We start from the raw sequence: 220,826 nt of genomic DNA, 5'->3' as shown, positions 1-220,826 counted from the left end.
GAACAAGGAAACCGGCGACTACCTCTCGGTGACCCCGCGCTACACCCTCAACTCGATGCTCGACTGGCAGGCCACCCAGGACCTGTCGCTGCAGGCGACCGTGGCCTGGTACGGCCAGCAGACGCCGAAGAAGTACGACTATCACGGAGACCGCGTCACCGGCAGCGCCACCCAGCAACTGGCGCCGTACGCCATTGCCGGGGTCAGCGGCACCTACGCCCTGACCCGCAACCTGAGCCTGACCGCCGGGGTCGACAACCTGTTCGACAAACGCCTGTTCCGTGAAGGCAATGCCCAGGGCGTGAACAACATCGCCGGGGCCGGCGCCGCCACCTACAACGAACCCGGGCGCACCCTGTACACCAGCCTGACCGCTTCGTTCTGAGCCATTACCAAGAGCCATCACCAAGAGCCTGCCGAGAACGCCTGATGAGAACTTTTTTCCTGCCCCTGGCCCTGGCCTGGGGCCTTGCGGGAGCGGCCCTGGCCGCCCCCGCCCCGGACCAGCCCATGGACCGCAGCCTGCTGCAACGCCAGGACCTGCCCTACCGCTTCACTAGCCTGCAACTGGATTCCGCCGACGGCCAGCGGCACTACCAACTGTGGATCGGCAAACCGTTGCAGGCGCCGCCGCCACAGGGCTACCCGGTGCTGTGGATGCTCGATGGCAACGCCGCCATCGGCGCCCTCGACCCCGAGCAGCTCAAGCGCCTGGACCAGGGCCAGGCGCCGCTGCTGGTGGCAGTGGGTTACCAGACCCCGCTGCGTATCGAGCGCAACGCCCGCACCTATGACTACACCCCGCAGCAACCGGGCCAGGCGCAGCAGCAAGACCCGCTGACCGGGCAACCCAGCGGCGGCGCGCAAGCCTTCCTGCAACTGCTGCGCGAACGCATGCGCCCGGCCGTGACGGCCCAGGCACCGATAGATACCGCGCAACAGACCCTGTGGGGCCACTCCTACGGCGGCCTGCTGGTGCTGCAGGCGCTGTTCAGCCAGCCCCAGGCGTTTCGACACTACGCCGCCGCGAGCCCTTCGCTGTGGTGGGGCGACGGCCTGATCCTGCCCCAGGCCCAGGGCCTGGCCGAGCGCCTGCAGGGCCATCATGCGCAATTGCTGCTGATGCGTGGCGACGCCGAGCCGGGCAACCCGCGCCAGCCAGCAGGGCCCGAGGCCGACCAGCGCGCCCGCCAGTTGCAGGCGCAACTGGCCCAGGTGCCGGGGTTGGCCCTGGACTACCACAGTTTTGAAAAACTCAGCCATGGCCAAACCCTGGCAGCCTCGTTGCACTACGTGCTGGAGCGGCTCTACCTATCGGCGGCCAAGGACTGAAAACCCTGCGCCCGGGTGCAAGGCCCGGGCCGCGAGTTCCAGCGCAAGAGACAGGGTGCAAGCCTTGGGGCGGCGGGCTAATCTGCCGCTCGCCCCGCCACTTGTTCCGGATCACCAATGCCCACCTGCCCTGCCACTCGTTTTCTTGCCGCACTGGATGCCGACTGGGCCGCGCTGATCGCCGCCGTCGGCCCCTGCCTGCACCAGCCCCGCCCGGAGCGCGAGCCTTATCAGGCGCTGGTGCGCGCGGTGGCCTACCAGCAACTGCATGCCCGCGCGGGCGACGCGATACTCGGCCGCCTGCGCGCTTTGTTTCCCGGGCAGGACTTCCCTACGCCCGGGCAACTGGCCGATGCCAGCCTGGAGAGCCTGCGCGGCTGCGGCTTTTCCGCACGCAAGGTAGCGACCCTGCAGGGCATCGCCCAGGCCACCCTGGACGGCCGCGTCCCCGATGCCGCCAGCGCCCGCGGCCTGGATGACGAACAGTTGATAGAGCGCCTGATCCAGCTGCCCGGCATTGGCCGCTGGACCGTGGAGATGCTGCTGATCTACAGCCTTGAGCGCGAGGACATACTGCCGGTGGACGACTTTGGCGTGCGCGAAGGTTATCGCCGCCTGAAAGACCTGGAGAAACAGCCCAGCCCCCGGCAGCTGCGCCAGATCGGCCAGGCCTGGAGCCCCTGGCGCACCACTGCTGCCTGGTACCTGTGGCGCGTGCCGACGGCCTGAACACCGCGCACTTGACCCGGTGCGGACTGGCCGCTGCGCGGTTCGCCGGCAAGCCGGCTCCTACGGGGATATGCCCGCCTGTAGGAGCTGGCTTGCCAGCGAAAGCGCCCGCAAGATCGCCCCATTCCCTCGCCATCAACCGCGCCCAATGGCCGCTGCGCGGTTCGCGGCAGGCCGGCTCCTACGGGGTTATGCGCGCCTGTAGGAGCTGGCTTGCCAGCGATGGGGGCGCTACATGCCCAGCCAGTTGGGCAAGGCCAGGGAGATCAGCGGCACGTAGGTCACCAGGATCAGGAACAGCAGCAGGATCATCAGCCACGGCATCGCCGCGCGGATGGTCTGGCCCAGGGTCAGGCCGGTCACCGCCGAGGTCACGAACAGGTTCAGGCCCACCGGCGGGTGCACCAGGCCGATCTCCATGTTGACCACCATGACGATGCCCAGGTGAATCGGGTCGATCCCCAGCTTCATGGCAATCGGGAAGAAGATCGGCGCCAGGATCAGCACGATCGCCGAGGGCTCCATGAAGCTGCCCGCCACCAGCAGCACCACGTTGACCATCAGCAGGAAACCGATCGGCGTCAGGCCTTCGGAAATCACCCAGGCGGTGATTTCCTGGGGGATCTGTTCGGTGGTCAGCACATGGGCGAAGAGCATGGCGTTGGCGATGATGAACATCAGCATGATCGACAGCCGGCCCGACTCCAGCAGCACCTTGGGGCAGTCCCGCAGCTTCATGTCGCGGTACACGAACAGGGCGACGAAGGCCGAGTACACTGCCGCCACCGCCGCCGCCTCAGTAGGCGTGAACATGCCGCTGTAGATGCCGCCAAGGATGATCACCAGCAACAACAGGCCCCAGAACGCCCGGCGCGCAGCACTCAGCCACTGGCCAAAGGTGGCCCGTGGCTGGGCCGGCAGCTTTTTCACCCGGGCCACGATGTAGATCGCCACCATCAGCAGCAGGCCCAGCAGCAACCCGGGCACCACGCCGGCCATGAACAGCTTGCCCACCGAAGTCTCGGTGGCCGCCGAGTACACCACCATGACGATCGACGGCGGAATCAGGATGCCCAGGGTCCCGGCGTTACAGATGATCCCGGCGCCGAACTCCTTGGGATAGCCGGAGCGCACCATGCCCGCCACGGCAATCGAGCCCACCGCCGCCACGGTGGCCGGCGAGGAACCGGACAGCGCGGCGAACAGCATGCAGGCCAGCACCGCGGCAATGGCCAGGCCGCCACGGATGTGGCCGACGCAGGCGTTGGCGAAGTCGATCAGGCGCTGGGCCACGCCGCCGGTGGTCATGAAGGCCCCGGACAAGAGGAAGAACGGAATCGCCAGGAAGGTATAGGCGTCGGAGGTCTCGAACAGCTTGATCGCCAGGGAGCTCAGGGAGTCCTGGCTGAACATCAGGATCGACACCGCCCCCGACAGGCCCAGGGCAATGGCGATGGGCACGCCGAGGAACATGAACACGAACAGCAGCAGAAACAGACAGAGCACGGCCATCAGTGACGCTCCTCATGGCTGCCCGCCAGCTTGCTGGCCTCGCCCGCCTCGTCGGCCAGGCCCAGGCCGAACTGCCGTCGGGTGAAGATGCGGTAGAAGATTTCCAGGTAGCGGATCAGCACCAGGGCGAAGCCGATGGGCACTATCACCACGATATGGCTGACCTGGATGCCGAAGCGGTCCAGGTCTTCGGCACCGATATGGGCGGCCATGATCGCGCTCAGCCACTTGAAGCTGGCGACCATGAACAGCCCGGCGTACACCAGGCAGCACAGGCAGGCGAGCAGCGCCAGGTAGCGCTGCACCGGGCGCGGGGTCAGGCGCACCAGGGCGTCCACCCCCAGGTGCCCGGCGGTGCGCACGCCATAGGAGATGCCGAAGAAGATCAGCCAGCCGAACATCGCCTTGGTCAGGGCCACGCTCCAGGTCATGTCCTGGGCCAGGCCCATGGTGGCGTCGCCCAGAGCGTTGAAGAAGGCGCTGCTGGCGGTCCATTTGTCGGCCAGGGCGAAGAACAGGGTGTAGATGTTGTTGAGCATCACGTAGACGAAGGTCACCAGGGTCATGGTCGCCAGCAGCAGGGCAATCAGGCCCTCCTCCAGGTGCTCCCAGATACGTCTCAGGGACTGCATAGAGATACCTCGCGAAACGGGCAGTGGCCGTCCGCCGCGGACGGCCGGGAGGGCGTATCAGTGGCGCTGGTTGGCGGCGTCGGCGGCCTTGATCAGGTCGGCGCCGATCTCGTCCTCGAACTTGCTCCACACCGGGCGCATGGTGTCGCGCCAGGCCTGGCGCTGCTCGGGGGTCAGTTCGATGATTTCGCTGGTCCTGGCCTCGACGATCTTCTGCCTGGCGCTCTGGTTCAGGGCCTCGGCCTGTTTGTTCACCTCCACCGAGACCTCGGCCATGATGGTTTCCAGCTCGCCGCGCACGTCCGCCGGCAGGCCGCTCCAGAAGCTCGCGTTGGTGATCACCATGTAGTCGATCAGGCCGTGGTTGGACTCGGTGAAGTACTTCTGCACCTCGTTGACCTTCTGGCTTTCATAGTTCGACCAGGTGTTCTCGGTGCCGTTGACGGTGCCGGTCTGCAGGCCCTGGTAGACCTCGGCGAAACTCATCTTGCGCGGGTTGGCGCGCATCGCCTTGAACTGCTCTTCGAGCACGCTGGAGGCCTGCACGCGGAACTTCAGGCCACGGGCGTCCTTGGGTTCGTGCAGGGGCTTGTTGGCCGACAACTGCTTCAGGCCGTTGTGCCAGTAGGCCAGGCCGAGAATGCCCTTGCCCTGCATCGAGGTCAGCAACTGCTTGCCCTCGGCGGCCTGGAAGCGGTCCACCGCCGCCAGGTCGTCGAACAGGAACGGCAGGTCGTAGATCTGGATCTTTTTCGTGTACTGCTCGAACTTGGCCAGGGACGGCGCCAGCATCTGCACATCCCCCAGCAGCAGCGCCTCCATTTCCTTGCCATCGCCGAACAGCGACGAGTTGGGGTAGACCTCGACCTTGACCCGCCCCGGCAGGCGCTCCTCGGCGAGCTTCTTGAACAGCAGCGCGCCCTGGCCCTTGGGGGTGTTCTCGGCCACCACATGGGCGAACTTGATGATGATCGGGTTGCCGGTGGATTCGGCGGCCTGGGCCACCCCGGCAGCAAGCAATGCGGCGGCACAGAACAGCGCTCTTGAGAGCTTGAACATGGACTTCACCTTTTTATTGTTGTGATTGAGGGAAGAGTGCCTAAGGCATGGCGTATAGAGAATTTCGAATTTTTGATACCCGCGTTCACCCCCGCCGAACGCTCCGCCCCATGTAGGAACCGGCTTGCCGGCGAAAGGGCTCCCGAGCCCTGCGCCGCCCCCGCCAGCGCCTGCAAGGGGCAATTGAACCGCGGGCGCGTAACCCCTAAAGTCACGCCTCCCGATATCACTCTGAGATCGTCGATGACCGCCCTTCGCTTGACCACCCTGCATACCACCCAAGCGGTGCTGGACGCCTTCCGTGACAGCGACGTACCCGCCCAGGTGCTGCTGGAGGGCAGCGGCATCCAGCTGGCGGACCTGGAGCTGCCCAACAGTCTGATCAATATCAGCCAGGAAATGCGCGTGTTCAGCAACGCCGTGCAGTTTCGCCAGGACCTGGGGCTGGTGCTGGGGCGCAACCTGCACATTTCCGCCTACGGCATGTTCGGCCTGACCCTGCTGACCAGCGCCACCCTGCGCGAAGGCTGGTCCCTGGCGCTGCGCTACCCCTTGCTGCTGGGCACCTTCTTCCGCCTCGACCTTGAGGTCCGCGACGGCCTGGCCTGGCTCACCGCCGACCAGTACAGCGAAAGCGAACTTGAGGTGTTCAACACCGATTTCTGCATGTCGTCCTACCGGGTCACCTGCCAGGACCTGCTGGGTTGCTCCCTGCCCCTGCGCCAGGTGCAACTGATGCATGGCCCCCAGCCCTATATGGACAGCTACGAGCAGGCCTTCAATTGCCCGGTGCAGTTCAATGCCGGGCGCAATGCCATCGGCTTCGACCTGGAGTGGCTGGACCGGCGCCTGCCCCTGGCGGACCTGGTGACCCAGAACGACATGCTGCAACGCTGCATCCGCCTCAACGAGGAGCTCAGCGCGCGGCCGACCTGGATCGACCAGGTGCGGCGCATCCTCAATGAACAGCTGCACGCGGTGCCGGATTTCGACAGCCTGGCGCGCCAGGTGCACTGCTCCCCCAGCACCCTGCGCCGGCGCCTGCGAGCCCAGGACACCAGCTATCAGCAGTTGCTGGACGAGTTGCGCTACGCCCGCGCCCAGCAGTTGCTGGGCCAGCACAGCCTGCCCATCTACCGCATCGCCGAAGCCCTGGGCTTCAAGGAAACCGCAAGTTTCCGCCACGCCTTCCAACGCTGGAGCGGCGTCGCTCCCGGGCGCTTCCGCCAGCTGGCCGGCCAGCTCGGGCCGCTCTCGGACTGCGCCGAAGATTGACGCTAAATATCCCCTATTGACCGTTGCAAGCATTCTCTCTGCGACCTATCCGACGAAAAATGTCCGCCACGGATGGTTCCGCTCATTTCGGACATGGAGTTGTCATATGAAATCGTTGCACACCGCCCTCTCCCGCCTCGCCACGGCCTGCACCCTCGGTGCCCTGGCCCTGGCCGCCTCTGTCACCGCCCAGGCCGCCCCCGAGCGCACGGTGAACATCTTCAACTGGTCGGAGTACATCGCTCCCAACACCATCAAGGATTTCCAGGCCCAGAGCGGGATCAAGGTCAAGTACGACATCTTCGAAAGCAACGAAGTGCTCGAAGCCAAGCTGCTGACCGGCAACAGCGGCTATGACGTGGTGGTGCCCTCCAGCGGTTTCGTCAGCAAGCAGATCAGCGCCGGCGCCTTCCAGCCCCTGGACCGCGGGCAGTTGCCGAACTGGAAGAACCTCGACCCGGCCGTGATGAAGCTGCTGGAGCAGAGCGACCCGGGCAACCGCTACGTGATTCCCTACATGTGGGGCACCAACCTGATCGGCTACAACCGCGACAAGGTCCAGGAGCTGCTGGGCAGCGACGCGCCGGTCAACAGCTGGGACCTGGTGTTCAAGGAAGAGAACCTGAAGAAGCTCAGCCAGTGCGGCGTGACCTTCCTCGACTCGCCCACCGAAATGCTGCCCCTGGCCCTGCACTACCTGGGCCTGGACCCCAACAGCCAGAACCCCGAGGACTACCGCAAGGCCGAGGCCATGCTGCTCAAGCTGCGTCCCTACGTGCGCTACTTCCATAGCGCCAAGTGGATGGGCGATATCGCCAACGGCAACATCTGTGTGGCCGTGGGCTACTCCGGCGGCTTCCTGCAGGCGGCCAACCGCGCCAACGAAGCCAAGAACGGCGTGCACATCGAAATGCGCATTCCCAAGGAAGGCACCCTGGTGTGGATCGACACCGTGGCCATCCCCGCCGGCGCCAAGCACGTGGACACCGCCCACGCCTTCCTCAATTACCTGATGGAACCCAAGGTCATTGCCTCCATCAGCAACTACGTCGGCTACCCCAACGGCGTGACCGATTCCAAGCCGTTCATCCAGCAGTCGCTGCTGGACAACCCGGACCTGTTCCCCAGCGCCGAGACCATGACCCGCCTCTACCCCCTGGCCCCGCTGCCGGCCAAGGCCGAGCGCACCCGGACCCGGACCTGGGTCAAGGTCACCAGTGGCCGCTGAGTCATTCACTGCGAAGGCCCGCCAGGACGCCGCCAACGGCGTCCATGCCGCCTTTCCACGCCGTGGCGCAGCCCGCGCCCGGCGTGCTTGAACAAAGAGCCGAATATGCCGTTGCCCACTTCCAGCCAAGCGGCCCTGCCGCACCTGTCGATCGAGGCGCTGCTGCAGGGTTTCGCCACCTTGCAGTTCACCCCGGTGGACGTGCTGCAGGCCGTGCTGGCGCAGATCGAGCGCCACGAGCCACAGCTCAACGCCCTCTGCGAACGCCAGGACCCGGCCTCGCTGCGCGCTGCCCAGGCGTCCACCGCGCGCTGGGCCGCCGGGCAACCCATGGGCCGGCTGGATGGCATTCCGATCCTGGTCAAGGACAACAACGACGTACAGGGCTGGCAGACCCGCAGTGGTTCCCGGGCCCTGGCCAACCGCCCGGCCATGACCCGGGACTCCAGCCTGGTGGCACGCCTGCGTGAAGCCGGGGCGATCTTCATCGCCAAGACCACCCTGCCGGAACTGGGCAGCACGCCCCTGACCGACAGCCCGTTGACCGGCATCACCCGCAACCCGTGGAACCTGGCCCTGCATGCCGGTGGCAGCAGTGGCGGCAGTACTGCGGGGGTCGCAGCCGGTTATGCCCCGGCCGCGACAGGCAACGATGCCGCCGGTTCGATCCGTACCCCGTCGAGCTTTTGCGGCGTGGTCGGGTTCAAGCCCAGCCATGGCCTGGTGTCCGCCTGCCCGAGCATCGACCCGGGCGGCATGGCCGCCGAAGGCCCGATTGCCCGCCACGTGCGCGACATTGCCCTGTTGATGGAGCTCATGGCCGTGCACGAGCCCGGCGAGCCCTTTGCCTGGCCCCATGGGCCCAGGGATTTCCTCAGTTCCATCGAGGACGGCGTCGCCGGCCTGCGCATCGCCTTCAGCGCCGACCTGGGCTACGCCGCCCATGTCGACCCGCAGATCGCCGCAGCCTGCCTGAACGCTGCCAGGCTGTTGCAGGAAGCCGGCGCCACCCTGGTCCTGGCCTCGCCGGACATCGGCAACCCGGCGCCGAACTACCTGCGGGCCTGGCCGGTGGAAGTGGCCTGCGCCGTGGCCCAGGAAATACCCGCCGAGGACCGCCATCTGGTGGGGGACTTTCTCCAGCAGGCCCAGGTCCGCGCGCGCCAGCTCAATGCCCTGGACTACGCCTGTGCGGTGCAAGAGCGCCATCAGGTGGCGCACAAGCTTCACGGTTTCCTGGGTGAGTACGACCTGCTGCTGACCCCTGCCGCGGTGGTCGAACCCTTCGCCGTGGAACGCCTGCTGCCGCCGGACTGGCCGGAACAGATCAGCGCCATGTGGCAGCCCACCACCTTCCCGTTCAATTTCAGCCGCCAGCCAGCGTTGAGCCTGCCTTGCGCCCTGAGCGAGGCGGGCCTGCCCATCGGCCTGCAGATCGTCGCCCGCTTCGGCCGCGACGCCCTGGTACTGAGGGCCGCACGGGCCCTGGAAAAACGGCTGCCCGAGGGGGTGTTCCGCCACCCCGCCGGGCTGCACGACGCCCCCCAGGCGTCACCCGCAAACCGCTAGACCCGCACAGAACACAATGCCGACGCCGGCCACGGCGAAGGCTCACGGACAAGGAGGTGGACCATGGATTCTTCAAGCAGTTGGTATCAAGACACCCAATTCGACCACGACATCTACGTGATGATCATTCGTGAACCGAGCTCTCCCAGCCTTGATCCCCATCAGTCCGGTTCCAGCTACAGCTACGTCGGCCGCCTCACCGGCCACGGCCAGCACCCGTGCTTTTCCGTGCACTTCGCCTGCCCGCCCTACGGCAATGACTACGCCAGCACTGAAGCCGCGCTGCAGGCCGGCCTGGCCCATGGCCGGGCGCTGATCGAGCACTGGCGCACCCGTGGGCGCAAGCCACCGGCACGCACCGCCGAAGTGGCGCTGTCCAGCTACAGCAACTGACGCACCAAGGCCCCTGGCTGGCAGGAGGGCAGCGGCTGTCGTAGGCTGCCCTGCCGCCCGTCCATGCGCCATCACCTGGAGTGTCGATCCATGCCCTATATCAACCTGCAGATCACCAAGGGCGCCACGCGCCAGCAGAAGGCCCAACTGGTCAAGGAATTCACCGAATCCCTGGTGCGGGTACTGGGCAAGAAGCCCGAGCATATCCACATCGTGATCCAGGAAATCGACGGCAGCGATTGGGGGTTTGCCGGCGAGCTCAGCGACGACGACCAGGCCTGAGCCGCTGCTGGGCGCGGGTATCACGAGCTCAGTCGCGCGCCAGTGAGTTCAGGTAGTCCGTGGCCTGGCGGTACTTCTTCAGGCGCCGCAGGTCTTCGGCACCCGGTTCGGGGATGCGCGACAGGTCGCTGTTTTCCGCCAGATCCGCCAGCTTCACTTGCCGCGCCAGGGGGTTCGCGCCTGCGCGGCGAATGAACGCCGGGTAGTCCTCGCCTGCAACCTTGGTCAGCGCCAGCAGCGCCGCCAGCACCTCTTCGCTGAAGCCCTCGCCCCGCAACTGCTCCGGGGTGATGGGGCAGTCTTCCAGGACATCGTGCAGCACCGCGACAATCCGCGCCTCGGGGTGTGTCAGGCGCAGCATCACGCGCAAGGGATGCAGGATGTAGGGCGCACCGCCCTTGTCGACTTGCCCGGCATGGGCCTGGGCGGCCAGCGCGATGGCCCGCTCCAGGCTGCTCATCGGACGCTACCGCAGGTGTATGGGGCTGAGCCGTGCATGGTGCCACCTCGATAAAAAGACCGCGCCATTCTACCTGCGCCGCGGCCCGGGCGCAGGGTCAGGCCATCGCCAGCAAGCGCTGGGCCCGCAGCAGCACCGGGGCATCGACCATCTGCCCATCCACCTGGTAGGCCCCGGCACCCTCGCGCCCGCCTTCCACCACCCGTTGGGCCCAGGCCAACTCCTCGGCGCTGGGCGCCAGGGCCTGGTGGATCACCGGCACCTGGGCCGGGTGGATGCACAGCGCACCGGCAAAGCCCATGGCGTAGGCGTGGCGGACCGAGGCGACCAGGCCCTGGCTGTCGGCGATGCCGGGAAACACCCCGTCCAGCGGCGCCTGCAGCCCCGCCGCCCGGGAGTGCAGGATCAGCGCCAGCCGCGCCTGGTCCAGGGCGAACTGGGCCGCCGCCGAGCCGCTGCTGAGGTTGAGGTCCAGGGCCAGGTCCAGGCCGCCGAACGACAGGCGCTGGACCCCGGGGGCGCTGGCGATCTCGCCCAGGGCCAGCAAGCCCCGGGCACTTTCGATGATCGGCCAGACCAGGCGGCCGCTGGCGGCCACCTGCGCCACTTGGGCTGCGCTCTCGACTTTCGGCAGGAGAATGCCCACCACACCGGCATGGGCCTGGCAGAACGCCAGGTCGGCCAGGTGCTGGGGGTGCTCGGGTGCGTTGATTCGTACCCAGGCCCGCACCTGGGGCTGCGCCAGCAGGAAGCGCCCCAGGTGCTCTCGCGCCTGCACCTTGAGGGGTTCCTCGACGGCGTCCTCGAAATCGACGATCACCGCATCGGCGCCACAGGCCAGGGCCTTGGCGAAACGCTCGGGGCGGCTGCCGGGGACGAACAGCGCGGAGCGGACAATGGGGTTGGACATGTTCGGATCCTTGTTATTGGAAGACCAATGGCGGCCAGGCTTGCTGCCCGGCCCCTACGGCAAGAGCCTGGTGTCGCCCTGCCCTCCGTAGGAGCCGGCTTGCCGGCGAAGGCGATCTCGCGGCCCCTTCGCTGGCAAGCCAGCTCCTACGATAAGAGCCTGGTGTGTCCTGCCCTCTGCAGGAGCCGGCTTGCCGGCGAAGGCGATCTCAGGGGCCCCTTCGCTGGCAAGCCAGCTCCTACGATAAGAGCCTGGTGTGTCCTGCCCTCCGTAGGAGCCGGCTTGCCGGCGAAGGCGATCTCGCGGCCTCTTCGCTGGCAAGCCGGCTCCTACGGGGAGGTTGGGGTTCAGATGACACCGCGGGCCTGCAGTTGCTCGATGCCTTGCGGGCTCAGGCCCAGCTCGGCGAGTATCGCTGCGCTGTGCTGGCCCAGCGCCGGGACTGCGTCCATGCGCGGCGCATAGGCGCTGTTGCGCGCCGGTGGCAACAGCGCCGGCAGGCGGCCCGCCGGGCTGTCCACCTGGCGCCAGGCGTCCCGGGCCGCCAATTGCGGGTGCTGCCACACGCCCTGCATGTCGTTGACCCGGGCGTTGGCGATCTGCGCCTGCTCCAGCCGTTCGATCACCTGGGCGACGCTGAGCCGGGCAAAGCGCTCGACGATGATCTGGCGCAGCGCCTCGCGGTTGGCCGAACGCTTGAAGTTGGCGCCAAAGCGCTCGTCCGTGGCCAGTTCGGGCAGCTCCAGCACCTTGTCGCAGAAGGCCGCCCATTCCCGTTCGTTCTGCAGGCCGAGCATCACCGTGCCGCCGTCACCCGCGGGAAACGGCCCGTAGGGGTAGATGGTGGAATGGGCCGCACCGGCCCGGGGTGGCGGTTCGGCGCCTTCGAAGGCGTAGTACAGGGGGTAGCCCATCCACTCCACCAGGCTTTCCAGCATGCTGATGTCGATGCGGCTGCCCAGGCCGGTGCGCCCACGCAGCAGCAAGGCCGAAAGAATGCCGCTGTAGGCGTACATGCCGGCGGCAATGTCGGCGATCGAGCAACCGGCCTTGGCCATCTGCTCCGGTTCGGGGCCGCCGGTCACCGATACAAAGCCGCCTTCGCTCTGGATCAGCAGGTCGTAGGCCTTTTTCCGCTCATAGGGGCCGCCTTCGCCGTAGCCGGAAATATCGCAGACGATCAGCCGTGGAAAGCGCTCATGCAGCGCCTCGAACGACAGCCCCATGCGCGCCGCCGCCCCCGGTGCCAGGTTCTGCACCAGCACGTCGGCCCCGGCCAGCAGGCTGTCCAGCAGGCCCTCGGCTTCGGGCTGCTTGAGGTCCAGGCTCAGGCTTTCCTTGGAGCGGTTGGTCCACACGAAGTGCGAGGCCAGGCCCTTGACCCGCTGGTCGTAGCCCCGGGCGAAATCGCCGCTGCCGGGGCGCTCGACCTTGATCACCCGGGCGCCCAGGTCCGCCAGCTGGCGGGTGCAGAACGGCGCGGCAATGGCGTGTTCCAGGCTGACCACGGTGATGCCGTCCAGGGGCCGTGGCTGTGCTGTGTTGTCAGTCATGTTCGGTCCTCGCCCTGTTCGATGTCGGGCATTCAGAGCAGTGAGTTGAGGTCGGCAGCGTCCCGCAGGGCCCAGACCCGGCGGATCAAGGCATTGCCCTGCTCCGGGGTGCGGGCACCGGAGAACTGCAGCAGGCGCTGGAACTTGTCTTCCAGCTCGGCCCGGGACAGGCCATTGCCCGGGTCACCCTTGGGCTCATCGATGGCGCCGTGCAGGGTGCGGCCGTCCACGCACTGCACCTCGACCCGGCCCAGCCAGCGCGCTGGATAGGCCGCATCGACTTCAGGGTCCAGCTGCATGCCGACCTTGTCGCGAAACGCCGCGACCCGGGGGTCGTTCAGCCCATGGCGCTGGAACTCCGGCAACCCGGCCTTGCCGTGCACGGCGATCAGGCCGAGCACGGTGCCCATGGAGAACTTGGCCTGGTGCACGGTCTGCGGCACCTGGACCCGGCCCAGCACATCGATGGCGCCCTGGTGCACCCGGGTCAGCACCCGGGCAATCTGCCCGTGTTCCAGGCCTTCGCGCTGCATCACCTCAAGCAAGGCATCGGCGGCGGGATGGGTGTGGCGGCACGAGGCGTGGAACTTGAACGAGGTTTCCAGCAGCGCCCAGCGGCTGCCCAGGCGGGCACTGAGCAGTGCCGGTTCGGCATCCCGGGACATGCCGGCCGCCATGCCCTGCTCGCCCTCGAGGATATTGCGCGCGCCGCTCAGGCCGTCCCGGGTCAGGTAGGCGGCCAGCAGGCCATCGGCGGCGGCCTTGGCGGTGTGCAATTGCTTGGAGTCGGCGGCGTCGCGCAGAAACTCCCAGAGCCCGGCGGCCTGGGTCCCGGCGCTGCCCAGCAGGTTGATGAACTGCTCGCTGTCGAATTCCATCAGCTTGCCCACCGCCACCGCAGCGGCCAGGGTGCCGACGGTGGCCGTGGTGTGGAAGATCCGGTAGTGGGAACGGCCCATGAATTCGCCGATGCGGATCCCTGCCTCATAACCGGCCACCGCCGCCAGCAGCAGCTCGCGGCCGGACTTGCCCAGGTCCTGGGCCGCCGCCAGCGCCGCCGGGAACACCACGGTGGCCGGGTGCAGCACGGAGCTGTTGTGCAGGTCGTCCTGCTCCACCAGGTGCGAGGAGGCGGCGTTGACCAGGGCGGCGAAATACGCCGAGCTGCCGGCCCCATTGACCAGGATGCGCGCCGGGCCACTGGCCGGGCCCATGTGCCGGGCATAGGCCTCGAACAAGGGGATCGGGTGCGCGCCCTGGGCCGCCAGGGCCGAGCCCAGCCAGTCGAGGAACAGCTCTTGGGTGCGCAGCAGGACGCTTTCCGGCAGGTCGGCGTAGCGCAGGCCGGCGAGGAACCCGGCCAGATCGTGGGTATGGCTCATGGGGGCTCCTTAGAAGCTGCGGGGCAGCTCCAGCAAATGCTCGGCGACGTAGGACAGGATCAGGTTGGTGGAGATCGGCGCCACCTGGTACAGCCGGGTCTCGCGGAATTTGCGCTCGACGTCGTACTCGCAGGCAAAGCCGAAGCCGCCGTGGGTCTGCAGGCAGGCGTTGGCCGCTTCCCAGGAAGCCTTGGCCGCCAGGTACTTGGCCATGTTGGCGCTGGCCCCGGCGTTGCCCCCGCTGTCGTATTCCTCGCAGGCGCGCCAGCGCATCAGGTCGGCGGCCTCGATCTCGATATGGGCCTCGGCAATCGGGAACTGCACGCCCTGGTTCTGGCCGATGGGCCGGCCGAACACCACCCGGTCGCGGGCATAGGCGCTGGCCTTGTCGATGAACCAGCGGCCATCGCCGATGCATTCGGCGGCGATCAGCGTGCGCTCGGCGTTGAGGCCGTCGAGGATGTACTTGAAGCCCTTGCCCTCCTCGCCGATCAGGCTGTCGGCGGGCAGCTCCAGGTTGTCGAAGAACAGCTCGTTGGTCTCGTGGTTGACCATGTTGGCAATGGGCTGCACGGTCAGGCCGTTGCCGATGGCCTGGCGCAGGTCCACCAGGAAGATCGACATGCCTTCGGACTTCTTGCGCACCTCGGCCAGCGGCGTGGTGCGGGCCAGCAGGATCATCAGGTCGGAATGCTGAATGCGCGAGATCCACACCTTCTGCCCGTTGATCACGTACTTGTCGCCGCGGCGGATGGCAGTGGTCTTGATCTTGGTGGTGTCGGTGCCGGTGGTGGGCTCGGTGACGCCCATCGATTGCAGGCGCAGTTCGCCGCTGGCGAGCTTGGGCAGGTAGTAGTGCTTCTGCGCCTGGCTGCCGTGGCGCAGCAGGGTGAACATGTTGTACATCTGCCCGTGCACGGTGCCGGAGTTGCCGCCGCAGCGGTTCACCTCTTCGAGGATCACCGAGGCTTCGGCCAGCCCCAGGCCGGAGCCGCCGTACTCGGCAGGGATCATCGCCGCCAGCCAGCCGGCCTCGGTCAGGGCCTTGACGAAGGCTTCCGGGAAGCCCTTGCGCTCATCGATGCCGCGCCAGTAGGCGGCGTCGAATTCGGCGCACAGGGCACGCACGCCTTCACGGATGGCATTGAGTTCTTCAGTGTCATGGGGGGTCATCAATCGGCACTCCGCCTTTGCTTATTGTTGGAATTCAGTCGAACTGCACTTCGCCGCGCTGGGCCAGCCCGGAGCCGTCGCCGGCCCACAGTTCGGCGTGGCCAGGGGCGCTGATGCGCCCGCCGACCTCGAAAGGCTGCGGGGCAATCAAGGGCCGCAGGCCGCGGTAGGCGAAATGGCGCAGGCGCGCCTCGGGGTGGGCCCGGCAGAAGGCCCCCAGGCTCAGGGTGGCGATCAGCGGGCCGTGCACCACCAGCCCCGGGTAGCCCTCGGTGGCGGTGACGTAGGGATAGTCGTAGTGGATGCGATGGCCGTTGAAGGTCACCGCGCTGTAGCGAAACAGCAGGGTCGGCGTGGGCTCCACCGGCTCGCGCCAGTCGCCTTCGGGCAGCAGCTCGCCACTGCTCATTTTCGGCGGGGACGCTTCGCGGTAGACGATGTCCTGTTCTTCGCGCAGCGCCAGTTGGCCGTCCTGAAAATATTCGTGGCACAGGGTGACGAACAGCAGCTTGCCGGTGCGCCCGGCCTTTTCCTCGACCTGGAGGATGGTACTGGTGCAACTGGCCTCTGCGCCGGCCCGCAGCGGCCGGTGAAACGCCAGGCGGCCACCGGCCCACATGCGGTTGCGGTTGGCCGCCGGCGGCAGGAAACCGCCCCGCGCCGGGTGCCCGTCGCCGCCCAGGGCCGAGGCCGGCTGTGGCTGCTGGAAGAAACACCAGTGCCACAACGGCGGCAGGGCCTCGCCCGGGGCCGGGGCGGGCTGGCCGAACGTGGCGGCGATGCGGGCCAGCAGGTTATGGCTGAGGTGGTCGTCGATCCGCTGGCTGCGGCCGATCCAGGCGCTGGGGTCGGTGGCACTCATGGTGGCAGGGTCCTGTGGCACGAAGGTGATGGCGGCCATCATGCAAGGGGCTGGCGCGTATGGAGAATTTGCATTTCTATAAACCGGCGTTCGTTTATGCTGAACGCCATTCGCCCCTACCCCTGCCTTCAGGAGCCCGGACATGCATTTCGATCTGGCGGACCTGCGCCTGTTTATCCATATTGCCGAATCCCCCAGCCTGACCCAGGGCGCGCGCCGCGCCTTCCTCTCGCCAGCGGCCGCCAGCGCGCGGATCAAGGCCCTGGAAAGCCAGCTCGAAACCCGCCTGCTGTACCGCGACAGCCGCGGCGTGGAAGTCACCCCCGCCGGCGAGCGGCTGCTGCAGCACGCGCGGCTGATCATGCGCCAGGTGGATTACCTGAAAAGCGAATTCACCCAGTACGGCGGTGATTCCTCCGGGCACATCCGCATCTTCGCCAACACCACGGCGGTCACCGAATTCTTGCCGGAAGTGCTGGCGAAATTTCTCTCGGTACGCCCGGGAGTCACGGTGGACCTGCAGGAGCGCCTGTCCCGGGACATCGTTCGCGGTGTGCTGGACGGCACCAGCGACATGGGCATCATCGCCGGCCCGGTGGAAGCCAGCGGCCTGCAGGTGCTGCACTTCAGCACCGACCACCTGGTGCTGATGGTGCCCGTGGGCCACCCGCTGTCGGGGCAGGCGTCGGTGACCCTGGAACAGACCCTGGCCTACCAGCACATCGGCCTGCATGAAGGCAGCACCCTCTTGACCTTCCTGCGCGAGCATGTGGAGCGCCTGGGCAAGCAACTCTCGCTGCGCATCCAGGTGTCGAGCTTCGAAGCGATCTGCCGCATGGTGGAAGCCGGGGTCGGCATCGGCATCATTCCCGAGTCCGCGGCCTTGCGGCACAGCCGCACCATGCAGCTGGTGACGGTGATGCTGGATGAAAGCTGGGCCGTGCGCGAACGCAGCATCATCGTCCGCGAACTGGAGGCCCTGCCCGGCAGCGTGCGGGCGCTGATCGCGACGCTGATGCCGGCCAGCCAGGAACCTTCTATTGCGGGCAACCCTGGCTGATCCAGGCACTCAGTTCGTCGATCTGGGCCTGAGGCAGAAAGGGGCCGCCGGGGGGCATCTGGCCAAAATCCCCATCCGGCCCCCAGGGGGTGCCCGGGGTACCGCTCAGGGCATAAATCAGGTTGGAATGCGCGCCATCGCCTTTGACCAGGATAGGTACCGCCTGCCCTGTTTCCGGGTTTTGGATACCCGGCACATTACCGGTCACGAACGACTGGTAGGAGGTCTGCCAGAAGGCCCCGTGAGGCGCTCCGGAGATCGGCAGGTTGTTCTGCGCAACGAAGGCATCGAGCAGGTTCTGTACATCCTTGAAGGTGTTGAGTGCCATGACTATTTCCCTGTGCTAGATGGGGTGAACAATTGCAGATAACGCTGGCTGGCCGCTGCCGCCGACTCAGCCCCTGCCGTCTCGGGAGCCCGAACGTTGCCGCCTTTGAGGATGAAACTGAAATCGAAGCCGGCCACCTGGGCATTGCCATGGCAACCCATGCAGCCTCCCATGTTCACCCCATGCACAGCGGCGGAACCGGCGGATTGGGCGAACACGTTCGGAGGGGGTGGCGCACCTGCGGCCTGGAAGGAAGTCGGAGCACCGTTAGCAGCAATCCGGCCCCTGAATTGCTGCAGGGTATAGTCCGTTTCAACCATGATATTGGCCTGGTAGTACACCGCGGCAGAGTGGCTGGGATCGGTTTTCGATAGCTGCGTGGTGTCGAACGGCTGGGCCTGGACCGAGACCAGCTTGTAGTACTGCCAGGGCGAATTCTTGACATTCTTGGCCTGGCTATAGCTCTGGATAGCCTGATGCGCCGCCTGATTGACCTGAATCACGTCAGCCGCAATCGGCTCATAGCGCTGGTTGATGCAGATCGGGCCGCCCGCCGGAGTACCGCCTTTGGCAATCTCGCGCAGATACAGTTGCTTGCCGGGCTTGCAGAAGGCCCCCTGGGCCTTGACTTGAGGGTTGTTGGGGTCGTCCTGGTAACTCAGGCCGGGATTGGTGGGCATAGGGCCCGGCGCTGGATTGATGATGCGGCCGTTCTCATCCTCAAGCGGCTTGCCACTGGGCAGCAGGATGTTGTCGGCCTGTTCGAAGGTCGCGTAGATAAAACTCGGGGCCGTGGGGGTCTTCTGGATGATGTGCAACGCCACCATCGCCCATTGCGCCTCGAAATAGCAGGTGCCCTTGCCCGGTGGTTGCTCATAGAAGCGCACCGTCTGCCTGTGGAATCGCGAGGGGTCCTCGCCGGGGCCCAGCTGGCGCCAGGCGGACTTGACCTCAATGGTGCCGTTGGGAAAGTTGACCCGCGGCGCGCTGGGGAAAGTCGGAGGTGTCTGCTTGACCGCGTTGAAGAAGTTCCGCGCGGCTTGTGCCAGCGCGGGGTTGGCGTACCAGAACTGGTTGGCGGCGACGTAGGTGTATTGCACCTGATTGGCCTTGGCCAGGAAGCGCACCAGCTGGGGGTTGGAATTGCCTCCGGTGGGAGTCGCCGGAACAACACCGGCATACATCTGGTCGAGGCCGATCTGGGTGCTTTCGTCGAGGTTGATCCAGGCCGGCAGTTTGGGTGCGATCTGGCCAGAGCAGGCAGGCACGGTAAAACTGTAGTCATAGGTTGGCGCAGTGCCATAACCATAACTGGGAGCGCCATCAGGCTTGTAGCCCGGGGGGCCGACGTTGGCACTGCCCTTGCCCGGAAAGATCTCAACCTTGCTTCGGTACGTATGCCACACCAGAGGCACGCCCTGGCTGCCGAAAGGCTGGCGGATATCGGGCACATCGCGCTGCCCGCCCAGGGCCGGCCAGTTGAGAGCGATGAACTCCTGCCAGGCGAAGGCCGCAGCCTGTGCCAACGTTGCCTGGGATGCCCCCCCGGGTATATCGGCGGGTACCTCGGGCGATACGGTTATCGACACCGGGGCGGCGTTCGAAACGCCGCCCAGAAGCGCCAGACCAACACTGATAGCAATGTAGGAAACCTGCCGCTGCAAACGATTCTTATCTTGTTGATGCTCCATATCCTGACTCCTCCCTTGGCTGTTCGAGAGCGTAGATCAGCGCTCTCACGGCAACGCGCCAGGAAAAAGAACATTAGGCGCTAGCATCAATAGCCAAATGCCTGTACGCCACCAGCGGTGGCGGCTTGAACGGGCCGTGACCGGTGATCGCCCTGGCCGGCAGCGCAAGCAAAGACATTGATGCCGATCAAGTGCCCGCCTCACCAGCGGAGTAAACCTGAAGCCAATCAGGGCTGTGTGTGCAGCCCGCCCTTTGGCTCCGCGGAGACTTGACCATGCCCAGCACCGCTCTCGATACCCTCGCCCACCCGCCGTTCCCGGCGCAGCAAGGCCAATACTGGATCGACGCCCTGAACGATGGCAGCCATGTGCTGATCCGCCCGCTGCGGCCCCAGGACCGGGAGCGGGAAAAGGCCTTTATCGAAAACCTCTCCCCGGCCACCCGGCACCAGCGCTTTCTCGGTGAGATCAAGGAAGTGGGCGAGCAACTGCTCAATCAACTGATGGATGTCGGCACGCCGCAGCGGGTGGCTTATGTGGCCCTGGTCCACGACAACGGCGAACTGCGGGAAGTGGGTATCAGCCGCTACGCCCAGGTCGACGAGCAGCCCTTGCATTGCGAGTTCGCCGTGACCATCGCCGATGAGTGGCAAGGCAAGGGCCTCGGCGCGCTATTGATGCAGCACCTGATCGACGAAGCCCGCAACAACGGTTTCCAGCAGATGTACTCGGTGGATTCCGCCGCCAACTACAGCATGCGCCGCCTGGCAAAACAGCTGGGCATGCGCAGCGCCATCGACCCCGATGACGCCACCCAGGTGATCCACAGCCTGGCGCTGTAACGCCAGAGCGCTCCGCGCCTCGGCCCGAGGCGCGGCCGCATTGCCCGCAGATCCGGGCCCCGCCGCCGATACTGAAGTCAAGCCACAGCCGACAGGTGCTCGTAGAGAATTCCCGAGCCGACGATGATCAGCACCACCCCGCCCAGCACTTCGGCGCGCTGGCCCATCACCGTGCCAATGGCGCGGCCCAGCATCACTCCCAGGGTGACCATGGTCATGGTGGCCAGGCCGATGGCGCTGGCCGCGACCCAGATGTTGACGTTGACGAACGCCAGCCCCACCCCCACCGCCAGGGCATCGATGCTGGTGGCCAGGCCGGTCACCGCCAGCAGCCAGAAGCCGTGCTGGCGCGGTTTTTCTTCCTCGGCCTCAGCCTGCTGGCGGGTGCCGTTGTAGATCATGTGCAGGCCCAGCAACAGCAGCAGGCTGAAGGCGATCCAGTGGTCCCAGTTGGCCACCCATTGAGTCGCGGCCTGGCCGATGAACCAGCCCACCACCGGGGTGATGGCTTCAATGACGCCGAAGATCAGGCCGATGCGCAAAGCTTCCAGCAGGCGCGGCTTGAGCATGGCCGAACCCTTGCCCACCGCGGCGGCGAAGGCATCGGTGGACATGGCGAAGGCGAGAAAGATGATCGAGGCTGGGTTCACGTTGAGTCTTCCGGTCGGGCTTGAGTCCACGACATGCCCACGCGCCCGACTTCAGCGCAGGTATGTCGATGGTCTCACCAACCGAAACGGTGCCCGTACCACGGCAGGTTGCCGAGAATGTTGATACGGGCGCCACCGCAGGGCGCGGTGGCAGGTTACTCCCCAAAGAGGCGCGCAGCTTAGCCGGCCACATGTGAAAATTTCATCAGCACCGCGTCACGACAGCTGCTCGCACAGCGGCTAGCCTGTGCAATCCACCCGTTGATTCGTGGAGGTACCCCATGCAACTCCAGGGCTCCTGCCATTGCGGCGCCGTGCACTTCAGCCTGTCCAGCCGCCATCCCTATCCCTACCAGCGCTGCTACTGCTCGATCTGCCGCAAGACCCAGGGCGGTGGCGGCTACGCCATCAACCTGGGGGGCGATGCGGCCAGCCTCAAGGTACGCGGGCGCAAGCACATCGTCATCTACCATGCCCGGCTCAAGCCCGCCGGTGCCGCCCGGGCCCACAGCAGCAGCGCCGAACGGCACTTCTGCGGGCGCTGCGGCTCCGGGCTGTGGCTGTTCAGCCCGCAATGGCCGGAGCTGATCCATCCTTTTGCCTCGGCCATCGACACCCCGTTGCCGGTGCCGCCGCAGCACACCCACCTGATGCTCGACTCCAGGGCGCCCTGGGTCGAGGTCGATGCTGGGGCGCACGACCTGCAGTTCGCCGAATACCCCGAGGAATCGATTGCCCAGTGGCACCAGCGCCTGGGGCTGGAGGCCTGAGCGCAACCGGGGCTTAACAGTCTTTGACAGTTTCCCGACAAAGCTGTCAAAGACTGCCACGCCCCCCTTCCCTAGCATCCGCTGATCCAATTGGCCCTCGGGTGCTGCATGTCCCGCAAACTTCTCGGCCTGCCGCTGGTGGGCCTGCTCTTGAGCAACCTCGGCTGCAACGGCCAGCCTCCGGCGCCGCCGCCCATCGCGCCCGGCGATTACGCCAGCATCATCGGCTACCTGAAGCAGTACATCCCGCAACAGATGGCCGAACATCAGGTGCCCGGGCTGTCCATCGCCCTGGTGGACGGCCAGCAACTGATCTGGGCCCGGGGCTTTGGCTTCGCCGACCAGGCCCGGGGCCTGCAAGTGACCGAAAACACCGCGTTTCGCGCCGGAGCCCTGTCGCAATTGCTGACTGCCACGGCGGTGATGCAACTGGTGGAACAAGGGCGCCTGCAACTGGATGCGCCGCTGCAGGACACCCTCAGGGAGTTCTACGTCCGCTCGCGCTTCCACGAGGACCAGAACGCCGCCGACCGGGCCGTGACTCTGCGCCGCCTGCTCAGCCACCAGGGCGGCATTCCCAGCGAATACCTGCGCGACGCACGCACCCCCAACGCCCTCGACGAACTGCCGGGAAAGCTCAGCGGGCTGTGGCTGAGCAACGCTCCGGGAACCCAGACCGCCTACTCCAACCTCGGTTATGCCCTGCTCGGGGCAGCGGTGGAGCGCAGCAGCGGCGTGGATTTCGAACAGCAGTTGCAGAAGAGCCTGCTGCGCCCACTGGGCATGAGCCAGTCGAGCTTTGTCGGGGACAGCCGCGCCCAGCCCTACCGGGCAAGAGGCTATGAAGACGGTGTCAGCAGCGATGCGCTGGTCCGCGACCTTTCCGCCCAGGGCCTGTGGAGCAGCCCGCGGGACCTGAGCCGCTACGTGCGCATGCTGTTCGCCCAGGGCCGGTACCAGGACCGCCAACTGCTCTCGGCGGCATCCATCGACGAAATGGTGCGCACGCAGAACGCCGGCAACCCGCTGGATTTCGACTGCCAGGTAGGCCTTGGCTGGTTCCTGTCGCCCTGCGGTGAGGAATGGGTCCGGCCAGATATGCGCACCTGGCAGCAAAGCGGTTTCGGCGAGGGCTTTCATGCCCGGATCAGCGTGCTGGCCGAGCAGCAGCTGGCGGTGATCGTGATGAGCAATTCCGACAGCGGCGAGGCCCTGGCCCAGCCCCTGGTGCCCCAGGTGCTGCGCATGCTGCTGCAGGCCCACGGCGCCCCGCCACCGCCACCGGCCACGGCCCCCCAGGCTCAGCAACGTCGGGTTCCGCAAGCGGCGGATCGCCGGCACCTGGCGGGCTTCTATGCCACCCGCTGGGGTGTGCTGCGGATCCGCGACCAGCACCAGCGCCTGTACGCCGAGCTGGCCGGCGAGCGCTACGAACTGCTGCGGGACGAACAGGGCTGGCTGCGGGTGCGCAAGAAGCGCCTCGGGCTCTGGCCCCAGGACCTGGGCCCGCTGGGGCAACTGCAACTGGACGTGATGCAGGTCCAGGGCCATCGGGTGTTCACCGCCAAGAGCCACGGCCAGTTACTGGCGGTGGGAGAACGGATCGAGCCGGTGCCCCTGACGGACAACTGGCTGGCCACGGTCGGCACCTACCAGGCTCTGAGCGACGCTCCCGGCGAACCGCCCATCAACGGCATGGACATCGCCCTGGAGGACGGCTTCCTGATGATCCGCAGCCTGCAGCAAGGCCGTCCCCTCACCGACTACATCCTCGCCCCGGTGGACAACGCCCACGCGGTGATCGCCGGCAACGGCCCGGGCCTGGGCGACACCGTGCGCCGCCAGGTCAACGGCGTGAACGTCCTGGGCTACTCATTCAAACGCACCTATAACGCCAACCACCTGAGGTTCTGACCCTTCATGAAAACCCTGAAACACTCCACCACCGCCGCCTTGTGGGCCGGCACCCTGGGCCTGAGCTCGGTCTGCGGCACGCTGCACGCCGAGGACTGGAAGTACGGCGTGCACGCCGGGGTGGCCAGCGTGCCGCGCTACAGCGGCAGTGACGAACGCGCCCTGGCGCCGATTCTCGGCGGTGAGATCATCAGCCCCTGGGGCGTGTTCCTCAATACCGACCAGGGCCTGGGCTGGGGCAACGAATGGGGCGACCTGTCGTTCAGTACCTGGGTCGGCCCGAGCGAATCACGGCGCGACAAGAACCACCTGGGCCAGGGTTCCAAGCGCCTCAAGGGCATGGGCGAAATAAAGACCCGGGCACAGTTCGGCGCGCACCTGGGCTATGACCTGGGGCCGTTCGAACTGGGCGCCACCCTGACCCACGCGGTGAAGAAGAACGATAACCGCGACACCGGCTCGGCCTACAGCGCACTGGAACTGAGCATTGGCAGCAACCTCTACCAGGGCCGCTTCGGCAGCCTGGATGCCAGCCTCAACAGCCTGTTCGGCAACGCCGACTACATGCAGACCTGGTACGGGGTGAGCGACACCCAGGCGGCCCACAGCCGCTTCGGCGCCTACCGGGCCAAGGGTGGACGGGTCAGCAGCGGCGCCGACCTGGCCTGGACCCTGCCCCTCAATGAGCAGACCAAGGTCTCGACCCTGCTGTCGATGAAGTACCTGAGCAAGGAAGCCGGCGACAGCCCGATCGTCGACCGGCGCATGCAGACCAGCATCGCCACTCAACTTGAGTACAGTTTCTAAGAAAGGGAGCGCGCGGCCCGTGATCACGGGCCGCGTTGCTGCGCAGGTTCAGGGCTGCGCGCGAACCTCAGTCGAGGTGGGCCCAGGTCATGCGGAACGAGGCACCGCCCCACTCCGAATCCGCCACTTCGACCTTGCCGCCGTGCCATTGCGAGACCCGCCGCACCAGCGCCAGGCCCAGGCCGAAACCGCCGGTACGCCGGTCACGGCTGGCGTCGAGACGGGAAAACGGCTCGAAGATCTTCTCCCGGCCATCCACCGGCACCCCGGGACCATCATCGTTGACCCGCACTTCGTAGCCATGCTCCAGGCGCACCAGGGACACCTCGACCCGGCGGTCGGCGTAGCGGATGGCGTTGCGCAGCAGGTTGATCACTGCCCGGGCCATGAAGCGCGGTTCGATGCGCACGTACTCCACCTGGCAGGAACGGATCAGCAGTTGCACCCCGGCCGCCTCGGCCTCCAGGGCCACGCTGCCGACCACGCTGTCGAGCCAGCTCTGGGCCTGGATGTTTTCCCGGTTGATGGTGGCCGCGCCATGTTCCAGGCTGGCGTAGCTGAGGAGTTCGGAGACCATTTCCTCCAGCTCGCCGAGGTCGGCATACATGTCGGCGATCAACTCGCGGTTTTCATCCGGATCTGGCTGTTGCTGCAACTGGTCCAGCTCGAAGGACAGCCGGGCGATGGGCGTGCGCAGTTCGTGGGACACCGCGTTGGTCAACTCGCGCTGATTGGCGATCAGCCCCTCGATGCGCGCCGCCATGCGGTTGAAGTGCTGGGCCAGGTCGCGGATGTTGGAACGCCGCGACAGGTGCAGCCGGGTGCCCAGGTCGTTGTCGCCAAAACGTTCGGCGGCCAGGCGCAGGCGCTCCAGGTCGCGCCAGTGCGGGCGCACCCAGAAGTACAGGACGATGGCCAGCAGCGCGCCGAGCAAGGCATAGGCGGCGATGTTGTAGAGCAGGGTCAGGGGCGGGTCTTCCGGCAGCTTGATGCTCAACAGTTGCTTGCCGCCGTCGATGCTGCCGATGAATTCGGTGAACTCCTCGCGCACCACCAACTGGTTGGAATCCAGCAGGGCCTGTTCACGCACGCTCATGTCCAGGTCGTCGGCCTGCACCAGTTTGAGCAGCAGCCCGTAGTGCGGCTTGAGCTGCTCCAGCTGCTGTTGACGCCCGGCCTCGTCGAACGGCCGCAACTGTTCGCTCAGGCTGTAAGCCGGCCCGCGCACCGCATCGCGGTTGTAGGACTCGATCAGGTCGGCGGCCAGGTAGTTGATGAAGATGTGTTGCACCGCGGTCATGGCCCCGGCGAAGCCCAGGGCCAGGAACAGGTAGAGCCCCAGAAACAGACGCAGCATTCAAACCTCCCAGGCGAACGGATTGAACAGGTAGCCCTTGCCCCACACGGTCTTGATGCACACCGGCTCGCGCGGGTTGTCCTTGAGCTTGCCCCGCAGCTTGCTGATGTAGACGTCGACACTGCGGTTGAGGCCGTCGAACTCGATGCCGCGCATGCGGTTGAGGATGTCGTCCCGGGACAGGGTCTTGCCCGGCGCGCTGGCCAGCAGCCAGAGCAGCTCGAATTCCATGGTGGTCAGTTCCACCGGCTCGCCCGCCAGGCGCACCTCGCGGCTGTTGCGGTCGATGCTCAGCACGCCGAATGCCAGGGCCCCGCGCAGGGTGGTGGTTTCCGGCACCTGGCGCCGTTGCAGGGCCCGCAGGCGCGCCAGCAGCACCGCCGGTTTTATAGGCTTGATCACGTAGTCATCGGCGCCGGATTCCAGGCCGAGAATGTGGTCCAGGTCGTCTTCCTTGGCGGTGAGGATGACGATGGGGGTGTCCGCAACGGCGCGGATCTCCCGGCACACGTGCAGGCCGCTCTGGCCGGGCAGCATCAGGTCGAGCACCACCAGTTTCGGTTTGAATTCGAGAAATGCCGCCAGGGCGGTATCGCCGCGGTGGACCGTCAGCACTTCAAAGCCGTGCTGGGACAGAAAATGCGCGATCAGCCCGGCGAGCTTCTCGTCATCTTCCACCAGCAACACCTTGCCAAGACCCAGGTTTTCCATATTTGCCAATCTGTGAACGCACAATTTGTGCGCGCGCATTATAGGGGGCAAGAGGTTAAGGAAAGGATAACGCAAGCCACAAAACCCGGGACTTGCAGCGGTTTTGCGCGATATTTCATTCTTTTAAGAGTTTTTAACAATTTGCCCCTGCTTTTACACAAGGGCAGTCGTTCACCAGGCCGGCACGCCACTGTGAAAACGGAACTCCGGATCCGGCGACTCGATCAGTTCCTGCTCCGCCGCCCGCACCCGGTCGATGACCTGGGCGATGTCCTTGGCGTCGCCATACTGATAGGCCAGCTTCAGGTAGCCCTGGTAGTGCCGGGCCTCGCTTTTGAGCAGGCCGAAGTAGAACTTGCCCAGCTCCTCGTCCAGGTGCGGCACCAGGGCTTCGAAACGCTCGCAGCTGCGGGCTTCGATAAAGGCGCCCACCACCAGGGTGTCCACCAGCTTCACCGGCTCGTGGCTGCGCACTACCTTGCGCAGGCCCGAGGCATAGCGCCCGGCATGCAACTGGCGCAGCTCGACCTTGCGCTTCTTCATCAGGCGCAGGACCTGCTCATGGTGCACCAGCTCTTCCCGGGCCAGGCGCGACATCATGTTGATCAGGTCGACATGGGCGTGGTACTTGGCGATCAGGCTCAAGGCGGTGCTGGCGGCCTTGAACTCGCAGTTCTTGTGGTCGATCAGCAGGGTTTCCTGGTCGGCCAGGGCCGCCTGGACCCAGGCGTCGGGCGTGCGGCAGCCAAGAAAGTCGGGAATTTCAGGAAAGTTCATCGGCGCATTTCCGAACAATCAGCCACCACCGCAAAGCGGCAGGCAGCACTATCAGTGATCGTTAACATGAGGCTCACGGGACAAAAGGCTTCATAGCGAAAGGCCGGCGATTATACCGGCCGGGCCGCAGACCACCAGCGGCCGCGATTGATATGCATCAACATCCGGCCCGGGCGCCAGCAACTATAGTTGTGCACGCTAGGGTCTGTTCCCGTTTGGTGACGAGCCGCGTTGCGGGGCCAAACGGGAACAGACCCTAACCGTTCATCCCTTCCTGGAGATCCCGATCATGCAAAGCATCCGCAGTATCCTGGTGGTCATCGATCCCACGCCCGGCGAAAGCCTTGCCCTCAAGCGCGCCAAGCTGATTGCCGGGGTCACCCAGGCCCACCTGCACCTGCTGGTCTGCGACAGAAAGCACGAGCATTCGGCGCTGCTGAGCGTACTCAAGAGCAGCCTCACCGGCGAAGGCTACAGCGTCACCACCGAGCAGGCCTGGAACGAAAGCCTGCACGAAACCATCATCGATGTGCAGCAGGCCGAGGGCTGCGGCCTGGTGATCAAGCAGCACCTGCCGGACGCCCCGCTGAAGAAAGCCCTACTGACCCCGGCGGACTGGAAACTGCTGCGCTACTGCCCGACCCCGGTGCTGCTGGTCAAGACCGCCACGCCCTGGGTCGGCGGCGTGGTGATGGCCGCCATCGACGTCGGCAACATGGACGGCGAGCACCGGGCCTTGCACGCCAGTATCGTCGACCACGGCTTCGATATCGCCAGCCTGGCCAAGGCCCAGCTGCATGTGATCAGCGCTCACCCGTCGCCGATGCTGTCGGCCGCCGACCCGGTGTTCCAGCTCAAGGAAACCATCGAGGCGCGCTATCGCGAGCAGTGCAAGGCGTTCCAGGCCGAGTTCGACATCGACGACGCCCACCTGCATATCGAGGAAGGCCCGGCCGATGTGCTGATTCCCCACCTGGCCCACAAGCTTGGCGCCGTGCTGACCATCATCGGCACCGTGGCCCGCACCGGGATTTCCGGGGCACTGATCGGCAACACCGCCGAAGTGGTGCTCGACTCCCTGGACAGCGACGTGCTGGTGCTCAAGCCGGCGGACATCATGGATCACCTGGAAGAGCTGGCAGCCAAGGCTTGAGCCCCCTCCCCGCAACGCCATCGCGTAATCTGCGCCGTCCATGACGGCGCTTTCGCTGGCAAGCCAGCTCCTACAGAGCCCGATCAACCTCACCCCGTAGGAGCCGGCTTGCCGGCGAAGAGGCCCGCAAGCCTTGCACCGCCCTGGCGGCCGTCTTCGCTGGCAAGCCAGCTCCTGCAGTGGCATTTGCGTGGGAGTTATTCGCGTAGCGAAGCACTCAGCCGAGGGCATCCTTGAGAAAGCCGGGGGCGATGTAGCGCTGGTAGTGGGCTTCGGACAGCAGGAAGAATTCCCGATCAATGGCGTCGCGCAACTCCGGCAAGGCCCAGTCGCGAAACTCTGGCAGCAGCACCATTCCATAGGCATCGAGCTGGTTGATCACTCGCGCGCCGCGGGCAATCAGCTGGTAGGCCCAGCAATACTCGGACTGATGGGGCACGAAGCGGATCTTGCGCTGCTCCAGCTGCTCGCGCAGGCGCACCGGGTCGAAGACTTCCAGCTTGGCCGCCATCACCTGCACCAGCAGGTGCTCAAGACGCAGCCAGACCGCGCGTTTTTCCTCCTCGTTGTAACCATTCCAGTTGATCACTTCATGGTGGAAACGCTTGCAGCCACGGCATACCAGATCGCCGTAAACCGTGGAACAGAGGCCGACGCAGGGGGTCTTGATGGTCTGATTGGGCATAGATAGACAACGCACGCAAAAGCAAAACAGTGGGCAATGTTAGCCCTTTGTCTAAGATTGATCACCCCTCAAACTTCAATACAGCAACTTACGTTGAGGCTTTTTTTACCGTAGAATCAGCCAGCCTTTTTAGGCGCCAATGTCCGTTTGAAGCTGTTTTCAAAGCGTCACGAGCACAGTCGTTCCTTCAGAGCGGTGTTGGCGAGGGGTTTTTCCAGCGGGGAAAAACCCAACGCCAACCCTCATCAGCTCCCCGTTCTGCAGGCGTAAAACTTTGAAAGCAGCTTCTGTAAGGAATTGTCGGTAATTCTGGCTAAGTGGCCCACAACGCCACGCAGCGCATGAGTACGGCAATTTCGGGATGAGCGTCCCGGACACCCATTTGGGACCACTGATGAGGGTAATAACTGTGCTTGAAGCCTACCGCAAACATATCGAAGAGCGTGCAGCACTGGGTATCGTTCCCCAGCCGCTTAACGCCGAACAAACTGCAGGCCTGGTCGAGCTGCTGAAGAATCCCCCGGCTGGCGAAGAAGCTTTCCTCGTTGACCTGATCACCAATCGCGTTCCACCAGGAGTCGACGAAGCCGCCTACGTCAAGGCCGGTTTCCTCTCCGCGCTGGCCAAAGGCGAAGCCTCCTCCCCTCTGATCGACAAGAAGCGCGCCGTTGAACTGCTGGGCACTATGCAGGGCGGCTACAACATCGTGACCCTGGTGAACCTGCTGGACGACGCCGAGCTGGCGCCAGTGGCCGCCGCTCAACTCAAGCACACCCTGTTGATGTTCGACGCCTTCCACGACGTCGCGGAAAAAGCCAAGAACGGCAACGTTCACGCCCAAGGCGTACTGCAATCCTGGGCCGACGGCGAGTGGTTCAAGAACCGCCCGGTACTGGCCGACAAGATCAGCCTGCGGGTGTTCAAGGTCACCGGCGAAACCAACACCGACGACCTCTCCCCTGCTCCTGATGCCTGGTCCCGCCCGGACATCCCGCTGCACGCCCTGGCCATGCTGAAAATGGCCCGTGACGGCATCGTTCCGGACGAACAAGGCAAGACCGGCCCGATGAAGCAGATCGAAGAAATGCGCGGTCAAGGCTTCCCGATCGCCTACGTCGGTGACGTGGTCGGTACCGGTTCCTCGCGTAAATCGGCCACCAACTCGGTGCTGTGGTTCTTCGGCGACGACGTGCCTTATGTTCCGAACAAGCGTGCCGGCGGCTTCTGCTTCGGCAGCAAGATCGCCCCGATCTTCTACAACACCATGGAAGACGCCGGCGCCCTGCCGATCGAATTCGACGTGTCGAAGATGAACATGGGCGACGTGATCGACCTGTACCCGCACGCAGGCAAAGTCTGCAAGCACGGTACCGACGAAGTCCTGGCCACCTTCGAAATGAAGACCCCGGTCCTGCTCGACGAAGTCCGTGCCGGCGGCCGTATCCCGCTGATCATCGGCCGTGGCCTGACCGAGAAGGCTCGCGCCGAACTGGGCCTGCCTGCGTTCGACCTGTTCAAGAAGCCCGAAGCCCCTGTTGAAAGCACCAAGGGCTTCACCCTGGCGCAGAAGATGGTCGGCAAGGCCTGCGGCCTGGCAGAAGGCAAAGGCGTTCGTCCTGGCACCTACTGCGAACCGAAGATGACCACCGTGGGCTCCCAGGACACCACCGGTCCAATGACCCGTGACGAACTGAAAGACCTGGCGTGCCTGGGCTTCTCCGCTGACCTGGTGATGCAGTCCTTCTGCCACACCGCGGCGTATCCGAAGCCGATCGACGTGACCACCCACCACACCCTGCCTGACTTCATCATGACCCGCGGCGGCGTTTCCCTGCGTCCGGGCGACGGCATCATCCACTCCTGGCTGAACCGCATGCTGCTGCCGGACACCGTCGGTACCGGTGGTGACTCCCACACCCGTTTCCCGATGGGCATCTCGTTCCCGGCCGGCTCCGGCCTGGTGGCGTTCGCCGCTGCCACCGGCGTCATGCCGCTGGACATGCCGGAATCGATCCTGGTGCGCTTCAAGGGCAAAATGAAACCTGGCATCACCCTGCGTGACCTGGTCCATGCCATTCCTTACTTCGCCATCCAGAACGGCCTGCTGACCGTCGAGAAGAAAGGCAAGAAAAACGCCTTCTCCGGCCGCATCCTGGAAATCGAAGGCCTGGAAGGCCTGACCCTGGAGCAGGCGTTCGAACTGTCCGACGCCTCGGCCGAACGTTCGGCTGCCGGTTGCACCATCAAGCTGTCGAAAGAGTCGATCACCGAGTACCTGCAGTCCAACATCACCCTGCTGCGCTGGATGATCGGCGAAGGCTACGGTGACGCACGTACCCTGGAACGTCGCGCTCAAGCGATGGAAGCCTGGATCGCCAACCCTGAGTTGATGGAAGCCGACGCCGACGCCGAATACGCCGAAATCATCGAAATCGACCTGGCCGACATCAGCGAGCCGGTACTGTGCGCGCCGAACGACCCGGACGACGCCCGTCTGCTGTCCAGCGTTGCTGGCGAGAAGATCGACGAAGTGTTCATCGGTTCGTGCATGACCAACATCGGTCACTTCCGCGCTGCCGGTAAACTGCTGGATCAGGTCAAGGGCCAGCTGCCAACCCGTCTGTGGCTGTCGCCACCGACCAAGATGGACGCTCACCAACTGACCGAAGAAGGCTACTACGGCATCTACGGCAAGGCCGGCGCACGCATGGAAATGCCGGGCTGCTCGCTGTGCATGGGTAACCAGGCACGCGTCGAGCCGAACAGCACCGTGGTGTCGACCTCGACCCGTAACTTCCCGAACCGTCTGGGCGATGGCGCCAACGTCTACCTGGCTTCGGCCGAACTGGCGTCGGTGGCTTCGATCCTGGGTCGCCTGCCGACCGTCGAGGAGTACATGGAATACGCTGGCAAGATCGACAGCATGGCGGCCGATATCTACCGCTACCTGTCCTTCGACCAGATCGCCGAGTTCCGTGAAGCGGCTGCCAACGCCAACATCCCGGTGGTGCAAGCCTAAGGCTGTAGCGTTGTAAGAAGGAACGCCGCGTACTCCACGATACGCGGCGTTTTTTTATGCCTGGACACCTAAACTTTGACAGCATCTACCGGGGCTGCTGACACGCTAGACAAGGAAGCAGTGACGAGTCAGGGGAGTACTTCAAGTCCGACTCTATGCAGTGAGCACCACGGCACACTGATCAACAGGAATTTTCGACAACTCATATTTTGTCGAGTCGAGGTTATAGGCCGTTTCAGCTTCATCTTGAATGGCCAATAACGTGGCTTTGTCTATTTCTATGCCTGCATTCACACTGAACCCTTTTGAATACTCTCCCCCTCTTAGTAATCGATTCATATAACGCAGAGCAAAAATCGGTGACCACATGAAGTGCTTCAGGCCGATATGCACATAAATATTGGACCACCCGTATATTCGCTCAATGTGTTGAAGCGGTACAGCTAACTTGAATTTATGCTGATGCTTATCAATTGCTTTAAAAACAGTGCTCAAGTTCAGAGGCAAAACCGATTGAGTCGAGAGTTCGACAACGCCCAGCAACTCGAAACCAAAACGCATTCGTGTTTCGAGGGCGATTCGAAGCAAGGCGATGCCCGAGTCGGTAGAATTATCAGTGAAAGCAAAAAAAGGTGAGCCAGAAAATATCAACTGATCAGTAGCAAGAGCAATTTGCGATGCACTATGCCACGCATTTTTCCCTATGCCATACATTGCAGGTACGTCTTGGGTCAGATGTGCCCAGTCATCTAGAAGCACCATGGCATCCAACACCAGATAGTGGAGTAAGTCGAAGTGACGTGAAGAAAAAACTTCTGCACGAGGGTCCGAACTGGCGTTAACCACAGTGGATGCGATCCACGAACATGTCTGCACGAAAATTTGAGCATTTGACACATAGAAGGTTTGTTGCAGTTGCTTCTTATCTATTTCGTTCAAACCTTTCGGATACGCCTGCTCGATAAGCTTCTCATCCGGGAGGCTTGGAATTGGACGATTGGTCTCCTGCTGGAAGGCCTCCTTGAACAATGGAATCCCCCGTTCCTCGAGCCAACTGGCGAAGTTTGATACCTGCTTGGCATCAGGATTGTTCAAGGAGGAGTATTGCTGAAACTCTTTTCGAAACACGTCAATTTTGTGCAATGCCTTTTCTCCTTAAAATGGCCAACGGCGATCACTTCACATAAAACAAGCAAAATCAAAATGACCTCTGCTCCTGACTATTGGTCCATTACGCTCGTCCAAGACTTGGCTTTCAGAATGACTTGCTCGTTGCCCTCGGCGAGAAACCGCTGCCGATGCACATAAGGCTGCCCATTGTCGCGCCGGACAGCCAACGAGCTGATGACATACCCATCATCACCCTCCTGTATAAGCGAACAGAACCCGTCACTGGCAACCACATCGATAGCTGTCATCCCATCATCCGCAACTACAACAACCAGTTCACGGTGTTCACTACGAATCCCTTCCAACTTGGAGATGAACAACTCGCGCTTTGCCAATGGCATGGCTGACTTTCCGGACTCCCATATCTCCCAGGTCCGACGTGTGACATGTACAAGCTGAGCGGCCTCGGTGGTAGTCATTTGCAGAGCCTGACGGGCTCTATAAGGCAAGGTTTCGCTACTCATCATGAAAATCCTCAGTAAATAGGCACGAACAAATAATCACCCACGCGAATAATTTTCGCAATAGCGAATTTTATTCGCAAAACCCCAGAATACAGTCAAGACTCAAGCGCATCCTTAACCTTCCAGCCCCGCAGGCTCTCCTGCAGCGTGTCGTCGACGCTGGTGCCGCTGAGCAGCACCTGGTACTCGCGGCTCGACGGCAGCAGTGCCAGGGCGTCCTTGGCCTCGTGCTTGAGCCGCGCCAGGGCCAGGTGCTTGTGCTCCAGGCTGACCTGGCGGAAGAACTCGTCCAGGGCCTCGATGCTGGTGCCGTCCAGGTCCGGGGACTCCTCCAGGCTGAGGATGATGCTGTGGATCGGCGCCTGCACATGGCGGATCAGGCGCAGGGCGCCGCCGAGGATGCGTTCGGCGTTGGCGAAGAACAGAGCCTCCCCCGGCCGCAGGATCAGCACGCCGGGCACCTGTCGGGCCTGAGGATGACGGCTGAGATCGACAAAGTCGTGGCCGCTGCCCAGTTGCCCGAGGATCTGGATATCCGCCGCCGACATCTGCCGCAGCAGCAACAGGATGCTGATACCCACTGACAGCAGCAACCCGTCCAGCACCCCCAGCACCAGCACCGCGCTGACCGCGCAGATCACCAGCACCCGGTCACGCCGCCAGATGAAGTAGCGCCCCAGGGGTTGCAGGCTCAGGCCATGACCCAGGGCGTACATGACAATCGCCGCCAGCACCGGCTCCGGGGTCAGGGCGATATAGGGCAGCACGGTCAGCACGATGAGCAGCATCACCGCCGCCGCGGTCAGCCCTGCCAGGCGCGAGCGCGCCCCGGCCGCTTCATTGGCGGAGGTGGCCGAGTAGCCGGCCCCGGCGGGCATGCCATGGAACAGCCCCGAGAGCAGATTGGAAGCGCCCAGGGCCAGCAGGTCGCGGTTGGAGGAAACCCGGTCGCCATGCTTCAGGGCAAAGGAGCTGATGGAACCATAGGATTCGGCATACAGGATCATCACCAGGGCGAACGCCAGTTCCCCCAGGCGCAGCCAGTCGGCAAAAGGCAGTTGCGGCAGGCTCGGCACCTCCAGCTTGAGTTCGATGACCCCGATCAGGTCGACGCCATGGGCCGGCAGGTTGAACCACTGGCCGGCGCCAATGCCGATCACCACCGCCACCAGCCCGCCGGGCACATAGGGAATTCGCGAGCAGATCCCCAGCACCAGCAGCGCCACCGCCGCCACCGCGGCGCCGGCCCAGTTCCATTGCGGCCACTGCTCCAGCAACTGCGGCAGGAAGCGCACCAGGTTACCGGTGCTCAGGTGCACCCCGACCACGGTGGCGAACTGCTTGAGGACAATGGTCAACGCCAGGCCGAAGGCAAAGCCGCGCAGCACCGGCTTGGCAATGAAGGCGGTCACGCCGCCCAGGCGGAACAGCCCGGCCAGGAGGAAGAACACCCCAGTGAGCAGCACCAGGGCAAAGGCCAGGCTCAGGCGCAGCTGGGCGTCGCCACCGGCCAGGGACAGGGTGGCCGCCGCCAGCACTGCGGCCGACGATGAAGTGGCAGAAACAATGGCAAAGCGGCTGGTGCCCAACAGGCCGTAGCACAGCAACCCGGCAAACAGGGCAATGACCCCGGCCTGGGGCGGCAAGGCGGCGATGCTGGAATAGGCTACGGCTTCCGGCAACAACAGGCCGGCAATGGACAGGCCGGCCAGCAGGTCGCGGGTGCGCTTGGGTGCAGCGGTTGGGTGGGTCAGGGGTTCAGTGGCCAATCGGGTTCATCCGTGACAACGCAAAATCCAGATTCAGGGGGTGTCGCCCAACCGCATCAACGTGTTTGGGCAGGCTTGCAGCCAGAGGGGCGGGAATGGCCATGGGCGGGTTCCTGGCAGCAATAAGAGCACCAGCTTAGCCCTTTATTCAAGGCAGCAAACAATCCTGATCAATGCCTTGAACGACAACGCCGCCGGTACAGTGAAGTACCGACGGCGTTGTGTGCAGCAGCGGGTTCGCCAGGGAGGCGTCCGCGCGCCTTGCAGTTGGCTTGCGGGCCTCTTCGCCGGCAAGCCGGCTCCTACCGGAAGGCTGTCAGGACGCCAGGGAGTACACCAGGGCAGTAATGGCCACCAGGCCCACCAGGGTCACGAAGACGTTGGAAGCCTGGCCGCGGTAGCGGGCCATGGCCGGCACCTTGCGGATGGCGTACATCGGCATCAGGAACAGGATCGCCGCGATCACCGGGCCGCCCATGGTCTCGATCATCGTCAGGATGCTCGGGTTGAGGGTGGCCACGGCCCAGCAGATCACCAGCATGAAGGCGGCGGTGACGCGGTCCAGGGTTTTCGTGCCCGGGCGCCGGCCGCTCTTGCCGATCAGGCCCTTGAGGCCTTCGCTGGCACCGATGTAGTGGCCCAGGAAGGACTTGGCGATGGCCACGAAGGCAATCAACGGCGCGGCGAAGGCGATGGTCGGATTCTGGAAATGGTTGGCCAGGTAGGACAGGATCGACAGGTTCTGCGCCTTGGCTTCGGCCAGCTGCGCCGGGTTCAGGGTCAGTACGCAGCTGAAGACGAAGAACAGCACCATGCCCACCATCAGCAGGTGGGCACGCGAGAGTATCTGCGAACTGCGCTCTTCGGCGTGCACGCCATAGCGGCGCTTCTGGTCCACGGCAAAGGCCGAGATGATCGGCGAATGGTTGAACGAGAAGACCATCACCGGAATCGCCAGCCACAGGGTATGCAGGAAGGCCGAAGGCGCCGGGACATCGCTGACGGTGGCGAGGATGCCGCCATTCCAGTGCGGGATCAGGAACACCGCGAGGAACAGCAGGGCCACGATGAACGGGTAGACCATCAGGCTCATGGCCTTGACGATCACCTGCTCGCCGCAACGCACCACCACCAGCAGGCCGAAGATCAGCACCAGGGCCAGGATCGCCCGCGGTGGCGGCGCGATGTGCAGTTGGTTGGTCATGAAGCTGTCGACGGTGTTGGTCAGGGCCACGCTGTAGATCAGCAGGATCGGGAAGATCGCCAAAAAGTACAGCAAGGTGATCAGGGCACCGGCGGTGAGCCCGAAGTGCTCTTCCACCACGTCAGTGATGTCCGCACCGTCACGCCCGGAAAGCACGAAGCGGGTCAGGCCGCGGTGTGCATAGAAGGTCATGGGGAAGGCCAGCAGCGCCAGGATCAACAGCGGCCAGAAACCGCCGATGCCGGCATTGATGGGCAGAAACAGGGTACCGGCACCGATGGCCGTGCCAAACAGGCCGAGCATCCAGGTGGTGTCTTGGCGGTTCCAGCGGGTCAGGGTCGCTGGGGCCGCGGTTTCAAAGCGTTGATCAACGCTGTTGGCCTGATCATTCATCCGGTGGGATCTCCACATTCCGGTCGTTTGCCATTCACCCGGGCGTATCGGAGTACCCGACAGGCAGTGCCCGAGCGAAAAGAGGGGGCGCGATTGTCCGGGATTCCAAGGGCGCTGCATAGACTCAGCTGAGGAACGGTTTATGCGCTGCAGGTATTTTTTCGTTTGATGGGAAAGCGTCTGGCCCGGCGCTCTCCCGCTCAATCCGGGTTCCGCAGGAGCTGGCTTGCCAGCGAAGTTGCCCGCCTGAAGACGCCATTCGCCGGCAAGCCGGCCCCTAGCGGGCCGCGTTGACAAGCCTCACGGGCAGGCGGCATGATCGGACCCCATGAATATCTACGCGCTGAACCCTACCTCCACCACCACGACTGCCTCCGGCGGGTCGTGTGGTGGCTGTGCGGGATGACACAAGCACAGTAGAACCAAGGCCCCGCCAGCAATGGACGGGGCCTTTTGTTTCTCCGTCCAGCTGGCACTACAAGGAGAGACAAGATGCCTTTATCCAACGCCAAGCGTGCCCTGCTGGTGATCGATATGCAGGTCGGGTTGTTCAATGGACCGGACAAGCCCTACAAGCGCGAGCAGGTCCTGGAAAACATCAACCAACTGATCCGCCGCGCCCGCCAGGCCGGGGCGCCGATCTTCGCCGTGCGCCATACCGGCCCCGCCGAATCCCCGATTGCCGCTGGCAGTGCATTCTGGCAACTGCTGCCGACCCTGGAAGTGGATGAAGAGCAGGACTGCGTACTGGACAAGACCCGCCCCAGTTGCTTTATCGGCACCGGGCTGGCCGAGCACCTGCAGGAGGCCCAGGTCAATGAACTGGTGATCGTCGGCATGAAGACCCAGTACTGCGTCGATACCACCTGCCGCGCCGCCGGCGACCTGGGCTTTGCCGCCGTGCTGGTGGAGGACGCCCATACCTGCATGGACACGCCGCTGATCGGGGCAAGAACCATCATCGCCCACCATAACGCCACCCTGAACGGCCCCTTCGTGCGCCTGGCCACAACCGCCGACGTAACCTTCTGACCCCATCGTTCCCACACCGCCCCGGGCACGCCGATCATGGCGTGATGCCCCCGGGAACGGTGCCGGCGAGCATTGCCAAAATCCCTCGCAACCCGCACCCTTGAGCCTTCGCCCCTGCCCGTATGGAACCCTCCATGAGCGCCACGACGATCGCCGGCTGCCTCCTCTACAGCCTTGATCCACCTTCCCTCGCCCGCTTCTATGCCGAACTGCTGGGCTGGCCCATCACCGAACAGCAAGCCGACTACCAGCAACTGGCCCACCAGGGCTTCGAGCTGACCCTGGTCCAGGTGCCGCCAGCGATTGCTGCGCGCATCGTCGTGCAGGAACCGCCGCTGCCCCGCAGCGATTGCGCCTGCAAGCCGCTGTTCCAGGTAGACGACCTGGCCCGGGCCCGGCAGCGCGCTGCCAAGGCCGGTGGCCGGGTGTACGAGGCCGAGCGCGAATGGCAATTCAAGGACGCCCGGGCCTGCGACGGCATCGACCCGGAAGGCAACATCTTTCAATTGCGCCAACCCCTGCCCCGCTAACCCACGAGGAGTCCGCCATGCGCGCCACCGTTCTGGTCCTGGTTGAAAACGTCAACGCCTACCTGCCGCACCTCGAAGACCTGGGTTTCAGGCTGATCCTGGCACCCACTCCACAGACCCGGGCCCAGGCGATCCGGGACCACGCCGGGCAGATCGATGCGGTGCTGACCCGTGGCCCCCTGGGGCTGAGCGCGGCGGAAATCGCCGCCCTGCCCCGATTGCAGATCATCTGCGTGATCGGCGCCGGCTATGAGCAAGTGGACCTGCAAGCGGCGAGCAATCGCGGGATCGCGGTAACCAATGGTGCCGGGGTCAACGCCTCGTCCGTGGCCGATCATGCCCTGGCCCTGCTGCTGGCCCTGGTGCGCGGCATTCCCCAGTCCGACGCCGCGGTACGCCAGGGGGACTGGCCGAAGGTGCTGCGCCCGTCCCTGGCCGGCATGCGCCTGGGGGTGCTCGGCCTCGGCGCCGTGGGCCAGGCCATCGCCCGGCGCTGCGCCCTGGGCTTCGACATGCCGGTGAGCTACCACAGCCGCCAGCCACGCCCCGACCAGCCCTACCGCTTCTGCCCGACCCTGGTGGAACTGGCCCGGGACTCGGACGTCCTGGTAATCGCCACCCCGGGCGGCGCCGACACCCGGCACCTGGTGGACCAGCCGGTGCTGGAAGCCCTTGGCCCCGAAGGTTTCCTGGTGAACATCGCCCGGGCCAGCGTGGTGGACACCAACGCCCTGCTGCAGGCCCTGCAGCAGCGGCGGATTGCCGGCGCGGCCCTGGATGTGTTCGATGACGAACCCCAAGTCCCGGACGCCCTCAAGGTGCTCGACAACGTGGTGCTCACGCCCCACGTCGCCGGCCTTTCGCCCCAGGCCAGCCGCGATACCGTGGCGATGGTCGGCCAGAACCTGCTGGCCCACTTCGAAGGCCGGCCACTGCTGACCCCGCTGGCCCTGCCGGCACCGAACTGACCCAGCCCCGAGTCAACGCCTATGCTCGTGGGGCGGACAACCTCTGTGCCTGCATGGTTCCTGCGGGGGCTTGGTCTCATCGGGTCGTAGACACACGGGGCTAAATTCAAACGCTTGTATCAAAAGCAATGATTGTCCGGCAACACGCGCACCTATAAAGGCCCGCCGCGATTGTGAGGGGCCGGTAGGCGCATTAGATTAGCCAATAATCTCTGGCCTCCAGAATAAGCAGAAGGGATAAGCATGGCGCTTACAGACCAGTCCACCCGCACTCGCTCAGGCGAGGAACTCGATGCCAACCTGATCGACCCGTACCTCAAGGCGCACATTCCCGGCCTGAGCTGTACGCCGCAGATCAGCCAGTTCCCGGGCGGTGCCTCGAACCTCACCTACCTGCTGGAATACCCCGGGCAGGAGTTTGTCCTGCGTCGCCCGCCCTTCGGCCACAAGGCCAAGTCGGCCCACGACATGGGCCGCGAGTTCCGCATTCTCAACCAGCTCAAGGACGGTTTCCCCTACTGCCCCAAAGCCTACGTGCACTGCACCGACGAGTCGGTGATCGGCGCCGAGTTCTATGTCATGGAACGGGTCAAGGGCATCATCCTGCGCTCCGACCTGCCGCCGGAGCTGGGCCTGGATGCCGGCCAGACCGAGGCCCTGTGCAAGAGCTTCATCGATCGTTTCGTCGAGCTGCACCGGGTCGACTACAGCGCCTGCGGCCTGGGTGACCTGGGCAAGCCCGAAGGCTATGTGCAGCGCCAGATCAAGGGCTGGAGCGACCGCTACGAGAAGGCCCTGACCCCGGACGCGCCGCACTGGGAAAAGGTCAAGGCCTGGCTCAACGAGAAGATGCCCGCCGACCACCCGACCTCGAGCATCGTGCACAACGACTACCGCTTCGACAACGTGATCCTCGACCCACAGAACCCGATGCAGATCATCGGCGTGCTGGACTGGGAACTGACCACCCTGGGCGACCCGCTGATGGACCTGGGCAACACCCTGGCCTACTGGATCGAGGCCGGCGACCCGGCGCCGGTGCAACTGATGCGCCGCCAGCCGAGCAACGCCCCGGGCATGCTCACCCGCCAGCAGTTCGTCGACTACTACGCCGAGCGCGCGGGAATCGAAATCGGCAACTTCGACTTCTACTACACCTACGGCCTGTTCCGCCTGGCCGGCATCGTGCAGCAGATCTACTACCGCTTCTACCATGGCCAGACCCAGGACAAACGCTTCGCGCAGTTCATTCACATGAACAAACTGCTGGAGCAGATGAGCCTGCAGGTCATTCACAAATCCAGCCTCTGACCGCGCCCCGGCGCTCGACAGCCAAAACAAGGAAAAACCATGTCCAAGACTCAGTTGTTCGACCTCGACGGCAAGATCGCATTCGTCTCCGGCGCCAGCCGCGGCATCGGTGAGGCCATTGCCAAGTTGCTGGCCCAGCAAGGCGCCCATGTCATCGTGTCGAGCCGCAAGCTCGAAGGTTGCCAGCACGTGGCCGACGCGATCATCGCCGCCGGCGGCAAGGCCACCGCCATTGCCTGCCACATCGGTGAAATGGAGCAGATCAGCCAAGTCTTCGCCGGCATCCGCGAACAGTTCGGGCGCCTGGACATCCTGGTCAACAACGCCGCGACCAACCCGCAATTCTGCAACGTCCTGGACACTGACCTGGGGGCCTTCCAGAAGACCGTCGACGTCAACATCCGCGGCTACTTCTTCATGTCGGTGGAAGCCGGCAAGCTGATGCGCGAAAACGGCGGCGGCAGCATCATCAACGTGGCCTCGATCAACGGCATCTCGCCGGGGATCTTCCAGGGCATCTACTCGGTGACCAAGGCCGCGGTGATCAACATGACCAAGGTCTTCGCCAAGGAATGCGCGCAGTTCGGCATCCGCTGCAACGCCCTGCTGCCGGGCCTGACCGACACCAAGTTCGCCTCGGCCCTGGTCAAGAACGACGCCATCCTCAAGACCGCCCTGGCGCAGATCCCCCTCAAGCGCGTAGCCGACCCCAGCGAAATGGCCGGCGCGGTGCTCTACCTGGCCAGCGACGCCTCCAGCTACACCACGGGTGTCTCGCTCAATGTGGACGGCGGCTTCCTCTCCTGAGGCCCGCTTGCACCACAAAAAAGGCAGCCCGGAGGCTGCCTTTTTCATTTCCCGCAGGAGCTGGCTTGCCAGCGAAGAGGGCCTTGAGCCCAGCGCAACCCAAGCGGCCCCTTTCGCCGGCAAGCCGGCTCATGCAAGCGCCTTTCAAAATTTTAATTCCACCAATTGCAATTAAAGAATATTTATTCCATAACTAGCCCTCCCTAGAACAATAATTCTGCAGGTGCGGTTATGGACGAGCTCGGCATTGGTTTGATCGGCACCGGTTTCATGGGGCGTGCCCACGCCCTGGCGTTTCGCAGTGCCGGCGCGGTCTTCGAATTGCCGGTGCGCCTGCACCTGGCGGCCCTGGCCGACGCCGACGCCCAGCGCGGCGAACACTGCGCCGGCGCCTGGGGCTTTGCCCAGGCCCACCGCGACTGGCAAGACCTGATCGCCGATCCCCGGGTCAATCTGGTGGCCATCACCACCCCCAACCATCTGCACTTCCCCATGGCCATGGCGGCGCTGGCCGCAGGCAAGGCGGTGTACTGCGAAAAGCCCCTGGCGGTCAGCGTCGAACAGGCCCGGCAGATGCACCACGCGGCCCAGGCCGCCGGGGTGGTGACCCGGGTGGGCTACAACTACCAGCACAACCCGGTGATCGCCCAGGCCAGGGACATGATCGGCAACGGCGAACTGGGGCAACTGGTGAGTTTCCAGGGCGAGTTCAGCGAAGACTTCATGGCCGACCCGGATGCCCCCTGGTCCTGGCGTTGCGAGCCGCAGCACGCCGGCGGCGCCCTGGCGGACCTGGGCAGCCACCTGCTGGCCATGGCACGCTTTCTCATGGGGCCGGTGCAGGCGGTGTGCGCCGATACCCAGACCGTGCACCTGCAACGCCCCACCGAAGCCGGCAGCCAGGAACGCCGCGCCATCGCCGTGGATGACCAGGCCCATGCCCTGCTGCGCTTTGCCAATGGCGCGCGGGGCACGCTGAGCAGCAGCTGGATCAAGCATGGTTACAAGAACCACCTGAGCTTCGAGATCAGCGGCACCCTTGGCACCCTGGCGTACGACCAGGAACGCCTCAACGAACTGCGCCTGTACCGGGTCGGCCAGAAGGGTTTCCAGCGCCTGCTGGCCGGGCCCGCCCTGCCCGGCTACGCGGCCTTCAGCCCGGCCCCGGGGCACCAGCTGGGCTACAACGAACTCAAGACCCTGGAAGTTCACGAATTGATCATGGCCCTGTGCGGCCAGGGCCGGGACGGCACGGATTTCGCTGAAGCCTGGGAAGTGGAGCGCCTGGCCGCGGCGATCCGCACTGCCGCCGCCGAACAGCGCTGGGTGGCACTGTAGGAAGCGGCTTGCCGGCGAAGGCGATCTTGCGGGCGCCTTCGCTGGCAAGCCAGCGCCTACGGTTGGTGGTTGGCCAGGCGCGCGGCCAGGGCCTTGGCCTGCAGGGCGACGTCGGTGACGGCGGTGCTTTCCCACCACAGGCCGCGCAGGGGCGGCCCCATGGCGAACAGGCGCTCGCAGGCCTGGCCCTGGGCGTTGTGCACGGCACCATCGGGTGCGGCGCTGATGCCCAGGGCCAAAGGCCCGGGTGTCACCAGGCCGCGGGCCAGCAGCTGGCGCGGCAAAGGCCGCGCCACCCGGCGCCAGTCGTATTCGATGCCACTGGAGTTGATCAGGGCATCGCCCGCCATGCGCACGCTGTCCTGGCTGCCGCGGTAGCGCAGGCGGATCGCCAGCCGGCCTTCGTCGCCCGGCTCCAGGCCCTGGTAGCAAGCGGCATGAATCCGCAACCGCCCTTCTTCATGCAGGCGCGCCACCAGCTCGGCGCTCAGGGGCGGCGAGCGATGGTGATGGCTTTCCCACCAGGGCCGTACATGGCGCACGAACTGGCGTTTGTGCACCTCGCTGGCCTGGCTCCACAGGCGCCCTATATGCACCCGCACCGTGTCCAGCGGGGCCTGCCAGTCGATGCCCTGGGCCTCGGCCACGCGGCATTGCTGGCGCAGCGCCCGCAGCAGTTGCCGAGGGCTGCGGATGCTCGGGTCGGCGCCGAGAAAGTCTTCCCAGGCCGGGGGCTGGCGGCGCACGTGTGGCAGCAGCCCATGCCGGGAAAACACCTCGATCGGCCCACGATGCCCGGCCTGCTCCAGGGACACCACGGCGTCCACCATGGTCAGCCCGGAACCGATGATCAGCACCGTCGCCCGGGGATCGAGGCGGGCCATGGCCGCCACATCCCAGGGGTCCAGCGCCGCGGCATTCAGGCCGCTGGAGCGGGTCTGCGGGGTACGCGCCGCCGGGAACATGCCGGTGGCCAGCACCGCCACCGCGCCGGGCAGTTGCCGGCCATCGGCCAGGGTCAGTAGCACGCCGTCAGGGCCGGTTTCCAGGTCCACCGCCTCGCCCTGCACATGGCTCAACGAGGAGCCCTGCGCCCGGCCCTGCACCTGGGCCTCGGCCAGGCGCTGCTGGACGTAGACACCAAACAGCCCGCGAGGTGGAAACAGTTCGCTGACCGGCACATGCTGGCGGTCCGACTCGGACCAGCCGCCCTCGGCGATGTGCCGGGCCAGCCATTGGGTCAGGTCGTCGGCGTTGTCCGGGTCGACGCTCATGCGCGCGGCGTTGCCATTGAGGGTGTGCCCCAGCTCCACGGCGCTGTAGGCCTCGCCGCGCCCCAGCTCGCTGCGCGGTTCTATGACCAGGATCCGTCGCTGGCCCGGCAGGCGCAGCAACTGGGCGGCCAGCAAGGCGCCGCTGAGGCCGCCGCCGACAATCAGGATTGGCGCATCACGGGTGGCAGGGGTTGCCTGTCCGGTGTGGGTTTGGCTCATGGAATGCTCACGGTCAGTGTTTGCCCAGGTAGAAATCCTGCAGGTCGCCCCGGGCCAGCAGTTGCTCGGCGCTGCCGGACAAGGCCACGCGGCCGGTGTCCAGCAGGTAGGCATGGGAAGCGTACTTGAGCGCCAGATTAATGCTTTGCTCGGCGATCAGAAAGCTCACCCCCGCCTCGCGATTGAGCTGGGCGACGATCTGGAAAATCTCCTGGACGATAATAGGCGCAAGGCCCATGGACGGTTCATCCAGCAGTACCAAAGTAGGACGAGTCATCAACGCCCGGCCGATGGCCAGCATCTGCTGCTCGCCACCGGAGGTCAGCCCGGCGCGCACCCGGCGCTTGGTCAGCAGCCGCGGAAACCAGCTGTAGATACGCTCCAGGTCCTGTTCCAGCTGGCGCCGGCCCAGGCCACGGACAAAGCCGCCGGCGCGCAGGTTGTCTTCCACCGTCAACTGGGGGAAGACGTGGCGCCCTTCCAGCACATGCACCATGCCCTGGCGCACCCGCTGGCTGGGGTCGACCCCGGCCAGGTCCTGCCCGGCAAAGGCGATGGCGCCGCGGCTGAGCTCGGCACGCTCGGCCCGCACCAGCCCGGAAATGGCCTTGAGGGTGGTGCTCTTGCCGGCGCCGTTGGCCCCCAGCAAGGCGACGATGGCCCCCCGGGGCACGCTCAAAGATACCCCGGCCAGCGCCAGGATCACGCCGTCGTAGATCACCTCGATGTCCTGTACCTGCAGCAAGGTCTCGGCCGTCGCGGCCGTGGCGCTGTGGCTCATGGTTCAGTCACCCTCGTTGCATGTACGGGGCACCAGGCGCTTCTCCTTGGCAAAGGCCGCGGCCTTTTCGTCGATCAGCGGCCGTAGCAGCGCACGGTCGGCGGCAATCCACTCGCTGATCAGGGTCCAGTTGGCGCCGTCCCATTGCTGCACCCGGGCCGCGCCGCCGCCTTCGTGATCGCGGCAGGACAGCTTGAGGTTCTGCATCAGCCCCAGGTAGCCCATGTCCTTGAGCCGGGCGTCGTCGATGTTCAGGTGTTCCAGGCCCCAGCGCCCTTCCTCGCCATTGAGCGGGCGCTTGCCGAACTTGCCCTGGGCGGTCCGGATCGCCTCCACCGCCACCGCCGCGTTCACCAGGCCGGAGTTGTAGTACACGCTGCCGAAATTCTTCAGGTCCTTGAGGTCGCTCTTGCCGGTATCGAGGATGTACTGCTTGAGGCGCTTGTGGATCTCGAAGTCACTGCCCGCCGGGTAGGGCGTCAGCGCCAGGTAGCCCTTGGCCGCGGCGCCGGCCGGCAGCACGTCTTCGCTGGAGCTGGCCCAGATATCGCCGATGATGTGGTCCACCGGGAAGCCGAAGCGCGCGGCGGTCTTCACCGCCACCGGGGTGGACACGCCCCAGGTGCGCAGGAACACCCAGTCCGGATTCTGCTGGCGGATCTGCCGCCATTGCGCCGACTGCTCGTTGCCCGGGTCGGCCACCGGAATCTGGATGTTCTCGAAACCGTACTTCTCGGCCAGCAGCTTGAGCGGCCCGAGGGTTTCCCGGCCATAGGCGGAGTCGTGATAAAGCGTGGCGATCTTCTTGCCCTTGAGCCGGTCGAACCCGCCCTCGCGCTGGGCGATGTAGTTCACCAGGGTCGAGGCCTCGCTGTAGAAGGTCAGCATCACCGGGAAGTTGTAGGGGAACACCGTGCCGTCGGTGGCTTCGGTGCGGCCGTAGCCCAGGGTGATCAGCGGGATTTTGTCCACCTCGGCACGCTCACTCAGGGCATAGGCCGCCGGTGCGCCGTTGGGCTGGTAGACCGCCACCGGTGCGCCATCCAGGCCGTTCTTGAAGCGCTCGTAGCACTCGATGCCCTTCTCGGCGGTCCACTCGGTCTCGCACTCCTGCCACACCAGCTTGACCCCGTTGATGCCGCCCTCCACCTGGTTGATGTAGTTCAGGTAGTCGATCATCCCGGCCCACACCTGCACCCCGCTGGAGGCATAGGCGCCGACGCGGTAGGTGGCCAGGGGGAAGAACTGCTGGTCCGGCCCGGCCTGGGCTGCCGGGGCAACGGCCGCCGCCAGCAGCAACGCCGCGCCGGCCAGGGAAGCTTTCAAGGATGCACGCATGTTGTCTCTCTGTTCTGGGAGGAGGAATTCAGAAGCGCAGCGGCCAGTGCCGCAGGCGCTCGCGCAAGTTGCCCAGCAAGCGGATCAGGCCCTCGGGTTCCTTGATCAGGAACAGGATGATCAGCACGCCGAAAATGATTTTCTGCAGGTTCTGCAACTGCCCGGCGTCCACCGCCCCGCCCAGCAGCGCCTGCCCGGCATGGCTGAGGAGAATCGGCAACAGACTGATGAAGGCCGCGCCGACGAAGTTGCCGGCCACGCTGCCCATGCCGCCGATAATGATGATGAAGAGGATCTGGAACGAACGATTGATATCGAAGCTGCTGGCGCTGGCGGTGCCCAGGTAGGCGAAGGCCCACAGCGCACCGGCGATGCCCAGGTAGAACGAGCTGACGGCAAACGCCTGGCGTTTGTAGCGGGCCACCGGGATGCCAATCACTGCGGCGGCGGTGTCCATGTCGCGGATCGCCATCCAGTTGCGCCCGACCTGGCTGCGCACCAGGTTCTGCGCGACCCAGGTCAACAGCAGCACCGTCACCAGGGTCAGCAGGTAGCGCCCCTGGGGGTGGTTCAGGTCATGGCCCAGCAGGCTCAACTGCGGCGCCGAAATGGTGCCCGAGGAACCGTAGTTGTAGAACCAGGGAAACTTGACGAACAGCCACTCCAGGAAGAACTGCGCCGCCAGGGTGCTGACCATCAGGTAGAAACCCTTGATCCGCGAACTGGGCAGGCCGAACAGCCAGCCCACCAGGGCGCTGATCAGGCCGCCGCCGAGCAGGGCCAGGGGCAGCCCCAGCTGCGGCAGGCGCAGCAGAATACCGTAGGTGGCAAAGGCCCCCACGGCCATGAAGCCGGCGGCGCCCACCGAGGTCTGGCCGGTGTAGCCGGTCAGCAGGTTGAGCCCGAGCCCGGCCAGGGACAGCACCAGGAACGGAATCAGGATCGCGTTGAGCCAATAGTCGTTGCCCAGCACCGGCACCACGCCGAAGGCCAGCAGCAACAGGCCGGCCAGGCCCCAGGGCAGGCGGCGCTGGACCAGCAGCAAGGGGGCGGTTTGCCGCGTCAGAAGAAGGGACATCAATTCACACTCGCTCGATGGCCCGCTCGCCGAACAGGCCGGCGGGGCGGATGTAGAGGAAGGCCAGGGCCAGGACATAGGCGAACCAGGGGCTGATGCCGCCGCCAATCAGCGGGCCGATATAGACCTCCGCCAGGTTTTCGGCGGCGCCGACGATCAGGCCGCCGGCAATCGCCCCGCCGATCGAGGTGAAGCCGCCGATGATCAGCACCGGCAGCGCCTTGAGCACCACCAGCGATAGAGAGAACTGCACCCCCTGGCGTGCCCCCCAGAGCAGCCCGGCCACCAGCCCCACCACCCCGGCCACCGCCCAGACGATCTGCCAGATGCGGTTGAGGTTGATGCCGATGGACAGCGCCGCCGTGGTGTCGTCGGCTACCGCACGCAGCGAGATGCCGATGCGGGTCTTGTTGAACAGCAGCGCCAGCACCGTCACCAGCACCAGGGCGGTGGCCGCGGCAATCAGGTCGAACTGGCTGACCATCAGCGGCCCGAGGAACAGCGGCACATCGTCGATGCCCAGGTCCAGGGCCCGCACCTGGGAGCCCATCAGGCCCTGGGCCAGGCCCTCGATGATGAACGACAGGCCCAGGGTGGCCATGAACAGGGTGATCGGCGAGCGGTTGACCAAGGGTCGCAGCACCAGGCGTTCGATCAGCCAGGCGCCGAGGATCATCACCAGCACCGTCAGCAACAGTGCCAGGGCGAAAGGCACGCCCTGCTCGTGCAGGCTGACGAAGGTCAGCGCGGCGAACAGCAGCATCGAGCCCTGGGCGAAATTGAACACGCCACTGGCCTTGTAGATCAGCACGAAGCCGATGGCCACCAGTGAATACAGGGTGCCGGCCAGCAGACCGCCGAGCAGGGTTTCGAAGAAGAATGCCATCAGTGCACGGCCCCCAGGTAAGCGGCGATCACCTCGGGGTTGGCCTGAACCTCGGCCGGTGTGCCATCGCCCACCTTGCGTCCGTAGTCGAGCACCACCACGTGGTCGCACAGGTCCATGACCACCGCCATGTCGTGCTCGATCAGCACCACGGTGGTGCCCAAGTCACGGTTGATGTCGGCGATGAAGCGGGCCATTTCCTGCTTCTCCTCGGCATTCATTCCGGCCAGGGGTTCGTCCAGCAGCAACAGGCTGGGCCCGGCGATCAGCGCCCTGCCCAACTCGACGCGCTTTTGCAGGCCATAGGCCAGGTTGCCCACCGGCACATCGCGCAATGCCTGCAATTCCAGAAACTGCAGGATGCCCTCGGCCAGCTGGCGGAATGCCCGGGCTTCACGGCGGGCCCGGGGCAAGCCCAGGGCCTGTTCGATGAAGCGCGCGCGGGAGTGGCGCGAAAGGCCGGTGAGCAGGTTGTCCAGCACGCTCATCTTCTTGAACAGCGCGTTGTTCTGGAACGTCCGGCCGATGCCCCGGCGCGCGGCGTCCAGCGGGTCGATGCGCTGCAATGGCTGGCGCTCGAACACGATGGTCCCGGCGTCAAAGCGATAGACCCCGTTGAGCACGTTGAGCAGCGAACTCTTGCCCGCGCCATTGGGGCCGATCAGGGCACAGATCTCGCCCCGGCGCACCTCGAACGACAGTTGATTGATGGCCTTGACCCCCTTGAACGACAGGGAGATGTCACTGACTTGCAAAATGGATTCGGCGTGGCTCATGCAATGTTCCGTGTGAATTCGACGATCCAGGCCGGGGTGGCCGGTGGCGTCGTGGCCTGGGGGGCCTGCCAGATGAATTGCAGGCGAGCAAAGCCCAGCAGGCGGCGCACCCGATGCTTGAGCAGGCGCGCCAACAGGCCCTGGGGATGGGCCAAGGCCCACTCGCACAGGCGTCGGCGCCAGCTGTCGGGGGGCGCCAGGCGGCTCTCGACCTCGTCCGCCAGGCGTTGCAGGCGCTGGGGCGACAGCAGCAGGCCGCTGGGGGCTACCTCCCGCCGGTCGCGGCTGGTCGAGCCGCGGCTTTCGGCGAAGGCCAGGCACTGGCCACTGCCCAGCCATTGCTCCAGCAGCACCGTCAGGCCCTCCTGCCATTGCGTGCCCTCCTCGCTCCACAATTGGCCGCTGCCGACCGGGGCGCGCCAATTGGCCTGGCGCCGGGGTGGCTCGCCCCGGCCCAGCAGCTCGCGCAATTCCAGCAGGGGCAGATGCGCGCCTTCCGGCAGGCGCGGCAAGGCTTGCCCGGCAATCAGCAACTGCGGGGCCAGAGCGTTTTCACTGGCGGCGACCCAATCCAGCACCTGCTGGCGCGAATGCACGAAGGCGTGGCTCGGTTGCAGGCGCCACAGGGTCTGGCGCAGGGCTTGGGGCGGCAGCTCGTCGTCCAGGCTCAGCACCTCGGCGCCAAGGCTGTGGGCCGCCAGGGCCAGCAGGAGCAGGTCCGGTTCGAAGCGGGCACTGACTGCCAACCGCGAATCCGGGGTCAGGCCCTGCTGGCGCAGGCCGTCGGCCAGGCGCTCGACGTCCCGCAGGGCGTCGATCCAGCGCCAGGCGTACCAGTGGCCGTGGCGCTTGTGGCGCAAGGCGTTGTGCAACGGGCTGACCTGGGCCCAGTGGCGCAACCGCTCCAGGGCCCCGCTCAACTGCAGCCGGGCCTGGGGCGCTGGCGAATCCGCGCTCGGCGCACGCTTGAGTTCATGCACGCTCATGAGTTGACCTCGACATCTTGGCAATCGCGTGCGGTGGTCCGCTGGCTGGAAATGAACGGGGGGCCTTGTGGGCCTTTTCGCTTGTAGGAGCCGGCTTGCCGGCGAAGGCGTGGGCCCCTTCGCTGGCGAGCCAGCTCCTACAGGACGCGGGGTTCAGGCGCTGGCACGTTGCGCGGCTGTTTGGCGTTGCCCGCCCAGGTTGCGCCAGGCGCTGCCCGGGTGGCTTTCGGGCAGGCGCGGGCCGGCGCCGAAGAGTTTTTCCCGCAGGGTACCCGGGGCGTATTCGGTCTTGTAGACGCCACGTTTCTGCAACTCCGGCACCAGCAGTTCCACGGCGTCGATAAAGCTTTCGTGGGTCAGCGCATAGGCCAGGTTGAAGCCGTCGACGTCGGTTTCTTCCACCCATTCCTGAAGCAGGTCGGCGACGGTTTCCGGGCTACCGACGAACAACGGGCCAAAGCCGCCGATGCCCACCCAGTCCGCCAGTTCATGGGGTGTCCAGACCTTGTTCGGGTCTGCCGTGGAGAAGGCTTCCACCGCCGACTGGATGGCGTTGGTGTGCACGTGCTTGAGGGGCTCGTCGGGCTTGAAGCGGCTGAAGTCGATGCCGGTCCAGCCGGAAATCAGCGCCATGGCGCCCTCGTAGCTGACCCAGGATTTGTATTCCTCGAACTTGGCCTTGGCCTTGGCGTCGGTCTCGCCCAGGATCACCGTCTGCAGGTTGAAGATCAGGATCTTCGACGGATCGCGCCCGGCCTCGGCGGCCCGGCGGCGGATGTCGGCCACGGTCTTTTTCAGCAGCACCTTGGACGGCGCGGCGACGAACACGCATTCGGCCTGCTCGGCGGCGAACTGCTTGCCCCGGCTGGACGCCCCGGCCTGGTAGAGCACCGGGGTACGTTGCGGCGACGGCTCGCAGAGGTGGATGCCCGGCACCTGGAAATGTTTGCCGACATGGCGGATCTCGTGGATCTTGCTCGGGTCGCTGAAGATCCGTCGCTCGCGGTCGCGCAGGATCGCGCCGTCTTCCCAACTGCCTTCCCAGAGCTTGTAGCAGACCTCCAGATACTCCTCGGCGTAGTCGTAGCGAGCGTCGTGTTCGGTCTGGGCCTGCTGCCCGATGTTCTTGGCCCCGCTCTCCAGATAGGAGGTGACGATGTTCCAGCCGGCGCGGCCCTTCGTCAGGTGATCGAGGGTGGAAAGGCGCCGGGCGAAGGGGTACGGGTGCTCGAAGGACAGCGACGCGGTGAGGCCGAAGCCCAGGTGCTCGGTGACCAGGGCCATGGGCGGGATCAGCTGCAGCGGATCGTTCACCGGGACCTGGGCGGCCTGGCGGATCGCTGCCTCGCCGTTGCCGTTGTAGACGTCGTAGATGCCCAGCACATCGGCGATGAACAACCCGTCGAACTTGCCCTTTTCAAGAATTTTCGCCAGGTCGGTCCAGTACTCCAGGTCCTTGTACTGCCAGGAGCGGTCCCGGGGGTGGGCCCAGAGGCCCGGCGACTGGTGACCGACACAGTTCATGTCGAAGGCATTGAGGCGGATTTCACGGGACATCACACAAAACTCCTGAAACCTTGGGGTGGCACGCCATTGAGGCGGTAGTTGCCGATCAGTTGGTATTTCCAGCGCAGCGGGTCATCCAGGGTCTGGGGCTGCGGGCTGCGCTGACCGGTGAGTTCGAACTCGGCGTCGCTGGCCGCCAGCAGCGCCTGGCCCGCGGCAATTGCCGCCTCGGCCAGGGCCACCGCAACTTCCGCCGGGTCCGGCTCTTGTTCTATCTGGCGCAGGGCCCGCTCCTGCAGGGCCGCGGCCAGGTCGATGCGGATGTTCAGGTCGCCAAAGCGGCTGATCACATAGGGGTCGTCGCTGGCCCTGGCCAGGCCGCTGCCGCTCCAGGGCCGGGCCTGCTCGCGGATGAAATCCAGGGTTTGCTGCAGCAGGACGCGGGCCCGCTGCAGGACCTGGGCGTTGTGTTCCAGGGCCGCTTGGGGGGTGTCGGGGCGGGTCAGTGCATTCATGGCGCAGTCCTTCAGTTCCAGGCGTGGCGGGCCGGCTTGATGCCGTTGAGCAGGTAGTTGCCGATCAGGTGATATTTCCAGCGCGCCGGATCGTGCAGGGTGTGGGTGCGGGCGTTGCGCCAGTGGCGGTCGAGGTTGTACTTGCCCGACACCGAACGGGTGCCGGCCAGTTCGAAGAGTTTGCTGGCGGCGAGCAAGGCACTCTCCGCCGACAGCACCTTGGCCTGGGCCACCACCAGGGAGGCCTGGGCGACGCTGTCTTCACCGGGCTGGGCCAGGGCCTGATCGACCGCCTCGGCGGCCTTGGCGAGGATCGCCTCGGTGCCGTGCACCCGCCATTCCAGGTCGCCGATGGCGGCGATGGTGAACGGGTCCTGCCAGCCATGGTCCAGGCCGCTGTCGATCCACGGCCGGGATTGCCGGGCATGATGCTTGGCGTCTTCCAGGGCGGCGACGGCGATGCCGGTGTCCACCGCGGCCTGGATGATTTGCGAGATCGGGCCATCGGCGGTGGGCTGGTCGAAGGCCCGATGGGCCGGGATCACCGCGCTGCGCGGCACCCGCACCGCCTTGAGGCTGACCCCGCCGCTGGCGGTGGTGCGCTGGCCGAAGCCGTCCCAGCTGTCGACCACCGTGAGGCCAGGGTTGTCGCGCTCGATAAAGGCAATGTGCGCCTGGTTGTGTTCGTCCACCGCCACCGCCGGGACGATGTGGGCGAACAGCGCCCCGGTGCAGTAGAACTTCTCGCCGTCGATCTGCGCCTGTTCGCCGTCGAAACGGATCTGGGTTTCAAAGGCGCCGACGTGCTTGCTGCCGGCCTCGGAAAACGCATTGCCGAAGCGGTAGCCCTGCAACACCTTGGCGAAGTAATGGCGCTTCTGCTCTTCGCTGGCGGTCTGCAGCAGGATGTCCACCACCCCCAGGTGGTTCTGCGGCAACTGGCCGAGAGACGGGTCGGCGGCGGAAATGAGCTTGATGACTTCCACCAGGGTGGCGTAGGACACCCCGGCACCGCCGTACTCTTTGGGGATGGTGATGCCCCACAGGCCGCTGGCGGAAAATTCGTCGAGCTCAGCCCGGGGCAGGCGCCGCTCGCGATCACGCAGCGCCGCCTCCACGGCAAAGCGCTGGGCCAGGGCCCGGGCCACGCTGATGGCTTGCGCATCGTTCTGGATTAGATGGGCACTGCGAGAGGGTTGGGCTGGGGCTGTCATGGGCCGACTCCGCTTCCTGAACATCAAGCTGAACACCCGTCGCGGGGTTCTTTCCAGGACAATTGCAGGAGTCGTGCCTAAATATAAAAACCTTTAATATCAGTAAGTTGCTTGATAATTCAGCTAAAAGACATCAATTGAAAACAGGCAAAATGTCCAACTGCTGTTGCTGGGCAAACAGCGCTTGCCGGGCCACGGGGCGTCAGATCACCACATTGCGCACGAAGCGCGTGGCCCGGGTGCCGTCGTTGCGGTAGCCGTGGGGCACGTGGCTGGCGAACATGAAGAAGTCACCGCATTCCAGGCGCCGTTCAGTGTCGCCGAAGAACACCGTCAGGCAGCCTTCGAAGACGTAGATCTGCTCGCTCCAGCCCTCGGCGTCGCACTCCGAGTGATAGACCTCGCCAGGCTCCAGCTGCCATTCCCAAAGCTCCACTTCACGGGTGGCCTCGGCCTTGGCCAGGAGCAGCGCCTTGCTGCCGGGGATAGCACCGGCCCAGGCCAGCTCGTTGATGCGGCTCGAATCCCGGGATTCCGGGGCCTGGATCAGGTCGCTGAAGGCCACGTCCAGGGCTTCGGCCACCCGGTCCAGGGTGCCGAGGCTGACGTTCTTCTCCCCCGCCTCTATCGCCACCAGCATCCGCCGGCTGACATTGGATTTTTCCGCCAGGGCGCTCTGGCTCAAACCCGCGGCATTGCGCAGGCGGCGGACGTTGAGGCTGACATGTTGCAGGACCGAGGCCCGCTGGACGTTTTCTTTGTGCACTATATTGCTCACTCCCGGGGCCTGCGCAGTATACTGCCCAACTTCCGGCGCATTGTGCGTCCCCCTCAGGTAGCACGCAAGGCCATGACAGCAACGCCCTCCCGCGGATTCCAGTTCAAGTTGAGCAAGGCCGAAGCCGTGCTGGTGCTGATCACCATGATCTGGGGCGGCACCTTCCTGCTGGTGCAGAACGCCATGAGCGTCAGCGGGCCGATGTTCTTCGTCGGCCTGCGCTTTGCCGCAGCGGCCTGCATGGTCGGTGCATTCTCACTGCGCCACTTGCGCGGCCTGACCCTGTTCGAACTGCGCGCCGGGGCCTTTATCGGTACCGCGATCATGCTCGGCTACGGTTTGCAGACCGTGGGCCTGCAAAGCATTCCCAGCAGCCAGTCGGCGTTCATCACCGCCCTTTATGTGCCCTTCGTGCCGTTGCTGCAATGGCTGTTCATGGGCAAGCGCCCGGGGTTGCTGCCGAGTATCGGCATCATGCTGGCGTTCACCGGGCTGATGCTGCTGTCCGGGCCCAATGGCGCCTCCCTGGACTTCAGCCCCGGGGAGATCGCCACCCTGATCAGTACCGTGGCCATTGCCGCGGAGATCATCCTCATCAGCAGCTTCGGCGGGCGGGTGGATGTGCGCCGGGTCACCGTGGTGCAACTGGCGGTCACCTCGCTGCTGGCGTTCGCCATGGTGTGGCCGACCGGGGAAGCGCTGCCGGGGTTTTCCTGGCTGCTGCTGGCCAGCGCCCTGGGCCTGGGGGCTGCCAGCGCGGTGATCCAGCTGGCAATGAACTGGGCGCAGAAAAGCGTCTCGCCGACCCGCGCCACCCTGATCTATGCCGGCGAGCCGGTGTGGGCCGGGATTGTCGGGCGCATCGCCGGGGAGCGCCTGCCGGGGCTGGCGTTGCTGGGCGGCGCCTTGATCGTGCTGGCGGTGATCATCAGCGAATGGAAGCCCAAGGCAGAAGCCGGACAGCAGAGCGGCGAGGCGGTGGAGTCCTGAGCAACGGCCCGCTGCGGGGGGCGGCTTGCTGGTGAGGGGGCTCTTGAGGGCCCTTTCGCTGGCTGGGGTAGTGGTGGGGACTGTAGGAGCCGGCTTGCCGGCGAAGGTGCTCTTGCAGGCGCTCTCGCTGATAGGCCAGCGCCTACAGTGCGGGGTCCCCGGGGGCGTAGAGCCAGGTGGGGACGGTCAGGGAGCCCTTGTGCTTGGGCTCCAGCAGTACCCGGTCATTTTCAGGCTCGCCGTGATAGTAGAAGTAGGCGTGGTAGAGCGCATGCCCCTCGGCAAAGGCGCGGTCGAAATAGAGCACCGTGCCCGGCGGCAGCACATAGTTGCGCTCATCCCCCTGCGGGCCTTCGATGACCAGCGCCTGGCGGGTCTTGAGCATGTCGGGGCGATCCAGATAATGCTCCAGGCCAATGCCCGATGCCGCACCGAAGGCGGTGAACAGCACGGCGAACGCGCCCCGTCGAAACAGCCGGCCCAAGGCCGATCCTTTAATCATGTGCACCCTTGTCGATCCTTGTGGCGGCTTGAGCTGGGCAGGGCATTTGCCCCACAGCACCCGGTGAACGGGCGCATCAGGCATTTGTCTCCTACCTTTGAAAGCGTATGTAACATTTCTTAGGGGGCCCGGGCCGCGCATGGCGGTTGGTGATCCAGAGCCTGGCACGTATTATGCGTCATACTTTTCCGCAGATTAGAAGCCTATGTCCCTGATAGTTCTACTGCTTCTGCCATTCATCGGCAGCTGTCTGGCGGCCCTGTTGCCGCACAACGCACGTAACACCGAATCTCTGCTGGCCGGCCTGGTGGCACTCATTGGCACCATCCAGGTGGCTCTGCTGTACCCACAGATCGCCGATGGCGGGGTGATTCGCGAGGAGTATGCCTGGCTGCCGAGCCTGGGGCTGAACTTCGTGCTGCGCCTGGACGGCTTCGCCTGGCTGTTCTCGCTGCTGGTGCTGGGCATCGGCAGCCTGGTGGCGCTCTACGCGCGTTATTACATGTCGCCGCAAGATCCGGTGCCGCGTTTCTTCGCCTTCTTCCTGGCCTTCATGGGGGCCATGCTCGGCCTGGTGATTTCCGGCAACCTGATCCAGATCGTGTTCTTCTGGGAGCTCACCAGCCTCTTCTCCTTCCTGCTGATCGGCTACTGGCACCACCGCTCCGATGCCCGCCGCGGCGCCTACATGGCGTTGATGGTCACCGGTGCCGGGGGCTTGTGCCTGCTGGCCGGGGTCATGCTGCTCGGCCATGTGGTGGGCAGCTACGACCTGGACCAGGTACTGGCTGCCGGAGACAAGATACGCGCCCACGCGCTCTACCCGATCCTGTTGCCCTTGATCCTGCTGGGCGCCCTGAGCAAGAGCGCGCAGTTCCCCTTCCACTTCTGGCTACCCCACGCCATGGCCGCGCCGACCCCGGTCTCGGCGTACCTGCACTCGGCGACCATGGTCAAGGCCGGGGTGTTTCTCCTGGCCCGCCTGTGGCCGTCGTTGTCCGGCACTGAAGAATGGTTCTACATCGTCAGCGGCGCCGGGGCCTGCACCCTGGTGCTGGGCGCCTACTGCGCGATGTTCCAGAACGACCTCAAGGGCCTGCTGGCCTATTCCACCATCAGCCACCTGGGGCTGATCACCCTGCTGCTGGGCCTGAACAGCCCGCTGGCCGCGGTGGCGGCGGTGTTCCACATTCTCAACCACGCCACGTTCAAGGCGTCCTTGTTCATGGCGGCCGGGATCATCGACCACGAAAGCGGCAGCCGCGACATCCGCAAGCTCAACGGCCTGATCAAGCTGATGCCCTACACCGCGACCCTGGCCATGGTGGCCAGCGCCTCCATGGCCGGGGTGCCGCTGCTCAACGGCTTCCTGTCCAAGGAGATGTTCTTCGCCGAGACGGTGTTCATCAACTCCAGCGCCTGGGTGGAAATCGCCCTGCCGGTGATCGCTACCATCGCCGGGACCTTCAGCGTCGCCTACGCCCTGCGCTTCACGGTCGACGTGTTCTTCGGCGAACCGGCCACCGACCTGCCGCACACGCCCCACGAGCCGCCGCGCTGGATGCGTGCCCCGGTTGAACTGCTGGTGTTCACCTGCCTGCTGGTGGGGATCTTCCCGGCGCAGATCATCGGCCCGCTGCTGGCCGCCGCGGCGCTGCCGGTGGTGGGCGGAACCCTGCCCGAGTACAGCCTGGCCATCTGGCACGGCCTCAATGCCCCGATGATCATGAGCCTGATCGCCATGTCCTGCGGCATCGTCCTCTACCTGCTGCTGCACAAGCCGCTGGTGGCGGGCCGTTTCGCCTACCCGCCGGGCGTGGGCCGTCTCAACGGCAAGCTGTTGTTCGAGCGCAGCCTGGTGGGCATGACCCGCCTGGCCCGGCGCCTGGAACGCCGGTTGAGCACCAAGCGCCTGCAGACCCAGCTGTTCGTGCTGATCCTGGCGGCGGTGATCGCCGGGCTGATCCCCATGCTCTACAGCCAGCTGACCTGGGGCGACCGGCCGAAGATCCCCGGTTCCATCGTCTTCGTGACCTTCTGGCTGCTGGCCATCGCCTGCGCCCTGGGCGCCGCCTGGCAAGCCAAGTACCACCGTCTGGCCGCCCTGACCATGGTCAGCGTCTGCGGGCTGATGACCTGCGTGACCTTCGTCTGGTTCTCGGCGCCGGACCTGGCCCTGACCCAGCTGGTGGTGGAAGTGGTGACCACGGTGCTGATCCTCCTCGGCCTGCGCTGGCTGCCACGGCGGATCGAGGACGTCTCGCCCCTGCCCAGCAGCGTGCCCAAGGCGCGCATCCGCCGCCTGCGTGACCTGAGCCTGTCGGTGGCCGTGGGCCTGGGCATGGCAGTGCTGTCCTACGCCATGCTGACCCGCCCCACCCCCAACGACATTTCCTCGTTCTACCTCAGCCGCGCCCTGCCCGAAGGCGGCGGCACCAATGTGGTCAACGTGACCCTGGTGGACTTCCGCAGCTTCGACACCCTGGGTGAGATCACCGTGCTGGCGGCGGTGGCCCTGACCGTATTCGCCCTGCTGCGCCGCTTCCGCCCGCCCAAGGAAAGCATGCAGTTGCCGGCGCAGCAGCGCCTGCTGGCCCCGGACGTGGTCACCGACCTGGTCAACCCGCGCCAGGCCAGCGACACCGCCCTGGGCTTCATGATGGTGCCGGCGGTGCTGGTGCGCCTGCTGCTGCCGATTGCCCTGGTGGTGTCCTTCTACCTGTTCATGCGCGGGCACAACCTGCCGGGCGGCGGTTTCGTCGCCGGGCTGGTGATGTCGGTGGCCTTCATCCTCCAGTACATGGTGGCGGGCACCCAGTGGGTCGAGGCCCAGATGAGCCTGCGGCCGCTGCGCTGGATGGGCACCGGGCTGCTGGTTGCCCTGGCCACCGGCCTCGGCGCCCTGGCCTGGGGCTACCCGTTCCTGACCACCCACACGCTGCATGTGGACCTGCCGCTGTTCGGTGACATCCACATCGCCAGCGCGCTGTTCTTCGACATCGGCGTGTACGCCGTGGTGGTGGGCGCGACCCTGCTGATCCTCACGGCCCTGGCGCACCAGTCGGTGCGGGCCCACAAGCCGGCCAGCCAGGCCAAATCCCTGACTCAGAACGGAGCCGCCTGATGGAAGAAGTCATCGCAATCGCCATTGGGGTCCTCGCCGCTTCCGGAGTCTGGCTGGTGCTGCGCCCGCGGACCTTCCAGGTGGTGATGGGCCTGTGCCTGCTGTCCTACGCGGTCAACCTGTTCATCTTCAGCATGGGCAGCCTGTTCATCGGCAAGGAGCCGATCGTCAAGGAGGGCGTGCCCCAGGACCTGCTGCACTACACCGACCCGCTGCCCCAGGCGCTGGTGCTCACGGCCATCGTCATCAGCTTCGCCATGACCGCGCTGTTTCTGGTGGTGCTCCTGGCTTCCCGGGGCCTGACCGGCACCGACCACGTCGATGGCCGGGAGCCCAAGGAATGAATCCGTTGTCGCACCTGATCGTCGCCCCCATCCTCCTGCCGCTGCTGACCGCGGGCATCATGTTGCTGCTGGGGGAAAAGCATCGCCCGCTGAAAGCCCGGATCAACCTGCTCTCCACCCTGCTGGGCCTGTGCCTGGCGGGCTACCTGCTGTACTGGACCCAGGTCCAGGGCGCCACCGGCTCCTTCGGCGTGTACCTGCCCAGCAACTGGCAGGTGCCGTTCGGCATCGTGCTGGTGGTCGATCGCCTGTCGGCGCTGATGCTGGTGCTCACCGGTATCATCGGGGTCAGCGCGCTGCTGTTCGCCATGGCCCGCTGGGACGGCGCCGGGGCCAGTTTCCATGCCCTGTTCCAGATCCAGCTGATGGGCCTCTACGGGGCCTTCCTGACCGCCGACCTGTTCAACCTGTTCGTGTTCTTCGAGGTGCTGCTGGCGGCGTCCTACGGCCTGATGCTGCACGGCTCGGGGCGCGCGCGGGTGTCTTCGGGGCTGCACTACATCACCATCAACCTGCTGGCCTCGTCGCTGTTCCTGATCGGCACGGCGATGATCTACGGGGTCACCGGGACCCTGAACATGGCCGACCTGGCGATGAAGATCCCCCTGGTGCCGGAAGCCGACCGCGGCCTGCTGCACGCCGGTACGGCGATCCTGGCGATCGCCTTCCTGGCCAAGGCCGGGATGTGGCCACTGAACTTCTGGCTGGTGCCCGCCTACTCCTCGGCCAGCGCGCCGGTGGCGGCACTGTTCGCCATCATGACCAAAGTCGGTGTGTACACCGTACTGCGCCTGTGGACCCTGCTGTTCTCCGGGCAAGCCGGGGCCTCGGCCTATTTCGGCAGCCAGTGGCTGGTGTACGGCGGCATGGCGACGATCTTCTGCGCGGCCCTGGCGATTCTTCCGGCCCAGCGCCTGGAGCGCATGGCCAGCCTGAGCATCCTGGTGTCGGCCGGCATCCTGATCTCGGTGATCGGCTTCGCTCAGCCGGCCCTTACCGGCGCGGCGCTGTTCTACCTGTTCAGCTCGACCCTGGCGATGTGCGCGCTGTTTTTGCTGGCAGAACTGATCGAGCGTTCGCGCTCGGCCAATGAGATCCCCCTGGAGGATGAAGGCGAGATCCTGCCGCGGCCCATGGAGTCGCTGCACCCGCCACGGGGCAGCAACCTCGACGATGAACAGAAAGTGGTGGTCGGCCAGGTGATCCCCTGGACCATGGCCTTCCTCGGCCTGAGCTTCATCGCCTGCGCCTTGCTGATCATCGGCATGCCGCCGCTATCGGGCTTCATCGGCAAGCTCAACCTGATTGCCGCCCTGCTCAACCCCGAGGGCCTGGGGGCCAGCGAGGGCGCGCCGATCACCCCGGCGGCCTGGTGCTTCCTGGCGCTGTTGATCCTCTCGGGCCTGGCCTCGCTGATTGCCTTTGCCCGCCTGGGTGTGCAGCGCTTCTGGACCCCGGAGGAACGCCCTTCGCCGGTGCTGCGGCGCCTGGAGTGCCTGCCGATCGTGGCGCTGCTGGGGCTCTGCGTGCTGCTCAGCTTCAAGGCCGAGCCGTTGCTGCGCTTCACCCAGGCCACCGCCGACAGCCTCAACCACCCGGAGCATTACGTGATGGCGGTGCTGGGCACCCGCACCGTGCTCAGCCCTGAATCCAAGACCGCAGCGGCAGTGGAGGTGCACCCATGAAGCGCCTGTTCCCCGCGCCATTCCTGTCCCTGGCACTGTGGCTGCTCTGGCTGGTGCTGAACCTGTCCCTCAGCCCGGGCAACCTGCTGCTGGGCGCCCTGCTGGGCTTTCTCGCACCGCTGCTGATGCAGCCCCTGCGGCCCCTGCCGATCCGCATCCGCCGCCCGGGCACCATCCTGCGCCTGTTCCTGGTGGTGGGCCGCGACGTGCTGGTGTCCAACCTGCTGGTGGCCTGGGGCGTGCTCAACAACGGCCGGCGCCCGGTGCACTCGGCCTTCGTCAAGATCCCCCTGGACCTGCGGGACGCCAATGGCCTGGCGGCGCTGTCTACCATCACCACGGTGGTACCGGGCACGGTCTGGTCCGAGCTGTCCCTGGACCGCAGCCTGCTGTTGCTGCACGTCTTCGACCTGAAGGACGAGGCGCAATTCATCCAGCACTTCAAGGCCACGTACGAGCGCCCGCTGATGGAGATTTTCGAATGAGTGTCCTGCTGACCAACGCGATCTTGCTGAGTCTGTTCATTTTCTCCCTGGCCATGGTCCTGACCCTGGTGCGCCTGTTCAAGGGCCCCTCGGCCCAGGACCGGGTTCTGGCCCTGGACTACCTGTACATCCTGGCGATGCTGATGATGCTGGTGCTGGGCGTGCGCTACGCCAGTGACACCTACTTCGAGGCGGCGCTGCTGATCGCCCTGTTCGGCTTTGTCGGCTCCTTCGCCCTGGCCAAATTCCTTCTGCGTGGCGAGGTGATCGAATGAACAGCCTGGAACAATTGCCACTCTGGGTGGAAGTGCTGGTGGCCTTGTTGCTGGTGATCAGCAGTGTGTTTGCCCTGATCGGGGCCCTGGGCATCCTGCGCATGAAGAGCTACTTCCAGCGCATGCACCCGCCGGCCCTGGCCTCCACCATGGGCTCCTGGGCCGTGGCCCTGGCGTCGATCCTGTACTTTTCCGCGCTCAAGTCCGGGCCGGTGCTGCACGCCTGGCTGATCCCGGTGCTGATGTCCATCACCGTACCGGTGACCACCCTGCTGCTGGCGCGGGCCGCGCTGTTTCGCAAGCGCATGGCCGGCGACGATGTGCCGGCGGAAATCAGCAGCAAACGCAGCGAAACCGGCAACTGAGCACATCCGCTGCACCTAGGAGCCGGCTGCCGGCGACGAGGCCCGTGAGCCTTGCGGCGACTTCGAAAACGCCTTCGCTGGCAAGCCAGCTCCTGCACCAGCCAGTTCCTGCACTGGCCAGCGCCGGCTGACTGCCCTCAGGCCCAGGCCAGCACCAGCAACCCGGTCCCCAGCACCACGCACAGGGGGGAATAGAACAGGGTGTCGAGGCGGGCGAATTTCGAATCCCGGACTTCCTTGAAAAAACCCACCAGCTCGGAGTCGCCGATGGCCCGGGCGAACATCAGCAAGGCAATGGCGCTGATCACCCACTGCAGAGACGGGTGGGTCACCGTCGGCAGGTAGAGCCCGACCCTCAGGCACACCAGCATCGCCACCAGCAACAAAGCCACTGCCACCAGCATCGTGGCCAGGGCCGGCGGACGGAACGCCGGCTGGGTCATGCCGGGCCCCGGCCCCGGCACCTCGGGAATCACCGCATCACTGCCACGCTTGCCACCCGTAGCCCAGTACAGATGGATCAGACTGATCAACAGGAAGCTGCCAGCCACCCCCTGTGCGAGCAGAAGATTCATGTTCAGACGTCCGTGCAGAAAATGTCGCTGAAGAATGGACTCGATTGACCGTTTTTGTAAGTACGTTCGTCGCCTTCGATGATAAAGTGCCGCCCCATGAAATTTGCCCGTTCCGATCGCTCGCTCGTTGCCTGGATGCTCTATTGCTGCGTCCTGTTCAACGTGTTCGCCTGCAGCATCGGCCACGGGCAGATGCTCGGCATGCAGCTCAACGGCATCGGCGGGCAGTTCTGCAGCGTCGACCCTGCCACCCAGGCGCCGCTGCAGAAACCGGCCGACCAGGGCTCCCTGCCCACTCTATCCAAAGCCTTCGGTTGCCCGCTGTGCTCCACCGGCGGCATGGGCCCGGCCCTGAACTCCAGCCTGACCCTGGCCCTGCTGCCGCAGCCCCAGGCCCCGCTTGCGCGCACCCTGGCCAAGACCGACCTCCCCGCCCGCTCCACCTGGCCCGCGGCCCATCCCCGGGCACCGCCTCTCGCCTGATTCCTGCTCGTGCTCAACCTGCCCACTGCGCTGTCGCGCGGCGCGCGTTCGTGGGCCTTTTCCTAGCCAAGAATTCAGGATGCACCGATGAAACACCTTCCTTTGCTGGCGAGCCTGCTGGGCTGCCTGTCGATCAATGCCTGGGGACAGCCGAGCCTCGAACTGGCCCCCACCACCATCGGCGCCGATGAGGCCGATGCCGAGCCGGGCCTGAACCTGGACCAGTCCAGCGGCATGGCCTCGCGCCTGGGCCTGAGCCTGCGCGAAACCCCGGCCTCGGTGGCCGTGGCCAGCCGCCAGGACCTGGAGCGAAGCGGCGCCCGCACCTTCCAGGAAGCGGCCAACGCCCTGCCCGGGGTCAACGCCAGTGCGCCGCCGGGGTTCGGCGGCTTCGTCTCCTACCGTGGCTTCACCAGCAGCCAGATCACCCAGATGTTCAACGGCATCAACGTCGCCACCGGCCTGGCCCGGCCGGTGGACGCCTGGATCTACGACCGGGTGGAACTGGTGGGCGGCCCCTCGTCACTGATCAATGGCGCCGGCTCCGTGGGCGGTTCGCTGAACTACGTGACCAAACTCGCGGACCGCCGCGAACAGGCCGCCGAAGGCCTGCTCGGCTACGGCAGCTACGACACCACCCAGACCGCTTTCGGGGTCAACCACGCCCTCAGCCCGGCCGGCGCCGAGGTGCAGCACTACGCGCGCTTGGACGTCAGCCACAACACCAGCAACGGCTACATCGACCGCCAGGAAAGGGATGCCTGGAGCCTGGCCTTCTCCCTGCTCAGCGACCTGACCCCGGACCTGTCCCACACCCTGGCGGTGGAATACCAGGATGAACACGAGGACAGCCCCTACTGGGGCACCCCGGTGCTCAATCCCAAGGCCGGTGAGCTGAAGATCGACAAGCACAACCGCTTCAACAACTACAACGTCGCCGATGGCCTGTATGAGCAACGCACGGTGTGGCTGCGCTCGATCATCGACTACCGGATCAACCCCAGCACCAGCCTGCGCAACACCCTCTACCACCTGGACAGCCAGCGCGACTATCGCAACCTGGAGACCTACCAGTACAACGCCGACAACAGCCGGGTGAACCGCTCGACCGCCTACCTGGTACGGCACCAGGGCCAGCAGGACGGCAACCAGTTCGAACTGCGCCACGACGATCAGCTGTTCGGCCTCGACACCACCTGGTCCGGGGGTTTTGAGTACAAGGTCAACAGCACCACCAACTCGCCCTGGAACGTGCCGGCCAGCAACAGCGTCGATCCCGGCAACTTCCAGCCGGGGTACTTCTATGACCTGAAGGGCACCCGCCAGGGCTGGGCCAAGGACAAGACCAACCAGGTCACCACCCGCGCCCTGTTCGTCGAGAACCGCCTGGCCCTGAGCGACGAGCTGTCACTGCTCAGCGGCCTGCGCTACGACGCCATCGACCTGGACGTGACCAACCACCGGCTGATCACCGCCAGCAACCCGCGCCACCTCAAGCGCAGCTGGGAACCGGTCACCGGGCGCCTGGGCCTGACCTGGCAGTTCCTGCCCAGCGCCAATGTCTACGTGCAGTACAGCACCGCCGCCGAGCAGCCCAGTGGCACTCAGAACTTCGAGGTGTCCACGGGCAAGCAATGGGAAGTGGGCAGCAAGTTCGACTACCTGCAAGGACGGGGTTCGGCGACCGTTGCCGCCTATCGCATCGAGCGCAAGGACTTTGCCGTCACCGATCCCCTGGACCCGGCCAACAGCATCCCGGTGGGCCAGCAGACCTCCAGGGGCATCGAGCTGGCCAGTTCCCTGCACATCACCCCCAAGCTACTGGCGCAAGCCAACTTCGCCTGGGTGGATGCCGAGTACGGCGAGTTCAACGAGAAGATCGCCAGCGGCGCGGTGGTTTCACGCAAGGGCAACACGCCGACCAACGTACCGGACCGGCTGGCCAACCTGTGGCTGACCTATGACCTGTCGCCCAACTGGCAGACCGGGGTCGATGCGCGCTACGTGGCCTCGGTATACGCCGACAACGCCAACACCCTGCGGATGCCCGCCTACACCCTGTACGGCAGCTTCCTGCGCTACAAGGTCGACAGCCACACCACAGTGACCGGCCGGGTGCGCAACCTGACCAACGAGGTCTATGGCCAGTTCGCCCATGTGTCCCCGGCGTACTACCTGGGCCAGCCGCGAACCTTCGAGGTGGCGGTGCAGACCCGCTTCTGACCCCTGCCCTGCACCCGCCGGGCGCAAGGTTCAAGGGCCCATTCGCCGGCACGCCGGTGCCTACAAGGTGGCGGCGATCCTGTCCGCCACGTCCCGGGGCACCCAGGCGCGCCAGACGTCGGGGTGCTGCTTGAGGAAGGCCCGGGCCGCGTCCCGCGGGGCACTGTGGTTCTCGCTCATCTGCGCCAGGGCGCGGTTCAGGGGCTCGATGGGCAGGTCGACCTTGGCGAAGAACTGCGCCAGTTGCGGGTACTGCTTCTGGAATGGCGTGGACACCCCGATCGACAACCTGGAGGCCAGGGAACGGGTTGGCCGGGGGTTGGGGTTGGCGGCGTCGGTCAGGGTCTTCCAGGCTTCGGCGTCAAAGGGCGGTTCTTGCAGTTGCACCAGCTTGAAGCGCCCGAGCAGCGGCGTGGGCGACCAGTAGTAGAACAGGATTGGCTTGCCGCGACGGATCGCCGAGCTGATCTCCGCATCCAGGGCCGCTCCGGAACCGCTGCGAAAATTCACGTAGCTGTCCTGCAGGCCATAGGCCTTGAGCTTCTGCTGGTTGACGATCTCCGAGGTCCAGCCGATCGGGCTGTTGAGGAAACGCCCCTTGTCCGGGCTCTCCGGGTCCTTGAACACGTCCTTGTAGCGGGCCAGGTCGGTCACGCTGCGCAGCTCCGGCGCCAGGGGCTTTATACCCTTGGCCGGGTCGCCCTTGATCACGTATTCCGGCACCCACCAGCCTTCGGTGGCGCCCTTGACCGTATCCCCCAGGGCCTGCACCTTGCCTTCGGCCTCGGCCTTGACCCACACCGGGCTGCGCCCCGCCCACTCTTCGCCGATCACCTGGATGTCGTTGTTGGCCAGGGCCGTTTCCAGGGTGATGGTGGTGCCGGGCAAGGTGTCGGTGGGCAAGCCATAGCCCTGCTCCACCATGATCCGCAGGATCTCGGTGATCAGGCTGCCGCTTTCCCAGTTCAGGTCGGCGAAATGAATCGGTTGCGGCGCCGCCACAACCGGCTGCGCCGTACTCAGGGCGGCAAGGCTCAACAGGCTGCTGGCCAGCAGCGCGCGGATTCCTTTCATCGGGGTACACCTCTTGGGTCAGGACCTGGGCCACAGGGGCAGGCAGCGCCTAAGCGCACGGCCCCCAAAGCATTAAGTCAACTGACTGTAGTAGAGGTTCAGTAGTTTCAACCCCAGGCCATTCCCGGATGGCCGCTCAAGAGGCCGGAGGCTCCTGCAACCGCTGCAACTCGCGGCGCACCATGCTGGCGTAGGCCGCGGGGCGCAGGTTGTACAGCTGGGCGGCGACCCAGTTCAGCCAGGCGCCCTGGAGCACGGTCTTCTGCGCGAACAGGCGCTGGGCTTCAGCGCTCGCGGCCTGTTGATGCTCATGGTGAAACGCGGCGCGGCCCTGGCTCATCACTCGCTGGCCTTGAAGCTCACCAGTTCGCCCTTGCGCCATTTGGCGGCCTTGGCGGTCACCGCCTTGAGGGTCTTGGTCAGGCCTTCCTGCAACTGCTCGTTGGCGGCAAACACGGTCACCACCGAATGGCCTTCCTTGAACAGGATGCCCTGCCCCAGGGGGCTGCTGACAAAGGCGTAGTCGCCCAGGCCGTAGACCGTCAGCTTGATCTCGCGAAAGCGGATCTCCATCTTGCCGCCTTCACGGCTGGGCAGCACGGCGGCGCGAAAATGATCGCCGACCTTGAGTTCAAGGCGCGGCTTGTCGTCCACCACCAGGGCCGTCTCGGTGTCGATCTCGGCGACGTAGATGCCTTCGGCGGACTGTTCGGTGAGGTAGACAAAACGAGATTGGAACTGCTTGACCAGCTTTGCGCGCAAATCACCCAACACGAACAATGCATGCATTTCAAGATTACTTACTGCCAAGGAACACTCCCCGATACTCAAAATGATGTCGCCCGGAAAAAAACGGACGGCACGAAAAAACCGCCATGACGGCGTAGTCACCCCAATCGGTTACCCAATACACACAAGTGCAGCTGGCACTCCTGGCCACGACGCTGGCGGCGGCACTGAGCAAGGGGCATTTCGCCGATGCATCAGGCACATGTCGAAGGCGTGAGGAGTGAGCTCTGACCCGCAAAGCGTGGCGGCGCGTCGTCGGGGGTGGGTGCTGGAACAGGCCTGCTGGCCGGATGCACCCGGGTCACGATTCCCCCGGTCGGCAGCCACTTCGGGTTGCAGAGGCAATTCTAGAGCAACTTTGTGCATTTCGACTATTTAAAGCGCACACCGGCTTCGCGCGCCCCCACTTCAGCAAAAGCCGGAGTTGACGCGCAGCCGGTAATATTACCCAGCAACAGAAGCAGGAAGTTTCAGATTAGATCATCAGAATAATCGCCACCTAGAATCCAAATGATATAACTCAGCCCGCCATCACCCAACAACTGCCATACTCCGCCATTGATTGAATGCCCCCCTCTTGGGGGGCGTTCAAGCACTCACTCATCTCCAAGGGAAGGCTAGAAGTGACCGAACTAGATATTGGCGAGTTTTTCATTCGTGGCGAGTGCAGAGAAGTCGAAGGCGAGTTCCAGGCCGTGATTGCCATGCGCGCCAAACCCCCACTGACCCAGGTCACCTTCCACCAGGTGGAACGCGATCGCTGGTTCAAGACCTCGGAAGACGCTGCCGCGGCAGCCAGAGCGTCGGCCAAGGCCCTCAAGCAGGCCATCGACCAGGGCGCCCTGAACGCCTGACAGACAGCGCCAGTCAAGGATCCGACAGCGCGACCGATACAAAGGCGAGATCCGTTTAAGAGCATCATGATGATCGACTTGAAACCCCCATCTCGCCTGGCCGACTTCCTCAAGCCGGATCCAAGCACTGCGGTACTGGAAGCCTCGGACGACGGCGAGACCCTGGTCCTGAGCCGCTCCAGCGCGCAAACCCCGGAAGAGGCGCTGTTGCTGGCGAAGAAAAAACGCATCCGCCAACTGAAAAAGCAGATCGAGCTGCTGCAACAGAAACTGCAACGGGCCAAGGCCCGCCTGGCCACGGTCAAGGGCGCCAGTTCCGGCTCCGACACCGGCCGGGCCATGGCCCTGTCGTCCGCCCGGGCCCAGGTCATGGCCTACAGCACTGCCCTGTCCATGGCCCAGACGGCGTTGTTCCAGGCCGAGAGCGGCACCCTGGCCTGAACCCTTGGATCGAACTTGCGCGCCCGCCATGCCTCAGATGCACTGAGGCAGCGCCGGTGCTGCCCGTCACCCAAGGAGATCACCATGGAAGCGCCCACCCATAACCTCGAAGGGCTGTTCGACCAGTTGGGCCTGGATTCCAGCCCCGCCGCCATCGATGGTTTCATCGCCCGGCACTCGCCCCTGGACGAAGACCTGAAAATGATCGACGCCCCCTTCTGGACGCCCCAGCAAGCGGCCTTTCTCAAACAGCAACTGCGCGAAGACGCCGACTGGGCGCCCGTGGTGGACGAGCTCAACCTGCGCCTGCACCAGGCCGGTTAAGCCGAATGCCGCAGGTGCCGGCCGCCGGGCAGCAGCACCTGCAGCTGCTGCTGCCAGGCCAGCCGGCACTCCTCGGCCTCGGCGCGGCTGGCAAAGGCCGTGCCGCGCTGTTCGCCATTGACCAGAACCACCCAGCACGCACGACGGCCCTCGGCCCGCAGGCTGGCTGGCACGCCGCTGCCAATCATCACCGCTACATCGACTTTGCTGTGCATGGAGCTACCTCCAGAAAATTAGTTAGCTGCCTAACGATGTTGGCATACTAACTAACTTGCCGGCCCCTGGAACAGCCTGTTCCTGCATTGCAGCATTACCGATAGCGTAACAATGGAGGCCTCAGCCCTTGCCCGAGCCTGGCGCCTGCTCGGGTTTGTAACCCAGGCGCAGCCCGCCCCAGTGCCGGCCGCGGACCATGATCGGCACCGAAAGGTCATGCATCAGCTCGCCGGTATCCCGGGTATAGGTCTGCAGAAGCAGCGGTTGCTGGTGGCTGCCACAGCGGATCCCCGTGCGGTCGGCGAACTTGCGCTTGCTGCGGTTATGCAGGTTGTCCACCTCGGGATCGCCGGTCAGCGGCTGGGAAAAAACCTTGTTGTGGGTCGGCACGTAGCCTTCCTGGGTACAGGCGATGGCGAACACCAGGCCATCGTGGCGCGGCAGCAGGGATTCCTGGATCGGCGGCAGCACCTGATCGGTGTAGCGGTCGAAGCGGGTCTGGTATTTGGCCGGGTCGGTGTTGGCGATCAACTGGTAGTGACGATCGAACAGATCGTCGAGGCTGATGCGGTTCTGCTCCAGGTCGGCCTCGAACTGCTCGGCAATGCGCCGCGCGCCTTCGCGGGCCAGGTCGTAGATGCGCTGGTGATAGTCATCCAGGCCCACCGCCGCCAGGCGTTCGCTGATGGTTTCCGCCTGCCCTTCCATCTGCACCGCGGCCTGCGCCAGGCTGCGGGTCTGCTGGTCGCTGACCGCCAGGTCGCTGCGCATCTGCTCCACGGCATGAAACAGGCTGTCCAGTTGCTCGCGGTTGGTCTCGGCGCCCCGGGCGATCTCGCTGACCTGCCCTTCCACCCCGGCCGCCAGGCGCGCGATGTTGTCCAGGTGACGACCGGTGTGCTCCACCTGCTCGACCCCCAGGTTGAGGTCGTCGGCCAGCTGGCGGATCTGCTCCACCACGTCGCTGGTGCGCTGCTGGATATCTGCCACCATCACCCCGACCTCGTCGGTGGCCGCGGCGGTGCGCCCGGCCAGCCCGCGCACCTCATCGGCCACCACCGCGAAACCGCGCCCGTGTTCCCCGGCCCGGGCCGCCTCGATGGCCGCATTCAGCGCCAGCAGGTTGGTCTGGCTGGCGATGGACTGGATCACCAGGGTCACCCGCTGGATCTCCTCGCTGCGCTGGCTCAGGGCCTCGATCAGCTCACGGCTGCCATTGGCGCGCTGGCTGAGCAGGTGCATGCGGCTGATGGATTCCCCCAGCACCGTGCGCCCTTCGGCGCTGCTGGCGTGGGCCTCGCTGGCGGCGCCCAGGGCCTGCTGGCTGAGTTGGGAGGTGACCTGCTCGGTCTTGATCATCACTTCGGCGTTGCCGACGATGCGCGCGGCGGCGTCGAGCTGGGATTGCAGCTTGCCTGCCAGCTGGGTCACCGAGTAGGCCACGCCCGCCGCGGACAGTGCGTTATGGGTGGTGCCGTAGGACAGGTCGCGGGTCAGCGCCGACAACTGATCGTCAGCCGTCGCGTTCGCCACCAGGGGCCGCCCGCGCCCGCGCAACCGCGGCAGCCAGATCACCAGCACCGCCACGGGCAGGCACAGGTACAGCGACCAGCCGCCCAGGGCCTGGCCGGCGAACAGCGCCATCAGCGCCGCGCTCTGCAAGGACGGCGCCCACCAGCGGGCGGCGGTTTCGGGTGTTGCCAGCGGCTGTGCGACCGGCGCCGCTAGAGATCCATCTCTTGACATCTGTGTCACCCCACATCGTTCTAATTGTTTGCGGCATTAGACGCCACTAGAGGGCCATTATCCATGGTCCCTTAGTCGCGGGTTTGCAGCAGATCAAGAGAATGTGCGGGCGGGCACTGCCCGAAAAAACAGAGCCCCCGCTGTGGCGGGGGCTGGCGATCAGGCTTGACGCTGATGCTTGTCGATCTGCTCGTGGCGCTCTTGGGCCTCGATGCAGTACTTGGTGGTGGGGCTGATCAGCAGGCGCTTGAGGCCGATCGGCTCGCCGCTGTCGTCGCACCAGCCGAAGCTGTCGTCGCTGATCCGGCCCAGGGCCTGTTCCAGTTGCGGCAGCATGCGCTGGTCGCGATCAATGGCGTTGACCAACCAGGTGCGCTCTTCTTCGACGGAAGCGGCGTCGGCCGGGTCAGCCGGGGTGTCCAGGCTTTCAATGGCGATCCGGTTCTGTTCGATGCGCTCGTGGGTTTCCACCTTCATGGCTTGCAACAGGTCGCTGAAAAAAGCGTGCTGCTCGGCATTCATGTAGTCATCCGCCGGCATGGCCAGCAACTTTTCCTTGGTCATTGATTTCTCTATAAAAAATACGTGCATTAAGGCGAATTCAAACTGTTTCCGGTTGACCCGTCAGGTCATCAGAAAGGCGCCATACCTTCCAAGCGCCACCCGGCACTCAATTTACGAGGGGCGGCAGTCTAAGGCCGGTTTGAGGGCGCAGCAACTGAAATGACAGCGAATCTGTCCGACAAACCGCACAAAGCCCGCAAATGCGGGCTTTGGTGGCGTTTATTGGAGTGCGTTTATAACAAAAAATTCCATAGCCATGGGTCTGTTAGAAGACAAACGGCAGTGCCGGACGGCGGATTCTGGCCGTTTTCAACGATTTCCAGGGGCACCGGCCGGCCGGCGAAGAGGCCTTTGGAGCGGGCCAGGGCTCGGGAGCGTATTCGCTGGCACACCGGCTGCTGCACCAGCCGGCGCCTCTCCCCTGCTCAGCGCTTGAGCTTGCGCTTGTTGCGGTACTGGTCGATGACCACCGCCACCACGATGATCAGGCCCTTGATGATGTCCTGGATGTAGGCATCGACCCCGACAAAGGTGAAGCCACTGGCCATGACCCCGAGGATTAGCGCGCCGATCACGGTGCCGGTGATGCGCCCCACCCCGCCGGCCAGGCTGGTGCCGCCGATCACTGCCGCGGCAATCGCGTCCAGCTCGTAGGACATGCCCATCCCCGCCTGACCGGTGGCGGCCCGTGCCGAGGCCACCACCCCGGCCAGCCCCGCCAGCAGCCCGGCAATGCTGTAGACAATCACCAGGTGGCGCTTGACGTTGATCCCCGAAGTCCGCGCCGCCTGCATGTTGCCGCCGATGGCATAGGTGTACTTGCCGTACTTGGTGTAGCGCAGGGCGATATGAAAGATCAGCGCCACCACCAGGAAGATCACCACCGGCATCGCCCCGTGGCCGATGGCGGTGTAGGAATCGGAGAGCATGCTCACCGGCTGGCCCTGGGTGTAGTAACGCGCCAGCCCCCGGGCCGAGACCATCATCCCCAGGGTGGCAATAAAGGGAGGAATGCCGGTCAGGGCAATCACACTGCCGTTGATCGCCCCCGCCAGGAGGCCGACCCCGAGCCCGGCCAGCACCGGGATCCACACCGGCAGGTCGGTCAGCGAGGGAAACACCGCCCGGGTGAAGTCCGAGGTCTGGGCCAGGCTTGCGGCAATCATCGCCGACAGGGCCAGCACCGAACCGGAAGACAGGTCGATGCCGGTGGTGATGATCACCTGGGTCACGCCGATGGCCAGCAGGCCGATCACCGAGACCTGGAGAATCATCAGCACCAGGCGCTGGGAATTGAGCAGGAAACTCTGGTCGCGGACGATCCAGCCAAACAGCTCGAACACCAGGCCGATACCGATCAGCACCAGGAAGATGCTCAGCTCGGTGGGCAGTCGTCGCCGGGGCTTGACTGCCACCGCCGCGGGTTTGTTGTCGATTATCGCGTTCATTGCCAGCCACCACCCTTGGGTTGAATGTCGTCTAGTTCAGGCCCGAAGCCAGTTGCATGACCCGTTCCTGGGTCGCCTCGTTGCGGTCCAGGGTGCCCATCAGCTGCCCTTCGTGCATGACCATGACCCGGTCGCTCATGCCCAGCACCTCGGGCAGTTCCGAGGAAATCATGATCACCGCCATGCCCTCACCGGCCAGACTGGCGATCAGACGGTAGATCTCAGCCTTGGCCCCCACGTCAATGCCCCGGGTCGGCTCGTCGAGAATCAGGATCCGCGGCTGGGTCATCAGCCAGCGCGCCAGCAGGGCCTTCTGCTGATTGCCCCCGGACAGGGTGTCGATGCATTGCTCCAGGGACGGGGTCTTGACCCGCAGTTTCCTGCACATGTCCTCGCACAAGGCGCGCAAGGCCTTCTGCTGGACAAAACCGCCGCCGGCGTAGTGCGGCAGTACCGCCACTTCCATGTTTTCCAGGACCGACAGGCAGGGGAACAGGCCACTGAGCTTGCGATCCTCGGTCAGCAGGGCAAGGCCCTTCTCGATCGCCCGGTGCGGGTCGCCGATGCGCAGGGGCTGGCCGTCGAGGACAATCTCGCCGCCATCGCTTGGGGTGATGCCGAACAGGGTTTCGGCGACATTGGTCCGCCCCGAGCCCATCAGCCCGGCAATGCCGAGGATCTCCCCGGCATGCAGGTCGAACGACACCCCGGCGAACACCCCGTCCAGGCGCAGGTCGCGGACCTTGAGCAGCAGCTCGCCGATAGGCTTCTCGCGCTGGGGAAACAGCTGGCTCAGCTCGCGCCCCACCATCATCGAGATCAGGCTGTCACCGTCCAGGCTGTCGGCCCGTTGCAGGCCGATGTAGGCGCCATCGCGAAACACCGCCACTTCATCGGCAATGGCGAACACTTCGTTCATCTTGTGGGTGATATAGACGATGCCCTTACCCTGGGCCTTGAGGTCGGCAATGATCGAGAACAGGTGCGCCACCTCCTTGTCGGTGATGGCCGAGGTCGGCTCGTCCATGATCAGCACGTCGGAGTCATAGGACACCGCCTTGGCGATCTCCACCATCTGGCGCTCGGCGATGCTCAGGTTGCCCACCTGCTCCTCGGGGTCCAGTTCGATGCGCAGGCGCGCCAGCAAGGCGGCGGTGCAGCGGTGCATTTCCCGGTGGTCGATCAGGCCCAGGCGGTTCTGTTGCTCGCGGCCGATCCAGATGTTCTCGGCGATGCTCATGTGCGGCATCAGGTTGAGTTCCTGGTGGATCATGGCGATCCCCGCCTGCAGCGCCGCCAGCGGCGTGGCGAAGGTCACCGGCCGGCCCTTGAGGCGCAGTTCGCCGGAGTCGGGCTGATAGATGCCCGCGATGATCTTCATCAGGGTCGACTTACCGGCACCGTTCTCGCCCATCAGCGCCAGGACCGTGCCGGGGCGCACCCGCAGTTGCACGTTGGCCAGGGCCACCACCCCGGGAAAGCCCTTGCTGACATTCAGCACTTCCAGCAGGTAGGGCTCCTGGGGCGCCACGGCCGGGCTCAGGGAGTGCAGGCTCGAAGCAGTAGCACAAGCGTTCATGATCAGCTACTCCAGCGGCCGGGCAGCCAGCGCCGCCCGGCCCGCGTGTGATTGAAGGGCCGGCGCCTACTTGAACTGGGCGACCGTTTCCGGGGTGATCAGGCGGTAGGGAATCCACACCGCGGCGTCCACCGGCTGCTTGTTGGCCATCTTCACCGCGGTTTCCACCGAGCCGTCGGCCTGGCCCTTGGCGTCCTGGAACACCGACACCGCCAGCTCGCCGCGCTGCACCGCGCGCAGCCCGTCGGGGGTGCCGTCGACCCCGGCGATCAGCACGCTGCCCTTGGCCACCCCGGCCTGGTTCAGGGCCATGGCCGCACCGATGGCCATCTCGTCGTTGTTGGCCACCACCGCATTGAACTCGCGGCCCTGGGTCAGCCAGTCGTTGACCAGGGTCATGCCCTTGTCCCGCAGCCAGACGCCTGTCTGTTCCTGGTCGACCTTGATCCCGGGGTACCGGGCCAGCACCTCCTTGACCCCCTTGGTGCGATTGGTGGTGGAGTTGTTCGCCAGGTCGCCGAGAAGGATCACGATGCTGCCCTTGCCGCCCATTTTCTCGGCCAGGTACTGCATCTGCATCTTGCCTGCCTCCAGGTCGTCGGAGGCCACGGTGACCACGCCCTTGGGCAGGTTCAGGTCGTCCGGGCGACGGTTGACGTAGACCAGGGGAATCCCGGCCTTGACCGCCGCCTCGGTGATCTTGCGAGTGGCGGCGGTATCCACCGGGTTGACCACGATGGCGTCCACCTTCTGGCTGATGAAGCTTTCCACCTGGCTCAGTTGCTTGACCACGTCACTGCGGGCGTCCTCGAACTGCAACTGCACGCCTTCGGGCATGGACCTGGCCTTCTGGTCCATGGACTCGCGCAGGTAGGTCAGCCAGGTGTCGTCGAACTGCGACATGCTCACGCCGATGCGCACCTGGGCCAGCGCCGCGCCACTGAACAGCATCAGCGACAGGGCAAGACACGCCACTCGGTTCTGAATGTTCATTAAGAGTCGTTCTCCACATGCTTGTTGGTGGGTGGCCGTGCTCAGGCCGGCGAATACAGAACCGGGGCCCCGGGCATGCAGCCCAGCAGCGCGCCCTGGTGTTCGACACACAGGCCGCTGAGCAGGGTCAATAAACGAGAGGACCAGGGAGTGACGGGCAGATCGCGGGAGGCGGCGCCCCGGGTACGGGACAGCCATTGCAGAGCAGAGCGGAAGGTTTTCATCGACGGCACCTGTTTGTTCTTGTTGGTGGGTTCTCCAGGGCTCAAGCGGGGCTTGAAGGCCATGGGAACCTTGTAGGGTCGGCTACCTGGAAACGACTTTATTGGAAAATAATTTCTATATCAACTCATTTTAGAATTTTACTGCAATTGCATTTCCAGCAGCCCGATCCCTCGCTTCCCGCAGGAGACGGCTTGCCGGCGAAGGGGCCCGCACGCCTTGCAGCGCCCTGGAAAACACCTTCGCTGGCAAGCCGGCGCCTACAGAAATCCCGGGGTTCAGGCGTAGAGCGCCGGGCGCTGGGGCAGGCTGATGGGGACGATCGCCCCGCTCTGCTGGGCCTCGATGCAGGCGTCGGCCGCCACCGCCGCGGCCAGGCCGTCCCAGGCCGAGGGCCCACCCACCCGGCCAGCGCGCACGCCATCGACAAAGGCCTGCAGCTCGACGTCATAGGCGGCGATGAAGCGCTCCTTCCAGTCCATCAGGATCGCGCTGGACAGGCTGGCCGCGCTGCGCAGCTGGACCTGGGGCGGCTCCGGCAGGCGGGCGATGCCGCTCTCGCCCACCACTTCGCACTGGATGTCGTAGCCGTACTGGCAGTTGACGAAGATCTCCACGTCGATCCGCGTGCCCCGGGCGGTTTCCAGCAGCACGATCTGCGGGTCGCGCAGTTGGGAGTGGGCCTTGCCGGTCTTGCGCGGGAACAGCACCTGCACCGACACATAGTCGTCCGCCAGCAGCCAGCGCAGCACATCCAGCTCGTGGATCAGGGTGTCGGTGATGGCCATGTCGGTCTTGTAGTTCTCCCCCACCCGCGGGTTGCGGTGGGCGCAGTGCAGCATCAGCGGCTCACCGATGCGCCCACTGTCCAGCACCGCCTTGAGCGCCTGGTAGCCGGCGTCGTAGGGGCGCATGAACCCCACCTGCACCAGGCGCCGGCCGTGGGCAATCTCGGCCTCGACGATGCGCCGGCAGCCGGCGGCAGTCACCGCCAGGGGCTTTTCGCAGAACACCGGCTTGCCGGCGGCGATGGCCGCCAGCACGAACTCTTCGTGGCTCGGGCCCCAGGACGTCACCAGCAGCGCCTGGACCTCCGGCGCCTGGATCAGGGCATGGCCGTCGGGGTAGACCTCGGCCTCAAGCGTGAGCCCGGCCAGCACCCGGGCCGCCTGCTGCGGGTCGATGTCGGTCACCGCCACCACCCGGCAGCCCTGCAGGGTCTGGCTGCAACGCCGAATGTGATCCTGACCTATGGCACCAGTGCCGATAACGCCTAGCTGCAAAGACATGGGTGTACTCCTGTGGTTGTTCGGTTAGGGAGCTTCAGTACTGGCGCGCCTTGGCCAACTGCTGATCGATGGCGGCGGCCGCGGCGGCCACCCTCTCACTGCCGCTGACCTCGGCCACCGCCACATGCCACCAGGACAGGTAGCCGTGGAGCATGGTCTTGGGCAGCACCTTGATATCGATCAGGGTCGAGACCCGCTGCAGCCGGGCGTCCGCCAGGGCGGCGTGGAGCTGCTCCAGGTTCCTCACCTTGTAGGTCTTGCAGCCGTAGGCCGCGGCGCTCATGGCGTAGTCCACCGGGATCAGGCCGCCGTCGAGCTGGTCGCTGTCTGGGTTGCGGTAGCGGAACTCGGTGGCGAAGCTGTCCAGGCCCTGGCCCAGCTGCAGGTTGTTGATGCAGCCGAAGGCCATGTTGTCCAGCAGCACCACGTTGATCTTGCGTTGCTCCTGGATCGAGGTCAGCAGCTCCGAATGCAGCATCAGGTAGGAGCCGTCGCCCACCAGGGCATAGACCTCGCGCTCGGGGGCGGCGAGCTTGACCCCCAGGGCCGCGGCAATTTCATAACCCATGCACGAATAGCCATATTCCACGTGGTAGGTGTTGAGCCCCTTGCTGCGCCAGCTGCGTTGCAGGTCCCCGGGCAAACTGCCGGCAGCGGCGACAATCACCGCATCGTCGGCCAGGGTCTGGTTGAGCACCCCCAGCACCTGGCTCTGGGTCAGGCAGGAGCCGGTCAGCTCGATGAACTCGCGCAGCACCGCCGGGTCCAGCGCGTCGTTGACCTCCGGCACAAAATCCTCGCCCTGATAGTGCACGCCGTGGACCCGCTCCAGCTCGGCATCCAGCTGCGCCCTGGCCTCGGCCACCCGAGTGCCCCAGCCGGCGCGGTAGGCGCTGCCGGCCAGGGCCTCGCCCAGTGCCTGCAAGCCGGCCCGGGCATCGGCCAGCAGTTGCACGCCATCGAGCTTCACGGCATCGCCGGGGTTGATATTGAGGTTGAGAAACTGCACCTGGGGGTGCTGGAACAGCCACTTGGACGAGGTGGTGAAATCGCTGTAGCGGGTACCGACGCCAATGATCAGGTCGGCCTCCCGGGCCAGCAGGTTGGCCGCCAGGCAGCCGGTTTCACCGATGCCGCCCACGTTCAATGGATGGCTGGACAGCAGCGCGCTCTTGCCGGCCTGAGTCTCGGCCACCGGTATCGCGAAGCGCTCGGCAAAGGCCTGCAAGGCCTGGTTGGCCGCGGCGTACTTGACCCCGCCACCGCAGATCAGCAACGGCTTGCGCTTGCCCCGCAGCAGCGCCACGGCGTCCGCCAGCATCGCTTCGGTGGGTGGCCGCCGGTCGATGCGATGCACCCGTCGGGCGAAGAAGCTCAGCGGGTAATCGTAGGCCTCGGCCTGCACATCCTGGGGCAGCGCCAGGGTCACCGCGCCGGTTTGGGCCGGGTCGGCCAGCACTCGCATCGCCTGCAGCGCCGCGCTCATCAACTGCTCCGGGCGGTTGATCCGGTCCCAGTATTTGCTCACCGCCTTGAAGGCATCGTTGGTGCTGATGCCCAGGTCATGGAACTGCTCGATCTGTTGCAGCACCGGGTCCGGCTGGCGGCTGGCGAACACGTCACCGGGCAACAGCAGCAAGGGAATGCGGTTGGCCGTGGCGGTGGCCGCGGCGGTCAGCATATTGGCCGCGCCGGGGCCCACCGAAGCGGTGCAGGCATAGACCTTGCGCCGCAGGTGCTGCTTGGCAAACCCGATGGCGGCATGGGCCATGCCCTGCTCGTTGCGGCCCTGGTGCACCCGCAATTGGCCCGGGTCCTGCTGCAGCGCCTGGCCGATGCCCAGCACATTGCCGTGGCCGAAGATCGTAAAGACCCCGGCAACGAACCGGCTCTGCTGCCCGTCCACCTCGACGTACTGGTTATCGAGGAATTTCACCAGGGCCTGGGCCATGGTCAGTCGAATCGTGCTCATCTGTGTTCCTTCAATGGCCATACAGCACTCTCACTGTTCTTTGTGCAGAAGCCGGCTTGCCGGCGCCTACAAGGGGGGTCAGGCCAGGGCCTGGCGCAGGTGCTGGATACTGCGCTCCAGAGCCTGCTGCAGGTCCGGTCGCTCGTGAACGCTCGCGGCAAAGGGCTCGAAGGACAGGTAGCCGCGGTAACCGCCCGCCAGCAACGCGGCGATCTGCGTCGTGTTGCCCAGCCGGTCCGCCGCGCCCACCAGCACCCGATGACCGTCCCGCAGCGCTGCCAGAGGCAGTGGCGGCCCCTCGACACCGGAGAGATGCACCAGCCCGGTGAGCTCGGCGAACAGCTGGGGTTCGCCAGCCAGTGTGTGGTGGAAGGTGTCGTGCACCAGGCTCAGCACATCCAGCGCGCCCACGGCGCGGATCGCGTCCACGGCGCTGCGCTTGTCACGCAGGGCGCACTCGGCAAACCCCAGGGGTTCGACAAAACCGCGCAGGCCATGCTGGCGAAGAACCTCCGCGATCCGGGTCAGGGCGGCCGCCAGCCCCTGGGCCCGCTGGCCCGCGCTGCGCCGGTCGCCGGGGTCGTTCAGCGGGCACAACACCAGGCCCTCGGCACCGCAGGCGCGGGCATAACCGGCCAGGTGCAACAACTGCTGGCGGCGCTGTTCATCCCACAGGTCGAAGGGGTACAGGGCATTGATCGACAGCAGCCGGATGCCACGCTGCTCACACAGCTCGCGGACCTGCTCGGGGGGCGTGCCATCCTCGATCTCCACACCCTTGAGGTCATTGCGCAGCTCCACTGCATCGATCTTCAAGGCCAGTGCCAGGTCAAGAAAATCCGCCAGAGGCAGGTGCGGTGCGACCATTCGGTTCAAGGCAAAACGCAAAGGCTGAGTCATGTTCCAACTCCCCGAAAATCGGCAAAGGTGCGTCGTTCACAGATCCAGCAGCCAGCTGTGCCGGGGGTCGTTATGGAACTGCCAGACCCGCTTCGGCCCAGCCATCACGTTCAGGTAATAGGACTCGTAGCCATAGGGCACGCTGACCGGGTGGTAGCCCCTGGGCACTACCACCAGGTCGTGGTGCTCCACCGCCATGGCCTCGTCCAGGCTGCGGTCGTCGGTGTAGACCCGCTGGAAGACAAAGCCCTGGGGCGGGTTGAGCTGGTGGTAATAGGTCTCTTCCAGAAAGCTCTGGTGCGGCAGGTCGTCGGTGTCGTGCTTGTGCGGCGGGTAGCTGGAGGAATGCCCGGACGGCGTGCGCACCTCCACTACCAGCAGGGAATGGGCCGGTTCGCTGTCGGGCAGGATGTCGCAGACGTAGCGAGTATTGGCGCCCTTGCCGCGCACGCTGCGCTTGCATTGTTCCGGGCGGATCAGCCGTGGGCCGAGGTCGTTATCGACTGCCCCCGGGGCGGCACACACAGCGATCTGCACATCGCTCAAGGCGGTGACCCGGGCCCGACTGCCCGGCGGCAGGTAGGCTGCAAAGGGGGATTTGTCTTCGAACACCGATTGCCGGTCACCCAGGTTGGGCCACTGGAAGGCGCCCTGGGACGCTTCGCCCTGCACATCGATGCGGCCGCTGAGCAGCACCAGGCACAGCTCCTTGTCGCCGGCGCTGACCGGCAGGCTTTCCCCCAGGCCCAGGCGGTAGGCACTGAACCCCACGTATTCCAGGGCGCCCTCTTGCAGCTGGACCATGGTCCGGCCCTTTGCAGCGCTTTTAACCAGCAGGCTCATTGGGCAGCCCTCCTGCGTTGCAGCGCGGCATCCAGCAGGGCCCGCAGGGTGTCGTAACCTTTTTTCGCATAGACGTAGCTCGGCGCCACCGCCGGGTCCTGCTCGGCCTCCACTACCAGCCAGCCCTGGTAGCCAGCGTCCAGCAGCACATCGAGCAAGGGAGCGAAGTCAATGTCGCCATCGCCCGGCACGGTAAAGGTGCCGTTGACGATGCAGTCGGGGAAGCTCCACAGGTTGTTGCGCGCCAGTTGCACCACCGGCTTGCGCACGTCCTTGAAGTGCACATGGCACACCCTCCCGATATGCCGGCGCAGCACCTCCAGGGGTTCGCCGCCGCCCATGTAGCAATGGCCCGAATCGAAAAGCAGGCCGACTTCCTCGCCGGTCAGGCGCATCAGCGTGTCGATGTCCGCCGGGGACTCGACGTAGGCGCCCATGTGGTGGTGATAGGCCAGGCGCACGCCCTGGGACAGGGTGAAACGCGCCAGCTCCGTGAGTTTGTCCGCGTAATCCTGCCAGGCCTGTGCACTGTGCCAGCGCGGGCGCTCGATCAGACGCACCGGCAAGCCCTGGATCGAGTCGGCCACTTCGCCGTAGACCAGCACCGAGGCGCCGTTGCGTTTGAGCAGTTCGACGTGGCTGGCAATGGCGTCGATTTCCTCGGCCACCGAACGCCGGGCCAGGCGGCTGGAGTACCAGCCCGAGACCAGCGCCAGGTCATAAGGGCGCAACACATCGCCCACGCCCTTGGCGTCCTTGGGGAACTTGCCGTTGAGTTCGAAGCCTTGGTAACCGATCTCGCGCCCTTCGCTGAGGGCGGTGCTCAAGGGCGTTTCACCGCCCAGGGCCGGCAGGTCGTCGTTGCTCCAGGAAATCGGGTTGATGCCAATTCGGATCGCGGGCATGGCTGCACCTTTTGTTGTTATTCATGAAAGCGTGGAGAACGGCCTCGCACTGGTAGGAGCTGGCTTGCCAGCGAAGGCGCCGGCGAGCCTGGCACCAGGCTCAAGACCCTCTTCGCCGGCAAGCCGGCTCCTACACAGGGCGGGCGCTGCGCCAGGCGTTGATCAGTTGTTCGAAGGTGTCCTGCACTTGCCGGATCAGGGTGTCGTCGTCGATCTCCCCCGCCAGCCAGGCTCGGCTGGGCTCCTGGAAAATCGTGCGGCCCACGGCAAAGCCCCGGCAGGTGCGGCTGTCAGCCGCTTGCCGGAAGCCCTCGGCTAGGGCTTCGGCCGAGGCATTCAGGCCCAGCAGCACCACGCCACGGCAATAGGGGTCGCGCTCCTGGATCAGCTCATCGAGCTTTTTCCATTCCTCGGCCGACTGCGCCTCGATCTTCCACCACGCGGGGTAGATGCCCAGGTTGTACAGGCGCTTGAGGCTGCGGTAGAGCACCTCGGGATGAGCGCCGGGCAGGTCCCTGGGCGGGATGATTTCCAGCAGCAGTTCATGCCCGCTGACCTGGGACGCCTGGTACAGGCCACGGATCTGCGCTTCCTGTTCCAGGCGCAGCAGGGGGTCGTCGTCCGGGTGAAATTGCACCAGGCACTTGATGATCTGTTCCTGGGGCCAGGCGATCAGGTTGCTGCCCACCGAGCGCCCGTGCTCGAACGCCAGGGGCCGCGAGCCCTGCACTTCCACCGGGCGCGCCACCCACCAGCCGCGCCCGGTGGCGGCGTTCAGCGCCTCCTGGCCGAAGCGCTGGTCGGCCAGCAGGCCGACATCGGCCTCGATGCCCCGGCGCCGCAGGTCGGCTTCGACCCGCTGCACCGCTTCTATGAAGAGTTGCTTGAGCTGACCGATGGCCTTGAGCTCGCGACCGGCTTGTTGGGCCAGCTCCACCAGTTGCCCACGGTGGTCGAAGGCAAAGACGAACAGGGGCTTCCAGGCCTTGCGCGGCACGCTGACCTGATGCAGGCGTTGCAGGACCGGGTCCTGGTCGGGACGGGTGATGGGCACCGGGCTGCTGAACAGATAGTCCAGTTCGGCCCGGGTCGGCATCGCCGGGGCGCAGGCGTGGCGCGACACCACCAGGCCGCCGCAGGCGTTGGCCAACTGGCAGCAGCGCTCATCACTGGCCTCTTCCAGCCAGCCACTGAGGAAGCCGGACATGAAGGCATCGCCGGCGCCCAGCACGTTGAGCACCTCCACCCGCACGCCGGGGTAGATCGCCCCGTCTTCCAGGCGCTCCGGAATCTCGCCGTGGATCACCGTGCACCCTTGCGGGCCAAGCTTGACCACCAGGGTAGCGGCGCTCAGGGAGCGCACGGTGCGCAAGGCCGTCAGCAGGTCGTCGCTGCCACCGGCAATCAGGAATTCCTCTTCGGTGCCGACGATCAGGTCGAAGCGCGGCAGGATGCCCTGCACATGCTGGCTGACCTGCGGGTCGGCCACGAACCGGGTCTGGCCGTCGGCCTTGCCCGCCAGGCCCCAGAGCACCGGCCGGTAGTCGATGTCCAGGACCCGCTTGACCCCGTGCTTTTGCGCGTAGTCCAGGGCCTGCAGGCTGGCCCGGTAGACGCCATCGGTGGAGAAATGGGTGCCGGTGATCAGCAGGGCCTTGCTGGAGGCAATGAAGGCTTCGTCGATGTCGGCGGCGCACAGCGCCATGTCCGCGCAGTTCTCGCGGTAGAACACCAGGGGGAAGGTTTCGCGGTCCTTGAGGCCCAGCAGGACCAGGGCGGTGAGGCGCTGCGGGTCGACCTTGACGGCGCTGACGTCGCAGCCTTCGCGCACCAGCGACTCCAGCAGGAAGCGCCCCATGTGGTCGTCACCGACCCGGCTCAGCATCGCCGACTTGAGGCCCAGCCGCGCAGTGCCAAAGGCAATGTTCGCCGACGAGCCGCCGAGGTATTTGGCAAAGCTTGCGACATCCTCCAGCCGGGCCCCCACTTGCTGCGCGTAGAGGTCGACGCCCAGGCGTCCGAGGCAGATCAGATCCAATTGACGCCCACTGGCAAAACGAGTCTGGCCCATGCTGGCTCCTGTTATTTTTATCAGCCGCTGCCTGCCGTCGCGCACTGCCCCGGCAGGCCTACTTGGTGGATGCAGACTAGAACGTCTCCCGGCACCAATCAATATTTATTCTATAAATTTTTTACGTGGAATATTTTTTCCATTAAACTTTTCTGCAATGCCCAAGGCTGCGCCGTGCATCGTTTCAGCAAGGCGCCCGGGGCCGGGCCCCTCAAGATTTTCCCGGCGCCGACCCTGTAGACTGCCCGCAGCCCATTTATTGTCAGGGGGCGACGCCCGCGGTCGCTCCCATCAGTACCCTCAGAAGGATCCGTTATGTCCCGCACCGATCAGCCGGCCCTGTCCGATCGCACGCCCGAGAGCGACCTTGCCAGCCCTCCGGCCAATGCCGAGCGGCTGCTGCAGTTGATCACCGAGGAGTACGAGAGCCTGCCGCGCCAGCTCAAGCGCATCGCCAGCTACATGAGCCAGCAGAGCGACCGGATCATGGTCGACCGGATCAGCGACATCGCCCGCGAGTGCGAGGTGCACCCTTCGGCCATCGTGCGTTTTTCCCAGCGTTTCGGCTTCAGCGGCTTCAGTGAAATGCAGGCGCTGTTCCGCCAGGCCTACACCCACAAGGCCACGCCGGTGCAGAACTACCAGCAGCGCATCCGCAGCCTGATCGCCAACAAGTCGCAGAAGGCCAGCGACGGCGACCTGGCGCGCGACTGCATCAGCGCCACCCTGTCGGGGATCGAGCGCCTGGGCCTGGAGCTGGACGACGCGGCCTTCGAGCAGGCCGTGGACCTGGTGGTCAACACCGACAATATCTATGTGGTGGGGGTGCGCCGCTCCTTCGCCGTGGCCGACTACCTGGTGTACAACCTGCAGCACACCAACAAGCGCATCCACCTGGTGTCGGGGCTGGGGGGCAGCTACCGCGAGCAGATGCGCAGTATCCGCCCCAACGACCTGGTGATCGCCATCAGCTTCACCCCCTACGCCAAGGAAACCCAGCACTGCCTGCGCATTGCCCAGCACAACCAGGCCAAGACCCTGATCATCACCGACAGCACCCTGTCGCCCCTGGCCAAGCGCGCCAACAGCGTGCTGCTGGTCAACGAGGGCAGCTCCTTCGCCTTCCGCTCACTGAGCGCCACCCTGTGCCTGTGCCAGGCGCTGTTCATTGCCGTGGCCTACCGCCTGGAACTGAAGATGGACGAGATTCACGAACAGGGCGGCTTCGACGACTAGCCCTTCGGCTGGCGCGGCGCTATTCGTAGATCTTGCCGCAGTACAGGAACACCGCGAAGCGCTGCCAGGGCGAAGCCTCCACCAGCCCCTGGGTGGCACCGATGCCGGTGGCCTCGGCCCAGGCGTGGGCGCCGTCGAGAAAATCCTCGATGCAATGGTTCTGCCAACTGTCGGCCTCGCCGGCCTGGGCCATGCGCTGCGCCTGGCGGCGGTCGGCAATCAGCGCCTGAACGAAGTCGAGGAAGCTCTGCTCGTCATGCACCTGCTGCAAGCGTTGTTCAAGGTCCATTGGGGCTCTCCGGGGTCAGGACGTTGCCTGGAGCGCCAGGCCCTTGCGCAGCAGTTCCTTGCGCAGGATCGGCCGGCCCGGGCAATGCACGCCGTCCAGGGTGCTGCACTCTAGCAGCCGTTCCAGCTTGCGGGCACTGCCCGGGCTGCCGGTCAGCAGGTAGCTCGTGCCTTCGCCGAGGCTGATCAGGTTCAGCAGCCAGTCATCGCCCCACTGCCCCAGCACCTGCTCGATCAGGCTGCGCTGGCGCACCAGCAGGCCCTGGGCATGCCACAGGGTCAGTTGGGCGAAACGCCGCGGCAGGTTGCTGGACGCTTCGAACACTTTCAGGTCCTTGAGCAGGGCCTCGGGCAGTTGTGCTTCGATCTGCTGCTGGCACTCCTTGAAATAGTCTTCGGGCCAGTCGGGGCCCAGGCCGGCCAGCGCGGCCAGGTCGGCGTAGGCCTGGCGGTCCGCCGCGGTGCACCCCTGGTCGGTGAAGTTCAGGGTGTTGTCGAGAATGCCCGCCGCCAGCAGTTGCGCGCTGTCGCGGCTGATCCTGGGCAGCAACCCGGAGTCGCGCCAGCGCTGGTAGACCTGGGTACAGGCGGCACCGATCTGGCGGATATCCGCGTGCTGGCCCAGGCGCTCGTTCCAGAAGGCCTCGAAACCCGGGTGATGGTCGATGACCTCCACCACCCGGTCCAGGTCCACCAGCGGGTCCAGGTGCAGGTGGTTGGAAATGTCCACCAGCACGAACTGCTCGGTCCCTTGCGGAACATGGGCGTCCAGCCCCTTGAGACGCTGGCGGAAAGTGCCCGGGATGCTCTCGTTGAGCGGCGCGCTGCTCAGGGCCCGGGCCGGGCGGCCGTTGAGGTTGAGCCATTCGGCATAGGCAATGCAGCCGGCGTAGGCGTCGATATCCAGATAAGCCGCGCCGGCGGTGACAATGATCATGACGTCCCTGTAATCCACAAAGGCCGGAGGCCGGGGCGCCGAGGGTGCCTGAGCCACATGACAGCCAGATGACAGTCAGCGGCCCTCTACAGGCCCTGCCTCGGCCACCAGCAGCGCCGCCAGCCGCGAGCCGCTGAAGCGGATCTGCGCCAGGCTCAGGGCCGCGTAGCCGACGATCACCGCCGCCGGCCGGCGCACCTGCTGGCAGTGCTCGGCCAGGCCCTGCAACAGCAGGCCCTGCTGGGCCGCGCGCTGGCGAAAGCGCGCCTCATCGCTGCCCGGCGGCAACGTCAGCAGCAGATGCAGCCCGGCCTGCTGGCCGCTGATGCTGTAGCAGCCTGGCGCTTCACTGGCGAGGATCGCCAGCAGCAGGTCGCGGCGTTCCTGATAGGCCTGGCGCGCCGCCCGCAGATTGCGCAGGAAGGCGCCGCTGGCGATGTAGTCGGCCAGGGCCAGTTGCTCGATCACCCCCACCGAGCGCCCGGTGTCCTGCAAGGTGGCCAGCAACCGCGGGCGCAGGCGCTCGGGCAGCAGCATGAACCCTACCCGCAGGCCGGCGAACAGGGTCTTGTTGAAGCTGCCGCAGTAGATGACGCGGTCGTCCCGGTCCAGGGACTTGAGGGCCGCCAGGGGCGCGCTCTGGTAGTTGAATTCGCTGTCGTAGTCGTCCTCCACCACCCAGGCCTCGCTGTGCCGGGCCCACTCCAGCAGGGCCAGGCGCCGGGACACCGGCATGGTCATGCCCAGGGGCGCCTGATGGGCCGGGGTGACATAGACCATGCGGGCATCCTGATGGTGTTGCAGCTGCTGTACATCGATCCCGTCCTCCTCCACCGGAATCGGCACCAGCCGCGCTCCGGCCAGGGCGAACAGGCTCCGGGCCGACAGGTAGCCGGGGTCTTCGAGGCACACCTTGTCGCCCGCTTGCAGCAGGCTGCGGGCCAGCAGGTCGAGGCCATGGCGGATGCCGGTGGTGATCATCACCTGCTGCGGCTCGCAGGCGATGCCCCGGTGCTGCCCCAGGTACTGGGCGATCTGCTGGCGCAGGGCCGGCAGGCCGCCGGGGTCGGCGTCCCACAGCGACTGCGCCGAAGCATTGCCCAGGGCCCGGGTCAGGGAGCGGGTCCAGCGTTGCAGGGGAAACAGCGCCGGGTCGGCCAGCCGGGCGACAAAGGGCTGGCCGGCCCGCACGCTGAGCGGCGGGTACGGTGGTTCGCTCTCGCTGACGATGGGTGCCGCCGCCCGTGCCGGGGCGCTCAGGTACAGGTCCGGCACCACCGCGCAGACCCGGGTCCCGGAACCGCTGGCCCGGCTCACATAACCTTCGCTGCGCAAGCGGTCGAAGACCACTTCCAGGGTGCCCCGGGACAGGCCCCAGCGCTGGGCCAGGGTGCGGGTCGAGGGCAAGCGGCAGCCGGCAGGCAGGCGTTTTTCCAGGATCGCCTGGCGCAGGGCACTGTAGGCGCTGTCCTGTTTGCCCGGGGCTTCATCGCAGTGCTGGGGCAGCGGCAGGTCGAGGGGCACGGGGTGTTTTCCACGGCTCATAGTGGTCCAGTCAAAAGCGGCCTAAATGGTGCTCGGCATTAAACCACAAACCCCTTAATTTCAGCGCCATCGCCCTCTGCCCCGAGCCTGCCATGCCGCCCGCCAGCCCCATCACCACCCGCTCCATCGCTGTTGAACGCCCCCTCGCCCCCTGGCTCTGGACCCTGTTGCTGCTGGTGGTGGTCTGCCTGCCGCGGATCAGCATCGACCTGTACCTGCCGGCGCTGCCGGCCATGGCCGACCAACTGGGGGCCAGCGACGCCCAGCTGCAACTGACCCTGAGCCTGTACATGCTCGGCTATGCCCTGTCGATGCTGCTGGGTGGCCCGCTGTGCGACCGCTATGGCCGGCGCCCGGTACTGCTGGCGGGCACAGCGCTGTTTCTCGCGGCCAGCCTGGCCTGCATGCTGGCCGCCAGTGTCGAAGTACTGATGGCCGCCCGCCTGCTGCAGGCCCTGGGCGGTTGCTGCGGCACCCTGGTGGGCCGGGTCATGGTCCGCGACCGCTGCCCGCCCGAGGAGCAGCCGCGGCTGCTGGGGCTGTTGTCCATGGGCATTGCCCTGTCGCCAATGCTGGCACCGCCCCTGGGCAGCTTGATCGACCAGTTGCTGGGCTGGCGTGGCCTGTTCCTGTGCCTGAGCCTGGTGGCCGCTGCGGCCTGGCTGCTGATGTTCAAGCGGCTGGCCGAAACCCGCCCGCCGCAGCTCGCGCCAGTGGCCGTGAAAAGCCTGCCGAGCCTGTACCTGCGCCTGCTGGGCGAGGCCTACTTCATGCGCTATTCCCTGGCCATCGGCTGCCTTTACTGCACCTACTTCCCGTTCATTGTGCAATCGCCGGCCCTGTTGCAGCGCCAGCTGGGGCTGTCGCCCACGGCCTACGCCCTGGTGTTCGCCGCCACCGTGGCCGGCTACCTGATGGGGTCGCGGCTGTTCCAGCGCCTGGGGGTACGCCACAGTGCCGACCGCCTGATCACCGCGGCCTGCCTGTTGAACCTGGCCGGCGCCGGCCTGTTGCTGCTCACCCGCAGCCTGTGGCCCGACAGCCTGTGGGCCATCGTGCTGCCGATGCTGGCGCTGATGCTCTCGGTGGGCCTGGCGATTCCCGCCTGCCAGCTGGCGATTCTGCAGCCCTATGCGGCGGTGGCCGGCACCGCCTCGGGGCTGTTCTTCTTTATCCAGATGGCCATGACCGCCGGCTGCGGGCTGTTGGCCAGCCTGCTGGCGGACAGCCCGGCGGGCTCGCTGCAGGCCCTGACCGGCCTGTTCAGCCTGGCCCTGGGGCTGGCCTGGTGGTGCCTGCGGCCACGGCGGTGGTAGGCGCCGGCTCAGAACGCCTTCCTGCACCCCTGTAGCCGCTGCTGAGCCTACAAAGCTGCGAAAGGCCGGGCCGCGTTCGGTACGCGGGGCCTTGCTTGGCGGCCTCCTGCCGAACCTCGGGCGCCCTCAAGCCTCCCGCGTCTTCTTCGCAGCCTGCGGCAGCGGCTACAGGTTTGCACTGTGCAAGGTTGCTTCAATACCGCTAAATTGACCGCGCCTTTCCCATCCGTTGTGCCGTTCAAGACAAGGAAATACGTGATGAAGCTTATTGGAATGCTCGATTCACCCTACGTGCGCCGCGTCGCCATCAGCCTCAAGAGCCTGGGCCTGCCCTTCGAGCATCACTCGCTTTCGGTGTTCAGCACCTTCGAGCAGTTCAAGGCGATCAACCCCGTGGTCAAGGCCCCGACCCTGGTCTGCGAGGGCGGTGAAGTGCTGATGGATTCGAGCCTGATCATCGACTACCTGGAAACCCTGGCCGGCCCGCAACGCAGCCTGATGCCCACCGCCCTGCCCCAGCGCCTGCGTGAGCTGCGGCTGGTCGGCCTGGCCCTGGCGGCCTGCGAGAAGTCGGTACAGATCGTTTACGAGCGCAACCTGCGCCCTGCGGAGAAACAGCACGGCCCCTGGCTGGAGCGGGTTGGCGGCCAGTTGCAGGCCGCCTATGGCGAGCTGGAGCAGGAGTTGCAGAAACAGCCCCTGCCCCGGGACGGTTCCCTGGGCCAGGCCGGCATCAGCCTGGCGGTGGCCTGGAGTTTCAGCCAGATGATGGTGGCGGACCAGTTCAACCCCGGACAATTCCCGGCAGTACGCGGCTTTGCCGAGTACGCCGAACAATTGCCGGTGTTCCTCGCCACCCCCGCCACCTGAGCCACACCCTCCCCGTAGGAGCCGGCTTGCCGGCGAAGAGGCCTGCAAGCCTTGCAGCGCCTTCGAAGACGCCTTCGCTGGCAAGCCAGCTCCTACAGCAGCGGTCAGGCCGGTTCGGGCTGTTTCTTCACGGGGGCAGTGGCGAAGCGCCGGGCCAGGAAGGGGGTGATGTCCAGCGGCAGGGCTTCTTCGTTCACCAGTTTGTCCAGCAACACGCCGGTGATGGCCGAGGTCAGGATGCCGGTGCGGAAGTGCCCACAGGCATTGAGGTAGCCTTCGACCCCATCCATCGGCCCGAGGATCGGCAGCTCATCCGGCGAACCCGGGCGCAACCCCGCCCAGCAGCGCTTGAGGTTGACATGGGCCAGCTCCGGTACGCAGCGCACTGCGCCCTGCACCAGGCCGTTGATCTCCGGGTAGGTGGTGGTGACGTCGAAGCCCTTGTCCTCGGTGGTACTGCCGATCAGGATCTCGCCGTTGTCCTTCTGCGCCATGTAGCAGTCGCTGGTGGTGAGGCAGCCGTTGAGCAGCTTGGGCATGCGCTCGGTGAGAAGGATCTGGCCCTTCACCGGCTTCACCGGAATCTCGATGCCGGTGGCCTGCAGGCTCAGCTCGGCGGCCCAGGCGCCGGCAGCGTTGATCAGGGTCGTGCAGCGGAACAATCCGGCAACGTCGGTTTTCACCCCGCTGACCCGATTGCCCTGGTGCAGGACCCCGGTGACGTTGGTGTTGAAGTACACATCCACGCCGTTCTGGCGTGCGCCTTCGGTGTAGGCGTCGGTGAGGCGGAACGGGTTGACCTGGTGGTCGCAGAGGAACTCCAGGGCGCCCTGGGCTTCATGGCTGACATTGGGTTCCGAGGCGCGCAGGGCCGCCTGGTCGAGCCAGCGCACCTGGTCGCTCAGGTGCGGGATGCAACCGACGATGTGCTCGGCGTACAGGCGATCTTCCTCGTCATAGATGACGAACTTGAGCCCGGTCTGCTCGAACTTGAAATCCATGTTGTGCAGGCCCATCAGCTCGCGGTGCAGGCGTGGGTACAACTCGTTGGACTGCAGGGCGAAGTCGAAGAACGACTGCGGCAGGATGTGCGGAGTGCTGGAATCCACCACCACCGCCGAACCCTGGGCCTCGCGCTTGCGGTTGGCCGACATCATGCGAAAGAAGATCACCCCGCAGCCCAGCCCCACCGACTCGCCGATGGCCCACAGGCCGCCGGCCGAAGCGCGGCTGGCGTTGCCCGGGCGCTTGGCGTCGATCAGCGCCACCTTCAGGTCCTTGCGCTTGGACAACTGGTAGGCGCAGGAAGCGCCGATCACGCCGCCACCGGCAATGACCACGTCGTAATGCTTAATCATGCTGGGAGACCTCCTGGTCAGACGGCGGGAACGCGGAAAATGGAATCGGGTCCAGGGGGAAGCGCGGGCGGATCCAGCCCACGTCCTTGCGCCCGGTGGCCTGGCGCAGGCGGTCGCTGCAATAGCCCACGCACATCCGCCCCTGGCAGTCGCCCATGCTCACCCGGGTGCGCATTTTCAGGCTGGCCATGTCCTGCACGCCCTGGCTCAGGGCACGCTCGATGTCGTTGCGGGTGGTGTGTTCGCAACGGCAGATCACGGTGTCGCCCTTGGGCAGCTCTACCTGCCCGGCGCCACGCGCGGTATAGCGGTCCACCGCACCACGAAAACGCAGGATCGAGGCCAGCTTGCGCTCGTAACCCTGGCGCCGTTGCAGGGCCGCTTCGTTGCTCAGTACGCCACGCTGCATGAGGATCGACAGCGCGGCGATACGCCCGCTGAGCATGGCCGCCTCGCCGCCGCGGATGCCGCCCATGTCGCCGGCCAGGTGCACGTGGGGCTCGCTGCTCTGCTGCCAGGCGTTGGCGCTGGCGCGCAGGTAGCCGTCGTCGCTGAAGTTGTGTTCCAGGCCCATCTGCTGGCTCAACTGGGTGCGCGGGATGAAGCCGTAGCCCACCGCCAGGGTCTGGGCAGCAATGCGCTGGGCCTTGGCCATGTCCGGCTGCCAGTCGCTGGAGTACGGCGCCACGGTGACCACGCTCAGGGCGTCCTGGCCCTGGGCTTCGACCACGCCCCAGCCATAGCGCAGGGCAATGCCGTGCAGCTTGAGGTAGGCGAGCATGCTCAGGCCGTCGAGAAACAGTTGCGGCTTGTTGAGCATGGCCAGGCTCTGCTTGGCGATCTTGCCCAGGGCACAAGCCTCGTAGACCCCCGCCACGCGCACGCCGGAAGCATGCAGCTGGCACGCCACCAGGGGCAGCAAGGGGCCGGTACCGGCGATCACCACCGGGCTCTGGGGCTTGACCACCCCGCTCTTGATCTGCAATTGCAGGCCACCCAGCAGCTTGACCCCGGGCAGGGTCCAGCCGGGGAACGGCACACTGCGCTCATGGCAGCCGGCGGCCAGTATCAACTGCTCGTAGCTGACCTGCTGCACCTGCTCTTCGCCATCGAGCAGCACCAGGCTCTGGGTGCCCTCGGCGCCCACTACCCGGCTGTTGAGGCGCACGTCGATCATCTGTTCGTGGTCGGCGAAATCGCCGTGCAGCTTGGCCAGCATTTCGCAGTAGCGCGGCCCCAGGTAATCCAGCTGCACGCCGTCGCGCAACGGCCCGCGGTAGACCACGCCCCCCAGGCGCGAGGCCTCTTCGATCAGGGTGCTGCGCACGCCGTGCTCGGCCAGTTCGATGGCGGCCGCCATGCCCGCCGGCCCACCGCCGACGATCACCGGGTTCAGGCTCATAACGTGGGCTCCGTTTCAGTGATGCGGTTGCTCAGGGTCTGCACCTGCATCCCCGGCTTGACCAGGGTCTGGCAGGCGCGGCGCTTGTGCCGGCCGTCGATCTGCACCAGGCAGCAATGGCACACGCCCATGCCGCAGTAGGCGCCGACCAGTTGCCCGTGATCGTTACGCGCCACCTGGCGCAGGCCGGTGGCCTGGATCACGCTGAGGACGGTTTCACCCAGGGCGGCAGTGACTGGCTGGCCATTGAGGCTGATGGTCATGTCCGCATGCTGCAGCGGCTGAATATCGAAGTTGCGGTCTATCTGACGCATTGTGGGTTCATCCGTGAAAAATGAATGGGGTTGCCGGCGTCCCGCCGTCCATGCTGCTGCGGTCGGGACCGGGCAACGTCCCGGTCCCAAGCTGTTTGTCAGAACCGAGCGCGGGCCAATCTAGTCGGTTTGTCGGACACGGATATTGATCTGGGCCAAGCAAACGGCTGCCTCGCACGGGGCGGTGGCCAGCCCTTGCAAAACTGCGATACCGCGCACAAAAACGCCGCTGGCGGCAATGGCCGGCAGCGGCGTTCGGGAAGGCCCGGGCCCGTTCGGGCCGGGCTTTATAGCTTGAATCAGTGCATGAACAGGGCGATCAGGATAATCACCGGGATCGGCACACCGAGGAACCACAAGAGTAATGAGCGCATGGGAAATCTCCTGGATCAGTGAACGGGGGTGGGGGCTACGGTGCGCGGCTGGACATCGCTTTCAAGCCAGACCACGGCGTCCCGACGACGACCGCCAAAGGTCGCCGCGAGGCTGGCGAAGAAGGCCCCGCACAGCAGCGCGATAAACATCCACAGCGACGACCAGGCAGCCACCTTGGCTGCGGTGTCGGCAGCTTCCTTGGCGGCCTGCTTGGCTTCTTCCACGGCCTGGCGGGTCTTGGCGAAGACTTCATCGACCCGACGCTCGGCATCGGCCTGGCTGAGGTTGGTACGCTGGGCCACCAATTGCGCCAGGTAGCTGCGGTCCTCAGGGGCCAACTGGCCGTCGTTGCTCAGGGTGCGCACGAAGATCCGCGATACCGTGCCACGGGCCGCGTCATCGCTGACCGCCGCCGGGCGATCGTCGCGGAACAGGCTGTCGACGAAGTAGCCGTAGTCATCCTGGGAACCCTGGGCGGCAGCATGGCCGGCCACCTGGGTCATGGCACCGGCGGCGCCGGAAGCCACCTGGGCGCCGGCATGCACGCCGCCGCTGATGACGCTGCTGACCGACCCCACCACCAAAGTCGCGGTGACCAGGGTGGCCACGGCCCAGGCCAGGAAGCCATGGGCGGTGTCGCGGAAATACACTTCATCGCCATGCAGGTTGGCCCACTTCACCCGCAGGCGCCCGGCGATGTAACCGCCCAGGCCGGCAGCGATGATCTGCGTCACGGCCAGCCAGACAATGCTGGAAATGCCCAGGCCCTTGGCGCTGATGCCGCTGCCGGCCCAGGGCGAAACCGCGGAAAAGCCCAGGCCGAAGCCCAGCAACAGGAGGATCAGCGAAAGAGCGGCGGCCGCCGCGGCGCCGGCGAAGATCGCCGCCCAGGACACGCCCGAGTGATGACTCGAGGCATCTGCGGTGACCAGCAGGTGTTCAGAGGGTCTGTTCATTGTTGTTCAGCTCCAGGCATGAAAAATGGTGTTACACGTCTCGAAGGGACAAGTGCAGCCACCGTGCCAGTCGCACGAACTTTATAAGCTCTTTTATTTCAATGACTTGCGATAAGCAGACAATCCCGGATCGTGCAATTTACCGGCCCGGGAGTTTTCGGGCGGGCGTTCTGCACGGCCCGCCCGGTGCTCAGGCCTGCCGGCTCCGGTAGAGCTCCCGGCCGCGGGTCCAGCACAGGTGCACCACCAGTACCAGGACCCACAGGGCCAGCAGCAGGTTGCCCACCAGGGCCAATTGCCCGATACCCTGCCCCCACAAGGTAAAGAGCGGCAATGCCAGCCAGGCCGAACGACGAAAATCCAGCAGCCGCATGATTGCCGGCACGGCCACCGCCATCAGGGCGATGACCAGGACGTCCAGGCCGCGATACGCCAGCATCCAGCGCGCATAGCGAGGGTCGGCAGCATAGGCCTCCAGGTAACCCGGCAGGCGCAGCGCCAGATCCACGGCGAGGCTCAACAGCAGGCTGGCCAGCAGCAGCCACAGCAGTCCTTTGAAACGTGATGCGTAGTTCATTGCACAACACCTTGATACACAGAAGGTCAATCGGGTTTTCAATGCCGCTTGTAGCTCTTGTTGCCACTGGGGGTCAGGCAGTACACCCCGCCCCGGGGCCCGGTGCAGAAACTGCCGCTGCCACAGCTGCATCCCTGGGCGTCGCGCAGCAGGGGCTCGGCCCGCGGGGTAGTGGAGCGTTGGCCGGACATCAGGGCGCAGTTCTTTTTCGACGCGCTGATGGAGCCGTCGTTGCACAGGAACAGCTCGCCGTCGCAACGGGCGATGCCGCCCTTGCGCCCGGAACAGGGCTGGTTGGCCGCCAGCACCACGCTGCTGCACAGCACCATCAGGCAGAGAAAGGACATTGGCTTCCAGCCAACCCGGGGCAGGCCCGTCATGGATGTGCCTCCTGGCCATAAAAGTGGCGCGATAATATCAGGCAGCGCGGCCTCTGGCAGGGGCTTGTTCAAGGTCTGGACAGAGGCCTGGAGGCGCAGATGAAAGTTTTTTTAGAATTGCGGCCGCCGTTTCTTGGCAAAATGCCCGCCTGTGTCACGAACCGCCAAACAGGTAACGCCTATGACCCGCATTCTGACCATCGAAGACGACGCCGTGACCGCCCGGGAAATCGTCGCCGAACTGAGCAGCCACGGCCTCGACGTGGATTGGGTGGACAATGGCCGCGAGGGCCTGGTGCGCGCCGTGAGCGGCGACTACGACCTGATCACCCTGGACCGCATGTTGCCGGAACTGGACGGCCTGGCCATCGTCACCACCCTGCGCACCATCGGTGTGTCGACACCGATCCTGATGATCAGCGCCCTCTCCGACGTCGATGAACGGGTGCGCGGCCTGCGGGCCGGGGGCGACGACTACCTGACCAAGCCCTTCGCCTCCGACGAGATGGCGGCCCGGGTCGAAGTGCTGCTGCGGCGCAAGAACACGGTCAAGGATTTCGACACCAGCCTGCGGGTGGCGGACCTGGAACTGAACCTGATCAGCCGCGAGGCAACCCGCGCCGACCAGTTGCTGAGCCTGTTGCCCACCGAATACAAGCTGCTGGAATTCCTCATGCGCAACACCGGCCAGATCCTCTCGCGGATGATGATCTTCGAGGAGGTCTGGGGCTATCACTTCGACCCCGGTACCAACCTGATCGACGTGCACATCGGCCGCCTGCGCAAGAAGATCGACCCGCCCGGCATGACCCCGTTGATCCGCACCGTGCGAGGCTCGGGTTATGTCATTGCTGAACCCCTCTAAAGGCTGGCGTTCCTCCAGCAGCCGCCTGCTGGCGCTCTACAGCACGCTGTTCGTGGCCTGGAGCTGCATCCTCATGGGGGTGCTGTACTACGAGGTCTCCACCTACCTGGACAGCCTGGCCAAGCACTCGCTGATGCAGCGCCAGCACCTGTTCGCGCGCTTCGAGGGCGACCAGTTGGTGGAAGCCCTGACCACCAGCATGACTTTCGACATGCGCGCCATCGACGCCTACGGCCTGTTCGATGAACAGCGCCGCCCCCTGAGCGGGCCGATCCGGCAGATACCCGACGACCTGCCCCTGGACGGCAAGATCCACGAACTGAAGAACTGCATCGACTCCGACGACCCGAGCCTGCCCCGCGACAGCTGCGACGCCGTGGCCACCCACACCCGGGATGGCCGCTGGCTGGTGCTGGTGCGCGACAACGGCTCGCTGTTCGCGGTGACCCGGATCATTCTCCACGCCCTGCTCTGGGGCATTTCCCTGACCATCATTCCCGGCGCCGCCGGCTGGCACCTGCTACGCCGCCGGCCCTTGCGGCGCATCCGCCAGATCCAGGCCAGCGCCGAAGCCATAGTCGCCGGCGACCTGACCCGGCGCCTGCCGCTGTCGGACCGGCGTGACGAGCTGGACATGCTGGCGGCCATCGTCAACGCCATGCTCGAACGCATCGAACGGCTGATGCATGAGGTCAAGGGCGTGTGCGACAACATCGCCCACGACCTGCGCACCCCGCTGACCCGCCTGCGGGCCCAGCTCTATCGCCTGCAGCAACAGGCCGAGGAAGGCTCGCCCCAGGCCCTGCAGATGGACCAGCTGCTGGCCGAGGCCGACACCCTGATGGCGCGCTTTCGCGGGTTGCTGCGGATTTCCGAACTGGAGGACCAGCAGCGGCGCTCGGGCTTCCTGGTGCTCGACCCCCTGCCCCTGCTGCACGAGCTCTATGACTTCTACCTGCCCCTGGCCGAGGAAGGCCAGTTGACCCTGGTGCTGGATGTACCGGCGAGCCTGCCCAGCCTCACCGGTGACCGCGCCCTGTTGTTCGAGGCCCTGGCCAACCTGCTGAGCAACTCCATCAAGTTCACCCCACCGGGGGGCGAAGTGATCCTGCGGGGGATCGACGACGACGGCAGCCCGCGCCTGGAAGTGCTCGACTCAGGCCCCGGAATACCCGCAGCGGAACGGGCGGCGGTGTTCCGGCGCTTTTACCGGGTGGATGAAAACAATGCCCAGGGCGGGTTTGGCCTTGGCCTGTCGATCGTCGCGGCGATTGTCAGCCTGCACGGCTTCAAGCTTGAGGTGGGCAGCAGCGAACGCGGCGGCGCGCGCCTAAGCCTGGACTGCCGGCCGAGCCTGATTGCCGACAATTGATCCCGGCCTCCACGCCCCTATGATCCGGTGCCTGTGACCCTGTGACCCTGTAGCCGCTGCTGAGCCTGCGAAGCTGCGAAAGGCCGGGCCGCGTTCGGTACGCAGGGCCTTGCTTGACGATCTTGCGCCAAACCTTCCGCGCTCTCACGCTCCCGGTGTCTTCTGCGTCGCAATGCCGCCCAAGCCGTTCACAGCCTGCATCAGCGGCTACAAGGCCTTGGGCAGTTGCCAGCCGTAGCGCACCGAGAGCATGCGCAGGGCGAAACAGACGGTGCCCGCCAGCCAGGCCGACCATAAAGGCGGCACGCCCAGGCGCCGGGCGATGACCAGGCTGGCCGCGCCGACAAAAGCCGAGCTGGCATACAGGTCGACCTGCAGCACCAGAGGAATGCGGGCCAGGACAATGTCGCGAATCACCCCGCCCCCCACCCCGGTCACCGTGCCCATGAGCATCGAGACAAAGGGCGAGATGCCGAAGTTCTGCGCCTTCTGCGTGCCCGCCACGGCAAACAGCCCCAGTCCCGCGGCGTCCAGCAGAATCAGCAGCGGCCCGGACCACCCCAGCACCCAGTCCCGTGCCACGAAGGCCAGTCCGCCCATCAGCAGCGCCAGCGCCGGGTACCGCCAGTCGGCCACGGCCTTGGGCGGCGTGGCGCCAATCAGCAGGTCACGGGTCACCCCTCCGCCAAGGGCAACGATAAAGGCGATCACCATCACCCCCAGCAGGTCCAGTTGGGCGCGCATGGCGCTGATCGCACCCTCCACGGCAAACACCGCAGTGCCCGCCAGATCCGCCACCAGCACGATGTTTTCCAGGCGCCGGGGCAAGCCCTGGGCCCGGGCGTTCATGGGCCCATCCAGAAAAGCGAGGTGATCAGGAAAATACGGCGCGGCAACAGGGTTGAAGGCATGCCCGGGCACCTGCAAAAGGCTGGAGATGACGGCCGGGAACCCGACCGTCGACCCTTTGCTTATAGTTCAGGCCGTGGGCTGTCGCCATCGACCGGCCCCCGTGCAAGGCCGGGGTCAGGGCGCCAGATCGAGCTGGCCCAGGGAGTTGCTGCCCAGCTCATAGAGCAGTTCGTCGATGATCTTCTGCACATCGGCTTCGCTCTGCAGCGCCCGGGCGCTGAGCCCGGTCACCACCAGGTCGACCCGGCCGCTGGCCGGCTCGAACACCCGCAAGGTCAGGGTGCCGTCACCGGCGTTGCTGAAGCTGCAGGCCAGGGGCGCCAGGCGCTGCTCGATACAAGCGCGCAACTGCGCCAGGGTGATGGCCGCCGGCATTTCAGCGGCGCCGCAGCAGCAGGCCCGCCAACAGGCCGACGCCGGCCAGCAGGGCCACGCTCAACAGCGGTTTGTCCCGGACCCAGCGCGCGCCGTGGTCCAGGGCCTGGCCGTACTTTTCCTGCAATTGCCCGGCGGCTTCCCGGGCCATGCCGCGGGCTTGCAGTTGCTCATCATCCAGCCACTCACCCACCACGGCCTCGGCCTTGCCGGCCACCTTGCCCACTGTGCCCTTGATCTGTTCGCTAGCCATGCTGGCGCTCCTTCTACTGCGGTTCATGAATGGCAGAGGCCCGATACAGAGCCCTGCGCAGAATCACAGGATAGAAAGGCCCGCCCCTGGGCAAAAGGCGCATTTGCACTGGTTGCACTGGTGCATTTGCACCGGGTCAGCCGGCACTGCCGGCAAACAGCCCGCGCTCCCGGGCCCAGACAATGGCCTCGCCACGGCTGTGCACATCGAGCTTGGAGTACAGGGTGGCCACGTGATTGCGCACGGTGTTGGGGGCCAACTGCAGTTGCGCGGCAATTTCCTTGTCCGCCAGCCCCTGGTAGATCAGCCCCAGGACCTCGCGCTCGCGGGTGGTGAGCTCGGCAGAGGTTACCGCCGGGGCTTGCGCGCTGCGGGTGTTGCGCACATTGGCGAGTTTTTCGATCAGGGTCTGGCTGAACCAGGAGGCATCACGCATCACCTCCTCGATGGCGCCCACCAGCTCCAGCTCCGAGCGCTTGCGCTCGCTGATGTCCATCAGCACCAGCAGGTAGCAGGGGCTGTCCTGGATCAGCACGGTATCGGCGTAGGCCACGCAGTCCACCTGCTCGGCGCCCTTCTTGCGCACCTTGAGGTCCAGGCCCATGACGTTGCCGCTTTTCTCCAAGCGGCCGAACAACTGCTCGGCGGCCTGGGGCTCGGCGATAAAACCGATGTCCTGCACGGTCTTGCCCAGCAGCTCTTCGCTGCTGTAGCCGCAGGTGTCGAGAAAGGCTTCGTTGACATCGACGATCTGCTGCTCGGCGCTGCACACCAGGGTCGGCACCGGGGTCAGGCGGAACGACTTGGCGAAACGCTCCTCGCTCTGGCGCAGGGCGATCTCGGCCTTGCGCCGCGGCTCCAGGTCCATGAAGGAAAACAGCATGCAGTCCTCGTCGTTGATGTCCAGCGGCTGGCCGGCGACGATCACCAGCTTGCTGCCGCCCTCGGGCAGGCGCAGCTCGGCCTGCATCTGCGGGATGGTCGCGCCCTGCCCCAGGCGTTCGACGGCCAGTTCCTTGTGCTCGGCGTCTTCCAGCACGTCCAGCTCGTACACCGAACGGCCGATCACCTGGTCCCGGGCATAGCCGGTCATCTCCAGGAAGCCCTGGTTGACCTTGATGTAGCGCAAATCCCCCAGGCGGCAGATCACCGCCGGCGCCGGGTTGGCGTTGAAGGTCTTCTCGAAGCGCTGCTCGGCGCTGGCCCAGTCGGTGGCGTCACTGAGGATCAGCACCAGGGACTCCGGCGCGCCATTGCGGTCCTCGAGGATCATGCTGCGCACCCGGTGCACCCAGTGCCGGGGTTCGCCATCGATCTCGGCCTGGACCTCCACCACCACGTCGCTGAAGGTCTCTCCGGCAGCCACCCGGTTGATGGGGTAGCTGTCCAGGCCCAGTGGATGGTTGTTGCGGTAGCGCAAGGCATAGCGCCGGGCGTATTCGCGCAGATTGCCGCCCAACTGCTCGACCGTGCTGACGCCGTGCATGGCCAGGGCCGCTTCATTGGCCCAGAGCAGGGTACGGGGCTTGTCGGTCTCGATCAGGATCACCCCGTCGGACAGGCCGGAGATGATCTGCTGCAATTGGCGGCGGTTGGTTTCGGTGGCAAGTACGGCCTGGCTCATGGCATCTCCGGAAGAACCCGACGCTGCGCCAAACATCCCGCACGCCGGAAAAAAGGGGGCTGCAACTACGACCACGGCGCGCCGCCATCGTGCCCCGGCCCGAGCGCTGGAGCCCCTTTGGGCAACGGAGTAAGCTGCCCCGTCCGGATTGCGGGCCAGCCGCCAGCCCGGCGACACCGGCCAGCCGCCCCTCGAGGAATGACGCATGATCACCATCCGTGAAGCCGACAGCCGCGATATCGACACCCTCCAGGCCATTGGCTGCGCCACCTACCGCGAGCACTTCGCCGCGATCTGGAGCACCGAAGGCATGCAGCAGTTCCTGGCCCAGGACTTTGCCCCCGCCCCCCTGGAACAGTCCCTGGCCGACAAGCACCTGCACCTGTGGCTGCTGGCCCTGGACCCGCAGCAGCAGCCCATCGGTTTTGCCAAGCTCAACTGGAACCGGCCACTGCCCGATGGAGCCCGGCGCGGGGCCGAACTGCAGAAGATCTATCTGCTCAAGTCCGAGGCCGGCAAGGGCTATGGCCGCCGGTTGCTGGAGCATGTGCTGCAACGGGCCAGCGCTGCCGGTGAGCCCTGCCTTTGGCTGGACGTGCTCAAGAGCAACGGCGGCGCCCGGCGCTTCTATGAAAGCGCCGGCCTGCGGCAGGTCGACGAGGTGCCGTTCAGCACCGACCTGGAACAGATCGGCATGTGGGTGATGGCCTGCGACCTGCCCCTCCAGAACCACCCCGCCCAAGATTGAGGTGGCCCTGCCACCCTCGCCCGCCGCTACAGACCCAGGGCCTTGAGCCGCCGGTACAGGGTCCGCTCGCTCAGGCCCAGGGCCCTGGCCAGCTCACTGCGCGAACCCTCGAACACCTCCAGGGCATGGGCCAGTTGCTCCAGGTCCTTGCTGCCGCGGCGGCGGCCCGGCGGCGCTGGTGCCGGCGTGCTGCGCAGCTCCGGCGGCAGGTCCGCCAGGCGGATCACCCCGTCGTCGCTGAACAGCCGCGCCCGCTCGAGGATGTTGCGCAGCTCGCGGATATTGCCCGGGTAGGTGTACAGGCTCAGTTGGGCCAGGGCCTGGGGATCGACCCGCGGCACTACCCCGGGGTCAAGCCGGCGCAGCAGGCTGTCGATCAGCAGTGGCAGGTCGTCGCTGCGTTCGCGCAAGGCAGGCAGGCGGATCGGGAAGGCGCTGATGCGGTAGTACAGGTCCTGGCGGAAGGTGCCGGCGGCGACCATTTCCTTGAGCGGCTTGTGGGTCGCCGCCACCAGGCGGAAATCCGAGTGCACGGTGCGCAGGCTGCCCACCGGGCGAAAGCTGCCGGACTCGATCAGGCGCAGCAGTTTGACCTGCATGGCCAGGGGCACTTCGCCGATCTCGTCGAGAAACAGGGTGCCGCCATGGGCGGCTTCGGCCAGGCCGATCTTGCGCTGCAGGGCACCGGTGAAGGCGCCCTTTTCATAACCGAACAATTCGCTTTCCAGCAGGCTTTCGGTAAGCCCGGTGCAGTCCACCACCACCAGCGGCCCGCTGGCCCGGGGGCTGCCGTCGTGCAGGGCACGGGCGAACAGCTCCTTGCCGGTGCCGGATTCACCCTGGAGCAATACCGGGATCGGCGCCGGCGCCGCCCGCTGCAAGGCGCCCAAGGCTTCGTTGAAGGCCGGCGAGCGCCCCACCAGGCCCTTCTGCTGGGGTTGTACCGAGGCCACGGCCACCGAACTCAGGCGCTCGACATAGGCCACCACCGTGCCGTCTTGGCCAATGATCGGCCGCAGCTCCACGTCCACATGCTCCGGCCCCCGGGGCGTGTGGTGGATGTGCAGCATGCGTTCCGGTACGCGGCTGTCATGGGCCTTGCGCATCGGGCAATGCTCGCCGGCCTGGTCGCAGGGCACGGCGAACTGGTGGGACACCCGGTAGCACTTGGCGCCCACGTGGGGCTTGCCGGCCACGCCGAACTGACGCTGGTAGGCGGTGTTGGCGGCGATGATGTTGTAGTCGGTGTCCAGCACTATGGTGGGCTGCGGGTCGTGTTCGAGGTAGGACACCAGGGCGGACATCGGTGGCGGGACTAGGTCGGTGGCAATCAGGGACATGGGCAACTCCGGGGCAGAGGCGGCAGCTTAAAGCATGGGCGCCATCACTGCCATTTTCTGCCAGCAACTGCCAAATGACTGCCAACCTCGGGTGACAGTCCTGGCGACAACACATCACCAAGGGGTTGAAAAAGCGTCTAGACCAATGAACAGGCGCCAAACGACGCCGTTTCGGGTTGGCACGCTTATTGACACTTCAAGAAACGAGCGTCAGCGCAGACTGCCCTCACCTTCATTGCCTGGAGTGCCCCATGATCATCAGCGACACGCTGCGTGTAGAAGCCTTTTTCGACAGCCATACCTGGACCATCAGCTACCTGGTGATGGACCTGGCCAGCCGCCACTGCGCATTGATCGACAGCGTGCTGGACTACGACCCGAAATCCGGCCGCACCCACACCGAGTCCGCCGACCGCCTGATCGCCCGGGTGAAAGAGCTGGACGCCCGGGTCGACTGGATCCTGGAAACCCATGTGCATGCCGACCACCTGTCGGCCGCCGCCTACCTCAAGGCGCAGCTCGGGGCCCAGGTGGCCATCGGCAACCAGATCACCCGGGTGCAGAAGACCTTCGGCGCGCTGTTCAACGAAGCCCCGGCCTTTGCCCGGGACGGCAGCCAGTTCGACGTGCTGCTCGAAGACAGCGCCGAATTCGCCATCGGCGGCCTCACCGCGCGGGCCATGCACACCCCGGGGCATACCCCGGCCTGCATGACCTACCTGGTGCAGGTCGGCGACGAAACCCTGGCCTTTGTCGGCGACACCCTGTTCATGCCCGACTACGGCACCGCCCGCTGCGACTTCCCCGGGGCCGACGCGCGGACCCTGTACCGCTCGATCGGCAAGATCCTCGCCCTGCCCCCCAGCACCCGGCTGTTCATGTGCCACGACTACCTGCCCAACGGCCGCGAGCTGCAGTACATGACCACCGTCGCCGAGCAGCGCGCCAACAACATCCACATTCACCAGGGGGTCGACGAAGACAGCTTCGTGGCCATGCGCGAAGCCCGCGACGCGACCCTGGACATGCCGGTGCTGATCCTGCCTTCGGTGCAGGTCAACATGCGCAGCGGGCACTTCCCCGAGCCCGAGGACAACGGCGTGAGCTACCTGAAGATTCCCCTGAACACCCTATAACTATTACCTACTCCACACGGAGACCTTGCCATGCGCCCCTTCAACCCGGCCCTGCCCACTGTCGACGGCAGCCACCAGGTGCTGATCGTCGGTGGCGGTGCCGCCGGCATCGCCGTTGCTGCCAGCCTCTTGACCCGCGATCCACACCTGGACGTGGCACTCATCGACCCTGCCCGGCACCACTATTACCAACCCGGCTGGACCCTGGTGGGCGCCGGAGTATTCAGCGCCCAGTCCACCGAGCGCGCCATGGCCGAGCTGATGCCCCAGGGGGTCAAGTGGATCCAGGACGCGGTCAGCCGCTTCGACCCGGAACACAACGCCCTCGTGCTGGAGGACGGCCGGGTGCTGGCCTATGACCAACTAATCGTCTGCCCCGGGCTCAAGCTCGACTGGGCCGCCATCGACGGCCTGCCCCAGGCCCTGGGCAACCACGGCGTGACCTCCAACTACCGCTACGACCTGGCGCCCTACACCTGGCAACTGGTGCAGCAACTGCAACAGGGCGAGGCGCTGTTCAGCCAGCCGCCGATGCCGATCAAGTGCGCCGGAGCGCCACAAAAGGCCATGTACCTGTCCTGCGACCACTGGCTGCGCCACGGCCGCCTGGGGCAGATCAAGCCGCGCTTCCTGAATGCCGGCGGTGTGCTGTTCGGCGTCGCCGACTACGTGCCGGCGCTGATGGAATACGTGAAGAAGTACGGCATCGAACTGGATTTTGGCCATAACCTGGTGGCGGTGAACGGCCCGGCCAAACGCGCGACCTTTGTCCGCACCCTGGCCGATGGCCGCCAGGAAACATTGGAACGGGCCTTCGATATGCTGCACGTGGTGCCTCCCCAGTGCGCCCCGGACTTCATCCGCCAGAGCCCCCTGGCGGACGCCGCCGGCTGGATCGACGTCGACCCGGGCAGCCTGCGCCACAAGCGCTACGTGAACATCCACGGCCTGGGGGACGCCACCAATACCAGCAATGCCAAGACTGCCGCAGCGGCACGCAAACAGGCACCGGTGGTGGCCAACAATGTGCTGGTTGCCCTCAAGCGCCTGACCCGCCTGGCCGAATACGACGGCTACGGTTCCTGCCCGCTGACCGTGGAACGGGGCAAGATCGTCCTCGCCGAATTCACCTATGGCGGCAAGCTGGCTCCGAGTTTCCCGCGCTGGCTGCTGGACGGGCGCCAGCCAACCCGTCGCGCCTGGTGGCTGAAGGAACGGATCCTGCCACCGCTGTACTGGCGCGGCATGCTCAAGGGCCACGAATGGCTGGCCCACCCGACCCTGGCCACGGACACCCCGAAAGCATGAGCGAGCACAGTCTTCTGGGCGCCGGGCTGGGGGCGATCATTGGCGCGATCCTGGCCCTGACCGGGGCCGGTGGCGGCATCCTCGCCGTGCCGCTCCTGGTCTTCGGCCTGGGCCTGAGCATGGTCCAGGCCGCGCCCATCGGCCTGCTGGCGGTGGGCCTGGCAGCCAGCGTCGGCGCGGTGCTGGGCTTGCGCCAGGGCATCGTGCGCTACCGCGCGGCGGGCTTCGTGGCCGGCATCGGCATCCTCATGGCGCCGCTGGGCCTGTGGCTGGCCCACCGCCTGCCCAACCTGCCGCTGGCGCTGCTGTTCTCCCTGGTGCTGCTGTACGCCTGCGGGCGCATCCTGCGCAAAGCCAGCCTGGAACTGAAACAGGGCCAGCCGGCGCCGCGCCCGGCCTTCATGCCCTGCGTGCTCAACCCGGCCCAGGGCCGCCTGCGCTGGACCCTGCCCTGCGCCCGGGCGCTGACCTTCACCGGGATGCTCTCGGGGCTGCTTTCCGGGCTGCTGGGGGTGGGTGGCGGCTTCATCATCATCCCGGCCCTGAGCCGCTACACCAACCTGGACAGCAAGAGCATCGTCGCCACCTCACTGGCGGTGATCGCCCTGGTCTCCCTGGGCAGCGTGGTCACCGCCAGCCTCAGCGGGATCATGCACTGGGCGGTGGGCGCGCCCTTTGCCCTGGGGGCGGTCCTGGGGCTGGTGCTGGGACGCCAGGTAGCCAGCCACCTGGCCGGCCCGCGGCTGCAACAGCTGTTCGCCATTACCGGGATCCTCGCTGCCCTGCTGCTGGCCGGCGGCGCCCTGGGGCTGATTGCCCCTTGACCCCTTCGCCAGCCGGCTCCTGCAGCACCGTGTACGCCCCACACGTAGGAGCTGGCTTGCCAGCGAAGGCGTACTCACAGGCGCCCCTGTCCTGAAGCAAGATTCACGGCGCCTGGTCCGGCCCTTTCGCCGGCAAGCCGGCTCCTACGCTGAGAACGACCGGGGAAATATTGGCCTCTGCCGGTCCAGCGCTCGGGGGGCGACCATGACCTGGACCCATGTCCCTCAGGAGTGCGCCATGTCCACCGCCCAGTCCCTTGAACTCTGTTTCTGGCGCAAGATCGGCCGCTACGCCTCACGCATCGGCCGGGCCTTGATCCAGAAAGCCCTATGGCTCTACTACGCCGCGCAACGGCCGCAAACCCCGATCTGGGCCAAGACCACCATCTATGCCGCCCTGGGTTACTTCGTACTGCCGCTGGACATCATCCCCGACCTGCTCCCCGGGGCCGGGTACGTGGATGATCTCGGCCTGTTGACCGGCTCAGTGGTGACAGTGGCCGCCCACATCAACGCCGAGGTCCGGGAACAAGCCAGCGCACGCCTGGCCGACTGGTTCGGCAGTGAGTCGCAATGAACCGGAGGGCGGCGCCAGGCTGGGCATTCGACTCACCAAGGCAGTGCAGCGCCCCGGACACCATGGCCACCCGACTCACCGCGCCTGGGTGTCCAGGGCATAGAACTCCTGCAGCTTGGCCTGCAGCAGTTGCTTGTCCGGCAACTGGGTCCGGTACTCGGCGATCAGCGCCGGCGACAGGGAGCGGTTGAGGGCATATTCCACCACCTCGTCCTCCTTGCTGGCACAGAGCAACACGCCCAGGGCCGGATTCTCGTGGGGCTTGCGCACCTGGCGATCCAGGGCCTCCAGGTAGAAGTCCAGCTTGCCCAGGTACTCCGGCTCGAAGCGCCCGACCTTGAGCTCAACGGCCACCAGGCAATTCAACCCGCGATGGAACAGCAGCAGGTCCAGGGCGAAATCGCGCCCGCCGACCTGCAGCGGATAGCCTGAAGCGACAAAGCAGAAGTCGCGCCCCATCTCGATCAGGAAATCCTTGAGTTGGCGCAGAAGCCCCTGGTGCAGGTCGGCTTCGTCATGCCCCTGGGCCAGGCCGAGAAACTCCACCATGTAGGCATCCTTGAAGACCTTCAGGGCCTCGGGACGGGCCTGCTTCAAGGTTGCCGAGGCATTGGCCGGGCGGGTCAGCGTGCGTTCGAACAGCGCGGATTTGATCTGCCGTTCCAGTTCTCTGCGTGACCATTGTTCCTGGACCGCCAAGCGCAGGTAGAACTCACGTTCACTGGGCCCTTTGCTCTGTCCCATCACCACCAGATGGTGGCTCCAGGACAATTGTCGCACCAGTGGTGCGACTTTCTCGTCAGCACGATAGGCCTCATAAAACTGGCGCATGCGAAACAGGTTTGCCCGGGTAAAACCCCGCAGGCCCGGCTGCTGCCGCGCCAGGTAATCCGCCAATTGCCGGACCACGCCATCACCCCACTCCGCCGCCTCGATCTTGCGGCTGATATAGGCCCCGACCTGCCAATACAGCTCCACCAGTTCAGTATTCACCGCGCGCACTGCCCGCTGCCGCGCGGCGGTGATCATTTGCGCCACTTCGCCAAATGCCACTTCGGTGGAAGAGATCGCCGCTTCAGCCTCTTGCTTCATGACGCACGCCCGTTTGCTGGGAGACAGGCCCCTATCATCCCCTGGCTCGCCATGGGTCTGAAGTCAGGCCCGTCTCTTTGTGGTGAGCGAAATGTCCTTGTTTGAGCGCGGTAAACAGCCCCGTCAGCCGGGCATGCAATTGAAGTCGTGGGTACTGGCTACCTGCTTGCCCTTGGCGTCATACAGGCGCGCCGACACCTCGTTCCCCAGGCTCGACTCCACCAGTGTGTAATGCTCCCCGGCCTTGAAGCCGCCGTAGCTGATGTGGCCGTCGCAGTCTTGCTGGTTGGAGTCGCCGACGTTCTCTTCAAACAGGGTCACGTCCAGGCGGTGAGCACCGGGCTTGACCTGGAAATAGCGACCATCGTCGATCTTCTGCCCGTCCACCCGTTCGGCCATCAGGTCGTTGGGCGCCTCTTCCTGCAGGCCGATCCAGGCCTCGCTGGGATCGGGCCGGGGCATGGGCCCGGCGCAAGCGCCGAGCAGGCACGCGAGGCCCAGGACGGGTATCAGCAGCAGCGGTTTGAGTGTCATAAAAATCTACCTTGGCAATGAAAAAAGAAGCCCTACAGGCAACTGAACGGCCGGCTCTGGGCCACCTGCCGGCCCTGGGCGTCCAGCAGAGCGGCGCTGACGTCCTGGCCCTGGCTGGACTCCACCAGTCGGTAATGCCCCCCCGCCTGGAACCCGGCATAGTCCAGGCGCCCCAGGCAGTCGGGTTGCGCCGAGTTGCCGTTGGCCCCTTGCAGCAAGGCCATCCGCAAGCGGTGCTGGCCGGGGCTGACCTGGAAATAGCGGCCATCGTTCAGGCGCTGGCCATCGACGCTGTCGGCCAGCAAGTCGTTCGGCGACTCAGGAGCAAGATCGATCCAGGCCTGCTGAGGATCGGCCTTGGGCAGCGGCCCGGCACAGGCCGAAAGCAGGCACACCAGGCCCAGGCCCGGCAGCAGCAACAAGGGTTTGAGGGACATGGACGAAACCTCGCAAATGACAGTCATGAGTGCGGCGCAAGCCCGGAAAAATACCCTGCGCCGATGGCCACCAAGCTTGTCGAGGCCCCGGTGCGAGAACAAATGAATCCACATGAAAGGAAATACAGGCCTTACCTAAAACTTCCTTCACCTGGCTGAAAGCCGCGTGTTAGGTGGGTCGCTGCAGGCTGCCGAGGTTTGCAACCCCACTCCCTCGGAGGTTTTCGGCATGCTCGGGCTGGTCAAGACCGCACTGCTCAAGCCCTACACGTTCATCGTGCTGGCGATATTCATCTGCATCATCGGGCCCCTGGCGGCCCTGCGTACCCCCACCGACGTGTTCCCGGATATCGGCATCCCGGTGGTGGCGGTGGTCTGGCAGTACAACGGCCTGTCGCCGGACGCCATGGCCGGGCGGGTGATCTACACCTACGAGCGCTCCCTGAGCACCACGGTCAACGACATCCAGCACATCGAGTCGCAGTCGCTGCCGGGCATGGGCATCGTCAAGATCTTCTTCCAGCCCGGGGTCGATATCCGCACCGCCAACGCCCAGGTGACCGCGGTGTCACAAACCGTGCTCAAGCAGATGCCGCCGGGCATCACCCCGCCGCTGATCCTCAACTACAGCGCCTCGACGGTGCCGATCCTGCAGATGGCGTTTTCCAGCCCGACCCTGTCGGAGGCGAAGATCCGCGACCTGGTGCAGAACAACATCCGCCTGCCCCTGAGCGCCCTGCCCGGCCTGGCCATGCCCACCCCCATGGGCGGCAAGCAGCGCCAGATCACCCTCGACCTGGACCCGCAAGCCCTGGCCGCCAAGGGCCTGTCGGCCCAGGACGTGGGCAATGCCCTGGCGGCGCAGAACCAGATCATCCCGGTGGGCACCGCCAAGCTGGGCAGCGATGAATACACGGTGCTGCTGAACAACAGCCCGACCGCCATCGAGGAGCTCAACGACCTGCCGATCAAGACCGTGGACGGCGCGCTGATCACCATCGGCCAGGTGGCCCACGTGCGCGACGGCTCGCCGCCGCAGACCAACATCGTGCGGGTCGACGGACGCCGCGCGGTGCTGATGCCGGCCCTGAAGAACGGCAACATCTCCACCCTGTCGATCGTCGACGGCATCCGCCAGATGCTGCCGCGCATCAATGAGACCCTGCCGCCAGCGCTGAAGACCTCACTGCTGGGGGACGCCTCGGTGTTCGTCAAGCAGTCGGTGGGCAGCGTGGCCCAGGAAGGCATCATCGCCGCCCTGCTGACCAGCGCGATGATCCTGCTGTTCCTCGGCAGCTGGCGCTCCACACTGATCATCGCCGCCTCGATTCCCCTGGCGGTGCTCTCGGCCATTGCCCTGCTGGCGCTCAGCGGCCAGACCCTGAATGTGATGACCCTGGGCGGCCTGGCCCTGGCGGTGGGGATCCTGGTGGACGACGCCACCGTGACCATCGAGAACATCAACTGGCACCTGGAGCAGGGCAAGGCGGTCAAGCAGGCCATCCTCGACGGCGCCAGGCAGATCGTCGGCCCGGCCTTCGTCTCGCTGCTGTGCATCTGCATCGTCTTCGTGCCGATGTTCCTGCTGCAGGGCATCGCCGGCTACCTGTTCCGGCCCATGGCCCTGGCGGTGATCTTCGCCATGGCCAGCTCGTTCATCCTCTCGCGGACCCTGGTGCCCACACTGGCCATGTACCTGCTCAAGCCCCATACGCCGGAAGCAGGTCCGGGGCATCACCCGGAAGATGCCTTCATCAACCATCACGAAGGCGAACAGCATGCCAAGCCGCGCAATGCCCTGGTGCGCGGGCTATTGGCCTTTCAACAGGGTTTCGAGGCGCGTTTCTCCAGCGTGCGCGACACCTACCACGGCCTGCTGCACCTGGCCCTGGGCCGGCGCAAGACCTTCATCCTCGGCTTTCTTGCCTGCGTGCTGGCCTCCTTCGCCCTGCTGCCGAGCCTGGGCCAGGACTTCTTCCCCGCCACCGACGCCGGGGCCCTGGCCCTGCACGTACGGCTGCCCCTGGGCACGCGGATCGAGGAAAGCGCGGCGGCCTTCGACCGCATCGAAGCGCGGATTCGCGAAGTGATTCCGGCCGAGCAACTGGACAGCATCATCGACAACATCGGCATCCCCTTGAGCGGCATCGACATGGCCTACAGCAACAGCGGCACCATCGGCCCCCAGGACGGTGATATCCAGGTCACCCTCAAACCCGGCCACGCCCCCAGCGCCGACTATGTAAAACAGCTGCGTGAAGCCTTGCCGGAAAGCTTCCCCGGCAGCCAGTTCGCCTTCCTGCCGGCAGACATCAGCAGCCAGATCCTCAACTTCGGCGCCCCGGCCCCCCTGGACGTGAAAATCTCCGGGCCCGACGCCGCGGCCAACCGCGCCTACGCCCTGGAACTGCAACGGCGCCTGCAACATGTGCCGGGCATTGCCGACCTGCGGATCCAGCAGTCCACCGGCTACCCGTCCTTGCAGGTCAAGGTCGATCGCCTGCGGGCCAATGGCCTGGGCATCACCGAGCGTGACGTAACCAACAGCATGGTGGCGTCCTTGGCCGGCAGTTCCCAGGTGGCGCCGACCTTCTGGCTCAACCCGAAGAACGGCGTGTCCTATTCCATCGTCGCGGCTACCCCGCAGTACCGCCTGGACAGCCTGCCGGCCCTGGAAGCGCTGCCGGTGACCGGCAGCAACGGCCAGTCGCAGATCCTCGGCGGCCTGGCGGACATCTCCCGGGTCGAGAGCCCGGCGGTGGTCAGCCACTACAACATCCAGCCCACACTGGACCTGTACGCCAACGTGCAGGGCCGCGACCTGGGCGCCGTGGCCCACGACATGCAAAAGGTTCTGGACGACGCTGCGGCCCTGCGACCCAAGGGCGCCACGGTCAGCCTGCACGGGCAGATCGACGCCCTGCACGAAGCCTTCAGCGGCCTGAGCCTGGGCCTGCTGGGAGCGGTGGTGCTGATCTACCTGCTGATCGTGGTCAACTTCCAGTCCTGGGTCGATCCGTTCGTGATCATCACCGCGCTGCCGGCAGCCCTGGCCGGGATCGTGTGGATGCTGTTCTTGAGTGGCACCTCGCTGTCGGTGCCGGCGCTGACCGGGGCCATCCTGTGCATGGGGGTGGCCACCGCCAACTCGATCCTGGTGGTGAGTTTTTGCCGCGAGCGCCTGGCGGCACATGGCGATGCCCTCAAGGCCGCGCTGGAAGCCGGCTACACGCGCTTTCGCCCGGTGTGCATGACCGCCCTGGCGATGATCATCGGCATGCTGCCCCTGGCCCTTTCCGAAGAGCAAAACGCGCCCCTGGGCCGCGCGGTGATCGGCGGGCTGCTCCTCGCCACCGTGGCCACCCTGATCTTTGTCCCCGTGGTCTTCAGCCTGGTCCACGGCCGCCGTCCCCAATCCGCTGTTGCTGGAGAAAACACCCATGTCGCCTGATCACACCCCTTCGCGCAAACGCCTGATGCTGTTGGGCATCGGCGGCCTGAGCCTGGCTGCCCTGCTGGTGGCCAGCGGCCTGGCCGCGCGCACCCGGCATGAACGGGCCGTCGTTGCCTGGACCGAAACCGCCGCCGTGCCGCAAGTGCTGGTGTTCCAGCCGCAGCACAACGTGCTGGGCGACACCCTGCGCCTGCCGGCGCACCTGGAAGCCTGGAGCAAGGCGCCGATCCATGCCCGGGTCAGCGGCTACCTCAAGGACTGGACCCAGGACATAGGCACCCACGTGGCCGCCGGGCAGGTACTGGCCCATATCGACAGCCCCGACCTGGACCAGCAAGTGGCCCAGGCCCGGGCGCGGATGACCCAGCAGCAAGCCAATGCCCGGCTGGCCCAGACCACCGCCGAGCGCTGGCAGAACCTCTTGGCCAGCCACTCGGTATCGCGCCAGGAAGCCGATGAAAAGACCTCCAACGCAGCCGCCGCCAAAGCCAATGCCGAGGCGGCCGCCGCCGACTATGCGCGGCTCTCGGCGCTGGAGGACTACAAGACCATTCGTGCGCCGTTCGCCGGCACCATCACCGCCCGCCACACCGATATCGGCCAGTTGATCAAGGCCGACAACGACAGCGACCCGGAGCTGTTCGACCTGGCGGACACCCACAAACTGCGGCTCTACGTGCCGATTCCGCAGAACTACGCCAGCGTGATCCGCCCCGGCCTGCACGCGCAGTTGACCGTGCCCGAGCACCCTGGCCAGCACTTCAGCGCGCAACTGCTGGGCGATTCCACCGCCATCGACCCACGCTCCGGCACCCTGCTGGCGCAGTTCGTCGCCGCCAACCCGGACGGCGCGCTGATGCCCGGCGACTATGCCGAGGCGACCCTGGCGATTCCCGCCGACACCCACGGCGTGAGCATCCCCGCCAGCGCCCTGATCTTCCGCGCCCAGGGCACCCAGGTGGCGGTGATCGACGGTTCCCGCCACGTGCACCTGCGCAGCATCCATATCGGCCTGGACCTGGGGGAACGGCTGGTGATCGACCAGGGCCTGCAAGCGACCGACCAGGTCATCGACAACCCGCCGGACGCCCTGCGCGAAGGTGATCTGGTGCAACTGGCGGACGCGGGAGGCGAACATGCGCCCAAGGCTTAAGCCCCTCGCCGCCCTGCTGTTGCTGGCCCTGCACGGCTGCTCCCTGGCCCCCCAGTACCAAGTGCCGCCTATCGACCTGCCCGCGCACTATCGCGAACAGAGCGCCGACGGCCCCTGGCACCCGGCCGCCGCGCCCCAGGTGCTCGCCGAACAATGGTGGCGGCTGTACCAGGACCCACAGTTGGATGACCTGCAACAACGCCTGCTCCGAGCCAACCCGGATCTGGCGGCGGCCCTGGCCCACTACGACGCTGCCCAGGCCTACGCCAGCCAACTGCATGCCGGGCTGTTCCCGCAGATCAGCGCCAGCGCCCAACCGCTGCGCCAGCGTCAGTCGGACAGCCGCCCGCTGCGCGGCAGCACCCAGCCTTCGGTATACAACAGCAACACCGCCGGTTTTGCCCTGGGCTTGGACCTCGACCTCTGGGGGCGGATTCGCAATCAAGCGGCTGCCGGAGATGCCCAGGCCCAAGCCTCCGGCGACGACTTGGCAGCCGCGCGCCTGAGCCTGCAAAAACAGCTGGCGAGCCTGTATGTGCAACTCAATGGCCTGGACGCCCAGAGCCGCATCCTCAGCCACTCCCTGGAGGATTACGCCCAGGCCCTGCAACTGACCCGCGACCGCTACCAGGGGCAGATCGCCTCGGAACTGGACCTGACCCGGGCCCAGAGCCAACTGGCCAGCGCCGAAGCCGAACTGGACGAAGTGCGCGCCCAACGCAACCTCACCGAACACGCCATCGGCGAACTGGTGGGCGAGCCGGCCAGCCAATTCCACCTGACGCCCTCTGCGCAACTCTTGAGCCTGCCGAGCATTCCCCGGCAACTGCCCAGCACCCTGCTGCAACGAAGGCCGGACATTGCCGCCGCCGAACGCCGTGTGTATGCCGCCAATGCCGGCATCGGCATCGCCCGCGCCGCCTGGTACCCGGATTTCAGCCTGACCGGCATGCTCGGTGGCCAGACCCAGGGCGTGGGCAACCTGCTGGCGGCGGGCAATCGCTATTGGGCCCTGGGGCCGTTGGTGAACCTGCCGATTTTTGATGGCGGCCGGCTGAGCGCCAATGAACGCCAGGCCCATGCCGAGTTCGAAGAAGCCGCCGCCCATTACCGTGGGCAAGTGCTGCGAGCGGTGCGCGAGGTGGAGGACAACCTCGGACAACTGCGGGACTTGCACCAGGAAGCGCTGGACCAACAGGCAGCGGTGAATGCGGCGCTGCATACCCAGACCTTGGCCATGAACAGCTATCAGGCCGGGGCGGTGAGTTACCTGGATGTGGTGACGGCGCAGACTGCAGCCTTGCAGGCGCAACGGGGGTTGCAGGCGGTGCAGACAAGGGAGCTGCAGGCCAGTGTGGGGTTGGTGGTGGCGTTGGGTGGGGGGTGGAAAGGTGGGGCTTGAAACCTGAAACATGATCGCCTGGCGGGTCTCTCCAAGGTGCCCCGGCGCGCAAACCCACAATACGGTGTTGGTGAACCTTGGCTCGTCCTCCCCTGGTACCTTCGCGGCCGGCTAAATGCGGTTTCAGCAAACTCCACACATTGTCGGAGATATCGTGGCGCCGATGAGTTGCAAGGGCATGACACGCACTTAAGCCGAGCCGGCTTAACGTAGGATTTCCCCAAACTCAGCGGCCTACCCTTGTTGTGCGTATCAATCAATCCTGACGGAAACTGTCACTGCCCTGCAGCATAATGACGACAATGAGCAGCTTTAACATGCTAATCATGAGTACTAAACCCTGCTACAAATACGAGATATTAAATTATGAGAGTCAACTACTGCGTCCTAGGTACAAATAACATGGAGGCCGCAATTGAGTTCTACAATGCACTCTTTGAGGAAACAGAACTCAAGTACGTGATATCAACAGACAGAATGACTTACTGGCAAAGCAGCAATTTCTCATTTGCGCTAGCAACTCCCTTTAACAAGGAGCCTGCAACAAATGGAAATGGCACGATGATTGGTTTTAATGTTGACTCTGTAGAAAAAGTAAAAAGCTTTCATGAAAAGGTGATTGAATTAGGCGGTACCTGCGAGGGTAAACCCGGCCAACGGGGACCATACTTTTCAGCGTATGCGAGAGATTTGGATAAAAACAAACTATGTTTTTCTGCCCAGATGCCTGCTTAATCTCATGCCCACAAGCTTTGATAGCCCAGAGGGCAATACAAATATCTGAGCAGAAGTATTGCTTCACCATCAGTTCCTCTGACGATGAACGGATGGGTAAATTAGGTTTCAGCGAGTTCCATAAATTGTCGTAAATATCGTGACGCCGATAGGTTGCAAGACCCACGACACGCTGACCGTCTAACTAGAAAGATCAATCATCAATGTTTTTTTAGTCTGCGACGACACTCACCAGTCTATTTTAAGGGGTGATATAGAGGTCGTTAGGGAGGTTCGGAATACATATCCGTTGCTGCGTTTCATTTTTACCGCGGTGGTATACATATCCGTTGCTGCGGGTGTGGCCACTTACGGTTTCGCTCTTACAGCGAGTCACTTTGGAAAAGCCCCAAAGTAACCAAAGGGCTCCTGCCCCTCCACTCGGCGCCTCGCCTAGGCTCTGCGTGCCCTCTCTCCGGCATTGATCCGTGGGCCGCCGCCACAGGCCATCCATGGCCTGATGGCGGCTAACCCGGCGTCCTGCCGGGTTACCCACGGCTCAATGCCTGCGTTCGGCCATCGTGTTTAAGGGGGCAGGAAGATCAAAAGCAAAAGCAAAATCTGACGGCGGCCTTGCGGCCGGCCTGAAGATGGGGCGGTGTGCACCGCCCCCATGTAGGAGCTGGCTTGCCAGCGAAGGCGTCCGCCAGGGCGCTGCATGTCTTGCGGGCCGATTCGCCGGCAAGCCGGCTCCTACGAAGAGCGCGCAAACGCGCTTGGCTTTTGCTTTTGATCTTCAGGCCCCTTCCCAGCAGGCCGAGCGCAGGCGTTGCGTAGGGGGCAGCTCGGCAGGGATGCCGAGCTAGCCGCCATCAGGCCATGGATGGCCTGTGGCGGCGTGCCCCCGGAGCAATGCCGAAGCGAGGGCACCCCGAGCCCCAGCGAGGGGCCGTATGGAGGGGCAAGCGTTTTTTGGTTCCTTTTTTTGGCGTTTGAAAAAAAGGGACTCGCCGTAAGGGCGAAACCCTAAGTGGCCGTGACCGCAGCAATAGATATGTCCCCCATCAAAACCAGCCACCAGACAGTCGACACAACCACTCAAACATCAACTTCAATGCCCGGTTGCACCGCTCTGGCATCCCTCCTATAGTCCGCCCCTCGCAACCAAATCCGCGAGCGACCTTGGCCGGTCGAATATAGGAACGCATCCACTTTCAAACATCCTCGCAATCGCTTTTGTACCGGCGATCAAAGGTTGATGACGGTGGTGCGCGGGACACCCCAGGGTGTGCTGTTGCCCTCTCCTCGGCCAACCTGCTCACGCATCACTGCCCCAATCCTCACGGTCGGCAAAAAAGGCGATTGCTCTATAAGCAGGAGCCATACCTATGACTGACCATCACCTCCCCCGCTTCACCCCCATCGACACCCACGACACCGAACACCCGGTGTTCTACCTCGACACCCAAGCCCCTTTGAGCGACCTGGCCAGCAGCACCGCCCACCGTTTCACCATGGTCCGCGACCTGATGGACAGCCTGTCCACCCTGGAGCTGAAAGACATCAGCGATTGCGACCTGACCCGCATCACCCGTGGCGTGCACCTGCTCACCCGAGAAGGCTGCGCGGTGCTGGAAGTGATTCAGTGGCGGGTTGCGTAGGAGCCGACTTGCCGGCGAAGGCGGTCTTGCGGGCCTCTTCGCTGGCAAGCCAGCTCCTACAGAAGCCTGCGTATCTGCAAACGATCAGATATGACAGCTGCTCAGGCCGTTCTTTTCCAGGTAACGCTGGTGTTCTTCATCCGCCAGTTCAAAGCGCCCCAGTGGTACGACCACCGTGGCTACGGGTTTGTTGAGGCGGCCGGAGTCTTGCAGAGCGGTCTTGGCCGCCCTCGCCTGTTCGGCCTGCGCGGCGTTGGTGTGGAAAATCGCCGAGCGATATTTCACCCCGCCATGCTCGCCCTGGCGATCCACCGAGGTCGGATCGTGCAGGTCCCAGAAGTGTTCGATCAGGCGGGTATATGCCAGCACCTGCGGGTCGAAATCCACCTGCACCACTTCAATCTGCAAGGCTTCGTCCGCCGCTTCCACGGCGTAGCCGACGCGGCTGTCCACGACCCCAGGCAGCGCCCGAAACGCGGCTTCCGCGCCCCAGAAACACCCGGCGCCGAAGGTCGCCTGTTCGAGGCTGTTCACCGGCGCCCCACTCATTGCGCCACTCCCACTTTCTCGCCGCTGGCACCCAGCCAGCCATCAACGATCTGCGGGTGCGCCGCGACCCATTCCTTGGCCGCCTGCGCCGCCGGTTGCTGTTCCTTTTCGATCTTGAGGATCAGGTCATTCAGGGTCTGGGGTTCGATGTTGAAGTTCTCCAGGAACGCGGCGATCCGTGGTGCGCGTTTTTGCAGGGCGCTGGAGGCCAGGACATAGACCCGTGCATCCGGGTAGGCGCAGGTGATCTTGCTCTTGCTCAGCCAGTCGGCATCCACTGTCGGGCTGATGAATTTCCAGCAGCCATCGGCCTTGTACAGCGGGTCGCCCTTCTTGTTGTCCTGGGCGTAGCCGTCGAATGCCGGTTCATCCAGGCGGCGCAGGTCGAAGGCGGAGAAGATCCAGTCCGGGGTGTAGGCGTAGAACACCACGCCGCGCTGGGCCTTGTAGGCCGCGGCCAGTTTGGCGTAGGTCACCGAGGCTTCGGTGGACACAGACTCGAATTTATCGGCAAAGCCGAAATCCTTGGCCTTGATCTGGCCGATGTAGGTCGACTCCCAGCCCGCCGGGCCCACCAGCAGTTGCGCCTTGCCGCCGCCCAGGGGTTCGAAGAGTTTCGCCACTTCGGGCTTTTGCAGGTCGTAGACCGACTTCACGCCGTATTTGTCTTGCAGGTAGCCGGGGATGTAGAAGCCCTGTACCCCCAGGTACGGTTGCTTGTTGGGCACCAGGGAACGGGTACCGCCGGTGACGTATTTGGCCCAGGCGGCGGACTGGTTGGGCAGCCAGATGTCGGTCAGTACGTCCACCGAACCGTCGCCCTTGGCAGCGGCGGCGAACAGCACCGGAACGTCACCGGCCAGGTAGGAAACGTCGCCGTCGAGGCGGCTCTTGATCACTTCGCCGAGGATATTCTGGATGGCGATGGCGCCGGTCCAGTTCTGTTCGCCAATGACGATCTTGTCCTTGGCCAGCACCGGCAGGGACAAACCCAACAGCAGCGCGGCGGCGCCAAGGGTACGGGTAAACGACTTGTTCAAGGGACACCTCATGATTGATGCATAGTGCGATCCCGCTGGCGCAGGGTCGCTTGAATGATTCGATCGGGAATCAGCGCGCAGAACACGATCGCGGCGCCGGCCAACATGCCCTCGCCGCCCTTGATGTTGCGCAGCGCGGTCATCACGTCGTAGCCCAGGCCACCGGCGCCGATCAGCGCCGCCACCACCACCATCGACAGGCTCATCACCAGGGTCTGGTTGATCCCCAGTAGCAAGGAGCCGGCGGCCAGGGGCAGTTCGACCTTGGTCAGGATCTGCCACGGCGTGGCGCCGTGGGCCAGGGCTGCTTCGACGGCGGTCTTGGGCACTTCCTGAATCCCCAGGGCAGTGAGGCGGATCATCGGCGCCAGGGCGAAGATCACCGTGGCGATCACCGCCGGGGTCTTGCCCACCGAGAAGAACGCCACCGCCGGGATCAGGTACACGAAGGTGGGCAAGGTCTGCATCACGTCCAGGAGCGGAGTGATCAGGCGCCGGGCCAGGGCGCGCTTGGCCAGGAGAATGCCGGCGGGTACGCCGATCAACAGCGAGATCAGCACCGAGGAGCCCACCAGGGCCAGGGTGGCGATGGTCCGCTCCCAGAAACCGAACAGGCCGATGTAGAGCAAGGCCGCGGCACTGGTCAGGGCCAGGGCGGCGCCGGCGCTGCGCCAGGCCAGCAGCACCAGGGCCAGGGCCGGCACCGGCCAGGGCAGCCAGCCCAGCAGGCTTTCGATGCTTTCGATCACCGTGCGCACGGCGACTATCACGCCGACGAAGGTGCTTTCGAACGTCACCTGGGACCAGGCAATCAGTTGATCGATGGCCGCGGCGGTGCCCAGCAGCACTTGCCGGTCGGCGGGAAATTGCAGCCAGGGGCCAGAGGCATCGGTGGCCAACACCCGCCACAGCACCAGGACCTGGGACAGCAGCAACACCAGCCACGGCAGACGCCAGTCCGAACGCCCCAGGCGGCTGGGGCGGCGGGCCAGGGCCAGGCTCAACAGGCGGCTGAGCAGCAAGCCGATGAGCGCCAGGGCGGCCCAGGCGAAACTGGCCGTGGCCAGCCCCTGCCCCAAGGCTGCGGCCGCCCCCAGTTCCAGGGCGAAGCCCAGCCAGTAGAGGCCCCCGCGACCGCTGGCGGCCAGGGCGGCGGGCCCCAGCAGCAGGGCCTGGGCAGAGGACAGTCCGGGGTTGACCGGCGCCGGGGTCGTCGCGCTCTTGCGCGGGGCAATCGTCGCCACCGGCGTGGCGCTGCGGGCGCCGTGTTCCTGGAAGAAGTCCGCCACTTCGGCATCCGCCGGCTGCTTCAGCAATTCCTCGGGCGTGCCGACCTGAATCAGCTGGCCGTGGCGCAGCACGGCGATGCGGTCCGCCAGGCGCAGGGCTTCGGCCGGGTCGTGGGTCACCAGCAAGGTGGTGATGCCGCGCTCGCGCACCACCTGCAGAAAGTGGCTTTGCAGGTCGCGGCGGATGGTCGGGTCCAGGGCGCTGAAGGGTTCGTCCATCAGCAGGATGTCCGGCTCGCTGACCAGGGCCCGGGCCAGGCCGACCCGCTGCTGCATGCCGCCGGACAGCTCATGGGGATAGTGATCGCCCCAGCCTTCCAGGCCCATGGCCTGCAGTTGCACGTCGGCCGCGGCATGGCGCAGGGCCTCAGGCTCGCCGCGCAGTTCCAGGGGCAAGGCGACGTTGTCGCGCACGCTGCGATGGGGCAGCAGGCCGAAGTGCTGGAACACCATGCCGATGCGCCGCGAACGCAGGGTGCGCAGTTCCCTGGCCGAAAGCTGGCTGATGGCCGAACCGTCGATCAGCACCTCGCCGCTGCTGGGCTCGATCAACCGGTTGATATGGCGCAGCAAGGTGGACTTGCCGCTGCCGGAGGTGCCCATCAAGCACAGCACTTCGCCACGGCGCACCTTGAGGCTGACCTGCTCAACCGCAGGCGGAGCGGACTGGCCACGGCGGCGGGCGTAGTGCTTGGTCAGGTGGCGCAATTCCAGCACCACGTCGGCGTTAACCGCGGGCGAGCTGATTGAGGCAGGGACGGCAAAGGCCTCTTGGGGGTGAACGGCAGACACGGGAACTCCTGACGCCGGGCGCGGGATGGCGTAACCGGCGGTGAACAAGAAAAAGGGGGGCCTGTTCGCCGGCAAGCCGGCTCCTACAAGCGAAAGCGACCTAACGACCCACTACAAGGATTTGGGGCTCCACAACTGCACGGCCCGGGCATCCACTGGCTTGGGCAACAGCTTTTCCTGGTAGAAGGCATCGGCGATTTTCTGCTGCTCGCCCAGGGCGTCGGGCTTGACCGCTTCCACCTTGTAAGTGCGGCGGCTGTTGGCCAGTTCCACCGTCGGCACGTCCAGGTTGCCCCACAGCGGGCCCAGCAGTTTTGCCGCCTCGGCCGGGTGCGCCTTGACCCAGGTGCCGGTCTTCTGCAGCTCGGCGAACACTTGCTGCAGCACCTCGGGATGGGCCTTGGCGTAGTCGTTGGAAGCCAGGTAGTAACGGCGATAGCTGGCCAGCCCCTGGCCGTCGTGCAGCACCCGCGCGCCCTGCTGGCGCTGGGCGCTGGCGACAAAGGGTTCCCAGGTGACCCAGGCATCGACCTTGGCGGTTTCCAGCGCCGCGCGGCCATCGGCCGGGGTCAGGTACACCGGCTGGATATCGGCGAAGCTCAAGCCCGCTTCGCGCAAGGCGGCGATCAGCAGGTAGTGGCTGCCGGCGGCCTTGGTCACGGCGATGCGCTTGCCCTTGAGGTCGGCCAGGGATTTGAGCGGCGAATCCTTGGGGATGACGATGGACTGAGCGGCGGGCGACGGGGTTTCCGTGGCGAAATAGGTCAGCTTGGCCCCAGCGGCCTGGGCGAAGACCGGCACCGTGTCGGCGACATCGGCGCTGATATCGACATTGCCCACATTCAGCGATTCCGCCAACGGCAGGCCGCTGGTGAACTCGTGCCAGGTGATGTTGACGCCCTGCCCCGCCAGCTGTTTTTCCAGGGTGCCCTGGGCCTTGAGCAAGGCCAGCAGGGTCGAGGATTTCTGGTAGCCGATGCGCAGGTCGGTATCGGCCTGGGCATTGAGGGCCATGCCCAGCGCCAGGCCGGCCAGGGCGGTGATCGACAAGCTACGACGCAAAGCAAAGGGCAGGCGCATGGGGGCGAACCTTCTGGGAGACAGGAAAGTCGCTAAAAGCTAATCGATCTAACAAATCTAAAATAAATACTTTTTAGGAATTAGCTTAGGTTCGGCTGGCAGCTCTATCTCGGCCCTGCCCCCTACGCCCGTGCCGGGCGTGCGCAGCCTGCGGCAGCGGCTACAAAAACCCAGCTCACCACAGACCCTGTAGCCGCTGCCGAGCCCGCGAGGCTGCGAAAGGTCGGGCCGCGTTCGGTACGCAGGGCCTTGCTTTTGGCTACCGACCGCACGGTGTCGAACCGCCGAACTTTGTAGCCCGCAGGCAGAAGAAACTGTCCTTTTTCAGGGTCATCGGCGCCACTGCGCAGGGCAGCAAGGCCTGGTTGACCTCGATCGACAGCTGTTCGCCCTGCAACTCGCGCGGGCCCAGGTCGATGATGCACAGGCCTTCGCCGCTACGCCGCGAGAAGCCAACTGCCTGAATGGGCCGGTTGTCCAGCTTCAGCAGCAGAGGGTTTTGCGCAGGCGAAGCACATGCCATCAGGCTGGGGTGACTGGCCCTGATCCATACATGGCCGTCATCGTCCGACGCGGAAAACAACGGGATGAAGAACAGCGATAAAAGTTGATGGGAGGCGTGGGTCTCCACGTTCACATAGAGTGGGCTGCCCCCGCAGGCCAGCTGGAACGCCGTGCCTTTGTCGAAACCGACAACGCTTGCGTCTTGCCAGCCGCCCGGACTGTCGGCCTTCCAGTCGTGGCCCCATTTGTAATCGATACAACCGCCCAGGCTCAGAGCCAGGGCCAGGCAGAGCACCATCCTGTGCATATTCGGCATCCCATGGGAAAAGTTCGCCAGTGTACGCCAGGCAAAGCCCACCACGATGCCCCTTGCAGGAACTGGCTTGCCAGCGAAGGCGTCGGCATTGGCGATGCATGTCTTGCCGGCCTCTTCGCCGGCAAGCCGGCTCCTACGGGAATGGTGGTGTGGGCGGATTCGTGGAAACACCACAAGCCCCCTGTAGGCGCTGGCTTGCCAGCGAAGGCGTCGGCACCGGCGACGTACATCTGAGGGGCCTCTTCGCCGGCAAGCCGGCTCCTACGCTTGGCGCTGGGCGATGGCCTGGGAGGCGGCGAGCATGGCGCGCAGCAGCACCGCGCAGCCGGCGGCGAGGTCGTCGGGGTCGGCGTTCTCGATTTCGTTGTGGCTGATGCCACCTTCGCAAGGCACGAAGATCATCCCCGCCGGGCCCAGCTCGGCGACGAAGATCGCGTCATGCCCGGCACCGCTGACGATGTCCATGTGGGACAACCCCAAACCCTGCGCGGCGCCGCGCACCGCATCGACGCACACCGGGTCGAAGTACAGCGGCGGAAAGTCCGCGGTGGGGGTCAGTTCGAAGCTCAGGCCGTGTTCTTCGCAGGTGTTGTCGATCACCTGGCGCACCTCGGCAATCATCGAGTCCAGGCGCGCCGGCTCCAGGTGGCGGAAGTCCAGGGTCATGCGCACCTCGCCCGGAATCACGTTGCGCGAACCCGGGTAGGCTTGCAGGCAGCCAACGGTGCCGCAGGCGTGAGGCTGGTGGCCGAGGGCGGCGCGATTGACCGCCGCCACCACGGCGGCGGCGCCCACCAGGGCGTCCTTGCGCAGGTGCATGGGGGTCGGGCCGGCATGGGCTTCGACGCCCCGCAGCTTGAGGTCGAACCACTTCTGCCCCAGGGCGCCGAGCACCACGCCTATGGTCTTGCGCTCATCTTCCAGGATCGGGCCTTGCTCGATGTGCGCCTCGAAATAGGCGCCCACCGGATGCCCGCTGACCGGGCGCGTGCCGGCGTAGCCGATGGCGTTCAGGGCCTCGCCGACGCTGATGCCATCGACGTCGGTCTTGGCCAGGGTGTCTTGCAGGGTGAATTTTTCGGCGAACACCCCGGAGCCCATCATGCACGGCGGAAAACGCGAGCCCTCTTCGTTGGTCCACACCACCACTTCCAGGGGCGCTTCGGTTTCCAGCTTGAGGTCGTTGAGGGTGCGCAGCACTTCCAGCCCGGCCAATACGCCGAAACAGCCGTCGAACTTGCCGCCGGTAGGCTGGGTGTCGATATGGCTGCCGGTCATCACCGGCGGCAGGTGCGGATTGCGCCCGGGGCGGCGGGCGAAGATGTTGCCGATGCCGTCCACGGTGACGGTGCAACCGGCCTCCTCGCACCACTTCACGAACAGGTCGCGGGCCTGGCGGTCGAGGTCGGTCAGGGCCAGGCGACAGACCCCGCCCTTGACCGTGGCGCCGAGCTTGGCCAGCGCCATGAGCGACTGCCACAGGCGGTCGCGGTTGATGTGCTGATGGCTGGATTGCAGAACCTCGACGGCAGCGTTCATGGTGATCTCCTCAGGCGTTTCTTCTGGTTTTGTCGGGGGATGCGTGGCGCAACGCCCGGGATAACGGCCTAGCAAAAACCTGCTCTTGCCCAGGAGTCGGCCGGGCGGCGTACCGCTTGCCGGCGAAGGGGCCCGCAAGATGTGCGTCGCCCGTGCCGACGCCTTCGCTGGCAAGCCAGCTCCTACGGGACGGGGGTGGTGCCCGCGAGCACGCTGGCTGGGTGTTCATGTTGGGGTCTTGGCGGTCGCCACCTGGGGGCTGCGCCAGCTGCACAGGCCGTAGTAGATCATCCCGCCCAGGGCCGAGCCGGTGAACCAGCCGTAGCTGTAGAACCAGTTGAAGGCGCTGCTGCCCAGGGACATCAGGGTCAGGGCCACCGGTACGCCGAAGGCGATGAAACCGTGCCAGTTCCACGCCGGGTAGACGTCGTCGCGGTACAGGCCGGCCAGGTCCAGGCGCTGTTTCTTGATGATGAAATAGTCCACCACCATGATCCCGGCAATCGGCCCCAGCAGGCTGGAATAACCCAGCAGCCAGTTGGAATACACCGTCTCCAGGCTGACGTCGGAAATCAGCAGGCCGAGTTTTTTCAGCAACTCGTGGCCCATCAGCGCCAGCCCCACCAGGCCGGTGAGGATCACCGCGGTGGTGCGGCCGATCAGCTTGGGCGCCAGGTTCTGGAAGTCGTTGGTGGGCGAGACGATGTTGGCCGCGGTGTTGGTGGACAAGGTGGCGATGATGATCAACGCCATGGCCAGGGCCACCCAGCCCGGGCTCTGGATGTGGCCGATCAGGCTCACCGGATCGGAGACGGTGACCCCCACCAGTTTCACCGAGGCGGCAGTCATCACCACCCCCAGGGCGGCGAACAGGAACATGGTCAGCGGCAGGCCGAAGATCTGCCCGAGGATCTGGTCCTTCTGGCTTTTCGCGTAGCGGCTGAAGTCGGGAATGTTCAGCGACAAGGTGGCCCAGAAACCCACCATCGCCGTGAGCCCGGCCATGAAGTAGCCGGTGACGCTGGCGCCTTCGGGGCGCTTGGGCGGGATCGCCAACAGCTCAGTCAGCGACACGCTGGGCAAGGCCCACACCAGCAGGCCGATGCCCACCGCCACCAGCAGCGGCGCGGACAGGGTTTCCAGCCACTTGATCGACTCGGCGCCGCGCAGCACCACCCACAGGTTGAGGGTCCAGAAGATCATGAAGCCGATCACCTCGCCGGTGCCGCCCAGGGCCTTCCAGCCCTCGAAGATCGAGCCCAGGAACAGGTGGATCGCCAGCCCGCCGAACATCGTCTGGATGCCGAACCAGCCGCAGGCCACCAGGGCGCGGATCAGGCACGGCACGTTGGAGCCGATGATGCCGAACGAGGAGCGCAGCAGCACCGGGAACGGAATGCCGTACTTGGTGCCGGCAAAGGCGTTGAGGGTCAGGGGAATCAGCACCACGATATTGGCCAGCAGGATCGCCAGCAGCGCCTCGCCGACACTGAGGCCGAAGTAGGCGGTGAGCACCCCACCCAGGGTGTAGGTGGGCACGCAGATCGACATGCCGATCCACAGTGCGGTGATGTGCCATTTGTTCCAGGTGCGCTCCTGGACCTGGGTCGGTGCGATGTCGTGGTTGTAACGGGGGCTGTCGAGTACGTCGCTGCCGGCGTCCAGCTCGTACAAGCCGGCGCGCTCGGTCACCTGGGATCTGATCTGTTGCATGGCCGCTCCACTGTTGTTCTGATTATTTTGCTCATCAGGCCGGCGCACCAAGGGACAGCGCGCCGGACGATGGCCGGAGAACTTACGACTTCCACCCTCCGGCACATCGACCTGCGGCGGCACTCAATAAAGATGCCAAGTACTTGCGCGGTCGTTGCTGCACGGTTGGCGGAATCCATGTAAACAACTGATGTCATTGGGTTTTATGCAAGAAACTTTCAAGCCCCTGGTTAGTTGCCAATCCACTCAGGCCGGGTGTTTGGCAAGTTGTCCATTCGATCAGGACCCAAAGCAGTGCACGGTTATTTTTCTAGTTATTTCCCGGTCTTCCCAGCGCCTCCTCAAGCAGCTGATTTGACATAGGAAATCTCGACTATTTTTCGATCCTGTCAAGTGCGTCAAAATGGTGAGAGGCTGCACCATTTTGCAGATTTGAACTTTTAATCGTTATATTTCAACAAGTTATATTGAATATAAGCTTATAAAAAATATTCTTGCTGTTTCTTTGAAGTGCGACTAGCTTCTAATCCTGTCACCGCTGACAGGATTGTTTAAGTTGTCAGTGCGTTCAATAAAAAAGTTAGAACCGACAGCAGTCGGTCATGCCTGCGAGGAACTCGGAATGTCTCTGTTGATCCGTGGCGCCACCGTTATTACCCATGATGAAAGTTATAAAGCCGATGTGCTCTGCGCAGACGGTCTAATTCGCGCCATCGGCAACAATCTGGATATTCCCGTCGGTTGCGAAGTGCTCGATGGCAGCGGCCAATACTTGATGCCCGGCGGCATCGACCCCCATACCCACATGCAACTGCCCTTCATGGGCACCGTGGCCAGCGAAGACTTCTTCAGCGGCACGGCGGCGGGCCTGGCGGGGGGCACCACCTCGATCATCGACTTCGTGATTCCCAACCCCCAGCAGTCGTTGCTGGAGGCCTTCCAGCAGTGGCGCGGCTGGGCGGAAAAATCCGCCAGCGACTACGGCTTCCACGTGGCCATTACCTGGTGGAGCGAGCAGGTGCGCGAGGAAATGGCCGAGCTGGTGCAGCACCACGGCATCAACAGCTTCAAGCACTTCATGGCCTACAAGAACGCCATCATGGCCGCCGACGACACCCTGGTGGCGAGCTTCGAGCGCTGCCTGGAATTGGGGGCGGTACCCACGGTGCACGCGGAAAACGGCGAGCTGGTCTATCACCTGCAACGCAAGCTGCTGGCCCAGGGCATTACCGGGCCGGAAGCCCACCCGTTGTCGCGGCCTTCGCAAGTCGAAGGCGAAGCCGCCAGCCGGGCGATCCGCATCGCCGAGACCCTGGGTACGCCGCTGTACCTGGTGCACGTCTCGACCCAGGAAGCCCTGGACGAAATCAGCTACGCCCGGGGCAAGGGCCAGCCGGTCTACGGTGAAGTGCTGGCCGGGCACCTGCTGCTGGACGACAGCGTGTACCGCGCTCCGGATTGGCAAACCGCCGCCGGCTACGTGATGAGCCCACCCTTCCGTCCACGCGGCCATCAGGAGGCGTTGTGGCGCGGCCTGCAGTCGGGCAACCTGCACACCACCGCCACCGACCACTGCTGCTTCTGCGCCGAGCAGAAAGCCGCCGGCCGCGACGACTTCAGCAAGATCCCCAACGGCACCGCCGGTATCGAAGACCGCATGGCGGTGCTGTGGGATGAAGGGGTCAATAGCGGACGCCTGTCGATGCAGGAATTCGTCGCCCTAACCTCCACCAACACCGCGAAGATCTTCAACCTCTACCCGCGCAAGGGCGCGATCCGCGTCGGCGCCGATGCCGACCTGGTGCTCTGGGACCCACAAGGCAGCCGCACCATCTCTGCCAAGACCCACCACCAGCAAGTGGACTTCAACATCTTCGAAGGCAAGACCGTGCGCGGCGTGCCCAGCCACACCATCAGCCAGGGCAAGCTGGTGTGGGCCGACGGCGACCTGCGGGCCGAACGCGGTGCCGGGCGCTACATCGAGCGCCCGGCCTACCCGGCGGTGTTCGACCTCTTGAGCAAGCGCGCCGAGCGGCACAAACCGAGCGCCGTCAAACGCTGACCCCACTCCTCCCCCATCGCAGGAGCTGGCTTGTGTAGGAGCTGGCCTGCCAGCGAAGGTGTCCTCAAGGGCACCACCAGGCCCAAGGCCCTGTTCGCCGGCAAGCCGGCTCCTACGTGGAGTTGGAAAACATGCCCATCAGAGGCAGCCGCTAAAAAAACCGTGAGGCCAAAACCGTGATCAAGACCTTGAACCACTTGCCCCACCCGACCCTGGACAACGCCACCCTGGCCGGCCACTTCAGCGACCTGGCGCCGCCGCTCAACGCCCGCCAGGCCCACCTGGAAGCTTCGCGCTGCCTGTATTGCTACGACGCGCCCTGCGTCAACGCCTGCCCCAGCGAGATCGACATTCCTTCGTTCATCCGCAATATCCACACCGACAACGTCCAGGGTGCGGCGCAGAAGATTCTCTCGGCCAACATCCTCGGCGGCAGCTGCGCCCGGGTCTGCCCCACGGAAATCCTCTGCCAGCAGGCCTGCGTGCGCAACAACGCCCAGGAGTGCGCGCCGGTGCTGATCGGCCTGTTGCAGCGCTATGCCCTGGACAACGCGCACTTCACCCAGCACCCGTTCCAGCGCGCCGCGCCCACCGGCAAGCGCATTGCCGTGGTCGGCGCCGGCCCGGCGGGTTTGTCCTGCGCCCACCGCTGCGCCCTGCACGGCCACGAGGTGGTGATTTTCGAAGCCCGGGACAAGGCTGGCGGCCTCAACGAATACGGGATCGCCAAGTACAAGCTGGTGGATGACTTCGCTCAGCGGGAGCTGGAGTTTCTACTGGGCGTTGGCGGCATCGAGATCCGCCACGGGCACAAACTCGGCGCCAACCTGAGCCTGACCGAGCTGCACCAGCAGTTCGACGCGGTGTTCCTCGGCCTCGGGCTGGCCGCCAGCAAGCAACTGGGGCTGGAGCATGAAGACGCCCCCGGGCTGCTGGCCGCCACCGACTACATTCGCGAATTGCGCCAGGCCGACGACCTCAGCCAACTGCCCCTGGCCGAGCGCTGCATCGTGCTCGGCGCTGGCAATACCGCCATCGACATGGCGGTGCAGATGGCGCGCCTGGGTGCCAGTGACGTCAATCTGGTGTACCGCCGGGGCGTCGAGGACATGGGCGCCACCGAGCATGAACAGGACATCGCCAAGGCCAATCAGGTGCGCCTGCTGACCTGGGCCGCGCCGCAACAGGTGCTGCTGGATGACCAGGGCCGGGTGCGCGGCATGCGCTTCGCCCGTACCCGCATGGTGGAAGGCCGCCTGCAAACCACCGGCGACACCTTCGAACTGGCCGCCGATGCGATCTTCAAGGCCATCGGCCAGAGCTTCGACGCTACAGCCCTGAGCGACCCGCTGGCCCGGGAGCTGCAACGCAGCGGCGAACGTATCCAGGTGGACGAACACCTGCGCACCAGCATTCCCGGAGTCTACGCCGGCGGCGACTGCGTCAGCCTCGGCCAGGACCTCACCGTGCAGGCGGTACAACACGGCAAGCTGGCCGCAGAAGCCATGCATGCTCAACTCATGCTCAATGTGGAGGCGGCATAAATGGCCGATCTGTCGATTGTCTTCGCTGGTATCAAGGCGCCCAACCCGTTCTGGCTGGCCTCCGCGCCGCCCACCGACAAGGCCTACAACGTGGTCCGCGCGTTCGAGGCCGGCTGGGGCGGTGTGGTCTGGAAAACCCTGGGTGAAGACCCGGCGGCGGTCAACGTGTCGTCGCGCTACTCGGCGCACTTCGGGCCCAACCGCGAGGTCATGGGGATCAACAACATCGAGCTGATCACCGACCGCTCCCTGGAGATCAACCTCAAGGAAATCACCCAGGTGAAGAAGGACTGGCCGGATCGGGCGCTGATCGTCTCGCTGATGGTGCCCTGCGTCGAAGAGTCGTGGAAAGCCATCCTGCCGCTGGTGGAAGCCACCGGTGCCGACGGCATCGAACTGAACTTCGGCTGCCCCCACGGCATGCCGGAACGGGGCATGGGCGCGGCGGTGGGCCAGGTGCCGGAGTATGTCGAGCAGGTGACCCGCTGGTGCAAGACCTACTGCTCGCTGCCGGTGATCGTCAAGCTGACGCCGAACATCACCGACATTCGCATGGCCGCCCGCGCCGCCCATCGTGGCGGGGCGGACGCGGTGTCGCTGATCAACACCATCAACTCCATCACCAGCGTCGACCTGGAGCGCATGGTGGCCCACCCGATGGTGGGCAGCCAGAGCACCCACGGCGGTTATTGCGGCTCGGCGGTCAAGCCGATCGCCCTGAACATGGTCGCGGAAATTGCCCGCGATCCGCAGACCCGCGGCCTGCCGATCTGTGGCATCGGCGGCATCGGCAGCTGGCGCGATGCGGCGGAGTTCGTCGCCCTGGGCTGCGGTGCGGTGCAGGTGTGCACGGCGGCGATGCTGCATGGCTTTCGCATCGTCGAGGAAATGAAGGATGGGCTGTCGCGGTGGATGGACAGCCAGGGCTATCGCAGCCTGCAGGACTTCTCCGGGCGCGCGGTGGGCAACACCACCGACTGGAAGTACCTGGACATCAACTACCAGGTGATCGCCAGGATCGACCAGCAGGCCTGCATTGGCTGCGGCCGCTGCCATATCGCCTGCGAAGACACCTCGCACCAGGCGATTGCCAGCCTCCGGCAAGCCGACGGCAGCCATGTATATGAAGTGATCGACGACGAATGCGTGGGCTGCAACCTGTGCCAGATCACCTGCCCGGTGCAGGACTGCATCGAGATGGTGCCCCAGGACACGGGCAAACCGTTCCTCGACTGGCTGCACGACCCGCGCAACCCCTACCGCGAAGCTGTTTGAGAGAGAGGCCTGCTCTTGCCGGCGAAGGTGGTCTTGCGGGCCTCTTCGTTGGCAAGCCAGCTCCTACGGCTGGCAGAAATATCGCGGGAGGTTCTGTAGGAGCCGGCTTGCCGGCGAAGGTGGTCTTGCGGGCCTCTTCGCTGGCAGCCAGCTCCTACGGCTGGCAGGAATATCGCGGGAGGTTCTGTAGGAGCCGGCTTGCCGGCGAAGGCGGTCTTGCGGGCCCCTTCGCTGGCAAGCCAGCTCCTACGGGAAGCGGCGATGCAGGTTCAGGGTTCCAGGCCGATGCCGCGCAGGATGACGCTGGTGACGGTCTGCACCGCCCGTTCAAATTGCAAATCCGATAAAGGTTGATGGTCGTTGAGGATCATCACTTGATGATCGAAGTCGGCATAGTGCTGGGTCGAGGCCCAGATCATGTACAGCAGGCTCGACGGCTCCACCGGCAGGATCCGCCCGTCCTCCACCCACTGGCGGATCTTCGCTTCCTTCATCTTCGCCCAGTCGTACAGGCTGGCATCCAGGGTCTCGCCCAGGGTCGGGGCGCCGTGCATGATTTCGTTGGCCCAGACCTTGGAGCCATAGGGCCGGCTGCGTGAATGCTGCATCTTGGCGCGGATGTAGCTGCTGAGCACCACCCGCGGGTCATCGAACATCTCGAAGCACAATGCGTCCTGTTTCCACACATCCAGCAGGTCCAGGAGCACAGCGCTGTACAGCTCGTTCTTGGTGCTGAAGTAGTAATGCAGGTTGGAGCGCGGCAGTTGCACTTCTTCGGCGATGTCGGCCATGGCGGTGCCGGCATAGCCCTTTTCAGCGAAGATTTTCTCGGCCCCCAGGAGGATCTTTTCCACGTTGCTGCGACGAATCTCGATCTTGTGATTGCCCATGAGGGCTCCTACGAAAACAGTCTGGGGCAAGACTAGCATCCGCCCGCCCGCTGCGGGGAGCTGTCAAGCCTGCGACATCGCCGGCCTGCGTCGGTCTTTCACCACCCGGCCATATTGGGTAGGATCGGCCTCCCGCTCATTTGCAGCAGCCACTGCGGTGCTCCGTCCAGGCGTTAATTCGCGACACGGGCATACAGGTCTCTGCCCGAATGCCGGCCCTGCACCATCGCCGGCCATCTGTCCTGTTACCGATGGAACATGCTCATGAAGATTCGCCCTCGCGTCGCTGCGGACGACGCCCTGCTGACCGCGCTCTGGGAGCGTTCGGTCCGCGCCACCCATGACTTTATCGCTGAAGACGATATCCAGCGCCTGTACCCGCTGGTACGCGACAGCTACCTGCCGGCCCTTGAGGCCTGGGTCTGGGAGAACCCCGACGCCAGCCCCGGCGGTTTTATCGCCACCAGCGACGACACGGTACAAATGCTGTTCATCGAACCGGCCCAACGGGGCCAGGGCATCGGTCGAAAGCTCCTGGATCACGTACGCCGTCCCGGCCTCAAGGTCGACGTCAACGAACAGAACCCCCAGGCCCATGGTTTCTACCGTCGCTACGGCTTCGTCGACTGCGGTCGTTCGGAAACCGACGGTGAAGGCCGGCCGTTTCCGATCATTCACATGCAGTTGCAAGACCAATGAGCCCCATTCTCTTTAAAGGTAAACCTGCCATGTCCCTGAAAAACCTCTTCACCACCACCGCCCTGCTGACCTCCCTGCTGGCCGCCAGTTCAGTGTTCGCCCACGCCCACCTGAAAAGCTCGACCCCGGCGGCCCAAGGCAGTGTCAGCGCGCCCAGCGAGCTGCGTCTTGTATTCACCGAAGGCGTGGAAGCGGCCTTCACCCAGGTCAAGCTGAGCAAGGACGGCGCCCCGGTGGAGGTCAAAAGCGTCGCCACCGAAGGCGCGGACAAGAAGACCCTGGTGGTCACCCCGGCCGCCACGCCGCTGCGCGCCGGCGAGTACAAGGTGGAATGGCACGCCGTGTCGGTGGATACCCACAAGAGCGAAGGCAGCTACAGCTTCAAGGTGAGCCAGTAATCCATGGCGTCATGGCTGGTGCTGTGCCGCTTCGTGCACTTTGCGGTGGTGTTGACCCTGGTGGGCGCCTGGGTGTTTCGCCCGCTGTTGCTGGGCCGAGATTCCGCGCAGAGCGGCCATGGCGCCGTGTATCGACAGCTCGATCGACTCAGCCGCTGGTTGACGCTGATCGGCCTGGGCAGCGGCCTGTGCTGGCTGCTGCTGATCACCGCCAGCATGGCCGGCTCCTGGTCGGCAGCGCTGGACCCGGCGACCGTGCAGTTGGTGCTGGGCAAGACCTTCTTCGGCCAGGTCTGGACCTGGCACCTGCTGCTCAACCTGCTGTTGCTGGGGCTGCTGCTGACCCCGCTGGGCCGGCGCCTGCCACTGCAACTGGGCCTGGGCGCCCTGCTCCTGGCAACCCTGGCTCCGGTGGGCCACGGTGCCATGCTCGATGGGTTGGCGGGGCAGATGCTGATCCTCAATCAGATCGTGCATTTAAGCTGCGTCGCCATCTGGTTGGGGGGCTTGCTGGTGTTGTTGCTGGTGTTGCGGCAACCCGCTGGGCTGTCTGTCGAGCCCTTGTTAAAGCGCTTCAGCGGCGTGGGTTATGGGCTGGTAACCGGCTTGCTGCTAACCGGCCTGATCAACGTGCGGGTGCTCACCGGGCAATGGTGGCCGACTCCATTGTTCAATGGTTTTGCCCTGATACTGCTGATCAAGGTGCTGCTGGTGGCGGGGATGCTGGGGCTGGCGCTGTTCAACCGCCTGCGAATCCGCGGTTGCGACCAGCGCCTGTCGAGCCTGAGCAACAGCGTGCAGGTGGAATGGCTGCTGGGTGTGGCCGCAGTGGCGGCGGTCTCGTTGCTGGGCACCTTGCCGCCGATGCAGGCGGTCTAAACCTCAGCCTGTAGGAGCTGGCTTGCCAGCGAAAGCGTCGGCAGCATCGCTGCAAATCTTACGGACCGCTTCACCGGCAAGCCGGCTCCTACGAAAAGCATCGGACGCGGGTAAAACACAGACCCGTTGTAGGAGCTGACTTGCCAGCGAAGGCGTTGCAGCATCGGTGCAAATCTTGCCGGCCTCTGCGCCGGCAAGCCGGCTCCTACGAAAAGCATCGGACGCGGGTAAAACACAGACCCGTTGTAGGAGCTGGCTTGCCAGCGAAGGCGTTTGCAGCATCGGTGCAAATCTTGCCGGCCTCTTCGCCGGCAAGCCGGCTCCTACGTGAGGTGCTGTGTCGGCTATTGGCTGGTATCAATGCTGACCACCACCGACAATCCCGGGCGCAGGCGTTCAAGCTCTGGCTGGTCCGGGTCGACGGTGATCCGCACCGGCACCCGCTGGGCAATCTTGACGAAGTTGCCGGTGGCATTGTCGGCCTGCAGCAAGGCGAACTCGGAACCGGTGGCCGGGGAGATCCGTTGCACCTTGCCGCTGAATTTGCGGTGGTTCAGGGCGTCCACGGTAAAGTTCACCGGCTGCCCGACCCGGACGTTGTCCATCTGGGTTTCCTTCATGTTGGCAATCACCCACAGCTGGTTCGGCACCAGGGCCATGAGCTGGGCGCCGGAGTTGACGTAGGCCCCCAGGCGCACGCCGATCTGCCCCAGCTGGCCGTCCCGCGGGGCGAGGATGCGGGTGTTGGACAGGTCGATCCGCGCCAGTTCCACCGCGGCTTCGGCGCTGGCCACCGCCGCTTCCAGGGAGCCGCGGTTGACGATCACGGTCTGCAGGTCCTGGCGGGCTATTTCCAGTTGCGCCTGGGCCTGGGCCACGGCGGCCACGGTCTGGGCATTGGCCGCGCGGGTCACGTCCAGTTCACGCCGGGACACCGAGCCGTCGGCAATCAGTGCTTCGTTGCGTTGCAGGTCGGCTGCGCTCTTGCGCGCCTGGGCCTGGCTGTCGGCCAGGGCCGCCTGGCGCAGCTTGATGGTGGCTTCGGCGCTGTTGCGCTGTTGCAGGGCATTGGCCAGGGCCGCCTTCTGCACCGCCAGTTGCGCCAGGGACTGGTCCAGGCGCTGCTGGTAGATACGGTCGTCAAGGCGCACCAGCAGGTCGCCGGCCTTGACCTGCTGGAAGTCCTGCACCGGCACTTCGAACACGTAGCCACTGAGCTGCGGGCCGATGATGGTCACCTGCCCCCGCACCAGGGCGTTCTCGGTGCTTTCGATGGCGCTGGAGAAGGGTGGCAGTTGCCACGCGTAGAGCACGATCAGCACACCAACGATGGCGATGGCGGCAAAGCCCAGGGACGAGATGATGCGCACCGCCAGCGGCCGTGGCTCGGTGGCCGGCATGGTCGGCGGGCCGCTGGGCTCGGGAGTCGAGGCAATGGCGTTGGTGGTGGGGTTGACGGTTTCGCTCATGAAGAAGAGGCACCACTTTGTTGAACGGGAGCCGGGGCGGCAGGCGCGACCGCTTGGGTCGTGCTCATCAGCCACAGGCTGCGAATGAATATCCAGATCATGGTCAGTACCGCAATCACCGCGATCAGCATGAATACATCGTTATAGGCCAGTACGTTGGCTTCGCGCGTGGCCGCGGTGGCCAGGCTGCGTATGCCTTGCAGGGTGCGCAGGTCCGGGTCGGCGATGACCTTGCCGTAGGCCGCCCCGCCGCTCTGTACCCGGGCCAGGACCTGGGGATCGAGCAGGGTCAACTGCTCGACGATATGGCTGGAATGGTACTTCTCGCGCACGATCTGGAAGGTCCCGAGCAAGGCCGAGCCGATCAGCCCGCCGAGGTTCTGGCAGATGCCGAACAGCACCGAGAAGCTCACCAGGTTGCGCGGGTTGGTCAGCACGTTGCGGGTGCCCAGGACCATGGTCGGGCCAAGAAAGAACGTACCGCCGAAGGCCAGCAGGAACTGGCTGAAGTACATGTTGGCCGGGCGCGTGAGGTTGCTCGAAAAGCTGTCCATTACCGACCCCACGGCCATCAGCGCCAGGGAAATGACCAGTGGCATCAGCAGGTGCGCCGGGTTGATGGTCAGGGCGCTGGTGGCCAGCCCGGCAATGCTGCCCAGCAGCATCACCCCATAGAGCATGCGCATCTGCTGGCTGCTCATGTTCAGCGCCTGGAGAAAGCCTACGGCGCCGGTGGACTGTTCCGACAGCACCATGCGAATCAGTATCACTGCCAGGGCCAGGCGGATTATCGCCCCGCTGCCCAGCCAGCGGGTCATCAGCATCGGGTTGCTGCGGTTATGTTCGATGCACAGCCCCGCCATGATCAGCAGGATCGAGGCGGCGCTGGCGTAGCCGATCCACGGCGCCTCCAGCCACCAGTCGATGCGCCCCAGGGACAGCACCGCGCACAGCAGGGCCACGCCAGTGGCCAATAGGGCAAAGGTCAGGAAATCGAGTTTCTCGAAGGTACGGAAGCGATCCCCCGGCGGCAGCTTGAGCATGAACACGCAGCCCAGGGAGGTCAGCGCCAGGCCCAGTTCGAACAGGTACAGGCCGCGCCATTCGGCGATCTGCAGCAGGTCCTCGGAAAACAGCCGGGCCAGGGGCAAGGCCAGTTGCGAGGCGCCCAGCCCCAGCACCAGGGCCTTGAGCCGCCACTTCGCCGGGAAGGCCTGGACCATGTAGTACAGGCCCAGGGAGCTCAGCGCCGCGCCGACCATGCCGTGGGCCGCCCGCACGGCGATGGCCGAGCTCAGGTCGTTGACGAACAGGTGGCCGAAGGTCACCAGGGCGTAGAGCACCAGGAACACTTCGGTGAAGGCGCGCAGGCCGAACTGCTGGCGAAACTTCACCAGCAACAGGTTCATCGACACGTTGGTCATCACGTAGGCGGCCGGCAGCCAGGCCATTTCCGCGGTGGTCGCCCCCAGCGCCCCCTGCAGGTACGGCAGGTTGGCGATCACCAACGAGTTGCCCAGGCCACCGGTGATGGCCACCAGCAAGCCCACCAGCGCATAGGCCAGGCGCTTGTGGGTGGGGTGCAACGGTGTCGAGGGGGAGCCGGGCAAGCTGGGCTTTTCGTGGGGCTGCCAGTTGCGCGGGGCGTAGTGATCCATGCCATGACCTTGTGCTGTGCCGGCCGCTGTTGCGGCGGTCGGCGATATTCCCGGTGGTCCGGCAGTGTGCCGGAAAATCCCGCCGCCCAGGCAATGCCCGGGCTTGCAGGATGAATTTTATTTTAAGGCGCTGGCGTCGGTGGCTTTTTTTCGGAATCCTGCATGCGCTGGCCCCCGCCCTTCCCTGCCCTCGCCTGTTGGAGCCCGAATGCCCCTGAACTTTGTGAAGATGCACGCCAATAGTGACGACTTCGTGCTGATCGATGCCCGTGGCCGCACCAACCCGATCACCCGCGAGCTGGCCAGGGCCCTGGGGGACCGCCGGCGTGGCATCGGTTTCAATCAGTTGGTGGTGCTCGGCGATTGCAGCGACAGCGCGGCGCAACTGACCTTCTTCAACGCCGATGGTTCCAGCCTGGACACCTGCGGCAGTGCCACCCGGGGCGCCGCCGACCTGCTGATGCAGGAAAGCGGCGTCACCTCGGTGCAGGTGAAAACCGCCCGCGGCCTGCAGCAATGCCTGCGCCTTGAGGATCGGTCGGTGTCGGTGGAAATGGGCCTGCCTTCGTTCGACTGGCAGTCCATCCCCCTGGTCCGAGAGCTGGACAGCCTGCACCTGCCACTGCCGGGAACACCGGCGGCGTGCAGCATGGGCAACCCCCATTGCAGTTTTTTCGTCGACGACCTGGCACCGCTAGACATTGCCACGCTGGGCCCACAGATCGAGAGCGACCCGCTGTTTCCACACAAGACCAATGTGCATTTCATTCAGGTGATCGACCGCCAGACCATCCGCCTGCGCATCTGGGAGCGCAATGGCGCCATCCCCCTGGGTTCCGGCTCCTGCTCCTGCGCAGCGGCAGTCAACGGCATCCGCCGCGGCCTGCTGGACAGCCCGGTGCGGGTGCTGTGCGATGGCGGGCCGGTGACGGTGAGCTGGGACGGCCAAGGCAAGGTGCGCCTGGCCGGCAGCGTGACCCGGGTGTTCAGCGGGTCACTGTGAAGGGATTTACTTTTCCTACATCCAGCCCAGCCATTTCCACCAGGTCATGGCGAACACCAGCATCAGCAGGTAGCCGATCAGCGTCACCAGCAGCCCGACCTTGGCGAACTGCCGGGCATTGAAGGTCTCGGTACCCAGGCAGACCATGTTCTGCGGCGCGTTGATCGGCAGGATGAAGCCGTAGCTGACCACAAAGCCCAGGAGCATGGTCATGCCCAGGCGGCTGAACTCACCCGGCAGGGTCTGCAGCACGGCGATCAGGATCGGCAGCAAGGCCGAGGTCAGCGCCGTGGCGCTGGCGAACCCCAGGTGGATGAGGATCAGGAACGCCGCGAGAATCGTGAACACCGCCAGCGGCCCCACCTGGTCCAGGCCGGTATGGGCCACTACCTGGCTCCCCAGCCACTGCCCGGCCTGGGTGCTGAGCAGCGCCGAACCGAGGCTGATGCCGACCCCGAAGACGATCACCGTGCCCCAGGGAATGCGCGACTGCACATCCTTCCAGGTCATGATGCCGATCCGCGGCAGCAGCAGTATCACCAGCCCGGCGTAGGTGGTGGTCGTGGTGTCGAAGGGGTGCAGCTTGCCTTCGGTGGACCAGGCCAAAAGCAGCAGCACCGATACCGCCAGCAGGCGTTTCTGCGGCCCGGTCATGGGGCCGATGTCCGCCAGGGACTGGGCCACCGCTTCCTTGCCGCCAGGGATGCTGTCGGTTTCCGGCGGCAGCAGTTTCAGCACCAGCCACAGCAGCACCAAAGACATGATCACCGCCCAGGGCGCGCCGGCGATCAGCCAGTCGAGCCAGGCCACGCGCTGGCCGAGCATCTTGTCCATGAAGCCCACGGTCAGCAGGTTCTGCGCCGCGGCGGTCTGGATGCCGACGTTCCAGATGCTGGTGCCCTGGGCCACGACGATCATCAGCCCGGCGGCGATATTGGAGCGCTTGTCGACGCCGAACGCGGCAATCACCCCCATCATGATCGGCACCACACAGGCACTGCGGGCCGTGGCGCTGGGCACCAGCAGGCTGAGGAGGATGGTCACGGCAATAGCGCCGATGAGGATGCGCCGGGTGCTGGTGCCGACCCGGGTCAGGGTCACCAGGGCGATGCGCCGGTCGAGGCCGGTGTGGGTCATGGCCGCGGCGATGAACAAGGCACCGGCCACCAGGGCCAGGGCCGAATTGGAAAACCCGGTGAGGGCCAGGCCGATGGCCGCCGAGCTGCCATAGAGCTGGCTCGGGTCCTGCAGGGTCGGCGCGGTGCCGATGAGGAAGGCCATCAAGGCGGTGATCATGATCGCGCTGGCCTCGTAGGACACCGCCTCGCTGATCCACACCACCACGGCAAAGGCCAGGATCGCCAGCATCCGGTGCCCCGCCACCGGCAGGTCGGCGGGCAGTGGCAACAGCAGCACGGCAACCATTGCCAGCACGGCGATCAGCAATCCAATCGGTAATACAGCCTTGGCCGTGGGCGCCGTTGTCAGAGGCGTAGTCATGGGCCTTTTCCTTTGCAATTGGAGAGGCGCCCAGCTTGCTACAAAACCGCCAAAAGCGCGTTGATGAAGGTCAAGCTACCCGGCTGCCTGCCTTGGCTCTGCCGCTGGATGGAAGCCCCATGCACGCAGAGAAATATTTTTTTACATCTCTACAGATTTTTCATCTCTTTGGAGTCACAGTGCTATCAAGGCGACAAGGAGTCGAAAAAAATTGGCGGTATCACTCCAACCTGCAAGGTGCCTTTATGGTGACAAGAAACATGAAACTGACTTCCAGGGCGCTACTGAGTTTCGGCGCTATCTGTGTACTGCTGATTGGTCTGGGAGGGCTGGCACTGTGGAAAATGGGACAGATTCACGACGCGGCACTGGATCTGCAAACCAACTGGCTGCCCAGCGTCAGGCAAGCCACGAAAATCGAATCCGGCACCTTGCGCGTGCGCCTGGAAGCACTGCACTACGCCACTGAGAACGATGCCCAGAAAGCCGCTTCCCTGGACAAGCTGGGCACCCTGAAGGCCAGCCTGGCCCAGGCCATCAAGGATTACGAACCGCTGGTTTCCAGCGCCGAGGAAAAAACCACCTTTGATCAGGTCAAGCGCGGCGCCCAGGACTACCTGGACAAGCTGGCGGTGCTGATCGAGAGCAGCAAGACCAACACTGCGCAACAGACCAGCGACTACATCAACCAGGTCACCGTGCCCCTGGCCAATACACTGCAGTCCGCCATCGAGGCACTGATCGCCATCAACGAAAACGGCGCCGAGCACTCCGCCAACCAGGCAGGCCAACAGTTCGACACCGGCCTGACCCTGACCTCGGTGATCATCGTCCTGGCGATTGTCCTGACGATCCTCATCGCCACCCTGTTCACCCGCAGCATCATCCGCCCGGTGCTGTCGCTGCTGGCCACCACCCAGAAGATCGCCGAGGGCGACTTGCGGGCCCAGGTGGACGTCAGCGGCCAGGACGAGCTGACCGACCTGCAGAAATCCACCCAGGCCATGCTCGACAGCCTGAAATCCACCATCCGCCACATCGCCGATTCGTCCACCCAACTGGCTTCCGCGGCCGAGGAAATGAGCGCCATCACCCGCGAGTCCAACGCCGGCATCCAGCAACAGAGCATGGAGACCGACCAGGCCGCCACCGCGGTCAATGAAATGACCGCTGCGGTGGAGGAAGTGGCACGCAACGCGGTGTCCGCCTCGCAATCCACCCAGGCCTCCGAGCGCTCGGCCGGGCTGGGCAAGGAGCGGGTCGAGCAGACCATCCACTCCATCGAGAAACTCACCGGCACCGTGGAACACACCCGGCTGGAAATGGCCGGCCTGGCCCAGCAGGCCCAGGACATCACCAAGGTCCTGGATGTAATCCGCGCCATTGCCGAGCAGACCAACCTGCTGGCCCTGAACGCCGCGATCGAGGCCGCCCGGGCCGGGGAACAGGGCCGCGGCTTCGCCGTGGTGGCCGATGAAGTGCGGGCCCTGGCCCACCGTACCCAGCTCTCGACCCAGGAAATCGAGCAGATGATCCAGGGCATCCAGAGCGGTTCGAGCAAGGCTATGCTGTCTATGCAGCAAAGCAGCGAGGACGCCAGCCAGACCCTGGCCATCGCCCACGAGGCCGGCGCCGCCATCGGTCATATCACCCAGGCCATCAGCGAAATCAACGAACGCAACCTGATGATCGCCACCGCCTCGGAGGAACAGGCCCAGGTGGCACGCTCGGTGGACCAGAACCTGATGAGCATCCGCGACCTGTCGCTGCAAAGCTCGTCCGCCGCCAGCCAGACTTCCATCGCCAGCAGTGAACTGTCGTCACTGGCGGTCAGTCTGAACAAACTGGTGGCACGCTTCTCCCTCTGACCGGGCGCGACCGGTCAAGCGGTTCAGGATAAGTAACGGCAAGGAGCGTTATCGATCAGCCAGCCCGGGCTGCCTCTTGGCGCCCGGGCCGGTCTGAATCAGGTGGGGGGCTCGACCGTGCTCAAACTCATTTCCGTGCAGCAGTTGCAGATGGGCATGTATATCCACCAGTTCTGCGGTTCGTGGCTGGACCATTCGTTCTGGAAAGCCGGCTTCGTGCTCAATAGCCACGCCGACCTGCAGCGCCTGCGCCAGTCCAATGTCAGCAGCCTGTGGATCGACTCGGACAAGGGCCTGGACCTGCCGGCGAACCCACAGCCCAGCGCGCCGGCCGCCCAGCCGCCGCTCAAGGGCGAGGCCCCGCTGCGGGTCGAGCGGGCCGAGGAAATCCAGCGTGCGCTGAAGATCTGCGCCCACTCCAAGAAGGCGGTGATGCAGATGTTCCAGGAGGTGCGCATGGGCCAGGCCATCGAGCTGGTCCAGGTGGACGAGCTGGTGCACAACATCTCCAGCTCGCTGCTGCGCCACCCCGACGTGCTGATCAGCCTGGCCCGGCTCAAGACCGCCGACGACTACACCTACATGCACTCGGTGGCGGTCTGCGCGCTGATGGTGGCGGTGGCCCGGCAACTGGAGCTGCCGGTGGAGCAGGTGCACCAGGCCGGAGTCGCCGGGCTGCTGCATGACATCGGCAAGCTGACCATCCCCGACAGCATCCTCAACAAACCGGAAAAACTCTCCGCCGACGAGTTCGAGCGGATCAAGCTGCACCCTGCCGCCGGTGGTGCCATCCTGCGCCAGAACCCGCAGCTGGACGCGCTGGTGCTGGATGTGTGCCTGCACCATCACGAAAAGATCGACGGCAGCGGCTACCCGCACCACCTGGCGGGGGAGCAGATCAGTCTGTTCGCACAGATGGGTGCGGTCTGCGACGTGTATGACGCCGTGACCTCGACCCGCCCCTACAACCGGGGCTGGGACCCGGCCGAAGCCTTGCAGCGCATGTCCGGCTGGACCGGGCATTTCGGCCCGCGGGTGTTGCAGGCCCTGGTCAAGTGCGTGGGCATCTACCCGGTGGGTTCCCTGGTGCGCCTGAACAGCGGCAAGCTGGCTGTGGTCCTGGAGCAGAACAGCGAGTCGCTGCTGCTGCCCAAGGTCAAGGTGTTCTTTTCCACACGCTCGAAGATGCCCCTGCCGCAACGGGTGCTGGACCTTTCACGGCTGCAGGGCGAGGAACACATCGTCGCCCGGGAAGCGCAAGAGGCCTGGGACTTCAAGCAACTGCAACAGCTGTGGAGCGAAGTCCCGGCCTGAACCTCAGGTGCCCAGGGTCAGGCCGTTGGCCGGCAAGGGCAGCGCGGTCTTGTAGCGCACCTGCTTGAGGGCGAAGCTGGAACGGATATTGGCCACCCCGGGGACCTTGGTCAGGAAGTCCATCATGAAGCGTTCCAGGGACTGGATGCTGGGCACCAGCACCCGGATCAGATAGTCCGGATCACCGGCCATCAGGTAGCACTCCATCACCTCCGGGCGGTCGGCGATGGCCTCCTCGAAGTGCTGCAAGGCCTCTTCCACCTGCTTCTCCAGGCTGACGTGGATGAACACATTGACGTGCAACCCCAACAGGTCGGCATCCAGCAGGGTCACCTGCTCGCGGATCAGCCCCAGCTCCTCCATGGCCTTGACCCGGTTGAAGCACGGGGTGGGCGAAAGATTCACCGAGCGGGCGAGGTCAGCGTTGGTGATGCGGGCATTCTCCTGAAGACTGTTGAGAATGCCGATATCGGTACGGTCCAGTTTGCGCATGAGACAAAACAACCTGTTTTTTATGTTTATGCAGATTTTTTATCTGCAAATACCGTCCAGCGCAATGAAACAGAGATAAATATTCTTCTACGCCCGGCCTATGATGTTTGTAGGACAAGATTTCTCTTACCCAGGGAATGACTGTCAGCTAGCGCGCCCAATTACAAGAAATCCACAAGATCGAGCGTAGAAAGCCATGACCCCAGCGTATGCACCGCTACGCCTGCACGTTCCCGAGCCCTCGGGGCGTCCCGGCTGCAAGACCGACTTCACCTACCTGCGTCTGAACGATGCCGGCCTGGCCCGCAAACCTCCTATCGATATCGAACCTGCCGACTGCGCCGACCTGGCCCGTGGCCTGATCCGCGTGCTCGACGATCAGGGCAACGCCCTGGGCGACTGGGCCGCGGACGTGCCTGTGGAGATCCTCCGCCAGGGCATGCGCGCCATGCTCAAGACGCGGATCTTCGACAACCGCATGGTGGTCGCCCAACGGCAGAAGAAGATGTCCTTCTATATGCAGAGCCTGGGCGAGGAAGCCATCGGCAGTGCCCAGGCCCTGGCGTTGAACCTCGACGACATGTGCTTCCCCACCTACCGCCAGCAAAGCATCCTGATGGCCCGGGAAGTGCCGCTGGTGGAGATGATCTGCCAACTGCTGTCCAACGAGCGCGATCCGCTCAAGGGGCGCCAGCTGCCGATCATGTACTCGGTGAAGGAATCCGGGTTCTTTACTATCTCCGGCAACCTGGCGACCCAGTTCGTGCAGGGCGTGGGCTGGGGCATGGCCTCGGCGATCAAGGGCGATACCAAGATCGCCTCGGCCTGGATCGGCGACGGCGCCACCGCCGAGTCGGACTTCCACACCGCCCTGACCTTCGCCCACGTCTACCGCGCACCGGTGATCCTCAACGTGGTCAACAACCAGTGGGCGATCTCCACCTTCCAGGCCATCGCCGGCGGTGAAGCCACCACCTTCGCCGGACGCGGCGTGGGCTGCGGCATCGCTTCCCTGCGGGTCGACGGCAACGATTTCATCGCCGTCTACACCGCCTCGCGCTGGGCCGCCGAACGTGCCCGCCGCAACCTTGGCCCGACCCTGATCGAGTGGGTCACCTACCGCGCCGGCCCGCACTCCACCTCCGACGACCCGTCCAAGTACCGCCCGGCCGACGACTGGAGCCACTTCCCCCTGGGCGATCCGATTGCCCGCCTCAAGCAGCACCTGATCAAGATCGGCCAGTGGTCCGAAGAGGAACACGCCGCGGTCAGTGCCGAGCTGGAAGCCCAGGTCATCGCCGCCCAGAAGGAAGCCGAGCAGTACGGCACCCTCGCCGGCGGCCAGATCCCCAGCGCCGCGACCATGTTCGAGGATGTCTACAAGGACATGCCCGAGCACCTGAAACGCCAACGCCAGGAACTGGGGATCTGAAATGAACGATCACAACAACAATATCCAGCTGGACACCGCCATGACCACCACCACCATGACCATGATCCAGGCCCTGCGCTCGGCTATGGATGTGATGCTCGAGCGTGACGACAACGTCGTGGTGTTCGGCCAGGACGTGGGCTACTTCGGCGGCGTGTTCCGCTGCACCGAAGGCCTGCAGGCCAAATACGGCACCTCGCGGGTGTTCGACGCGCCGATCTCGGAAAGCGGCATCGTCGGCGCGGCCATCGGCATGGGCGCCTACGGCCTGCGCCCGGTGGCGGAAATCCAGTTCGCCGACTACGTCTACCCGGCCTCGGACCAGATCATTTCCGAAGCCGCGCGCCTGCGCTATCGCTCCGCCGGCCAGTTCACCGCGCCCATGACCCTGCGCATGCCTTGCGGCGGCGGCATCTACGGCGGGCAGACCCATAGCCAGAGCATCGAGGCGATGTTTACCCAGGTCTGCGGCCTGCGCACCGTGATGCCGTCCAACCCCTACGACGCCAAGGGCCTGTTGATCGCCTCCATCGAGAACGATGACCCGGTGATCTTCCTCGAACCCAAGCGCCTGTATAACGGCCCCTTCGACGGCCACCACGATCGCCCGGTAACCCCCTGGTCGAAACACCCGGCGGCCCAGGTGCCGGACGGCTACTACAAGGTCCCCCTGGACGTGGCGGCCATCGCCCGCCCGGGCAAGGACGTGACCATCCTCACCTACGGCACCACCGTCTATGTGTCGCAAGTGGCGGCCGAGGAAACCGGCATCGACGCCGAGGTCATCGACCTGCGCAGCCTGTGGCCCCTGGACCTGGACACCATCGTCAAGTCGGTGAAGAAGACCGGCCGTTGCGTGGTGGTGCATGAAGCCACCCGCACCTGCGGTTTCGGCGCCGAACTGGTGTCGCTGGTGCAGGAACACTGCTTCCACCACCTGGAAGCCCCGATCGAGCGCGTCACCGGTTGGGATACGCCGTATCCCCACGCGCAGGAGTGGGCATATTTCCCAGGGCCGTCCCGAGTGGGCGCGGCGCTGCAACGGGTCATGGAGGTCTGAATGGGCACGCACGTTATCAAGATGCCGGACATCGGCGAAGGCATCGCGGAAGTTGAACTGGCGCAGTGGCACGTCAAGGTCGGCGATCAGGTAGTGGAAGATCAGGTTCTGGCAGACGTGATGACCGACAAGGCGATGGTCGACATCCCCTCCCCGGTGCACGGCAAGGTCATCTCCCTGGGCGGCGAGCCCGGTGAAGTGATGGCGGTGGGCAGCATCCTCATCAGCATCGAGGTCGAAGGCGCGGGCAACCTCAAGGAATCCGCCCAGGCAGCCGCACCGGCGGCAAAAGAGCCGGCAGCTATTAATAAGCCCGTGGCCGCCGCGCCAGTGGCCCAAGCCCCCAAAGCGGAAAAAACCGTCGCCAGTCCAGCAGCAGCCTGCCGCCCAGCGCCCCAGGCACCGGTGGCCCGGGAAGCCGACGAGCGTCCGCTGGCCTCGCCGGCGGTACGCAAGCACGCCCTGGACCTGGGCGTCCAGCTGCGCCTGGTGCAAGGCAGCGGCCCGGCCGGGCGCATCCTGCACGAAGACCTGGACGCCTACCTGGCCCAGGACAGCCAGCCGCTCAAGGGTTACTCGGCGCCAGGGGCCGGCTATGCCGAGCGCCATGATGAAGAGCAGATCCAGGTCATTGGCATGCGCCGCAAGATCGCCCAGCGCATGCAGGAGTCCAAGCATCGCGCCGCGCACTTCAGCTATGTCGAGGAAGTGGACGTCACCGCCCTGGAAGAGCTGCGCATCCACCTCAATGAAAAGCACGGCGCCACCCGCGGCAAGCTGACCCTGCTGCCGTTCCTGGTGCGGGCCATGGTCGTCGCCCTGCGCGACTTCCCGCAGATCAACGCCCGCTATGACGACGAAGCCCAGGTCATCACCCGCCACGGCGCGGTGCATGTCGGGGTCGCCACCCAGAGCGACGTCGGCCTGATGGTACCGGTGGTGCGCCACGCCGAGGCCCGCAGCCTGTGGGGCAACGCCGAGGAAATCGCGCGCCTGGCCCAGGCCGCTCGCAGCGGCAAGGCCGCCCGGGATGAACTGTCCGGTTCCACCATCACCCTCACCAGCCTCGGCGCGCTGGGGGGGATCGTCAGCACGCCGGTGCTGAACCTGCCGGAAGTGGCGATTGTCGGGGTCAACCGCATCGTCGAGCGGCCCATGGTGATCAAGGGCCAGATCGTGATCCGCAAGATGATGAACCTCTCCAGCTCCTTCGATCATCGGGTGGTCGACGGCATGGACGCTGCGCAATTCATCCAGGCCATTCGCGGCCTGCTCGAACAACCCGCCACGCTGTTTGTGGAGTAAGACATGCAACAGACTCTCAATACCCAACTGCTGATCATCGGCGGCGGCCCTGGCGGTTACGTGGCGGCGATCCGTGCCGGCCAGCTGGGCATCTCCACCATTCTGGTGGAAGGCCAGTCCCTGGGCGGCACCTGCCTGAACATCGGCTGCATCCCGTCCAAGGCGCTGATCCATGTCGCCGAGCAGTTCCACCAGACCCGCCACCACAGCCAGGGCTCGGCCCTGGGCATCGAAGTGGCGGCGCCAACCCTGAACATCGGCAAGAGCGTGGAATGGAAGGACGGCATCGTCGACCGCCTGACCACCGGGGTCGCCGCGCTGCTGAAGAAAAACAAGGTCCAGGTGATTCAGGGCTGGGCCAGGGTCATCGACGGCAAGACCGTGGAAATCGAAGGCGCCGATACCCGCATCCAGTGCGAGCACCTGCTGCTGGCCACCGGTTCGAAAAGCGTCAACCTGCCGATGCTGCCCATCGGCGGGCCGATCATTTCCTCCACCGAGGCCCTGGCGCCCAAGACCCTGCCCAACCGCCTGACCGTGGTCGGCGGCGGCTACATCGGCCTGGAACTGGGCATCGCCTACCGCAAGCTCGGGGTCGAGGTCAGCGTGGTGGAGGCCCAGGAACGCATCCTGCCCGCCTACGACGGCGAACTGACCCAGCCGGTGCTGGACTCGGTGAAGCAGTTGGGGATCAAGCTCTACCTCAAGCACAGCGTGCTGGGCTTCGATGCCGCCAGCAGCAGCCTGCAGGTACGCGAGCCCAATGGCGACACCCTGAACCTGGCCACCGACCAGGTACTGGTGGCGGTGGGCCGCAAGCCCAACACCCAGGGCTGGAACCTGGAAAGCCTGAACCTGGACATGAACGGCGCGGCCATCAAGATCGACCACCGGTGCCAGACCAGCATGCGCAACGTCTGGGCCATCGGCGACCTGAGCGGTGAGCCGATGCTCGCGCACCGGGCCATGGCCCAGGGCGAGATGGTCGCCGAGCTGATCGCCGGCAAGCACCGGGAATTCAACCCGGCAGCGATCCCCGCGGTGTGCTTCACCGACCCGGAACTGGTGGTGGTGGGCAAGACCCCGGACGAGGCCCGCGCTGCCGGCCTGGATTGCATCGTCAGCAGCTTCCCGTTCGCGGCCAATGGCCGGGCCATGACCCTGGAATCGAAAAGCGGTTTCGTGCGGGTGGTGGCCCGAAGTGACAATCACCTGATTGTCGGCTGGCAGGCAGTGGGAGTCGGAGTCTCCGAGTTGTCCACGGCGTTCGGCCAATCCCTGGAAATGGGCGCGCGCCTGGAAGACATCGGCGGCACCATCCACGCCCACCCGACCCTGGGTGAAGCGGTCCAGGAAGCGGCGCTGCGGGCACTGGGCCACGCCCTGCATCTGTAACCATTCAAGGGGCACACAGGACAGTGCCCAGGTAGGAGCGAGCTTGCTCGCGAAAGGGCTGACGGGGATAGCCAAGCGTTCGCGCCGGGGCCTTCGCGAGCAAGCTCGCTCCTACAGGGGTATGGGGCTGTTAGGGGGGAAGCTTCATAAGCAGGCTAAGTTTTTTTGCGCCCCCTCCCATCGTCCGGGATGCGGCACGCCCCCGGAATGCAGTATTGTTGTGCCCATCCAAAAAAACGTCAGAAGCCTTGAGCCGTTCCGACGGTTGTTAAGCGATAGAGGGTGTCATGGGTAACGAAAGCATCAATTGGGACAAGCTGGGTTTTGACTACATCAAGACAGACAAGCGCTATCTGTCGCACTGGCGTAACGGCGAGTGGGACGCAGGCACCCTGACTGAAGACAATGTGCTGCACATCAGCGAGGGCTCCACCGCCCTGCACTATGGCCAGCAATGTTTCGAAGGCCTCAAGGCCTACCGCTGCAAGGACGGTTCGATCAACCTGTTCCGTCCGGACCAGAACGCCGCACGCATGCAGCGCAGCTGCGCCCGCCTGCTGATGCCGCAGGTCTCCACCGAACAGTTCATCGAAGCCTGCAAGGCCGTGGTCAAGGCCAACGAACGCTTCATCCCGCCCTACGGCACCGGCGGCGCGCTGTACCTGCGCCCGTTCGTGATCGGCGTCGGCGACAACATCGGCGTGCGCACCGCGCCGGAGTTCATCTTCTCGATCTTCGCCATCCCGGTCGGCGCCTACTTCAAGGGCGGCCTGACCCCGCACAACTTCCTGATCTCCAGCTACGACCGCGCGGCCCCGCAAGGCACCGGCGCGGCCAAGGTCGGTGGCAACTACGCCGCCAGCCTGATGCCCGGCTCCCAGGCCAAGAAAGCCAGCTTCGCCGACTGCATCTACCTCGACCCGCTGACCCACAGCAAGATCGAGGAAGTCGGTTCGGCCAACTTCTTCGGCATCACCCACGATGACAAATTCGTCACCCCCAACTCGCCGTCGGTGCTGCCGGGTATCACCCGCCTGTCGCTGATCGAGCTGGCCAAGACCCGCCTGGGCCTGGAAGTGGTCGAAGGCGACGTGTTCATCGACAAGCTCTCGGACTTCAAGGAAGCCGGCGCCTGCGGCACCGCCGCGGTGATCACGCCGATCGGCGGCATCCAGTACCAGGACAAGCTGCACGTGTTCTACAGCGAAAAAGACGTCGGCCCGATCACCCAGAAGCTCTACAAAGAGCTGACCGGCGTGCAGACCGGCGATGTTGAAGCGCCAGCGGGCTGGATCGTCAAGGTCTGATCCCCCCTGCTTCAGCCGAGCCCGCCCCTGCTTGCCAGGGGCGGGCTTTTTCATGCCTGGAGCCTGCAGAATGCCAGCCGAAGGCGGGGCTCCCCTCAGAGGCTGATACCGAACAACATCAGCACCTGTTGCGTTCCATCCACCACCAGCAGCGCGGCCTGGGATGCCATCAAGGTGTAGAAAAAGCTCGCGATCAACACGCAGAGCTCGAACCAGACGAACATCGGCCAGTTGCTGGCGCGCAGCGGCCGCTCCTGCATGAGCTGCCTCACGCCGTTGCGTGGCAGGTGATAGACGATCTCGAACACCTTGGTCTCGCGAAAATTCTTGAACACTGCATACATCACGGCAAAGCCGGTGACAGCCGCCATCCACCAGAAACCGACCAGTTCCACCCCGCTCTGCCCCTGGAACTGGAGGCTGGCGCTCTGTTGAAAAAAAGGAATGCCCACCGCTGAAACCAAAGGCATCACGACCCCGAAGTAGACCACCAGCCCCAGGCTGGCCATGGCCACACCGCTGGCAAACACACTGATGCGGATCACCCAGGCAAGAAACCCGGGGGAAAACTTCGAATAGGCCCTCTGGGTTTCGATCACCAGCAAGGGGATCAGCATGGTCAGCACTCCAACCGCGATGTCCACGACCTTGAACCCGGTCTTGGGCAGCAGCAGCAGCGCCGCCAGGAAGGTCACGCCGCGGCTGCCCACCCGCCACATCATCTTCGCGTCGTCAGTCACTCCCTTCGACCAGAATTCCTCGGTAATGCCCTTGCCGTCATCCACGCCGTCATCCATTGGCTGCCTGCCTCATTGTTCAAAGCCGCCCATTGTCAGGGAAGGCCCTGGGGCCTGCCCAGCGCTATCGCCGCGCGGCTGGCCGATCCGCTTGCCTGGCCGTGCTGCCACCTGGCTGGCCTGGCCGTCGCGCTGCTTGCCGTGGCGAGCCTGGTTGATCAGTGCCGGAATCAGCGGCCCCTCCGGCAGGTGCTTCCAGAAGCGCGCCGGCAAATGCCCCTGCATCACCCGGGGGTTGAGCCGCGCCGGGTTGAAGATATGGCTGTAGTAGGCCAGCCACAGCTCGCCCCCGGGGTCTTCACCGGCCTGGGCCAGTTGCCGCCAGGCGCTGGGGCAGCGCCTGTGGTGGTGCAGTTGCGTACCGTCGAAATACACCCCGTCCCGGGGCGTGGCGATCATCCAGCGGTGGCGCCCCATGCGCCCGATGAAATGCCGGCTGGCCTGGGCCAGGATGTCGTGGGCCGGCTCGTGCCAGGCCACGTATTCAGGCTGCTCGGCCAGCTGTGAGCGGCCCGCGGGCAAGCTGACGAAGCGCACGAAGGCATGCAGGTGATGGGCCTCGCGGCCGACTTGCTTGATTCGCCGCTGCAACTCGCTGCCCAGTTGATCGCCGCTGAGCATGGCCGTGCGGTCGCCATGGCTGACCCGCCACAGCACCTCGTACAACAGGCTCCAGCGCTGCTCGCCGCGATAGCAGGCGGCCCGTTCCAGCAGCTCCAGCAGGGCCAGGGGAATCCGCGCACGAAACGGACCGGGCTGCTCAGGGCAAGCCTCATCGCTGGCGAACAGATCGGCCTCCTGCGTCCCGGACCAACTGACCCGGCTCGGGTCGATGGAATGGCTGAGCAGCCAGCGCGCCTGCTGGCGCCAGGTGTCGAACAGGTCGTCACAGTCCAGGCTGATCATCCCCAAAGCCCCATCTGCTGCGGTTGCGGGCGTTCCCGCAGTTGCTGGTAGAGCAGCGCGCTGCTGGTCTCCGCCTGCTGCGGGTGATAGTCGCTGGTGATAAAGAACGGCCTGGCCTTGCTCAGCACACAGCGCATGCGCGCCAGGTCCTCGTAGCGGATACGCCGCTCGCGGCGCAGTTCCACCAGGCGCTGGGTAGTGCGTAGGCCGATCCCCGGAATGCGCGAGATCAGCGCCGGTTCGGCACGGTTCAGGTCCAGGGGAAACACGCTGCGGTTGTCCAGGGCCCAGGCCAGCTTGGGGTCCATGTCCAGGGCCAGGTGCCCCGGCCCCTGGAACAGTTCGTTGGCGCTGAAGCCATAGCCGCGCAGCAGGAAGTCGGCCTGGTACAGGCGGTGCTCGCGCATCAGCGGTGGCGCGGCCAGGGGTACGCTTTTCGGGCTGTTGGGAATCGGGCTGAAGGCCGAGTAATAGACCCGGCGCAGGCGGAAGTTGCCGTACAGCGCCTCGGCGCTGTGGAGGATGGTGCTGTCGTCGGTGTCATCGGCGCCGACGATCATCTGGGTGCTCTGCCCGGCCGGGGCGAAGCGCGGCGCCCGGGGCTCGTTGAGCACCGTCTGCTCGCCGGTATAGATGGTGCCCATGGCCTGCTTGATCGAACCCAGGTGCTTTTCCGGGGCCAGGGCCTTGAGGCCCTGGTCGGTGGGCAGCTCGACGTTGACGCTGAGGCGGTCGGCGTAGCGCCCGGCCTGCTCGATCAGCAACGGGTCGGCGTCGGGGATGGTCTTGAGGTGGATGTAGCCACGGAACTCGTGCTCTTCGCGCAGCAGCCTGGCCACCTGCACCAGTTGCTCCATGGTGTAGTCCGCCGAGCGGATGATCCCCGAGCTGAGGAACAGCCCGCTGACGCAATTGCGCCGGTAGAAATCCAGGGTCAGGCGCACGACTTCCTCGGGGCTGAAGCGTGCCCGGGGTACGTCGCTGGAACGGCGATTGACGCAGTACTGGCAGTCGTAGAGGCAGAAATTGGTCAGCAGCACCTTGAGCAGCGAGACGCAGCGCCCGTCCGGCGTATAGCTGTGGCAGATGCCCATGCCATTGCTCGAACCCAGCCCGCTCTTGCCTTCGGAACTGCGCTTGGGCGCGCCGCTGCTGGCGCAGGAAGCGTCGTACTTGGCGGCATCGGCGAGGATGCTCAGCTTGTCGATCAGTTGCATGGTCGGGCCCGGATACTGTTTTTATATACAGTACAGAGTAAAACCCCGGGACCACAAGAGAGCTGCCGGGGGCAAATTGAAAAAAAACGTCTCGCCACCCCGTCGGCAGCCTGGAGCTATTGGCGAAAATCCTTAAGATACCCCCCGCGCCCACGCCCCCTGGAAAGGACTCTGCCCCATGCATCGCCTCTACCGTTTCTGCCTGTTCGGCATGGCCTTGCTGTCGAGCATTGCCGCCAGCGCCGCGCCCACCGACCAGGAACTGATCGCTGCCCTGTACGCCAAAGTCCAGGCCCGGCAGGACTGGCAGGCCCAGGCCAGGCAATGCCCCGGCGACAACATGCCGGCCAGGGCCGCGATACGGGTCACGCAGGCCAACCGCTGCGAAATCCCGGAGCAGCTGGGGGCCTGCCTGCAGCGCTGCGAGGCCGGCGACGGCAACGATTGCTACTGGCTGGCAACCACCCTGCAACAGGCCAAAGGGCCGGTCGAAGGCTATGAACCGCTGTACCAGCGCGCTTGCAGCCTGGGCCTGGTCTCCGGCTGCACCAACCGCGCCGCCGGCATGCTCACGGCCGACGCCGACAGCCAGGGCACCCGGCACTGTGCAGTGCAGACCTTCAACAAGGCCTGTGAGCTGGATGACCCCTGGGCCTGCACCATGTACGGCTTCCACCTGAGCCGGGGCATAGGCGTAGCGCCCGACGCCGATCTGGCGCTGAAGGTGCTGGATAAATCCTGCAAGTACGGCCCCGCCGACCCGGCCTGCAGCGGCGCTCGCCAGTTGCAGGAAGAAATCCGCGAGGCCATTCGCGCTGCGCGGCCCTGACAACCGTCGGGGGATGCTTTCGCCGGCCAGCCGGCTGCTGCGCAACGCGTACCGGCGAACCCTCCCTCAAAAGTACTTCAGCCACCCCAGGTCGCGACGCCGTGCCTTGAGCCGGGCAAAGGCCCGCACCGGCGGGTAGAGCAGCACCGCCAGCAGCGGCGTGATCAGCCATAGCCAGCCCAGCGAGTCGAAGCCGAAGTAGGCCCCCTGGTTGCGCCCCAGCAGCGCCACGGCCAGCAGGTACAGGCCCTTGAGCACATACAGGTGCAGCAGGTAGAAGAACATCGGCGCGCCACCAAACACCCCGAGCACCGCGACCCAGCGGTGTGCCTGGCAGCGCTCCAGGGCGCGCAGCACCAGCAGCCCCACACCCAGGGTCAGGGCGATGAACAGCAGCGACGGTGGGTACTTGGTGATGTTGAAAAAGCTCATCAGCGTTTGCAGGCCGCTGTCGCCACTGACCCAGGGCCGCTCGCCATAACCGTTGAGCAGGCGCAGCAGGACAAACCCCGCCAGCGCCGCCAGCCCGCACAGCAGCAACCGCCGCTGACGCCGCGCGCTATCGGCCTCGGCGGCAAACCACGGCCCCAGCCCATAGCCCAGGCCAATCACGCCTATCCACGGCAACAGCGGATAGGAGGTGCGCAGGCGCAAGGCATCGCCGAACTCGATCCAGCCCCTGTCGTGCAGGATCGCCCAAGGCACCTGCAGCGCCTCGCCCGCGGCGAAATGCACGCCATCGAGCAGGTTGTGCCCGCCGATCAGCAGCAGGCTCAGCACCAGCAGCACCGCGCGCGGCAACCACAGCAGCGCCGACAGCGCCAGCATGCTCAGGCCGATGACCCAGATCACCTGCAGGTAGATCACGCTCGGCGGCATCTGCCCGGTCCAGGCGAAGTTCACCAGGGTCAGTTCCAGCAGCACCAGGAACAACCCGCGCTTGAACAGGAAGGCACTGGCCTCGGCCCGATTGCCGTGCTTGTGGGCGAACAGGCTGGCCGAAAGCCCGGTCAGCAGCACGAAGACCGGCGCACACAGGTGCGCCAGGGTACGGCTGAAAAACAGCCCGGGCTCGGTGGTGGCCACGTCCATGGGATCGCTGACCTGCCGGTGCAGGAAGAAGGTTTCGCGGACGTGGTCCAGGAGCATGAACAGCATCACCAGGCCGCGCAGCGCGTCGATGCTCAGCAAGCGCGCGCCGAGGCGCACGGGAGGATGGGCTGAAGAAATCATAGGGAGGGATCGCAGCGTCAGGTTCAGAGAGTGGGCGTCAGCTTGGCTAAGCAGGACAATTTGTCGTTACTTTATAACATCAACGATTGATCCGAAACCTTGTCCGCAACCGTTGCTGCGGGCACGACACGCTCAAGACCACGGGCGAGCCGACGCCAGCCGCGGCCAGTGGGTCTAGCCTCAGGCGCGTGGCCCGCTCCCGGGCAGGCTCGCCGGCGCAGCAGCGACCTGGGTGTTGCGTTTGAGCCGCTGGCGCAGCCACTCGTAGCCGCTGACCATGACAATCCCCGCCAGCACCAGCAACGCGCCGAAAATGAAGTTCGGCTCCAGCGGCTCATGCAGCAGCCAGACCCCGAAACCGATGCCGAACAGCGGGGTCATGAACGACAGCACCCCGAGCCGCGAGGCCTGGTAGCGGCGCAGCAGGGTGAACCAGATCAGGAAGCTGGCGAACGACACCACCAACACCTGAAAGCCCAGGCTGGCGACCACCAACGGAGTGAAATGGATGCTGGTCTGATCGGTCAGCAGCGCCGCCAGCCCGAGCCAGACAAAGGCCCCCAGCAGTTGATACTGCAGGGTCCGGGTGGTGGGGCTGGAGGCTAGCCGCGAACAGCGCACCACCACGGTGGTCGCGCCCCAGGCGACCCCGCCCAGCACCCCGAGAAAATCCCCCAGCAGCACATGGCTGCCACCGCCGTGCCCGGCCGCGGCGGGGCCGCTAAAGGCCACGACTATGCCGCCAAAGGCCACGCTGATACCCAGCCACTGCGCGAGTTTCAACCGCTCGGCCGGCATCAGCCAGTGCAGCCCCAGGGCGGCGAAGATCGGCGCGGTATAGAGAAAGATCGCCATGTGCGACGCCGTGGTGTAGCGCAGCCCTTCACCCACCAGCAAAAACTCCAGGGCGAACAGCCCGCCCACCAGCAGGCCCGGGCGCCAATGGCCGTCGCCCAGCCCCAGGCGCTCGCCGCGCCAGCACATCAGCAGGCCCACCAGCAGCGCCGCGCCGCCGGAGCGCAGGGCAATCTGCAGCACCGGGGCGATGTCCGATGCAGTGGCCTTGAGCGCCACCTGCTGCAGGCCCCAGATCGCGCACAGGCCGACCATCAGGCTGCAGGCGGTGGCATCCAGGGGTTGGCGAGTGGCCATGGCAGATCCTTCATCGAGAAAAAGTGATGAAGGATTGTCCGCCTGACAGTTTTCCTAGATATAGTTTTAATCCGCCAGCCCATAGCACTTATCCGCCAACCGGTGCCCGCCGTGAACAAAGCCGCGCAACAGTTGCACCTGCCGCCTTTCAGCGAAGCCCTGCCGGCGCCGATCTTCTTTCGCGCGGCCAACCTGCCGGCCCACGCCACCTACCCGCGCCACCGCCATCCGTGGGGCGAGTTCGTCTATGCCTACAGCGGGGTGATGGAAATCGAGCTGGGTGACCACCATTACCTGGCGCCGCCGCAGTACGGCATCTGGCTGCCGCCGAATGTCGAGCACATGGGCTTCAACCGCCACGAAGCCTGCCACTGCTCGCTGTACCTGGCGCCCGAGCTGTGCGCCGCCCTGCCCGCCCGGCACTGCGCCCTGAGCCTCAGCCCGCTGGTCCTGGCGCTCCTGGACGACCTACGCCAGGCGCCACCGGGTCTGCCCCAGAGCGACGAGCAACAGCGCCTGTTGCAGGTGCTGGTGGACAAGCTGGGGCATGCCTCCTGCGCCGGCAGCTACCTGCCCTCGTCCGACGACCCGCTGCTGGGCCCGGTGCTGCGCACCCTCAAGGCCAACCCAGGCGACCCGCGCTCGCTGCCGCAACTGGCCCATGCCGCCAACACCAGCGAACGCACGCTGATGCGGCGCAGCCAGCGCGAGCTGGGCATGTCACTGGTGGAATGGCGCCAGCGCCTGAAGGTGGTGCAGGCCCTGGCCCTGCTGGAACAGGGACGGACCGTGGAAAGCATCGGCCTGGACCTGGGCTACAGCAGCGCCTCGGCCTTTATCAGCATGTTCCGGCGGATGATGGGTACCACCCCGGATGAATACCGCCGCCAAGCCATGGGCCGCGACTGAGCCCGACGCGCCTATTGATGCTGCACCTGCATCATGGAACTGACCTGCACCTGCGCGTGCATCTGCTCCGCCCCGCCACCGCGACGCATGCCGCGTACCGGGCAGGCGTCCAGATAATCCAGGCCCACCGCCAGTTTCAGGTGGCGCTCGGGGCGGTCCAGGCGGTTGGTCACATCGAAGCTGTACCAGCCGTCATCCAGCCAGGCTTCGGCCCAGGCATGGCTGGCCAGGTGGCTCTGGTCCTCGGTGCACAGGTAGCCAGACACGTAGCGCGCCGGTATGCCCAGGCTGCGGGCGCAGGCCAGGAACGCATGGGTGTGGTCCTGGCAGACGCCGGCACCGCCGGCAAAGGCTTGCGCGCCGGTGCTGCCGACCCCGGTGGCGCCAGGGCTGTAGGGCATGTGCTCGGCCAGGGCCTGCATCAGCTCGATCAGCGCGGCGCGATCGCGGCGCTCGCCACAATGCTGTCGGGCAAAGTCGCTCAGGGCCGGGTCGGCCTTGCTCAGGTGGCTGCTGCGCAGGAACGGCAGCGGCGACTGGCTGTCGCCCTCCACTTCGCGCAGCGGGTCGATCTGCACTTCGCCGAAAGCGCTGAGGACGATCGCGCCGTGGGGCTCGTCCAGGGTCATGACGTGGAGGATGTTGCCGTAGGGATCGAGCTGGGCACGCACCCGCCGCGGCAGCTCCAGGTGCCATTGGAGGATCTGCTGGCGCAGGCTGTTCTGGGGCGTCAGGCGCAGAAACTGGATGCTGGTGCAGACTTCATCGGTGTAGCTGTAGGTCGTGTCGTGACGAATGGACAGTTTCATACCACCTCCAGATAGGACTCGTGCACGGTTTGCCCCAGGTGGCGGATCTGAGCGATGCAGTCGGTCAGCCACTGGTGCAGCCCGGAGTCGAGAATCTCGTTGATCCCGGTGTAGCGCAGCCGCGCATTCAGCTCGGCGGCCAGGCGCTGTGCCGGGCGGCCGTTGTCCCCCGGCAGGGCGGCGAGGATCTGGTCCAGCTCCTCGACGCAGGCGTGCAGCGAGCGCGGCACATCGGCGCGCAGCAGCAGCATTTCGGACACCTGCTCGGCCCCCGGGGCGTTGCGGTAGATCTCGTTGAACGCCTCGAAGGAGGACAAGGCGCGGAGCAAGGCGCTCCACTGGTAGTAGCCGCGGGCCGAATCGTCGCTGACCTCCTCGGACTCCTCGCCGAACATTTCATAGCGCGCATCCAGCAGGCGCAGGGTGTTGTCGGCGCGTTCGATAAAGGTCCCCAGGCGGATGAAGCGATAGGCATCGTTGCGCATGATGGTGCCGGCGGTAGCGCCGCGGAACAGGTGCGAACGCTCCTTGACCCACTCGCAGAACTGGCTGATGCCGTAGCGCCCCAGGCCGTTGCGGGCGATGTTGCGCATCTCCAGCCAGGTGGCGTTGATGTTTTCCCACATGTCGGCGGTGATCCGCCCGCGCACCGCGTGGGCGTTGCTGCGTGCCGCGCGCAGGCAGCAGTAGATGCTGCCCGGGTTGCTCTCGTCGAGGGCGAAGAAATGCAGCATGCGCTCGCTGTTGAGTTCGCCGTGGCGCTGGTGGTAATCGTCCAGGGTGCCGGCGGCCAGCAGCGACATGGCCAGTTCGGCCTGGCCGTCGCCGCGCCCGGCCTGGGGCATCAGCGACAGCGAGTAACTGACTTCGAGCATGCGTGCCAGGTTCTCGGCACGCTCCAGGTAGCGGGACATCCAGTACAGATCGGCTGCGGTTCTTGAAAGCATGGTTCAGTCCTCCACCACCCAGGTGTCTTTGGTGCCGCCGCCCTGGGACGAGTTGACCACCAGCGAGCCCTCGCGCAACGCGACCCGGGTCAGGCCGCCGGGCACCAGGCGGGTTTCCCGGCCCGAAAGCACGAACGGCCGCAGGTCGATATGCCGCGGCGCGATGCCGCTTTCGACAAAGGTCGGGCAGGTGGACAGCGACAGGGTCGGCTGGGCGATATAGGCCTCGGGCCGGGCCTTGATCCGCACGCGGAATTCCTCGATCTGCGCCGCCGTGGCCGCCGGCCCCACCAGCATGCCGTAGCCGCCGGAACCCTGGGTTTCCTTGACCACCAACTGCGCCAGGTTGGCCAGCACGTGGGACAGTTCGGCGGGCTTGCGGCACTGCCAGGTGGGCACGTTCTTGAGGATCGGCTCCTCGCTCAGGTAGAAGCGGATCATCTCGTCCACATAGGGGTAGATCGACTTGTCGTCGGCCACCCCGGTGCCCACGGCATTGGCCAGCACCACGTTGCCGCAGCGGTAGGCGGCGATCAGCCCGGGCACCCCGAGCATGGAATCGGGGTTGAACGACAGCGGGTCCAGGTAGGCGTCATCCAGGCGTCGGTAGATCACGTCCACCGCCTGGGCACCGGCGGTGGTGCGCATGTACACCCGGTCGTCACGCACGAACAGGTCGGCGCCTTCCACCAGTTCCACGCCCATCTCCCGGGCCAGGAACGCATGTTCGAAATAGGCACTGTTGAAGCGCCCCGGGGTCAGCACCACCACGGTCGGGTTATCCAGGGGGCTGGAGCTTTTCAGGGTGTCCAGCAGCAGGTTCGGGTAATGGTCGATGGGCGCGATGCGCTGGGCGGCGAACAGCTCGGGGAACAGGCGCATCATCATCTTGCGGTCTTCGAGCATGTAGCTGACACCGCTGGGGGTGCGCAGGTTATCTTCGAGCACGTAGTAGCTGCCGTCGCCGTCGCGCACCAGGTCGACCCCGGCGATATGGGCATAGATGCCGCGGTGCAGGTCCAGGCCCTGCATCGCCATCTGGTAGCCCTCGTTGGCCAGCACCTGTTCGGCGGGGATGATGCCTTCCTTGAGAATCCGCTGGCCGTGATAGAGGTCGGCGAGGAACAGGTTCAGCGCCTGCACCCGCTGGATGCAGCCGCGCTCCACGGTGCGCCATTCGCTGGCCTTGATGCTGCGGGGAATGATGTCGAAGGGAATCAGGCGCTCGGTGCCCTGCTCGTCACCGTACAGGGTGAAGGTGATACCGGCGCGGTGGAACAGCAGGTCGGCTTCGCGCCGGCGCTGGTCCAAAAGTTCCAGAGGAGTGTCCGCCAGCCAGCGGGCAAACCCCTGGTAGTGAGGCCGGCAGACGCCATCGGCAGCATACATTTCATCAAAGAAAGCGCGGGACATAGCCAACTCCTTGCCGTGACGTGAACGGCTTTTTATTTGAACCCTGTGTGTGCGTGACCCGGCTTCGAGCGTGAGGGGCACAGCCCCCCTGAAAGAGTGATAGCAATCGCTATGCCGCAAATGCACGGTGCGCCGCCCCGGAGGTGGCCCGTGGCAAAAATAACCTCTTAGCGACAAATAGATTCAAAAAAGAGACACAAAGAAAGCTGGAGAACACCCAGCAGCAAAGCCCCAGCAGCGTAGCCGGCGCCGCTCGTGGCTCTGCGCGAACAGAATCGGTGCACAAAGCCCCCGCGCTGAATGTTTTGCCCCGTTATCGGGAGCTTTCCGGCCAATGCCGCCCCACAGCGCGGCCTCGAGGCGCCATCGCGGGGCCCTGAGCACTGACCATCAGCGCACCATCAAGGTTCAAAGACTTGGCGCCGCTGCTCCTGGCCAACCTCAGGCGCCCTGCAGGCACGCCAGAATCAGGGCCAGCGCCTGCTGCGGTGAGAGCTGCGCGGTATCCAGGCGTAGAGGCGAGCTCGCCCAGGGCTGATAGTCATGCTCGAGCACCGATTGCCAACTGGGCGGGCGCAGGCCCGGCACGTCCAACTGGCGGGTCTCGACCCGGCGCCGATGCTCCGCAAGATCGGAGCACACCACCTCGATCTCCAGCAGCCTCACCCCCTGCCTGCTGGCCAGGTCCTGCCAGGCCTGGCGGCTTTCCTGCACCGGATTGACGCAGTCGGCCAGTACCCGGTTGCCCAGGGCCAGGTTGGCCTCGGCCAGTTGCAGGGCAATCTGGTAGCCGGCCTTGCCCACCTGCGCCAGGCCAGCGTCACGCAGGCCCTGTTCGATGCTGTCGATGCGCAGGTAGGTGGCCGCCAGGTGTGGCGCCAGGGTACGGGCGATGGTGGTCTTGCCGGTGCCCGGCAAGCCGCTGAAAACGATGAGCATGCAAGGCCCTGCCAACGTTGAAGGACGCACAGCTTTACCACTATTGCCACAGGCGTCCAGCCCCGGGCTTGAGGACGGGCCGCCACTAGCCCTGATCCAGGGACGCCCGACCACCGCCCGGCAGCGCACTTGCCCAAGCCCCGGCAACCCAGGAAAATGGGCCGATTTTCTGCGCCCTCCCGTGATCTATATTGACTTCCAGCATTGACGGTAGGCTCTTGTATGGTGGCTGCTCAGCCTGCCACTCCTTCTCGACTCATCCTTGGGCCGTTATTCGTTCAGGAGCCCCAATGCCTCGCTTCATCCTGCCCATGCTGATGTGGCTGACATGCCTCCCGGCGATGGGCGACCCCGCGCGCGCCTTGCAACTGCTCAACTATGAATCTCCCCACCACCAGCCACTGCCATTGAGCGGCGACGATTGGCAATGGCTGCGCAACAAGCGTGAACTGGTTCTGGGCACCTCGCAGCAAAACCTGCCACCGCTGGAAATGGTCAACGAAGCCAAGGAATACGAAGGCATCACCGCCGACTATGCCGGCCTGCTGGGCGATGCCCTGGGCGTGAAGATCAGCGTTCGCGCCTATGACACCCGCGAGCAGGTGTTCAGTGCCCTGGCCAAGGGTGAGATCGACTTCATGGGCAGCGTCACTCAAGGCGAGGCCGAGCGACGTCAACTGTTGCGCAGCCAGACCTATCTGGCCACTCGCCCGACACTGGTCGCTCGCCTGGGGGATTCACCGTCGCTGAAAAACGGTTTGCAGGGGTACAGGCTGGCCATTTCCCTGGACACCATCAGCCTGCCCGTGGCCCAGGCCATGTACCCCAAGGCCCGGATCGAAAGCTATACCAGTGCCGATGCGGCCATGGCCGCGGTAGCCTTCGGCGATGCCGACATGCTGCTTGGCGACGCGGTGCTGGCGCAGTTTCTGATCTCGCGCAACTACAGCGACTACCTGCGGATCATCTACAGCGGCCCGGCCAGCACCAGCGGCTTTAGCTTCGCGATGGCCCCGGACAACCAACGCTTGCAGCACCTGCTCGACAACGCGCTGCAAGCAGTCCACAAGGAGCAAGGCACCAGCATCCGCAATCGCTGGGGCGACCGTCTGCTGCTGAGCATGGAGAAAACCAGCCTGACGGCCGAGGAACAGCGCTGGATCGAAAACAACCCGGTGGTGCGCATCGGCATTCACCGCTACCTGCCGCCGATGTCCTACTTCGACGCCGACAACAATTACCTGGGCATTACCGCCGACCTGCTGACCATGCTGGAGGCCAAGACCGGGCTGAGCTTCGACATCACTGCGCTGCCCAGCTTCAAGGACCTCAACGAGGCCGTGCGCAACGGCCGGGTGCAGATGGTTGCCGACCGGGCGCGCACCCCAGAGCGCGAAACCTACCTGCAATTCACCCGGCCCTACCTGGTCGGGCCCTACATGCTGGTCACCCGCGACGCCGCCGATGCGCCGAAAAGCCTCGAAGACATGGCCGGCAAGACCCTGTTGATCGGCAGCGGGCATGCCCTGGTATCGCAGTTGCGCCAGCGCTATCCACAGATCCGCATCAAAGAGGTGCAGACCAACTTCGAAGCCCTGTCGCTGCTGCGCGACCACAAGGCAGACGGCACGGTGCAGGCGGAAATCGCCGTCAGCTTCAACCTGCCGCGCATCAAGGAGGACCAGCTCAAGGTCAGGCCAGCCCTCGACCTGCCGTTGCTCAATGAATCCTTTGCCGTGCGCCGTGACCAGCTGGAGTTGTTCAGCATCATCGACAAGTCCTTGCGCAGCATCTCGCCCGACGCCATCACCGAGCTCAACAATCGCTGGCGCTCCAAGGCCGCCGTCGCCCCGCCCTCCTGGCGCGACTACCGCACCACCCTCTACCTGGCCGGGGCCGGTTCGATACTCCTGTTACTGATCTCCCTGGCCTGGGGCTACGCCATGCGACGCCAGGTTCGCCAGCGCGAACAGGCCGAACACGCCCTCAACGATCAGTTGCGCTTCATGGACGCACTGATCAACGGTACGCCCAACCCGATCTACGTGCGCGACCTGAAGCGGCGCCTGGTGATCTGCAACGACAGTTACCTGAAGAGCATGGGCAGCGATCGCCAGAGCATGCTGGGGACCGATCTGGAACAACTGACGGTGCCCGAAGCCGAGCAGTTCGCCAAGGACCTCCAAAGCATCTTCGACGGTGGCCCGCCCTTGCTGATCGACCGTACGGTGCATATCCGCGGCCAGGAGATGCGGATCTACCACTGGATGCTGCCCTATCGAAATGCCGAGGGCGAAATCCAGGGCATCATCGGCGGCTGGCTGGACATCAGCGAGCGCCAGCAACTGCTGCAAGAGCTGACCCAGGCCAAGGATGAGGCAGACAAGGCCAACCGGGCCAAGACCACCTTCCTGGCCACCATGAGCCATGAGATCCGCACGCCCATGAGCGCGGTGCTGGGCATGCTCGAACTGGCGCTCAAGCGCGCCGACCAGGGCCAGCTCGACCGGCCTTCGATCGAGGTGGCCTACGGTTCGGCGCAAACCCTGCTGGAACTGATCGGCGATATCCTCGACATTGCCCGGATCGAGAGCGGCCACCTGAGCCTGAGCCCTGCGCGAGCCAACCTGCGGGGGCTGGTGGAGCCGGTGTTCCGGGTCTTCGACGGCCTGGCCCGGCAAAAGGGCCTGCGCCTGGAGTTGGAGCTGGACAGCCACGCCGGTGACGATGTGCTGGTGGATCCACTGCGCTTCAAGCAGATCCTCTCCAACCTGATCAGCAATGCCATCAAGTTCACCCAGCAAGGCGGTGTACAGGTGCGCCTGGCGACCGGGCCCAGCGAACCGGAGTACCTGGCGTTGCTGCTGACGGTCAAGGACAGCGGCATCGGCATCGCCGCCGACGACCTGCAACAGTTGTTCAAGCCGTTCAGCCAGGTGCTCGGGCAGCATCAGGATGCCCGTTCCGGCACCGGCCTGGGGCTGGTGATCTGTCGCACCCTGTGCGAAATGATGGGCGGCACCCTGACCCTGCACAGCCAGCCCGGGCAGGGCACCGAGGTGCAGGTGCAACTGCGCCTGAGCCGCCTGCCCGCCCTGCCGCAGGCCCCCACCGTGCTCCCGCCGGCAGCGCCAGCGGTCGCCGCGCGGCAGGCGCTGCACATCCTGGTGGTGGATGACAGCCAGGCCAACCGGCAGTTGCTCTGCGAGCAGTTGAAGTACCTCGGCTACTCGTTGAGCCAGGCATGCAATGGCGCCGAGGCGTTCGAGATCTGGCACCAGGAGCCCTTCGACCTGGTCATCACCGACTGCAACATGCCGGTCATGAGTGGCTATCAACTGGCCCGGCATATTCGCGCGAGCGAACGCGAACAGCAGCGCACGCCAGTGCACATCCTCGGCTTTACCGCCAATGTCCAGCCTGAAGAGGAACAGCGCTGCCGCGATGCCGGAATGAACGGTTGCCTGTTCAAGCCCATCGCCCTGCCCGACCTCGACCTGCGCCTGCGCCACCTGGCCGCGCTGCCCCGCGTGCAATCGCAGGCCCCCCGCGAGCGCTATGACATCCAGCAGCTCGACTACCTCACCGATGGCGACCCCAAGGTCATCCAGCGAGTACTGCGCAGCTTGCACCAGAGCAACCAGCAAGACCTCATGCACATCCGCGAACTGCTGGCCAGCGAGACCCACCAGGGGGTTGCCGACCTGGCCCATCGGATTCGCGGCGCGGCACGAATCATCAAGGCGCAGGCGCTGATCCAGGAATGCGAATACCTGGAGCAAGCCTGCCTGCAGGGCGCCGCCAGCACCGAGATCAAGGCCGCACTGGCTCGCCTGGAGCAGGCCATGCTGGGGCTCGATCGCGACCTGCTCGATGCCCTGCAGCCCGAATGAAGCACGGCCCGGGCTTTCGAACTGGAGCTTGCAGGCTTCAGCCGCCGTGGCGTTGCAATTCAATGACGGCCGAGGACGACAGCGGCCGGGCCGGCTGGATCAGGGCCATGCCAAAGCGCTTGCTGATGTAGCGACCGCCGGTGCCGGTCAGGCTCAGGGCGCGGCTGTCCAGGTCCTGGATCAGCCATTTGCGCTCCAGCAAGGCCTGCAACAGCGCCGCCCCCAGGGCGCCCCCCAGGTGCGGACGGCGCATGCTCCAGTCCAGGCACGGGCAGGCGAAGCGTCGACGCAAGGCCTTGAGCCCGGCCACCTCGATCCCCAGGCTGCGGAAAAATTCTTCGCCGCTGTCGCTGACCCGGTAGGCCTCGCCCTCCCCGGCCGCCAGCAGCCAGCCGGCCTCGAACATCCGGTCGTGCAGCTGCACCCCCAGGGTGCCCGCCAGGTGGTCGTAGCAGGTACGGGCGAACTGCAGGCGGTCCGGGGTGCGCGGGGTGAAGCGGGGCGCGCGGCCGTGGCCAATCACCATCAGCGCCTCAAGGGCCTGGGCCACCAGCGGGTCGCCGAGGCAGTAGTAACGGTGCCGGCCCTGGACCTGCACCCGCAATAGCCCCGCCTCCTTGAGCTTGGCCAGATGGGCGCTGGCGGTGGAGGTGCTGACCTCGGCAATCGCCGCCAGCTCGGTACTGGTGCGTGCGTGGCCGTCCATCAGCGCACAGAGCATGCGGGTGCGCGCCGGCTCGGCGATGGCCGCAGCCACTTGGGATACCCCGACGTCGTTCTGCACTACATTCATATTTCGCTCCCTGACGAATCGTGTCTTCGAAAGGGTCAGGATAGTAGCAGCCTGGATATCTGCCGAACAAAGAGATAAATCATGGACGCGATCAGCGCTGCTACTCACTCAGACCCGTACTTCTACTACACCCGCCTCCGCGCCCGGGGCGGCCTGACCTACGATTGCGCCCTCAGGCTATGGGTCGCCAGCAGCGCCGCGGCGGTGGCAGCGGTGCTCGACCACCCGGCCTGCCAGGTGCGTCCCAGTACCGAGCCGATACCCCAGGCCATTGCCGGAAGGCCGGCCGGGCAGTTGTTCGGCCGCCTGATGCGGATGAACGATGGCCCGCGCCAGCGTTGCCCGCGTGCGGCCATCGAACCGGCCTTGCAGGGCCTCTGTACCGCCGGGCTGGAGACCCATCTGGCCCGGTGGCAACCGGCCCTTGTGGCTCCGGCCTGCGCTGGCGACCTGCAACGCTGGCAGTTCGTACTGCCGGTGGCGCTGCTGGCCAGCCTGCTTGGCGTCCCCGCCGGACAGTGCGAAACACTCGCCCGGCGCACCGGGGAATTCGTCGCCTGCTTCTCGCCCCTGAGCGATCAACCCCGATTGCAGGCCGCCGACCGGGCAGCACTGGAGCTGGACGCGCAAATGCAGGCCCTGGTGCAGGCCCCGCAACACAGCCCGCTGCTGCGGCAGATTCTCGACCGCAGTGGTGAGCTTGCTCCAGCGGACCTGCGGGCCAATCTGGCGGGCTTGCTGGCGCAGACCCATGACGCCTGCGCCGGCCTGGTCGGCAACAGCCTGGTCGCCCTGCTGGCTGCACCGGCCATGCAGCAGCGCCTGCGCCAGGAACCGGGCCTGCTGGGCGACTGGCTGCTGGAGCGCCAGCGTCTGGACCCGCCGGTGCAGAACACCCGGCGCTTCGTCACCGCGCCCTGCACCGTGCACGGCGTGGAACTGCAAGCCGGCGAAACCATTCTGGTGCTGCTGGCCGCGGCCAACCAGGACCCGGCGCTAGCCGCCATTACCGGCAGCAACCCGGCGCATCAGGGCTTCAGCTTCGGCGCCGGAACCCACCGCTGCCCTGGCCGGGAGCTGGCCTTGGGCATAGTCCAATGCCTGTTGCACGCCCTGCTGCAGGGTCCCGGCCTGGATGCACTGGCCCTGGACTGGCAGTACCAGGCCTCGGTCAACGGCCGTATTCCGCTGTTCAGCGACCGCGGGGAGGCCGAACAATGATCGCGGTGATCTTCGAAGTGCTGCCAGCTTCGGGCCAGCGCGACGCCTACCTGGAGCTGGCGGCCGGGCTGAAAAACCAGCTGGAGGAGATCGACGGTTTCATCTCCATCGAACGCTTCCAGAGCCTGGCCCAGCCGGAAAAACTGCTGTCCCTGTCGTTCTGGCGTGACGAGCAGGCCGTGGCCCAGTGGCGCAACCTGGAATGCCACCGCCAGGCGCAGGCCCGGGGCCGCGGTGAGGTATTTGCCGACTACCGGCTGCGGGTAGCGACGGTGCTGCGCGACTATGGACTGCAAGAGCGTTGCCAGGCCCCTGCGGACAGCCGCCGGTTGCATGGCCGCTGACACCGTCGGCCTTGGCCCGGCGCCCGGCTTGAGGTAAAACGTGCGCCCGCGGTGGCGGCACGCGCCACCACCTAGCCCGGAACAAGGAGCCTGCATGCTGTTTGTGGTGATGCTGGGGGGCAAGCACCCCAGAGCGAAAATCGAAGTCCATGATGTGCAGTTCGTGGTCGCCGACAGCCTCGAAGCGGCCTACCCGCAACTGCGCGAAGGCTGGTTCGGCAGCCCGGCGGGATTGCACATCGACTCATGGATGCGGGTGGACGGTATCGAAGACTACAGGCTCGAACTCAGCGCCCTGGCCCCGGCTGCGGATGCGCCACGCCTGTACTTCATCAACCTGGGCGGCTATGAAGCAGCGACCTTCGGCGAAGCCCACCGTTACCTGCTGGTGGTGGCCCGGGACAAGGCGCAGGCCAAGGCCAAAGGCAAGCAGCAGATGCTTGCCCACTGGCACAAATCCCACACCGATGCCCTGCTGGACGTCGACGACTGCCTGCCCATCGACCTGGCGGACGGCCGCTACGTGCACCTGGTGAAGGGCCCTCACCAGGGCATCGTGCAGCACAACGACTACATCATCCTGTAGCCGCCGGCTGGCAGGCCAGTGAAGCGCGCACAGGCCGGCTATGCTGGCGGTTTTCTTCAGGGAGCAGAGCCATGCCGCTATGTTTGCGCAACGCACCGCAAGACGACACCCAGCGCCTGACCGTCAACGAACACAATGCCCGGGCGATCCGTTTCTACCAGCGCAACGGCTTTGTGAGGGGCGGCGAAACCCTGTTCCCCTGCGGCGCCGACCTGCACCGCGACTGGGTCATGCTGCGCCGTTGAAGCGGCCCCGCCATCAGCCCGCGCCAGGCGTCAGGTCACCCAGTTCAAGGTCATCGATGGATACCACTTGCTCCAGCAGAAAGGCGCGCAGGCCGTCGATCTGTTCCCGGCGCGGGCTGTCCCGCAGCCACACCAGGTAATAGCCGTCCCCCGACGCCAGCGCACGGGGAAACGGCAGGCTGACCAGGCCCTGGCGGATGTCCTCGGCCACCAGGTACAGGTCGGCGATGGACAGCCCGTGGCCACGCATGGCCGCGCAGATCGCCTGGTCCAGGGTGTCGAAGACGTTGCCCCGGTCCAGCCGTACCTGCTCCAGCAGGCCCTGGGCCTGTAGCCAGCGCCGCCAGTCGCGGCGGTCCGCCGAAGGGTGGATCAGTGGCGCCTCCCTGAGCCGTTCCAGGGTCCAGGGCGGCGCATCCACAGCCTCCGGAGGGCCGATGGGAATCAGCCACTCATCGAACAGCTTGCAGGCCTCGACCCCGGCGCCGAACTGCCCGTTGCCCAGCAGAATCGCGCAGTCATAGGGCTCGGCATGAAAATCCACATGATCGAAATCCATCCACACGCTGGCCAGTTGCACCGCCAGCGACGGCTGCTGGTGCTTGAGCTGGTCCAGGGCCCGCAGCAGCCAACGCATGGTCAGTGTCGAAGGGGCCTTGAGGCGTAATTGGCCACTGCCGCTGCGCAGCGGCAGACAGGCGTCCTCGATGATCCGGAACCCCGCCTTGAGCTCCCGGGCCAGGCGCTGCCCAACGTCCGTGAGTACCAACCTGGGGCCGTGGCGCTCGAACAGGCGGCAGCCGAACTGGCTTTCCAGGGTGCGGATATGCCGGCTGATGGCGCTTTGGGTCAGGGACAGCTCCTCTGCGGCCCGGGTGAAGGAGCTGGAACGGGCCGCCACTTCAAAGGCGCGCAAGGCATAGAGCGGCGGCAGGGACTCGACCATCGGCAAGCACTCAGCATGATTAAAAATCATAGTAAGTCACAGCTTTTTGCGTTTTTCAACGCAGGCTCAAGCCTTCAGGCTAGGGCCTTTGCCAATGACCGAGGAGTTGCCGGGTGGATGTGAACATGTCGTTATTGCTGGCCTATACCCTGAGCGTGCTGATGCTGGTGGCGACCCCGGGGCCGGTGGTGGCGCTGATCGTCAGCACCAGCATGAACGCCGGCCCGCGCCAGGCGCTGCTGACCGCCCTGGGCACCAACGCAGCGTCGTTGCTGCTGGCCCTGCTAGCGGTGCTGATGCTCTCCGGCGGGCTGGCCCTGGACCCACGGCTGATCCACTGGATCAGCGTGCTGGGCTGCTGCTTCATTGCCTGGCTGGCCGTGCAGGGGTTGCGCGAGGCGGCCGCCCAACCCGCTGCGCAAGCACCGGCCAAGCCCCTGGCCGGACGCGGCAGGGGCCTGGCCACCGGCTTTGTGGTGGGCATCGGCAACCCCAAGGACATCATCTTCTTTGTCTCGTTCTTCCCCCAGTTCATCCAGGTCGGCCGTACCTTCGAACACAGCGCCCTGCTGCTGACCCTGGTCTGGGTACTGATCGACCTGGCGGTGCTGGGGGCCTATATCCTGGTGGCACGCCAGGGCTTTTCGCTGAAGTACAAGCGCCTGGTGACGGGGGTGTCGAGCCTGGTGCTGCTGGCAGTGGCAGTGGTGGGGCTGGCCTATTCGCTGCTGGAACTGTACCGCCCGGGCGCCACCTGAGGCGCCCGGCTTCAGACGCTGCGCAATTCCAGGGTCAGGTGCGACAGCCCGGGCAGCGCGGCCAGGCGCGCACGCACGGTCTCGGCACTGAGCGAGGCCCGGGCCACCACACTGACAATCGCCGCCCGGGCCCCGGGGCCCACCTGCCACACGTGCAGGTCGACGATACTGGCATCCCCCGGCCCTTCCACCGATGCGCGGATCTGCCCGGCCACCTGCTCATCGCTGGCATCGAGCAGCACCGCGGCGCTGGACTTGATCAAGGCATAGGACCAGCGGGCAATCACCAGCGCGCCGACAATGCCCATCGCCGGGTCGAGCCAGACCCAACCCAGGTAGCGCCCGGCCAGCAGCGCGGCAATGGCCAGCACCGACGTCAGGGCATCGGCCAAAACATGTACATAGGCCGAACGCAGGTTGTTGTCGCCCCCGGCCCGGTGCGACTGGTGATGCTCGTGATGCTCGTGATGCTCGTGATCATGAGAGAGGCCGTGGGAATGGCCATGATGGTCGTGCCCCCCGCCCAGCAGCCAGGCGCTGAGAATGTTCACCAGCAACCCCGCCACGGCGATCAGCGTGGCTTCGCCAAAGGCCACGCGAGTGGGCTGGAACAGCCGCACCAGGGATTCGCCGGCAATGCCCAGCGCCACCAGGCCGAGAATGATGGCCGAGGCAAAGCCCGCCAGGTCGCCGACCTTGCCGGTGCCGAAACTGAAACGCCGGTTGCCGGCATTGCGCCGGGCAAAACCGTAGGCCGCCGCCGCGATGCCCAGGGCCCCGGCGTGGGTGGCCATGTGCAGCCCATCGGCCAACAGGGCCATGGAGCCGGTGAGGTAACCGGCGACGATCTCCCCCGCCATCATCACCACCGTCAACAGCACCACCCACAGCGTGCGGCGGGCGTTGTCGTCGTGATCAGCACCGAGAAACCGATGATCGTGGGCCAGGTGTGCAGCCTGCTGAGACAGGTTCATGAGCGGCTCCTACTTGGAATAACGGCGGATGGCTTCAAGCAGTTCATCCACGCCCCGGGCCCGCTCGGCATCGCTGAGCTCGGGGTTGGCCACGTGCTCCAGGGCATGGGCTTCGATGATCTCGCCCATCAGGCCGCTGATGGCGCCCCGAGTGGCGGCCACCAGGTGCAGGGTCTTGCCGCAGTCGGCCCCGCTTTCCAGGGCTCGCTCCACAGCCTGGACCTGGCCGAGAATGCGCCGGACCCGCTTGAGCAGCTCATCTTTCTGCGCATGAGTGTGTGACATACCTATACCCCCTATACCTATATAGAGCGCATCTTGCTCCCCTGCCCTCGACGACGCAAGCCGGCCCGACGATGCCGAACGGTTCAAGCGCAGCCAGTATTTTGCGCGGATCGACACCTGGGACCGGGAGGTCGATACCCAGCGCCTGTACTGGTCGGAGGCGATCTACGGCATGTTCGGCTTCCAGGCGATGTACGAGGCCCGGCGCAGCGGCAACAACCACTACCGTCTCGGGCAATAAGCCGCTGCCTAGGCCTCGGCGCCTTCGCCCAGCAGGCGTTGGCGCAGGAATCCCAGGGCGCCCTGGAACAGCGGGTGCCATTGCTCCGACGGCAAGCTGGCCAGGGGCTGCCAGAAAAACTCGAACCGATGGCCGCCGTCATCCGCGGTGAAATGGCTCCAGCTTTCCGGCAACGGCGCTGGCACCCGGCATTCATGGAAGGCCCACACCTGGCCGCAGAAACCCGAATGCCAGAGCCCCAGGAAACCGCTTTCCCCGGCCTGGAGACCGGCCTCTTCCGCCAGCTCGCGAACGGCTGCAGTAGCCGTGGACTCCCCCGCCTCCACCGTGCCCTTGACCAGTTGCAGGCCGGCCAGCGGATGGCGGAAAGCCAGGATCTCCAGCTCGGTGGAATGGCGCAGCACCACCGGGCAGGCTTTATTGGCACGCATAGGCCCCTCGCTCCTCAAGCCTTCAATCGTCCCGGGTCAGCACTTCCAGCAACTCGATCTCGAAGATCAGGTTGGAATTGGGCGGGATGGCGCCCATGGAACGCTCGCCATAACCCAGGTGCGCCGGCACCAGCAGCTTGCGCTTGCCGCCCACCTGCATGCCCATCAGGCCCTGGTCCCAGCCCTTGATCACCCGGCCGGTGCCGATCACGCACTGGAACGGCTTGCCACGATCATAGGAGGAGTCGAAGCTGCTGCCGTCCTCCAGAAAGCCCCGGTACTGGGTGGTGATCAAGGCGCCCTTGACCACAGTCTTGCCGTCGCCCGGCTGGATATCGATGACCTGCAATTCGTCGCTCATGGTTCACTCCCGTTCAAGCATTGCCCCGTCACGGGACTGCGGCGCGCTTTTTCGCAGAATTGCCCCGGCTTGGCAATCACTGTGGCGCCACCTCGATCAGGGTATCGGTATCGAGAAAGATCGCCCCCAGCGCCATCGCGACCTCCTCGACGCTGGCGAGCCCCGGCTTCCAACTGATCTCAAGGCTGGGCAAGCCCCGGCACCAGGCCTGGGAATCGCCAAAATGCAGGGTCAGGCGGCCCGGGGCCAGCAGCACCTGGCGGATGCCGCCATAGCCGGACACTGCCTGGCCGCCCAGTTCCACATGGTAAGTGTCCATGCCCAACTGCCGGTCCTGCTCGTCAAAGCATTCGGCGCGCTGCAACAGCAGGTAGTGCCCGGGCTGCTGCCCGTCGTCGGCAAAGCCCAGGATCTGCACCTCGTCTTCAGTGCAGGCACTGTAGCCAGTGGCATGAAATTTCAAACTCATCGCTCCTTGCTCCTTATTCGCGGTCACTGGCGCAACAGCCCGCTTTCATAATCCAGCCAATCCTGCTCAAAGCACTCCTGCAGGTACTCCAGCACGCTGTCCAGCGACACCGAGGCAGGCACATTGACAGCAAGGAACGCCTTGCTCATGCCCTCCCAGCTGCAGCCCAGGGCGTTGATCCGCGCCAGCACCTCGGGGGTCCGGGCCCTGCCGGCGTCAAAGAACACCAGGCGCAACGTGCTGTTGCCACTGCTGCGCCCGACCCGCCTGAACCACTTCAGGCCATCGGCCTCCACCTGGACTTCGACGTCGTCCTCGTAACAGGCATCCTGGGAGTAGAACGGAAGGTTGGCGATACGGTACAGGCCATCGGGCTGGCGTTCGGCCCAGACCCCTTCGCTGGCCACCGGCGGATAGTCGTCCACCACCGTCAACCTGAGCATGATCTTGTCCATCACCTGTCCCTGGTTCATTGAATAAAAGGCAGCGGAGCCCTTCGGTCCCCGCGCAAGCCGAGCGCTTTTTCGCAGAATTGCCGCCCCTTGGCAATCATTGACGGGTCGCCGGCGAAGGTGTGTCACCGAACAGGAAGATTCCGTTACCATTGCCGCCCCCACGCCTCACTCGATAAGGACATCCCATGGCCACCGCCGATATCGTCGCCCTGGTGCTGCTCGCCGCTCTGGCGCTGTACCTGGTCAGCCTCTACAACCGCCTGACCACCCGGCGTACCCGTCTGCGCAATGCCTTCGCCCAGATCGAGGTGCAACTCAAGCGCCGCTACGACCTGATCCCCAACCTGCTGGAAACCGTCAAGGGCTACCTGCAGCACGAGCGCCAGACCCTGACCGCCCTGGCCGAGGCTCGCAACAGTGCCCGGGACAGCCTGCAAGCGGCTGCTGCGCAACCCGGTGACAGCGCCAGCATCGCCCGCCTGGGCCAGGACCAGGGTGCCCTGGACCAGGTCCTCGACCGCCTGCACCTGAGCCTGGAGGCCTACCCGGAACTCAAGGCTTCGCAGAACATGGCGCAACTCAGCGAAGAACTGACCAGCACCGAGAACAAGGTCGCCTACGCGCGCCAGGCCTTCAACGACGCCGTGACCGACTACAACCTGTGCAAGCAGCGGGTGCCGGCACTGTTTTTCGCCGGGCTGTTCGGCCACCGGGCCGATGCCGCCCTGCTGCAATTCGCCGACAGCGCGCGCATTCAAGACGCCAGCAAAGTCTCCTTCCAGTAACTGCACCTGCCCCCGGAAACCTGCATGAAGTTCTTTCAACACCAGGCCCGAGCCCGGCGCCACACCCTCAAGCTGGTGCTGTTGATGACCCTGGCGGTAGCCACCCTGGTCAGCCTCAGCAGCCTGGGGCTGGGCCTTGCATGGCGCGAGCTGAGCCAGGAATACAAGCAGCCCAAGGTCTTGAGCTGGACCGCAGTGGCCGTGGTGGCGCTGCTGATGCTGCTGGTGGTGCTGCTGGGCAGTTGGTACAAAAGCTGGCGCCTGCGGGCCGGCGGCAAGGTGATCGCCGAGCACCTGGGCGGGCGCTTGATCAACGATTCGCCCCGGGGCAGCGAGGAACAGCGACTGCTCAATATCGTCGAGGAAATGGCCCTGGCCTCGGGCGCCACCATGCCTGCGGTGTATGTGCTGCCGGAAGACGGGATCAACGCCTTCGCCGCCGGACTGACCCCGCAGCAGGCGGTGCTCGGCATCACCCGCGGAGCCCTGGTCCACCTCGACCGCGACGAGTTGCAGGGCATGGTGGCTCATGAGTTCAGCCACATTCACAACGGCGACATGCGCCTCAACACCCGCTTGCTGGCGGTGATCCATGGCCTGCTGGTGTTCAGCCTGGCGGGCATCGCGGTGCTGCGCCAGGCTGAAAAGCAGCACCTGGGCAGCGACCGCCACCGCTTCTTCTGGCAGATCATCTTCGCCGTGCTGGGCCTGGCCCTGCTGGTCTTCGGTTCCCTGGGCAGCCTGCTGGGCAACCTGATCAAGGCCGCCATCTGCCGTCAGCGCGAGTTTCTCGCCGATGCCTCGGCGGTGCAGTTCACCCGCAACCCCCAGGGCATTGCCGGCGCCCTGAAAAAGATCGGCGGCAGCAGCGCCGGTTCGCGCCTGCGCGCCTTCGCCGCCGCGCAGTACAGCCACCTGTATTTTCACCAGGGGGTGAAACTGCGCCTGGGCCGCCTGATGGCCACCCACCCACCGCTGGCTGCGCGCATCCAGCGCCTGGACCCGCAGTGGGATGGGCGCTTCAAGCCGCTGTAAGGGCCCTACCAGAGGGCAATGTCGTAAGTGATGTAGAGGCGGTTGCTGTCCCGCCCACGGGCGTAGTCGGAGCGATACACATAATTGCGCAGCTTCACCCCCAGCCCCTTGAACGAACCTTGCTGAAGCACATAGGCCAGTTCGCTGTCGCGCTCCCACTCATCGACCCGGGTCCTGGACTTGCCGCCATTGCCACTCAGGTAGCGGGAACTGAAGGTCAGGCCGGGGAGACCGAGACCAGCGAAGTTGTAGCCGTAGCCGAGCATCCAGGTCTTCTCGCCCTCTTCGATGAACTTGCCGATGCCGGCGTTACTGAAGGAGTAGACCGTGGCGCCGCTGATATACGGCAAGCCGGCATCGCCACTGAGACGCTGATAACCACCGCCAAGGGAATGCCCGGCGATCGCGTAGGTCAGTTGCCCGCTGAGCATGCGGTTGTCGATCTTGCCGTCAAAGGCCGCGCCTGAATCGGCGCTGCGAAAGTAGCGCAGGTCGCTGGTCAAGGTGCCCCGCCCCAGCGCCAGGTCATGCTGGAGGCCGACGAAGTCCTGCCGATAGAAGTTCTCAAGCTCGCCATGGAAATAGCTCAGGCGCAGGCTCTTGCTCCACTTGTATTCGGCCCCGCCGTAGCGGAAGTCCCCGGACTGGCCGCCGCTGTAGCCGTCGGGGACCAGCCCCACGCTGTCGGTGGAATCGCGCAGTTTGAAGCGCTGCAGATAGCCGCCGGTCAAGCTCAGGCCGTCGATATCCGTGCTGGTGAGCTGGGTGCCCTGATAGGTCTGCGGCAACAGACGGGCATCGTTGTAGACCAGCACCGGGGTCTTGGGCAGCAGGGTGCCGTACTTGAGCGTGGTCTTGGCCAGCCGCACCTTGGCCGTGGCGCCGGCACTGGCAAATTCGCCTGCGGCGCGACCGTCGTCGTGCACCGGCAACAGCCCCGTTCCACTGCGCCCCTTGCCGGAGTCGAGCCTGACACCCAGCAGCCCCAGGGCATCGACCCCGACCCCCAGGGTACCCGGGGTGAATCCGGACTGATAATCGAGCAGGAAACCCTGAGCCCACTCAGTGCGCTCGCTCTTGGCGCTGCGCGCAGCCTTGGCGCTGAGCCCATGTTCGTCGCGGAAGTTTTCGTTGAAATAGACGTTGCGCAGCTGCAGCTTGAGACTGCTGTCGTCGATGAATCCAGCGCCCTGGACCGCCGCCAGGGGCAGCAGGCTCAAGCTGGACAGAATCAGGGTGCGACTTTGCCAATGGCTCATGAGGTAGTTCTCGTTGTTGTTATTCAAGGCGCAGTTGTCCCTGGCGCCCTTGAAACAAGCGCGCCGGGCCACCAAAGAGGGTTTCGAACGAATCAGACGAACAGGGTCAGGGCGCCGGTCAGCAAGGCCAGGGCGGTAATCACCAGAGAGGTCAGCACCGCCCACTTCACCGTGGCCTTCTGGAAGTCGCCAATGTCACGGTCCACCATGCCAACCAGCAGCAGGGTCGAGGCCACCAGCGGGCTCATCAGGTGCACCGGCTGGCCGAGGATCGAGGCCCGGGCGATTTCCAGGGGAGAAATGCCATAGGCCGCCGCCGCGTTGGCCAGGATCGGCACCACGCCGAAGTAATAGGCATCGTTGGACAGGACGAAGGTCAGCGGCATGCTGGTCAGCGCCACCACCAGCGGGAACAGGTGGCCCCAGGACGGCGGAATCCAGTCCACCAGGGTCTGGGCCAGTGCGTCGACCATCTTGGTACCGGAGAAAATCCCGGCGAAGATCCCCGCGGCGAACACCAGCAGCACCACGGTCATGGCGTTGCCTGAATGAGCGAGAATGCGCTCCTTCTGAATGTCCAGCTGCGGGTAATTGATCATCAAGGCCAGGACAAAACCGATCAGGAACAGCACCGCCGAGTGCATCAGGCCCAGCACCAGCGCGGTCATCACCGCCACCACCAGCAGCAGGTTGACGTAGGCCAGCTTGGGCCGCTTATGCGGCGTGTCCTCCAGAATCGCCTTGATGTAGCAGTCACCGCCACCGCTTTGCAGTTGGGTATTGCCGATGCGCTTGCGCTCGGCCCGGCCCAGCAGGTAGGCGGTAAACACCACCCAGGCGGCGCCGCCGATCATGGTCGGCAACAGTGGTACAAAGTACTCGCCGGCATCCAGGCCCAGGGCGGCGATGGCTCGGGTTGCCGGCCCGCCCCACGGGGTCATGCCGCTCATGATGCTCAAAGACAGCATGGAGATGGTGGCGAGAATCATCGGGTTCATGCCGATGCGCTTGTACAACGGCAGCATGGCCGCGCAGGTAATCATGTAGGTGGTGGTGCCGTCGCCGTCCAGGGCGACCACCAGCGACAGCAACGCGGTGCCGATGGCGATCTTGGTCGGATCGCCATTGACCCGTTTGAGAATCTTGCGGATCAGCGGATCGAACAGCCCCGAATCGATCATCAAGCCGAAGAACAGAATGGCGAACAGCAACAGCGCCGCCGACGGCGCGACCATTTTCAGGCCGTCGAGCATCATCTTGCCGGTGCTGCCGGCAAACCCGCCGAGCACCGCGAAAATGATCGGCACCAGGGTCAACGCCACAATGGGCGACAGGCGCTTGGTCATGATCAGGAAGGTGAAGACCACCACCATGGCGAGGCCGAGTAAGGCGAGCATAAGTCGATTCTCTTGTTTTTATGGTGAGCGTGACCGGCACGCAGGCGCGGCCACCCGGGCACCGGGCGCCCCTCAGGGGCGCCCGGCACAGGTGTTGAGTCGGTACTTGGGGTAAAGCGCTGGTGCTTGGCGGGTCTAGCCGAGCTTGCTCGCCAAAGCGGCGGCTGGGCTGTCATCGGCGGCAGCAGCCTGGGCCGCAAGCGGCTGGCCATCGAGCGTGCGCAACAGCACCTGGCGGTCGCAGGCCTGCTCCGAAAGGGCGATCACCACGGTTGCCACTGCGTTGCTGGCCAGGCTGGTCAAGGCCCGGGCCTCGGACATGAAGCGATCAATACCGATCAGCAATGCCAGGCCTGCCAGGGGAATGTCATGAATCACCGTCAGGGTCGAGGCCAGGGCCACGAAACCGCTGCCGGTCACCCCGGCGGCGCCCTTGGACGACAGCAGCATGATCGCCAGCATGGTGACCACCTGCCCGGCACTCAGCTCGATATTGCACGCCTGGGCAATGAAGATCGCCGCCAGTGACAGGTAGATCGCCGTGCCGTCGAGGTTGAACGAATAGCCGGTGGGCAGCACCAGCCCTACCACGCTCTTCTTGCAGCCCAGGGCCTGGAGTTTTTCCAGCATGCGCGGCATCACCGGTTCTGTGGACGAGGTGCCGAGCACCACCAGGAACTCTTCACGCAGGTAGCGCAGCAGCTTCCAGAGGCTGAAGCCGTTGGCCCGGCAAATGCCGCCCAGCACGACGCAGACAAAGAAGCCGCAGGCGACATAGAGGGTCATGATCAGTTTGGCCAGGGCGCCCAGGGAGGTGATGCCGTACTGGCCCACAGTAAAGGCCAGGGCCCCGAAGGCGCCGACGGGGGCAAAACGCATCAGGTAGGAGAAGATCTTGAACACCATCTGCGAGGCCGACTCCAGCACCACCAGCACCGGCTTGCCGCGCTCGCCCAGGGACGACAGGGCAAACCCGCACAGCACCGCGATAAACAGCACCGGCAGCACCTCGCCCTTGTTGAAGGCACCGACAAAGGTCTCGGGAATGATGTGCATGAAGAACTCCACCACCCCCAGCTTGGCCGCCGAATCGGTGTACTGGGACAGGCCCTGGGTGCTCAAGCGGGTGGGGTCGATGTTCATCCCCGCGCCGGGCTGGAACAGGTAGACCGCCGCCAGGCCGATGAACAGGCTGATCAGGGTCAGGCCCAGGAACAGCAGCATGGTCTTGCTCAGCAGGCGCCCCAGGGAACGCTTGTCGCTCATGCCGGCGATGCCGGTGACGATGGTGCAGAACACCACGGGGGCGATCATCATCTTGATCAGCTTGATGAAGGCATCTCCCAGAGGCTTCAGGGCAATGGCTTGCGCGGCCCAGAAGTGCCCCACCAGGACCCCGAGGAACACGGCGCAGAGGATCTGGAAATAGAGCGATTTAACAACTTTCATGGCATCACCCATTTTTAGAATTGTGTTGATGCAACGCGGGTCGACAGCAACGACTAACCGGCCAGGCGCTGTGAAGCCGGCGCGTAGACATACCCGGAGAACAACCGGCGGGCGGTGCGGACCACCGAGGCGCGAATGGTCTCAGGGCTTTTTCCGCTGTAGGACAATACGACATCTATTGCCCCGCTGGGATGCTCGATACGGACCTTTTGCAGACGCGGTTCGTGGACCCCGCCCAGTATCTCGGCCGCCACACTGCCGGCGGTGACACAGGCGGTAGCCAGGCCGATGGAGCCGGTGATGGCCAGGGCCCGATGGCAGTTGTGGGGCATGAAATAGCGCACCGCCAGGGTGCCCCCCGCCCGGGCCTGGGACACCAGCACCGGCTTGGGAATCACTTTGTCGCTGACATCCCCCAGGCCCATGGCCAGCCCGGCCTTCAGGCGCAGGTTTTCCAGGCGCTTGAGAAAGTCCGCGTCGGCGTCCAGCTCGGCCGGGGTTTCATCGCCGCGCTTGCCCAGGCAGGCAGCCTGCACCAGCACCATGGGCATGGCCATGTCGATGCACGTCACGGCAATGCCGTCGATCAGGTCCTGAGGCTGGCCCGTGGGGAACAACTGGCCGGTCTTGCTGCCGGCGGCATCGAGAAAGGTCAGGGCCACCGGCGCCGCGCTGCCCGGCACGCCGTCAATGGTGGTGTCGCCTTCGTAGCTGACCTTGCCATCGGGGGTCTGTACCTGGGCATTGACCAGGGTGCCGGTGTTGAGGTTGCGAATCCGCACCTGGGTCTGTGCCCCCGTGGCCTTGACCAGCCCCTGCTCGATCGCGAAAGGCCCGACGGCGCAGAGCATGTTGCCGCAGTTGGGCGCGGTATCGACCCGCCGCTGCGACACCATGACCTGGACGAACAGATAATCGACATCCGCGTCCGGGTGCAGCGACGGACTGACGATCGCCACCTTGCTGGTTTGCGGGCTGCCGCCGCCGATGCCGTCGATTTCCAACTCATGGCCGGAGCCCATCAGGTTGAGCAACAGCTCATCACGTTCGGACACCGCCACAGGCAGATCCCAGGCCAGAAAAAACGGCCCTTTGGAGGTGCCGCCGCGCATCAACACACAAGGAATTCGTTGCATGAACACTGACTCTTGTTGATCAATCGAGGTAATTGATGTTCTGGACACAAGAGTGTCAGGGATTAAAAAGTGTTTCCAATGCAAAGATCAGAGAGATTATTGCGTTACGAGCATGAATTAAATATCGTGTCCGGCACCGCCACACCCGACGCCCGCCTTGAGAAACCAGCATGGAATATGAGCTCCAGGACATAAGATCTTTCGTGAAAATCGCCGAACTGGGGAGTTTCCACGAAGCCGCCGACGCTTTGCACCTGTCCCAGCCCGCCCTGAGCCGACGTATGAAAAAGCTCGAAGAGGGCCTGGGCACCGCGCTCCTCGACCGCACCACGCGCAAGGTCAGCCTGACCAGCGTCGGTCGCGACTTCCTGCCCAAGGCCCGACGACTGCTGGACGACTTCGACGACTCGATCCTCAACATCCGTGAGCTGGCAGAACGGCAGATCGGTCAGGTGACCCTGGCCTGTATCCCCACGGCGGCCTTCTACTTCCTGCCGTCAGTGATCCGCCTGTATAACCTGCGCTATCCGAAAATCCGCATCCGCCTGCTCGACCTCAGCGCCAACGAGGGCCTTGAAGCGGTGCTGCGCGGCGAAGCGGACTTCGGCATCAACATGATGAGCGGCCAACACCCGGACATCGAGTTCGTGCCCCTGGTCAACGAGCCCTTTGTCCTGGCCTGCCGGCGCGACCATGAACTGGCCGAGCGCAGCTCGGTGACCTGGTCGGAACTCAGCGATTATCGCTTGATCGGCGTCGGTCGCCTGAGCGGCAACCGCATGTTGCTGGACCATGCCCTGTCCGGCTTGAGCTGGCGTCCCCAGTGGTTCTACGAGGTGCAGCACCTGTCCACGTCACTGGGCATGGTGGAGGCCGGGCTCGGGGTTTCGGCGATGCCGAGCCTGGCCATGCCGGCCGCCGATCACCCGACCCTGGTCAGCGTTCCGCTGACCGAGCCCGTGGTCAATCGCACCCTGGGGCTGGTGTCCCGGCGCGGCGCGTCGCTATCGCCGGCCGCGGAAAAATTTGTCTCGATTCTGCTGGAGCAGTGGCCGCACTGACCCGCCCGCCCCCCTGCTCTCCCGTACTCCGACGTGCCTTGCAGGGCGCACCGCCAGTCTCAGAACATCCACGCCGTTTTTATCCGGGCGCAGACTGGCAATACCAATCCGCTCATCGTCACCGACGAGCCTTTATCATCACCTGCGCCCCGTTCTCCCTGGAGTCCCCCCGATGCCCCATGAAGGCAACCTGCTACAAGCCGCCGTCGTGTTCCTCTGCGCCGCCGTGCTCATCGTGCCCCTGGCCAAGCGCCTGCAACTGGGGGCCGTGCTCGGCTACCTGCTGGCCGGGGTGCTGATCGGCCCCTCGGTGCTGGGCCTGGTGGGCAACCCCCAGAGCGTCAGCCATATCTCCGAACTGGGGGTGGTGCTGCTGTTGTTCATCATCGGCCTGGAGCTGTCGCCCAAGCGCCTGTGGGTGATGCGCAAGGCGGTGTTCGGCGTCGGCCTGGCCCAGGTGCTGCTGACCGGGATGCTGATCGGCGTGGTGGCGCTGTTTCTGTTCGGCCAGTCGCTCAACAGTGCCATTGTCCTGGGCCTGGGCCTGGCCCTGTCGTCCACCGCCCTGGGCCTGCAAAGCCTGGCCGAACGCAAGGAGCTGAACAGCCCTCATGGGCGCATGGCCTTCGCCATCCTGCTGTTCCAGGACATCGCCGCCATTCCACTGATCGCCATGGTCCCGGTGCTGGCCGGTGGCGATCACCACACCAGCAGCGCCGAGGACCTGCGCCACGGCCTGCAAGTGCTGGGCAGCATCGCCGTGGTGGTGGTGGGCGGGCGCTACCTGCTGCGCCCGGTGTTTCGCATCGTGGCCAAGACCCGCTTGCCGGAAGTCTCCACCGCCACTGCCTTGCTGGTGGTGATCGGCACCGCCTGGCTGATGGACCTGGTGGGCGTGTCCATGGCCCTGGGCGCCTTCCTCGCCGGCCTGCTGCTGGCGGACTCGGAATACCGCCACGAGCTGGAAGCACAGATCGAACCCTTCAAGGGCCTGCTGCTGGGGCTGTTCTTCATCAGCGTCGGCATGGGCGCCAATATCAGCCTGCTGCTCAGCGCGCCCATCGCGGTGCTGGGCCTGACCCTGCTGCTGATCGCCCTCAAGCTGCCGCTGCTGTTCGTGGTCGGGCGCCTGGCCGGTGGCCTGGGACGCGAGAGTGCGGTGCGCCTCGGGGTGGTGCTGGCGGCGGGCGGCGAGTTCGCTTTCGTGGTGTTCAAGATCGGCCGCGACCAGGGCCTGTTCGAGCCCCGCCTGTATGACCTGCTGGTGCTGACCATCACCCTGTCCATGGCCCTCACCCCACTGCTGTTGCTGGCCTGCACCCGCTGGCTGAAACCCAAGGCCAAGCCGGTGGAAATGCCCGCCGAGTACCGCCGGATCGATTCCGACGGGCCGCGGGTGGTGATTGCCGGCATGGGCCGCATGGGGCAGATCGTGGCGCGGATCCTGCGGGCACAGAAAGTGCCCTTCGTGGCCCTGGACACCTCGGTGGAAACCATTGAACTGATCCGCAGTTTCGGCGGCATGCCGGTGTTCTACGGCGACCCGTTGCGCCCGGAGATCCTCAGCGCGGCCAAGGTCGGCGAAGCGGAGTACTTCGTCATTGCCACCGACGACCCGGAAACCAATATCAAGACCGCCGAGCAGGTCAGCCGGCTCTACCCGCACCTGAAGATCATCGCCCGCGCGCGCAACCGCCAGCACGTGCACCGGCTGGTGGACCTGGGGGCCCAGGCGGTGCGGGAGACCTACTATTCCAGCCTGGAAATGAGCCGCCGCACCCTGGTGGGGCTGGGCTTGAGCCAGGCCCAGGCCGATTCGCGGATCCAGCGTTTCACCCAGCACGACGAACAACTGCTGGCGGCCCAGCATGCCGTCTACGACGACGCCGCCAAGGTCCTGCAAAGCGCCCAGGAAGCCCGCGCCGAACTGGCCCGGCTGTTCGAAGCCGACGAACAGGACGAACAGATCGAAAGCCCGCTGCCGCCGATGCGCTGAGGCGCCAGGCCCTGCGCCACCTCGCAGGAGTCGGCTTGCTGGCGAAGGCGGTCTCAAGGACGCCGGGTAATGATCTGAGGGCCGTGGTGTACCCTTCGCTGGCAAGCCAGCTCCTACAGGCCCGGCACGACACACCGTAGGAGCCGGCTTGCCGGCGAAGGCGGCCTCAGCAACACCGGAAAACGATCTGCATGACGCAACACGCCCTCCGGCGGCTACCGACAGATTCTGTCAGCAGAGGGCGTGTAGAGTGGACGCCGCCCCGGCTTTGAATGGATACGCCCCATGAGTTCTACCCAAGAGCAGGCCCCCGCCCTCAAGGAAATCTTCAACCAGCAGCGCCTGATGCATATCGCCGACGCCATGCACACGGTGCATCCGGCCTTCGACCGCCAGGGGTTCCTGCAACGGGCCGGCCACGGCCTCGCCGAGCTGTCGCTGATGCAGCGCCTGGCCCGGGTCAGCGAGAGCCTGCACCAGGTACTGGGCCTGGACTACCCCAGCAGCCTGGAGCTGCTGCAAGCCCTGGCGCCGCGCCTGAACAGCCGCTTCGTGTGCATCTTCCTGCCCCACTACGTGGCCAGCTACGGCCTGCATGACTTCGAGCTGTCCATGGCGGCGCTGAAGTATTTCACCGGCTTCGGCTCATCGGAGTTCGCCGTGCGCCACTTCTTGCGCCAGGACTGCCAGCGCACGCTGGCCGTGATGCACGAGTGGGCCACGGACAGCGATGAACACGTACGCCGCCTGGCCAGCGAAGGCAGCCGCCCGCGCCTGCCCTGGTCGTTCCGCCTGGAGCAGTTGCAGGCCGACCCGCAACTGGCGGCGCCGATCCTCGAACGCCTGCGCAATGACCCCAGCCTGTACGTGCGCAAGTCGGTGGCCAACCACCTCAACGACATCACCAAAGAGCACCCGCAGTGGGTCCTGGAACGTCTTGAAGGCTGGCCCCTGGAGCAGCCGCACAGTGCCTGGATCGCCCGTCATGCCTTGCGCAGCCTGATCAAGCAGGGCGACCGCCGGGCCCTGGCGCTGATCGGCGCCGGGGCCCGGGCCGAGGTCCAGGTTTGCCGCTTCCAGGTGGCCCCCGGGCAATTGCGCCTGGGGGACAGCCTCAACCTGTCCCTGACCCTGGTCTCCACCTGCTCGCACGAACAGCGCCTGGTGGTGGATTACGCCATCGACTACGTCAAGGCCTCCGGCGCCACCGCGAGCAAGGTGTTCAAGCTCAAGACCTTCACCCTGCAAGGCCTGGCCCAGGTGGAGCTTGGCCGCAGCCAGCAGATCCGCGAACTGACCACCCGCCGCCACTATCCGGGGCGCCACGGCGTGCGATTGCTGGTCAACGGCGAACCCCTGGCCACAGGCCATTTCGACTTGCTCGTCCCCTGATCCCCAAGGAAGCCCCATGGCAATCATCAGCAAATGGGCGAAATCCATCGCCCGGGTCCTGGAAAGCAGCTTCAGCGTCAGCAGCACCATCGCCAGCCACTCCGGCGTCCTCGGTGACGCCCGGGAGAGTTTCATCCGTGACGTCCTCAAGCGATTTCTGCCGAGCAACATCAGCATCGGTGCCGGGCAGATCATCGACTCCGAAGGAGGCATCTCCAAGCAGATCGACCTGATCATCTATCGCAACGATTTCCCCACGCTGCGCACTTTCGGCTCGGCGGACGTGTACCTGATCGAAGGGGTGATCGCCACCGTGGAGGTCAAGTCCCAACTCAACGAAAAGAGCCTGTTCGAGGCCCTGGAGAACGGCAAGTCGGTGCGCAACCTCAAGCCCTCGGTGCTGCGCCATTCCCTCGACGAATACAGCGCGCGCATCTATGACCGCGACTATCAGAACCTGACGGTCTCGCAGATGAATTCGGTCATGGGCCTGGTGCTGCCGCCAGCCTATGTGTACGGGTATCGAGGCTACCCCGGCAGCAGCCTGGAGCCGTTGCGCAACAGCCTGAACGCCTGGCACAACATCCCCGACCGTGCCGGCGAACTGGACGTGACCCTGATGCCCGAGGTCATTGCCACCCAGGGCTGTGTGACCCTGAAGAACCTCAACAACCACCTGGCCCTGCCCCGGCCCGGCGCCGCCGACCTGGAGGCCTGTCGCCAGAGCTACAACACGGCCATGTCCAGCAGCATGAGCAAGCAGGAGTTCTTCGGTTGCTTTCGCGAAAGCAACGCTGAGAGCTTCGACTACGGCATCGCCATCAAGGCCTACGAAACGCCGCTGCAATACCTGATTTCCAGCTTGCTGGAGGCGGTGACCTCACGCATCGGCTACCAGCAACTGGGGGGGACGGCGATCCAGTACAACCTGTTGAAATACCACCTGAGTGAAGAGATGGAGGGCGGCTGGTCCGGCGCCGCGATCAACCTGACCCGGGTGCGTGATCCCAAGCTGGATCTGGCGGGCAAGTTCGGCTTGTGGAAGGCCGGGGCCTGAAGCGATCGACAGGGCCCGCAAACCGCGACTGGGCGCTCAGCCCGTCGTGGCCTTCATGGGCAGCGCGATCAAGTGCTCGCTGCAGCCGAAGCCACCCACTGCGTCGTCGTACCAGAACACTTCCACCACCGCGATGCAGCCGTCATAGGACTGCCCTACCAGCGTGCCGTCGGCCTTGAACACCCGCAGGTAGCCGCCAACGCTGTAGCGCGAGCTGTCGCCATCGCCGGGCATGGTCATGGTGGGAATCCAGGTGCGCCAGCTGAACAAGCGGTACTTCTGGTAGTAGAAGGCCTGGTCGGCGCTGTAGTCGCGGCCCTGATACGGCGTGCCGTAGTAGAACGAGCCATAGGCCTGGTACGCCAGGTACAGCGCCAGCGCGGCGCCGAGAATGAGGTTGATCTTTTTCATTGCAGGGTCGTTCCTTTTACCCGTGGAAACATCAAGAAGGAGGCAGGCCCAGCATGCGCAGGCACGCCTGGACAATGGCCTCGGCCAGGGCCCGGCCATCGTCCTCGCCGGCGGCGATCACATCGTCGGTGGCGCCATGCACCCCGGCGTAGATCAGCGAAGCGATCACCCCTGGCTGGGCCAGGGACCAGCAGCCGGCGCGCTGGCCGCCTTCGAGAAGGCCCAGCAACTGCTCGAGGATCGCGTTCTTTTCCGGGTTGCCGCGGTCGTGATGATGGTGGTTGGGGTAGACGATGTCGTGCAGGCGGTAGGTGTCGAGGTAGGCCTGCACGCTGGTGCGGATCCAGCTGCTGAGCTGCGCCACCCAGTCGTCCTCGGGGCAGGCCGCCACCGCCTGCTCCAGGCGCTGCAGGTAGTGCTGGGTATAGCGTTGCCCCAGGGCCACCAGCATGTCGTTCTTGGATTGGAAGTAGTGATAGAAGGTGCCCTTGGCCACCTCGGCGCGCTCGACGATCTCGCTGATGGTGGTGGCTTCCACGCCCTGGCTGAGGAACAGGTCTTGGGCGGCGGCCATCAGCTCTTCCAGGCGTACTTCGGCCGGTTTGGTGCGCGGCCGCGGCTGGGCAGCGCGCTTGGCAACCGGGGAGGTTTTGACACTCATGAACGAATCCGGGCTGTTCGACAAAGGTCGCCATTCTAGGGGATTTGTGGGGGAAAAGAGAGTTGAGAATCTTTTTCATTCTCCATTGACCGACGGTCAGTCGAAATACTATGCTCGCCCTGCAAGCCCATTCCAGACCTTGCGGGAGATACACCATGCAGCGCTATCGTCGCCCGGCCCTGGTCGCCGCCGCCTACCTCGGGACCTTCCTGGCGTCCCTCGACATCAGCATCGTCAACGTCGCCCTGCCAACCTTGCAGCAGGCCCTGGCCACCGACCTGGGCGGCCTGCAATGGGTGGTCAATGCCTACGCCATCTGCCTCTCGGCGTTCATGCTCTCGGCAGGCCCCCTTGGGGATCGCTTTGGTCACAAACGCTGCTGGCTGATCGGTGTGCTGCTGTTCTGCCTCGGCTCGGCGCTGTGCGCGCTGGCCCAGGAGCTTTCGCTGCTGCTGGCCGGGCGCGCAGTGCAGGGGCTGGCCGGGGCCCTACTGATTCCCGGGGCGATGCCGATCCTCAGCCACGCCTTTCCCGAGCCTCGGCAACGGGCCCACGTGATCGGCGGCTGGTCGGCCTTCAGCGCCCTGGCCCTGATTCTCGGCCCGCTGCTGGGTGGCCTGTTGCTGGAGCACCTGGGCTGGCAGAGCATTTTCCTGATCAACCTGCCCATCGGCCTGCTGGCCCTGGCCCTGGGCGGCTGGGGCATCAGCGAGCGCAAGTACCCCCAGCACGCCGCGCTCGACCCCCAGGGCCAGATCCTCAGCGTGCTCTGCCTGGGGGCCCTGACCTACGGCCTGATCGTCGCTGGCGAGGACGGTTTCGGCAGCCGCGAGGCACTCACCTCATTGCTGCTGGCGACGCTGGCGCTGCTGGCCCTGATCCAGGTCGAGCGTCGAGTGCAGCGGCCCCTGGTGCCCGTCGCCCTGTTTCGCCAGCGGCCCTTTGCGGTGGCCAACCTGGCCTCGTTCATCCTCGGGTTTTCCTGCTACAGCAGCCTGTTCTTCTTCTCGATCTTCCTGCAGCAGATCCAGGGCTGGTCCGCCGCCGACACCGGCCTGCGCATGCTCCCGCAGTTCGTGGTCACAGGCGTTGTATCGATGCTCTTTGGCCGCTTGCACCGGCGCATCCCCCTGCCCTGGCTGATGGTTGGCGGCTATGGCCTGGTAGGCCTGGCCATGAGCGCCATGGCCGGCTTCGATGCCCACACGCCCTACTGGCGGGTGGGTTCGCTGTTCGGTCTGCTGGGGCTGGGCATGGGCCTGGCGGTGCCGGCCACCGGGCTGGTGGTGATGGCCTGCGCACCGGCAGAGCGCGCCGGCATCGCCTCGGCCAGCATGAACGCCCTGCGCCAGACCGGCATGAGCGTCGGCATCGCCCTGCTCGGCAGCCTGATGAGCGCCCGGGCAGTGCAAGTGCTCAGCGAATCCGGCGCCGCGGCCGGGTTCGACGGCGCCGCCGAACTGGCCCGGCAAGCGGTGACCGAACACCGCCTGCCGCTGCACGACCCGCTGTTCGCCGACCTCTATGGCGCCGCCATGACCAGCGGTTTTCGCCTGGCCATGGCCCTGGCCGGTTGCGCCAGCCTGCTGGCCATGGGGCTGTTGCTGGGAACTCGCCAGCAAGCGGTCCGCGAGCCTGCCGGCAGCCCCGGCACCAGGCCGGCTCGTTGACAAGCGCCGTGGTGGCACCGACCCTCCAGGCCCGGGACCGCTACATCCGGCCTGACGACTAAGGCGCCGTCCTCCCTGCCCGATGTCGCAAAGGCGTTGCTCAAGGTCGAATCCAGCCTGCCGCCCCAGCGCGCACTGTCCATACTCAAGGGCCTTGTCCCCTGGTAATGGAATACCCCCGTGAACCTGCCACCGGTCCTGCCTGACACCGCCCCTGCCCTGGTCAACCCGCTACGCCTGGGCCAGGACGATCTACGGCATTTCAAGGAGCGTGGCTTCATCAAGCTGCGGGGGTTGTTGACGCCTGCGGCCATCCTGCAACTGCGCGAGCTGGCCAACAGCCAACTGCGTCCTGCCCCCTCGGGTACCTCGGCCCATGGCGACGGTTTCAGTCGCCTGACCCACCGGGTGACCCAGGTCGGCATCCTCGAACGCCTCTACCGGCAACCGGCCTTCGCCCAGGTGCTGACCCGCCTCAGCGGCTGCCGCCTGATCATGAGCGAGGCCCAGAGTTTCGAGCTGGGGGTGGGACGCTCGGGCTTTGCCTGGCACTACGACTCGCTGAACTTTCGCTACATCCGCCCCCAGGACCCGGCCTTCAGCCTGTGGATGCCGTTGCAGCCGATCCGCCCCGAAGTGCAAGGTGGCGGCATGGCCTGGGTGCCCCTGTCGCAATTCTCGGCCCAGGAGAATTTTCAGTTCTCGCGCCTGCTGGCAGGCAAACTGGCACGGGGCGAGTCGGTGGCCGAATTTTCCGCGCACCTGCACCAGACCTACTGCACGCCCGGGATGCTCACCGACAGCTTCGAAGCACAGCGCATCGAAGACTCGTTCGAACCCGGCGACGCCCTGCTGTTCAGCAAGTACCTGTGGCACCGCTCCAGCCCCTTGCTGGCCGGCGACCTGGAACGCCGCCAGGCTGTGACCCTGCGCCTGCTGGACTGGCGCGCATGCCTTGATCCACTGATGCAGGAAGGCGAAACCCGCAGCGCCGGAGGCCTGGGCATGGGCCTGGACGGTGGCCCGCTGAACCCAGTGTCCTACGGCTCGCGCTTCGTCGATATCACGCCCGGGGCACCGATCCGCAGCTCGGTCCATTGCGGGCCGATCCTCTGAACCAGGCTAGATCTCAGGCCCCAGCAACACCTGCTGCTGCGCCGCACACTGCTCCACCAGGTAATCCCAGACCACCCGCAGCCGCACCGATTTGTGCAGCTCGCGGCGGGTGCTGATCCAGTAGGCGCGCTGGATGCTTTCCGCCGGCAGCAGCGGCACCAGTTGCGGGTCGGCGGCGGCCATGTAGCACGGCAGCACGGCGATCCCCAGGCCGGAACGGGCCGCTTCCTGCTGGGCAATGACACTGGTGCTGTGGAACACCACCTGGGGGTTGCGGCAGAAGCTGTTGAGGAACATCAGCTCCTGGCTGAACAAGAGATCATCGACGTAGCCGATCCAGGCATGCCGGCCCAGGTCCTCGCGGCTGCGCAAGGGCGGCGCGCGGTCCAGGTAGGCCTGGCTGGCGTACAGCGCCAGGCGGTAGTCGGTGAGCTTGCGGGTCACCAGCATGTCGGCGCTGGGCCGCTCCAGGTGGATGCTGATCTCCGCCTCGCGGTTGAGAATGCTGACAAAGCGCGGCACCGCCACCAGTTCCACTTCCAGCCCTGGATACCGCTCGAACAGCCCAACCATGCGGCTGGCGAGAAACTTCACCCCCAGGCCCTCGGTGACCCCGACACGGATCTTGCCCAAAGGCGCGCTGGACTGGGTGATCTCTTCCTGCACCAGCAAGGCGACGTTTTCCATGGCCTCGGCGTGCTTGAGCAGCGCTTCGCCGGCCGGGGTCAGTTCGTAGCCCTGGGCGTGCTGGACGAACAGTGCGGTGCCCAGGGCCTTCTCCACCGCCTCGATGTGCCGGGCCACCGTGGCGTGGGTGGTGTTCAGCCGTCGCGCGGCGGTCAGCAGGCGGCCGCTGCGTTGCAGCTCAAGAAAGAAGCGCAGGTCATTCCAGTCGAACATGGGGTTTCCTTGCCGGAGTCGAAGGCCAACGCTGTTAGAAAACGCACAGCGGGTGGGTAAAAACTAACATTCTTTTAACGAAAGCTAACAACTAGGATGGCTCCCAATAAGAACGAAAAACGAGGTTAAGGATGCTCCCTGCCTTTGACGCCTACGACTACATCGTGGTCGGCGCCGGCCCCGCCGGCTGTCTTCTGGCCAATCGCCTGTCGGCCAACCCCCAGCACCGTGTGCTGCTGCTGGAAGCCGGTGGCCGCGACAACTATCCCTGGATCCACATCCCCGTGGGCTACCTGTTCTGCATCGGCAACCCGCGCACCGACTGGTGCTTCAAGACCGAGGCCGAGCCCGGCCTGCAGGGCCGCAGCCTGAGCTACCCGCGGGGCAAGGTGCTGGGAGGCTGCTCGTCGATCAACGGCATGATCTACATGCGTGGGCAGGCTGCCGACTACGACAGCTGGGCCGCTGAAGGCAACCCGGGCTGGGGCTGGGACCAGGTGCTGCCGCTGTTCAAGAAAAGCGAGAACCACTTTGCCGGCGGCAGCGAACTGCACGGCGCCGCCGGTGAATGGCGGGTCGAGCGCCAGCGCCTGTCGTGGCCGATCCTCGATGCCTTTCGCAGCGCTGCCGAGCAGAGCGGCATTCGCAACATCGACGACTTCAACGGCGGCGACAACGAAGGGTGCGGCTACTTCCAGGTCAACCAGAAGGCCGGGGTGCGCTGGAACGCCGCCAAGGCCTTTCTCAAACCCATCGCCCAGCGCCCGAACCTGGTGGTGCTGACCGGCATCGAGGTGCAGCGGCTGATCCTCGAGGACGGCCGCGCCACAGCGGTGCGGGCCAGCTGCCAGGGGCGCCTGGAGAACTTCAAGGCGCGCCGCGAGATCATCCTCTGCGCCGGCTCCGTCGGCTCGCCGAGCATCCTGCAGCGCTCGGGGATCGGCCCGGCGCCGCTCCTGCAACGCTTGGGGATCGGCGTCAGCCATGCCCTGCCCGGGGTGGGCGGCAACCTGCAGGACCACCTGCAACTGCGCCTGATCTACAAACTGGAGAACGCCCGCACCCTGAACCAGATCGCGGGCAGCCTGTGGGGCAAGATGGGCATGGGCCTGCGCTACCTGTATGACCGCAGCGGCCCGCTGTCCATGGCCCCCAGCCAGCTTGGCGCCTTTGCCCGCTCGGGCCCGGAACAGACCCGGGCCAACCTGGAGTACCACGTGCAGCCGCTGTCGCTGGAGCGTTTCGGCGAACCGCTGCACGCCTTCCCGGCCTTTACCGCCTCGGTCTGCGACCTGCGCCCGCAGAGCCGTGGCCGGGTCGAGATCCGTTCCGTGGAGGCCGGCGATGCGCCGCTGATCCAGCCCAACTACCTGAGCCACCCCGAGGACCTGCGGGTCGCCGCCGACGCCATCCGCCTGACCCGACGCATCGTCGGCGCCCCGGCCCTGCAACCCTTCAAGCCCAGCGAATACCTGCCCGGCCCCGAGCTGCAAAGCACCGAGCAACTGCACGAGGCCGCGGCCCGCATCGGCACCACCATCTTCCATCCGGTGGGCACCTGCCGCATGGGCAGCGATGCCCAGGCGGTGGTGGACGCACAACTGCGGGTGCACGGCATTGCGGGGCTGCGCATCGCCGATGCCTCGATCATGCCGCGCATCACCTCGGGCAATACCTGCTCACCGACCTTGATGATCGCTGAAAAGGCCGCTGAACTGATCCTTGCCAGCGTCCCCAGGAGCACGGTCCAGCACAAGGAGCCCGCCACCCCGGCATGAGCGCAGGAGCCGGCTTGCCGGCGAAGGCGTCCCCAAGGCTGGCGCCCGGCTCACGGGCCTCTTCGCTGGCAAGCCAGCTCCTACGGATGAGGGAAACGAGGGTTCATCGTGCGGTCGCGGTGAATCTGCAACAGCGGCGCCGGAAACGGCGTCGGCAGTGGAACAACAACAATAATCACTGTAAGGAAGCCACCTATGTCAGAACACGCACAGCCCCTGAACGCGCCCCTGCAGGACTCCACTGCCAAGGGCAGCCAGAAGGTCATCTTCGCGTCGTCCCTCGGCACGGTGTTCGAGTGGTACGACTTTTTCCTCTACGGCGCCCTGGCGGCGGTGATCAGCAAGCAGTTCTTCGCCGGGGTCAACGACACCACGGCCTTCATCTTCGCCCTGATGGCCTTTGCCGCCGGCTTCGTGGTGCGCCCCTTCGGCGCCCTGGTGTTCGGCCGCCTGGGGGACATGATCGGGCGCAAGTACACCTTCCTTGCCACCATCATCCTCATGGGCGTTGCGACCTTCGCCGTGGGCCTGTTGCCCAACTACGCCAGCATCGGCATCGCCGCGCCGATCATCCTGGTGGCCCTGCGCATGCTCCAGGGCCTGGCCCTGGGCGGCGAGTACGGCGGCGCCGCCACCTACGTGGCCGAGCACGCGCCCCAGGGCAAGCGCGGCTTGCACACCAGCTGGATCCAGTCCACCGCAACCCTGGGCCTGCTGCTGTCGCTGCTGGTGGTGCTGGCCTGCCGTTACTTCACCGGCGACCAGTTCGAGGTCTGGGGCTGGCGCCTGCCGTTCCTGCTGTCCATCGTGCTGCTGGGCATCTCCACCTGGATCCGCATGAGCCTGCACGAGTCGCCGGCCTTCCTGAAAATGAAAGAGGAAGGCCGCGCCAGCAAGGCGCCGATCCGCGAATCCTTCGGCAAGTGGGAAAACCTCAAGGTGGTGCTGATCGCCCTGTTCAGCATCAATGCCGGGCAGGCGGTGACCTTCTATGCCGCGCAGTTCTACGTTTTGTTCTTTCTCACCCAGTTCCTCAAGATGGACCCGGCCCTTGCCAACAGCCTGCTGATCATCAGCGTGGTGATCGGCGCGCCGATGTTCATCTTCTTTGGCTGGCTCTCGGACAAGATCGGCCGCAAGCCGGTGCTGATGCTCGGCCTGCTGCTGGCCACGCTTCTGTACTTCCCGATCTTCAAGGCCCTGGCCCACTACGCCAACCCGGCCATCGACCAGGCCAGCCGCCAGGCGCCCATCAGCGTCACCGCCGACCCGGCCACCTGCACCTTCCAGTTCGACCCGGTGGGCAAGGCGCGCTTCGACAGCCCCTGCGACAAGGTCAAGACCTTCCTGGTGAAGCAGGGCCTGCCCTACAGCAGCATCGCCGCCCCCGCCGGCAGCCCGGTGCAGGTCAGCGTCGGTGATGTGAAGATCAACGGCTTCGACGAGGCCGCCCTGCGCGGCGCAGTGACCCTGGCCGGTTATCCGCAGCAGGCCGACAGCCAGAACGTCAACAAGACCATGGTGGTGGTGCTGATCGTCGCGCTGATCCTGATTGCCGCCATGTGCTACGGCCCGCTGGCGGCGCTGATGGTGGAGCTGTTCCCGACCCGTATCCGCTACACCTCCATGTCCCTGCCCTACCACATCGGCAACGGCTGGTTCGGCGGTTTCCTGCCGACCGTGTCCTTTGCCCTGGTGGTCTACACCGGCGATATCTTCTATGGCCTGTGGTACCCGGTGCTGATTACCGGGGTCAGCCTGGTGGTGGGGTTGTTGTGCCTGCGGGAAACCCGGGACGTCGACATCAACCACAACTGAGCAGCGTGCTCGGGCTTGCCGACGGGGGCGGTCTTGCGGGCCTCTTCGCTGGCAAGCCAGCTCCTACGGTGGCCGGTGATAGTGCGGGGAGCCCGTAGGAGCCGGCTTGCCGGCGAAGGCGGTCTGGCGGGCCTCAGGTGTTGTTGCAGCCCTTGGCGATGGAGTCTTCGTTGGAGGTGTAGGGCCGTGAAGGCTCCAGGTTCCACTCCGGCTTGTTGCGCGCAATATTGAAGTGGCAGACCAGTTGCCGGCGCATGCTGCCCACGCTGCTGTCGCGGTTGTCCGGGTTGTTCTTCCACTGGGCGTCCAGGTAGTGGTCGCTGGCCAGTTCGTTGAAGAAGTTGTTGGTCTGGTTGTCCTTGACGTTGCGCCCGCAATCGGTGGGCGTGACTTCCAGGGTCATGACTTTCTTGCCGAAGCCCGGGTCATCACGTTCGATCCACACCGCACTCTGCACATAGCGATCGCAGCTGTTCTTCTCGGTGATCGGGTAGATCACCTGCTTCTTGTTGTCGTAGACGAAACTCGCGTCCTGCTGGGGCGTCTGCGGCAGCTTCATGTTGATCACCGGCAGGTACTGCTGCACGGCCTTGTACCACTGGATCTGGTTCAGCCGTGCACCTTCCAGGCCGCCATCCTCGGTGTAGAACAGGGCCAGGATCGAGGGCGATTGCGGCGGTTTTTCCTCCCACTTGGCCAGGCGCAGCTCATTCTGAGTGCCGAAGGATTCTGCGGCGATCTGCGCCATGGAACGGATGCTCTGGTAGAACGCCGGGCCGGCGGCGCTGTTGCGTTCGTCACGTACATCGAAGGAACACTGGCGCGAGTGGTCGCCACGGTTCTGTCGGTAGTTGGCGCCCCATTGCTCGGCGGTGGTCACACCGATCTCGTGGCAGTACTTCTCGACATTGCCCGGGGTGCGCCGCGAGTCGGTGCAGCCCTGCTGCCCGCGGTCGTCGGTGGCGGCGTCGATGGGGAAGGAACAGAGCACCGCATAGTCCTGGTGATCCTTGGGGTTGCCGAAGATGGTGTCGAAGATGAAGCCGCTCTGCAGTCCGTAGGCCAGCTTGCGGAACTTCGAATCCTTGCGCAGGTAGGACGCCGATACGCCGCCGCTGGCCTGGCTTTTAGGGCTGATGCTGTAGAACTGGTAGTCGGTGGACGGCCAGGTGGCGCGAAACAGCACCCCGGAACACAGGAATGCCGGTTTCGACGGGCCGCCGCAATCCTGGCGGGTGTCGTTGTACAACTGGTTGAGGCGGGCCACCGTGTCGCTGCCCTGGTCGGCCTGCACCGTGGGCAACAGGCACAGGCCGGCGAGGCCGATGGCAACGGCAATGGAGGTTCTGCGTGCTTTCATGGGGTGACTTCCGTGTGGTGTGTAAACCCTGGCCAGCCAAGTCGTGGTCCGGCAATAAGCAGAAGATAGAAGTGCTGGTTGGCCCTGATGGACTTTTCCCGGCCTGTGTCCCCGATCCCCACCACCGGCAGCAGGCGCACGGCGATGGCTTGAATAAAACGCCGCATTGCGCCACTGTCTCGGCACTTTTTCCGGCGGAGACCGAACATGCTGTTGATCTTGCCCGCAGTGGTGGCCCTGGCCCTGATCCTGGTGTTCTGGCGCCGTCAGAAAGCCCTCACGGCCTTGCGTCGGGAAGCCCACATCCGCAATTTCACCCTGCCGCCGCGCTTGTTCGAGCCCCTGCGCACCCAGCACCCGCACCTGAACCTCAAGGACTGCCAGCTGGTGGCCCAGGGCTTGCGCCAGTTCTTTCTCGCCTACCTCAAGAGCGGCCAGCGCTACGTGTCGATGCCGTCCCAGGTGGTGGACGACCTGTGGCACGAATTCATCTTGCATACCCGGGACTACCAGCAGTTCTGCAACCAGGCCTTCGGCCAGTTCCTCCACCACACCCCGGCGGCGGTGCTCGGCCAGAACGCCGCGCAACAAAGCGACAACGGCCTGCGCCGGGTCTGGCGCCAGGCCTGCCTGGAAGAAAACATCAACCCGGCCCAGCCCAGCCGCCTGCCACTGCTGTTCGCCCTGGACGCCAAGCTGAAGATCGCCGGGGGCTTTCACTACGTCGCCGACTGCCAGTCCCTGCGCCGCCTGACCGACAACGGCGGCAGCGCCACCCTGGTGCACTGCGGCAGCGAGCTGCACAGCAGCTCCCTGGACAGCGACTCTTCCGGCAGCAGCGACAGCGACAGCTCGCGTTTCGGCGGTGATGGCGACAGTGGCGGCAGCGATGGTGGCGGGGGCGACAGCAGTGGCTGCGGGGGCGGAGGTTGTGGCGGCGGGGGCGGTGACTGAAATTCGCCAAAGAGCGGCACCTTGAGGCGCCGCTCCCGTTACCCAGGGTCGATCAGGCGATGATGTCGGTGACCGCCGCCTGGCCCACGGTACCCACGGCGAAGTCCACCGCGCCATGACCGGTCAGGTCGATCATCAGGCTGGTCTGGTTGGTTTCGGCGTAGTAGGTGAGGATCGCGTCGCCGGCATGCCCGGTGAAGCCGCTGACGAAGTTCAGGGTGGCACCACCGGAGGCGAATTGCGGGATCCCGGTGAGGTCGATCTTGTCCTCGCCGCTGACGAAATCCATGATCCAGTCCGGGGCGTCGAAGGTCGAATCCGCGGCCGCGCCGTAGACGAAGGTATCAGCCCCCGCCCCACCCCACAGGGTGTCGCCACCGCCACCGCCATAGATGATGTCGTTGCCGGCACCGCCTTCGAGGATGTTCGCCGCAGCGTTGCCGATCAGCAGGTCATTGCCCGAGCCGCCGATGGCGTTTTCCACGGTCACGCCATGGGCGATGGACACGTTGCCCACCAGGCCGCCGACATCGGAGAAGCCGCCTTCATTGAGATTGATCTTCTGGTTCTGGGTGAAACCCGAGAAATCCAGGGTATCGTTGCCGCCGCCGTCCCAGACCGCGAACACCAGCTTGTCCGAAGCGCTGTGGGCGCTGTAGAAGTCCCGACCGGTGTTGGAGTTGAAGCCGTAGACAGTGTCGTCGGCACGGGTTTCCAGGTTGGCGCCATAGAGCTTCTGCACCGCAACGATATCGTCCAGCAACGGCGCCGAGGCGTAGGCACCGCCGCCGTCCTTGCTGAAGTCCTGCCCGGTGTTGCTCTCACTCCAGTAGCTCATCAGGCTGTAGCCGCGGGTGTCCTGGGCGTAGGTCACGTCGTTGTAGGTAGGGCTGCCGCTGCCGGCGTTGTACACGCCCGGGTGGGACAGGCCCAGGCTGTGGCCGATTTCGTGGGTCAGGGTCTGGCGGCCGTAGTTGCCGTTGCCCGGGGTTTCGTTGACCCGGTACTGGTCGTTGATCAGGTACCAGGACTGGCCGTCGTAGCTGCTGCCGGACGGCAGGTAGGCAAAGGCCGCGCCGCCGGTGCTGACGTTGTAGTTGCCGAAGCTCATGTGGCCGTCGCCACCCTTGGCCGCTTCAGTGAAGGTCACGTTGGCCACGTCCGCCCAGGATTGCAGAGCCAGCAGCGCCTGGGCTTTTTGCAGTGCGCTGAACTCGCTGAAGCTGCCCAGGGCCGGGTTGTAGTTGGCCGGTTTTTCGGTGAGGAAGCTGTAGCTCAGGTCGATCTTGCCGTCGCCGTTCTGGTCGTGCCAGGACAGGCCTTTGCGCAGGATCGAATCCGCCGCCTGGTCGGCGGTGAAGGATGGCTTGCCGTTCACCAGCTCGCTGCCGCCACGGTCATACAGGTGGCTGAAGGCCAGAACTTGCTGGTAGGCATGGCTGGCCTGAGCGGCCGAATCGATGCCGTTGCCGACTGCTTCCGAGAGTGCTTTTGACATTGCTACGTCCTTGTTCCAGACAAAAAATCCGATAGGACAGCTGCGACCCCGCCTGCGAGATCGTCCTATCACTCGCCCATTGAGGCGCTGGAAACCTGACACACTCGTCAACCGCGAGTCCACGGTTTTTTTTGTCCGACAAAAGCCCGAAAAGCGCTCTGGCCCGGGGTAAATATTCCACTCGCGCACGGCTCTGGCAGCAGATAGGCTAAGCATCAATCCGGGGCTGCAAAGCTCGCTCAAGCCTCTGCCCCAAGGCTGTTCCACGAGGAGTCCGCGATGCGCAAAATCCTGCTGCTGGGCACTTTGATGATCTTCACCGGCGCCGCCCACGCCGAAGGTGTACCGCTGTTCAACGTTTCCTGCCCCGGCAATCTGGCCGTCAGTGCCGACCAGGGCGGACCGATTTACATCAATGGCAAGGCGGTCAAGAGTAGCGCCGTGGATGACCGGCATTTCCAGGTCAAGACGCCGGAAACAACCCTGACCATCAGCGTCGAGGACGACGATTCGGTGACCGTGAAATACAGCGACAAACACGGTGCCAGTGGCCTGTGCGAAGCCGTGGACGACTGAGGCCTCTCAGAACAGGCCCATCTGCCCACCCACCAGGGTGCTGAAATCGTCCTGCACGAACGGCAGGATGGCATCTGCCACCGGTTGCAACTGGCGGGTCAGGTAGTGCTCGTAGTCGATGGTCGCGCGGCGGTTTTCCAGGGGCTCGGGGCCGGCCAGGGTGATCACGTAACTGATCCAGCCGCCGTTCTGGTACTGCAGCGGGCGGCCCTGCTCGCGGTTGTATTCGTCCGCCAGGCGCGCTGCGCGGACATGGGGCGGCACGTTGCGCTCGTAGTCGTCCAGGGGCCGGCGCAGGCGCTTGCGGTAGATCAACAGGTCATCCAGTTGCCCGGCCAGGGTGCGTTGCACGTAGTCGCGCACATAGTCCTGGTAGGGCTGGCGGTGGAAGATGCGCTGGTACAGCTCCTGCTGGAATTCCCGGGCCAGGGGCGACCAGTCGGTGCGCACCGTCTCCAGGCCCTTGTAGACCATCTCCTGGCTGCCATCGGCGCGCTGCACCAGGCCGGCGTAGCGCTTCTTGCTGCCCTCCTCGGCGCCACGGATGGTGGGCATCAGAAAGCGTTTGTAGTGGGTTTCGAACTGCAACTCCAGGGCGCTTTCCAGGCCGTATTGCTGCTGCAGGTGATCACGCCACCACTGGTTGACGTGGGCCACCAGGGCACGGCCGATCAGGCCTGCCTGCTCCTCGTCATGCAGGCCGCCGAGCCAGACGAAGGTGGAATCGGTGTCGCCGTAGATCACCTGATGCCCCTGGGCTTCGATCAACTGCTGGGTACGGGCCATGATCTCGTGGCCACGCAGGGTGATGGATGACGCCAGGCGTGGGTCGAAGAAGCGGCAACCGCTGGAGCCGAGCACGCCGTAGAAGGCGTTCATGATGATCTTCAACGCCTGGGACAGCGGCGCGTTGTGCTCGCGCTTGGCCACTTCCCGGCCCTCGGCGACCCGGGTCACGATCGATGGCAGGCAATGCCGGGTGCGGGAGAAGCGCGCGCCGCGAAAGCCCGCTACCGAATGCTGCTCGTCCGGTTGGCGCAGGCCTTCCACCAGCCCCACCGGGTCGATCAGGAAGCTGCGGATGATCGACGGGTACAGGCTCTTGTAGTCCAGCACCAGCACCGACTCGTAGAGCCCGGGCCGCGAATCCATGACGAAACCGCCGGGGCTGGCCTGGGGCGGCAGCTCGCCCAGGTTGGGGGCGACAAAGCCCTGGCGATGCATCAGCGGCATGTACAGGTGGGTAAAGGCCGCCACCGAACCGCCGCTGCGGTCGGCGGGCAGGCCGGTGACCGTGGCCCGTTCCAGAAGAAAGGTCAGCAACTCGGTCTTGGCGAAGATCCGCGTCACCAGTTCGCAGTCCTTGAGGTTGTAGCGGGCCAGGGCCGGCTTGTCCTCGGCGAACATGCGGTTGATCTCGTCCATGCGCTGGTAGGGGTTGTCGATCGACTTGCCCTCCCCCAGCAGGGTCTGGGCGACGTTTTCCAGGCTGAAGGAAGGGAAGCTCCAGGTCGCCGAACGCAATGCCTCGATGCCATCGATGATCAAGCGGCCGGCAGCCGAGGCGAAATAGTGGGTACGGCTGCCGTGCTCGCGCCACTGCATTTCCTCGCCACCACGCCCCAGGCGCAGCGGCACCGCCAGGCGCCGGGCATGTTCGTGGAGTACGCGCAGGTCGAACTGCACCAGGTTCCAGCCGATGATCGCGTCGGGGTCATGCTCGGCCAGCCACTGGTTGAGCCTCTCCAGCAACTGCTCGCGGCTGGCGCAGAACTCCAGGTCGAAATCCACCGCACTGTCGTCGTCCCGGGCCTTGCCGAGCATGTACACCTGGCGCTGGCCGCAACCTTCCAGGGCAATGGAATACAACTCGCCGCGCTCGCTGGTCTCGATGTCCAGGGACACCAGCTTGAGGCTCGGCCGGTAGTTTGGCGCCGGCTTCATCTGCGCCTCCAGCAACAAGCCATCGGGGCCGGGCTGGCCGCCGAAGGACACCGGCGCGGTGATGAAGCGCTCCATCAGGTAGCGCTCGGGCGGTCGGACATCGGCTTCGAACACCTCGACCCCGGCGCGCCGCAGGGTCTTCTCCAGGCGCATCAGCTGATTGTGCTGCGGGCAGTACAGGCCCAGCACCGGGCGCTGGTGGAAGTCACGCAACTGCAATGGGCGCAGTTGCACATCCGGGTCGTCGGTCAGCAAGCGCTCAGCCTGGGCCCGCTGCACCGCCGGGACGAAGGCCACGGAAGTCTGCAACGGCAGGCGGATCTGGCGCGGCCCCCGGTCGGTGGCCAGCCAGAAATCGACTTGCGTGCCCGCCGGCGTATCGCGCCAGTGCCGAGTCAGGACGAAGCCTTGTTGTACATCCACCGCTGCAACCTCAGAACATTTCAAGGCGCCGATTCTACCTGCCCAGCCCTGCGTTGGGGGGGCCGGATGATGGCTTTTCGGCTTTTGTCAGACAATATGTAGTGCCTGAAAATTTTCACTACAAAACCGTTGACGAGAGGATTTCGGCCTTGCATGATGCAGACGTCTCCCCGATCGGGGGACGAGGCAAAGGTGTTATGAGCAAGCTCGTCTGACCGCCGAGCTGTGACCCGGATGTGTACTGCCCACAAGGCAGATTGATGAAACTGACCTGGCATTGACCGTCCAGTACCACGACGGGAAGCCGGCGAAAACTCTTCAAGATGCTTGTGGCCGATGGTGGGAATGTCGGCAGCTTCATCCAGGTTTACGCTGCTTCTCTTCGTTGTGACGCTATTGCGTAGCAGTTAATCAAGGCAACTACACGCATCAGGCTCTGGGCCTTATCTGTATCCGACAGACACCCTCTGTCGCCCTGTTTCCGGTATCAGGGTTCAACTTACCGACGTAGCAAGATGAATTAGCGAATCAACTTAGATAGATCGATAAATGGTCAAGGGGGCTACAAATGAATCTTAATAACCAACCCACTATTGATGAATTGGCACGTATGTTCGCCGCACAGAAAGACAGCCACGACAGCCACATCCTGTGGATCGCCAAGTCGGGCCAAGTGCATATCGACTGCCTGTCGCCCCATAGCCATGAAGCAGAGTTCGACCAGAACAACCGGGACCTCGCGGCCCGCCTGAAGATGTACCGCCGCGGCCAGGGCTACGTCGGCAAGAAAGCCGCCGCCGACAAGGACTTCATCGGCCGGGTCCTGGAGACCCTGAAAGCCGAATGGCAATCGCTGCGGGATAAATCGGAAGTTCGGGTTATTGATCGGTTCTGCTAAGTAACGCGATCAATTCGTTAATCACCAACTAGTTGTTTAAACAATTGAATGGGCGCTCTTCATGAGCGCCCATTTTTATTGAAGCCAATTTCAAACCCGTAGGAGCCGGCTTGCCGGCGAAAGCGGTGTTAGCCTTGAAACCGCCTTCGCTGGCAAGCCAGCTCCTACAGCTCAGAACGCAAAACACGAACACCCAAACGCCCCCCAGAACCCCTGGAAGTCACTCACCGGTACGTTGGACATGCGCGCTTTCTGGTGCCCGTGGGCATGCACCGCGCACGGGCCGCTGCACTGGTGCACCCGGTTCTGCAACGGTGCGTTGGGCTTCCAATGCCCAGGCACCTTGGCCACCGGCGACCAGTCCGGGGTCACCGGCAGGCTCGGTGGGGCCAGTTTTTCGAAGTCACCGGCGGCATGCACCACCTTGCCATCCACCACGGTGAGCAGGGACTCGATCCACTTGATCGCCTCTTCCTCGACGCTGAAGTAGTCCGCCGACAGGGCCACCAGGTCCGCCAGTTGCCCGACCTTGATCTGGCCCTTCTTGCCCTGTTCCGAGGAGAACCAGGCGCTGCCGTGGGTGTAGAGCTCCAGCGCGGTATCGCGGCTCAGGCCCTGGGGGTACAGCTCCAGCCCGCCGACAGTCCGGCCGCTGACCATCCAGTACAGCGAGGTCCAGGGGTTGTAGCTGGAGACTCGAGTGGCGTCGGTGCCGGCGCCCACCGGGACGCCTTCGGCGAGCATGCGCTGGATCGGCGGGGTCATCTCAGCGGCCTTGGCGCCGTAGCGCTCGACGAAGTACTCGCCCTGGAAGGCCATGCGGTCCTGGATCGCGATGCCGCCGCCCAGGGCCCTCACCCGTTCGATGTTCTTCGGGCTGATGGTTTCCGCATGATCGAAGAACCACGGCAGGCCGTTGAAAGGAATGTCGCGGTCGACCTTTTCGAACACATCGAGCATCCGCGAGATGGATTCATCGTAGGTGGCGTGCAGGCGGAACGGCCAGCGCTGCTCCACCAGGTGGCGCACCACCGGTTCCAGCTCCTGCTCCATGCTCTGCGGCAGGTCGGGACGCGGTTCGAGGAAGTCCTCGAAATCCGCAGCGGAAAACACCAGCATCTCCCCTGCCCCGTTGTGCCGCAGGAAGTCGTCGCCCTGGCCGTAGGTGACGCTGGAGGTCCAGTGCTTGAAGTCCGCCAGTTCTTCCTTGGGCTTCTGGGTAAACAGGTTGTAGGCGATGCGCACGGTCAGTTGCTGCTGGGCCGCCAACTGGTTGATCACCTGATAGTCGTCGGGGTAGTTTTGGAAGCCGCCGCCGGCATCAATAGCGCTGGTGACCCCCAGGCGGTTGAGCTCGCGCATGAACTGGCGGGTCGAGTTGACCTGGTACTCCAACGGCAGCTTGGGCCCCTTGGCCAGGGTCGCATACAGAATCATCGCGTTGGGCCGGGCGATCAGCATGCCGGTGGGGTTGCCGTTGCCATCGCGGACGATCTCGCCCCCCGGCGGGTTCGGCGTGTTGCGGTCGTAGCCCACCACCCGCAGCGCGGCGCGGTTGAGCAAGGCGCGGTCATACAGGTGCAGGACGAACACCGGGGTATCCGGCGCCGCCTGGTTCAGTTCTTCCAGGGTCGGCATGCGTTTCTCGGCAAACTGGAATTCGTTCCAGCCGCCCACCACCCGTACCCACTGCGGCGCCGGGGTGCGCAGGGCCTGTTCCTTGAGCAGGCGCAGGGCATCGGCCAGGGACGGTACGCCTTCCCAGCGCAGTTCCAGGTTGTAGTTCAGGCCGCCGCGGATCAGGTGCAGGTGCGAGTCATTGAGCCCGGGGATCACCGTGCGCCCCATGAGGTCGATGACCTGGGTGCCGGCGCCGCGCAGGGCCATGGCCTGGGCATCATTGCCCACGGCGATGAAGCGCCCGTCCTTGATTGCCACCGCGCTGGCCCGGGGTTTGGCCCGGTCCACGGTGTGCAGGCGGCCGTTGAACAGAATCAGGTCGGCAATTGCATCGGGTTTCATGGCATTGCTCCAAACGAAGGTCGGGAAGGAATCAGGCCGCACTGCGTGGCTGCAGCCAACGGCTGAACAGGCGCGTGACCCGGGGCATGAAGACGTAGACCACCAGCAGCACGATGCTCAGGGTGATCAGCACCGTGGCCGGCACATAGCCGCCAAGCCAGGGCAGTTGGGCGAACAGCGGCTTCCACAATTGCGGCACCAGGAAGCTCAGCGGCAGGATCACCAGGAAGGTCACACACGCCTGTTTCCAACGCGGTGGCGGGGTCGGTGCACCGCCGTCCTGGGGGGTGAACCAGAATTCGCGATCGGCGTTGATTTCGGTCTGGTCACCGTCGGCCAGCAGGTGCTGGGCCTGTTGCACCAGCTCGCGGCGGTCGGCGGAATCCAGCCAGTGCTGCAACTGTTCGGTGCTGGCAAAGCGCAGCACGCTGGTGAACAACCCGAGGCCGCCGCTGTGGCCACGCACCACGTCGATGCCCAGGTGCCCCGGATAGCTGCGGGCCTTGGCGATGATCTGCCGCAGCCAGGTTTCATAGGCCTGATCCTGGCCCTGCTTGATCCGGTGACGGACCAGCAGGGTCACGACACCGTCGGTGAGTTCGATATTCATCAGAAGGCTCCAGTGTCTGCTAGGAGATGCATTCGCGCATCACAGTTAAGGCCCGTAGGGGCTGGCTCGCCAGCGAAGCGGTGGGTGCGATCGCATTCGCCGGCCAGCCGGCGCCTACAGCTGACGTTGCGGGGCCTTGTGCACCATGCTGTAGGCATAGTCCACGCCCATGCCGTAGGCACCACTGTGTTCCAGTACCAGGCCCATGACCGCGTCGTAGCTGTCCTTGTGCGCCCAGTCGCGCTGGTACTCCAGCAGCACCTGCTGCCAGGTCACCGGTACCGCGCCGGCCTGGATCATCCGCTGCACGGCCATGTCGTGGGCCTCCTGGCTGGTGCCGCCAGAAGCGTCGGTGACGATGTACACCTCGTAACCTTCGGCCATGGCCTCCAGCGCCGGGAAGGTCAGGCAGACCTCGGTCCACAGCGCCGCCATCACCAGTTTCTTGCGCCCGGTGGCCTTCACCGCGTCCACCAGCTTGCGGTCTTCCCAGGAGTTCATCGACGTGCGCTCGATGGGCTGCTGGCCGGGAAACACCGCCAGCAGTTCCGGCCAGATGTAGCCGCTGAAGCTTTCGGTCTCCACCGAGGTGAGGATGCTCGGCACGTTGAAGATCCTGGCCGCCTTGGCCAGGGCCACGGTGTTGTTCTTCAGGGTCTGGCGATCGATCGATTGCACGCCGAAGGCCATCTGCGGCTGGTGGTCGATGAGGATCAGGGCGGAGTTGGTCGGGTTGAGCAATTCACGAATGGACATGGCGCGTTCCTTTTGCAGTCAGAGAGTGAGGGTCGAACATGACCGGCTGATGGCGCTGCTTGCGCCCCGTGGCGTCCGGCTTGGTGGCTAATCTAGGGCCTGGCCGAAAAAGGAACAATTACCTAAAATCGAGAATCATTGATTCTAAAACAGGGACAATCATGGACCGTATCGAATGCATGCGCGCCTTCGTCGTCACCGTCGACGAAAACGGCTTTGCCGCAGCCGCCCGCGCCATGGACGTGCCCCGTTCCAAGGTCAGCAAACAGATCCAGGCGCTGGAAGAGGCCATCGGCGTGCAACTGCTGCAACGCACCACCCGCAGCCTGCGCCTGACCGAAGCCGGTGCCGAGTACTACGAAAGCGTTCGGGAAGTGCTGGCCGCGGTGGACGAGGCCGAACAGCGCGCGCGCGATGGCATCGCCGAGTTGCGCGGAGTGCTGCGAGTCAATGCACCGATGTCCTTCGGTCTGCGTCGGCTCGGGCCGCTGGTGCCGCTGTTCCATGAACAGCATCCGCTGATCGAGTTGCAACTGGTGCTCAGCGACCAGCAGGTGGACCCGCTGCGCGGCGGCTTCGATGTCACCCTGCGCATTGCCAGCCTGCCGGACTCGTCCATGGTGGCCCGCCAGCTGGCACCGGCACCGCGAATCATGGTGGCCTCCCCCACCTACCTGGCCCGCGCCGGCATCCCGCGCCAGCCCAAGGACCTGAGCAGCCACCAGTGCCTGAACTATGGCTACCTGCAAAGCGGCGTCAGCCTGCAATTGAGCAACGGCAGTGACGTGCAGCGGGTGCATGTCACTGGGCCGCTGCACGCCAACAACGGCGACCTGCTGGCCCAGGCCGCCGAGGCCGGCATGGGCATCGCCCTGCTACCGGATTTCATCGTCGAGGACGCCCTGGCGGCCGGGCGCCTGGTGCCGGTGCTCTGCGAATGGCAGGCGCCGCCCATCAGCATCAACGTGGTCTACCCCTCGGCGCGGCGGGTGCCGCAGAAGACCCGGGCCTTCATCGATTTTCTGGCGGGGCACCTGACCCAGAAAACCGCGGGCTGAACCTTGCAGCGGACGAACGTACGCCTTCACCCGCAGGCGGGCTCCTACACTCAGCACAGGTTCCCGCTACTGGCGCAGCGCATCATGAAAATCTCCCTCAGGCTGGCCGTTTCCAGCATCCTCGGTGCCCTCGCCTACCTGGGCCTGGCGATCTGGGGCATGGGCGGTTTCTCCGCCTTCTTCGGCCATCCACAGTTGACCCTGATCGCCATCGCCACCCTGCTGATGGTGGTCGCCGCGCTGTACAGCGAAGTCAACCTGAGCAGCGGCGAGCAGGAAGACCAGGGCAACCGCTGGGTGCTGCCGGTGTTCGGGGTGATCGGCCTGTTGAGCGGCTTTGTCCCGGCTTACAGCGACCGCATCGATTTCTGCACCTTCGGCGGCGAAGGCCTGCGCTGGCTCGGGGCCTTGCTGTTCATCCTCGGCGGCGGGCTGCGGCTGTGGCCGGTGTTCATCCTCGGCCGGCGCTTCAGCGGGCTGGTGGCGATCCAGCCCAACCACCGCCTGGTGGTGGACGGCCTCTACCGCCACCTGCGCACCCCCAGCTACCTGGGCCTGCTGGTGAATGCCCTGGGTTGGGCCCTGGCGTTTCGCTCGGGGCTGGGGTTGTTGCTGGCAGCACTGACCCTGGTCCCGCTGATCGCGCGGATTCACGCCGAGGAGGCCTTGTTGCTCAAGCATTTCGGCGAGGAATACGAGGCCTATCGCGCCCGCAGCTGGCGCCTGCTGCCCGGTGTCTACTGAAGCGCTGTAAAAAAAATCAGACACTTCTGCCGATAAGGACGTACCGCTCTAGCACGCGCCTCTGCCCATGGTTGAGGGGCGCTCGCCAGGGGCCTTGGGCCCTTTACCCCCCTTACATTGGCTGGCGGATTCTTGCAGTATTGATCCGACCTGAGCCTGCGGCGCCCTGTATTCGCCCTGCCAGTGCCCGGTTCCTATCAAGAATAATCACCACGAACTCGACAGCGAGATCACCCGGCGATGTGCCCCCTGAGCCCGTATCACGGATTCGACAGATCAGCTCCCGCGCCCCTGCACTGTGGCCGCGGTGGTGATGTCGACGCTCGGCTCTCGCTGCCCCGCTCACGCCCCGTCACGCCTCATGAGGTTCATGAGGACCGCGCCGCCGTTATCGGCTTGTACTTGCTGGACAGGTCCTGCCCATGAAGCTTCTGGTCAACCTGCCCATGGCCTTGTGCCGCTCCCGTCTGCGCCACTCCTCACGTCCTCCGGATCGCTCGCCTGCGGCCTGATCGCGCGCCCCTGCGCGTAACGCCCCAGAACTGATTTCTGCCCTTGCAACCGAGCCGTGCGCGGCATCGTTGCAGGACCTGAAAACCTGCGCGCCCCAATGGCGCAAGCGAGAATCCGATGAAATTTGCCGCCCTCGATGAAGCCCGTGACTTCCTGGCCGCCCACCCCGATATCGACATGATCGAGCTGTTCATTCTCGACGCCAACGGCGTGCCCCGGGGCAAACTGTTGCACCGCGAAGAACTGCTGGCGGTGTACGAAAGCGGCCGGCCCCTGCCCAGCACCATCCTTGGCCTGACCCTCAACGGCGACGACGTGGAGAACTCCGGCCTGGTCTGGGATGTGGGCGATATCGACTGCCGTGCCTACCCCCTGGCCGGCAGCCTGGTACGCCTGCCCTGGCGGCAGATCCCTACCGCCGCGGTGCAGGTCAGCATGCACCCCCAGGAGGGCCTGCCCGCCAGCATCGCCGACCCGCGCCACCTGCTGATCAAGGTGATCGACGGGCTCAAGGCCGAGGGTTACCACCCGGTGATGGCCTGCGAGCTGGAGTTCTACCTGCTGGACGCCAAGCGCGACGGCAATGGCCGGCCGCAACCGGCGCTGGACGCCGATGGCGGTCGCCCGCGCAGCACCCAGGTCTACGGCCTGCGCGAGCTGGAGCAGATCGAACCGTTCCTCGCCGACCTCTACGCCGCCTGCAAGCTGCAAGGCATTCCGGCGCGCACGGCGATCTCCGAATACGCCCCCGGGCAAGTGGAGATCACCCTGGAACATGGCGACGCCCTGGAAGCCATGGACCAGGCCGTGCGCTACAAGCGCCTGGTCAAGGCCGTGGCCCACAAGCACGGGATGCAGGCCACCTTCATGGCCAAGCCTTTCGATCACCTGGCCGGCACCGGCATGCACATGCACGTGAGCATCGCCGACGCCGAGGGCCGTAACCTGTTCGCCAGCCAGGACCCGGCCGGCACCCCGCTGTTGCGCCAGGCGGTGGGCGGCATGCTCGCGTCTCTGCTGGAGTCGCTGCTGCTGTTCTGCCCCAACGCCAACTCCTACCGGCGTTTCCAGAGCAACAGCTACGCGCCCCTGGCCCCCACCTGGGGCGTCGACAACCGCACCGTGAGCCTGCGGGTGCCCGGCGGCCCGGCCAATAGCCGGCACATCGAGCACCGCATCTGCGGTGCCGACGCCAACCCCTACCTGGCAGCGGCGGCGATTCTCGCCGGCATCCATCGCGGCCTGCGGGAAAACCTCGACCCCGGCGAGCCGGTACAGGGCAATGGCTACGCCCAGGCCACCGAACTGCTGCCCACCGACTGGCTGACCTCGCTGGTGGCCCTGGAGCAATCGGCCTGGGCACGGGATGCCCTGGGCTCCGAATTCCTCGGTGTGTACCTGGCGGTCAAGCGTGCCGAGTACCGCCAGTTCATGGCCGAAGTCGGCGAGCAGGACTGGCGCTGGTACCTGACCCAGGCCTGAGGTCCGTTGCCGATCTGCCGTGCAGGGCTCAGGCGCATCCACTGCGTGCCGAACCCGCCGGCCCATCGACCGATTTCAAAGCCCTGGCCGCTGCCTGCCCGCAGCGGCCCGGCTCACTTTTTTGCGAGGTTCTACTCATGACAGCCGCCTTCGATCCGCGGACCCCGGCAGCCGAGCGCTGCCCCAGCTACTACAGCGCCACCCTTAACCAGGAAACCCACTACCCGACCCTGCAAGGCACCCATCAAGTGGATGTGGTGATCATCGGCGGCGGCTTCACCGGCGTCGCCAGCGCGGTGGAACTGGCCGAGCGCGGCCTGAAAGTCGCCATCGTCGAAAGCCACAAGATCGGCTGGGGCGCCACCGGGCGCAATGGCGGCCAGGTCACCGGCAGCCTCTCCGGCGATGAAGCCATGCGCAAGCAGATGCGCCGCCACCTGGGCGAGGAAGTGGACGATTTCATCTGGCACCTGCGCTGGCGCGGGCACCAGATCATCCAGCAGCGAGTAGAAAAATACGCCATTGCCTGCGACCTCAAGCACGGCCACCTGCACGCGGCCTACAAACCCAGCCACCTGCCGGGCCTGCGCGCCGACTACGAAGAAGCGGTGCGCCGCGGCATGGGCGACGAGGTCAGCCTGCTGGACCGGGCCCAGGTCCGCGGGCTGCTGGAAAGCGAGCTCTACCACGGCGCCATCAAGAACACCCGCAACCTGCACCTGCATCCGTTGAACCTGTGCATCGGCGAAGCCAGGGCCGCCGAAAGCCTGGGGGCGCTGATTTTCGAACACAGCGAAGTGCTGGAGATCGTCCACGGCGAGCGCCCGGCGGTGGTCACTGCCCAGGGCCGCATCGACGCCCGGCAAGTGCTGCTGGCGGGCGATGTGTACCACAAGCTGGAGCCGAAAAAACTCAAGGGCAAGATCTTCCCGGCCATGGGCGGCATCGTCACCACCGAGCCGTTGGGCGACCTGGCCAAGCGCCTGAACCCGGAGGACCTGGCGGTCTACGACTGCCGCTTCGTGCTCGACTACTACCGCATGACTGCCGATGGCCGCCTGCTGTTCGGTGGCGGCGCCAACTACAGCGGCAAGGATTCGCGGGACATCGCCAGCGAACTGCGCCCGTGCATCGAACGCACCTTCCCGGCGCTCAAGGGCGTAGGCATCGATTTCCAGTGGAGCTGCGCCATGGGCATCGTGATCAACCGCATCCCGCAGCTGGGCAAGCTCTCGGACAACGTCTGGTACTGCCAGGGCTACTCCGGGCATGGCGTGGCCACCACCCACATCATGGGCGAGATCATGGCCCAGGCCCTGACCGGCCACCTCGGCCACTACGACACCTTCGCCGCCTGCCAGCACATCCGTGTGCCCTTCGGCGACCAGTTGGGCAACCCGATGCTCGCGGCGGGCATGTGGTACTACCAGATGCTGGAGAAACTGCGCTGATGGCACGACGCGAGTCGGGCGGCAGCCGAGGCGCCAGCAAAGCTTGATGAGCCGGCCCTTTGTTCAGTAGGCTGCCCGCCCCTCGAAGGCATGGACCGCCCCGAACCCGCGGGCGGTCCCTGTGCTTCGTCTTGTAAAGACCCGCCCAAGCCTGAGGCTTGGGCCCAGCGAGACCGCCGTTATCCGAGTCCTCGACCAGGAAAGAATCGACCGCATCAATCAAGACCTGACCCGCGCCTGGAAGGCTGATGTTGAAACCACCTGCGTCCTCTCGGGCATCCTGCTGCTCCCCTGCCTCATCCTCATCTGCCTGCTGGATGGCCCGCTGTTTGCCAAGGTCATCCTGTGCACCTTCCTCTGCCTGATGGTCGGTGGCTGGTGCATCGCCAAATGGCTCAACGCCCAGGCGCAACCCAGGACCGACATCACGGGCGTACAGGTGGAGCAACTGGAAGGCTACTTCGACCGCCGCTGGGTTCGGAACGGCGGCAAGCCCTATATCGAATACAGCTTTGGCAAGCATTGGTTGCACATCCAGACCTCGGCCTGCAGCTTCTTCAGTGGCGACACCCAGTTGAAGCTCAACCGCCGCTATCGCGTCGACGCCCTGTACCTCACAGGCCATTCCAGCGCCTACACCGGCTATTACCTTCTGGAAGAAACCTTCAAGGAAATCTTCGATGACAGCGACCTCAGCGCTACGGAGAAAATCCAGATCGCCGAGCGTGAGAAGCGGATCAACCAGGACCTAGAGGAACAACACAAACGCCTCTACCGCCTCTATCGCAACCCCCAGGGCGAACTGGAAGCCGTGGCCATCGGCTTCAATTTTGCCGCCTGCTTTCTCACCGTACTCTGGTCGTACTGCGTCAGCCTGTACTGGGTGACCGGCCTCACCCTGGCTGCCCTGGGCCTGACCCTGCTGATCCCTGATACAGGCGCCGGCCACCACTGGTTCGCCCTGGGCTGGCTGCTCAGCGCCGGGGTATTCGGCGCGTGCGGCAACCTGTGGCGAGAAAGGCAGGTGCTGTCCAAGGGTTTTGTCCAGGTCGATGCCCTGCTGTCCTGCAACCCCGACCAAGCCAAGGTGCAGTACAAAAGAAAGGTCGAAGAGGCAGCGCCGGGGTTCGGTCAATAGCGCCGCCGGGCAGGTCATTCCGGGTAACGCGCTACACAAAGCCCTAAGGTTCTCGTACCATCGCGCCGCTCACGAGCGGCGCCAGGGAAGGCCATGTACAGACACTCATACCTCCCTCCCTACCTGCGCCTTGTCCAAAGTCACTTTCAGGGTTCCCCATGTTCCGCGTACTCAAGGCTTCGTCCTTGCTGCTGGCCACCAGCATAGTTTCTGGCTGCATCAGCCAACCCGCCGCCATCGTCAGCGCCCCTCTGCAACCCGCAGCCAACGAACCCACGACCTATCTGGTGGGCGCTATTGGCCCGCAGTACCTGGGCGGCGGCGGTGCCGCCACCAACCTGCGCCTGCTGATTCGCAAGCGCGGCTCAATCAATGGCGCCGCGGCACTCTGGGAGGGCGACCCACGACCAACGCCTGAGGACATCCATGAACCCCGCGCCGCCGGCAGTGTATTTGTCATGCCGCTCAAACCGGGTGACTACGAGTTCTACAACTTCCAGTTCTGGTCCATGGTCTACACCCCGGGGCTCGGCTCACGACTGCAATCCCAGGAAGCGCGCGAAGAGTTCGTACTGCCGCTGCGCCTGGAGGCGGGCAAGGCGTATTACATCGGCGAGTTTCGCTCGGTCTGCAGCCAAGTGACCCAGTGCTTCTTTGCCTGGAGCAATCAGATGCCCCGTGACGCCGTGATTGCCCAGCGCCAGGTACCGGGGCTGCCGGAGCTGCAATGGATGCCGCTGGATCTGGACAAGGCCAAGCCCTTCATCCTTCCCGTCGACAAGCAAACCAGCCCAGCCAACGCCACTGCGGAGATTCATCCATGAAATCCTGCCTGAGCCTTTGCGCCCTTGTGCTGCTCGCGGGCTGCGCGGCAACCGACACCTTGCCGGACCGTCCGCTGACGGATGGCCAAGCCTATTTGATGCCCCTGCATGTGATGGTCGATGACCCATTACGCGCCGCTGAGTTACGTAACGCCTTGCGTGCCACCGGGGTGTTCGAAGATGTCCAGACCGGCGCCGGACAAGCTGGCGACTACAGCGCCCGAATTCAATTCAAGTCCGAGCGGGACATGCCGCCAATGCCGTTGATCTTCCTCAGTGCCGCCACTCTGTTCCTGATGCCGCTCTCCAATGGCATCGACACCCACACCGACATCAGCCTGCTGCACGAGGGCAAGCTCCTCAAGCGCTACAGCTATCGCAACCTGACGCATAAATACACCTGGCTGCTGGATCAAGGCGGTGAAATGCAAGAGCAGAATATCCAGCGCATCGCCCGCGCCTTTGCTGGCGATCTGCGTCAGGATCAACTGTTGCCAACCGCGAGTCAGGCCCAATGAACCCCATAGGTTTGACCGCCCTGCTGTGCAGCGCACTGATCATCACCGGTTGTGGCACCCGAATGGCGCCGCTGGACTACCGCAGTCAACATCCCTATGTACCGCTGACCCTGGACCTGGGCCCGGTGAAAAGTCGCTTCGACGAACAGGAGCAACGGGAGACCATCGCCGCCCTGCGTCAAACCGGAGCCTTCTCCTTTCTCGATGGTGGCTATAGTCGCAGCGGCTACAGCCTCCTGATCAGCGAGCCTGGAGGCAAGAGTGCGGGACTGCTTGGCGCGTTAAATGCCATCACCCTGCTGACCTTCCCCATGCCCTACTCCTACCAGAGCAACTTGCGCGGCAGCCTGCTCAAGGACGGCCAACTGCTCAAGACCTACGACTACCGTCGTGAAGGCTATAGTGTGGCGGCCTGGTATGTACCGCCGGTGCAGATCGAAAGTCGCAGAGAGATGCTCGATGAACTGCTGCGCGATTTGGAAAAGGACCGTTTGATTCCTCAGGAGAACCCACGCTGATGACTGCCAGCCTGTACCAGGGCGGCTGCCTGTGCGGCCAGGTCCGCTTCGAAGCCCGCGGGCCTGCCGCCAATCCCCATACCTGCTCGTGCCAATTGTGCCAGCGCCACAGTGGCGCGCTGACGCTGGCGTGGGTCGAATTCCCCCGAGAGCGGGTGACCTGGACCGGCCCCGCCGGCGCTCCGGCGACCTTCAGGTCGTCAGACTCTTCGAGCCGGGCCTTTTGCCGGGCTTGCGGCAGCTCCCTGGGGGCCATCGATGATCAGCCGACCATTGCCTTGCTCCTGGGCTGCTTCGATGACAACCGCGACCCGGAGCTGATGCCGCACAGCCATTCGTTCAGCGACCGCTGGCCCGAGGGCTGGCAGCCCGCACCGACAACGCAGGATAAAGGCGGACAGCATGAGTGAAGCACCCACTCGCTGCAGCTCCCCCCTCGCCTCGAACGTCTGGACCTGGTACGGCCAGGACGAGTACCGAAAGATCATCCTGCTGGGAGAGCTGGGCCCGGCCCTGGAGTTCCTGGCCTTGGAGGCCGACCGCCAGCGCACGGAGGTCGGCTGCTGCGCCGACTGTGGCCTGTGGTCCAACCACCTGGATTACCTCGAGGGCTTCGTGAAGCACTTTCCGGCGTACCTGGCGCCCACTCTGCACCCGCGCCTGCAAGCCCTGTTGAGCGGCTGTGAAGCGCTGTGCCGAGAGGCCTACGGGGTAACGCTGGAGGACAACGGTTTCAAACACCCGCAATGGCTGCCCCTGCGCCAGGAAGCGCGTGAGCTGCTGGGCATGCTGGGTTGGCAGGACGTGCGCGAGCATATGCCCGAGCTGATTGAAGAATGCCGGGCGAGCTTGAGGAAATGGCCGGATTGAAGGGCGGGTGGCCGCGCTTGGCTGGCGCGGTTGTTCGCTGGCAAGCCAGCTCCTACGGCCGGGGGTGATGGAGTAGGAGCCGGCTTGCCGGCGAAGGCGTCGGCTCAGGCGGGACTGCGGGGCAAGGCGCGTTTGTGAGAGGTGCGCCGGTAGGCGCTTTCAATCAGTTGGCGCACGCTATCGGGCACCGGTTGGCCCATCAGGTAGGCATCGATTTCTGCGTAGCTGCAACCGTACGCCGTTTCGTCCAGCTTGCCCGGCGCCAGTTCCTCCAGGTCCGCGGTGGGCGCCTTGTACACCAGATGCCTTGGCGCGCCGAGGGCCTCGGCCAGCAGCCGCACCTGGGTCTTGGTCAGCCCCGACAGCGGGGCCAGGTCGCAGGCGCCGTCGCCGTACTTGGTGAAGAAACCCATCAGGGCCTCGGCGCCGTGGTCAGTGCCCACCACCAGGCCGTTGCTGAAGTTGGCCACCGCGTACTGGGCCAGCATCCGCGCCCGGGCCTTGACGTTGCCCTTGACGAAGTCCGTGAGGGCCGGCGAAGGCTGCAGGCCGTCGATCCGCACCTGGTTCATCAGGCCCTCGACGCTGTCGGCAATGTTGCAAGTGCTCACCGCGTCCGGGCCAATGAAGTCCAGGCAAGCCTGGGCATCACTTTCATCCGCCTGTTGCCGATAAGGCAGGCGCATGGCGATGAAACGGGCCTCCTGCACCGCGGCGCGCATCTGCTCCACCGCCAACTGGCACAGGCGGCCGGCGGTCAGGGAATCCACCCCGCCACTGATGCCCAGTACCAGGGTGCTGCAGCCAGACTCGCGCAGTACCTGCTGGATAAAGGCCACACGCCGGGCAATCTCGGCGGCCTCGCCACCGCGAACCAGTTGCCGGTCGATGCCCAGTTCCCGGGCGATGCGTGCTTGGGTTGAATTGCTCATGTCAGGCCTCCAGGGGCGAGTGGGCAAGATCGACGTTGAACACCTGGGCCGCGTACCGGAGGAACGACGGATCTTCGCAGACGTTCTTGATCGGGTCGTCGGAGAACTTCACCACCGGTTCGCCATGCACCCGCACCAGCTTCATCACGATGCTCAGCGGCTCCACGCCCTCCACATCGCAGGCCAGGCTGGTGCCCATGCCGAAACCGAAGCGGGCCTGGCCACGCACGTGGCGCAGGATCGGCAGGCATTTCTCGAAGTTCAGGCCATCGGAAAACATCAGGTCCTTGGTCCGCGGGTCGATGCCCAGTTCCCGGTAGCGGGCCAGGACCTTGTCGGCCCAGAGGATCGGGTCCCCGGAATCCTGGCGCAGGCCGTCGTAGAGCTTGGCGAAGTACAGGTCGAAGTCCTTGAGGAAGAAATCGGTGCTGATGCAGTCGGTCAGGGCAATGCCCAGGCGCCCGCGATACTCGTGCACCCAATTCTCCAGGGCCGCATTCTGGCTCTCGCGCAGCCGCCCCAGTTGCTGGTGCACCATCAGCCATTGGTGGGCCATGGTGCCGATCAGTGGCAGGTCGAACTCATAGGCCAGGTGCGCATTGCTGGTGCCGACGAAGACCCCGGGGAAATCGCTGCGCATGATCTTCACCACTTCGCGCTGGGCCTTGAACGACAGGCGCCGGCGGGTGGAAAAATCCGAAACGCGGAACTCGGCAAGCTCGTCGCGGCTGGCGTTTTTCTCCAGCCATTCGAACTTCTGATAGAGCCGGCGAGTGACATCCTCAAGCTCCACCTCGGGGTACTTATCGCGGTTGCGCAACTCGCTGACCATGGCCAGCACCGGCTGCTCGAACATGATGCAGTGCAGCATCGGGCCACGGACGCGGATGCTCAGTTGGCCGTCGACCGCCGCCACGTGGATGTAGCGCAGGTTGAAGCGGAACAGGCCGAGGAACTGTTCGAAGTCAGGGGTCAGGTATTCACGAAAGCGCTTGTTGAACAAAAAGCGCTGTTCGCCTTCGCGCATCTGCAGGCCGGCAAGCTTTTCCAGCTCCTGGCGGATCTCGGGGATCAGGTGCACCAGGGACTCTCTGGAACGAACGATGAACTGGTATTCCACGTCCACATTGGGGTGCTGGTGCAACACCGCCTGCATCATGGTGAAGGTGTAGTAGTCGGTATCCAGCAGGCTCTGGATCACGCCGTTGTTGCGGTCAAATGCACTTTCCATGGTGACTCCTCAAACCTTGGCCAATCTGGCGGTTTCTTCGCGGGTCGCGGCAACCGTGATGCCCGCTTGTTGCATGTCGGCGATGGCCTGGGTAGCGCCCTCGGCGCTGATGGCCCGGCACGCCGGCAGGTGAATGAGCACCTTGAAACCGGCAGCGGCCAGTTGCAGGGCAGTGGTCTTGACGCAGAAATCCAACGCCAGGCCGCCGACTATGACTTGCTGTACGCCCTGGCCCTTGAGGTACTCGATGACCCCGGTGGACAGCTTGCCGTGCAGGTCGTGGTAGCAGGCGCCGTAGGGGTGCAGGTCCGGCTCCACGCCCTTCCACACGAAGTAGTCGTAGTCATAGGGCGCAGGCAGTTCGTCCAAAAGGGTGAAGCCTTCAGTGCCCGGAACGCAGTGGCTGACCCAGGTCAGATCGGCATGTTCAAGGCCCGTGGGCTGGAGCATCTGGGCGTGCCCGGCCACCACCCAGGGCGCCTGGGGGCTGTGGGCGTCCTTGCTGCCGATACGCAGGCTGGCCAGGGTCGCCATGAAATTCAGCTCGCCACCGATGCGGTCGCCTTCAGCCACGGGCAACTCGTCCGGGCACAGCGGGGTGAAGCTCTTTTGCGCATCGACATCGAAGGAAGCGGTCTTCATCGTTTGGCTGTTCATGCTGGGTCTCTCCTCTGCATGGAGCATAAAGTACATGTCATGTACTTTCATGGCAAGACCCTGCACGTTTTATTTTTCGCGAAAAAAATTCAACAAACACGCACAAATAAGGTGCAGAAGATTATTTCCCACTGACAAAAGCGATGCTAAAGTACACGTCATGTACCAAACGAGGAAAAGCAGATGTTTGAACTGGCCCTCTATGGCGGCGCCTTCAACCCGCCCCACGCCGGGCACGCCCAGGTGATGCTCGAAGCCGCCCGCCATGCCCGCCGGGTACTGGTGGTGCCCAGCTTCCGCCACCCGGACGGCAAGCGCATGGCCGACTTCGAGCAGCGCGCCAGCTGGTTGCAGGCAATCACCGCGCACCTGCAGCCAGAGTGCGACGCCGAGCTGGCGGTCAGCCGCCTGGAACGGCAACTGGCCCTGGCCGACCCGGGCCCGGTCTACAGCTTCACCCTGTTGCAACGCCTGGCCGGCGACCTGGCCCTGGACGGTAAACGCATCGCCCTGGTGGTGGGCGAAGACGTGGCGCGCCAGTTGCCCAGGTTCCATCGCGGCGAGGAACTGCGGCGGCGCTTTTCCGTCCTCTGCATCGAAGAGCAGCCCGGGGTGCGCAGCAGCGTGTTGCGCCAATGCCTGGCCCGTGGCGAAACGCCGCCCGGGCAATGGCTGGCCCCGGGAATGAATCCGCTAAACTACGGCCTCTACGCCGTCCACGGAAGTTGATATGCACGACCGCACCACCCTCCCCAGCGCCTACCTGCACACCATCGACCTGTGCCTGCTGCGCTATCACCGCGAACGCGGCGAGCTGCAGATCCTCCTCCATCAACGGGATGCTGAGCCCTTCGCCGGGCACTGGGCGCTGCCGGGCATCGTGGTCAACGGCGACGTCGAAGACCGCAGCCTGAATGACGCAGTGGAACGCCTGCGCCGTTCGAGCAAGGTGGACATGCCCCTGGCCTGGCTGGAACAGGTGGGCACGGTGGGCGACGCCTTTCGCGACCCGCGCTGCTGGTCGTCCTCGACCTTCTACCTGGGAATCCTCAGCGAGCCGGTGGAGCCCGCCGCGCAACAGGGCTTCTTCGCCCTCGACGAGGTGGCCAGCGGTGCCTTCAAGCTGCCCTTCGACCACAACGCCCTGGTAGCCCAGGTGCACGAGCGGCTGTTTTCCAAATCCCTGTACAGCAGCCTGCCGCTGATGTTTCTCGGCAACGAGTTCAGCGCCCCCGAGGCGGTGAGCATCTTCTCCCTGGTGCTGCAGCGTCCGGTGCTCAAGACCAGCATCCGCCAGCGCCTGCTGAAGATGAGCGAGGCCGGCTACCTGCGCGACACCGGGCGCAAGAAGAGCGGCGACGGCGGCCGGCCCCAGGCCACCGTGGAGCAGCTCAAGCCCGCCGAGCTGTATTTGTTCGATCGTTGTTTCCTGGAGTGATAGCCCCATGAGTTCCACCCCCGACACCCAGTGCCTGCTGGAAACCCCGTACTTCAAGGTGGTCCGTGAAAACGGCTACTTCATCATCAAGGAAGCCCAGGCGGTGAACGGCGTCGTGGCCGTGCCGACCCTGGCCGATGGCCGACTGATGCTGGTCAACCTGCGGCGCCGGGCCATCGGTGGCCAGTCCATCGAGTTTCCCCGGGGCGCCATCGATGCCGGGGAAAGCGCCTGCGACGCGGCGGCCCGGGAACTGCTGGAGGAAACCGGCTGGCAAGCCTCAGAGGTACGCCAGCTGGGGCTGCTGCACAGCAACACCTCGCTGATCGCCAGCGCCGTGGCGGTGTGCCAGGTGCAGATCGCCGAGCAGCAGGCCGCCGCCACCGATGGCGAAGTGGACCATGTGCTGTGGGCCAGCCGCCAGGAGTTGCTGGCAATGATCGCCGCCGGCCAGATCACCGATGGTCACACGCTGTCGGCGGCGATGATGCTGCTGGCCAGCGAGTCGGCCTGACGCCCCCACTTCTCCAGGGCAAAGTCGACAAAGCTGCGCAGCTTGGGCAGGCGATAGCGGTCCTGGGCATAGAGCAGGTGCATCGTCCGAAAGGGCAACTGATAGTCCTGCAGCACCGGCACCAGCCGGCCCTGCTGCAGGTCTTCCTCCACCAGCGCATCGGGCATCATCACCAGCCCCAGGCCACCCCGCGCCGCACGATGCAAACCGGACGAGGTGTTGGCCAGCAATGACCCCGACACCGGAACCTGCACATCGCCTTCAGGCCCGCGCAACGGCCACAGGGTGGCGGTGGCGCTCCACTCATCACCGGCCGGGTAGGCAAATGCCAGACAGTTGTGCCGCTGCAGGTCCTCGGGGACCTGGGGCGTGCCGCAGCGCTCCAGATACTCCGGCGCAGCGCAGATCGTCAGGGTGTAGTCCTGCAGGCGCCGGGCAATCAGCGAAGCGTTGTCCAGGTTGCCCAGGCGCACCGCCACATCGAAGGTGCCATCGGTCAGGTCGAAGCGCTGGTTGGCCAGGGTCAGCTCGACCTTGACCTGGGGGCAGCGCTGGCGGAACTCGTCCAGCGCTGGCGCCAGGCGTTCGGTGCCGAAGGTCAGGGGTGCGGTGATGCGCAAGGTGCCGGTGGGTTCGCCCTGGACCTGCTCCGCCAGGCGCTCGGAATCCGCCACCAGCCCCAGCACCGCCAGGCAGCGCTGGTAGTAGTCACGGCCAAAATCGGTAAGCCGCTGGCGCCGTGTCGTGCGGTTGAGCAGACGCACCCCGAGGCGCTGCTCCAGGGCCCGCAGGTGATTGCCCACCATGGTGGTGGACATGCCGCACTCCCGGGCCGCGGCGGTCATGTTCCCCGCCTCCACCACCTTGACGTACACCGACATTGCCTGGAACAGATCCATTATCAACCCTGAATTCAAGATGATTAAAGAAATAGCGAGTTTATCTAGCCTGGGTGGCTAACGATACTGATAGCACACCCCCCAAGATGGAGCCGCCCGCCATGACCGCCGCCTGCCTGATGAGCACCTACCAACCCCTCGCGCTGAGCTTCTGCAAAGGCCTGGGCAGCCGTCTCTGGGACCAGGCCGGGCGAGAGTACCTGGACGCCATCGCCGGGGTCGCGGTGACCGGCATCGGCCACAGCCACCCACGGCTGGTCGGCGCCATCAGCGAACAGGCCGGCCTGCTGCTGCACAGCTCCAACCTCTACGACATCCACTGGCAGCGGCAACTGGCCGCCAAGTTGACCCAGTTGAGCGGCATGGACCGGGCGTTCTTCAACAATTCCGGGGCCGAGGCCAACGAGACCGCCCTCAAGCTGGCACGCCTGCACGCCTGGCACAAAGGCATCGAGCAGCCCCTGGTGGTGGTCATGGAAAACGCCTTTCATGGCCGGACCCTGGCCACCCTGGCCGCCAGCGACGGCCCGGCAGTGCGCCTGGGCTACGGCCAGTTGCCAGGCGGTTTTCTCAAGGTGCGCTTCGGCGATCTGGCCGCCCTGGAATCGGCCGTCGCCGAGCATGCTCCACGCATCTGTGGCGTATTGATGGAGCCGATCCAGGGGGAAAGCGGCATCCAGCTGGCCCCACCCGGCTACCTCAAGGCCGTGCGCGAGCTGTGCACCCGGCGCAACTGGCTGTTGATGCTCGACGAGATCCAGAGCGGCATCGGCCGCACCGGGCGCTGGTTTGCCTGCCAGCACGAAGACGTGGTGCCGGATGTGATGACCCTGGCCAAGGGCCTGGGCAACGGCATTCCCATCGGCGCCTGCCTGGCCCGGGGCAAGGCTGCCCAGCTGTTTACCCCGGGCAGCCACGGCAGCACTTTCGGCGGCAACCCCCTGGCCTGCCGCGCGGCCTGCACCGTACTGGACGTCATCGAGGACCAGCAGTTGCTGGCCAACGCCGAACAGCGCGGTGCCCAACTGCTGCGGCGGCTGCGCGAGGAACTGGCGGCGCATCCGGCGGTGCGGGAGATTCGTGGGCTGGGGCTGATGGTGGGTATCGAACTGCGGCAGCCGGCCCGAGAGCTGGTGCAGGTCGCCGCCCGTGACCACGGGCTGCTGATCAATGTCACCCGGGGCACCACCATCCGCCTGCTGCCACCCTTGGTGATCGATGGGCAGGAAGTGGAGATGATCGTCGATGGGCTGCGTCAGACCCTGGAGGCGCTCTAGCCTGGGCGAGGCGGGGCAATGCAGTCGGCAGGCACCGGGGCGGTCAGCGCCTGCCCCGGCCTCCGCCCATGGGCTTCAGTCGTCCAGCGCCTTGGGCGCTGCGGCGGGCTTGGCCGCCTTGCCGGCCTTGGCATTGGCCGGCTTGGCCTCCGGCTCGGGGGCCGGAGCCGGCGCTGCGGCCTGTTTCTCCGCCGCCGGCAACTGGTC

General features: G+C 65.2%; 210 protein-coding genes, 1 pseudogene and 1 riboswitch (2 of these 212 cut by a window edge). Of the genes and pseudogenes, 98 read left to right on the top strand and 113 right to left on the bottom strand.

Translation table 11 applies throughout. The features are described from left to right. The 3 genes from PFLCHA0_RS13655 to PFLCHA0_RS13645 form a co-directional block, all read left to right on the top strand. Positions 1 to 385 carry the end of a TonB-dependent siderophore receptor gene (locus PFLCHA0_RS13655; RefSeq protein WP_373366089.1) on the top strand. 1,850 nt of this gene lie to the left of the window's left edge, so 385 of the gene's 2,235 nt are visible here — the last part of the coding sequence; the start codon falls outside the window, past its left edge; it ends in the stop codon at positions 383 to 385. Between the two features lie 44 nt (positions 386 to 429). Beyond that, positions 430 to 1,332: an alpha/beta hydrolase gene (locus PFLCHA0_RS13650; RefSeq protein WP_015635363.1), complete on the top strand. Its 903-nt coding sequence runs from the start codon at positions 430 to 432 to the stop codon at positions 1,330 to 1,332. A gap of 117 nt (positions 1,333 to 1,449) precedes the next feature. Continuing rightward, complete coding sequence (locus PFLCHA0_RS13645; RefSeq protein WP_015635362.1) at positions 1,450 to 2,061, top strand: DNA-3-methyladenine glycosylase family protein; 612 nt, start codon at positions 1,450 to 1,452, stop codon at positions 2,059 to 2,061. Positions 2,062 to 2,292: 231 nt separating this feature from the next. Here the strand turns inward: PFLCHA0_RS13645 and dctM are convergent, their stop codons facing one another. Genes dctM through PFLCHA0_RS13630 form a run of 3 tightly spaced genes read right to left on the bottom strand, consistent with a single transcriptional unit; the run spans position 2,293 to position 5,264 of the window. Further along, a complete protein-coding gene (gene dctM / locus PFLCHA0_RS13640) occupies positions 2,293 to 3,573 on the bottom strand; it encodes a C4-dicarboxylate TRAP transporter large permease protein DctM (protein WP_011060956.1) in 1,281 nt (426 codons plus the stop codon). After that, positions 3,573 to 4,205 (bottom strand): TRAP transporter small permease, encoded by a 633-nt coding sequence (locus PFLCHA0_RS13635; RefSeq protein WP_015635361.1) that lies wholly within the window; start codon positions 4,203 to 4,205, stop codon positions 3,573 to 3,575. Before PFLCHA0_RS13635 ends, dctM begins: the two co-directional genes overlap by 1 nt. Before the next feature lie 57 nt (positions 4,206 to 4,262). Next, positions 4,263 to 5,264, bottom strand: a complete 1,002-nt coding sequence (locus tag PFLCHA0_RS13630) for a TRAP transporter substrate-binding protein (protein WP_015635360.1) — start codon at positions 5,262 to 5,264, stop codon at positions 4,263 to 4,265. Between the two features lie 243 nt (positions 5,265 to 5,507). Between PFLCHA0_RS13630 and PFLCHA0_RS13625 the strand changes: the two genes are divergently transcribed. From PFLCHA0_RS13625 to PFLCHA0_RS13605, 5 genes are all read left to right on the top strand, one after another. After that, on the top strand, positions 5,508 to 6,539 hold the full coding sequence (locus PFLCHA0_RS13625; protein WP_036996300.1) for an AraC family transcriptional regulator: 1,032 nt from the start codon (positions 5,508 to 5,510) through the stop codon (positions 6,537 to 6,539). Between the two features lie 106 nt (positions 6,540 to 6,645). Continuing rightward, positions 6,646 to 7,767, top strand: coding sequence for a polyamine ABC transporter substrate-binding protein (locus PFLCHA0_RS13620; protein ID WP_011060952.1), 1,122 nt, complete (start codon positions 6,646 to 6,648; stop codon positions 7,765 to 7,767). A gap of 105 nt (positions 7,768 to 7,872) precedes the next feature. Then, on the top strand, positions 7,873 to 9,336 hold the full coding sequence (locus tag PFLCHA0_RS13615) for an amidase (protein ID WP_015635358.1): 1,464 nt from the start codon (positions 7,873 to 7,875) through the stop codon (positions 9,334 to 9,336). Between the two features lie 63 nt (positions 9,337 to 9,399). Beyond that, entirely contained in the window at positions 9,400 to 9,729 is a 330-nt protein-coding gene (locus tag PFLCHA0_RS13610) for a hypothetical protein (protein WP_011060950.1), read from the top strand. Positions 9,730 to 9,819: 90 nt separating this feature from the next. Then, positions 9,820 to 10,011 carry a tautomerase family protein gene (locus PFLCHA0_RS13605; RefSeq protein ID WP_015635357.1) on the top strand — a complete coding sequence of 64 codons (192 nt, stop codon included), beginning with the start codon at positions 9,820 to 9,822 and terminating at the stop codon, positions 10,009 to 10,011. Positions 10,012 to 10,039: 28 nt separating this feature from the next. Here PFLCHA0_RS13605 and PFLCHA0_RS13600 read toward each other — a convergent pair whose 3' ends face one another. The 6 genes from PFLCHA0_RS13600 to PFLCHA0_RS13575 all read right to left on the bottom strand — a co-directional run bounded on the left by PFLCHA0_RS13600 (position 10,040) and on the right by PFLCHA0_RS13575 (position 16,351). Next, positions 10,040 to 10,471, bottom strand: a complete 432-nt coding sequence (locus PFLCHA0_RS13600; RefSeq protein WP_015635356.1) for an HD domain-containing protein — start codon at positions 10,469 to 10,471, stop codon at positions 10,040 to 10,042. 97 nt (positions 10,472 to 10,568) lie between these two features. Beyond that, entirely contained in the window at positions 10,569 to 11,381 is an 813-nt protein-coding gene (locus PFLCHA0_RS13595) for an HpcH/HpaI aldolase/citrate lyase family protein (protein ID WP_015635355.1), read from the bottom strand. 347 nt (positions 11,382 to 11,728) lie between these two features. Then, positions 11,729 to 12,934: a CaiB/BaiF CoA transferase family protein gene (locus PFLCHA0_RS13590; protein WP_015635354.1), complete on the bottom strand. Its 1,206-nt coding sequence runs from the start codon at positions 12,932 to 12,934 to the stop codon at positions 11,729 to 11,731. 32 nt (positions 12,935 to 12,966) lie between these two features. Continuing rightward, entirely contained in the window at positions 12,967 to 14,316 is a 1,350-nt protein-coding gene (locus PFLCHA0_RS13585) for an MmgE/PrpD family protein (protein ID WP_015635353.1), read from the bottom strand. 9 nt (positions 14,317 to 14,325) lie between these two features. Continuing rightward, entirely contained in the window at positions 14,326 to 15,489 is a 1,164-nt protein-coding gene (locus PFLCHA0_RS13580; protein WP_015635352.1) for an acyl-CoA dehydrogenase family protein, read from the bottom strand. 34 nt (positions 15,490 to 15,523) lie between these two features. After that, positions 15,524 to 16,351: an HTD2 family dehydratase gene (locus PFLCHA0_RS13575; protein ID WP_041752747.1), complete on the bottom strand. Its 828-nt coding sequence runs from the start codon at positions 16,349 to 16,351 to the stop codon at positions 15,524 to 15,526. A gap of 142 nt (positions 16,352 to 16,493) precedes the next feature. On the opposite strand from PFLCHA0_RS13575, the gene PFLCHA0_RS13570 reads away from it, so the two are divergent. Continuing rightward, complete coding sequence (locus tag PFLCHA0_RS13570; protein WP_015635350.1) at positions 16,494 to 17,411, top strand: LysR family transcriptional regulator; 918 nt, start codon at positions 16,494 to 16,496, stop codon at positions 17,409 to 17,411. Here the strand turns inward: PFLCHA0_RS13570 and PFLCHA0_RS13565 are convergent. Together PFLCHA0_RS13565 and PFLCHA0_RS13560 are read right to left on the bottom strand one after the other, a co-directional pair. After that, complete coding sequence (locus tag PFLCHA0_RS13565; protein ID WP_011060941.1) at positions 17,389 to 17,739, bottom strand: hypothetical protein; 351 nt, start codon at positions 17,737 to 17,739, stop codon at positions 17,389 to 17,391. The genes PFLCHA0_RS13570 and PFLCHA0_RS13565 overlap by 23 nt on opposite strands. A gap of 2 nt (positions 17,740 to 17,741) precedes the next feature. Then, positions 17,742 to 19,265: a hypothetical protein gene (locus PFLCHA0_RS13560; protein ID WP_230493593.1), complete on the bottom strand. Its 1,524-nt coding sequence runs from the start codon at positions 19,263 to 19,265 to the stop codon at positions 17,742 to 17,744. Between the two features lie 440 nt (positions 19,266 to 19,705). On the opposite strand from PFLCHA0_RS13560, the gene PFLCHA0_RS13555 reads away from it, so the two are divergent. After that, positions 19,706 to 20,272, top strand: coding sequence for a GNAT family N-acetyltransferase (locus PFLCHA0_RS13555; protein WP_015635348.1), 567 nt, complete (start codon positions 19,706 to 19,708; stop codon positions 20,270 to 20,272). A 77-nt stretch (positions 20,273 to 20,349) separates the two neighbouring features. Here the strand turns inward: PFLCHA0_RS13555 and mntP are convergent, their stop codons facing one another. Then, on the bottom strand, positions 20,350 to 20,922 hold the full coding sequence (mntP, locus tag PFLCHA0_RS13550; protein ID WP_019093782.1) for a manganese efflux pump MntP: 573 nt from the start codon (positions 20,920 to 20,922) through the stop codon (positions 20,350 to 20,352). 10 nt (positions 20,923 to 20,932) lie between these two features. Further along, positions 20,933 to 21,093: riboswitch (yybP-ykoY riboswitch) on the bottom strand. Positions 21,094 to 21,203: 110 nt separating this feature from the next. Between mntP and PFLCHA0_RS13545 the strand changes: the two genes are divergently transcribed. The 3 genes from PFLCHA0_RS13545 (at position 21,204) to PFLCHA0_RS13535 (ending at position 24,413) form a co-directional block, all read left to right on the top strand. Further along, positions 21,204 to 21,692, top strand: a complete 489-nt coding sequence (locus PFLCHA0_RS13545) for a GFA family protein (RefSeq protein ID WP_011060937.1) — start codon at positions 21,204 to 21,206, stop codon at positions 21,690 to 21,692. 108 nt (positions 21,693 to 21,800) lie between these two features. Then, positions 21,801 to 23,606, top strand: a complete 1,806-nt coding sequence (locus PFLCHA0_RS13540) for a serine hydrolase domain-containing protein (protein ID WP_015635346.1) — start codon at positions 21,801 to 21,803, stop codon at positions 23,604 to 23,606. Between the two features lie 6 nt (positions 23,607 to 23,612). Then, positions 23,613 to 24,413 carry a MipA/OmpV family protein gene (locus PFLCHA0_RS13535; RefSeq protein ID WP_011060935.1) on the top strand — a complete coding sequence of 267 codons (801 nt, stop codon included), beginning with the start codon at positions 23,613 to 23,615 and terminating at the stop codon, positions 24,411 to 24,413. Positions 24,414 to 24,480: 67 nt separating this feature from the next. Here PFLCHA0_RS13535 and PFLCHA0_RS13530 read toward each other — a convergent pair whose 3' ends face one another. The 3 genes from PFLCHA0_RS13530 to PFLCHA0_RS13520 all read right to left on the bottom strand — a co-directional run bounded on the left by PFLCHA0_RS13530 (position 24,481) and on the right by PFLCHA0_RS13520 (position 27,258). Further along, positions 24,481 to 25,770, bottom strand: a complete 1,290-nt coding sequence (locus PFLCHA0_RS13530; protein ID WP_015635345.1) for an ATP-binding protein — start codon at positions 25,768 to 25,770, stop codon at positions 24,481 to 24,483. Further along, positions 25,771 to 26,481, bottom strand: coding sequence for a winged helix-turn-helix domain-containing protein (locus PFLCHA0_RS13525; RefSeq protein ID WP_011060933.1), 711 nt, complete (start codon positions 26,479 to 26,481; stop codon positions 25,771 to 25,773). A 171-nt stretch (positions 26,482 to 26,652) separates the two neighbouring features. Further along, entirely contained in the window at positions 26,653 to 27,258 is a 606-nt protein-coding gene (locus PFLCHA0_RS13520) for a MiaE family protein (RefSeq protein WP_011060932.1), read from the bottom strand. A gap of 289 nt (positions 27,259 to 27,547) precedes the next feature. On the opposite strand from PFLCHA0_RS13520, the gene PFLCHA0_RS13515 reads away from it, so the two are divergent. Then, positions 27,548 to 28,411: a universal stress protein gene (locus tag PFLCHA0_RS13515; protein WP_011060931.1), complete on the top strand. Its 864-nt coding sequence runs from the start codon at positions 27,548 to 27,550 to the stop codon at positions 28,409 to 28,411. A gap of 217 nt (positions 28,412 to 28,628) precedes the next feature. Here the strand turns inward: PFLCHA0_RS13515 and PFLCHA0_RS13510 are convergent, their stop codons facing one another. Further along, positions 28,629 to 29,096 carry a DUF1289 domain-containing protein gene (locus PFLCHA0_RS13510; RefSeq protein WP_011060930.1) on the bottom strand — a complete coding sequence of 156 codons (468 nt, stop codon included), beginning with the start codon at positions 29,094 to 29,096 and terminating at the stop codon, positions 28,629 to 28,631. A gap of 409 nt (positions 29,097 to 29,505) precedes the next feature. Between PFLCHA0_RS13510 and acnB the strand changes: the two genes are divergently transcribed. After that, a complete protein-coding gene (gene acnB / locus PFLCHA0_RS13505; protein ID WP_019094305.1) occupies positions 29,506 to 32,115 on the top strand; it encodes a bifunctional aconitate hydratase 2/2-methylisocitrate dehydratase in 2,610 nt (869 codons plus the stop codon). Between the two features lie 153 nt (positions 32,116 to 32,268). Here the strand turns inward: acnB and PFLCHA0_RS13500 are convergent, their stop codons facing one another. The 4 genes from PFLCHA0_RS13500 to PFLCHA0_RS13485 all read right to left on the bottom strand — a co-directional run bounded on the left by PFLCHA0_RS13500 (position 32,269) and on the right by PFLCHA0_RS13485 (position 37,115). Beyond that, complete coding sequence (locus PFLCHA0_RS13500) at positions 32,269 to 33,258, bottom strand: hypothetical protein (protein WP_015635341.1); 990 nt, start codon at positions 33,256 to 33,258, stop codon at positions 32,269 to 32,271. Positions 33,259 to 33,335: 77 nt separating this feature from the next. Continuing rightward, the gene (locus PFLCHA0_RS13495; protein ID WP_125063786.1) at positions 33,336 to 33,749 is read right to left on the bottom strand and encodes a hypothetical protein; all 414 of its coding nucleotides are present in this window, start codon (positions 33,747 to 33,749) and stop codon (positions 33,336 to 33,338) included. Between the two features lie 95 nt (positions 33,750 to 33,844). After that, on the bottom strand, positions 33,845 to 35,518 hold the full coding sequence (locus tag PFLCHA0_RS13490; RefSeq protein ID WP_015635340.1) for a SulP family inorganic anion transporter: 1,674 nt from the start codon (positions 35,516 to 35,518) through the stop codon (positions 33,845 to 33,847). A 316-nt stretch (positions 35,519 to 35,834) separates the two neighbouring features. Further along, positions 35,835 to 37,115 (bottom strand): serine/threonine transporter, encoded by a 1,281-nt coding sequence (locus tag PFLCHA0_RS13485; RefSeq protein WP_011060927.1) that lies wholly within the window; start codon positions 37,113 to 37,115, stop codon positions 35,835 to 35,837. A gap of 492 nt (positions 37,116 to 37,607) precedes the next feature. Between PFLCHA0_RS13485 and PFLCHA0_RS13480 the strand changes: the two genes are divergently transcribed. The 6 genes from PFLCHA0_RS13480 (at position 37,608) to PFLCHA0_RS13455 (ending at position 43,101) form a co-directional block, all read left to right on the top strand. Continuing rightward, positions 37,608 to 38,147 (top strand): cysteine hydrolase family protein, encoded by a 540-nt coding sequence (locus PFLCHA0_RS13480; protein ID WP_015635339.1) that lies wholly within the window; start codon positions 37,608 to 37,610, stop codon positions 38,145 to 38,147. Between the two features lie 134 nt (positions 38,148 to 38,281). Continuing rightward, positions 38,282 to 38,677 carry a VOC family protein gene (locus PFLCHA0_RS13475; RefSeq protein WP_041752190.1) on the top strand — a complete coding sequence of 132 codons (396 nt, stop codon included), beginning with the start codon at positions 38,282 to 38,284 and terminating at the stop codon, positions 38,675 to 38,677. 17 nt (positions 38,678 to 38,694) lie between these two features. Beyond that, positions 38,695 to 39,645, top strand: a complete 951-nt coding sequence (locus PFLCHA0_RS13470) for a 2-hydroxyacid dehydrogenase (protein ID WP_041752188.1) — start codon at positions 38,695 to 38,697, stop codon at positions 39,643 to 39,645. Between the two features lie 243 nt (positions 39,646 to 39,888). Further along, on the top strand, positions 39,889 to 40,956 hold the full coding sequence (locus tag PFLCHA0_RS13465) for a phosphotransferase family protein (protein ID WP_015635337.1): 1,068 nt from the start codon (positions 39,889 to 39,891) through the stop codon (positions 40,954 to 40,956). A gap of 39 nt (positions 40,957 to 40,995) precedes the next feature. Then, a complete protein-coding gene (locus PFLCHA0_RS13460) occupies positions 40,996 to 41,763 on the top strand; it encodes an SDR family oxidoreductase (RefSeq protein ID WP_011060922.1) in 768 nt (255 codons plus the stop codon). Positions 41,764 to 41,994: 231 nt separating this feature from the next. Then, positions 41,995 to 43,101, top strand: coding sequence for a Gfo/Idh/MocA family protein (locus tag PFLCHA0_RS13455; protein ID WP_015635336.1), 1,107 nt, complete (start codon positions 41,995 to 41,997; stop codon positions 43,099 to 43,101). Between the two features lie 56 nt (positions 43,102 to 43,157). Here PFLCHA0_RS13455 and PFLCHA0_RS13450 read toward each other — a convergent pair whose 3' ends face one another. The 11 genes from PFLCHA0_RS13450 to PFLCHA0_RS13400 all read right to left on the bottom strand — a co-directional run bounded on the left by PFLCHA0_RS13450 (position 43,158) and on the right by PFLCHA0_RS13400 (position 54,440). Beyond that, complete coding sequence (locus PFLCHA0_RS13450; RefSeq protein WP_015635335.1) at positions 43,158 to 44,594, bottom strand: FAD/NAD(P)-binding protein; 1,437 nt, start codon at positions 44,592 to 44,594, stop codon at positions 43,158 to 43,160. 13 nt (positions 44,595 to 44,607) lie between these two features. After that, positions 44,608 to 45,375: an ABC transporter ATP-binding protein gene (locus tag PFLCHA0_RS13445; protein ID WP_015635334.1), complete on the bottom strand. Its 768-nt coding sequence runs from the start codon at positions 45,373 to 45,375 to the stop codon at positions 44,608 to 44,610. 3 nt (positions 45,376 to 45,378) lie between these two features. Beyond that, complete coding sequence (locus tag PFLCHA0_RS13440) at positions 45,379 to 46,713, bottom strand: ABC transporter substrate-binding protein (protein ID WP_011060918.1); 1,335 nt, start codon at positions 46,711 to 46,713, stop codon at positions 45,379 to 45,381. A 28-nt stretch (positions 46,714 to 46,741) separates the two neighbouring features. Further along, on the bottom strand, positions 46,742 to 47,791 hold the full coding sequence (locus PFLCHA0_RS13435) for a branched-chain amino acid ABC transporter permease (RefSeq protein WP_011060917.1): 1,050 nt from the start codon (positions 47,789 to 47,791) through the stop codon (positions 46,742 to 46,744). A 4-nt stretch (positions 47,792 to 47,795) separates the two neighbouring features. After that, entirely contained in the window at positions 47,796 to 48,677 is an 882-nt protein-coding gene (locus tag PFLCHA0_RS13430) for a branched-chain amino acid ABC transporter permease (protein WP_011060916.1), read from the bottom strand. Further along, the gene (locus PFLCHA0_RS13425; protein WP_011060915.1) at positions 48,677 to 49,453 is read right to left on the bottom strand and encodes an ABC transporter ATP-binding protein; all 777 of its coding nucleotides are present in this window, start codon (positions 49,451 to 49,453) and stop codon (positions 48,677 to 48,679) included. Before PFLCHA0_RS13425 ends, PFLCHA0_RS13430 begins: the two co-directional genes overlap by 1 nt. After that, positions 49,450 to 50,439: an AMP-binding protein gene (locus PFLCHA0_RS13420; protein ID WP_041752187.1), complete on the bottom strand. Its 990-nt coding sequence runs from the start codon at positions 50,437 to 50,439 to the stop codon at positions 49,450 to 49,452. Before PFLCHA0_RS13420 ends, PFLCHA0_RS13425 begins: the two co-directional genes overlap by 4 nt. Before the next feature lie 153 nt (positions 50,440 to 50,592). Beyond that, entirely contained in the window at positions 50,593 to 51,996 is a 1,404-nt protein-coding gene (locus PFLCHA0_RS13415; protein ID WP_011060913.1) for an LLM class flavin-dependent oxidoreductase, read from the bottom strand. After that, positions 51,996 to 52,460: an acyl-CoA dehydrogenase gene (locus PFLCHA0_RS13410; protein WP_015635332.1), complete on the bottom strand. Its 465-nt coding sequence runs from the start codon at positions 52,458 to 52,460 to the stop codon at positions 51,996 to 51,998. The genes PFLCHA0_RS13415 and PFLCHA0_RS13410 overlap by 1 nt, the downstream gene beginning before the upstream one ends. Before the next feature lie 11 nt (positions 52,461 to 52,471). After that, complete coding sequence (locus PFLCHA0_RS13405; RefSeq protein ID WP_041752186.1) at positions 52,472 to 53,674, bottom strand: SfnB family sulfur acquisition oxidoreductase; 1,203 nt, start codon at positions 53,672 to 53,674, stop codon at positions 52,472 to 52,474. 202 nt (positions 53,675 to 53,876) lie between these two features. Continuing rightward, the gene (locus PFLCHA0_RS13400; RefSeq protein ID WP_011060910.1) at positions 53,877 to 54,440 is read right to left on the bottom strand and encodes a helix-turn-helix domain-containing protein; all 564 of its coding nucleotides are present in this window, start codon (positions 54,438 to 54,440) and stop codon (positions 53,877 to 53,879) included. Between PFLCHA0_RS13400 and PFLCHA0_RS13395 the strand changes: the two genes are divergently transcribed. Further along, positions 54,435 to 55,442: a DMT family transporter gene (locus PFLCHA0_RS13395; protein WP_015635330.1), complete on the top strand. Its 1,008-nt coding sequence runs from the start codon at positions 54,435 to 54,437 to the stop codon at positions 55,440 to 55,442. The genes PFLCHA0_RS13400 and PFLCHA0_RS13395 overlap by 6 nt on opposite strands. A gap of 142 nt (positions 55,443 to 55,584) precedes the next feature. On the opposite strand, the gene PFLCHA0_RS13390 is transcribed toward PFLCHA0_RS13395, so the two are convergent. Continuing rightward, a complete protein-coding gene (locus PFLCHA0_RS13390) occupies positions 55,585 to 55,944 on the bottom strand; it encodes a hypothetical protein (protein WP_169891825.1) in 360 nt (119 codons plus the stop codon). 205 nt (positions 55,945 to 56,149) lie between these two features. Here PFLCHA0_RS13390 and PFLCHA0_RS13385 point away from each other — a divergent pair, with 205 nt between their 5' ends. Genes PFLCHA0_RS13385 through PFLCHA0_RS13360 form a run of 6 tightly spaced genes read left to right on the top strand, consistent with a single transcriptional unit; the run spans position 56,150 to position 62,222 of the window. After that, a complete protein-coding gene (locus PFLCHA0_RS13385) occupies positions 56,150 to 59,068 on the top strand; it encodes a monovalent cation/H+ antiporter subunit A (RefSeq protein ID WP_011060907.1) in 2,919 nt (972 codons plus the stop codon). After that, a complete protein-coding gene (locus PFLCHA0_RS13380; protein ID WP_015635328.1) occupies positions 59,068 to 59,412 on the top strand; it encodes a Na+/H+ antiporter subunit C in 345 nt (114 codons plus the stop codon). The genes PFLCHA0_RS13385 and PFLCHA0_RS13380 overlap by 1 nt, the downstream gene beginning before the upstream one ends. Beyond that, on the top strand, positions 59,409 to 61,097 hold the full coding sequence (locus PFLCHA0_RS13375) for a monovalent cation/H+ antiporter subunit D (RefSeq protein WP_015635327.1): 1,689 nt from the start codon (positions 59,409 to 59,411) through the stop codon (positions 61,095 to 61,097). Before PFLCHA0_RS13380 ends, PFLCHA0_RS13375 begins: the two co-directional genes overlap by 4 nt. Further along, positions 61,094 to 61,582: a Na+/H+ antiporter subunit E gene (locus PFLCHA0_RS13370; RefSeq protein ID WP_011060904.1), complete on the top strand. Its 489-nt coding sequence runs from the start codon at positions 61,094 to 61,096 to the stop codon at positions 61,580 to 61,582. Before PFLCHA0_RS13375 ends, PFLCHA0_RS13370 begins: the two co-directional genes overlap by 4 nt. Beyond that, entirely contained in the window at positions 61,579 to 61,857 is a 279-nt protein-coding gene (locus PFLCHA0_RS13365; RefSeq protein WP_011060903.1) for a K+/H+ antiporter subunit F, read from the top strand. The genes PFLCHA0_RS13370 and PFLCHA0_RS13365 overlap by 4 nt, the downstream gene beginning before the upstream one ends. Beyond that, positions 61,854 to 62,222 carry a Na+/H+ antiporter subunit G gene (locus PFLCHA0_RS13360; RefSeq protein WP_011060902.1) on the top strand — a complete coding sequence of 123 codons (369 nt, stop codon included), beginning with the start codon at positions 61,854 to 61,856 and terminating at the stop codon, positions 62,220 to 62,222. The genes PFLCHA0_RS13365 and PFLCHA0_RS13360 overlap by 4 nt, the downstream gene beginning before the upstream one ends. 137 nt (positions 62,223 to 62,359) lie before the next feature. Here the strand turns inward: PFLCHA0_RS13360 and PFLCHA0_RS13355 are convergent, their stop codons facing one another. After that, complete coding sequence (locus PFLCHA0_RS13355) at positions 62,360 to 62,797, bottom strand: DUF3995 domain-containing protein (RefSeq protein WP_015635326.1); 438 nt, start codon at positions 62,795 to 62,797, stop codon at positions 62,360 to 62,362. A 96-nt stretch (positions 62,798 to 62,893) separates the two neighbouring features. On the opposite strand from PFLCHA0_RS13355, the gene PFLCHA0_RS13350 reads away from it, so the two are divergent. Together PFLCHA0_RS13350 and PFLCHA0_RS13345 are read left to right on the top strand one after the other, a co-directional pair. Further along, positions 62,894 to 63,280 carry a DUF2946 domain-containing protein gene (locus PFLCHA0_RS13350; protein WP_172621745.1) on the top strand — a complete coding sequence of 129 codons (387 nt, stop codon included), beginning with the start codon at positions 62,894 to 62,896 and terminating at the stop codon, positions 63,278 to 63,280. Between the two features lie 87 nt (positions 63,281 to 63,367). After that, on the top strand, positions 63,368 to 65,503 hold the full coding sequence (locus PFLCHA0_RS13345) for a TonB-dependent receptor (RefSeq protein ID WP_015635324.1): 2,136 nt from the start codon (positions 63,368 to 63,370) through the stop codon (positions 65,501 to 65,503). 60 nt (positions 65,504 to 65,563) lie between these two features. On the opposite strand, the gene PFLCHA0_RS13340 is transcribed toward PFLCHA0_RS13345, so the two are convergent. The 3 genes from PFLCHA0_RS13340 to PFLCHA0_RS13330 all read right to left on the bottom strand — a co-directional run bounded on the left by PFLCHA0_RS13340 (position 65,564) and on the right by PFLCHA0_RS13330 (position 67,387). Continuing rightward, a complete protein-coding gene (locus PFLCHA0_RS13340; protein ID WP_015635323.1) occupies positions 65,564 to 66,577 on the bottom strand; it encodes an ABC transporter substrate-binding protein in 1,014 nt (337 codons plus the stop codon). A 136-nt stretch (positions 66,578 to 66,713) separates the two neighbouring features. Continuing rightward, positions 66,714 to 66,917, bottom strand: a complete 204-nt coding sequence (locus PFLCHA0_RS13335; protein WP_015635322.1) for a hypothetical protein — start codon at positions 66,915 to 66,917, stop codon at positions 66,714 to 66,716. Continuing rightward, complete coding sequence (locus PFLCHA0_RS13330; RefSeq protein ID WP_026020109.1) at positions 66,917 to 67,387, bottom strand: hypothetical protein; 471 nt, start codon at positions 67,385 to 67,387, stop codon at positions 66,917 to 66,919. The genes PFLCHA0_RS13335 and PFLCHA0_RS13330 overlap by 1 nt, the downstream gene beginning before the upstream one ends. A 602-nt stretch (positions 67,388 to 67,989) precedes the next feature. Here PFLCHA0_RS13330 and PFLCHA0_RS13325 point away from each other — a divergent pair. From PFLCHA0_RS13325 to PFLCHA0_RS13315, 3 genes are all read left to right on the top strand, one after another. After that, a complete protein-coding gene (locus PFLCHA0_RS13325; RefSeq protein ID WP_026020108.1) occupies positions 67,990 to 68,220 on the top strand; it encodes a hypothetical protein in 231 nt (76 codons plus the stop codon). A gap of 78 nt (positions 68,221 to 68,298) precedes the next feature. Further along, positions 68,299 to 68,661 (top strand): RND family efflux transporter, encoded by a 363-nt coding sequence (locus tag PFLCHA0_RS13320; protein ID WP_169891827.1) that lies wholly within the window; start codon positions 68,299 to 68,301, stop codon positions 68,659 to 68,661. An 84-nt stretch (positions 68,662 to 68,745) separates the two neighbouring features. After that, positions 68,746 to 68,985 carry a DUF2789 domain-containing protein gene (locus PFLCHA0_RS13315; protein ID WP_011060895.1) on the top strand — a complete coding sequence of 80 codons (240 nt, stop codon included), beginning with the start codon at positions 68,746 to 68,748 and terminating at the stop codon, positions 68,983 to 68,985. On the opposite strand, the gene PFLCHA0_RS13310 is transcribed toward PFLCHA0_RS13315, so the two are convergent. From PFLCHA0_RS13310 to PFLCHA0_RS13250, 13 genes are all read right to left on the bottom strand, one after another. Beyond that, positions 68,982 to 69,200 carry a hypothetical protein gene (locus PFLCHA0_RS13310; protein ID WP_015635320.1) on the bottom strand — a complete coding sequence of 73 codons (219 nt, stop codon included), beginning with the start codon at positions 69,198 to 69,200 and terminating at the stop codon, positions 68,982 to 68,984. The genes PFLCHA0_RS13315 and PFLCHA0_RS13310 overlap by 4 nt on opposite strands. Positions 69,201 to 69,321: 121 nt before the next feature. Next, on the bottom strand, positions 69,322 to 70,560 hold the full coding sequence (locus PFLCHA0_RS13305) for a methyl-accepting chemotaxis protein (protein ID WP_374046142.1): 1,239 nt from the start codon (positions 70,558 to 70,560) through the stop codon (positions 69,322 to 69,324). A 546-nt stretch (positions 70,561 to 71,106) separates the two neighbouring features. Next, positions 71,107 to 71,511, bottom strand: a complete 405-nt coding sequence (locus PFLCHA0_RS13300; RefSeq protein WP_011060892.1) for a TraR/DksA family transcriptional regulator — start codon at positions 71,509 to 71,511, stop codon at positions 71,107 to 71,109. 425 nt (positions 71,512 to 71,936) lie between these two features. After that, positions 71,937 to 72,959, bottom strand: coding sequence for an ABC transporter permease (locus PFLCHA0_RS13295; RefSeq protein WP_011060891.1), 1,023 nt, complete (start codon positions 72,957 to 72,959; stop codon positions 71,937 to 71,939). A gap of 31 nt (positions 72,960 to 72,990) precedes the next feature. Then, positions 72,991 to 74,538, bottom strand: coding sequence for a sugar ABC transporter ATP-binding protein (locus PFLCHA0_RS13290; RefSeq protein ID WP_015635317.1), 1,548 nt, complete (start codon positions 74,536 to 74,538; stop codon positions 72,991 to 72,993). A gap of 66 nt (positions 74,539 to 74,604) precedes the next feature. Continuing rightward, positions 74,605 to 75,531 (bottom strand): sugar ABC transporter substrate-binding protein, encoded by a 927-nt coding sequence (locus PFLCHA0_RS13285; protein WP_011060889.1) that lies wholly within the window; start codon positions 75,529 to 75,531, stop codon positions 74,605 to 74,607. Positions 75,532 to 75,572: 41 nt separating this feature from the next. After that, complete coding sequence (locus PFLCHA0_RS13280; RefSeq protein ID WP_011060888.1) at positions 75,573 to 75,818, bottom strand: hypothetical protein; 246 nt, start codon at positions 75,816 to 75,818, stop codon at positions 75,573 to 75,575. A gap of 213 nt (positions 75,819 to 76,031) precedes the next feature. Next, complete coding sequence (iolG, locus tag PFLCHA0_RS13275; protein WP_015635316.1) at positions 76,032 to 77,042, bottom strand: bifunctional inositol 2-dehydrogenase/D-chiro-inositol 1-dehydrogenase; 1,011 nt, start codon at positions 77,040 to 77,042, stop codon at positions 76,032 to 76,034. A 34-nt stretch (positions 77,043 to 77,076) separates the two neighbouring features. Beyond that, a complete protein-coding gene (gene iolD, locus PFLCHA0_RS13270; protein WP_015635315.1) occupies positions 77,077 to 79,014 on the bottom strand; it encodes a 3D-(3,5/4)-trihydroxycyclohexane-1,2-dione acylhydrolase (decyclizing) in 1,938 nt (645 codons plus the stop codon). A 78-nt stretch (positions 79,015 to 79,092) separates the two neighbouring features. Then, complete coding sequence (locus PFLCHA0_RS13265; RefSeq protein WP_015635314.1) at positions 79,093 to 79,914, bottom strand: TIM barrel protein; 822 nt, start codon at positions 79,912 to 79,914, stop codon at positions 79,093 to 79,095. Between the two features lie 36 nt (positions 79,915 to 79,950). Next, on the bottom strand, positions 79,951 to 80,757 hold the full coding sequence (iolB, locus tag PFLCHA0_RS13260; RefSeq protein WP_015635313.1) for a 5-deoxy-glucuronate isomerase: 807 nt from the start codon (positions 80,755 to 80,757) through the stop codon (positions 79,951 to 79,953). Beyond that, positions 80,754 to 81,662 carry a myo-inosose-2 dehydratase gene (gene iolE, locus PFLCHA0_RS13255; protein ID WP_015635312.1) on the bottom strand — a complete coding sequence of 303 codons (909 nt, stop codon included), beginning with the start codon at positions 81,660 to 81,662 and terminating at the stop codon, positions 80,754 to 80,756. The genes iolB and iolE overlap by 4 nt, the downstream gene beginning before the upstream one ends. Positions 81,663 to 81,792: 130 nt before the next feature. Then, a complete protein-coding gene (locus tag PFLCHA0_RS13250; RefSeq protein ID WP_015635311.1) occupies positions 81,793 to 83,733 on the bottom strand; it encodes a bifunctional 5-dehydro-2-deoxygluconokinase/5-dehydro-2-deoxyphosphogluconate aldolase in 1,941 nt (646 codons plus the stop codon). A 315-nt stretch (positions 83,734 to 84,048) separates the two neighbouring features. On the opposite strand from PFLCHA0_RS13250, the gene PFLCHA0_RS13245 reads away from it, so the two are divergent. Next, positions 84,049 to 84,969, top strand: coding sequence for a MurR/RpiR family transcriptional regulator (locus tag PFLCHA0_RS13245; protein ID WP_011060881.1), 921 nt, complete (start codon positions 84,049 to 84,051; stop codon positions 84,967 to 84,969). Between the two features lie 19 nt (positions 84,970 to 84,988). Here the strand turns inward: PFLCHA0_RS13245 and PFLCHA0_RS13240 are convergent, their stop codons facing one another. The 3 genes from PFLCHA0_RS13240 to pdxR all read right to left on the bottom strand — a co-directional run bounded on the left by PFLCHA0_RS13240 (position 84,989) and on the right by pdxR (position 87,739). Next, entirely contained in the window at positions 84,989 to 85,258 is a 270-nt protein-coding gene (locus PFLCHA0_RS13240; RefSeq protein ID WP_011060880.1) for a DUF7660 family protein, read from the bottom strand. Between the two features lie 15 nt (positions 85,259 to 85,273). Beyond that, a complete protein-coding gene (locus tag PFLCHA0_RS13235) occupies positions 85,274 to 86,194 on the bottom strand; it encodes a DHH family phosphoesterase (protein WP_015635310.1) in 921 nt (306 codons plus the stop codon). Positions 86,195 to 86,269: 75 nt separating this feature from the next. Continuing rightward, on the bottom strand, positions 86,270 to 87,739 hold the full coding sequence (gene pdxR, locus PFLCHA0_RS13230; RefSeq protein ID WP_011060878.1) for a MocR-like pyridoxine biosynthesis transcription factor PdxR: 1,470 nt from the start codon (positions 87,737 to 87,739) through the stop codon (positions 86,270 to 86,272). A 92-nt stretch (positions 87,740 to 87,831) separates the two neighbouring features. Between pdxR and PFLCHA0_RS13225 the strand changes: the two genes are divergently transcribed. Together PFLCHA0_RS13225 and PFLCHA0_RS13220 are read left to right on the top strand one after the other, a co-directional pair. Then, positions 87,832 to 89,055: a multidrug effflux MFS transporter gene (locus tag PFLCHA0_RS13225; RefSeq protein WP_015635309.1), complete on the top strand. Its 1,224-nt coding sequence runs from the start codon at positions 87,832 to 87,834 to the stop codon at positions 89,053 to 89,055. 258 nt (positions 89,056 to 89,313) lie between these two features. After that, positions 89,314 to 89,925 (top strand): glutathione S-transferase, encoded by a 612-nt coding sequence (locus PFLCHA0_RS13220; protein ID WP_011060876.1) that lies wholly within the window; start codon positions 89,314 to 89,316, stop codon positions 89,923 to 89,925. A gap of 104 nt (positions 89,926 to 90,029) precedes the next feature. On the opposite strand, the gene hcnC is transcribed toward PFLCHA0_RS13220, so the two are convergent. The 6 genes from hcnC to PFLCHA0_RS13190 all read right to left on the bottom strand — a co-directional run bounded on the left by hcnC (position 90,030) and on the right by PFLCHA0_RS13190 (position 95,287). Further along, positions 90,030 to 91,283: a cyanide-forming glycine dehydrogenase subunit HcnC gene (hcnC, locus tag PFLCHA0_RS13215; RefSeq protein WP_015635308.1), complete on the bottom strand. Its 1,254-nt coding sequence runs from the start codon at positions 91,281 to 91,283 to the stop codon at positions 90,030 to 90,032. After that, complete coding sequence (gene hcnB, locus PFLCHA0_RS13210) at positions 91,276 to 92,685, bottom strand: cyanide-forming glycine dehydrogenase subunit HcnB (RefSeq protein WP_011060874.1); 1,410 nt, start codon at positions 92,683 to 92,685, stop codon at positions 91,276 to 91,278. Before hcnB ends, hcnC begins: the two co-directional genes overlap by 8 nt. Then, positions 92,682 to 92,999 carry a cyanide-forming glycine dehydrogenase subunit HcnA gene (gene hcnA, locus PFLCHA0_RS13205; protein WP_011060873.1) on the bottom strand — a complete coding sequence of 106 codons (318 nt, stop codon included), beginning with the start codon at positions 92,997 to 92,999 and terminating at the stop codon, positions 92,682 to 92,684. Before hcnA ends, hcnB begins: the two co-directional genes overlap by 4 nt. Before the next feature lie 389 nt (positions 93,000 to 93,388). Further along, positions 93,389 to 94,330 carry a hypothetical protein gene (locus PFLCHA0_RS13200; protein WP_015635306.1) on the bottom strand — a complete coding sequence of 314 codons (942 nt, stop codon included), beginning with the start codon at positions 94,328 to 94,330 and terminating at the stop codon, positions 93,389 to 93,391. Between the two features lie 190 nt (positions 94,331 to 94,520). Then, complete coding sequence (locus tag PFLCHA0_RS13195) at positions 94,521 to 94,907, bottom strand: hypothetical protein (RefSeq protein ID WP_015635305.1); 387 nt, start codon at positions 94,905 to 94,907, stop codon at positions 94,521 to 94,523. 38 nt (positions 94,908 to 94,945) lie between these two features. After that, positions 94,946 to 95,287, bottom strand: coding sequence for a YdcA family protein (locus PFLCHA0_RS13190; RefSeq protein ID WP_015635304.1), 342 nt, complete (start codon positions 95,285 to 95,287; stop codon positions 94,946 to 94,948). A 181-nt stretch (positions 95,288 to 95,468) separates the two neighbouring features. On the opposite strand from PFLCHA0_RS13190, the gene PFLCHA0_RS13185 reads away from it, so the two are divergent. Together PFLCHA0_RS13185 and PFLCHA0_RS13180 are read left to right on the top strand one after the other, a co-directional pair. Then, a complete protein-coding gene (locus PFLCHA0_RS13185; RefSeq protein WP_011060869.1) occupies positions 95,469 to 96,152 on the top strand; it encodes a response regulator transcription factor in 684 nt (227 codons plus the stop codon). Then, positions 96,130 to 97,524 carry a sensor histidine kinase gene (locus tag PFLCHA0_RS13180; RefSeq protein ID WP_011060868.1) on the top strand — a complete coding sequence of 465 codons (1,395 nt, stop codon included), beginning with the start codon at positions 96,130 to 96,132 and terminating at the stop codon, positions 97,522 to 97,524. The genes PFLCHA0_RS13185 and PFLCHA0_RS13180 overlap by 23 nt, the downstream gene beginning before the upstream one ends. Before the next feature lie 207 nt (positions 97,525 to 97,731). Here PFLCHA0_RS13180 and PFLCHA0_RS13175 read toward each other — a convergent pair whose 3' ends face one another. From PFLCHA0_RS13175 to PFLCHA0_RS13160, 4 genes are all read right to left on the bottom strand, one after another. Beyond that, entirely contained in the window at positions 97,732 to 98,373 is a 642-nt protein-coding gene (locus PFLCHA0_RS13175) for a trimeric intracellular cation channel family protein (RefSeq protein WP_015635302.1), read from the bottom strand. Positions 98,374 to 98,550: 177 nt separating this feature from the next. Next, the gene (locus PFLCHA0_RS13170) at positions 98,551 to 98,811 is read right to left on the bottom strand and encodes a DUF1652 domain-containing protein (protein ID WP_015635301.1); all 261 of its coding nucleotides are present in this window, start codon (positions 98,809 to 98,811) and stop codon (positions 98,551 to 98,553) included. A gap of 1 nt (position 98,812) precedes the next feature. Further along, positions 98,813 to 99,064, bottom strand: coding sequence for a CsbD family protein (locus PFLCHA0_RS13165; protein ID WP_015635300.1), 252 nt, complete (start codon positions 99,062 to 99,064; stop codon positions 98,813 to 98,815). Positions 99,065 to 99,200: 136 nt separating this feature from the next. Then, positions 99,201 to 100,688, bottom strand: coding sequence for a PAS domain S-box protein (locus tag PFLCHA0_RS13160; protein ID WP_041117729.1), 1,488 nt, complete (start codon positions 100,686 to 100,688; stop codon positions 99,201 to 99,203). 205 nt (positions 100,689 to 100,893) lie between these two features. On the opposite strand from PFLCHA0_RS13160, the gene PFLCHA0_RS13155 reads away from it, so the two are divergent. Beyond that, on the top strand, positions 100,894 to 101,436 hold the full coding sequence (locus PFLCHA0_RS13155; protein ID WP_015635298.1) for a GNAT family N-acetyltransferase: 543 nt from the start codon (positions 100,894 to 100,896) through the stop codon (positions 101,434 to 101,436). 26 nt (positions 101,437 to 101,462) lie between these two features. On the opposite strand, the gene PFLCHA0_RS13150 is transcribed toward PFLCHA0_RS13155, so the two are convergent. After that, complete coding sequence (locus PFLCHA0_RS13150) at positions 101,463 to 102,776, bottom strand: sigma-54 interaction domain-containing protein (protein ID WP_015635297.1); 1,314 nt, start codon at positions 102,774 to 102,776, stop codon at positions 101,463 to 101,465. A gap of 251 nt (positions 102,777 to 103,027) precedes the next feature. Between PFLCHA0_RS13150 and PFLCHA0_RS13145 the strand changes: the two genes are divergently transcribed. The 4 genes from PFLCHA0_RS13145 (at position 103,028) to PFLCHA0_RS13130 (ending at position 106,621) form a co-directional block, all read left to right on the top strand. Next, complete coding sequence (locus PFLCHA0_RS13145) at positions 103,028 to 103,912, top strand: MBL fold metallo-hydrolase (protein WP_015635296.1); 885 nt, start codon at positions 103,028 to 103,030, stop codon at positions 103,910 to 103,912. 30 nt (positions 103,913 to 103,942) lie between these two features. Next, positions 103,943 to 105,220, top strand: a complete 1,278-nt coding sequence (locus tag PFLCHA0_RS13140; RefSeq protein WP_015635295.1) for an NAD(P)/FAD-dependent oxidoreductase — start codon at positions 103,943 to 103,945, stop codon at positions 105,218 to 105,220. Next, complete coding sequence (locus PFLCHA0_RS13135) at positions 105,217 to 106,044, top strand: sulfite exporter TauE/SafE family protein (RefSeq protein WP_015635294.1); 828 nt, start codon at positions 105,217 to 105,219, stop codon at positions 106,042 to 106,044. Before PFLCHA0_RS13140 ends, PFLCHA0_RS13135 begins: the two co-directional genes overlap by 4 nt. 238 nt (positions 106,045 to 106,282) lie before the next feature. Beyond that, positions 106,283 to 106,621: a YkvA family protein gene (locus tag PFLCHA0_RS13130; protein ID WP_041117719.1), complete on the top strand. Its 339-nt coding sequence runs from the start codon at positions 106,283 to 106,285 to the stop codon at positions 106,619 to 106,621. A gap of 75 nt (positions 106,622 to 106,696) precedes the next feature. Here PFLCHA0_RS13130 and PFLCHA0_RS13125 read toward each other — a convergent pair whose 3' ends face one another. From PFLCHA0_RS13125 to PFLCHA0_RS13115, 3 genes are all read right to left on the bottom strand, one after another. Next, complete coding sequence (locus PFLCHA0_RS13125) at positions 106,697 to 107,713, bottom strand: PDDEXK nuclease domain-containing protein (RefSeq protein WP_015635292.1); 1,017 nt, start codon at positions 107,711 to 107,713, stop codon at positions 106,697 to 106,699. A 123-nt stretch (positions 107,714 to 107,836) separates the two neighbouring features. Then, entirely contained in the window at positions 107,837 to 108,247 is a 411-nt protein-coding gene (locus tag PFLCHA0_RS13120; RefSeq protein WP_015635291.1) for a PA0061/PA0062 family lipoprotein, read from the bottom strand. Between the two features lie 32 nt (positions 108,248 to 108,279). After that, on the bottom strand, positions 108,280 to 108,684 hold the full coding sequence (locus PFLCHA0_RS13115; protein ID WP_015635290.1) for a PA0061/PA0062 family lipoprotein: 405 nt from the start codon (positions 108,682 to 108,684) through the stop codon (positions 108,280 to 108,282). A 229-nt stretch (positions 108,685 to 108,913) separates the two neighbouring features. On the opposite strand from PFLCHA0_RS13115, the gene PFLCHA0_RS13110 reads away from it, so the two are divergent. The 5 genes from PFLCHA0_RS13110 to PFLCHA0_RS13095 all read left to right on the top strand — a co-directional run bounded on the left by PFLCHA0_RS13110 (position 108,914) and on the right by PFLCHA0_RS13095 (position 117,068). Then, entirely contained in the window at positions 108,914 to 112,135 is a 3,222-nt protein-coding gene (locus PFLCHA0_RS13110) for an efflux RND transporter permease subunit (protein WP_015635289.1), read from the top strand. Beyond that, complete coding sequence (locus PFLCHA0_RS13105) at positions 112,125 to 113,291, top strand: efflux RND transporter periplasmic adaptor subunit (protein ID WP_015635288.1); 1,167 nt, start codon at positions 112,125 to 112,127, stop codon at positions 113,289 to 113,291. The genes PFLCHA0_RS13110 and PFLCHA0_RS13105 overlap by 11 nt, the downstream gene beginning before the upstream one ends. Next, entirely contained in the window at positions 113,275 to 114,693 is a 1,419-nt protein-coding gene (locus PFLCHA0_RS13100; RefSeq protein ID WP_015635287.1) for an efflux transporter outer membrane subunit, read from the top strand. The genes PFLCHA0_RS13105 and PFLCHA0_RS13100 overlap by 17 nt, the downstream gene beginning before the upstream one ends. 366 nt (positions 114,694 to 115,059) lie before the next feature. Beyond that, entirely contained in the window at positions 115,060 to 115,428 is a 369-nt protein-coding gene (locus PFLCHA0_RS31215; protein ID WP_080644451.1) for a VOC family protein, read from the top strand. A gap of 1,367 nt (positions 115,429 to 116,795) precedes the next feature. Next, the gene (locus PFLCHA0_RS13095; protein WP_015635286.1) at positions 116,796 to 117,068 is read left to right on the top strand and encodes a hypothetical protein; all 273 of its coding nucleotides are present in this window, start codon (positions 116,796 to 116,798) and stop codon (positions 117,066 to 117,068) included. An 84-nt stretch (positions 117,069 to 117,152) separates the two neighbouring features. On the opposite strand, the gene msrA is transcribed toward PFLCHA0_RS13095, so the two are convergent. From msrA to PFLCHA0_RS13060, 7 genes are all read right to left on the bottom strand, one after another. Beyond that, positions 117,153 to 117,617, bottom strand: a complete 465-nt coding sequence (gene msrA, locus PFLCHA0_RS13090; RefSeq protein WP_015635285.1) for a peptide-methionine (S)-S-oxide reductase MsrA — start codon at positions 117,615 to 117,617, stop codon at positions 117,153 to 117,155. After that, positions 117,614 to 118,669 carry an ABC transporter substrate-binding protein gene (locus tag PFLCHA0_RS13085; protein WP_015635284.1) on the bottom strand — a complete coding sequence of 352 codons (1,056 nt, stop codon included), beginning with the start codon at positions 118,667 to 118,669 and terminating at the stop codon, positions 117,614 to 117,616. Before PFLCHA0_RS13085 ends, msrA begins: the two co-directional genes overlap by 4 nt. Then, the gene (locus PFLCHA0_RS13080) at positions 118,666 to 120,738 is read right to left on the bottom strand and encodes an ATP-binding cassette domain-containing protein (protein WP_015635283.1); all 2,073 of its coding nucleotides are present in this window, start codon (positions 120,736 to 120,738) and stop codon (positions 118,666 to 118,668) included. The genes PFLCHA0_RS13085 and PFLCHA0_RS13080 overlap by 4 nt, the downstream gene beginning before the upstream one ends. A 111-nt stretch (positions 120,739 to 120,849) precedes the next feature. After that, positions 120,850 to 121,818 carry an aliphatic sulfonate ABC transporter substrate-binding protein gene (locus PFLCHA0_RS13075; protein WP_015635282.1) on the bottom strand — a complete coding sequence of 323 codons (969 nt, stop codon included), beginning with the start codon at positions 121,816 to 121,818 and terminating at the stop codon, positions 120,850 to 120,852. A gap of 259 nt (positions 121,819 to 122,077) precedes the next feature. Next, positions 122,078 to 122,629: a hypothetical protein gene (locus PFLCHA0_RS13070; protein ID WP_015635281.1), complete on the bottom strand. Its 552-nt coding sequence runs from the start codon at positions 122,627 to 122,629 to the stop codon at positions 122,078 to 122,080. A 270-nt stretch (positions 122,630 to 122,899) separates the two neighbouring features. Further along, positions 122,900 to 124,177: a Zn-dependent hydrolase gene (locus PFLCHA0_RS13065; RefSeq protein WP_015635280.1), complete on the bottom strand. Its 1,278-nt coding sequence runs from the start codon at positions 124,175 to 124,177 to the stop codon at positions 122,900 to 122,902. Positions 124,178 to 124,402: 225 nt separating this feature from the next. Next, positions 124,403 to 125,890: an NCS1 family nucleobase:cation symporter-1 gene (locus PFLCHA0_RS13060; protein WP_015635279.1), complete on the bottom strand. Its 1,488-nt coding sequence runs from the start codon at positions 125,888 to 125,890 to the stop codon at positions 124,403 to 124,405. 622 nt (positions 125,891 to 126,512) lie between these two features. Here PFLCHA0_RS13060 and hydA point away from each other — a divergent pair. The 3 genes from hydA to preA all read left to right on the top strand — a co-directional run bounded on the left by hydA (position 126,513) and on the right by preA (position 130,771). Beyond that, complete coding sequence (gene hydA, locus PFLCHA0_RS13055) at positions 126,513 to 127,952, top strand: dihydropyrimidinase (protein ID WP_015635278.1); 1,440 nt, start codon at positions 126,513 to 126,515, stop codon at positions 127,950 to 127,952. Between the two features lie 176 nt (positions 127,953 to 128,128). Continuing rightward, on the top strand, positions 128,129 to 129,496 hold the full coding sequence (locus tag PFLCHA0_RS13050) for an NAD(P)-dependent oxidoreductase (protein WP_015635277.1): 1,368 nt from the start codon (positions 128,129 to 128,131) through the stop codon (positions 129,494 to 129,496). Then, on the top strand, positions 129,497 to 130,771 hold the full coding sequence (gene preA, locus PFLCHA0_RS13045) for an NAD-dependent dihydropyrimidine dehydrogenase subunit PreA (protein ID WP_011060842.1): 1,275 nt from the start codon (positions 129,497 to 129,499) through the stop codon (positions 130,769 to 130,771). It abuts the gene before it with no gap. 269 nt (positions 130,772 to 131,040) lie between these two features. Here preA and PFLCHA0_RS13040 read toward each other — a convergent pair whose 3' ends face one another. Continuing rightward, positions 131,041 to 131,661, bottom strand: coding sequence for a TetR/AcrR family transcriptional regulator (locus tag PFLCHA0_RS13040; RefSeq protein WP_011060841.1), 621 nt, complete (start codon positions 131,659 to 131,661; stop codon positions 131,041 to 131,043). 264 nt (positions 131,662 to 131,925) lie between these two features. Between PFLCHA0_RS13040 and PFLCHA0_RS13035 the strand changes: the two genes are divergently transcribed. Genes PFLCHA0_RS13035 through copD form a run of 3 tightly spaced genes read left to right on the top strand, consistent with a single transcriptional unit; the run spans position 131,926 to position 133,637 of the window. After that, positions 131,926 to 132,360: a GNAT family N-acetyltransferase gene (locus PFLCHA0_RS13035; RefSeq protein ID WP_011060840.1), complete on the top strand. Its 435-nt coding sequence runs from the start codon at positions 131,926 to 131,928 to the stop codon at positions 132,358 to 132,360. A gap of 29 nt (positions 132,361 to 132,389) precedes the next feature. Beyond that, positions 132,390 to 132,758 carry a copper homeostasis periplasmic binding protein CopC gene (copC, locus tag PFLCHA0_RS13030; RefSeq protein ID WP_011060839.1) on the top strand — a complete coding sequence of 123 codons (369 nt, stop codon included), beginning with the start codon at positions 132,390 to 132,392 and terminating at the stop codon, positions 132,756 to 132,758. 3 nt (positions 132,759 to 132,761) lie between these two features. Then, positions 132,762 to 133,637 carry a copper homeostasis membrane protein CopD gene (gene copD, locus PFLCHA0_RS13025; protein ID WP_015635275.1) on the top strand — a complete coding sequence of 292 codons (876 nt, stop codon included), beginning with the start codon at positions 132,762 to 132,764 and terminating at the stop codon, positions 133,635 to 133,637. Positions 133,638 to 133,981: 344 nt separating this feature from the next. Here copD and PFLCHA0_RS13020 read toward each other — a convergent pair whose 3' ends face one another. Continuing rightward, entirely contained in the window at positions 133,982 to 135,106 is a 1,125-nt protein-coding gene (locus tag PFLCHA0_RS13020) for an HlyD family secretion protein (protein ID WP_015635274.1), read from the bottom strand. Then, entirely contained in the window at positions 135,103 to 136,764 is a 1,662-nt protein-coding gene (locus PFLCHA0_RS13015; protein ID WP_011060836.1) for an MFS transporter, read from the bottom strand. The genes PFLCHA0_RS13020 and PFLCHA0_RS13015 overlap by 4 nt, the downstream gene beginning before the upstream one ends. Positions 136,765 to 136,972: 208 nt before the next feature. On the opposite strand from PFLCHA0_RS13015, the gene dapF reads away from it, so the two are divergent. Next, a complete protein-coding gene (gene dapF, locus PFLCHA0_RS13010) occupies positions 136,973 to 137,767 on the top strand; it encodes a diaminopimelate epimerase (RefSeq protein ID WP_015635273.1) in 795 nt (264 codons plus the stop codon). Between the two features lie 15 nt (positions 137,768 to 137,782). Here dapF and PFLCHA0_RS13005 read toward each other — a convergent pair whose 3' ends face one another. Next, positions 137,783 to 139,267, bottom strand: coding sequence for a DASS family sodium-coupled anion symporter (locus PFLCHA0_RS13005; protein WP_015635272.1), 1,485 nt, complete (start codon positions 139,265 to 139,267; stop codon positions 137,783 to 137,785). A 119-nt stretch (positions 139,268 to 139,386) separates the two neighbouring features. Here PFLCHA0_RS13005 and PFLCHA0_RS13000 point away from each other — a divergent pair, with 119 nt between their 5' ends. Next, a complete protein-coding gene (locus PFLCHA0_RS13000) occupies positions 139,387 to 141,135 on the top strand; it encodes a methyl-accepting chemotaxis protein (protein WP_374046132.1) in 1,749 nt (582 codons plus the stop codon). 117 nt (positions 141,136 to 141,252) lie between these two features. After that, entirely contained in the window at positions 141,253 to 142,449 is a 1,197-nt protein-coding gene (locus PFLCHA0_RS12995) for an HD-GYP domain-containing protein (protein WP_015635270.1), read from the top strand. 3 nt (positions 142,450 to 142,452) lie between these two features. Here PFLCHA0_RS12995 and bkdR read toward each other — a convergent pair whose 3' ends face one another. Then, a complete protein-coding gene (bkdR, locus tag PFLCHA0_RS12990) occupies positions 142,453 to 142,941 on the bottom strand; it encodes a Bkd operon transcriptional regulator BkdR (protein ID WP_011060831.1) in 489 nt (162 codons plus the stop codon). A gap of 196 nt (positions 142,942 to 143,137) precedes the next feature. On the opposite strand from bkdR, the gene PFLCHA0_RS12985 reads away from it, so the two are divergent. From PFLCHA0_RS12985 to PFLCHA0_RS12965, 5 genes are all read left to right on the top strand, one after another. After that, entirely contained in the window at positions 143,138 to 144,373 is a 1,236-nt protein-coding gene (locus PFLCHA0_RS12985; protein ID WP_015635269.1) for a 3-methyl-2-oxobutanoate dehydrogenase (2-methylpropanoyl-transferring) subunit alpha, read from the top strand. Position 144,374: 1 nt separating this feature from the next. Further along, complete coding sequence (locus PFLCHA0_RS12980; protein ID WP_011060829.1) at positions 144,375 to 145,433, top strand: alpha-ketoacid dehydrogenase subunit beta; 1,059 nt, start codon at positions 144,375 to 144,377, stop codon at positions 145,431 to 145,433. Beyond that, positions 145,434 to 146,738 (top strand): dihydrolipoamide acetyltransferase family protein, encoded by a 1,305-nt coding sequence (locus PFLCHA0_RS12975; RefSeq protein ID WP_015635268.1) that lies wholly within the window; start codon positions 145,434 to 145,436, stop codon positions 146,736 to 146,738. 3 nt (positions 146,739 to 146,741) lie between these two features. Next, the gene (gene lpdA / locus PFLCHA0_RS12970) at positions 146,742 to 148,133 is read left to right on the top strand and encodes a dihydrolipoyl dehydrogenase (protein WP_015635267.1); all 1,392 of its coding nucleotides are present in this window, start codon (positions 146,742 to 146,744) and stop codon (positions 148,131 to 148,133) included. A 287-nt stretch (positions 148,134 to 148,420) separates the two neighbouring features. Further along, on the top strand, positions 148,421 to 149,440 hold the full coding sequence (locus PFLCHA0_RS12965; protein WP_015635266.1) for a branched-chain amino acid aminotransferase: 1,020 nt from the start codon (positions 148,421 to 148,423) through the stop codon (positions 149,438 to 149,440). 95 nt (positions 149,441 to 149,535) lie between these two features. Here PFLCHA0_RS12965 and PFLCHA0_RS12960 read toward each other — a convergent pair whose 3' ends face one another. Genes PFLCHA0_RS12960 through PFLCHA0_RS12950 form a run of 3 tightly spaced genes read right to left on the bottom strand, consistent with a single transcriptional unit; the run spans position 149,536 to position 152,360 of the window. Then, complete coding sequence (locus PFLCHA0_RS12960) at positions 149,536 to 150,237, bottom strand: hypothetical protein (protein ID WP_015635265.1); 702 nt, start codon at positions 150,235 to 150,237, stop codon at positions 149,536 to 149,538. Between the two features lie 12 nt (positions 150,238 to 150,249). Next, on the bottom strand, positions 150,250 to 151,143 hold the full coding sequence (locus tag PFLCHA0_RS12955; RefSeq protein WP_015635264.1) for a TIGR03915 family putative DNA repair protein: 894 nt from the start codon (positions 151,141 to 151,143) through the stop codon (positions 150,250 to 150,252). Then, positions 151,140 to 152,360: a putative DNA modification/repair radical SAM protein gene (locus PFLCHA0_RS12950; protein WP_015635263.1), complete on the bottom strand. Its 1,221-nt coding sequence runs from the start codon at positions 152,358 to 152,360 to the stop codon at positions 151,140 to 151,142. Before PFLCHA0_RS12950 ends, PFLCHA0_RS12955 begins: the two co-directional genes overlap by 4 nt. A 178-nt stretch (positions 152,361 to 152,538) precedes the next feature. On the opposite strand from PFLCHA0_RS12950, the gene PFLCHA0_RS12945 reads away from it, so the two are divergent. After that, positions 152,539 to 153,189, top strand: coding sequence for an SEL1-like repeat protein (locus PFLCHA0_RS12945; RefSeq protein WP_015635262.1), 651 nt, complete (start codon positions 152,539 to 152,541; stop codon positions 153,187 to 153,189). 66 nt (positions 153,190 to 153,255) lie between these two features. On the opposite strand, the gene PFLCHA0_RS12940 is transcribed toward PFLCHA0_RS12945, so the two are convergent. Together PFLCHA0_RS12940 and PFLCHA0_RS12935 are read right to left on the bottom strand one after the other, a co-directional pair. Beyond that, positions 153,256 to 154,422 (bottom strand): DUF1624 domain-containing protein, encoded by a 1,167-nt coding sequence (locus tag PFLCHA0_RS12940; protein WP_015635261.1) that lies wholly within the window; start codon positions 154,420 to 154,422, stop codon positions 153,256 to 153,258. Between the two features lie 180 nt (positions 154,423 to 154,602). After that, positions 154,603 to 155,574 carry a DMT family transporter gene (locus tag PFLCHA0_RS12935; RefSeq protein WP_015635260.1) on the bottom strand — a complete coding sequence of 324 codons (972 nt, stop codon included), beginning with the start codon at positions 155,572 to 155,574 and terminating at the stop codon, positions 154,603 to 154,605. Positions 155,575 to 155,685: 111 nt separating this feature from the next. Here PFLCHA0_RS12935 and PFLCHA0_RS12930 point away from each other — a divergent pair, with 111 nt between their 5' ends. Next, positions 155,686 to 156,483, top strand: a complete 798-nt coding sequence (locus tag PFLCHA0_RS12930) for an AraC family transcriptional regulator (RefSeq protein ID WP_015635259.1) — start codon at positions 155,686 to 155,688, stop codon at positions 156,481 to 156,483. Between the two features lie 11 nt (positions 156,484 to 156,494). Here the strand turns inward: PFLCHA0_RS12930 and PFLCHA0_RS12925 are convergent, their stop codons facing one another. The 4 genes from PFLCHA0_RS12925 to PFLCHA0_RS12910 form a co-directional block, all read right to left on the bottom strand. After that, on the bottom strand, positions 156,495 to 157,292 hold the full coding sequence (locus tag PFLCHA0_RS12925; protein WP_015635258.1) for a transglutaminase family protein: 798 nt from the start codon (positions 157,290 to 157,292) through the stop codon (positions 156,495 to 156,497). Further along, entirely contained in the window at positions 157,289 to 158,239 is a 951-nt protein-coding gene (locus PFLCHA0_RS12920) for an alpha-E domain-containing protein (protein WP_011060816.1), read from the bottom strand. The genes PFLCHA0_RS12925 and PFLCHA0_RS12920 overlap by 4 nt, the downstream gene beginning before the upstream one ends. A gap of 3 nt (positions 158,240 to 158,242) precedes the next feature. Next, on the bottom strand, positions 158,243 to 159,652 hold the full coding sequence (locus tag PFLCHA0_RS12915) for a circularly permuted type 2 ATP-grasp protein (protein ID WP_015635257.1): 1,410 nt from the start codon (positions 159,650 to 159,652) through the stop codon (positions 158,243 to 158,245). Positions 159,653 to 160,093: 441 nt separating this feature from the next. Further along, positions 160,094 to 160,591 (bottom strand): P-loop nucleotide/nucleoside kinase family protein, encoded by a 498-nt coding sequence (locus PFLCHA0_RS12910; protein ID WP_015635256.1) that lies wholly within the window; start codon positions 160,589 to 160,591, stop codon positions 160,094 to 160,096. A gap of 290 nt (positions 160,592 to 160,881) precedes the next feature. On the opposite strand from PFLCHA0_RS12910, the gene PFLCHA0_RS12905 reads away from it, so the two are divergent. Then, positions 160,882 to 164,484, top strand: coding sequence for a transporter substrate-binding domain-containing protein (locus PFLCHA0_RS12905; protein WP_015635255.1), 3,603 nt, complete (start codon positions 160,882 to 160,884; stop codon positions 164,482 to 164,484). Positions 164,485 to 164,521: 37 nt separating this feature from the next. Here PFLCHA0_RS12905 and PFLCHA0_RS12900 read toward each other — a convergent pair whose 3' ends face one another. Next, positions 164,522 to 165,277 carry an ArsR/SmtB family transcription factor gene (locus tag PFLCHA0_RS12900; protein WP_015635254.1) on the bottom strand — a complete coding sequence of 252 codons (756 nt, stop codon included), beginning with the start codon at positions 165,275 to 165,277 and terminating at the stop codon, positions 164,522 to 164,524. An 81-nt stretch (positions 165,278 to 165,358) separates the two neighbouring features. Here PFLCHA0_RS12900 and PFLCHA0_RS12895 point away from each other — a divergent pair, with 81 nt between their 5' ends. From PFLCHA0_RS12895 to PFLCHA0_RS31210, 4 genes are all read left to right on the top strand, one after another. Then, positions 165,359 to 166,498, top strand: a complete 1,140-nt coding sequence (locus PFLCHA0_RS12895; protein ID WP_015635253.1) for a cytochrome P450 family protein — start codon at positions 165,359 to 165,361, stop codon at positions 166,496 to 166,498. Then, positions 166,495 to 166,842, top strand: a complete 348-nt coding sequence (locus PFLCHA0_RS12890) for an antibiotic biosynthesis monooxygenase family protein (RefSeq protein WP_015635252.1) — start codon at positions 166,495 to 166,497, stop codon at positions 166,840 to 166,842. The genes PFLCHA0_RS12895 and PFLCHA0_RS12890 overlap by 4 nt, the downstream gene beginning before the upstream one ends. Before the next feature lie 94 nt (positions 166,843 to 166,936). Continuing rightward, a complete protein-coding gene (locus PFLCHA0_RS12885) occupies positions 166,937 to 167,428 on the top strand; it encodes a DUF1543 domain-containing protein (RefSeq protein WP_015635251.1) in 492 nt (163 codons plus the stop codon). 71 nt (positions 167,429 to 167,499) lie between these two features. Beyond that, positions 167,500 to 167,673, top strand: a complete 174-nt coding sequence (locus tag PFLCHA0_RS31210; RefSeq protein WP_015635250.1) for an N-acetyltransferase — start codon at positions 167,500 to 167,502, stop codon at positions 167,671 to 167,673. A gap of 13 nt (positions 167,674 to 167,686) precedes the next feature. On the opposite strand, the gene PFLCHA0_RS12880 is transcribed toward PFLCHA0_RS31210, so the two are convergent. Beyond that, entirely contained in the window at positions 167,687 to 168,619 is a 933-nt protein-coding gene (locus tag PFLCHA0_RS12880) for a LysR substrate-binding domain-containing protein (protein WP_041117612.1), read from the bottom strand. 119 nt (positions 168,620 to 168,738) lie between these two features. Between PFLCHA0_RS12880 and PFLCHA0_RS12875 the strand changes: the two genes are divergently transcribed. After that, positions 168,739 to 169,377: a LysE family translocator gene (locus tag PFLCHA0_RS12875; protein WP_041752745.1), complete on the top strand. Its 639-nt coding sequence runs from the start codon at positions 168,739 to 168,741 to the stop codon at positions 169,375 to 169,377. Positions 169,378 to 169,388: 11 nt separating this feature from the next. Here the strand turns inward: PFLCHA0_RS12875 and dmeF are convergent, their stop codons facing one another. Then, positions 169,389 to 170,351 carry a CDF family Co(II)/Ni(II) efflux transporter DmeF gene (dmeF, locus tag PFLCHA0_RS12870; protein WP_015635247.1) on the bottom strand — a complete coding sequence of 321 codons (963 nt, stop codon included), beginning with the start codon at positions 170,349 to 170,351 and terminating at the stop codon, positions 169,389 to 169,391. A 9-nt stretch (positions 170,352 to 170,360) separates the two neighbouring features. Beyond that, a complete protein-coding gene (locus tag PFLCHA0_RS12865) occupies positions 170,361 to 170,636 on the bottom strand; it encodes a metal/formaldehyde-sensitive transcriptional repressor (protein ID WP_011060804.1) in 276 nt (91 codons plus the stop codon). A gap of 70 nt (positions 170,637 to 170,706) precedes the next feature. Here PFLCHA0_RS12865 and PFLCHA0_RS31965 point away from each other — a divergent pair. Continuing rightward, positions 170,707 to 170,823 (top strand): annotated as a pseudogene (locus PFLCHA0_RS31965) (sensor domain-containing diguanylate cyclase); the annotation flags it as partial. A gap of 62 nt (positions 170,824 to 170,885) precedes the next feature. Here the strand turns inward: PFLCHA0_RS31965 and PFLCHA0_RS12860 are convergent. The 4 genes from PFLCHA0_RS12860 to PFLCHA0_RS12845 all read right to left on the bottom strand — a co-directional run bounded on the left by PFLCHA0_RS12860 (position 170,886) and on the right by PFLCHA0_RS12845 (position 172,593). Further along, positions 170,886 to 171,308: an NUDIX hydrolase gene (locus PFLCHA0_RS12860; protein WP_015635245.1), complete on the bottom strand. Its 423-nt coding sequence runs from the start codon at positions 171,306 to 171,308 to the stop codon at positions 170,886 to 170,888. 22 nt (positions 171,309 to 171,330) lie between these two features. Further along, complete coding sequence (locus PFLCHA0_RS12855) at positions 171,331 to 171,669, bottom strand: FKBP-type peptidyl-prolyl cis-trans isomerase (RefSeq protein WP_015635244.1); 339 nt, start codon at positions 171,667 to 171,669, stop codon at positions 171,331 to 171,333. A gap of 76 nt (positions 171,670 to 171,745) precedes the next feature. Then, positions 171,746 to 172,138: an Imm10 family immunity protein gene (locus tag PFLCHA0_RS12850; RefSeq protein ID WP_015635243.1), complete on the bottom strand. Its 393-nt coding sequence runs from the start codon at positions 172,136 to 172,138 to the stop codon at positions 171,746 to 171,748. A 23-nt stretch (positions 172,139 to 172,161) separates the two neighbouring features. Beyond that, on the bottom strand, positions 172,162 to 172,593 hold the full coding sequence (locus PFLCHA0_RS12845; protein WP_019094391.1) for a DUF4265 domain-containing protein: 432 nt from the start codon (positions 172,591 to 172,593) through the stop codon (positions 172,162 to 172,164). Between the two features lie 185 nt (positions 172,594 to 172,778). Here PFLCHA0_RS12845 and PFLCHA0_RS12840 point away from each other — a divergent pair, with 185 nt between their 5' ends. Then, positions 172,779 to 173,378, top strand: a complete 600-nt coding sequence (locus PFLCHA0_RS12840; protein WP_015635241.1) for a LemA family protein — start codon at positions 172,779 to 172,781, stop codon at positions 173,376 to 173,378. Between the two features lie 24 nt (positions 173,379 to 173,402). Beyond that, positions 173,403 to 174,413, top strand: a complete 1,011-nt coding sequence (locus PFLCHA0_RS12835; RefSeq protein WP_015635240.1) for a M48 family metallopeptidase — start codon at positions 173,403 to 173,405, stop codon at positions 174,411 to 174,413. Between the two features lie 5 nt (positions 174,414 to 174,418). Here PFLCHA0_RS12835 and PFLCHA0_RS12830 read toward each other — a convergent pair whose 3' ends face one another. The 4 genes from PFLCHA0_RS12830 to PFLCHA0_RS12815 form a co-directional block, all read right to left on the bottom strand. Beyond that, on the bottom strand, positions 174,419 to 175,672 hold the full coding sequence (locus PFLCHA0_RS12830) for an OprD family porin (protein ID WP_041752744.1): 1,254 nt from the start codon (positions 175,670 to 175,672) through the stop codon (positions 174,419 to 174,421). Positions 175,673 to 175,764: 92 nt separating this feature from the next. Next, a complete protein-coding gene (locus tag PFLCHA0_RS12825; protein ID WP_015635238.1) occupies positions 175,765 to 177,069 on the bottom strand; it encodes a CitMHS family transporter in 1,305 nt (434 codons plus the stop codon). Positions 177,070 to 177,204: 135 nt separating this feature from the next. Next, positions 177,205 to 178,530 (bottom strand): C4-dicarboxylate transporter DctA, encoded by a 1,326-nt coding sequence (gene dctA, locus PFLCHA0_RS12820; RefSeq protein ID WP_011060795.1) that lies wholly within the window; start codon positions 178,528 to 178,530, stop codon positions 177,205 to 177,207. A gap of 41 nt (positions 178,531 to 178,571) precedes the next feature. Continuing rightward, complete coding sequence (locus PFLCHA0_RS12815) at positions 178,572 to 179,654, bottom strand: 4-oxalomesaconate tautomerase (RefSeq protein ID WP_015635236.1); 1,083 nt, start codon at positions 179,652 to 179,654, stop codon at positions 178,572 to 178,574. 170 nt (positions 179,655 to 179,824) lie between these two features. Between PFLCHA0_RS12815 and PFLCHA0_RS12810 the strand changes: the two genes are divergently transcribed. The 4 genes from PFLCHA0_RS12810 (at position 179,825) to PFLCHA0_RS12795 (ending at position 185,160) form a co-directional block, all read left to right on the top strand. Beyond that, entirely contained in the window at positions 179,825 to 180,715 is an 891-nt protein-coding gene (locus PFLCHA0_RS12810) for a LysR family transcriptional regulator (protein ID WP_011060793.1), read from the top strand. Positions 180,716 to 180,887: 172 nt separating this feature from the next. Continuing rightward, on the top strand, positions 180,888 to 182,711 hold the full coding sequence (locus tag PFLCHA0_RS12805; RefSeq protein ID WP_011060792.1) for a monovalent cation:proton antiporter-2 (CPA2) family protein: 1,824 nt from the start codon (positions 180,888 to 180,890) through the stop codon (positions 182,709 to 182,711). Positions 182,712 to 182,996: 285 nt separating this feature from the next. Then, entirely contained in the window at positions 182,997 to 184,103 is a 1,107-nt protein-coding gene (locus PFLCHA0_RS12800; RefSeq protein WP_015635235.1) for a DNA alkylation repair protein, read from the top strand. Between the two features lie 16 nt (positions 184,104 to 184,119). Then, on the top strand, positions 184,120 to 185,160 hold the full coding sequence (locus PFLCHA0_RS12795) for a DUF6602 domain-containing protein (protein ID WP_015635234.1): 1,041 nt from the start codon (positions 184,120 to 184,122) through the stop codon (positions 185,158 to 185,160). Positions 185,161 to 185,196: 36 nt separating this feature from the next. Here the strand turns inward: PFLCHA0_RS12795 and PFLCHA0_RS12790 are convergent, their stop codons facing one another. Continuing rightward, a complete protein-coding gene (locus PFLCHA0_RS12790; RefSeq protein WP_015635233.1) occupies positions 185,197 to 185,571 on the bottom strand; it encodes a hypothetical protein in 375 nt (124 codons plus the stop codon). A gap of 31 nt (positions 185,572 to 185,602) precedes the next feature. Continuing rightward, positions 185,603 to 186,232, bottom strand: coding sequence for a TetR/AcrR family transcriptional regulator (locus PFLCHA0_RS12785; RefSeq protein WP_015635232.1), 630 nt, complete (start codon positions 186,230 to 186,232; stop codon positions 185,603 to 185,605). Positions 186,233 to 186,387: 155 nt separating this feature from the next. On the opposite strand from PFLCHA0_RS12785, the gene PFLCHA0_RS12780 reads away from it, so the two are divergent. Next, positions 186,388 to 187,902, top strand: coding sequence for an MFS transporter (locus PFLCHA0_RS12780; protein WP_015635231.1), 1,515 nt, complete (start codon positions 186,388 to 186,390; stop codon positions 187,900 to 187,902). 180 nt (positions 187,903 to 188,082) lie between these two features. Then, a complete protein-coding gene (locus PFLCHA0_RS12775) occupies positions 188,083 to 189,018 on the top strand; it encodes a phytanoyl-CoA dioxygenase family protein (RefSeq protein ID WP_015635230.1) in 936 nt (311 codons plus the stop codon). Between the two features lie 6 nt (positions 189,019 to 189,024). On the opposite strand, the gene PFLCHA0_RS12770 is transcribed toward PFLCHA0_RS12775, so the two are convergent. Then, positions 189,025 to 189,918 (bottom strand): LysR family transcriptional regulator, encoded by an 894-nt coding sequence (locus PFLCHA0_RS12770; protein WP_011060785.1) that lies wholly within the window; start codon positions 189,916 to 189,918, stop codon positions 189,025 to 189,027. 131 nt (positions 189,919 to 190,049) lie between these two features. Here PFLCHA0_RS12770 and PFLCHA0_RS12765 point away from each other — a divergent pair, with 131 nt between their 5' ends. Both PFLCHA0_RS12765 and PFLCHA0_RS12760 read left to right on the top strand, forming a co-directional pair. Then, a complete protein-coding gene (locus PFLCHA0_RS12765) occupies positions 190,050 to 191,696 on the top strand; it encodes a GMC family oxidoreductase (RefSeq protein ID WP_015635229.1) in 1,647 nt (548 codons plus the stop codon). A 195-nt stretch (positions 191,697 to 191,891) separates the two neighbouring features. Beyond that, positions 191,892 to 193,514, top strand: a complete 1,623-nt coding sequence (locus PFLCHA0_RS12760) for an MFS transporter (protein WP_011060783.1) — start codon at positions 191,892 to 191,894, stop codon at positions 193,512 to 193,514. A gap of 133 nt (positions 193,515 to 193,647) precedes the next feature. Here PFLCHA0_RS12760 and PFLCHA0_RS12755 read toward each other — a convergent pair whose 3' ends face one another. Beyond that, positions 193,648 to 194,874, bottom strand: a complete 1,227-nt coding sequence (locus PFLCHA0_RS12755; protein ID WP_015635228.1) for a DUF2599 domain-containing protein — start codon at positions 194,872 to 194,874, stop codon at positions 193,648 to 193,650. Positions 194,875 to 195,081: 207 nt separating this feature from the next. Between PFLCHA0_RS12755 and PFLCHA0_RS12745 the strand changes: the two genes are divergently transcribed. Continuing rightward, positions 195,082 to 195,828: a glycine-rich domain-containing protein gene (locus PFLCHA0_RS12745; protein ID WP_011060781.1), complete on the top strand. Its 747-nt coding sequence runs from the start codon at positions 195,082 to 195,084 to the stop codon at positions 195,826 to 195,828. A 52-nt stretch (positions 195,829 to 195,880) separates the two neighbouring features. Here PFLCHA0_RS12745 and PFLCHA0_RS12740 read toward each other — a convergent pair whose 3' ends face one another. Next, on the bottom strand, positions 195,881 to 197,326 hold the full coding sequence (locus PFLCHA0_RS12740; protein WP_015635227.1) for a serralysin family metalloprotease: 1,446 nt from the start codon (positions 197,324 to 197,326) through the stop codon (positions 195,881 to 195,883). Between the two features lie 279 nt (positions 197,327 to 197,605). Here PFLCHA0_RS12740 and PFLCHA0_RS12735 point away from each other — a divergent pair, with 279 nt between their 5' ends. Then, on the top strand, positions 197,606 to 197,902 hold the full coding sequence (locus PFLCHA0_RS12735; protein WP_015635226.1) for a hypothetical protein: 297 nt from the start codon (positions 197,606 to 197,608) through the stop codon (positions 197,900 to 197,902). Between the two features lie 6 nt (positions 197,903 to 197,908). Here PFLCHA0_RS12735 and PFLCHA0_RS12730 read toward each other — a convergent pair whose 3' ends face one another. Next, on the bottom strand, positions 197,909 to 200,269 hold the full coding sequence (locus PFLCHA0_RS12730) for a DNA polymerase II (protein ID WP_015635225.1): 2,361 nt from the start codon (positions 200,267 to 200,269) through the stop codon (positions 197,909 to 197,911). 568 nt (positions 200,270 to 200,837) lie between these two features. On the opposite strand from PFLCHA0_RS12730, the gene PFLCHA0_RS12725 reads away from it, so the two are divergent. Next, the gene (locus tag PFLCHA0_RS12725; RefSeq protein ID WP_011060776.1) at positions 200,838 to 201,167 is read left to right on the top strand and encodes a hypothetical protein; all 330 of its coding nucleotides are present in this window, start codon (positions 200,838 to 200,840) and stop codon (positions 201,165 to 201,167) included. A gap of 171 nt (positions 201,168 to 201,338) precedes the next feature. Here the strand turns inward: PFLCHA0_RS12725 and PFLCHA0_RS12720 are convergent, their stop codons facing one another. From PFLCHA0_RS12720 to PFLCHA0_RS12710, 3 genes are all read right to left on the bottom strand, one after another. Next, on the bottom strand, positions 201,339 to 203,189 hold the full coding sequence (locus tag PFLCHA0_RS12720) for an amidohydrolase (protein WP_015635224.1): 1,851 nt from the start codon (positions 203,187 to 203,189) through the stop codon (positions 201,339 to 201,341). Between the two features lie 31 nt (positions 203,190 to 203,220). Further along, complete coding sequence (locus PFLCHA0_RS12715) at positions 203,221 to 203,799, bottom strand: antibiotic biosynthesis monooxygenase (protein ID WP_011060774.1); 579 nt, start codon at positions 203,797 to 203,799, stop codon at positions 203,221 to 203,223. 114 nt (positions 203,800 to 203,913) lie between these two features. Then, complete coding sequence (locus tag PFLCHA0_RS12710) at positions 203,914 to 204,555, bottom strand: hydrolase (RefSeq protein WP_015635223.1); 642 nt, start codon at positions 204,553 to 204,555, stop codon at positions 203,914 to 203,916. A gap of 161 nt (positions 204,556 to 204,716) precedes the next feature. On the opposite strand from PFLCHA0_RS12710, the gene PFLCHA0_RS12705 reads away from it, so the two are divergent. The 10 genes from PFLCHA0_RS12705 (at position 204,717) to PFLCHA0_RS12660 (ending at position 213,671) form a co-directional block, all read left to right on the top strand. After that, entirely contained in the window at positions 204,717 to 205,613 is an 897-nt protein-coding gene (locus tag PFLCHA0_RS12705) for a LysR family transcriptional regulator (protein WP_015635222.1), read from the top strand. A gap of 84 nt (positions 205,614 to 205,697) precedes the next feature. After that, the gene (locus PFLCHA0_RS12700; protein ID WP_015635221.1) at positions 205,698 to 206,357 is read left to right on the top strand and encodes a methyltransferase family protein; all 660 of its coding nucleotides are present in this window, start codon (positions 205,698 to 205,700) and stop codon (positions 206,355 to 206,357) included. 630 nt (positions 206,358 to 206,987) lie between these two features. Then, positions 206,988 to 208,352, top strand: coding sequence for a glutamine synthetase family protein (locus tag PFLCHA0_RS12695; RefSeq protein WP_015635218.1), 1,365 nt, complete (start codon positions 206,988 to 206,990; stop codon positions 208,350 to 208,352). Positions 208,353 to 208,489: 137 nt separating this feature from the next. After that, positions 208,490 to 209,803, top strand: coding sequence for an NAD(P)/FAD-dependent oxidoreductase (locus PFLCHA0_RS12690; RefSeq protein ID WP_015635217.1), 1,314 nt, complete (start codon positions 208,490 to 208,492; stop codon positions 209,801 to 209,803). A gap of 121 nt (positions 209,804 to 209,924) precedes the next feature. Beyond that, positions 209,925 to 210,941, top strand: coding sequence for a hypothetical protein (locus PFLCHA0_RS12685; RefSeq protein ID WP_015635216.1), 1,017 nt, complete (start codon positions 209,925 to 209,927; stop codon positions 210,939 to 210,941). 158 nt (positions 210,942 to 211,099) lie between these two features. Beyond that, positions 211,100 to 211,765, top strand: a complete 666-nt coding sequence (locus PFLCHA0_RS12680) for a hypothetical protein (protein ID WP_015635215.1) — start codon at positions 211,100 to 211,102, stop codon at positions 211,763 to 211,765. Then, positions 211,762 to 212,283: a hypothetical protein gene (locus tag PFLCHA0_RS12675; protein WP_015635214.1), complete on the top strand. Its 522-nt coding sequence runs from the start codon at positions 211,762 to 211,764 to the stop codon at positions 212,281 to 212,283. The genes PFLCHA0_RS12680 and PFLCHA0_RS12675 overlap by 4 nt, the downstream gene beginning before the upstream one ends. Further along, positions 212,280 to 212,801, top strand: a complete 522-nt coding sequence (locus PFLCHA0_RS12670) for a hypothetical protein (RefSeq protein WP_015635213.1) — start codon at positions 212,280 to 212,282, stop codon at positions 212,799 to 212,801. The genes PFLCHA0_RS12675 and PFLCHA0_RS12670 overlap by 4 nt, the downstream gene beginning before the upstream one ends. Next, on the top strand, positions 212,801 to 213,211 hold the full coding sequence (locus PFLCHA0_RS12665; RefSeq protein WP_015635212.1) for a GFA family protein: 411 nt from the start codon (positions 212,801 to 212,803) through the stop codon (positions 213,209 to 213,211). The genes PFLCHA0_RS12670 and PFLCHA0_RS12665 overlap by 1 nt, the downstream gene beginning before the upstream one ends. Further along, positions 213,204 to 213,671, top strand: coding sequence for a hypothetical protein (locus PFLCHA0_RS12660; RefSeq protein WP_015635211.1), 468 nt, complete (start codon positions 213,204 to 213,206; stop codon positions 213,669 to 213,671). The genes PFLCHA0_RS12665 and PFLCHA0_RS12660 overlap by 8 nt, the downstream gene beginning before the upstream one ends. Before the next feature lie 104 nt (positions 213,672 to 213,775). On the opposite strand, the gene nadE is transcribed toward PFLCHA0_RS12660, so the two are convergent. From nadE to PFLCHA0_RS12645, 3 genes are read right to left on the bottom strand one after another with little or no spacing between them, the layout of a single operon-like run. Further along, complete coding sequence (gene nadE / locus PFLCHA0_RS12655) at positions 213,776 to 214,603, bottom strand: ammonia-dependent NAD(+) synthetase (RefSeq protein WP_015635210.1); 828 nt, start codon at positions 214,601 to 214,603, stop codon at positions 213,776 to 213,778. Between the two features lies 1 nt (position 214,604). Further along, positions 214,605 to 215,834 carry a nicotinate phosphoribosyltransferase gene (gene pncB, locus PFLCHA0_RS12650; protein WP_011060764.1) on the bottom strand — a complete coding sequence of 410 codons (1,230 nt, stop codon included), beginning with the start codon at positions 215,832 to 215,834 and terminating at the stop codon, positions 214,605 to 214,607. 9 nt (positions 215,835 to 215,843) lie between these two features. Continuing rightward, a complete protein-coding gene (locus tag PFLCHA0_RS12645; protein WP_011060763.1) occupies positions 215,844 to 216,491 on the bottom strand; it encodes a nicotinamidase in 648 nt (215 codons plus the stop codon). A 183-nt stretch (positions 216,492 to 216,674) separates the two neighbouring features. On the opposite strand from PFLCHA0_RS12645, the gene PFLCHA0_RS12640 reads away from it, so the two are divergent. The 3 genes from PFLCHA0_RS12640 to PFLCHA0_RS12630 are packed head-to-tail and all read left to right on the top strand — an operon-like array spanning position 216,675 to position 218,443. Continuing rightward, on the top strand, positions 216,675 to 217,220 hold the full coding sequence (locus tag PFLCHA0_RS12640; RefSeq protein WP_015635208.1) for an adenylyltransferase/cytidyltransferase family protein: 546 nt from the start codon (positions 216,675 to 216,677) through the stop codon (positions 217,218 to 217,220). A 1-nt stretch (position 217,221) separates the two neighbouring features. Then, a complete protein-coding gene (locus PFLCHA0_RS12635; protein ID WP_015635207.1) occupies positions 217,222 to 217,929 on the top strand; it encodes an NUDIX hydrolase in 708 nt (235 codons plus the stop codon). Positions 217,930 to 217,936: 7 nt separating this feature from the next. Then, positions 217,937 to 218,443: an NUDIX hydrolase gene (locus tag PFLCHA0_RS12630; protein ID WP_011060760.1), complete on the top strand. Its 507-nt coding sequence runs from the start codon at positions 217,937 to 217,939 to the stop codon at positions 218,441 to 218,443. On the opposite strand, the gene PFLCHA0_RS12625 is transcribed toward PFLCHA0_RS12630, so the two are convergent. Then, positions 218,395 to 219,342, bottom strand: a complete 948-nt coding sequence (locus PFLCHA0_RS12625) for a LysR family transcriptional regulator (RefSeq protein ID WP_011060759.1) — start codon at positions 219,340 to 219,342, stop codon at positions 218,395 to 218,397. The genes PFLCHA0_RS12630 and PFLCHA0_RS12625 overlap by 49 nt on opposite strands. Positions 219,343 to 219,443: 101 nt before the next feature. Between PFLCHA0_RS12625 and PFLCHA0_RS12620 the strand changes: the two genes are divergently transcribed. Continuing rightward, positions 219,444 to 220,619 (top strand): aspartate aminotransferase family protein, encoded by a 1,176-nt coding sequence (locus tag PFLCHA0_RS12620; protein ID WP_015635206.1) that lies wholly within the window; start codon positions 219,444 to 219,446, stop codon positions 220,617 to 220,619. A 75-nt stretch (positions 220,620 to 220,694) separates the two neighbouring features. On the opposite strand, the gene PFLCHA0_RS12615 is transcribed toward PFLCHA0_RS12620, so the two are convergent. Further along, positions 220,695 to 220,826 carry the end of a DUF4174 domain-containing protein gene (locus tag PFLCHA0_RS12615; protein WP_015635205.1) on the bottom strand. The gene runs 405 nt beyond the window's last position, so only the last 132 of its 537 coding nucleotides appear in the window; its start codon lies beyond the right edge, outside the window; the stop codon is at positions 220,695 to 220,697.

This window comes from Pseudomonas protegens CHA0 (genome assembly GCF_000397205.1).
Classification (GTDB): domain Bacteria; phylum Pseudomonadota; class Gammaproteobacteria; order Pseudomonadales; family Pseudomonadaceae; genus Aquipseudomonas; species Aquipseudomonas protegens.
This window is presented reverse-complemented; position numbering and strand designations above follow the sequence as displayed.

Bases quoted from the DNA above. Each gene is read 5' to 3' on its own strand.
- PFLCHA0_RS13650 (WP_015635363.1), top strand. From the start codon at position 430: ATGAGAACTTTTTTCCTGCCCCTGGCCCTGGCCTGGGGCCTTGCGGGA.
- PFLCHA0_RS13645 (WP_015635362.1), top strand. From the start codon at position 1,450: ATGCCCACCTGCCCTGCCACTCGTTTTCTTGCCGCACTGGATGCCGAC.
- dctM (WP_011060956.1), bottom strand. From the start codon at position 3,573: ATGGCCGTGCTCTGTCTGTTTCTGCTGCTGTTCGTGTTCATGTTCCTC.
- PFLCHA0_RS13635 (WP_015635361.1), bottom strand. From the start codon at position 4,205: ATGCAGTCCCTGAGACGTATCTGGGAGCACCTGGAGGAGGGCCTGATT.
- PFLCHA0_RS13630 (WP_015635360.1), bottom strand. From the start codon at position 5,264: ATGTTCAAGCTCTCAAGAGCGCTGTTCTGTGCCGCCGCATTGCTTGCT.
- PFLCHA0_RS13625 (WP_036996300.1), top strand. From the start codon at position 5,508: ATGACCGCCCTTCGCTTGACCACCCTGCATACCACCCAAGCGGTGCTG.
- PFLCHA0_RS13620 (WP_011060952.1), top strand. From the start codon at position 6,646: ATGAAATCGTTGCACACCGCCCTCTCCCGCCTCGCCACGGCCTGCACC.
- PFLCHA0_RS13615 (WP_015635358.1), top strand. From the start codon at position 7,873: ATGCCGTTGCCCACTTCCAGCCAAGCGGCCCTGCCGCACCTGTCGATC.
- PFLCHA0_RS13610 (WP_011060950.1), top strand. From the start codon at position 9,400: ATGGATTCTTCAAGCAGTTGGTATCAAGACACCCAATTCGACCACGAC.
- PFLCHA0_RS13605 (WP_015635357.1), top strand. From the start codon at position 9,820: ATGCCCTATATCAACCTGCAGATCACCAAGGGCGCCACGCGCCAGCAG.
- PFLCHA0_RS13600 (WP_015635356.1), bottom strand. From the start codon at position 10,471: ATGAGCAGCCTGGAGCGGGCCATCGCGCTGGCCGCCCAGGCCCATGCC.
- PFLCHA0_RS13595 (WP_015635355.1), bottom strand. From the start codon at position 11,381: ATGTCCAACCCCATTGTCCGCTCCGCGCTGTTCGTCCCCGGCAGCCGC.
- PFLCHA0_RS13590 (WP_015635354.1), bottom strand. From the start codon at position 12,934: ATGACTGACAACACAGCACAGCCACGGCCCCTGGACGGCATCACCGTG.
- PFLCHA0_RS13585 (WP_015635353.1), bottom strand. From the start codon at position 14,316: ATGAGCCATACCCACGATCTGGCCGGGTTCCTCGCCGGCCTGCGCTAC.
- PFLCHA0_RS13580 (WP_015635352.1), bottom strand. From the start codon at position 15,489: ATGACCCCCCATGACACTGAAGAACTCAATGCCATCCGTGAAGGCGTG.
- PFLCHA0_RS13575 (WP_041752747.1), bottom strand. From the start codon at position 16,351: ATGAGTGCCACCGACCCCAGCGCCTGGATCGGCCGCAGCCAGCGGATC.
- PFLCHA0_RS13570 (WP_015635350.1), top strand. From the start codon at position 16,494: ATGCATTTCGATCTGGCGGACCTGCGCCTGTTTATCCATATTGCCGAA.
- PFLCHA0_RS13565 (WP_011060941.1), bottom strand. From the start codon at position 17,739: ATGGCACTCAACACCTTCAAGGATGTACAGAACCTGCTCGATGCCTTC.
- PFLCHA0_RS13555 (WP_015635348.1), top strand. From the start codon at position 19,706: ATGCCCAGCACCGCTCTCGATACCCTCGCCCACCCGCCGTTCCCGGCG.
- PFLCHA0_RS13545 (WP_011060937.1), top strand. From the start codon at position 21,204: ATGCAACTCCAGGGCTCCTGCCATTGCGGCGCCGTGCACTTCAGCCTG.
- PFLCHA0_RS13540 (WP_015635346.1), top strand. From the start codon at position 21,801: ATGTCCCGCAAACTTCTCGGCCTGCCGCTGGTGGGCCTGCTCTTGAGC.
- PFLCHA0_RS13535 (WP_011060935.1), top strand. From the start codon at position 23,613: ATGAAAACCCTGAAACACTCCACCACCGCCGCCTTGTGGGCCGGCACC.
- PFLCHA0_RS13530 (WP_015635345.1), bottom strand. From the start codon at position 25,770: ATGCTGCGTCTGTTTCTGGGGCTCTACCTGTTCCTGGCCCTGGGCTTC.
- PFLCHA0_RS13525 (WP_011060933.1), bottom strand. From the start codon at position 26,481: ATGGAAAACCTGGGTCTTGGCAAGGTGTTGCTGGTGGAAGATGACGAG.
- PFLCHA0_RS13520 (WP_011060932.1), bottom strand. From the start codon at position 27,258: ATGAACTTTCCTGAAATTCCCGACTTTCTTGGCTGCCGCACGCCCGAC.
- PFLCHA0_RS13515 (WP_011060931.1), top strand. From the start codon at position 27,548: ATGCAAAGCATCCGCAGTATCCTGGTGGTCATCGATCCCACGCCCGGC.
- PFLCHA0_RS13510 (WP_011060930.1), bottom strand. From the start codon at position 29,096: ATGCCCAATCAGACCATCAAGACCCCCTGCGTCGGCCTCTGTTCCACG.
- PFLCHA0_RS13495 (WP_125063786.1), bottom strand. From the start codon at position 33,749: ATGAGTAGCGAAACCTTGCCTTATAGAGCCCGTCAGGCTCTGCAAATG.
- PFLCHA0_RS13485 (WP_011060927.1), bottom strand. From the start codon at position 37,115: ATGAATGATCAGGCCAACAGCGTTGATCAACGCTTTGAAACCGCGGCC.
- PFLCHA0_RS13480 (WP_015635339.1), top strand. From the start codon at position 37,608: ATGCCTTTATCCAACGCCAAGCGTGCCCTGCTGGTGATCGATATGCAG.
- PFLCHA0_RS13475 (WP_041752190.1), top strand. From the start codon at position 38,282: ATGAGCGCCACGACGATCGCCGGCTGCCTCCTCTACAGCCTTGATCCA.
- PFLCHA0_RS13470 (WP_041752188.1), top strand. From the start codon at position 38,695: ATGCGCGCCACCGTTCTGGTCCTGGTTGAAAACGTCAACGCCTACCTG.
- PFLCHA0_RS13465 (WP_015635337.1), top strand. From the start codon at position 39,889: ATGGCGCTTACAGACCAGTCCACCCGCACTCGCTCAGGCGAGGAACTC.
- PFLCHA0_RS13460 (WP_011060922.1), top strand. From the start codon at position 40,996: ATGTCCAAGACTCAGTTGTTCGACCTCGACGGCAAGATCGCATTCGTC.
- PFLCHA0_RS13455 (WP_015635336.1), top strand. From the start codon at position 41,995: ATGGACGAGCTCGGCATTGGTTTGATCGGCACCGGTTTCATGGGGCGT.
- PFLCHA0_RS13450 (WP_015635335.1), bottom strand. From the start codon at position 44,594: ATGAGCCAAACCCACACCGGACAGGCAACCCCTGCCACCCGTGATGCG.
- PFLCHA0_RS13445 (WP_015635334.1), bottom strand. From the start codon at position 45,375: ATGAGCCACAGCGCCACGGCCGCGACGGCCGAGACCTTGCTGCAGGTA.
- PFLCHA0_RS13440 (WP_011060918.1), bottom strand. From the start codon at position 46,713: ATGCGTGCATCCTTGAAAGCTTCCCTGGCCGGCGCGGCGTTGCTGCTG.
- PFLCHA0_RS13435 (WP_011060917.1), bottom strand. From the start codon at position 47,791: ATGTCCCTTCTTCTGACGCGGCAAACCGCCCCCTTGCTGCTGGTCCAG.
- PFLCHA0_RS13430 (WP_011060916.1), bottom strand. From the start codon at position 48,677: ATGGCATTCTTCTTCGAAACCCTGCTCGGCGGTCTGCTGGCCGGCACC.
- PFLCHA0_RS13425 (WP_011060915.1), bottom strand. From the start codon at position 49,453: ATGAGCCACGCCGAATCCATTTTGCAAGTCAGTGACATCTCCCTGTCG.
- PFLCHA0_RS13420 (WP_041752187.1), bottom strand. From the start codon at position 50,439: ATGAGCGTGCATGAACTCAAGCGTGCGCCGAGCGCGGATTCGCCAGCG.
- PFLCHA0_RS13415 (WP_011060913.1), bottom strand. From the start codon at position 51,996: ATGTCCCGTGAAATCCGCCTCAATGCCTTCGACATGAACTGTGTCGGT.
- PFLCHA0_RS13410 (WP_015635332.1), bottom strand. From the start codon at position 52,460: ATGAATGCACTGACCCGCCCCGACACCCCCCAAGCGGCCCTGGAACAC.
- PFLCHA0_RS13405 (WP_041752186.1), bottom strand. From the start codon at position 53,674: ATGACAGCCCCAGCCCAACCCTCTCGCAGTGCCCATCTAATCCAGAAC.
- PFLCHA0_RS13390 (WP_169891825.1), bottom strand. From the start codon at position 55,944: ATGATTAAAGGATCGGCCTTGGGCCGGCTGTTTCGACGGGGCGCGTTC.
- PFLCHA0_RS13385 (WP_011060907.1), top strand. From the start codon at position 56,150: ATGTCCCTGATAGTTCTACTGCTTCTGCCATTCATCGGCAGCTGTCTG.
- PFLCHA0_RS13380 (WP_015635328.1), top strand. From the start codon at position 59,068: ATGGAAGAAGTCATCGCAATCGCCATTGGGGTCCTCGCCGCTTCCGGA.
- PFLCHA0_RS13375 (WP_015635327.1), top strand. From the start codon at position 59,409: ATGAATCCGTTGTCGCACCTGATCGTCGCCCCCATCCTCCTGCCGCTG.
- PFLCHA0_RS13370 (WP_011060904.1), top strand. From the start codon at position 61,094: ATGAAGCGCCTGTTCCCCGCGCCATTCCTGTCCCTGGCACTGTGGCTG.
- PFLCHA0_RS13365 (WP_011060903.1), top strand. From the start codon at position 61,579: ATGAGTGTCCTGCTGACCAACGCGATCTTGCTGAGTCTGTTCATTTTC.
- PFLCHA0_RS13360 (WP_011060902.1), top strand. From the start codon at position 61,854: ATGAACAGCCTGGAACAATTGCCACTCTGGGTGGAAGTGCTGGTGGCC.
- PFLCHA0_RS13355 (WP_015635326.1), bottom strand. From the start codon at position 62,797: ATGAATCTTCTGCTCGCACAGGGGGTGGCTGGCAGCTTCCTGTTGATC.
- PFLCHA0_RS13350 (WP_172621745.1), top strand. From the start codon at position 62,894: ATGAAATTTGCCCGTTCCGATCGCTCGCTCGTTGCCTGGATGCTCTAT.
- PFLCHA0_RS13345 (WP_015635324.1), top strand. From the start codon at position 63,368: ATGAAACACCTTCCTTTGCTGGCGAGCCTGCTGGGCTGCCTGTCGATC.
- PFLCHA0_RS13340 (WP_015635323.1), bottom strand. From the start codon at position 66,577: ATGAAAGGAATCCGCGCGCTGCTGGCCAGCAGCCTGTTGAGCCTTGCC.
- PFLCHA0_RS13335 (WP_015635322.1), bottom strand. From the start codon at position 66,917: ATGAGCCAGGGCCGCGCCGCGTTTCACCATGAGCATCAACAGGCCGCG.
- PFLCHA0_RS13315 (WP_011060895.1), top strand. From the start codon at position 68,746: ATGGAAGCGCCCACCCATAACCTCGAAGGGCTGTTCGACCAGTTGGGC.
- PFLCHA0_RS13310 (WP_015635320.1), bottom strand. From the start codon at position 69,200: ATGCACAGCAAAGTCGATGTAGCGGTGATGATTGGCAGCGGCGTGCCA.
- PFLCHA0_RS13305 (WP_374046142.1), bottom strand. From the start codon at position 70,560: ATGATCAAGACCGAGCAGGTCACCTCCCAACTCAGCCAGCAGGCCCTG.
- PFLCHA0_RS13300 (WP_011060892.1), bottom strand. From the start codon at position 71,511: ATGACCAAGGAAAAGTTGCTGGCCATGCCGGCGGATGACTACATGAAT.
- PFLCHA0_RS13295 (WP_011060891.1), bottom strand. From the start codon at position 72,959: ATGAACGCGATAATCGACAACAAACCCGCGGCGGTGGCAGTCAAGCCC.
- PFLCHA0_RS13290 (WP_015635317.1), bottom strand. From the start codon at position 74,538: ATGAACGCTTGTGCTACTGCTTCGAGCCTGCACTCCCTGAGCCCGGCC.
- PFLCHA0_RS13285 (WP_011060889.1), bottom strand. From the start codon at position 75,531: ATGAACATTCAGAACCGAGTGGCGTGTCTTGCCCTGTCGCTGATGCTG.
- PFLCHA0_RS13280 (WP_011060888.1), bottom strand. From the start codon at position 75,818: ATGGCCTTCAAGCCCCGCTTGAGCCCTGGAGAACCCACCAACAAGAAC.
- iolG (WP_015635316.1), bottom strand. From the start codon at position 77,042: ATGTCTTTGCAGCTAGGCGTTATCGGCACTGGTGCCATAGGTCAGGAT.
- iolD (WP_015635315.1), bottom strand. From the start codon at position 79,014: ATGAGCACGATTCGACTGACCATGGCCCAGGCCCTGGTGAAATTCCTC.
- PFLCHA0_RS13265 (WP_015635314.1), bottom strand. From the start codon at position 79,914: ATGACTCAGCCTTTGCGTTTTGCCTTGAACCGAATGGTCGCACCGCAC.
- iolB (WP_015635313.1), bottom strand. From the start codon at position 80,757: ATGAGCCTGCTGGTTAAAAGCGCTGCAAAGGGCCGGACCATGGTCCAG.
- iolE (WP_015635312.1), bottom strand. From the start codon at position 81,662: ATGCCCGCGATCCGAATTGGCATCAACCCGATTTCCTGGAGCAACGAC.
- PFLCHA0_RS13250 (WP_015635311.1), bottom strand. From the start codon at position 83,733: ATGGGCCAGACTCGTTTTGCCAGTGGGCGTCAATTGGATCTGATCTGC.
- PFLCHA0_RS13245 (WP_011060881.1), top strand. From the start codon at position 84,049: ATGTCCCGCACCGATCAGCCGGCCCTGTCCGATCGCACGCCCGAGAGC.
- PFLCHA0_RS13240 (WP_011060880.1), bottom strand. From the start codon at position 85,258: ATGGACCTTGAACAACGCTTGCAGCAGGTGCATGACGAGCAGAGCTTC.
- PFLCHA0_RS13235 (WP_015635310.1), bottom strand. From the start codon at position 86,194: ATGATCATTGTCACCGCCGGCGCGGCTTATCTGGATATCGACGCCTAC.
- pdxR (WP_011060878.1), bottom strand. From the start codon at position 87,739: ATGAGCCGTGGAAAACACCCCGTGCCCCTCGACCTGCCGCTGCCCCAG.
- PFLCHA0_RS13225 (WP_015635309.1), top strand. From the start codon at position 87,832: ATGCCGCCCGCCAGCCCCATCACCACCCGCTCCATCGCTGTTGAACGC.
- PFLCHA0_RS13220 (WP_011060876.1), top strand. From the start codon at position 89,314: ATGAAGCTTATTGGAATGCTCGATTCACCCTACGTGCGCCGCGTCGCC.
- hcnC (WP_015635308.1), bottom strand. From the start codon at position 91,283: ATGATTAAGCATTACGACGTGGTCATTGCCGGTGGCGGCGTGATCGGC.
- hcnB (WP_011060874.1), bottom strand. From the start codon at position 92,685: ATGAGCCTGAACCCGGTGATCGTCGGCGGTGGGCCGGCGGGCATGGCG.
- hcnA (WP_011060873.1), bottom strand. From the start codon at position 92,999: ATGCGTCAGATAGACCGCAACTTCGATATTCAGCCGCTGCAGCATGCG.
- PFLCHA0_RS13200 (WP_015635306.1), bottom strand. From the start codon at position 94,330: ATGAACAGACCCTCTGAACACCTGCTGGTCACCGCAGATGCCTCGAGT.
- PFLCHA0_RS13195 (WP_015635305.1), bottom strand. From the start codon at position 94,907: ATGAACTACGCATCACGTTTCAAAGGACTGCTGTGGCTGCTGCTGGCC.
- PFLCHA0_RS13190 (WP_015635304.1), bottom strand. From the start codon at position 95,287: ATGACGGGCCTGCCCCGGGTTGGCTGGAAGCCAATGTCCTTTCTCTGC.
- PFLCHA0_RS13185 (WP_011060869.1), top strand. From the start codon at position 95,469: ATGACCCGCATTCTGACCATCGAAGACGACGCCGTGACCGCCCGGGAA.
- PFLCHA0_RS13180 (WP_011060868.1), top strand. From the start codon at position 96,130: ATGTCATTGCTGAACCCCTCTAAAGGCTGGCGTTCCTCCAGCAGCCGC.
- PFLCHA0_RS13175 (WP_015635302.1), bottom strand. From the start codon at position 98,373: ATGAACGCCCGGGCCCAGGGCTTGCCCCGGCGCCTGGAAAACATCGTG.
- PFLCHA0_RS13170 (WP_015635301.1), bottom strand. From the start codon at position 98,811: ATGCCGGCGGCCATCACCCTGGCGCAGTTGCGCGCTTGTATCGAGCAG.
- PFLCHA0_RS13165 (WP_015635300.1), bottom strand. From the start codon at position 99,064: ATGGCTAGCGAACAGATCAAGGGCACAGTGGGCAAGGTGGCCGGCAAG.
- PFLCHA0_RS13160 (WP_041117729.1), bottom strand. From the start codon at position 100,688: ATGAGCCAGGCCGTACTTGCCACCGAAACCAACCGCCGCCAATTGCAG.
- PFLCHA0_RS13155 (WP_015635298.1), top strand. From the start codon at position 100,894: ATGATCACCATCCGTGAAGCCGACAGCCGCGATATCGACACCCTCCAG.
- PFLCHA0_RS13150 (WP_015635297.1), bottom strand. From the start codon at position 102,776: ATGTCCCTGATTGCCACCGACCTAGTCCCGCCACCGATGTCCGCCCTG.
- PFLCHA0_RS13145 (WP_015635296.1), top strand. From the start codon at position 103,028: ATGATCATCAGCGACACGCTGCGTGTAGAAGCCTTTTTCGACAGCCAT.
- PFLCHA0_RS13140 (WP_015635295.1), top strand. From the start codon at position 103,943: ATGCGCCCCTTCAACCCGGCCCTGCCCACTGTCGACGGCAGCCACCAG.
- PFLCHA0_RS13135 (WP_015635294.1), top strand. From the start codon at position 105,217: ATGAGCGAGCACAGTCTTCTGGGCGCCGGGCTGGGGGCGATCATTGGC.
- PFLCHA0_RS13130 (WP_041117719.1), top strand. From the start codon at position 106,283: ATGTCCACCGCCCAGTCCCTTGAACTCTGTTTCTGGCGCAAGATCGGC.
- PFLCHA0_RS13125 (WP_015635292.1), bottom strand. From the start codon at position 107,713: ATGAAGCAAGAGGCTGAAGCGGCGATCTCTTCCACCGAAGTGGCATTT.
- PFLCHA0_RS13120 (WP_015635291.1), bottom strand. From the start codon at position 108,247: ATGACACTCAAACCGCTGCTGCTGATACCCGTCCTGGGCCTCGCGTGC.
- PFLCHA0_RS13115 (WP_015635290.1), bottom strand. From the start codon at position 108,684: ATGTCCCTCAAACCCTTGTTGCTGCTGCCGGGCCTGGGCCTGGTGTGC.
- PFLCHA0_RS13110 (WP_015635289.1), top strand. From the start codon at position 108,914: ATGCTCGGGCTGGTCAAGACCGCACTGCTCAAGCCCTACACGTTCATC.
- PFLCHA0_RS13105 (WP_015635288.1), top strand. From the start codon at position 112,125: ATGTCGCCTGATCACACCCCTTCGCGCAAACGCCTGATGCTGTTGGGC.
- PFLCHA0_RS13100 (WP_015635287.1), top strand. From the start codon at position 113,275: ATGCGCCCAAGGCTTAAGCCCCTCGCCGCCCTGCTGTTGCTGGCCCTG.
- PFLCHA0_RS31215 (WP_080644451.1), top strand. From the start codon at position 115,060: ATGAGAGTCAACTACTGCGTCCTAGGTACAAATAACATGGAGGCCGCA.
- PFLCHA0_RS13095 (WP_015635286.1), top strand. From the start codon at position 116,796: ATGACTGACCATCACCTCCCCCGCTTCACCCCCATCGACACCCACGAC.
- msrA (WP_015635285.1), bottom strand. From the start codon at position 117,617: ATGAGTGGGGCGCCGGTGAACAGCCTCGAACAGGCGACCTTCGGCGCC.
- PFLCHA0_RS13085 (WP_015635284.1), bottom strand. From the start codon at position 118,669: ATGAGGTGTCCCTTGAACAAGTCGTTTACCCGTACCCTTGGCGCCGCC.
- PFLCHA0_RS13075 (WP_015635282.1), bottom strand. From the start codon at position 121,818: ATGCGCCTGCCCTTTGCTTTGCGTCGTAGCTTGTCGATCACCGCCCTG.
- PFLCHA0_RS13070 (WP_015635281.1), bottom strand. From the start codon at position 122,629: ATGCACAGGATGGTGCTCTGCCTGGCCCTGGCTCTGAGCCTGGGCGGT.
- PFLCHA0_RS13065 (WP_015635280.1), bottom strand. From the start codon at position 124,177: ATGAACGCTGCCGTCGAGGTTCTGCAATCCAGCCATCAGCACATCAAC.
- PFLCHA0_RS13060 (WP_015635279.1), bottom strand. From the start codon at position 125,890: ATGCAACAGATCAGATCCCAGGTGACCGAGCGCGCCGGCTTGTACGAG.
- hydA (WP_015635278.1), top strand. From the start codon at position 126,513: ATGTCTCTGTTGATCCGTGGCGCCACCGTTATTACCCATGATGAAAGT.
- preA (WP_011060842.1), top strand. From the start codon at position 129,497: ATGGCCGATCTGTCGATTGTCTTCGCTGGTATCAAGGCGCCCAACCCG.
- PFLCHA0_RS13040 (WP_011060841.1), bottom strand. From the start codon at position 131,661: ATGGGCAATCACAAGATCGAGATTCGTCGCAGCAACGTGGAAAAGATC.
- PFLCHA0_RS13035 (WP_011060840.1), top strand. From the start codon at position 131,926: ATGAAGATTCGCCCTCGCGTCGCTGCGGACGACGCCCTGCTGACCGCG.
- copC (WP_011060839.1), top strand. From the start codon at position 132,390: ATGTCCCTGAAAAACCTCTTCACCACCACCGCCCTGCTGACCTCCCTG.
- copD (WP_015635275.1), top strand. From the start codon at position 132,762: ATGGCGTCATGGCTGGTGCTGTGCCGCTTCGTGCACTTTGCGGTGGTG.
- PFLCHA0_RS13020 (WP_015635274.1), bottom strand. From the start codon at position 135,106: ATGAGCGAAACCGTCAACCCCACCACCAACGCCATTGCCTCGACTCCC.
- PFLCHA0_RS13015 (WP_011060836.1), bottom strand. From the start codon at position 136,764: ATGGATCACTACGCCCCGCGCAACTGGCAGCCCCACGAAAAGCCCAGC.
- dapF (WP_015635273.1), top strand. From the start codon at position 136,973: ATGCCCCTGAACTTTGTGAAGATGCACGCCAATAGTGACGACTTCGTG.
- PFLCHA0_RS13005 (WP_015635272.1), bottom strand. From the start codon at position 139,267: ATGACTACGCCTCTGACAACGGCGCCCACGGCCAAGGCTGTATTACCG.
- PFLCHA0_RS13000 (WP_374046132.1), top strand. From the start codon at position 139,387: ATGCACGCAGAGAAATATTTTTTTACATCTCTACAGATTTTTCATCTC.
- bkdR (WP_011060831.1), bottom strand. From the start codon at position 142,941: ATGCGCAAACTGGACCGTACCGATATCGGCATTCTCAACAGTCTTCAG.
- PFLCHA0_RS12985 (WP_015635269.1), top strand. From the start codon at position 143,138: ATGACCCCAGCGTATGCACCGCTACGCCTGCACGTTCCCGAGCCCTCG.
- PFLCHA0_RS12980 (WP_011060829.1), top strand. From the start codon at position 144,375: ATGAACGATCACAACAACAATATCCAGCTGGACACCGCCATGACCACC.
- PFLCHA0_RS12975 (WP_015635268.1), top strand. From the start codon at position 145,434: ATGGGCACGCACGTTATCAAGATGCCGGACATCGGCGAAGGCATCGCG.
- lpdA (WP_015635267.1), top strand. From the start codon at position 146,742: ATGCAACAGACTCTCAATACCCAACTGCTGATCATCGGCGGCGGCCCT.
- PFLCHA0_RS12965 (WP_015635266.1), top strand. From the start codon at position 148,421: ATGGGTAACGAAAGCATCAATTGGGACAAGCTGGGTTTTGACTACATC.
- PFLCHA0_RS12960 (WP_015635265.1), bottom strand. From the start codon at position 150,237: ATGGATGACGGCGTGGATGACGGCAAGGGCATTACCGAGGAATTCTGG.
- PFLCHA0_RS12955 (WP_015635264.1), bottom strand. From the start codon at position 151,143: ATGATCAGCCTGGACTGTGACGACCTGTTCGACACCTGGCGCCAGCAG.
- PFLCHA0_RS12950 (WP_015635263.1), bottom strand. From the start codon at position 152,360: ATGCAACTGATCGACAAGCTGAGCATCCTCGCCGATGCCGCCAAGTAC.
- PFLCHA0_RS12945 (WP_015635262.1), top strand. From the start codon at position 152,539: ATGCATCGCCTCTACCGTTTCTGCCTGTTCGGCATGGCCTTGCTGTCG.
- PFLCHA0_RS12940 (WP_015635261.1), bottom strand. From the start codon at position 154,422: ATGATTTCTTCAGCCCATCCTCCCGTGCGCCTCGGCGCGCGCTTGCTG.
- PFLCHA0_RS12935 (WP_015635260.1), bottom strand. From the start codon at position 155,574: ATGGCCACTCGCCAACCCCTGGATGCCACCGCCTGCAGCCTGATGGTC.
- PFLCHA0_RS12925 (WP_015635258.1), bottom strand. From the start codon at position 157,292: ATGAAACTGTCCATTCGTCACGACACGACCTACAGCTACACCGATGAA.
- PFLCHA0_RS12920 (WP_011060816.1), bottom strand. From the start codon at position 158,239: ATGCTTTCAAGAACCGCAGCCGATCTGTACTGGATGTCCCGCTACCTG.
- PFLCHA0_RS12915 (WP_015635257.1), bottom strand. From the start codon at position 159,652: ATGTCCCGCGCTTTCTTTGATGAAATGTATGCTGCCGATGGCGTCTGC.
- PFLCHA0_RS12910 (WP_015635256.1), bottom strand. From the start codon at position 160,591: ATGCTCATCGTTTTCAGCGGCTTGCCGGGCACCGGCAAGACCACCATC.
- PFLCHA0_RS12905 (WP_015635255.1), top strand. From the start codon at position 160,882: ATGCCTCGCTTCATCCTGCCCATGCTGATGTGGCTGACATGCCTCCCG.
- PFLCHA0_RS12900 (WP_015635254.1), bottom strand. From the start codon at position 165,277: ATGAATGTAGTGCAGAACGACGTCGGGGTATCCCAAGTGGCTGCGGCC.
- PFLCHA0_RS12895 (WP_015635253.1), top strand. From the start codon at position 165,359: ATGGACGCGATCAGCGCTGCTACTCACTCAGACCCGTACTTCTACTAC.
- PFLCHA0_RS12890 (WP_015635252.1), top strand. From the start codon at position 166,495: ATGATCGCGGTGATCTTCGAAGTGCTGCCAGCTTCGGGCCAGCGCGAC.
- PFLCHA0_RS12885 (WP_015635251.1), top strand. From the start codon at position 166,937: ATGCTGTTTGTGGTGATGCTGGGGGGCAAGCACCCCAGAGCGAAAATC.
- PFLCHA0_RS31210 (WP_015635250.1), top strand. From the start codon at position 167,500: ATGCCGCTATGTTTGCGCAACGCACCGCAAGACGACACCCAGCGCCTG.
- PFLCHA0_RS12880 (WP_041117612.1), bottom strand. From the start codon at position 168,619: ATGGTCGAGTCCCTGCCGCCGCTCTATGCCTTGCGCGCCTTTGAAGTG.
- dmeF (WP_015635247.1), bottom strand. From the start codon at position 170,351: ATGAACCTGTCTCAGCAGGCTGCACACCTGGCCCACGATCATCGGTTT.
- PFLCHA0_RS12865 (WP_011060804.1), bottom strand. From the start codon at position 170,636: ATGTCACACACTCATGCGCAGAAAGATGAGCTGCTCAAGCGGGTCCGG.
- PFLCHA0_RS12860 (WP_015635245.1), bottom strand. From the start codon at position 171,308: ATGCGTGCCAATAAAGCCTGCCCGGTGGTGCTGCGCCATTCCACCGAG.
- PFLCHA0_RS12855 (WP_015635244.1), bottom strand. From the start codon at position 171,669: ATGAGCGACGAATTGCAGGTCATCGATATCCAGCCGGGCGACGGCAAG.
- PFLCHA0_RS12850 (WP_015635243.1), bottom strand. From the start codon at position 172,138: ATGAGTTTGAAATTTCATGCCACTGGCTACAGTGCCTGCACTGAAGAC.
- PFLCHA0_RS12845 (WP_019094391.1), bottom strand. From the start codon at position 172,593: ATGGACAAGATCATGCTCAGGTTGACGGTGGTGGACGACTATCCGCCG.
- PFLCHA0_RS12840 (WP_015635241.1), top strand. From the start codon at position 172,779: ATGGCCACCGCCGATATCGTCGCCCTGGTGCTGCTCGCCGCTCTGGCG.
- PFLCHA0_RS12835 (WP_015635240.1), top strand. From the start codon at position 173,403: ATGAAGTTCTTTCAACACCAGGCCCGAGCCCGGCGCCACACCCTCAAG.
- PFLCHA0_RS12830 (WP_041752744.1), bottom strand. From the start codon at position 175,672: ATGAGCCATTGGCAAAGTCGCACCCTGATTCTGTCCAGCTTGAGCCTG.
- PFLCHA0_RS12825 (WP_015635238.1), bottom strand. From the start codon at position 177,069: ATGCTCGCCTTACTCGGCCTCGCCATGGTGGTGGTCTTCACCTTCCTG.
- dctA (WP_011060795.1), bottom strand. From the start codon at position 178,530: ATGGGTGATGCCATGAAAGTTGTTAAATCGCTCTATTTCCAGATCCTC.
- PFLCHA0_RS12815 (WP_015635236.1), bottom strand. From the start codon at position 179,654: ATGCAACGAATTCCTTGTGTGTTGATGCGCGGCGGCACCTCCAAAGGG.
- PFLCHA0_RS12810 (WP_011060793.1), top strand. From the start codon at position 179,825: ATGGAATATGAGCTCCAGGACATAAGATCTTTCGTGAAAATCGCCGAA.
- PFLCHA0_RS12805 (WP_011060792.1), top strand. From the start codon at position 180,888: ATGCCCCATGAAGGCAACCTGCTACAAGCCGCCGTCGTGTTCCTCTGC.
- PFLCHA0_RS12800 (WP_015635235.1), top strand. From the start codon at position 182,997: ATGAGTTCTACCCAAGAGCAGGCCCCCGCCCTCAAGGAAATCTTCAAC.
- PFLCHA0_RS12795 (WP_015635234.1), top strand. From the start codon at position 184,120: ATGGCAATCATCAGCAAATGGGCGAAATCCATCGCCCGGGTCCTGGAA.
- PFLCHA0_RS12790 (WP_015635233.1), bottom strand. From the start codon at position 185,571: ATGAAAAAGATCAACCTCATTCTCGGCGCCGCGCTGGCGCTGTACCTG.
- PFLCHA0_RS12785 (WP_015635232.1), bottom strand. From the start codon at position 186,232: ATGAGTGTCAAAACCTCCCCGGTTGCCAAGCGCGCTGCCCAGCCGCGG.
- PFLCHA0_RS12780 (WP_015635231.1), top strand. From the start codon at position 186,388: ATGCAGCGCTATCGTCGCCCGGCCCTGGTCGCCGCCGCCTACCTCGGG.
- PFLCHA0_RS12770 (WP_011060785.1), bottom strand. From the start codon at position 189,918: ATGTTCGACTGGAATGACCTGCGCTTCTTTCTTGAGCTGCAACGCAGC.
- PFLCHA0_RS12765 (WP_015635229.1), top strand. From the start codon at position 190,050: ATGCTCCCTGCCTTTGACGCCTACGACTACATCGTGGTCGGCGCCGGC.
- PFLCHA0_RS12760 (WP_011060783.1), top strand. From the start codon at position 191,892: ATGTCAGAACACGCACAGCCCCTGAACGCGCCCCTGCAGGACTCCACT.
- PFLCHA0_RS12755 (WP_015635228.1), bottom strand. From the start codon at position 194,874: ATGAAAGCACGCAGAACCTCCATTGCCGTTGCCATCGGCCTCGCCGGC.
- PFLCHA0_RS12745 (WP_011060781.1), top strand. From the start codon at position 195,082: ATGCTGTTGATCTTGCCCGCAGTGGTGGCCCTGGCCCTGATCCTGGTG.
- PFLCHA0_RS12740 (WP_015635227.1), bottom strand. From the start codon at position 197,326: ATGTCAAAAGCACTCTCGGAAGCAGTCGGCAACGGCATCGATTCGGCC.
- PFLCHA0_RS12735 (WP_015635226.1), top strand. From the start codon at position 197,606: ATGCGCAAAATCCTGCTGCTGGGCACTTTGATGATCTTCACCGGCGCC.
- PFLCHA0_RS12725 (WP_011060776.1), top strand. From the start codon at position 200,838: ATGAATCTTAATAACCAACCCACTATTGATGAATTGGCACGTATGTTC.
- PFLCHA0_RS12720 (WP_015635224.1), bottom strand. From the start codon at position 203,189: ATGAAACCCGATGCAATTGCCGACCTGATTCTGTTCAACGGCCGCCTG.
- PFLCHA0_RS12715 (WP_011060774.1), bottom strand. From the start codon at position 203,799: ATGAATATCGAACTCACCGACGGTGTCGTGACCCTGCTGGTCCGTCAC.
- PFLCHA0_RS12710 (WP_015635223.1), bottom strand. From the start codon at position 204,555: ATGTCCATTCGTGAATTGCTCAACCCGACCAACTCCGCCCTGATCCTC.
- PFLCHA0_RS12705 (WP_015635222.1), top strand. From the start codon at position 204,717: ATGGACCGTATCGAATGCATGCGCGCCTTCGTCGTCACCGTCGACGAA.
- PFLCHA0_RS12700 (WP_015635221.1), top strand. From the start codon at position 205,698: ATGAAAATCTCCCTCAGGCTGGCCGTTTCCAGCATCCTCGGTGCCCTC.
- PFLCHA0_RS12695 (WP_015635218.1), top strand. From the start codon at position 206,988: ATGAAATTTGCCGCCCTCGATGAAGCCCGTGACTTCCTGGCCGCCCAC.
- PFLCHA0_RS12690 (WP_015635217.1), top strand. From the start codon at position 208,490: ATGACAGCCGCCTTCGATCCGCGGACCCCGGCAGCCGAGCGCTGCCCC.
- PFLCHA0_RS12680 (WP_015635215.1), top strand. From the start codon at position 211,100: ATGTTCCGCGTACTCAAGGCTTCGTCCTTGCTGCTGGCCACCAGCATA.
- PFLCHA0_RS12675 (WP_015635214.1), top strand. From the start codon at position 211,762: ATGAAATCCTGCCTGAGCCTTTGCGCCCTTGTGCTGCTCGCGGGCTGC.
- PFLCHA0_RS12670 (WP_015635213.1), top strand. From the start codon at position 212,280: ATGAACCCCATAGGTTTGACCGCCCTGCTGTGCAGCGCACTGATCATC.
- PFLCHA0_RS12665 (WP_015635212.1), top strand. From the start codon at position 212,801: ATGACTGCCAGCCTGTACCAGGGCGGCTGCCTGTGCGGCCAGGTCCGC.
- PFLCHA0_RS12660 (WP_015635211.1), top strand. From the start codon at position 213,204: ATGAGTGAAGCACCCACTCGCTGCAGCTCCCCCCTCGCCTCGAACGTC.
- nadE (WP_015635210.1), bottom strand. From the start codon at position 214,603: ATGAGCAATTCAACCCAAGCACGCATCGCCCGGGAACTGGGCATCGAC.
- pncB (WP_011060764.1), bottom strand. From the start codon at position 215,834: ATGGAAAGTGCATTTGACCGCAACAACGGCGTGATCCAGAGCCTGCTG.
- PFLCHA0_RS12645 (WP_011060763.1), bottom strand. From the start codon at position 216,491: ATGAACAGCCAAACGATGAAGACCGCTTCCTTCGATGTCGATGCGCAA.
- PFLCHA0_RS12640 (WP_015635208.1), top strand. From the start codon at position 216,675: ATGTTTGAACTGGCCCTCTATGGCGGCGCCTTCAACCCGCCCCACGCC.
- PFLCHA0_RS12635 (WP_015635207.1), top strand. From the start codon at position 217,222: ATGCACGACCGCACCACCCTCCCCAGCGCCTACCTGCACACCATCGAC.
- PFLCHA0_RS12630 (WP_011060760.1), top strand. From the start codon at position 217,937: ATGAGTTCCACCCCCGACACCCAGTGCCTGCTGGAAACCCCGTACTTC.
- PFLCHA0_RS12625 (WP_011060759.1), bottom strand. From the start codon at position 219,342: ATGGATCTGTTCCAGGCAATGTCGGTGTACGTCAAGGTGGTGGAGGCG.
- PFLCHA0_RS12620 (WP_015635206.1), top strand. From the start codon at position 219,444: ATGACCGCCGCCTGCCTGATGAGCACCTACCAACCCCTCGCGCTGAGC.